Below are 206,956 nucleotides of genomic sequence, written 5' to 3'. Positions count from 1 at the left end.
TGTAATACCGAAAAGCAATGCAACCTGTAAATTTGAAAGATTATGCTCTTGTTGATAGTTTAGCACTTTTAGCTTAAATTCTCCGCTAAAATGTCGGGTTGGTTTTGTAAATTTTCCATTTAATTTGTACTGGGCAATCCACTGTCTAATTTGACTTGAACTTACTCCATATGCTTTTTCTTGTTGTTCTGGACTTATATGTTCTTCAATATAGTCTAAGACAATCTTTAGTTTGAACTCTTCTGAGTATTTGGACATAAAAAAAGCACCTCCTAAAGTGAACTTTATTTGTCCAACTTTAGGGGTGCACTTCAAACAGGGCCGGTATTTTTTTATAAAAAAAATAATAAAACCTATTGACGTAGTAGGTAATGCATGATATATTTTAGTTACTACATAAACCTACAAGGTTAGTAGGAATTAAATAAAAGGAGGCGCAGAAATGGAAATCTACTTTGAAAAACTTGTTCGCGAAAATTTCAGAAACGGAGTCATGCGCGCCTGTTGTCGTTTCTAAAACTGAATGTCATTCAGCATTTAAATCTTAACAATCAATAAGGATAAGCTAAAAATTGCTTTCGCAATTTTTTTAACGCTTTTCCATTTATCACCGGCCCAGGAGGGCCTTACTCATATGTCAAAATATAAATTCGAAACATTACAGTTACACGTTGGACAGGAAAGTGCAGATCCTGCAACAGATGCACGCGCAGTACCAATTTATCAGACAACATCTTACGTATTCCATAATTCAAAGCACGCTGCAGACCGATTTGGTCTTGCTGATGCAGGAAATATTTACGGACGTCTTACAAACTCAACACAGGACGTTCTTGAAAAACGTATCGCAGCTCTTGAGGGCGGTTCTGCTGCTCTTGCACTTGCTTCTGGTGCCGCAGCAATCAGCTATACAATCGAAGCACTTGCCGCTAACGGCGGACACATTGTTGCTCAGAAAACAATTTACGGTGGAAGCTATAACCTTCTGGCACACACACTTCCACAGTACGGAATTAATACAACATTTGTAAATGCTCATGATCTTAAGGAAGTTGAAGGTGCAATCAAAGAGAACACACGTGCAATTTATCTTGAAACTCTTGGAAATCCAAACTCAGATATTCCTGATCTTGATGCAATTGCAGAAATTGCTCACAAACACGGACTTCCTGTTGTAGTTGATAACACATTCGGAACTCCATATCTTATCCGTCCGTTTGAGCACGGTGCAGATATCGTAGTTCACTCTGCTACAAAGTTTATCGGTGGTCACGGAACAACACTTGGTGGTATTATCGTTGAAAGCGGAAAGTTCAACTGGAAGGCTAGCGGAAACTATCCACAGATTGCAGCTCCTAATCCAAGCTACCATGGAGTTTCTTTCTACGACGCTGTTGGACCTGCTGCCTTTGTTACTTATATCCGAGCAATTCTTCTTCGCGACACTGGTGCTACAATCAGCCCATTCAACGCATTTCTTCTTCTTCAGGGAGTTGAGACATTAAGCCTCCGTCTTGACCGCCATGCAGAAAATACAAAGAAAGTTGTTGAGTTCTTGAGCAAGCATCCAAAGGTAGCAAAGGTAAATCATCCTTCACTTCCAGACCATCCAGACCATGCACTTTATACAAAGTATTTCCCTAATGGTGGTGGATCAATCTTTACTTTTGAGATTAAGGGTGGACGTGAAGAAGCCTGGGCTTTCATTGATAATCTTCAGATTTTCAGTCTGCTTGCAAACGTTGCAGATGTTAAGTCATTGGTTATTCATCCTGCTTCTACAACTCACTCACAGCTCAACGATGCAGAGCTTGCAGACCAGGGAATCAGCCAGAGCACAATCCGCCTTTCAATTGGTACTGAACATATCGATGATATTATCGCAGACCTTGAAAGAGGATTTGCAGCTGTAAAATAATTAAACAACTAGTCGTACTTGATTAAGGAATAACCTTAAAGCTCTCATTGACGGCGGCATTCTTTTCTCTGATTTCGAGAAATTCTTTCACGACAATCGGATCGAAATGAGTGCCGCTTCCGCTTTCTATAATCTGAAAGGCTTCGTCATAACTCATAGGTGACTTATAAATTCGTGGAGAAACCAGCGCATCAAAAACATCTGCAATTGCCATGATGCGGGCGCACAGAGGAATCTCTTCTCCCTTCAGTTCTTCAGGGTAACCGGTGCCATCCCATTTTTCATGATGATGAGTTGCAATGTCTGCGGTAATCTGAATGTACTCAGGGTCTTCATATCCATCCAGAATCTCATGAACAATTCTTCCGCCTTCAGCTGCATGGCGCTTAATCTGTTCAAACTCCGGCTTTGTAAGTCGGCCAGGCTTCTTTAGGATTTCATCAGGAACAACAATTTTTCCAATATCATGCATAGGTGCCGCACGCTTCAAAAATCTGATAAAACGGGGAGTGAGTACATCGGGGTAGTGGCCGTTCTTCATCATCTGAACTGCGAGCAACTCAACATAGGCTCTGGTACGGCGTACGTGTTCACCCGTATCTTCGTCGCGGTTTTCAACAAGGTTGGAAAGGCTTTCAATTGTGTGATTCTGCATCTTAATAAACTGCAGCTTTGAACTTTCAATTTCAGAAACCTTTTCGTTGAGTTCGCTTTCTTTAATGTCCAGTTCGTCTTCAATATAGTTAAGGCTCTTTTCAAGGTCTCGGTTCGACTGAATGAACATTGTAAGGAAGGCAACTGTAAAGCCAGTGTTGATAAGAGAGATGCCGTAAAACAGGAGCTGAATAACCTGCATTATCTGAGGGAACAGCACGAACATCAGAATAACTCCAACCTTAGCTCGTGAAATAGATTTTCTGTTTGCAAGAATATAGATAATAAGATTCAGATAGAGAATTACCTGAATAACCAACGCAATGAAAAAATACTTTCCGCGGGAATAAACATTGTTCTCATCAATCTCATATAAAAAATTTGTAAACGGTGTGAGCAGTAAAAGAATAAAGTAAATTACCGTTGCAACTTTTATTACGTTCAGAAAGCCTTTTTTGAATTTCTCCTGTTTAATAAAAAACATGATTTCAATGCCAGCGGCTATCAGAACAAAATATGAAAAAATATAGAACAGGAACATTGAAGCTGGCAGGAGAATTGAGTAAATAGGGTGGGCTGTTCCTTCGAATACCATGGTACAAATATCCATTGCGGCCATCAGGATATTGATCATTACCATGACTTTAAACCATCTTTTTACGTTGTCATTTACAATGTGCCGGGTATAGATGGATACAAATAGAATAAGTCCTATAAGTATGTTATAGGCGTCTAACGTAACGTTTGTGATAGTCATCATTTGTCTTCTCTCCGTAAACTTTTTGTATACTAATATACTAATTATAACATGAGACTACGGAATAGAAAAATTTATTTTTTGCTGAAGTTTTGATCGTTCAAGTATTCGAATGTTTTTTTAGTGCTTCAATGTAAGCCGTTGCATAACGCGAAAGATTCATTGCTTTTCTGGTGATATAGCCTACAGTCATGTGTTCCTTACAGTCTAGCGGGCGGGAGATAATTTCTGGGCCGTTCAGTTCATGGCTTATTATTCCTGAGCAGATTGTAAATCCGTCCAGCCCAATTAACAGATTGAACAAAGTTGCGCGGTCACGAACCTGAATGCTTTTAGAACATTCAAAATCAATTTCAGTGAGAGGCTCTTCGGCATAATAAAAGGAATTAAAGTCTCCCTGCTCATAAGTAAGGTATGGAAAAGTTGCTAGATCTGAAAGTTTTATTTTTTTCTTTTTTGCAAGCAAATTTTTTTTTGAAATGAAAATATGAAGCGGTGCAGTAAACAAGGGTTCAAATGTAAGATTGTTTTTCTTAATCAATTTTGTGATTACATTTTCATTCCGGTTCGAAAGATATAGAACTCCGATTTCACTTTTAAGATGCGCTACATCTTCAATAATTTCATGGGTCTGTGTTTCTCGAAGAGTAAAATTATATTCGTTTCCACCGAACATCCTGATTACATCTACAAAGGCATTTACGGCAAAAGAATAATGCTGACAGCTTACAGAAAAAATTGTATTTCCCGAAGCGGCCCCATCAGACTTAAAACGGTCTTCCAGCAGCGTTGCCTGTTCAAGAACCTGACGTGCGTAAGACAAAAACTCGTCGCCTTCATTAGTTACGGAAACGCCTTTATTTGAGCGGGAGAAAATTGTGATTCCCATTTCGGCTTCGAGCTCGCGGATTGCGGCGGTGAGACTTGGCTGAGAAACAAAAACGCGGCGAGAGGCTTCTGTTATGTTGTGAGTGTCTGCAACTGCAACGGCATATTTTAATTGCTGTAAGGTCATGCTTTTATGATAACAAAAATGAAAAAAAATAGCCATAGATAAAAACTATTGCAAACTGTTTGAAAATAGTATTTTTCTAGGGTAATAAAAATCTATATACTTGCCTTAATCAATATACTAAAAAGGTAGGTAAATAGTATGGCAACAAGAACTTCTGTAATCGGATTCCCAAGAATCGGAAAAAATCGTGAATTAAAATTTGCTAGTGAAAAATATTTTAAGGCAGAAATCTCTGCAGCTGAGCTTGAAAAAACTGCAGCAGAGCTTCGTGCTTACGGCTGGAAAAAGCAGTCGGATGCCGGAATCACTTTTATTCCTTCAAATGATTTTTCTTTTTATGATAATGTTCTCGATACAGCTTTTCTTCTTGGTGCTGTTCCTGCTCGTTATAAGGCACTTGGTCTTAGTCCTCTTGAAACTTATTTTGCCGCTGCTCACGGATATCAGGGTAGTGCAGGTGACGTAAAAGCGCTCCCAATGAAAAAGTGGTTTAATACAAATTATCATTATATTGTTCCAGAACTCTCTGATAACATTAAGCTTTCCGTTGCAGATCAGAATAAAGCCGTTACAGAATTCAATGAAGCAAAAACTCTTGGAATTAAAACAGTTCCAACAGTAATTGGTGCTTATACTTTCCTTCATCTTGCAACTTATACAGGTCAGAAGAAGGCTGGTGATTTTGCGACAGAGCTTGTGAATGCTTATGTTCAGCTTGCAATGTCTCTTAGTACCGCTGGTGCCGAATGGATTTCTATTGCAGAACCTGCTCTTGTTTTTGATGTAAGTGCAGAAGAAAAAGCTTTGTTTGCTTCAATTTATAAAGACCTGATTTCAAAGCTTCACAAAGAAGCAAATATAAAAATCATTTTGCAGACTTACTTTGGTGATATTCGCGATGTGTACAACGAGGTTTGTGAGCTTGGCTTTGATGCAATTGGACTGGACTTTGTAGAAGGCAAGAAGACACTTGAGCTTGTTGAATCAGGATTCCCAAAAGACACTTTTTTAATTGCAGGTATCGTAAACGGAAAAAATATCTGGCGTGCTGATTATCAGAAAAAGAACGAACTGCTTGTAAAGCTTGCAGTCAAGGTAGAGGAACAGAATATTGTTATCGGAACTTCCTGCTCACTTCTGCACGTACCTTACACAACTACTTCTGAAGAAAAGCTTTCTTCTGATATTCTTGCACACTTTGCTTATGCCGAAGAAAAAATTGTTGAACTTAAAGAAATTGCATCTGGAGACGAAAAAGCCCTCGAAGCAAACAAAAAACTTTTCGCATCTGAACGTGTTGCAAAAGATGCAGCTGTACAGAAAGCACTCGCAGAAATCAGTGAATCAGATTTTGTACGTAAGCCTGATTTTGCAGAACGCGAAAAAATTCAGCATAAAACTTTCAAGCTTCCTCTCTTCCCGACAACAACAATCGGAAGCTTCCCTCAGACAAGTGAGGTTCGTGCAAATCGTGCTGCTTACAAAAAAGGAACAATCAGCCGCGAGCAGTATGTAGAGTTTAATCAGAAAAAAATCGCTGAGTGTATAAAGCTTCAGGAAGAACTTGGCCTTGATGTTCTGGTTCACGGAGAGTTTGAGCGAAACGACATGGTTGAATATTTTGGAAGTCAGCTCAACGGCTATCTGTTTACTCAGAACGCATGGGTACAGAGCTACGGAACCCGCTGTGTAAAACCACCTGTAGTTTGGGGAGATGTCAGCCGCAATAACCCGATGACAGTTGAGTGGTCTGTATTTGCTCAGAGTCAGACAAAGAAAATCATGAAGGGAATGCTTACCGGCCCTGTAACAATTTTGAACTGGTCTTTCCCTCGCGAAGATATCAGCCTTAAAGAACAGACACAGCAGATTGCCCTTGCTATCCGCGAGGAAGTATTAGACCTCGAAAAGAACGGAATTAAAATCATCCAGATTGATGAAGCCGCTCTCCGTGAAAAACTTCCTCTTCGACGCAGCGACTGGCACACAGAATATCTGGACTGGGCAATTCCTGCATTCCGTCTTGTACACTCAAAGGTTCTGCCACAGACACAGATTCACACTCACATGTGTTACAGCGAGTTCAACGACATCATCCGCGATATAGACGCAATGGATGCAGATGTAATTACCTTTGAAGCAAGCCGCGCAGACCTCAAGATTCTCGATGCTCTTAAGGAAGCAAACTTCAGAACAGAGGTAGGTCCAGGTGTTTACGATATTCACTCGGCACGTGTGCCTTCAGTTGAAGAAATAACTGATGCACTCAAGAAAATGCTCGACAAAGTTCAGAAGGAAAAGCTCTGGGTAAATCCTGACTGTGGTCTTAAAACCCGTGGCAATGAAGAGACCATTGCGAGCCTCAAAAATCTTGTTGCTGCTGCAAAGGAGCTTAGGGCTAACGTATGAGAATAGCTGATATTCTGAACAGCAAAAAGGTAACTCTTTCTTTTGAAGTATTCCCGCCTAAAAAGAAAGAGGCGCTTGAATCAATCAAAAAAACTGCAGTATCTCTTACCGAGCTTAAGCCGGATTTTATCAGTGTGACCTTTGGAGCGGGCGGAACCACCAAAGGCTACACTGCCGAAATTGCAGAAGCAATTGAAGAGAATGGAACAGCAGCACTGGCGCATCTTACCTGTGTGCGTTCTACGACCGATGCCTTAAAAAATACCATTGATGATCTCAAGACCAGAAATATCAAAAATGTTCTGGCTCTTCGAGGAGACTTTCCTAAGGATGCGGTAACTGGAGAAAACATTTTTCCTTCAGGTTACACACATGCTTCGGACCTGGTAAAGCTTCTTAAGCAGGAAGGAATGTGTGTGGGGGGCGCCTGTTATCCCGAGGGACATCCGGAAAGCCGCAGTCACGAGGCAGATATTGAACAGCTTAAGTACAAGGTAGAGGCCGGTGTTGATTTTCTGACAACTCAGATGTTCTTTGATAACGACATGCTTTATTCATTTTTGTACCGTCTTCAGTCTGCTGGAATCCACGTTCCGGTTTTAGCGGGAATCATGCCGATTACAAATGCGAATCAGGTAAGCCGCATGATTGATTTGTCTAACGCTTATATTCCACGAAAGCTGCTTGCCATCTGTGACCGTTTCCGGGACTCTCCGGAAGCAATGATGCAGGCGGGAATTGCCTATGCAACTGATCAGATAATAGATTTGATTTCGAATGGAGTTCGTGGAATTCACATTTATACAATGAATAAACCGGAAATTGCCCGGGCAATAATTCACAATGTGGATGATATTATCAAAGCGATAAATAATTAGGGGCATTTTTTCAATTTACAAATCAGATTTTGTGGTTTATCATTATAGACACTATGGGAATGGACGCAAAAATCATTAATGCTTTTCTCACAGAGGGAATCAACACTTTTCAGGACATGTTCAATATTGGTCCTGTAAATAAAGAACCTCATCTGCTTGACATTCATGCAGGACATCCGTGGGAAGTTTCGGGTTTATTGGGAGTTACCGGACAAATAAAAGGTATAGTAGCCTTCCGTCTTCATAAAATTCTTGCACATAAAATGCTGGAGCTTTCTGGCCTTGAATGTAAACCAGAAGATTTTGAAGATATGGCAATTGGACTGGTAAGCGAATTTACAAATATCATTTCTGGACACGCAGTTACAACGCTTAGTGACTATCATCTTGATATTTCGCCACCTTTCTGTGTCATGGGACACAATCATATGATTGCATGGCCAAAGAATTATCCTGTAATTGCAATTCCGTTTGTTACACCATACGGACCATTTGAAGTAGATGTTTGCTTCAAATAATAACCGGCGGGTGTTACTGATACTGACTTCCCCTGTTTTTTCTGCTATAATAGAAGAATGAGTAAAAAAAAGCAGGGGAGTTTTAAGCGTTTTAAGCGAGCGCTCAAATATACACTCAAAAATCCTCTAACATATATCTGGTTTCTCATCTTTATAATCCTTGCAGTGGCAACCGTTATTGTTTTCTTTTCTGAAACTAAAACAGAAAGCGGAATCCAGACAATGTTTGACTCTGTTTGGTTTACTCTGGTTGCTGTTTTTGCAGCCTATTTTGATTATTGTGTAAAATCTGTTCCGGGCCGTATGTCAGCTCTTGTGCTGCTTGTGCTTGGTATGTTGTTGTTCAGTGCCGTTACCGGTAAGCTTGCGTCCTATTTCATGGATCTGCAGATGAAGAAAAATAAGGGGCTTAAGAAATTGAAGAATCTGAAAGGACATTTTTTACTTTGCGGATGGAGACCTGGATTCGAAAAGATTCTGGATACCGTTCTTACTACTAACCCGGATATCACACCAGATATGGTTGTTTTGATAAATGATGCTGCAGAGCAGATTGAACAGATTCGTTCACAGCCACGCTTTAAGGAACTCAATTATGTTTCAGGCGATTTTGCAGATGAAGCCGTGCTTAAAAGAGCTTTGATTGATACAGCCGAACGTGCCCTTGTAATCTGCGACCGTTCAAAAAAATATTCGGACCTTGAAATAGACAGCCGTACAGTACTCGCTGTTCTTACAATGGAAAATCTGAATCCTGGAATCTATGTTGCAGCCGAGCTGATTGATGCAAAGTTTCAGAAGCATCTTGAGATGGCGCATTGTGATGAAATCATCCTTACTCAGGATTATGAGCACAGCCTTCTTGCAACTGCTTCAAGCGGTATGGGTTACAGCAATGTTATTCGTGCCCTTATAAGTGATGATGCAGATACAGGAATTATCATTGAAGATATTCCTTCATCATTTATTGGAAAAACTTACGGCGAGTATGAAACTCATCTTGAGCAGAACGGTAATAAGGGTGGAGTGCTTGTAGGGCTTCTTTTGAATACGGGTAATTTCCATCAGAGAAGAAAAGACGCCCTTCGTGAAGCACAGAAAAATCCTGATATTAAGAGCATTGTAGATAATCTGAAAAAAGTTAAGACTCTTAAGAGTAACGAGCCGGTTCTTACCCCAGAGCCTGGTTTTGTGATTCAGAAAAATACAAAAGCAATTCTGGTACGAGGTTAGGAGGAGAGTATGGATAAGTTTGAAGAAGTTCTGCCTAAGCTTTTACAGATTCAGTTGTTTTCTGATTTTTGTATTGATGATGAAAATGACTGCAGAATTTTGCGTGCCGTTTATGATAATATGGTAGTTGAAAACTATCTTAAGGGTGATGTAATTATTGAAGAAGGTAAATTCGGAGATATGTTCTACATCCTCTATAAAGGAAAAGTTCAGGTTTATAGAAAAACACCTGCCGGAGATAAAATTGCACTTGCAGATCTTTCAAGTGAAGATAATATCTTCTTTGGTGAAACAGCCCTCATTAGTGATGATCCTAGAACTGCAACAGTAAAAGCTTTGACCGATTGCCGCTGTATTGCGCTTTCAAGTACTAAGTTTCTTGATGTTTGTGATAAGGAACCACTTTTGGGCTACCGTGTGCTTTTAAAACTTGCACAGAGAATGGCAGAAACTATCCGTGATACGAACAGTGATAAAGCCACTTTGTACGAGGCATTGTTCAACGAGATTGAATCAGGAGTGTAATTTGAAGGGAACTGTTATTGCCGGAACAAATAATCTTTTTACAGTTGAATGTGAAGATGAAGTTACCCGCAGCTGTACAATTAAAGGCAAGGTTATCAAGACAGAAAAGGAATACTACAATCCGATTGCACCGGGCGATGTAGTTGGCCTTGAACCAGATCCATTAAACGATGTAAAAGGTCAAATTACCTCTCTTGAACAGAGAAAAAATACTTTTCTTCGCTGGAACGTTAAGGGCCGTTGTCCTCAGCTTCTTGCCAGTAATCTTGATTATCTGATTTTAGTTTGTACTCCGGATGAGCCGCCGTTCCGTCCTCGCTTTATGGACCGTGCGCTTGCTCAGGCAGAACATCAGGGAATTACACCGGTAATCGTCTGCAATAAATGGGACCTCGCTCTGGAAATGCAGACAGACGGCCGTGAAGAAGAGTTTGATGAAATTGATAAAAGACTTACAATCTGGGAAGATTTAGGCTACAAGGTACTGCGTATTTCTGCAAAAACTGGAGAGGGTATGCAGGAGTTTGCAGAGCTGCTGGAAGATAAACTTTCGGCTTTTGTTGGCCAGTCTGGTGTAGGTAAGTCCAGTCTTATTAATGTTATGGACAATACCTGCGTTCTCAGAACAGGAAGCCTTTCTAAAAAATATGGTCGGGGAAGCCATACCACAACAAAGGGTACGCTGATTCACCTGACTTTGAATGAGACATTGACTGAAGGAATACAGGGCCGTAAGGCAAATATCATAGATACACCGGGTATCCGTCGTTTTGTTCTTGATGATATTGAAGCCGATGACCTTGCGATGTACTTCAGAGAATTTGAACCATTTGTCGGTAAGTGTAAATTTGGAATGAACTGCCGGCACATAACCGAACCAGAATGCGCAGTGCGTAAAGCTGTTGAAGACGGAGCTATAAGCCCGGAACGCTACGACAGCTGGCAGAGAATCAGCGAAGAAATCCGCACCGGCTCCTGGTTAGATTAAAAGTGGTTTCGATACACCGCTTCGCGGCACTCAACCACCGGTGGTTGAGTAGGGCGAAGCCCGTATCGGAACCATAATAATAAAAGAACTATGAATACTAAAACTCTAAACGAAATTGATTATTATCGTCTCCGCGACGAAATAGCGGGATATTGTGTTTCGACAGAAGGCCGTGAAAAACTCTTGCAGCGTGAGCCTCTTCGAAAATCAGAAGAAATTGAAAACCTAAAAAATCTGAGCCGCGAGTGGAGTGTATACTTTTCTGCGGGCAGGGCAAATCCTATAAGCGGCTGGGAACCGGTACATCCTCTTCTTAGTGTAATTAAAGCTCGTGGTGCTTCTCTTACACTTGAACAGGTGCATTACCTTGGCCAGTTTGTAACAAGTGTAAACAGCATTCGTAAGGCAATCGGGCTGCATGCTCAGGAATTGTCTTTGAAGCTTCTTGAAGAACAGGTTGCCAAGCTCCCGGATATTACAGATATGGAAAAAAAGATTTTCCGTATTATTACACCGGATGGAGAGCTCAGAGAACTTCCGGAAATCATAGCAATCAGAAAACAGATTGCAAGCCTCAATGCAAAAATCAGAACCGTTATGCAAGGCTTTACTTCTGACCAGAAGCTTAGTGATGTGCTTCAGAGTAACGTTCCGGTTTTACGAAATGGCCGCCAGGTACTGGCCGTAAAAGCAAGCCTTCAGAACAGAATCCCTGGTATTGTACACGAGGTAAGCCAGACAGCTCAGACCGTTTATGTTGAACCGGAAGAAGCCGTACTTTGCAGTAACGAACTGATTCAAAAGGAGTTCGAACTTCAGGCAGTTATCAAAAAGATTTTGCTTGAGCTTACCGAAAGCCTTCAGCCTTCAATTCCAGCTATTAAACAGGCTCTTCCTGTTATGACTTTGTTTGATGATACACAGGCAGCTGCCCGCTGGGGACAGTCCCGCGAATGTACTTATGCACTGCCGGCTGGAAACGAACCTCCTCTCTTACTTAAGGCACGTCATCCGCTGCTTGGAGAAAAGGCCGTTCCTATCGACATCCGCTTTATGGAAGGCAAGCGCGTGCTCATCATCACCGGTCCGAACACCGGAGGAAAAACCGTCTCTCTCAAAACTTTCGCGCTCCTTTCTATGTTGAATCAGTCCGGCTTCCCGATCCCCGCGGCGGAGGGGACCCGCCTGCCCGTGTTCTCAAACGTCTTTGCCGACATCGGAGACGACCAGTCCCTCGATCAGAGCCTTTCTACATTCAGCAGTCATATGAAAAACATCGCTCAGGCTGTAAACTCGGCAAAGAGCGACACCCTCATCCTTCTGGATGAACTTGGCAGTGGAACCGATCCTCAGGAAGGAACCGCCATCTCAATGGCTGTTCTCGATGAGCTTATTAAACGCAAATCTTTTGTGCTCGTAACAACCCATCAGGGCATTTTGAAAAATTACGGCTACACAAATCCGTGTTGTATTAATGCGTCTGTAGAGTTTAATCAGGACACCTTGTCGCCGTCTTATCATCTGCTCATGGGAGTTCCTGGCGAAAGCCACGCGCTCGATATTGCGCAGAAGAGCGGCCTTCCAACAGAAATCTGCAAGGCAGCCAGAACCTACATTGCAACCGAACAGGCCGATGTTTCTGCTCTTATCCGCGGACTTAACCGCAAGCACGTAGAACTCAACAAAGTTCAGAAAGAAGCAGAACGCCTTGCTGCCGAAGCGCAGGATAAAACTGATCGCCTTAAGGCCCGCGAGCTGGAACTCCGCCGCCTTGAATCAAATCTCAAAAAGGGTAAGCAGCAGGAACTCAACGACTTCCTTATTCACAGCCGCTGCCAGCTTGAAAATCTGGTACGCACGCTCAAGGAAGGCGAAATTACCCGCGAGAAAACTCTGAGCGTTAAGCAGTACATTGCTGAGCTCACAGAAGATACAATGCGCCTCGACCGTAAGATTGAAGCCGAGGAAGAAAAACTCGCCCGCGACGAAAAGAAGTTTGAAGCAGAGCAAGCTGCCGCTAAAAAGCACGCAACTGCAAGCAATAAAAAAACAAAGAAAAAGATGAGTAACGCAGAAGCCCTCAAATATGCAACTTCAAATGTAGTTGAGACTTCTGATAATAGCAAGGCTGCTGGCGTAAAAAAAGCTGCCGCTCAGCTTGTACCTTTGTCTTTCGCTCCTGGTGCAACAGTACGTACAAGTTCTGGAACTCAAGGAGTTCTTGTTGAACAGACTAAAAAAGGTGTATGGCAGGTGCAGTTTGGAAGCATCAAGATGGCATTAAAAGAAAAGGACTTAAAGCTTGTTCAGAGCGAGGGTAGTGCAGATTCTTCTGCTAATGCCTATAAGCCGGATATTTCAATTGAGCTTGCAGATGACGCTTCAAACGGAATCTACGAGCGCCCGGTATTTGAGCTTCGCCTTCTTGGTATGCGTGCCGACGATGCAGTTCGCGCTCTGGAACGTCAGGTTGATCTTTGTGTACTTCATAACTTCCCGCACTTTAGTGTAATTCACGGAAAGGGCGATGGAGTTTTGATGCAGGCAGTTTCAGATTATCTTTCTCACTGCCCGGTAGTTGCAGAGTTCTCAAAGGCCCCAGCCGAAGACGGCGGCGCCGGCAAGACCTATGTAACGCTTAAATAATACGGTGAATACGGTGGTTGAGCTTGTCGAAACTACCGCAGAACACGGAGGATTTATGGACTGGTTTGAATCAGAAAATTTCTGGACGCAATTTGCACCTATTATGTTCGACGACGCGCGCTGGGCTGAAGCCCCAACCGTTGCTGAATATGTAAAAGACCTTGCTTCACTTGGACATGGTTCAAAAGTCCTCGACGCAGGCTGCGGGCTCGGCCGTATTTCCGTTGAGCTTGCCGCCCTCGACCTCGACGTAACCGGCGTAGACATAATTAAGAGCGAACTCGACGCAGCCCGCGAATCAGCAGAGGCAGAAGGAGTTCCGCTCACTCTTATAAATCACGACCTTCGTACCTTCCACGCTCCAAATCAGTTTGACTGTGCAGTAAATCTGTACACTTCGTTTGGCTACTGTGCCACAATCGAAGAAGATATGCAGATTCTAAAGAACATCGCAGAATCAGTAAAGCCCGGTGGAACTTTCATTATGGAATGCATCAGCCGCGAGACTGCCGTTATGTACTGGACTCCGGGCGAAGACTTTGAGCGGGCAGGGTATAAGGTTGTAACTCATTTTGAAGTTGTTGGCGCGTGGGAAGGCCTTCGTTCACAGTGGACTTTGTATCCTTTAGGTGACTCGTCATTGCGAGGAGCGAATGCGACGAAGCAATCCATAGTTGATCACACTTTTGTCCAGCGTTTATATCCGGCCACCTTCCTTCGAGATAAATTATTAGATTTTGGATTTGCAAAAGCAGAAGTTTTCGGCGATTACGATAAGTCTCCATACGACGAACACGCGAGAACAATGGTAATTATTGCGAAAAAATAAATTAAGAAATAACGCAGTTCTTTCCAGAACTCTTTGCGATGTAAAGCTTTTTATCAACTTCCTGCAAAAGAACATCGTAAGTCATGTCTTCTGAACAGGTCATAAAGCCGGCACTGACAGTAACAAATTTTGTATCATCCAGCTTAATCTTTTCACGGGTTCTTACAAGAACTTCTTTTACAAGTTCAAGCGCATCTTCCTGATTTGTCTTTGGAATAAGAAGAAGGAATTCCTCACCACCGTAACGGCAGGCTGTAATTCCGGCAGTTTTTGTTTCTTCAAGGATTTCTGCAAACTGCTTAAGAACTGTATCTCCAAAAGGGTGGCCGTACTTATCATTTACATATTTGAAATCATCAATATCAAACATTGCAATATGGAGCTTTCCGGTATCACCAAGAGTAAGAATTGCAAGCTTGAGGAAGTTATTAAAATAGCGGCGGTTGTAAAGGCCGGTTAGTTCATCTGTATTTGCCTGGCGTTCGTAGAGCAGAGAAAGCTGTTCTATCTTATGTCTGTCATGATAGTTCTGCTTTGAAACAATAAATGAAAACCCAAATAGTACAATGCTTGCAATAAGCATACTGCAAAGCTGGTCAACAAAGGCATCTTCATGAGACATTCCAATAAAGCCCTGAGGGTAAAAATGATATAATGCAAAAAGTGCTGAATATTCAATAAGAATCAGAATAAAAATGATTATGCGGGTTCTTCCTCTAAGTGCGAGCGCTGTACAAACTACTGCCACAAGGAAATAGTAAGGCATACCGCCGTGCAGACCTGAGTTTGCAAAGAACATTAAAGGGAAAAAGATTAATGCAGAAGTAGAAATTGAAATTGTTGCAAATAATCTTGATTTTTTAGTTTTTAATCCCCAAAGAGAGAGGAAGAATAAGAAAATGGCTGAAAATAATGGAAGTAATACAGCAATTAATGGCAAGCCAAGCAGATAAGATTCAATAAAGCCAATAATTTCTCCAACCATTGAACAGAATACCATTGCATAGGTAATTCTTTTTTCAAGAGATACTTTTGGAGAAAATATATTTAGCCTGATATTTTGTAATGCTGATATTATTCTTCCCATTTCTACTATTATATACTCTCGGATTATAGATTACAAGTATAAAAAAACTGGTGGATTTTTCGAACCCACCAGTTTGTAAATCAGTTGTAGAAACTAATTAAAGAAACCTTTTGCTTTAAGCAGCTCGGCATTCAAGATACCACCAAGAGCAGCACCGCGCTTTGTGTTGTGGCTCAATGCTACAAACTTGATGTCGAATACGTTACATGGGCGAAGACGTCCGATAACGCAAGCCATTCCCTTTTCAGTCTCGCGGTCGCGGCGTGGCTGTGGGCGGTTTTCTTCGTGGCGAACAACGATTGGATGCTCTGGAGCGCTAGGAAGCTTGAGTTCCTGTGGAACTGATGTATATGAAGTCCAGATCTTTTCGATTTCTTCGAGGCTAGGCTTTTTGTCTTCTGGAAGATCAAACTCAAGAGAAACACAAGCTGTGTGTCCGTCTACAACAGGTACACGTGTACAAGTAGAAGAAACAAGAGGACCTGCAGCGTTTTCAATCTTTCCGTCCTTTACAGTTCCGAGAATCTTAAGACATTCTTTTTCTGTCTTTTCTTCCTCGCCACCGATAAATGGAACGATGTTATCAATCATATCGAATGAAGATACACCAGGGTATCCTGCACCAGAAGTAGCCTGAAGAGTTGTTACGATCATTCTCTTGATTGGGTATCCAGCCTGAATAAGAGCGTGGATTGGCATCATGTATGTCTGAAGAGAACAGTTAGGCTTTACAGCGATAAAGCCCTTGTCCCAGCCGTGATGCTTTTTCTGTTCAGCAATTACGTCGAGGTGAGAGTAGTTGATTTCTGGAACGAGCATTGGAACATCTTCTGTCCAGCGGTTAGCAGATGCGTTAGAAACTACCGGGATTCCTTCAGCAGCATAAGCAGCTTCAAGAGCCTTAATTTCATCTTTTCCCATTTCGAGGGCAGAGAATACAAACTGACATTTTCCAACAGCCTTCTTTTCGTCGTTAGCATCTTCTACGATGAGAGGTGCAACGTTAGCCGGAATATCTGCACCAATGAGCCAGCGGTTTTTTACAGCTTCTGAATATGGTTTACCAGCAGAACGTGGAGAAGCAGCAACGTAAGTAACTTCAAACCATGGATGATTTTCCAACAACTTTATATATCTCTGGCCTACCATACCTGTAGCACCAAGTACACCAACCTTTATCTTTTCACTCATAATATTACTCCTTAGTTTAATCCTGATACGTCATTGCAACTTAAACTTCCGTCATTGCGAGCGAAGCGAAGCAATCTATTGTAATGGATTGCTTCGGCTTTCAGCCTCGCAATGACGTTCTTATTATACCAATGACGGTGTTTATTACAAATTGCACTCTTTAATAGCAGCTTCAATCTGCTTCTTAGCAGCATCAGTAACTTCTACAAGTGGAAGTCTCAATGCGCCGGCTGGCATGCCCTTGTAGTTCATTGCATACTTGATTGAACTTGGGTTACCATCACAGAACTCAGCCTTGAAGAATGGAGCGAGTCTGTAGTTGATCTCGCGTGCCTTCTTAAAGTCTCCGTCCAAAGCTGCAGCAGTAAGTTCGTGCATCAAAGCTGGAATCATGTTTGAAGCAACAGAAATAATTCCGTCTCCACCACATGCAACTAAAGGAAGTGTCAAACCATCGTCTCCGCTGAATACAGCAAACTCTGGTTTCTTGTTCTTAATCTGTCCAATAACTTCCATCATCTGAGCTACAGATCCGCTTGCTTCCTTTACACCAGCGATGTTAGGGAGCTCTGCAATGCGTGCGAGCAAATCAGTTGGAATGTTCAATCCGGTGCGTCCTGCAATGTTGTAAACGATGATTGGGATTCCAACCTTTGAAACTGCAGCAAAGTGCTGATAGATTCCTTCCTTTGATGGCTTGTTGTAATATGGAGTTACAACAAGTGCAGCATCTGCTCCGGCTTTCTTAGCGCGTTCGCAGTAAGCAACTGCATCCTTTGTATTGTTAGATCCGGCACCAAGAATAACCGGAATCTTCTTTCCTGTTTCTTTTTCAAAAGCACGAACTTCTTCAAAAACAATCTGAATAATCTGATCTTCTTCGCTGCCCGGCTTTTCGTCGAGGGTAGGGGTCTCTGCGGTGGTTCCAAGTGGAACAAGACCATCAATACCTTCCTGGAGCTGATGTTTGACATTTTTTCTGAAGCCCTCAAAATCAACTGAACCATCAGCCTTCATTGGTGTAATCAAAGCTGTAAAAGCGCCACGAAAAATACTCATACATAACCTCCTGAGTTTTGTAAGCCCACACGACAGCGGACTTTAAAATTTATATTTGGAGTATATTATAATTTTTTGGTGAAATATTCAATATAATTGAAGAAATGAAGTTGAATTAAATATTTTTATTCTGCTTTAAGTTTACTTTATTTTCATACATTCTCTCATCACTGAGGGAAATGATCTTGTCGATATCATCACCAGGAGTGTAGCTGGCATAACCACACGCAACCTGATACTCAGTCTTTTCAAGATTCTTCTGGAAAACCGAAACCAGATTTACAACCTCGGAAATACTGCTCTTTTTGAAGATGGCCATAAACTCATCACCACCGGTACGGTAAAGAGTTGCGTACTTAGAAAAGGTTCTGGTCATTTCTGTAGTAACAGTAATAATTGCCTTGTCTCCGGCAGCGTGGCCCTGAGTATCATTAAAGACCTTAAGATTGTTCAAATCCATCGAAAGAATAATAAACGGATCTTTGAGAAGGTGCTTGAGTTCCAGATAAAAAATACGTCTGTTCAAAAAGTGTGTAAGAGTGTCGCGCTTAAAAGTCTGAGTAAGGAGGAAGAAGTAGTAGAAGATGATTGAAGAAATCATAACCTGAGAAAGCACGAAATCATACTTGTAACGGTTTTCCATAAAGGTGGCCGTGAACGCCGCAATCTCCATGATAATTACGATAACCGGCTCGAACTTGTTGTACATGAAATTTTTGAGCGAATAGTAAACTACCTGGAAGGCGTAAAAAAGACTGACGATATGAGACAGGTAACCGAACGGCCCACGCACAAATTTGTTATCATCAGAAAAAGAAAACATCAGCCCGTGAGCAAATGGGAAAATACTTAAGATGGAGATGAAGGTACAGAAAACAATCGGAATGGCCATCAGGAATTTGTTTCGGATTTTGTAGCGTGAAGAAATTATAGTTAATCTGAAAAGAATGAGAGGTCTCAGCGCGTAACCGGCGCCCGCAGAAATATAACGGTAAATTGTAGGATGGTCCATATGCGCAGTAATAAAACGCATACTGTCTGAGCAGGTTAAGAGAATTGCCGCACCACAGGCAAGAAGAAAACTCCTGTTAGTTGAATCAGAAAAACTTACATTCGTTTTGATAAATGCCATGAGGACAAAGATTGAAACCAGCGGCGCAAATTCTGTCTGAATCAGCAGTCTGGCTGTTGTAAAAGTAAACTCCATACCTTCTATCTATTATACACTATCTTCATTTTAACTACAAATTTTATTATAATTGATGATATGAAAAATAATGGTAATACTTTTGGAACAAACTTTTCTGTGACAACCTTTGGCGAAAGCCACGGTGTTGCTCTTGGCTGTATTATTGACGGGTGTCCTGCCGGAATTGAACTTTCTGAAGAGATAATTCAGAAGGCTTTGAACCGCCGCCGCCCTGGCCTTTCTCCGGATGGAAAGCTTAATGCAGCGGTAACTGCTCGTACTGAGGCTGATGCAGTAGAGATTCTTTCGGGGGTTTTTGAAGGCCGTACAACCGGTACCCCGATTGCGCTGGAAGTTCGTAATACTTCGCAGCATTCAAAAGATTACGGAAATTTGGATCTGACGTTCCGCCCCGGCCATGCTGACTATACTTATGACGTAAAGTATGGCGGATGTCGGGATTATCGCGGCGGTGGACGCTCGAGTGGGCGGGAAACTCTTGCGCGTGTTGCCGGTGGGGCTGTAGCGGCTCAGCTGCTGGCACAGCGTGGTATTAAGATTACTGCATATACAATCCGCGCAGCTGGTATTTCAGCAGAAAAGCGCGACCTTTCACAGATTGAACAGAATGCGTTGCGTGCTCCGGACAATGAAGCAGCTGCACGTATGAACGCTAAAATTGAAGAGCTCCGTGCGGCTGGAGACAGTGCCGGTGGTATAATCGAATGTATCGTTCAGGGCTGCCCTGTTGGTCTTGGGGAGCCTGCTTTCGATAAGCTCGACGCAAATCTCGCAAAGGCTATGCTGAGCATAGGCGCCGTAAAAGGTTTTGAGATTGGAGATGGTTTTGCAGCGGCAGATTCTTTCGGCAGCACAAACAATGACTGTATGCATGCCGAGAATGGTCAGCCGGTTTTTGACTCGAACCACGCCGGCGGTGTTCTTGGCGGATTGAGCAGCGGCGCAGATATTATTTTCCGCGTTGCAGTTAAGCCTGTCCCGAGCATTTTTAAGCCGCAACAGACGGTTCGCCGCACCGGGGAGTTTGGCGAGGACGGTAAGGCTCAGTACGAAACAACAGAGCTCCAGATCAAAGGCCGCCACGACATCTGTCTGTGTCCACGCATTGTTCCTGTTGTAGAAGCTATGACAGCGCTTGTACTTGCAGACTTCCTTTTAAGAAATACACATTAGAGAGAGCAAAATGTCAGAAAATAACGATTCAAAACGCATCCGTCTGTGGCACGCTCTTGTTGCCGCAGCGGCTTTACTTATCATCAGCTTTTTTACCTTTACCGCCGTTCGTGCTGTAAACTTTAAGAAAACAACAAATGCCAGAAAGCTTTCTGCACAGGAAATGTCTTCTCTGGGAAATCTTTTAATAAATCAGTATCCGCAAAAATATCAGTATCTTAAATCACTTCCATATAATATTGCAAAACCTCAGTTAGATGTTTGGGCTAAATCTGCAATTCTTATTGATGTTTCAAACGGAAATGTACTTTATGAAAAAAATGCAGATACAATAATTCCTCCGGCTTCTATGACAAAACTTTTTGCAATGTATGTTGTAGAAGAAGAAGTTGAAGCCGGCCGTCTTTCCTATGATCAGGTAATCCCGCTTCCTCCAGAAAGCTGGGCCTGCAATATGCCTCCTCACAGTTCGCTGATGTTCCTTGGAAAAGGGCAGAGAGTTACTCTTGAAGAACTTCTGCTAGGCCTTTCAATCTGTTCTGGAAATGATGCGGCTTATGCACTTGCTTATACAGTCTGTGGTTCAATGGATGAGTTTGTAGAGAGAATGAATCGTGCAGCAAGTGAACTTGGTCTTGAAAATACTCACTTTGTAGAAAGCTCAGGCTACAGTGAACTCAATCAGACAACTGCCCGCGAAATGGCAGAGTTTGCCGCTTCTTATCTTTTGAGATTTCCTTCTTCGCTGCATCGTTTTCACAGTGTTTTGAGTTTTACTTATCCTAAAGCAAAAAATCTTGCTCCCGGAGATAAGCTTGCCGCTCAGGATTTTTCACAGGGCCTTCCACAAAAAATCACAATGTCTATTACTCAGGAAAATACAAATCCTCTGCTTGGAAAACTTGAAGGTTGTGATGGACTTAAGACAGGTTATATTGATGAAAGCGGATATAATCTTGCCCTTACAGCAGTTCGTGGAGAAACCCGTTTTCTTTCTGTAACAATGGGCGGTCCTGGAAACAACTCTCGCGAAGGTCAGGCTGGCCGTGTTCATGATGGTACAGAGCTCATGGAATGGGCTTTCAGAAACTTTGCAGATTACTCTCTTGAATTGAAAGTTCATTCATATTATGTGCGCAGTTTTAATTCATCAGAAAAGATGATTTGTCTGGTTCCTGCCTGGACAGATGGCACCTTTACAGTTCCTTATGTAACAGGTGCTTCAATGGCAGAAAATATGGATTCAGTTAGAGTTCAGGTAAAACTTCCTGATTACTGCTGGGGCAAAGTAGAGCAGGGCGCTCAGTACGGATCAATTGTAATTTCTGCTGGAGATTATGTTCTTGAAGAAATTCCACTCGTTGCAGACAGAAGTTTGAAAAAAGGAAACGTTTTACTAGCAGCCTCAGACTTGATTTTAAAAACAGTAATGATTAAAATTAAATCATAATAAAAAGCTACATTCTGAATTAAGTTCAGCATGACATTGCTTTTAATTATATGCAGGAGATAATTATGTCATTGAAGAAAACATTTTCTAGTGATGGAAAAAAGTGTACAGTTGTATTTACAGTAAACCCAGAAGCTGCTGCAGGTGCAACAAAGATTTACCTTGCAGGTGATTTTAACAGCTGGGACCCAACTTCAATTCCTATGAAAAAGGATCCAAATGGTTCGTTCTCTGTAAAGAAACAGCTTGAAACAAATAAAGAATACCAGTTCCGTTATTGCATTGATGGCAATATGTGGATTAATGACTGGAAAGCAGATAAGTACGTTCGCTCAGAGTTCGCTAGTGATGATAACTCTGTAGTTGATACAACAGTACCAAAGGCTCCAAAGGTTTCTAAAAAGCCTACATCAAAAGCTGTAACAAAGTCTGCTGACAAGAAACCAGCTGCAAAAAAGACTGCAGCTAAAAAAACAACAAAATAAATAAATTTGTTAAAAATTGCTCAATGAGCTATTGACAAAGTGAGTATTAATCATTATATTAATACTCACTTATTCCCCGATTGTGTAATGGTAGCACTTCAGATTCTGGTTCTGACTGTGGGGGTTCGAATCCTCCTTGGGGAACTCAAGCTGAATCAGAAATGGTTCAGCTTTTTTTTGGTTCCTTCGAATATCGGTTTAGTTCGCGGCCCTCTCAAGGCTGAAAGGCGGGTTCGATTCCCGCAGGAACCGCGACATTGTAAAAGCTAACTCACTATGTGAGTTAGTTTTTTTTATATAGAAATACTGAAGCTTCGCTTCAGTATTTTTTTTTTTTTTTTGAAATCTACAAATAGAATGGCTCGCATAGTCTCGCCATTTGAGCCGTTCTTTCGATAATCCTAAAACGGCCCGCTGTCGCAGCCCGTTTTTTAACGGATTTTCGATTGTAGGCAGGTTCGATTCCCGCAGGAACCGTCGGTTAAATAATTAAGACTCGCAAACGCGAGTCTTTTTTTTATGTCCTGATTTTTTTTATTAGAACTGCCAGCCCACGCAGGCTACTGGCTTTACGTAGGCCATCATGAGGCTGCCCATGAACGGCATAACGAAATCTGCGCCTAATTCTGCGTACAGGCGGTTTGTAAAGTAAACCTGGGCGCTTAGGCCTGCTGTAGCGCTGAAATCGAGGCTGTTGAGAGGTTCTGAGTTAATATCGTGAGGGAAGTGGAATACCAGGTTGTTGAACATAGCGACACCACCGCCACCATGCAGTTCCAAAGTTGCAATGTGGCGGAGCTTATCAGTATTCTTTTTATCCTTTATACGAATTGGGAACTGATAAATGAAAAGTGCGTTTCCGCAGATATAGTTACCATCAAGATCATAGCCTTCAGTAGTAGTAATGATTCTTGAGTAAGCAGCATCAACACCAATACCAAGATAGCCAAAGCGGCGCTTAAACGGCATTAAAGAAAGCTTAGCAGTTGCAGAAACAGGGAGAACAGAAGTATTAAGATACTCCTTCATTTTATCTCCAATAACGATTACAGGGCAGGTATAGCCTGCTGCAACATCAAAGTCCACTGCCTTACGGAACTTTACAGTGAACATATTATCCTTGCTGTTTTCTGCAGTAAGACCACTGGCGTCAGTAGCTGCAAAATAATAAGTACCAGTATCAAGTTCATCCATATCAAACTGAACTTTAAGGCGGCGGTTATTATCGCTGAATTCAGTGATTACAGGGGTTATAGGAGCTTCAGTGTTTCTTCGTGCATTAATAATGCTGTACGATGTAAATGAAGTGTCTGTAAGGCTTTCCTGAAGCTCAAACAGGTTTCGTCCGGTAACAGTAAAAATACCGTCATTTACTTCATCAAGATAGATTGTAGAAGAACGGGTTACTGCAGCTTCTACACTTCGTACCTGAGGTACATAAGCGCGGTAAATATTAAATTCAAACCAGTCAGATTCAATTTCTGGAATACCGATAAGGTCATAAGTAATAACCTTGTAGCGGTAAAGACCAGGTCCAAGAAGAGGATTAATCTGAACACGGGTTGTATTGTCTTCTGTAAAAAGATGATTTATTTCTTTCCAGTCAGTTTTTTCATCTTTCTTTTCTTCAATTACAATTTCGTATTTCTGAACATATTCAGGATAATCTTCTTCCCATTCAAGGTACTGCCATGCATCTTCAACGTTGCCTGTTTCTTCAGTTTCATCGCCGGTTTTCTCTTTGTCGGCATTTACTTCTGATTTAGAGGTCTGTAATCCGTTTTTAGATTTCTTTTTTGATTTAGCTGAAACAGTGCTGCAGGCAACAGCCAGAACTAACAAAGCACAAAGGAGTTTTTTACTAATTACCATAAGGGTTCTTTGCTCCTTTTGCCTTAGTTTTCTTTGGTGTTGGAATATCGGTAGAGAAGGTTGATTCTGATGCAGGTCCTTCCTGAAGAATCTTATCTGCCTTTCCATCTTTATCTGTGTCCATACGGCGAATAGCGTGTACAGTCCACTTAAAGGTTCCTTTTCCAAAAGTTGATTTATTCTGCTCGTAGAGTTTCAAGAAATCAATTTCATAGCTTGTTTTCTTTTCAACAATCTGAGAAAGAACAGTCTTATTTTTCTTATCTTTGATTTCTACAATATAATCAGTTGCATCCGGTACCTTACTCCAGCTGAGGGTAATTGTACGAGGATTATCCGGATTGCGCAGATATTCAGCTCCGAGTAGAGGAGGATTAGCCGCAAGGTTTGTTGTAGAAGGAAGTGGCTCTACAGGAAGAATTGTAAATCTTCCGCGGTATTTTGCATCTGTGTTCGAAATATCAACACCATCAAGAGTTTCTGCGTAGACAATAATTTCATAGCGGCCAGGTCTAAGACCTTCTGCTGTATCAAGGCGAACTGAGTTAGGAGCAACCATAATTCCCTTTGCCATCTGTTCGTCTGTTGGTACCTTTAATACTTCTGCATTGTGGTCATCTGTTTTAATGAGAACCAGCTGTGCCTTTGCTACAGTGTCCAGAGAACTCCATTTTGCATAAGAAGGATTAAGGATTGCTTCAATACCGTTGATCTTTGCATCTTTAGAAGGAGCTGTAATTTCTACCGGCTTGAGTTTTATAAGATAGAAGCTTCCTTCAGAAAGACGTCCTGTACGTCTTGAAGAAACTCCTGGAATCTCGTTTGCAAATGCCTGAACGCGCCAGTTGTAATTAGACTTATCAACAAAGTCTTTTGGATTATACATGTCGATATTGTCTTCCGGCTCATAAACCACATTCTCATAAATCAGTTTATTGTCCGACTGGCGATAAATTGATACCTTATAATAATCAGCGCCACTAACATCTTTCCATTCAAAGTGGAATGGAATAGTTTCGCGGGCAATAGCGCGAGGGCCTGGTGCTGCAAGTGTTGCTTCGTCAAGGTTTCCGATAACGTTGAAAGTCTTTGAAGGTGTAATCAGCTGAGTTTCATCAGTTGTACTTGAAGACTTAAGACGCCAGTAATAAGTTCCAAGAGGAAGGTTTACACCGCGCAAACTTGTTGAATTAACCGGAGCCTTATAAACAATATTTCTAAAGCCCTGGTCTTCCGAAATCTCAAACTCACTTGTAAAGTTTTCTGGAATATTACGCTTCCATGTAAACTTAGTATCTGGAAGAAGGTTCAGTGCACAGTTGTAGCCGTCTGCCGGTTCAACAGTGTGCTGCTCTGGAACACCCTTCATTGTATAGAAAGTTCTGATTTCAGAAACAGGGGAGATGTTGCCTTCAACATCACGCATTGTAATTCCCCAGTACCACTTTCCATCCTTAAGTTTTATGATGTTAGAGTTCAGTGAATAGAAGTTATCTGCAGTTTCAAATGTAACTGCAGGATTTCTCAAATTAGGATTATCTGCAATGCGGACAGTGTAGCTCTGTGCTTCGTTTTCAATTTTCCAAGAGAAGCTTGTTGGCTTTGCAGAAGTTTCTGTATTTACAATTCCGTTTTCAGAAGGAACCAGAAGTTCTGGGGCTGTAAGTTCACCCTTGCGTTCAATCCTGAAGCTTCTGATTTCAGATGGTTCGGCAAATCCTTTTTTGTTCATTGTGTAATAAGGAGTTACGCGCCAGTAATAAGTGCCTTCTTTAAGAGTTGATATAATAGAAGAAGTTGTAGAAGTTCTCTGTTCAATAACCGGATTTGTCATTGAAGGGCTCTTAGAAACTTCGAGTTTGTATGTAGAGGCGTATGGACTTTCTGTCCAGATAATACGAACGGCCGGAGTACGAGTTCTGTAGCCGTAAGTGTAGTTTTCTGCAGGAGCAACCTGTGTAGGTGGAAGCGACTGAATTACCTGAATCTTTCCGTTTTTAATCTGTCCGGCGTTAATTGCTTCCTGTTCGCTAAGTCCGTCTTCCGAACTGTCGAGCTTCCAGAAATAAGTTCCGGCTTCAAGCTTGATATCTGTTTCGTTCAGGCCGTCTGAGCTTAAGCGGTAAAGAACATCATTAAAATCTTTGTCCTGAGAAATCTGAAGAATTGTACTCTCTGCCGCATTATTCCAGCTGAAGTGTACGTTTGTTGCACCCTGAGTATGATAAAGAATCTTTTCGTTGCGGGCTGGAGAAAGCACTGTAAGAGTAGGGCGTGAAGCAATTACATTTGCACTGCCGTCTGCACTACTCATGTTCAGTTCCTGTCCCTGTGCAATTGCAGTAGATGTACCGTCTGCATTCTGTACCGAAGCAGAACCTTTCAATACCTGAACCGAAAGGCCTTTTGCTGCTTTCTTGCCGTCTGCGGCAGCGGCACCAGCACCAGTTCCGCCGGCACCAGTAGTATCTGCCTGAGAAACTGAACCTGCACTAAGGCTTGTTCCAGATTTTACTGCAACCTGAACACCATTTGAAGAAAGGGTGAGTCCGTTTTCAGAATCAGAAGAGTCTACAGTCGCGTAACCGTCTTCAAGTTCAACGGCAGCACTCATGTCTTCTGTAAGGAATACCTGGGCCATTGTGTTTTCCATAAGGTCCATAACGTTTCCGTCATTAAACCAGATGGTAGCTTCTGAAAGCGCTGCTGTATGAATGGTGTCTCCGTTATAAACCGGAGAATTCTGACGCAGACGATCCCATACAACACGGTCAAGGAATTTACGCTGAGCAGTTTTATATTTAAAGGTTATAGTTGCAATCGGCTGTTCATTCTGCTTTGTAAGAGCTCTGAAAAAGCTTGTGTAGAATAACCAGGAGTTTGTTGTCGCTCCTATAAGACACACGAAAATGGTAATGCAGAACGGAAGAAGCAGACTATTGCTTAACCTGGATCTTGTTTTCTTCTTCATTCAAGTTTACCTTTTCAAATTCAGGGATTGGGATTCCAAGCAGATTACGAACTTCATTGAGTGTTTTTGGTCCGTTAGGTCCAAGGGCTCTTGCACAATCCGGGTCTGCCTTAAAATCTGGTTCATTTGGCTTAAAGAACTCTTCAATATCAAATTGTGGCATATTTACAACACCATAGAAGTGCTGTGTGCCTTTACCTTTTACTTCAAATTCTACTGGAATCTGCTCAACAATAAGCTCGTTTGCTTTGTCAGCATCTGCAATTGTAAAATTGTTTTCCTGACATTTAATAAAGCGCTTTTTGAGCAGGCTGTAAGTATCTTCAGTAATAAGAATATCTGTTCCACAAGGCTTGTTAGAGCTTTCTGTACGAGATGCAAAGTTTACTGCGTCTCCAATGGCCGTATATTCCATCTTACCGTCTTTACCCATGTCGGCACCCATCAAACCACAGGTTGCACGACCGGTATTCAAACCACTTCCAATGCGGATGTGTGGTTTATATTTTGCTTTTGGTTCATTTTCGTGGGCTTTTGTAAAGGCTTCTGCTTCCTTATTGTATTTCATAAGGGCATAACGCATGGCGATTGTACCGCGAATGGCATTTGTAGCGTCTTCCATAACATGGTCATCATGGATTTTCTGCAATTCCTTCTTGCGTGGATCTGAATCAGCCATATCTTCGAACTCAAGGCTGTCGTTTCTCATGATTCCCCATACGGCCATGATAGCGTCACCTTCAAACTTATCGATGTTTCCGTGGCTGAGCACAATACAGTTTACCATGCGGCTCATGTAGTCGTTCAAGAAGCCGATGATTTCGCTAGGAGAGTCATTTCCAAAACGGTTTTTAAAGCCATCTGAAATAGCTGTAAAGCCTCGAATATCACTAAAGAAGATTGTTACGTCTTTCAGATGAGGATTAAAGTCAATTTCCTGCCTTGCAATAGCCTTTGCAACGTTTCTGTTTGTAAATTTTGCGAAGGTATTCAGAGAGTAAAGTTCGTCTTTTGTACTCTGGTTCAAAACACCAATTTCGTCTTTACGTTTTGTATGCAGGTGTTCAAAAATATCAGATTCAAAGTTACCAAGTTTAATTTCTTCAGCAGCCGCAGTAAGCTTTCTAAGGTGTCGGGAAATTGCAAAGCGAGAGAAGGTAAGAATAAAAATAATAGAAAGGAAGAATACAACGCCCATCAGATAAATATTGTTACGGCGGGTTGTAAGAACTCCTTCAAGTACCGAACTGATTGGAACAGTTGTAAGAACTACAATATCACCAAATGAAAGCTTTTCATAAGCTCCGTAATATTCAACTTTCTTTTCTTTACCGTCAATTGTTTCAACATTAATGAATGGAATCTGGCGGCTGTCATCGTTATTCTGATTGTTCTGACGCATTGCAGTTACGAGAGGGTAGTTTTTAAGGCTCTCTCCACGAAGAATGCGGTCTGTTTCCGGATGAGAAAGCAGCTCATCAGAATCGTTTATGATAAAGGTTGTATTGATAGAATCTGTACCAAGAATGTCAGAAATACTTTCAATTGAGAAGGTAATGATACAGGTCTGATCAAGTCCGTTTTCTTTGTAAGAGAACAGAATTGACATAACTGGAATGCCAAAGAATGGAGAGGCGTTTAATGCAATTGTTTCTCCGCTGCAGGAACGTTTGATTTCTGAGGTTGAAGCCTGAATAAAGGTTTCCATTACAGATGTATCAAGCTCGTTCGAAAGGAAAAATCTTGAATTAAGGATTTTTGAGTCAGTGCTTTCAGGTTTTGAAACACTGTTTTCTGAGAGAATATAAATAGAAGCAATATCCTGATTTCGTTCAAAGAAGAAAGCCTCTGCCTGGCGCGCAAGAGCAGCCTGACGTCCACCGCTTACAACATTCAGAAGGTCCAGAAGCTGGAAAACGTTTGAACGGATAGTACTGATTTTGTCTTCCATGGTGGAAGCAGCGCGGGTGTTTGTTGAAAGGTTATTGTTTTCGGCAGTAATTTTTACGTCTTCACCAACGAAATGGCTGTTAAGATAGGTTACTGTACCAAGTGAAACCAGTACAATAAAGCCGATAATTACAGCAAGTTTTACTCCGATAGGAAATTTTACATCATATCTATTGACGTTTTTGGTAGAATCTTTTTTTTTACTCACGATATTGTTCTCTCTCTAATATCATTTTTTTAATATCAGTTCTTAGAAAATTATACCATATAAGGGCATAAAAAAACAATAACTGTGCTGTTATAATTAACTTGAAGAATACGTCATTTCCGTTCATAATTAAAGTATGACGGATGAAATGAATAGAAGTGCGTTCGATAAACTTGTTGCCGGAATGGACGCTTCAGAACGCAGTGACATGCTTGAAAAAATCAATCAGTCATCAGTTTCTGTTATTCAATTAGTTGAAACTGAAAATCAGTATCCTGAAAAAAATATATCTCTCCATCTTCGTTTTAAGGAAGAATCAGCTTTTTATAAATTTCTTTTGTGGGTTAGAAGCCTTATTGAAAAAAAAGATTCAGAGAAAATTTATAATGAAGATGTATTGGCCTCAATGGCCCGCAGAATAAACCGTGATCATCCTGGAATCTTAAATCATAGAAATGGTCTTGTAGATTCAGTTTTTTATGAACATCTGCGATCTCTTAAGACCGCCGCAGACTTTTTTAAGCCATATTTCAACATAATTGATGATAATCCTGGTGATTTTTATGTCTTTTTAAGTTCTTTTGTTACTCCTGAACTTGCAGATATGATTACTCAGGAAGCGGATCCCTTTTCTCTTTCTTTTGATACAGAGCCTTCAGTGGATGTAAAAAACGGACTTCTGAAAAATCTTGATAATATCCTCAAAAATATTGATGGCGCGGCAAAAAGTAACCTTTACGGAGCAGTAAGCTCTCTCAACTGGCTGCGTCAGTTTACAAGACTGCCTTATATTCATTTTACTTCTCAGTTTACAAATCTTACGGGAAATAATTTTACCTGCCCGTATCGTAATGCGGTAAATGATTATGCAAGCTTTGCGGCTGTTTTTTCTAACGTAATGCCTGTTCAGAATGAGGTTCTGGAAGCAATGCTGATGTTTACTCAGCGTAAAGACGTTACGAAAAATGCTCAGGATAAAGACATTGAACGCACAATCAAGGAATTTATTGCAAAAGCAAATCAGTGCCTTGGTTCACTTCAGATGTTTATTTCCAATGTTCCAATTATCAAAGTTGGAAAAATCATTAATGCAGATTATGACTGGCTGCCTGGAAATATTGAGGGCGTAGAAGGCTGGTTCCCTAATTTCCGTACTCACTGGCGAAAGATTATTGATGTTCGCTGGGCCGACTGGCTTCGTGAGCGTAAAAAGAAAAATCTGGAAACTTATCTTGGTAATGACTTTGGCCTTTTTGAGTTCCCTGTTCTTAAATACCGCCCATGGCAGGCACTCTGGCTTAGAGTTCCGTTCTCGTGTGAGCTTACAGGCGGCTTTTTGTCGTGGTTCTGTGAAAACTGTTATGATGAGATGATGCCTTGCCTGAATGATGTAATGATGGAAGGTGTATTTATACGTAACGAGAACAGAGTAGAGTATTCAGAAGGCTTAAACCTGTTTTCTCAGTCAATGACTCAGATGCAGGAGCTGTTAGACAGACTTGCTCCGGAAGGTGAGTATGGAGCTCAGTTCGAAGAGTTTGCAACAAGCAGAATCCGTTCTTTCCAGGTTCAGAATCAGATTGATTCAATGATGACAACAACTGAGTCTGAAATCCGTGAATGTGTAAAGAAGTTTGAAAAAGGTGCTGGAATGATGGATAAGTGTCTCAAGGGAATTCTTTCTGAAGAGCGCGATAAGGTTCACGAAGGTCTTCAGAACTTTGCTTCAATTAAAGGACACCGCAACCGCATGTGGCGTGACAGTTTACGCAGCAGCTGGGAAAACCTGAAAAAAGCCAATTTCTATCTTTCAGAACTGGAGCCAATTGATGCCGCAACAGAACAGTAATCTTTTTGAGTTCTTTGAATTTCGCCGTGGAGGTCAGGTAGTGGAGGGCGCCCCTGTCTGCGGCCTAACACTGAAAGCTGCCGGCAGTATGCGTTTTCGCTGGAATGAAAATAACCCGAATCGAAATACGGTTTTTGAAAAAATGCGGTGGTTGAGCTTGCGGTCCCTGAGCCTAGTCGAAGGGTCGAAACTACCGCAGGAAAAACGAAAACTTGTCCCTGTCCAGCTAGATCACACCCACATAGTTTATGATGTTCATAATGCCAGTGATACCAAAGATAAAATTGGTGATGGAATCATTACCACAAACCGCGACCTGGTTCCAACCGTTACTGTAGCAGACTGTATGCCGCTTTATTTGTATGATCCTGTAACAGGAGTGTTTGGTATAGTTCATTCGGGCTGGAAAGGAACTGGAATTGTTGTCGATGCAATAAAGCTCGCAGAAAAAGAATACGGCGCCCGCGCCCAAAACTTCTGCATAGTAATAGGCCCCCACATCCGCGCCTGCTGCTACATCGTAAACGAAGAGCGCGCCAAGTGGTTTTCCGAGAACTTTACACCAGATTGCGTAACCCCGCTTGAACCCGGTGTCGAAGTCACCTGGAACACCGGCGGCGGCCCCCTCTACAGACTCTCCCTGGAAAAAGCCAACCTGGCCGCCTTACAGAAAGCCGGCGTTCCTGGCGAAAACATCTGGGTACATCCTGCCTGTACCTGTTGTACTAGAATTGACGGGGAATTTATATACGGATCAAATAGAAGGGAAACAAAATTGAATGGAGCACCGGAAAAATTCACGGTGCAGGCGGCGTTTATAGGGAATGGATTGCCGCGTCGCTAGCGCTCCTCGCAATGACGATGCTTTTTACGAATCACGAATAAGTACGTCATTGCGAGCCCGAAGGGCGTGGCAATCTATTACAACGGAATATTACCGTGTTTTTTCAATGGTTTGTTTGTGAAAATCTTTGTTTCAAGGAAGTCAAAACTAGCCACAATTCTCTTACGAGTTTCTTCCGGCTGAATGATTTCTGTAATATAACCACGCTCAGCAGCAATATAAGGAGTCATAATCTCATTCTTATATTTCTCTGACGCAGCCTGAACTTCAGCAGCCTTGTTAGGATCTTTCAATTCCTTAGCATACAGAATCTCAATGGCACCTTCAGCACCCATTACAGCAATTTCTGCCTTTGGCCATGCGTAAACAAAGTCTGCACCAAGATGCTTAGAACACATAGCAATGTAAGCTCCACCGTAAGCCTTGCGGAGAATAACAGTAAGCTTTGGTACTGTAGCCTCGCTGTAAGCGTAGATTACCTTTGCACCGTGGCGGATAATACCTTTCTGCTCTTCCTGAGGTCCTGGGATAAAGCCTGGAACATCAACAAAAGTAAGAAGTGGAATATCAAAGCTGTCGCAGTAGCGGATAAATCGTGCAATCTTATCAGAAGCATCGCAATCCAATACACCACCAAGTCCTTTAGGGTTATTAGCAACAATACCAACTGTACGGCCTTCAATTTTACCAAAGCCAACTACACAGTTAATTGCAAATTCCTTCATGATTTCAAGGAATGAATCTTCATCAATTACGCAGTTGATTACTTCGCGAACGTCGTAACCCTGACGTGGATTTTCCGGCATGATTTCCTTAATCTTCTTTGCAGCTTTCTTTTCATCAAACTTGAACTTTTCGTTAGGTTCAATCTTGTCCCCGAAGTAGTGTGGAATGTAGTCCAGAAGACGGCGAACCTGCTCGTAGCAGTCTTTTTCATTGTCGCAGCGGAAGTGAGATACACCAGACTTTGTTGCGTGAATAGAAGCTCCACCGAGGTCTTCTGCAGAAATGTCCATAAACATTACAGACTTAACAACCTTAGGACCTGTAATGAACATCTGAGTTACCTTATCTACAGTAAAGATAAAGTCTGTGATTCCAGGTGAATATACGGCACCACCGGCACAAGGACCTGCGATGATAGAAATCTGTGGGATAGCACCAGAAGCGCGAACGTTCTGATTGAATACGTTACCGTATCCGCCAAGAGCCTCAACACCTTCCTGAATACGAGCTCCACCTGAATCGTTAATGCCGATTACAGGACAGCGTGCATCAATAGCCATTTTTGTAAGGTCAGCGATTTTGCGTCCGTGCATATGACCAAGAGAACCACCCTGAATAGTGAAGTCCTGTGCATAAACTGCAACCTTACGTCCATTTATTTTTCCAAAACCTGTGATTACACCATCATAAGGAATGTCTTTTTTGTCCATTCCAAAGCTGGTACAGTTGTGTTTTACACCCTGATATGTTTCAACAAAAGAATCTTTGTCGCAAAGTGCATTGATACGCTCAATAGCGTGAAGCTTTCCCTTTGCGTGCTGTTTTTCAACATTGTATTCCATGATTAACCTCGTAGTCTATTATGACAAATATAGTGAAAATGTCAATATGACTAACATCCTACAGCCTCCAGCGGATGCAGAATCTGATATTCAATTCTTTCTTTTTCTCTCTGCATTGCGTCTTTTTCTGGAAGCCATTCATATTTTGGACGCAGAGAATCAACAGCTTTAATTACATCATTTTCAGATTCCTTAAGTGCGGCAAGATAATCCTGGAAAAATTGCTTACAGTCAACATTCAAATCTGTTCCTTCTGTATCAATTTCTGTAATAACCCAGCGGTTTTTCTTAAAGGTGAGGGTAAAGGTTCCTGTAACTTTTTCTATTATGTAATCAACATCTTCTCCCTGTGTATAGAACATGTAATATTCAACCTTGTGAACAGAAGTCATGCCATCTGCAAGAGTTACATTGCCTTCTTTTTCAAGAGGAGCTGGTTTTTCGTTTTTCTTTTTAAGTTCAACTTCAAGCGATTCTGCTTTTCCGTCTACCTTAAGATTTGAGATTCCATAGATTCCAGAACCCGCATATTTTTTTTCATCTGTAATATAGAAAAGCCAGTTTGCAGGATCTCCAAATCCGTTGTCTCCACCGTAAGCAAGTCTCTGCTTGTGCATTACATAAATACGGCTTACCATGTCGCCAAAGTCATTCGGAGTTTTTCCTTCACCAAAGTCCGAAAGTAAAAGTGTATCTTTTTCATTTACACCGTTCATATAGGCGCGGATTGTTTCTGTAGAAGTAAGACCTACAGAAGTATAATCTTCATTTCGTGTTTTTATAGTGTTGATTGTTACGATAACTACTACAAGCACAATGCCAGCAATTACCCCAATTGTTGTTGTATTGCGTTTTATATGGCGCTTTGTATTGATTTTCGAATTCTGATTTTTTATAAAAGCGGCAACCTTTTCTTCAAAATCCTTATCTTCTGTTGTATTAAGGCTGAGTTTGAAGGCTTCGTCGAGTTTTTCAATCGGGAACTCTGCAGAAGGTTTTAAATCTTCACTTGCTTTTCCCTTCTTTCTTTTTCCAGGAACGTTTACCGCAGTTGAATTGAGTTTAAGGGCATTGTTGATTGCAAGGGCAAGTCCTGAGTCAATTCCGTTTACGCAATATTCAATTGGAAGGAACTTGCGGTCAAAAATGTCTGCGTTACGTGCAATGCTGTCTGTTGCAGGGAAAGGCAGACGTTTTGCAAGAAGGCGGTAAATAATTGCCGCTCTTTCAAAACAAAGTGATGGAAGCCCTCTGATTGTTTCGTTTATAAAGCCTGTATGCTGATTTAGAGTATCCTCAGCTGGAAGAGAGTTTGCTGCATAATTGAAAAGAGATTCCGGTGCAAAAAGAACCTTGTCTCCATCAACCATAATGCCGCCGGCTCCAACTGCTGGAATAGCATTTTCATTTATGGCTGCAGAGGTGAGGGCTGTACAAACTGCTTTTACTGCAGCAAGACAAGCCTCTCCACCTTCATCAAAATACTGAGCGAGAGTTTTAGCCCCGTCGCTCAGAGGATTTTTTGCACAATAGAAAACGAGCCGCTGTGGACTTCCGTTTTTCTGGGCATCATAAGATTTTACCTCTTCAAAAGTCCACTGACGGAAATTCTTTCCATCAAAAATCACACCTTCCTGATTCAAAATAGAATCATGTCCGGTTTTTCCAAAAGTGTACTCATCAAGGTTTGAATTAAGTCTAAGCTCTCCGTTTTCTATTGTTATTAAATTCATGTGTGTTCCTGATCTCTTTCGTCATTGCGAGCGCAGCGAAGCAATCTATTTGTATGGATTGCCACGTCGCTGCGCTCCTCGCAATGACGGTAATGTTATATCTATCTCTTACCATCTGCTCCATACAGATAGTTGAAATAATCCATCTTAGTACTGTAAGTAGCAGGGTAGTCTTTAAGATTCTGCTTGTAAGACTCCATACTCTTCCAGAAGGTATAGAACTCAAGGTCTTTGTTGTATGCCGCAGCATAAATAGCCGCAGCTTCAGCATCGGCCGCACCCTTAATTTCCTCAGACTTGCGGTATGCTTCAGAAGCAATTGTACGCTTGTCGTTTTCAAGGCGACCAAGCCATTCAGCTTTTTTACCTTCACCAAGTGAGCGGTAAGCCTGTGCAACCTGGTTTCTATCCTTAATCATAGAGTTGTAAACTGATTCATTAAGTTCATCAGAATACTTAACCTGGCGGGGAACAATGTCCAGAAGTTCAATACCCCAGTCTTTAGCTTCTTTCTGGGCAATACTTGTCATCTGGCGGCAAAGTTCGCTGCGGCCCTTTGTTACAACCTCGTTTACTGTATCAGCATTTACAAGCTTGTCGATTTCTTTTGTCTCTTCATCTTTATCAGATTCAGTATTTTTTCTTTCATTGATGATGTTAGATGAGCGTACAATTTCACTCATACGGTTCTGAGTAATAACAGTACGGCATGAAGAATCAACAATATCAGAAAGCTTATTGTAAGCATTGTTCAAGGTCTGGAAGTTCTGATAGAAGGCAACCGGGTCTGTAATGCGCCATCTTGATGTAGTATCTACTATTATATACTGATTTTCTTTGGTAGTGATGCTCTGTGGGTCACCGTCAAGAGAAAGAATCAGTTTTGGATATTCAGTTACCTGATCAAGGAATGGCACTTTAATGTAAAGACCAGCCTCTGTGTGAGAATTAACAATTTTACTGAAACGGGTAACAACTACCTGTTTTCCTTCATTTACGATATAGAATGGTCCTGTGATTATAAAAAGAAGAATCAGTACTAAAATAGCTGTAAGCCAGCCGATAAATCTTTTCATTGCTCTAGTCATAGTCGTGATTTCCCCCTTTCCTTAGTTTTTAAGATTTTTTACAGGAACAAGATTTTCAAGCTCGCTGTCGATAAGTTCCGGCTTTGTCTCGCTGCCAAAAATCTCTGCCATAGTTTCAAGATAGATACGTTCTTTTGTTGCTTTAGGAGCACGCTTGTATTCTTCGTAAACGGCGTTGAAGCGGGCAACATCACCCTTTGCCATGTTTACACGTTCTGCGGCATAACCTTCTGCAACCTGAATCTGACGGTCTGCTTCACCCTGAGCCTTAGGGATTTCTTTGTTATACTCTTCCTTACCTTCGTTGATAAGGCGCTTCATATCCTGGCTTGCCTTGTTTACGTCTTCAAATGCGGCCTGAACTTCTACAGGTGGAACTACGTTCTGGAACTGAACTGTTGTTACATTGATTCCAAGTCCGAGTGTCTTAAAGTTTTCGTTCATCTGCTCCTGGGCAAGATTCTGAATTGTAGAACGGTCGGCGCTGATTACGTCGAAAATTGCACGGTCACCAACCAGAGTGTTGATTACCGAACGGGAAATATCGCGGATTGTTTGCTCACGTTCGTAAACGTTGAAAAGCCACTGTTTTGGATCTACAACCTTATACTGAATAACCCATTCAACATCTACAATGTTGAGGTCGCCGGTGAGCATTTCAGATTCTTCGGAAATATTGTTTTTGTACTCGTTGTTTCGGCCGGCTTTAACTGTCTTAAAACCAAACTGCTCGGCGCGGAGAGTCTTAATGTCGACATTGTAGTTTTTGTCGATGCCGAACGGAAGCTTAAAGTGAAGTCCGGAACCTACGGTCTGCTGGTATTTTCCAAACCTGGTGATTACCGCATTTTCAGTTTCATCAACCACATAAACACTTGAAAATCCTGCAACTACTGCAAGTGCAAGGACAATCAGCCAGAAAAGCAGGGCAGGACCTACGCTGCGGCGCACGCGCTTTGCTTTTTTTACTTCTTCGTCAGCCATCTCTCTCGACGCCTCCTTTTTTTCATGTCATCCTGAACTTGTTTCAGGATTTATTTTAAAGATATAAATTAATTGAAAAAAAAACAACAAAAAAACTTTAAGATGGGGTATAATATTTCTCATGGAAAAAACTGAGAATACCGAAAAGACCGTAAAAACTCCCAAAAATCCAAAACCTGCAAAAATGCATAGGGCAGGGCTTGGAACCAGAATCCTTCTTCGTATTGTTACAATTCTTTTGATTGCGCTGCTTGTGCTTGGCGGCGGATATTTTGCCTTCAAGCGTTTTACAGTGGTAAAAAAACAGAGCAACATCGCACTCGTGGAGCGTCAGCTTTCATATTGTCAGGAACTGGTTACCGCAAAGTACCGTTACAGCGACATCATTACCCTTAAAAAGACTTCGGGCTTTGCAAAAAGCTATACAATCATAAAATATTCAGGCCTCATTAGAGCTGGTGTTGCAGATATTACTGATATTTCCTACAGCGTTTCTCTGGACGGAAAAACTATAACGCTTAGCATTCCGCAGGCAGAGGTGCTCGGAAATGAGATTGTGAGCCAGAGCGTATTTGATGAAAAACAGAGTATCTTCGTTCCAATTTCTACCCAGGAAATTTTTGACGAAATTGAAGGCGCAAAAGTCTCCGCTGCAGAAGATATGGTTGCAGAGGGTATTTTAGATGATGCCAGAGATTATGCAATCCGTATTGTAACTCAGTTTATGCTGGCCCTTGGCTTTGAAGAGGTCAAAATCCGATAATAAACAATTAGCCGGTCCTCGGTGGTTGAGTAGGGCGCGAAGCGCCCGTATCGAAACCATAGTTGTACAAAACAAGAAAATTCTAAGAGAATTCTCTTTATTTCTCATAAACGCTTGAAATCATAAATCGTTTTTGTTAACTTTAAATACATGTCTACAGTTAGTAAGCTTACCCGAGGCCTGAGTAAGCGGTATATAGTAAATACAATTCTTTCGCCGGTTGTAATGGTTGGCGAAGTTTTGATGGAAGTAGTAATTCCTTTTATAATGGCCAAAATCATTGATGTTGGAATTGCGGGAAAAGACCTGCCGTTCGTAGTAAAATACGGCGCACTCATGGTTGGACTCGCTATTATATCCCTTATCTGCGGTATGCTTGGAACCCGTTTTTCTACAGTTGCTGCACAGGGCTTTGCCTGTACACTGCGCCAGAGACTTTACCGTAAGATTCAGAGTTTTTCATTTGCGAATATTGACCGCTTCAGTACAGCCTCTTTAGTAACCCGTCTTACAACAGACGTAAATATGGCTCAGAATGTTTACCGTATGCTTATCCATATGTGTATTCGAACCCCATTTATGCTGATTGCCGGTACAATTATGGCTTTCAGAATGAACGCTCAGCTTGCAATTCTCTTTTTGATTGCAGTACCAATCATCGTAATCTCAATTCTTACAATCTCAAATATTGCGCATCCTCGTTTTAAGAAGATGATGGCAAAGTTTGATGCCCTCAACGGCGCTATTCAGGAAAACCTCATTGGTATTCGAATTGTAAAGGCTTATGTCCGCGGCGACTTTGAAGAGAAGAAGTTCCGTAAGGCAGCTGATGATGTTCGCACTGCTCAGGTTCATGCAGAAAAGACTATTATCTTTATGATGCCTATCATGCAGCTTGTAATGTATGTTTCTATGATTGCTGTTATGTGGTTTGGCGGAAGACTTGTAGTAGGCGGCTTTATGCTCAGCGGTGAACTGATCAGCTTCTTCACTTATGTAACTCAGGTTCTTTCTTCTGTAATGTTCCTGGGAATGGTTTTTGTTTCCCTCGTAATGGTTCAGGCTTCTAATCAGCGTATCGTTGAAGTTCTCGACGAAGTTCCGGATATCAAAAATCCTGAAAATCCTGTTATGGAAGTAAAGAACGGTGCAATCAGCTTTGAAAAGGTTGATTTCAGCTACGGTAAGCGCGAAGACAATCTGATTCTTAAAGATATCAATCTTGAAATTAAGAGCGGTGAAGTTGTTGGAATTATCGGAAGTACCGGTTCTTCTAAAACTTCCCTCGTTTCTCTTTTGCCACGTCTTTATGATGTTTTTAAGGGCTCTGTGAAAATCGGCGGTGTTGATGTACGCGACTATGATATTACAGTGCTCCGCGACAGTGTTGCCATGGTTCTTCAGAAGAACGTTCTGTTCAGTGGTTCTATCCGCGATAACCTTCGCTGGGGTAACGAAAACGCAACAGACGAACAGATTCTTGCCGCTTGTAAGGCAGCCGATGCAGACAGCTTTATTTCTTCTTTCCCTGAAGGCTATAACACAATGCTTGGTCAGGGTGGTGTAAACGTTTCTGGTGGTCAGAAGCAGCGCCTCTGTATTGCACGTGCTCTTCTCAAAAATCCAAAAATCCTTATTTTGGATGATTCAACTTCTGCCGTTGATACTGCAACAGAAGGCCGCATCCGCAATGCCCTTAAAGAGCTTGCTCCGGAAACTACAAAAATCATCATTGCTCAGCGTATTTCTTCTGTAAAAGAAGCAGATAAGATTATAGTTCTTGATGAGGGAACAATAAGTGGTGTTGGAACTCATGATGAGCTTCTGAAATCAAACAAGATTTACCGCGAAGTATTTGAATCGCAGCAGCAGGGTAGCGGCGATGCAGACCTTGCAGGAGGTGAAGACTAATGCCACCAGTAAGAAATAAAGGTTTTGGAAAACCAAAGGATGCAAAAAAGACAATCGGACGCATTCTTCAATATATGGGAAAATTCAAGGCATTGTGGCTGGTAGTTTTCCTTTGTGTAATTGTAAGCTCTGGTGCTTCAGTAATCGGAACTTACCTTATTAAACCTGCTTTGAATAATTACATCATTCCATTGATTGGAAAGCAGAATCCAGACTTTACAGGTTTTGCTAAGCTTCTCATTGGAGTTCTTGCATTGTTCTGTGTTGGAGTTCTTGCTTCATGGTGTAACTCACGACTCATGTTGTACATCTCTACAAACCTTTTGTACAACGTGCGCTGTGATTTGTTCAGCCGCCTCGAAAAGCTTCCTATCAAATATTATGATGCACACACTCACGGTGAACTCATGTCTCGCTTTACAAACGATACAGATGCTCTTCGCGAAATGATGAGCCAGACAATTCCTCAGCTCTTTTCTTCTATAATTACAGTCACATCTGTATTTGTAATGATGATTTCTTTGAGCCCGATGCTTACAATCATCATGCTCGTGACTATGTTCCTTATCACCTTGAGTATGGCTGCCGTTGGAAAACGCTCTGCTAAAGCCTTCCGCGAAAATCAGAAATGTGTTGGTGAGCTCAACGGCTTTATTGAAGAAATGGTTGAAGGCCAGAAGGTTATTAAGGTATTTAATCACGAGCCTAAGGCAATCGAGCAGTTTGAAACTTTGAGCGACAATCTTCGTAAGGCCGGAACTGATGCTATGACTTATGGTGGTCTTATGGGCCCTATGATGAATAACTTCAGCCACATGCAGTACGCCGTTGTTGCAATTACAGCCGCTGCCTTTATGATTCTTGGCGAGGGTGGAGTGATGAGCTTTAACTGGTTTACAGGAATTATGAACCTTGGAACTATTGCGGCTTTCCTTCAGTATACACGTTCGTTCAGCCAGCCAATCTCTATGATGAGTATGCAGGCTAACTCAGTTCTTAATGCTCTTGCCGGCGCGGAACGTATTTTTGCCGTTATCGATGAAGAAGAAGAAATCGATGAAGGTGAATACACTCTGGTAAATGCTTATGAAGCAAAAGAATCTGATGGTGAAGAAAAGCTTGTTCAGTCTTATGCAACTACCGGCGAATGGGCTTGGAAAAATCCTGCAGATAATTCTCTTCGTAAGCTTGAAGGTGAGGTTGTGTTTGATCACGTTACCTTCGGTTACAAGCCTGAGAAAACTGTACTTCATGATATCTGTATTCACGCAAAGCCTGGTCAGAAGATTGCGCTTGTTGGTTCTACCGGTTCTGGTAAAACAACTACAATCAACCTTTTGTCTCGCTTTTATGATGTTCCAGAGGGTAGTGGTAAAATTACTTACGACGGCATTCCTTTGAATGAGATTTCTAAGGCTTCTCTTCGTAAGTCGCTCGGTATGGTTCAGCAGACAACTCATCTGTTCACAGGAACTATTAAAGATAATATCCGCTACGGAAACCTTGAAGCTTCTGATGCTCAGATTTACGAGGCTGCAAAACTTGCAAATGCCGACCACTTTATCCGCCATCTGGAAAATGGTTACGACACAGTTATTACAGGGGACGGTGCAAGCCTGAGTCAGGGACAGAGACAGTTGCTGGCGATTGCCCGCGCTGCGGTTGCTGATCCTCCGGTTCTCGTATTGGACGAAGCTACCTCTTCTATCGATACTCGTACAGAAAAACTGATAGAAGAGGGTATGGATTCCCTGATGAGCGGCCGCACAACTTTCGTAATTGCACACCGCCTTTCAACAGTCCGCAATGCCGACGAAATTATTGTTCTGGAACACGGAAATATTATTGAACGCGGAACCCACGACGAACTAATCGCCGCAAAAGGCCGCTACTACTTCCTGTACACCGGAAACAAAATTACCCTTGACGAATAGGGGAACAGTGCTAAAATTATCCTTATCTATTTTATAGATAAGGAGTTGTTTATATGAAAAAACTAATAGCATTGGCTGTAGCCGCAGTTATGGCAACAGGTCTTTTTGCCCTCGACCTTGGCGGAATCAAAGGAACCTGGCAGGACAAAAAATGGGATGCAGACTGGACTTTCTCTGCAGATGGAAAAATTGTTCTTTCCCTTACTAGCACTGGTGAAGAAATCTACACCTTTAAAGATGGAACAGTTCAGAATTTCAAGGTAAATGTTGATACCACCGGTGTTTCAATCTCATTTGACTGCAAAGATACTAACCGTTCATACACTTTCAAAAAAGGTGTAGCCCTCAACGCAGACCTCGACATGGTAGTAAATCCAGACTGGACTGCTTCAGACTACGAAACCGTAATCAAACTTAAGAAATAAAGGCTAACTCAAAAAAAACTAGCCCTTTAAGACGATAATTTGCTTGCAAAAAACAAATAATCGTCATATCATAAATTTCATACGATTAAAACCTTCGTTTTTTTCGTACAAAAAACTACCCCGCCTCAAAACACTCGACGGGACAAACAATAGGAGAAGATTACTATGAAAATGGTAAAGAAAATTTTGTTGGGAATGGTTGCAACTGCAGCTATCATCGGCTTTGTAGGATGTAAAGCAAACGTAGAAGACGAGAATAATATGCTTAACGTTAGCGGTGATGAATGTTCTATTGATTATGAAAACACAACTGATGGTTATAGCAGAGGCTTTGAAACATTAAAGACGGACCATGTTGATGGCATCTGTAAAATTACTGCAAAAGTAAATAACAATGTTGGAAGTGGAGATGGTATTTTAGGATATATTTTTAATCAGACAGTAAATGATGATGGTACATACAATTTCACAATTGCTGGTCTTCGTTTTGCAGCTACTAAAATTGAATGCTATGTTTCTGACTATAAAAAAGTTTCTTCTGAATATCTTAGCAAAGGAAATGATTTCTGTGATGTTAATGGTGTACAGGTAGGAAAGGCAGGTTGTTTGGCATCTTGTACTGAAAGCTTAAGCCCTGCAATTTCTACATTAAAAAATATGACCATTAATAATGGTGATGAAGTTAGTATCTGGATTGATGTTGTTGCTAACGATGGAACTTCTAAAGGAAGAAAAGATGCAAAGAATACATATACAGTAAAATTCTATGACAAAGATCCTGGCAGAACAAAAGACGGAGATGAATTAACTTATGATAGTACTGTTACTGCAATCTCTGCTGCTACAGCTACAGGTATCGCATTAAATAATCCTCTTCCTGAAGGAACAGCTCATTTCTCTTCAACAAAGGGACAGAGTAAACTTGGATTCTATGCTAACGTTTATGCAAATAGAAAGCTCACTGGTAATTGGAAAATAGACAGTACTTCTTTGTATCACGAAGCTGAAGAAATCGCTGAATAATAAATTGTAAGATTCAGATTTATAATCTAATAAAAAGCTCGTTGCCTAGTGCAACGGGCTTTTTCTTTTAAATAATTATTTTTTTCAAAAAACTTCCGTTTTTCGCATATCGTTTCCTATATTACATAGGAAGCTTTTTTTGTTTCCAGATATTTCAATTTGGAGGTATCGAAAAAATGGGTAAAACAGTTTTCGATAATATCGACCCTGTGATTCTGGCAAGGGTAAGAGCTATGAGGCTCTTTGATGATGAGTTCATGTCCGCTGCGTTCAGCGACGATATTGAAACAACACAATTTCTTATAAGAATTCTGCTTAACAGAAATGATTTAACTGTAACAAAATCAATGTCTCAGGTACAGAAATCAAATCTCTTTGGAAAATCTGTAAAGCTTGATATTGTAGCAGAAGATATTTTTAAGACAGAATACAATATCGAGATTCAGCGTGCTGATTCTGGTGCCGGGGCGAGACGTATTAGATATCATCAGGCTTTACTTGATAGTCATACCGTGCAAAAAGGCGGAACTTTTAAGGATTTACCGAATCTTTATATCATTTTCATTCTAGAACATGATATTTTCGAAAAAGGGCTTCCCATTTACCGGGTTAGTAAGACTCTTAATATTCAAGATAAAAACGGAAACAATTTGCCCTTCGATGATGATTGTAATATAATGTACGTCAATGGCGAATACAAGGGCGATGATCCTCTTGGGCGTCTCATGCACGATTTTTCAACATCTAACGCCGATGAAATGTATTATGAAGAATTAGCTGAAAGAATGAGATTCTTAAAACAAGATGAAGAAGGTGTAGTAATGGCTAGTAAAATTGTAGAAGAATACGGTGATATACGTGCTGCCGAAGCATTAAAGCAGGGAATACAGCAAGGGGCAGAACAAAACGCTATTGAAAATGCTAAAACTTTACTTAAAGACGGAAAATATACTGCTGAAGAAATATCAAAACTTCTGAAACTTCCTGTAGAATCATTTGTTGAATAGACAAAAAAGGTCCGGCTGAAAACAACCGGACCTTTTTAAATTCTTTACACTTATGTAAAAGAGAAGAAATTATTCTTCGATTTCTTCTGCTTCGAGTTTACCTGTTACAGAATCCTCTTCTGTAAGATAATTAACTACAAGTTTATTACCCTTTACTACACTTCCATAACATGCAATACCACCAACAGCATATTCTGCTTCAACACCGTCTTTCTTAATTTTTTCGGTTTTAGCTGGAGTAAGTTTTGCCATTTCAGAATCAACTGAAACTTTTACGTCATCAATATAAACAGTGTATACCTTAGGAGTTTCCTGTGCAATTTTTACTGTAAACACATAATTTCCATTTTCATCTGTTTTTGGAGCCTTAGCCCAAACGTGGTAATTTGCATCTCCTTTTCCATCAAGTGGTGTATAAGTTCCTAATGCGCTATCCGATGTGTCACCAGAAACTGTTTTTCCTTTTTCAATATTATAATATCTTTCAACGTAATATCCACCTGTTGAAAGACCAACTAATATGAAATCAACTGTTTTTCCGTCTTCTGATTTATTTAAATCGAAAGCAAGACCTGCAGTAGCGACACCATTTTCCGTAATGCTATTAGCAACATCAACAGTTATTTTTGTTGTAATTTCTGCACATTTCTCGTTGGTAGAAAATTCTTCCCAGAAACGTCTATAAGGTCCTTTTCCCTGGGCATTTGGCTGTACATCATCTGGAATTTTTGTTCCATCAACAGTCATTGTTTTATCCCACTTATTTCCTTCTGTTTCGCCTTCGCCAGCTCCCATTTTACAGCTTGCAAATGCCAACACAGCTGCAGTTGCAACCATTCCCAACAAAATTTTCTTTACCATTTTCATAGTAATCTTCTCCTATTGTTTACCCTTTTCTTTAAGGGTTAGTTTTTTGTGCGAAAAAAACGGAGGTTTAAATCGAATGATTTTGAGGGGAAAGTGTTTTATAGCGAGAAGGTAAAATGTGAACCTGCTTTTAGGAGATGGTATGCAGAACCGCATTTTTGGGTTTTGATTAATTCCATGTTTGTGGTGTAATAATCAGAATAAAAATATCCTTTATCTGTAGTACCAAAAAGAATGCTGGTGAAAAGACCTAATGAAAAGAATTGATTTATCTGGAAGTTTGATCCAATCTCAATTTTATGTTTAGAGAAAGAGCCTTGCTGAAAATCTTGTGTTGAGAAGGGGTGCTTTACTCCGTGATGATGGTCGTAACTTTCCTGATAATTCCAAGGTGCTGTGTAAAAAGCTGCTTCCAAGAGTACTTTTGGAGAAACTTCAGCTTTTACATTAAGGCCTGTAAAAAGCAGGAATGCATGCTGCCTGTAATCTATACCATATACTCTGATATTTCTTTCATGTCTTATACCACTTCCAATTCCTGCTTCGAAATCAGAAAAAATATAGTTAAACTGAATCTCTGGAATAACTTCTATTTTCATTGGAGTTTCAATTTTATAACCTAGTGTAAGTTCTGTGTTTATTCGTTTTGCAGTTTCTAATGGATGCGTTGTAAAACTGTATTTCTTTCCATCATCCCAGTCTGAATCGTACATATAAGAAGTGCCGGCCGGAAATGAATAATCAAAAGAGGCAGAAACTAAAAAGTTCTTAAAAGTAATTTCTGATTTTATGCCGATGTCCAAAAAAGGTTTTTGTTCCCAATCCAACTGACTAATTATTGTATCATCATAGCCGTAAAGTATTTCATTCAGTTCTCCAAAACTAAGAGATACTCTCGGCGCAACAGAAAACTGGAAATCGCTCAGGCAAAAGCAGAATGGGGAAGTGAGAAGCAAAAACAGAATTGTGGAAATCAACCTTTTCATTTTATAAATCATAATACATCGCATCGGTGTTTTTTGAAAGTGATTTCGGCTAATGACAAATAACAATGAATTCATTATAATTTTGAGCAATATTTTTATAACAAAAATGCTTTTATGGAGGATGACAGAATGAAAGCAATTGAACTTGAAAAGGCTTATGAGCCTAAATCCTTTGAGGACAGAATTTATAATGAATGGGAAAGCAAGGGCTATTTTAAGCCTGCGTCTGATGAAAAGTCGCCAGTACATGAACAGTACAAGTGCCAGTGTGCAGACTGCAATAAGAAAACCAATACATATTCTGTCGTCATTCCTCCTCCTAATGTAACCGGCGTTCTTCACATGGGACATGGTCTCAACAATACTCTTCAGGATATTGTTGTTCGCTATCACCGTATGAAAGGTGACAATACTCTCTGGCTCACTGGTACAGACCATGCTGGAATCGCTACTCAGAATGTTGTTGAACGTCAGCTCAAAAAAGAAGGTCTTACACGTAATGACCTTGGACGCGAAAAGTTCCTCGAGCGCACATGGAAGGTTAAGGAAGATCATCATGCAACTATCGTAAAGCAGCAGAGAAAGCTCGGTAACTCTACAGACTGGGACCGCGAGCGCTTTACTTATGACGAAGGCCTCTCTGCCGCAGTTCGCGACGTTTTCGTAACTCTGTATGAGCGCGGACTTATGTACCGTGGTAAGCGCCTTGTAAACTGGTGTCCTCGTTGTGGTACTGCTCTTGCTGATGATGAAGTAGACCACGAAGATACACAGGGTGCAATGTATCACCTTTATTATGAATATGCTGATGGAAGCGGAAAGATTGAAGTTGCAACAACTCGTCCGGAAACATTCTTTGGTGATACAGCTGTTGCCGTAAATCCAAAAGATGAACGCTATAAGTCTATCGTTGGAAAAATGCTCAAGCTTCCTCTCACCGGAAAAGAAATTCCAATCATTGCAGATGAATATGTTGATATGGAATTTGGAACTGGTATGGTAAAGATTACTCCGGCCCACGACCCTAACGACTGGGAAGTAGGTAAGAGACACAATCTTGAAGTAATCAATCTTCTTACTCCAGATGGACGTATGAATGAAAACGTTCCTGAAAAATACCGCGGACTCAAGCCAGAGCAGGCTCGTGCCCTTGTAATAGAAGATTTGACAGCCGCAGGCCTCTTTAAGGGTGAAGAAAAAATGGTTCACTCTGTAGGTCACTGTTACCGCTGTAAGACTGTAGTTGAGCCATATTTGAGTGACCAGTGGTTCGTAAAAATGAAGCCAATGGCAGACAAGGCTCTTGCTGCATGGAAAGCAGGTGAGATTCAGTTCTTCCCACAGAAATGGGAAAATACTTATGAGCAGTGGCTCGTTAATATCCGCGACTGGTGTGTAAGCCGCCAGATCTGGTGGGGACACAGAATTCCTGTATGGTACTGTCAGAAGTGTGGTGAAGTTATCGTAAGCCGCACAGACCCAACCAAGTGTCCAAAATGTGGGTGTGGAGCAAGTGACCTTAAGCAGGACGAAGACGTTCTTGATACCTGGTTCTCTTCATGGCTCTGGCCTTTCTCAACACTCGGCTGGCCTGAGAAAACTAAGGACCTCGAAACCTTCTATCCTACAACAGCCCTTGTAACTGCATACGATATCATCTTCTTCTGGGTTGCTCGTATGATTATGGCCGGTCTTGAGTTTACAGGTAAGGCTCCTTTCCACGATATTTACATGCACGGACTTGTTCGCGATAAGCAGGGCCGCAAGATGTCTAAGTCTCTTGGTAATGGAATGGATCCTCTTGAGCTTATTGACATTTACGGTGCCGATGCCCTTAAGTTCACACTCGGATTTATGTGTGCTCAGGGACAGGATGTTTTGATTGATAAGGATTCATTTAAGCTTGGCTCTCGCTTCTGTAACAAAGTTTGGAACGCTTCTCGCTACCTCTTGGGTAACCTCGAAGGCCGTAATCTTGTTCCAGTAACAGATGGGGACCTTACAGAACTGGACAAGTGGATTTATGGCCGCCTGAACAATGCTGTTAAGACTGCCCGTGAAGCTCTTGATACCTACCGCTACAACGATGCAGCCGCTGCACTTATGGAATTCTTCTGGAATGAATTCTGCGACTGGTATGTTGAAGCTACAAAGATCAACTTCAAGAATGGTGATGATAAGGAAAAGGATCGCCAGGCTTCAGTATTGATGAACATTCTCGAAGAAAGCCTTCGTCTTCTTCATCCATATATTCCATTTGTTACAGAAGAGATTTATGGAAAGCTTCCTCTTTCTGAAATTGCTGCTAACCGCAAGGCAGCCGGCGCTCAGAAGATTGCAAGCAACAGCGACTACGTTGGAATGCTTATCAACGCTCCATATCCAGAGCCTGCTGATGCACGCGACAACGCAGAAATTAATGCTCGCTTTGATACACTCAAAGAGCTTATCGGTCAGGTTCGCGCACTCCGCGTAGAGTGTGGAATTGACCCTGCAGAAAAAATCAACATTGCTATTCTTATTGAAAAGGGTAGCGCTGCCGAAGTTGCCCGCGAAAAGGTTGAAATGATTCAACTGCTCGCCGGTGTTGCTAAGGTAGAGTTTGTTGATGCAAAACCTGCAAGCTCAATTGGTACTGTAGGTAAGGGCTTTGAAGCATTCATCCTCGTTGATGAAAGCATCAATAAGGAACAGCTGATTGCCCGCTTCCAGAAGACAATTGAAAAAGAGCAGGGCTATGCAAGAATGAGCGAAAACAAGCTCAACGGAAACTTTGCAAAGCACGCTCCGGCAAATCTTGTTGAGGAAGAAAAAGAACGCCTCGCAGAAAGCCAGCGCAAAATAAAAACACTTGAAAGTTATCTTAAGGAACTTCAGTAGTTTATATGGATGGTGGTTTCGATGGTTCCGGTGGTTGAGCCTGTCGAAACCACCTTTTTATGTATAAGGTGCTTATGAAAAAGAACTGTTTATTTATATTAATAATTCTGATTTCTCTTTCCGTAACCGGCTGTTTTAATTATAAAAACAGTCCCTTCTATGATAGTGAATGGGTGATGCAGAATTATGATAATACCATGCAGCTTTACTATCATCACCTTATTCTTAAGCCGGATCACACAGCAATGCTCCGTGTTTCTTATGCAGATTCTACAAACATTATTGTGTGGAACGGTACTTACAAAATCGATTCAAAGAAAATCAAATTTAATTTTACTGAATGTGTGCGTTATGAGGACGGAAAGCCTGTTGGCACTTATGATGCACAAAAACTGATCAAATATTATACCGGCGAGTTTTATTATTCTGTTGCAGAACTTGGCGAAACGGAAGATTCAAAAACTTATCATCTGGAGCTTATCCGTCCAAGAAATTATTTCTACGGCGAAGCAAAAGATATTTTTGGAAACCGTTTTGAAGAATTTGTGAAGTTTAATTAAACTTCATGCCGATAATAGCGGAAGGTAACTTAAGAAGGAGTTAAAGGAGGCCCATATGTCAAAACCACATTACGAAATGAAAACAGATAAGCCTCAGAATATGAATGAGCAGCAGATGCATCAGCTCAGCAGTATTCACTTTGCTCCATATATTCAGCTTGCCACAGCCCTTATTGGTAAAGCTCGCCACGCCGGTGGAAATATGTTCCGCCATCAGATGGACACCTTCACAATTCTTCTGGACTATGGCTACATTGATCCTGTGCTTCTTAAAGCTTCGATTATTCATGATACAATAGAAGATATTCCGGGCTTTATCCCAAAACTCATTGAAAATGCCGATGAAGATGGCCCTGAAGTTCTTAAGCTTGTCCGCGAAGTTACCCGCAAAGAAGATGAAAATAAAAAGCAGTTTTTATGCCGCATTCTTGATGAGGGAAGTCAGCAGGCAAAAATCTTAAAGTGTGCAGACCGCATTTCCAATATGATTTCCCTGGGCTTTGTTACAGATCCTGCCTTCATTGAACGTTACTGCGACGAAACTGAATACTTTATTCTTCCAATGGCAATTCAGGTAGACTTCCCGATGTACCAGGAACTTATCAATCTGATTATTACCCGCCGACGTTACCTTGAAGACGGCGGATATTTTGATAATCGCCACAAGCCAACTACCAGCGCCGACAGCACAAAATAAGTTTTTAGAAAAGCATAATTATGTGATATAATATTTTTTATATCATGAACAGCTTAAAAAGACTTTATCAAAAATTCGTTTTTATTCCATCAGATTTTAATGATGATTTGTCTGCAAAGAATAAACGTGCTCTGAAAATCCTTTCTTTATTTTCGCTTTATTTCGGAATAATCGTTTATGCCATTGTTTCCATTTCCTTTATTGCAACTCAGGAGCAGATTCCATTTGTTATTTCTCTTTATTATCTGAACTTTATGGTAATAGGAGGAATTAATGTTGCTCTGCTGCACACAAAACTTCCTGCCCATTATCTTGTTTTTCTGACACTTCTTCAGGCTGAATCAATCATTGTTTTTAATTTGCTGAGTACCAATGCCTCGAATATCATCATTGTTTTTATTGGTCTCATGTTTGCACTTTTAATCTTCCTCGAAATTAATCCTGTTGTGTTCACCGTGGAATTGCTTTGCTTTTTTGAGCTTTTACATTTGACCATTAGAAACAGAGTTCAAAATGTTCCGGTTGATAATCTTACTCTGTGTTTCTTTGTTATGGTGCTGCTTGCTTTCTGGAAGCGCAGTCATTTAATAAATGAATTTAAGCGTAATGCCCAGCTTAAGGAACTTACAGAAAAAACAGAAAATCTGCTTCATAACCTTTTACCGGATTCTGTAATTGAGCAGTTAAAGAGTGATGGAAAGTCGCCGCCGAAAAAGTATGAAAACATGACAGTGCTTCTTTCTGATATTGTTAATTTTACAAAAATCTCTACAACAGTTTCTCCGTATTTTCTCATCAGCGAGCTCAACGAGATTTTTACTCAGTTTGATAAAATTACAGAAAGTCACAATTGTATCCGAATCAAAACTATTGGTGATGCTTATATGGCTGTCTGCGGTCTTCCAGAAAAAAATGCCAGCCATGCCGAAAACCTTATTCTTTGTGCAAAAGATTTTATTGAGTGGCTCACCGAACGTAATAAAACTTCGCAGATTCAGTGGAACATCAGAGTGGGGCTTGCCTCGGGAAGTTCCATTGCAGGAATCATAGGAAAGAAAAAGTATCTGTATGATATTTTGGGCGATACAGTTGAATATGCCGTAAAACTTCAGAACAGCTGTATGCCAATGCACATCAGACTTTCACCTCAAACCTATAAACTCATTGAAGGCAAAATTGAGATTCCAGAAATTGTTGAAGTAGACACTCAGACTCCTGTTACTGAAAAGGGGGATGTAAAAAATGTTTAAGAAGATTTTTGAAAAATTAAAAAGATATTTTCCCTCGAAAGAGGTTTCGGATGATATTCATCGCAAAAACAGAGAATCAGTTATAAGGATTTTTATTTTTTCTTTTGTGTTCGGCTGTATATGTTTGTTGATTAAATTTATTAATGCATCGTTACTCAAACAGCATTATTTCTATTATGGCTCTTATGCAGTCTTTGGAATAACCGGTATTATTCTGTGTAAAACCAAGAGTGGAAAATACACTCCTACAGTTTATTGTCTTCTGTGTTTCTTTTTTATCTCTTTATATTACATAACGCTTGTGCCGTTTACAAAGGCCCTGGTGTACTTTATTGGCTTTGTTGTTGCTATTGAAATTCTTACAAATCTGAATCCTGTAGTCTTTTCAATTTCGATAATTGTTTATGAAACTCTGGTTCTTCTTGCTATACTGAATGGTAAGATACCCGGCAAAGAGGAGTTTGAAATTAATTCTATTTCAAACATGATTTTGCTGAGTGTAATTGTAATTTATATTTCCTTCTGGAAGCGCCGCATTGTCATCAATAAATATGAAACAGAAAAGAAGATTGCCGAAGAAAAGCAGAAGTCTGAAGAGCTTTTGTTGAATGTTCTTCCGCGCAATATTATGGAACAACTGCGTTCAAAAGGAAGTGTTGAGCCGGAAGCTTATGAAAATACTTCGGTGCTGTTTTGTCAGGTAGTGAATTATTCTGAACTATCTGCAAAACTTGGACCGGAACGTCTTGTAAATGAACTCAATGAAGTTTTTGGTGTTTTTGATGATATTGTAGAAAAGAATTCCTGCATGCGAATTAAAACTATGGGTGAGATTTATATGGCAGTTTGCGGACTTCCAGAACCAAATCCTCACCATGCAGAACATAGCGTAGCCTGCGCAAAAGAGTTTGTTGAGTATATTCAGAAACATAACGAAAACTCTACGGTTCAGCTGAAAGTTAGGGCAGGGGTAAGTTCAGGCAGCGTAATTGCCGGTATTGTTGGAATCAGAAAATATATTTACGATATTTTTGGTGATACAGTAAATACTGCCTACCGTATGAAGGGCTTGAGCAGTCCTATGCAGATAAAAGTGTCTCCAGTTACTTATGACCTTGTTAAAGAGAAGTTTGATTTTGAAAAACAGACTCCAGTAGACGTAAAAGGTAAGGGTATGATGGATACTTACAACCTTTCGTACTGATTTTTGAACTAACTCATTGATATAGACTATTTCTTACAAATTCATTATTTTATATGATATAAAATCTTAATCTAATTTTTAGGAGATATAAAATGGCAGTAAAAGTTGCTATTAATGGTTTCGGCCGTATTGGTCGTTTGGCTTTCCGCCAGATGTTTGGTGCAGAAGGATACGAAGTAGTTGCTATCAACGATTTGACAAGCCCAAAAATGCTCGCTCACCTTTTGAAGTATGATACAGCACAGGGTGGTTATGCTGGACGCATTGGTGAAGGAAAACACACTGTAGAAGCTCACGATGGTGAAGGCGAAGATAACTACATCGTAGTAGATGGAAAGAAAATCGTTATCTACAAGATGCCTAACGCTGCTGATCTTCCATGGGGAAAAATCGGCGTAGACGTTGTTCTTGAATGTACAGGTTTCTACACATCTAAAGACAAGGCTCAGGCTCATATCACTGCTGGTGCTAAGAAAGTTGTTATTTCTGCTCCTGCTGGAAATGACCTTCCTACAATCGTTTACAATGTAAACCACAAATCTCTCAAGAAGGGCGACAATATCATCTCTGCAGCTTCTTGTACAACTAACTGTCTTGCTCCAATGGCTAAGGCTCTTAATGATGCATTCCCAATCCAGTCTGGTATTATGGCTACAATCCATGCTTACACTGGTGACCAGATGATTCTTGACGGTCCACAGCGCAAGGGTGACCTCCGCCGTTCACGTGCTGGTGCTCAGAACATCGTTCCAAACTCAACAGGTGCTGCAAAGGCTATCGGTCTTGTAATTCCTGAATTGAACGGAAAATTGATTGGTTCTGCTCAGCGTGTTCCAGTTCCAACAGGATCTACAACTATCCTTACTGCTGTAGTAAAGGGTAACGACGTAACTAAGGAAGCTATCAATGCTGCTATGAAGAAGGCTTCTGATCCAGAAACATTCGGATACAACGAAGACGAAATCGTTTCTTCTGACGTAATCGGAATGAGATTCGGTTCTCTCTTTGATGCTACTCAGACTATGGTTAACAAGATTGCTGATGGTCTCTTCGAAGTACAGGTTGTTTCTTGGTACGATAACGAGAACTCTTATACTTCACAGATGGTTAGAACTATCAAATATTTCTCAGAGAACTGCTAAGTTTTCGCTCAGGTAAACTGAGATAAAAAAAACGCTCGGCTTTTACAGTCGAGCGTTTTCTATTTAACATGGATTGCTTCACCTTCGGCTCGCAATGACGGTGGGGTGTCATTGCGAGGAGCGAAGCGACGTGGCAATCTAGTCGAGGAGGGCGAGAAGTGACTCCTTTGGCTGAACTCCTACGCTTGATTTGTGGAGCTGGCCGTTTTTGAAAGTGGCGATGAAAGGAATGCTCATAACACCGTACTTCTGAGCGAGATCTGGCTCGTCGTCTACGTTTACTTTGCATACCTTAATTTCTGGATGCTCTTCTGCGAGTTCTGTAACTACAGGGCCGAGCATGCGGCATGGGCCACACCAGGTTGCCCAGAAATCTACGATAACCGGTTTGTCCGATTCCAATACTTCCTTCTGAAAAGTGTCTTTTGTAATATTCAATTCTGCCATAATGTTTGGTCCTCCAAGTATTGTTACACAAGCAAATTATGTTGTGTACAATTAAAATATACTCAATTAAGCATGAATTGTCAAGTAAATTGTATACAATTTAATTATAAAACTATTGTTATTATTTTTTACTTTTTTTTAAAAAGCTATTGACTATTTTTTTATTACCTAGTAAACCTATGGGTAATAGAACTACAAGAGACCCGCGCTCAACATCGCGGAGTACAAAAGGAGACTTAATATGAAAAAAATTATCGCTTTTACAGCCGCAGTTCTTGCTGCAGCAAGTTTATTTGCCGCTTCAATCAAAGTTGGAGCTACTCCAGAGCCTCATGCAGATCTTCTTAATTTGATTAAAGATGATCTTAAAGCAGAAGGTGTAGACCTCAAGATTATTGAGTTCACAGACTATGTTACACCAAACGAAGCTGTTGAATCTGGTGAAATTGATGCTAACTATTTCCAGCACATTCCATATCTTGAATCATTCAATTCTGAACGTGGATATCACCTTGTAAATGCTGGTGGAATCCATGTTGAACCAATCGCTCTTTATTCAAAGAAAGTAAAGAGCCTCTCAGCTCTTAAGAACAAGGCAAAGATTGCTATTCCTAATGACCCAACAAATGAAGGTCGTGCTCTTCTTCTTCTTGCTGATGCTGGTCTTATTACTCTTGATCCAAAAGCTGGAATCGAAGCTACAGTACAGGATATCACATCAAACCCTAAAAAGCTTAAGTTCGTAGAAGTTGAAGCTGCTTCTCTTCCACGTGTTCTTGCAGATGTTGATGCTGCTGTAATCAACGGAAACTATGCTATTCCTGCTGGTCTTTCAGCAAGAAAAGATGGTCTTTATGTAGAAGGTTCTTCTTCTCCATATGTAAACGTTATTGCAGTAAAAGCTGGTAACGAAAACAAGGCAGAAATCAAAGCTTTGGTAAAAGCTCTTCAGAGCGAAAAAGTTCGCAAGTACATTGAAGAAAAATACCCTAACGGCGAAGTTGTTGTAGTATTCTAATTTCCCGGTGGTTGAGCTTGTCGAAACCACATCAACTCCCTGTCCTTACCGGCAGGGAGTTTTTTTTGCTTGTAAAACAAAGTCTGATTTCATATCATAGGATTATGTCTTTACTTAGTGATGTTAAAAAATACTGGTCACTGCTTATGGCAGATGGAGTTTACTATCTTTTTACAGGCCTTTCTGCAGCCGTAATTAATAAAGAAATATATTCTGTTCTTTCTCCGCGACTCATTTCACTTCAAAATATTATTGGATGGGGTGGTGGAATGCTCCTTGGTTTTATGTGGTCTAAATGGAATAAAAGACTGCTTCCTCTCATGTTGCCTTTCTTTTTGATGCAGGCGGCTGCAAGTGTTCTTTATTTTGTATATTCAGAAGCCACGCTCAATATGTTTATATACTGGGTATTGAGCATGGGAATGTATATCTTCTTTGGTGGAATCAGCGATAAAATTTTTGAAGGCGCCAAAGCCTGGTTCTTTAAGAAAAGTGAAGACCGTGCTTCTTATGATAACCTTATAGATATGACAGGAAGTATTTCCGGTTTTGCCGGATACTTTCTTGCAATGATTTACGTGCCATCGCTTAGAATGGCAATTTTCTTCAGTTTTATAGCAACCTTTACGTGGTGCCTTGGAATTATCTGGTATACGCTCCAGCATAAGAACGAGCTGAAGGATGAAGAAAAAGCATAAAAATGTTTTACTTAGTCATTAAATGACTGGATAACCCCGTTATAGTATAGATATCTGCTTTGCAGAATTAATCTAAAAATCATGGGGGAAATCATGAAAAAAATTACTAAAATTACAGGCTTATTAGCAGCACTTCTTATTTTGTTGTGTTTTGTTTCTTGTAAACAGAATGCAGCTTCAACACCAGAACCAAATTTGGTGGCTAGTTTTAAGGGAACTATGACATCATCAGGTACGGAGACAATTGTGTCGACACTGTCTTTCTATGATGATTCATCATTTAAAAATACTATGGATAATGGTGGCTTTAATGGTGGTACATATACTGGTGATGTTTCAAAAGATGGTACAGGAAAGCTATTATTTACAGATGCTAATACAGATGTGGATTGGACTCGTAATGGAGATACTCTTGAATTGTCTGTAATGGGCTTCTCTATGGGAACTTACCAGAAACAATAATTAATTCTTAAAATGTCTAATAAGTCTATGCTTATTAGACATCTTATTGGGTGAAAAATGAAAATTAAAATAGTTTTTATTGCTCTTATTACTGCCGTAATGACATTGTGTCTTACAAGTTGTTCAAATCCTGCTGCTTCTAATTCAAACCCGGAAAATCAGGGCAATGGTGGTGGCGGAAATTCAGAAAATCCTTTATACCCATTTGAAGGAAGCAGCTGGTATGGTGATACTTATACAGATTTTGCTGACTCTGATGGAAATCTTGTAAAATCAGGTTATGAGAAGATTCTGGAGTTCGAAGGTATAGCGTATTCAATGAATGGTAAGACTTATGGAATGGTAAAAATAATTAATGAATTATATTTTTTCTGGCCAGAAGGTTATAATAACCAGTCAAACACAAAATACGAAGTTTTACTGAAAAATCAGAAATTGAATTATAGTGTTACTAAGACAGATAGTGGATATACAGTAACTATGGGACCCTTTGGTTCAGATTGGTTGACTATGACTATATCTAATGCTTCTGCGACTTCTGCTATAATTCGAAATACAACCCATGGCTATATGAGTTATGGTGCTGAACCTAATAAACTTACCTGGTATAGCGATGACCTTCTTCCACGAACTCTTACAAAACAATAAAATATAAGTATGGCCGGTCATAAAACAACGCATACTCAAATGGAACGATATAAATTGATCGATTCAATTCTTTCTAATGGAGAGAGTGTTTCGTTTGAGGTGATTCTGGAAGCGCTGCGGGCAGAAGTTAGGGATGACTTACTTTCTGATAGTTCTGTGCGCCGCGATTTTCGTTATATGCGAGATGAACTTGGGGCACCTCTTGAGTATGATAAAAAATCTAATGGCTGGCATTATACAAAACCTTATAAACTTCCTTCTGAATGTTTTTCTGATGAAGAGATACTGTATCTTCAAATCATCAAAAAACTTATAGAACAGCATTCATCAAAAGATTATATCTACAAAGCTTTTTCAAAACTCCTGCAGAAGCTTTTACCAAAGTCTTCTTATAGCGAAGAAAGAGTTTTCGTACCTAATAGACCAACTCCCGTAATTGATGAAGGGGTTTCAGAAAAGGTAATTCTGGCACTAAGAAATAATTATATGCTGGATTTTAATTATTTCAGCAAATGGGAGCCCGAAGAACGGCATAGAAAAATTTTGCCGTATCAGATAATTGTTGATGACGGAAATCTTTTTCTTTATGGTGCAAGTAGAAAACAGAAGGATAATCCTCGTCTTTTTAATCTTTCAAAAATGCATCATGTTGAAGTAATAGAATCTCAGACTTTTGACATGCCAAAAAACTTCAGATTTCATGAAAAAGCAGAGCAGGGACGTTTCGGGGCTTTTCAATATGATGATTATTTTGATTTTAAGATTGAGTTTTATGGCGATGCCCGCAGTAATGTGAGGGAGTTTGTCTGGTCTGATAATCAGAAAATTGAAGAAAACCAGGAAGAGAATAAAACAATTCTTTCCTTTACAAGTTCACAGTGGCTTCCAATTCAAAAGTGGGTGCTTTCTTTTGGAGCAGACGCAAAGCCTCTTGAACCCGACTGGTTTGTTGAAGAATGGAAAGAAACTGTCAGAAAAATGGCAGAGAAAATTTAATCTGATTTATATTTGTCTGCAGACAAAATCGCAGAATGAACATATATCGCTGCACTTGCCGGGAAGTTTTACTCCATGCGAGTGCAGCGATTTTTTTAGACCGTGACGGCGGTAGTGGGAGAGTCCTTCTTCGTAGCAGATTTTTACCATTTTATTATTTTCGGCATTCTGCATAATTGTTTCGTAACTGTCTGTTATACGGCCAATAAAGAGGGCCTCATTTTCATTTGCAAAACCGCAGCAGGGTGCAATGTTTCCGTCTGCGTGAACATAGAGGATGTGGCCAGGGCCTTCGCAGTAGTCTTCGCGGAACCAGCGGCGGGATTGCCAGGCACGCGGGTCGTCTGAAGTGTAGGTGCGGGGCAGGTGATAGACGGGAATGTCGACAGGGGGCGTTGTACGCTCGCATTCGCTCGCTATCGAGTTTTCGCAAGCGAAAACTCGCGGGGAATTTTCAGGGGTCTTAGGGGCAGCGCCCCTAGGAGAAGGGGTAGCGAGCAACGAAGTGCGAGCGAGGGGAAGGCTTTCCCCTTCTGATGAATCTACTGTCTGGATATTTATCGATTCTTCACCAAAAATCTTCTGAACTGTGCGGATAAAAGTTTCCATTCGCTCTTTACTCTGGCCGTGGTATGAGTCCCAGCTGAGACCGATTTTGCCATCGTAACTGGCATCGTATAATTTTTGAAGAGTGGCGGTCAGGTCTGCCTCGTCACGCCACCAGTCGCCGTTGGTCATAATCTGGTCAAACATGAGGTCGTGAGAAATTGCGGCTTTTGTAACTTCCACAAGAAAATCCATATACAAAAAAGGCTCACCACCGGAAAAACCGATGCGGTCAATGTCACTGCCGCTTTCCACGCAGCTTTCAATCAATTTTACTGCCTCTGCAATTTCCAGTTTACGGGGCGTGCGGTTAATAAAACAATGCTCGCAGTGGAGGTTGCAGGCGGTTGTGGAAGAGAAAATAATTTCGGTGGGGTGGAAGCCTTTTGATTTCATATTTACGATTATATAGTTTTTTTAATTATTATACAGAGCTATTTTTGTTATAAGAGATATAAATAATGAAAAATCTGTAAAAATATGCTATATTATTCTTGGAGGTAAAGAGAAATGCCTAGTATTAGTCGATTCTTCGGAATTGTTATTTATATGTATCCAGATGATCATAATCCTCCTCATTTTCATGCTCTTTGTGATGATAGATCTTGTATTGTAGATATAAATAAGGCAAAAGCAAAAGGTGATTTAACAAAAAGAGAAAAGAAACTTGTAGAAGCCTGGGCTGAAATTCATAGAAATGAACTTTTGAATAATTGGGATTTAATGATGAGAGAAAATCGGGTCAATGATATTGAACCTTTGAAATAGGAGATATGAATTATGTTTAAATGGGCAGTTACAGCAGTTCAACCTAATCCAGATTTTACTCTTCTTATAACTTTTGCAAAAGGCAAGAAACGTTTATTTGATTGTAAAACAATTTTTAATCGTAAATATGCAGAAAGATTAAAAGACATAGATTTTTTCATGAAGGCAAAGGCTGATCATCAAACAGTTATGTGGACTGAAGATTTAGATATAAGTCCAGAGTTTTTGTATGAAAATAGTGTTAAAGTAAAATAATTAGAGGTGAGTCAATGAAACAAATGAGTATAACTGAAGTGAAAGATAACTTTGATGATGTTATTACGTGGATTGAAAGTGGAAAGGAAAAGCAAATTATTGTAACAAAATATGAGAAACCGATTGTTAGAATTGTACCATATACTTGTAATGATAATTCAGAAAAGAAGTAAAAAATGATTAACGCCTCCCTTGCTATGTTGAAGTTTAAGTCAGCGGAATTTTTACATTGAATTTGTCTATAAAACTCATTATATTTTATTGTATATCGTAAATTTCCCTGCATTGTTTGTGGGGTAAATATAAGGAGTAACAGATGATCAAAACTGTAAAAGACGTAGACTTGAAAGGCAAGCGCATTATCATGCGTGTTGATTTTAACGTACCAATGAAGGACGGAGTTGTTCAGGACGACACACGTATTATGGCAGCTCTTCCTACTATTAAATACATTCTCGAGCAGAACCCACGTTCTCTCGTTCTTATGAGCCACCTTGGCGATCCAAAAAAGGACGTAAAAAAGGCTCAGGAAAAAGCTGAAAAGGCTGGAAAGACCTGGACAGACGCTGATGCAGAAAAGTTCATCAACGGAAAGAACCGCATGAAGCCGGTTGTAGAATATTTCGCTTCAAAACTTGGAAAGCCAGTTACTTTCCTCCCAGATGCACTCGGACAGAAGGCTGCTATTGATGCTCTTCCAGAAGGAGCTGTTGCAATGCTCGAGAACGTTCGCTTCCACAAGGAAGAGACTTCTAAAGATGCTGCAGAGCGCGATGTAATGGCTAAAGAGCTTGCTACATACGGAGATATCTTCGTAAACGATGCTTTCGGAACTGCTCACCGCGATCAGGCTTCTACAGCTTCTATCGCTAAGTTCATGCCAGTTGAATCTGTTGGCGGCTTCCTCATGGAAAAAGAAGTTAAATACATTCAGCCAATGGTAACAAACCCAGAAAAACCAATGACTGCAATCATCGGTGGTGCTAAGGTTTCTTCTAAGATCGCTGTTCTTGAAAGCCTTATGAAGAACGCTTCTACACTCATCGTTGGTGGTGGTATGGCTTATACATTCCTCAAGGCTCAGGGCCACTCAATCGGTAAGTCACTTGTTGAAGATGACTTCCTCGATACAGCAAAAGATCTTCTTGCAAAGGCTGAAAAAGCTGGCGTAAAGATTCTTCTTCCTGTTGACCATGTTGGTGGTGCAGAATTTGCTGATAAGGATCCAGTTGCAGTTGATGCAGTAGATCTTCCAGATAACCTTATGGGTATGGACGTTGGTCCTAAGACTGTTGCTCTTTACAAAGATGCTATTCTTGCTTCAAAGTCTATCGTATGGAACGGACCAGTTGGAGTATTCGAGTTCGAAAACTTTGCAAAGGGAACTGAAGCTGTAGCTCGTCTCGTTGCTGAAGCAACATCTAAGGGTGCTATGACTGTAGTTGGTGGTGGTGACTCTGTTGCTGCTGTAAACAAGTTCAACCTTGCAGACAAGATGAGCCACGTATCTACTGGTGGTGGTGCTTCTCTCGAATTCCTTGAAGGAAAGACATTGCCAGGTATCGCTATTCTTGCTCAGAAATAAATAGATTGCTTCGTCGCTGCGCTCCTCGCAATGACAGTAAAAGTGAGTCGTCATTGCGAGCGTAGCGAAGCAATCCATATATACGGTGGTTCGATAAATTCGGCCGCCGTATTTTTTTTTACATTTATGTTTCTCTGTATAGTATTTCTTTATAAATAAATAGTATTTTCTTTGCCTTAGTTGAATTTCTGTGATATAATCATCATTTGATAGTATAACTATCACAGGAGATTTTTGTATGAACGATGTACGAGTTATCGAGGTAAAGGAAAATATCCTTGCCGATAACGACAAAGAGGCTCAGATTCTTCGCGATAAACTCAAATCTAGAAAGACCTTTCTTATGAATCTGATGTCGTCTCCGGGGAGTGGAAAAACAACTACGCTGGTACGTACTGTTGAACAGCTTAAAGACAAAATCAATATAGGAATAATGGAAGCAGATGTTGATTCTGATGTAGATGCAAAGACAATGGCTAATGCCGGCGTAAAATCTATTCAGCTTCATACAGGCGGAATGTGCCATCTGGATGCCGCAATGACAGAGCAGGGGCTTAATGAATTGAATTACGACGGCCTTGATCTTGTTGTGCTTGAAAATGTCGGCAACCTGATTTGTCCTGCAGAGTTTGATACTGGTGCTGCTAAAAATGTGATGATTCTTTCTGTTCCGGAAGGACACGATAAACCCCTTAAATATCCGCTTATGTTCAGCAAGGTAGATGCTCTTCTTATCAACAAAATTGATGTAGCACCATACTTTGATTTTGATATGGACAAATTGCGTGAATACGTTGGTAAGCTCAATAAAAATGTAAAAATCTTCCCGATTTCTGCAAAGACCGGGGAAGGGGTGAAAGAGTGGACTTCATGGCTTTTGAGTGAAGTTCAGGAACATAATAAGTAAGAAGTGTCAGAATCGGGCGGGGGTCCGATGTTTTATAATTTTATAGGAGCAAACATGGCAGAAGTAAGACCTTTAATTTTGGAGCTTGGTCAGAAAATTACAGACCGTCTCGGCAGAAAAATCAACGAAAACGACCCTGAGTATTGGGGATTAAATGAAATTGTAACAGATGAGATGGCAGAAGTTGCCCTCAAGATGGATGTTCGAAAACCTGTTACTCTTCCTCAGCTTGTAAAACTTACAGGTAAGTCAGAAGAATATCTTGAAAAAATCATGATGGATATGGCAATTGCCGGTCTTATTGAATACAACTGGGAAAATCCAAAACACGAAAAGCAGTATATCCTGCCAATGTTTGTACCTGGAAGTGCTGAGTTTACAAACATGAATCAGAAGCAGCTCGAAGAGCATCCAAAGCTCGGCCGCTTCTTTGACCGCATGACCTTTGAACCTCTTACTAAGGTTACCCCAATGGTACCGGAGGGAGGTGCAGGTATTGGTATGCACGTAATCCCTGTTGAAAAGGCAATCGAAGCAGAAAATGCAAGCGTAAGTGTAGAACACATTTCTCACTGGCTTGATAAATATGACGGAAAATATGCGGCATCTCCTTGTTCATGCCGTCTTAGCCGCCGTACTTACGAAGAAGGCTGTGCCGATGATCCAGAAGACTGGTGTATCGGTGTAGGCGATATGGCTGATTACCTTGTAGAAACAAAACGCGGTCACTATATTACCCGCGAACAGGTTTATGAGATTTTGCAGCGTGCAGAGGACAACGGTTTTGTTCATCAGATTACAAATATCGACGGCGAGAATAAGATTTTTGCTATCTGTAACTGTAACATAAATGTCTGCTATGCTCTCCGTACATCTCAGCTTTTTAATACTCCAAATATGTCCCGCTCGGCTTATGTTGCCAGAACCGAAAGTGACAAGTGTGTTGCCTGCGGACGTTGTGTTGAATACTGTCCGGCCGGAGCTGTTAAGCTTGGTCAGAAGCTCTGTAAAAAAGATGGAAGCAAGGTTCAGTATCCAAAGCATATTTTGCCAGATAATCATAAATGGTCTGAAGCAAACTGGGATCCGAATTACCGTGAAACAGCCCGCATAAACTGTTATTCAACCGGTACAGCTCCTTGTAAAACTGCCTGTCCTGCCCACATCGGTATTCAGGGCTATCTTAAGATGGCAAGTGAGGGCCGCTACACAGAAGCCCTCGAGCTTATCAAAAAGGAAAATCCTTTCCCTGCAGTTTGCGGACGCATCTGTAACAAGCGCTGTGAAGCTGCATGTACACGCGGTACAATTGACGAAGCAATCGCTATTGATGAAGTAAAGAAATTTATTGCTCAGAAAGATCTCGATGCTAAGGTTCGCTTTATTCCTAAGAAGGTTATTCCTTCGAACCGCGGTGAGTTCAGCCAGAAGATTGCAATTATCGGTGGTGGTCCAGCTGGTCTTTCATGTGCTTTCTATCTCGCAGAAAAAGGTTACCGCCCTACAGTATTCGAAAAGAATAAGGTTGCAGGTGGTATGCTTGTTTACGGTATCCCGGCATTCAAACTTGAAAAAGATGTAGTTGCTGCTGAAATCGACGTAATGAAAGAAATGGGCGTTGAAATCAAAACTGGCGTTGAAGTTGGAAAAGATGTAACAATTGCACAGCTTCGCGAGCAGGGCTACAAAGCCTTCTATATTGCAATCGGATGTCAGGGTGGCCGCAAGGCTGGCGTTCCTGGCGAGGATGCAGCTGGTGTTATGACTGCCGTAGATTTCCTTCGTACTGTAGCTGATGACAAGAACTTTAAGGTAAGTGGCAAGACGGTAGTTGTTGGTGGCGGTAACGTTGCTATTGATGTGAGCCGTACTGCCTGGCGCTGCGGTGGAACTGATGTTCAGCAGTTCTGTCTTGAACAGAGAGCTGAAATGCCTGCAACAGTAGAAGAGATTGAAGAAGCCGAAGAAGAAGGAATTAAGATTAATAACGGCTGGGGGCCAAAGGAGATTTTGACCGAAAATGGAAAGGTAAAAGGAATTGTATTTAAGAAGTGCCTTTCTGTATTTGATGAAAATCACAAATTTGCGCCAAAATATGATGAAGCAGAGACAATCACAGTTGAATGCGAAAATGTCTTCCTTTCTATTGGTCAGGCAATTGTCTGGGGCGACATGCTTGCAGGTTCAAAAGTAGAACTTGGCCGTGGAAACGGTGTAGTTGCTGATTCTGTAACTTACCAGACAGCAGAGCCTGATATTTTTGCAGGTGGTGACGTTTATACAGGTCCGAAGTTTGCAATTGATGCAATTGCTGCCGGTAAGAAGGCTGCAGTTTCAATTCACCGCTTTGTACAGCCACATTCAACAATGACAATCGGCCGCGACAAGCGTGAATTCATCGAGCTTAATAAAGAAGATATTCTTGTTGAAGGATACGACAATACACCACGTCAGGTTCCTGGAAAGAGAACTACAGACAGTAAGTTTGAAGAAACAAAGCTCTGCTTTACAGAAGAGCAGATTAAGAAGGAAACTGCACGCTGTCTGAGCTGTGGTCAGAGTGTTGTAGATGAGAACAAGTGTATTGGTTGTGGTGTTTGTACAACTAAGTGTGCCTTCGATGCAATTAAACTTCACCGAGAGCATCCAAAGGCAAGCCGCATGACTAAGAGTGAAGATAAGCTCAAAGCCATCCTTCCAAACATCCTCAAGCGTGAAGTAAAGATTCTCTTGAATCCAAACCGCTCATCAATGGAGAAATAATCGGGCTAAAACATGCACGAATTAGGAATCGTCTTTCATGTAATCAAGCGTCTCGAAAATCTGGCTGAAGAACAGAAACTCAGTCAGATTCAAAGCGTTACGCTTGAACTCGGAGAGGTAAGTGGAGTAGTGCCGGAGTTTCTTGAAGACGGCTGGAAGTGGGCAGTGAAAAAATCACCCGTCATGGAAAATGCCGCTCTAAAAATAGAAACTCTCCCGGCCGTAAGCATCTGCAATGCCTGCGGCAAAACATACGGCACTGTTGAAAATGGGAAAACTTGTCCGCACTGTAAAAGCGAAGATACGGTTTTGCAGACGGGCAATGAAATGAGTATAAAGGAAATTGAAGCGTGTTAGGAGGTATATGACATGTTATTTCAACTTTATGGATCAACAGTAGCAACTCAGTTGCTCGGTTGGTGTTTAGTTTTTCTTGGTCTCATTCTTTTGAATGAACTTGGAAGAACAAAATTTGGTGGAGTTCTTGTATTTTTCGTAGTTCCTGCTGCTTTGACAGTTTACTTCATTGTAGCTGCTATCGGTAAGAACTCGTTCGCTTCAGAATGGTATGTAATTAAGTATATGGGCGGATGGTTCCATTATGCTAAGTTGTATGCCGCCACAATTGGATGTATTGGTTTTATTTTCCTCGCTCGAAAATGGACTGCACTTGGAAAAGCTGAATGGTTCAAATGCTGGCCATTCATTATCGTAGGTATCAACATTCTTATCGCTGTTGCATCAGATTTCGAATCTGCTATCAAAGGTGGAATCTCTGGTGGCTGGTGGGTATCTAACGAAGGTGTATTCCTTTACGGTGGATGGTGGAACCTTCTTAACGGTCTCGCAGGTATCATCAACATTGCTTGTATGACTGGCTGGTGGGGAATCTACTCATCAAAGAAAGGAAAGCTCGAAAAGCAGGATATGCTCTGGCCTGATATGACATGGATGTTCATCATTGCTTATGATGTATGGAACTTCGAATATACATATCTGAACCTTCCAACACACTCATGGTACTGTGGTCTCGCACTTCTTCTCGCACCTACATTCGCAGCTACATTCTGGAACAAGGGTGGCTGGATTCAGAACCGCGCATTCACACTTTCAATCTGGTGTATGTTCGCTCAGGTTGTACCATTCCAGTTGACAAAGCCATTCTCTGTACTTCCTTCATTGTACGCTGGCGCTCCTCAGGACGGAACTGGTGCTCAGGCTTTGTATGATGCTTCTATGGCTATCTACAATAACCCTGCAATTGCAAACAATGGTCCAGAAGTTCAGCAGGCAATCGCTAAGATGGGAATTACAGCTGATCCAAAAGCTCAGGGTGTAATCGCTGTTCTTGCTCTTGTAATCAACGTTCTTGTTCTTGCTGCTATCTGTAAGAAGGCATTTGCTACAAAGACAAATCCTTATACAAAAGAAATTTGGAAAGGAACAAAAGATTTCGACGAAGCTATGGCTCGCGCTGAATAAATAAACAACGACCAAACAAAAAAGCCTATGCGGCCCACCGATATGTGTTCCGCATAGGCTTTTTTGTTTGGTCTTGCGTTCTTTATCGCTTAAAGAGTGCTGTCTTCACAACTCCCTTAGGATCTTTTATAAGTAAGATTACCAGCCAGATAATCAATCCCAGTGCTACAACTGAAAGTCCAAGATAGAAATCGTTGAGCATGTCGAGTGGTTCTGGTGTAAAGAACTCGGCGCCCATTTCGTTGTATTCGAAAATTGCGTCAATCAGCCACATCAAAGAAGCTCCCCAGTACATAAGACTGAGAGTTCCAAGTTTCATTTCTTTATTTGGTAATTTTTTATACCAGAGAATTGTGCAGATTATTGCTGCAAAAGTTGAAGTCAAAAGTGTCATGCTAAAGCCGCTCCTGTATTAATAGAGTTGTTCTGTCGTTTTTCAAAGATTGAAGAGATTCCAACCATAACGCCCCATACTGCAGTTACGAGAAGTGCCATTGAAACTCCGGCGGTTGCCATTTCGTGAAGCATTTCAGCTGCGTTTCCGTCAGATACGGCTGTAAGGAATGGGAAAAATGGAACTACTTCTCCGTGCCATACATGTTCAAAAGCGAGGAGTGCAGAACCACCCCAAAGCATATTGTTCAACCAGCCAAGCTTTGTTGAAAACTTAATCTTCTGAATCTCATCTCCGGCTTCAGGCTTTTTAGTCAAACCTTTTGCTTCTCTAGATTTGATTATTTTTGCTGCAATAGTAGTAATGATTGCTTCTGTTGCAGGAACTGTAAAACATGCCATTTTAATAGCCTCCACATAATATTTTATTAAATTATATCACGTTTTTGATAGTAACGCTATCACTTTTTTTTACGGTTTCTGAGCGGAGTCTTTTTTACGGTCCCTGAGCGGAGTCGAAGGGTTGTTGAAACTCCCTATCAAATTTACTAAAATAACTTTTACATAGAAGTCTATAAGGAGTTTTTTTATGGCACGTACACATTATATCGCTGGAAACTGGAAGATGAACACAACAAAGGCAGAGGCTGTTGCTCTCGCAAAAGACCTTGTTGAACAGTTGAAGGGTAAAACTAACAAATATATGATTGGTGTTCCTTTTGTATACCTCGATGCAGTTGCTCAGGTTGTAAAAGGTTCAAACATCATTCTCGCAGCTCAGGACTGTGCTGCTACAGATAACGGAGCTCACACAGGTGAAGTTTCTTGCGCAATGCTCAAGGACATCGGTTGCCAGTGTGTAATTCTTGGACACTCAGAACGCCGCCACGAAATTGGTGAATCTGATGAACTTATCAACAAGAAGGTTCGCAAAGCTCTCGCAAGTGGTCTCGAAGTTGACCTTTGTATCGGTGAACTTTTGAGCGAACGTGAAGCTGGTGAAGCAGAGCAGGTTTGTGCATTCCAGCTTTCTGCTGGTCTCGCTGGTGTAACAGAAGAGCAGATGAAGAACGTAACAATCGCTTACGAACCAGTTTGGGCTATCGGTACTGGTAAAACAGCTACTCCAGATGACGCTCAGGCTATCCACAAGTTCATCCGTGGTTACATTGCAAAACTCTACAACCAGAAGGTTGCTGATGAAGTAATCATCCAGTACGGTGGATCTATGAAAGCTTCTAACGCTCCAGAGCTTCTCGCTCAGCCAGATATCGACGGTGGTCTTATCGGTGGTGCTTCATTAAAGGCAGAAACTTTCGTTCCTATCTGCGTACTCTAATTAATACCGGTGGTTGAGCTTGTCGAAACCACATGCTACCCCGAACTTGGTTCGGGGTCTTTTTTTTTATGACGCACTGACGGTGAATTGTGAAAAATTCACCGTTTTTTATGCGTTGTTACTCACTACAAGGTTTTAGTTAATCGTTACAATCACTCATTGGAAAATCGTTTTTTTTCGGATGAGTTTATGAGAAAAAAGTCTTCTCTTTTTATTTCTGTTTTTTTCTTATATTTTTCTGTCTTCTACGCAACAGAATTTACTGCCTGTGAAGGTCGAATTCAGCAAATCTGTGAAAACACATCCGGAACTTTAATCGCAGCCTCAGATTCCAGCAGTATTACAATCTACGATACAAAAGATTTCTCAATAGTCTGTAAATTTTATGACGAACAGGTTTCTAAGATCTCTTTTTATTCAGAAGGGGATAATGAGTTTTTTGCAGTAATCACAAAAGATGGACAATTTATTGTACGTAAGCTTTTATATTCCGATGAACACTGGCAGTGTGAAGATGGGGAGCCTTATTATTCTGCAGACTGTGCAGATGTAACCGGCCGTAAAGCTCTTACAGCAATTTCGTTCAGCAATAATTCAGATTATATTGCAGCTGCTTTTAATGATAATTCTGTTCAGGTTCATTTCCGTCTTCGTGTTACTGCCGGTTCAATCTCCCATACAATCACAACTCACAAAACGCAGGTTTATGGTCTTGAGTTCAGTAAAAATGGTGAGTATCTTGCTACTGTTTCTACAGATGGAGAAGCGTATATATGGAACAGTTATACAAGTTCAAAAATTACGCATCTGAAAGGTATTTATTCCAGGGCCCGCGTTCCGGTGTATTTTACGGAAGACTCTGTATATGTAGTAAGTCTTGATAGCAGAAACTCTTTCCGCATTTCAGATTTTTCCGGCAACACGCTTTATTCAATTCTTACCGGCCGTCCTATAACAGCGCTCAAGCCATTAAAAGATCCAGACCTTATTGCAGTAAGAAATGATAAAGATGAAGTTATGATTTACAGCATATCTTCTCGCCGCCCGCTTTCTGTAGTTACTGTTCCTTCAAGTACAGATTTTACAACTTTTGATTTCAATTTTACCGCAGATATAATGTACGCCGCTTATTCAGATGGCGTTGTTACTCTTCTTGAACCTCAACCATATTTAGATGATTCTTCAATGCTTGTTACAGATTCAAGTCTTCTTGGAAAAGGGGTAGGCGGAGCCGGAGGAAGCGGTTTTGCTGCCAGCAGATTCCAGGGCATTTCCGTTTGCGCCGGAGCAAATTATCTGAATAAGCCTTATCTGATAGGTGCAGATTTGCGCGGCGAATATTTATACTCAGACAAAATTTCACCTTTCTTTGTTGGCGGCGGCCTTAATTTGAGTATGGGTTTTCCGAGAAAAGAATTTCCTAAAACGTACAAAATTAATGGAAATGATGTGTCTGCTCCAAACTTAATGGCTGCAACAGTATATGTTCCTGCCGGCTATGTAGTAACTCCATGGAAAAAAGATATTCGGATTATTACAGATGTAAAAATTGGCGCAAAGATGACAAGCATTGCTCTGATTACAAATGAAGGTTCTGCAGTTGGAAAACCTGTCTTTTCATTATTTATGAGTGTAGGCGTAGGAATGCAGATCAAGGCATTTACTTTTGATATTAATTGTGAATACGACACAGTAGGAAAAGTGAGTCCGGCGGTTTATGCAGGTTATGTGTTTTATCTTGGAGGAAAGAAATGAAAAAGATTATGCATGTTTTAATGATGATTTTGATGATTCTTTCTGTGCTTATGTTTACAGCCTGTGATTCTTCTTATGACAAAATGCTTCAGGATTTTAATACAGAATATTTTACACTTGAACCAACTCCTCCATTAGAAAAATCAATTACAGATGCATCTTTTTCTGCAGATCAGATGCTGGAAAAAAGATATACGTTCATAAAAGATTATGCTTCAAGTCTTACAGCTCCAAAGGGTGGGGAAAAATATGACTGGACCTTGCAGACAGAAGATGAAAATGGTTCAAAAACAGAATCTGTATGCTCAGAGCGTATTTATGATTTTATGCCTGGCGAAGATATCAAAATGGATACAGAAACAACTCTGGTATTAACCGTTACCGATTCATCGGGAATGGAATATATAGACACTGCTTTAATTATAGTAATTAACCGGAATTAATCCGGTCGGAGGTAGAAAAATGAAGAAATTTGTTAAAAGTTTCTTGATGGCTGCAGCAGCATTAATGCTGTTTGCTGGATGTTCAAACCTTGGCAATGATGCTACGGTTTCTGGTGATGATGGTAAGGTTGTTCTTACAATCGGTATTGATGGTTATAATGGTCCTTCTGGAAATGTATCTCGTACAGTAAATCCAGGAACAATTACATCAGCTGATTTTTCTAAAATTACCATCAAAGGTGAGTCAGAATCATATGATTCTTTTACTGAAAAAACACTTGAGTTTAAGAGTGATGGTACTGCAACAATTGAACTTACTTATGATGTATGGTATTTGACACTTACAGCTTATACTTCAGATACAACTCCTGTTTTACAGGGCCGTCGCCGTGTTGATTTTAGAAACGGTGCTCCTGCAAGTAATGCTCCAATCACTTTTAAGCTTTCTGCTGAAGGTTTAGAAACTGCCGGTGGAGTATCATTGAGCGGAACCTTTACAGATGAAGATGGACTTGCTGAAAGTTATGCAGCTGCTCTTTATGACCTTTACACTAATGAAATAATTATTGGTACAACTGGTACTTCAACATTAAAGACAGGTACTTGTACTGGAGATGATAAAGGAAAGTTCTCTTATACAGTTTCTAATGTTAAGCCTGGTCGCTATAACTTCCGTATTTACTTCAAAAATCATGATGGTGCAAACATTGGTACATGGGGAGATATCGTAGTAATTGCTCCTGGCCGTACAACAACAAATGAGGATACAATTGCACTTGGTGATATCTTAATGAAGAAACCTTCTGCTCCAACTGCTCTTTCTGCTTACTATATGAACAAGTCTGTAACAGGAAATTATTATAATGCTCTTATTACATGGACACGTGCTGAACTTCATAATGAAGAGTACTTTGAGCTTACTATTAATGATGTTACAGCAACAACTCCTGTTACATATAAGATTTTCACAAATACAACAGATGCTGAGACAAAAAAAGAAATATTCTTTGAAAGTGCTAGCCGGGTAGACGGTACTCTTGCTGCTGGTTCAGAATATTGTATTGTAAAACTTCCTGTTGGAAAGAAGTTTGAGATTTCTATTAAGGCTGCAAACTTCCTTGGTGCTTCTGATTCTAAGAGTCGTGATTCAGCATCAGTTGCATCTACAATTGAATTGGCAAATGGAAATGCTGTTGGAGCAAATACTGCTTATGGCACTGAAGCTATCAACCTTATGAAGATTGCTTATGATCTTAATGGTGGTTCTCTTAAGCTTTCTGCATCTTCTGGAGCAATTACAGGAACTTATAATGACTTTGTAATCTTTAAGAACGCTGATATTACTCTTCTTACACCTGCTGCAACAGGTTACCCAGAGCTTACTAATGGTCATCACCCATGGCAGAGCTGGAAAAATGCTGCAGGTACAGCAGTTACAAAAGTTTCTGAATTTGGAAATGTTGCTGTAACAGCTAATTATAATGAAAGTTCAATTATTAATTATGAAATTAATGATACTTATGGCGAACTTGAAGATGTTACAATTACAACTGCATCTGGTGATGATGTTGTTAATAGCGCCAATACTATTACAAGTAATGGAAATCTTATAATTACAGTTAATGATGAAGGTGTAACACATGTAAAAGTAACAATTCTTTATCCAAGGGGAGAGGTGTCAGAGGAAGATGATGGAAATACTGTCACATTCAAAAAATTAAATGCAATCGCTAATGGTGTATATGAAGTTCAGGTAATTGCAACAATTCCTGATGCTAACGGGGTTGATAAACTTTACTCATTTGTTTGTGCGATTACAAAAAATAAATAAGCTTGATAATTGCTTATAAAAAGCAGTAAAAAAAACTATACAGGCCGGGGCGGTGCTGCCGTTCCGGCCTTTTTATTGCAGGTAAAGTGTGCGTCTAAAACAATTGACGAGAACGGCCTTTTTCACTAAAATAATAACACTTTATTTGATTAAAAATTTTTGGAGAAATAAATTATGGGTACAATTGGTGTTGTTCTTCTGGTATTTTTTGTAATCGTTTGTCTTTTGCTGGTATTGCTCGTTTCAATTCAGGACGACGGTGAAAACGGAATGGGACTTCTCGGTGGTCGTGGAACTGCTGCTTTCGGTTCACATTCTGCTAGTGTTCTTACCAAAACAACTTTCGTATTGGTTTTCTTGTTCTTCGCTCTTTCTTTGGGCCTTGCTCTTGCAAACAAAAAGCCAAAGCTTGATAAAGACCTCATTCCTACAACAGTAGAAACTACAGATGCTGCATCTGAGTCTGCTGCAGGTGAATGGTGGACTGAATCAGAATCTGCTGAATAAGAGGCGTTGAATGCTCAGCAGTTTCATTTCTCCTGCTTCTATTAAAGTTGCTCTGGAAAGCACAGAAAAAGAAGAATGCTTTGCAGAGCTCCTGGAAGTTCTGGTTGCTAAACATCCTGAATTGAATCGAAAAGAAGCAATGGATGCCCTTATTGCAAGGGAAGAGAAAATGAGTACTGCTGTACTACCTTTTGTTGCAGTTCCCCATGCTTTGTGTAATTCTGCGGGGGACACTCTGGTTGCTGTTGGAATCAGCCGTTCAGGAATTGAGTTTGACTCACCTGAACCAGAGACTAATCCTGACCATCCTGTAGTTAATGTAATTTTTGAAATCCTGTTTGAAGAAAAAGATACAGAAACCCACTTACATGTGCTTAGAGATATTCTTCAACTGGTTAGTAATAAAGATTTTGTTAATAATGTTTTACAGGCCAAGACTTCACAGGAAGTTTACGACCTTATAGAGTCAATGGAAATGTAAAGTTACAGGAGGCGTAAAATATGGCTGAAAACAATTCAGAAATCGATGCCATCAATCATCTGCTTGAAGTAGAAAAAAATGCGTCAACACTTATAAATGACGCTGCAATGGAAGCAGAGAGACGCCTTTCACAAGCCCGCGCAAAATATAATTCCGATTATAAAACCCGCTACGATGAAATAGCGGCAAAACTCGAAGTTGAATATCAGAATAATCATCAGCAAATTGCAGATAAATATCAAAAAGACATAGATTCGTATAAAGAATCACTTGCTGCAAAACCTCAGAATTCCGAGGCTTTTTCGTCACTGTTAGACAAGCTTATATTTTCATAAGCCAGTTTGATTGGGGAGTGCCGTTATGGATAAGTCTGGTGCAGATGCCTTTGTTTTTGCTAAAGCCAACGGAATCTTAGGAAAATCTTTCACAAACAAAAAAGCCCGCCTTCTTTTTGAAGCAAAGAGTCTTGGAGAGTTATGGACTCTTCTTTTTAAGACTCAGCCGCCTCTTGTTCCAGAGGTATTGCTTTCTCAGGAAATTGAAGAAAAAGCCTTTTCTGATTTTATTAATAATTACGTAAAATTTATTGATGCTTACGATACTCCAGAGCCTGTTCTTATAGATCAGCTTCTTCTTTTTGAAGGAGAAAATCTTAAGGAAATTGGAGCTTCTTTGTGCAAGGAAGAACAGAATCTTCCAAAAATGATAGACCTTGGAAAATATTCTTCTCTTAATTATAAAGCCTGGCCGGATATCAAAAAACTTACCAAAGGAACAGCTTTTTCATGGTATAATAAAGTTCCAGGAATTCATGAACAGCAGAAGCTTGAGTTCAAAATTGATATTCAGGTTTGCCGCCATCTGTGGGATTCTGCTCAGAAAGAGAAGGGTGAAGCAAGCGAGGCCTTGCTGGATATTTATCGTCAGGAATTCATCATTAAAAATATTGTCTGGGTTTTACGCCTTAGACTTTTCTATAATATGAAGGAAGAGGATATTATCCGCAATCTGATTTATGTAACAGATAAGCCTGGTCACTCAGATCCTGTTGCCGCTCCAGCTATTAAGATTTTGGACTGGCCTCTTGATGAATATGAACCATGGAGTAACTGGAGATATTCGTCTCTGGTGAACCCGCATGTTGATGGACAGGTATGGCAGATTGATCCTATCTGGATTGAGCGCCGTAATCGTGTGGAAATTAACAGAAAAGCAAGTAAACTTTTCCATCAGTTCCCTAATGATCCTTGTTCCATTATCGGCTGGTACAAAATGAAGAATTTTGAATTAAGCTGTATACGTACAGCTGTTGAAAGTATAAGATTAAATGTGAATTCCGAAGAGGCTATGGATGCAGTCGGACTCTACGATGCAGAACAGCCGCAAGGAGGAGTGAATGGCTAGAACAGCAGAGATGAAACTTCTTGAGCTTATGGTGCTTAAGAATGATATTTCATCTGTAATCGAATATATAGGTAAAAAAGAAAATTTCCAGTTTCAGACAAAGCTTAAGGATTCTGCTTCCGGAGATGCTGCAAACGAAGAATCACTGAATATTGATTCTCAGTTTTATGAGAGTCTTTCAAAGGCATATACAGAACTTGGTTACGAAGGTGGCCTGCAGGGAATAAAAGATTGCAGTGCTCCTAAAGATGAAGATCGCAAAAAAGCCGCAGATCTTATTGCTGCTTTTTCAGACCTTAAGACAAAGATTTCAGAAGCAACAGATGAAGCCCATAAGGTAAATGATGCCTATAAAGAAGCAATGGCTTTTTCTAATCTTAAGGTTTCTTATTCAGAACTCGAACATCTTTCATTCCTTTCATTGAGAATTGGACGTATTCCGGAAAATCAGTATGAAGATTTGAAGGACCGTCTTGAAGGTTCTGCCGTTGTAATCAAACTTGGAAATGATTCTTCTCATGTGCTTGTTGCATCTTCTAAGAAGGGCCGCTTTGCACTTGATGCAGAACTTAAAAATCATAACTTTGTAGAACTTGAAGTTCCTTCTGATTTTAAGGGAGTTCCAGAGTCTGCTCTTAAAGGTCTTGAAGAAAAGAAAGCCGAAGCAGATAAGGTGCTCGAAGAACTTATTACAGAAAAAAATAATTTTGCGGAAACACACCGTGCTCAGTTAGAACATCTTCTTGGCTGTTTTACAATTGCAGTTCAGATTGAAGCAATTACTGCACGCCTTGAATCTACCGAGCTCGTATACCGCATTACCGGCTGGATTCCAGCTGCCGAGACTGAAAATTACATGAAGGGCCTCGACGAGCTCACCGAGGGCCGCATTGCAATCCGTGCCTATGAACCTTTTGAAGTACCTAGCGTAATGTCGGGTAAGGAACAGGTTCCTGTAAAGCTCCAGCACGGAAAGTTTGTAAAGAGCTTTGAGAGAATGATTTTCTCTTACGGTTCACCGATTTACGGTGCAATTGATCCGACACCATTCGTTGCCGTATTCTTTACAATCCTGTTTGGAATTATGTTCGGTGACTGCGGACAGGGCCTTGTATTCCTTATCGCCGGAATCCTTATGGCACTCAACGTAATTAAGGTTGGCGGCTGGAATAAGTTTGCTCCGATTTTCATGGCAATTGGTATTTCAAGTTCAATCATGGGCTTGCTCACCGGCGAGTTCTTTGGAACAGAAAACGTTCTTGAACCGTTTGCAGAGTGGGTAACAGGTTTGTTTGGAACTCCACATGCTCCAATCTTAAAGCTTATGCCTTCTGCTGACCCTAAATCAATTTATGTGATGTTTGGTGTATTTGGAGTTGCCGTAGCAATTGGTTTTGTAATCAATACCTGCGGACTTCTTTTGAACATCATCAACAATATTTCACGCAAGCGTTTTGCAGAGGCCTTCCTTGGTAAAAACGGACTTGCTGGTGCTGTGTTCTTCTGGTATGTAATTGCACTTGTTCTTCGCATTGTTCTTGCAAAGCATGCAATTGCAGCCTACGACATCATCATCATTATTGTTTCACTTTTCTTTGCTGCCTTTGCCGAACCTTTTGAGCGTGCAGCAAATCATGAAAAGCCACTGTTTGAAAACGGCTTTGGAACTTACATTATTTCAGGAGCTGTTGAACTGATTGAAGTAGTTTCAGGTTATCTTTCAAACACAGTAAGCTTTGTGCGTGTCGGCGCCTTTGCTCTTTCTCACGCGGTTCTGAACTTTACAATTCTGACTCTTACCGAAATGGTTGGTGGTCAGGGAACTATTGGCGGAATCATCGTTCTGATTGCAGGTAATGCGCTGATTATTGTTCTGGAAGGAATGATCGTTGCAATTCAGGTAATACGTCTTCAGTATTACGAATTCTTCAGCAAGTTCTTCCACGAAACTGGTAGAGAATTTAAGCCATTTAAATTTGAAATATAATATCACGGTGGTTGAGTAGCCCGAAAGGCGTATCGAAACCGTCATAAAATATAGGAGTATAAATTATGAAGAAGAAGTTCGTTTCTTTCCTTACAATTCTTGGAATGGGAGCTGCAATGTTCGCTGAGGACGCTAATGCCGCAGCTGCTGCTGCTTCTGCTGGTGCAATTAAATACCTCGCAGCTGCAATTGCTGTTGGTCTTGCATGTATCGCTGGTGGTATGGCCGTAGGTAAAATCGGTGCTGCTGCTATGGGCGCAATGAGCGAGAATCCTGAACTTTCAGGAAAGGCTCTTCCTTTCGTAGGTCTTGCTGAAGGTATTTGTCTTTGGGGAATGCTCGTAGGTGTTCTTATTCTTTTCAAATAACCCAGATATCCGCAAGTGAAATTTTATATTATTGGCGAGCGAGAAATTGTCCTTGCCTTTAAGCTGACTGGAATTGATGGAACAGCAGCCGAAACCCGTGCCGAAGTTTTAGATGCGTTTAACCGCGTTACTGGCAAAGGTGGTATTGTAAACGTTCCGTCTGGGGAGATTCCCCGCGTACTCATTTTAACAGAGCAGGCTGCCAGTCAGATTGAGGACGAAGAAATCGCATGGCAGAAAACAGGAAAATTTCCTCTGATAGTTGAAGTGCCCGGCTTGAACGGACATCTCAAGGGCAAAAAGACCCTTTCAGATGCAATCAAAGAAGCCGTTGGCGTTGAGGTTTGAGGTTTAGAATGCAGGAATTACGATCTACAGATATTTTGGATAAAGAGATTCAGGCGGACGCACGTAAGAAAGCAGAACGTATGCTTCAGAAGGCCGACCGCGATTGTGAACAGCTGATCTCTTCAGTTGAAGCAGATATTGAAAAGGCTGCTGCAGAAAAGAAAGATTTTTTTGCACGTAAGCTGGATGCTTTTGAAACAGACAGAAAAGCTGTTGTTCCTTTGGAAAAGGAGCGTTTTAAGGTTTCTTTTATTCAGAATGCAGTTATACAGAATATAAATAAATATCTTGAAGGACTCTCAGAAGAAAAGCGTCTTGAGCTTGTTGCCCGTGGCTTTGACTTTAATACAGAGCAGAAACTCAATGCTTACGTTTACGGTTTTTCACTGGATGCTGCAAAGAAGTTCCTTTCTAAAAAACTCAGTTCTCACCTTGCTTCCTGCACCCAGACAAAATTCGGTGCTGCTGTTTTAGAGGAAGATTTAGGTCTTGCTAAACCGGAAGGAATTATTCTTGAATCTGAAGATAAAAATTTCCGTTGGCGCCTTACTATAAACGAAGTAATTGAAAAGCTTCTTGATAAAAACAGAGCAGAACTTTCTGCCACCTTGTTTGGAGGTGACTTATGATAGAAGGTAAGATTACCCGCATTTCTGGTCCTATTGTTTATGCAGAAGGACTCGACGGCTGTGGTCTTTATGATGTAGTTGATGTAGGCGAGAAAAAGCTGATTGGTGAAATCATCCGTCAGAATAAAGGCAATGCTACAATTCAGGTTTACGAGGAAGATACAGGTATGCACATCGGTGAGAAGGTTGTGTGTACACAGCGTCCTCTTTCATTACGTCTTGGACCTGGCCTTGTAGGAAATATTTATGATGGTATTCAGCGTCCTCTTCAGGCAATGTATGAACACTCTGGCGGCTTCCTTCTGCCGGGTGAAAGGACTCAGCCTCTGGACGAAAGTAAAGTATGGCATTTTGATGCTGCGGAAGGTGTAGGAGAGGGAACTCCTATTAAACCTGGTATGGTACTGGGAACTGTAAAAGAAACTCAGTCCATCACAGAAAAAATCATGGTCCCTCCAACAATCCGTGGCCGCTCAATTAAAACCTTTAAGGGAACTGGTGACTACACTGTAAACGATGTAATTGCCACTACTGAACTTGATGAAGAGATTCAACTTGCTCAGTACTGGCCTGTTCGTAAGCCTCGTCCTTACAGCCAGAAGCTTGGTGTTACAGAACCACTTATTACAGGTCAGCGTGTAATCGATGTTTTCTTCCCACTTTCGAAGGGTGGTACAGCTGCTATTCCTGGCGGCTTTGGAACTGGAAAAACAATGACTCAACATGCCGTTGCAAAATGGTGTGATGCAGACTTAATCGTATATATCGGATGTGGTGAACGCGGTAACGAAATGACAGAGGTACTCACAGAGTTCCCTGAACTTATTGACCCACGCACTGGTCGTTCTATCATGGAACGAACAATCCTCATCGCAAATACTTCTAATATGCCGGTAGCTGCCCGTGAAGTTTCCCTTTATTCGGGAATCACACTTGCAGAATACTTCCGTGATATGGGTATGCATGTTGCAATCATGGCAGACTCAACTTCCCGCTGGGCCGAAGCTCTCCGTGAACTTTCTGGCCGTATGGAAGAGATGCCTGCCGAAGAAGGATTCCCTGCATACCTTCCAACCCGTCTTGCTTCGTTCTATGAACGTGCTGGCCGTGTAATCAGCCTTGAAGGACAGGAAGGTTCAGTATCTGTTATCGGTGCGGTTTCGCCTCCGGGTGGTGACTTCTCTGAGCCTGTTACTCAGCATACAAAGCGCTTTATCCGCTGTTTCTGGGCTCTGGACCGCGAGCTTGCAAACTCACGTCACTATCCTGCTATCGGCTGGATTGATTCATACTCAGAATATGCTTCAGAAGTTCAGGACTGGTGGGAAGTTCATAATCCTCTTTGGGGAACTTTGCGTCAGGAAGCACTTGAGCTTTTGAAAAATGAAAACCGTCTTCAGCAGATTGTCCGCCTTATTGGACCAGATGCATTGCCTGATGCAGAACGTCTTGTTTTGCGCACAGCAGAAATGATTAAGAACGGCTTCCTTCAGCAGAATGCTTTTGATGATATTGATAAGTACTGTTCAACAGATAAGCAGATTGCAATCCTTGAACTGATGATGACTTATTACAAGCGTGCTCTTGCCTGCATTAAGGCGGGTGCACCTTTGACACAGGTTGCAGCTCTCCCTGTTTGTGATGAAATTGTCCGAATCAAAATGGTTTACAAAAATGAAGAGATTGACAAAATCAACGAAATCAAAACTCGTCTTGATAATCAGATGAGTGAAATTGAGCGAATGTATAAATAGGGAGGTGCGGAATGAAAGGTATTGAATATCGTGGTGTTACTTCTGTAGACGGACCAATCGTTGTCCTCAAACGCACCGAAAATGTTTTTTATAATGAGACCGTTTGTGTACGCGACCGCCTTGGCGAAAAGCGTACAGGAAAGGTTGTTGATATTTCTGAAGAAGCAGTTGTAGTTCAGATTTTCGGTTCTACAACCGGAATCGACCTTGATGAAGCAACATTTGAATTCCTCGAAGAACCTCTTGAACTTCGTGTAGGCGAGGGACTTCTTGGTCGTGTTTTCAACGGACTTGGAAAACCAATCGATGGCTTCCCTGAAATTGTCAGCAGTGAAAAGCGCAATGTAAACGGAAACCCAATGAATCCGTATGCGCGTATTTATCCAAGAGACTTTATTCAGACAGGTATTTCTTCAATTGATGGAATGAACTCTCTGGTACGCGGACAGAAGCTTCCTATTTTCTCTGGAAACGGTCTGCCACATAACAAGCTTGCTGCTCAGATTATTCGCCAGGCAAAGCTTCGTAACTCAGACGAAAAGTTCGTAATGGTTTTTGCCGGCATGGGTATTAAATACGACGTTGCAAAATTCTTCGTAGACACCTTTGAAGAGTCCGGAGTTCTTGCAAACGTAGTTATGTTCCAGAGCCTTGCCGACGCTCCTTCTATTGAACGTATTATTACTCCACGCTGTGCACTTACAGCCGCAGAATATCTTGCCTTTGAAAAGGGAATGCACGTACTTGTAGTTCTTACAGATATGACAAACTACTGTGAAGCCCTCCGCGAAATCTCTACAACCCGTGGAGAAGTTCCTGGACGAAAGGGCTACCCTGGATACCTTTATTCAGACCTTGCAGAACTCTACGAGCGTGCCGGCCGTGTAAAAGGCAGCGAAGGTTCAATTACTCAGATTCCAATCCTCACAATGCCTAACGATGATATTTCTCATCCTATTCCAGACCTTACCGGATATATTACCGAAGGTCAGATTGTACTTGGCCGTGAACTTTTCCAGGAAGGAATCTATCCTCCAGTTGCTGGTCTTCCAAGCCTCAGCCGTTTGATGAAAGACGGTATCGGTCCGGACATGACCCGCGAAGATCACGCTAACGTTTCAAGCCAGCTCTTTGCTTCGTACTCAAAGGTAAAGTCTATCCGTAACCTTGCAGCGATTATTGGTGAAGAGGAATTGAGCGAACTCGACCGTGCATACCTTCACTTTGGTAAGCGCCTTGAAGAAGAGTTCTTTGCTCAGGGCGAATACGAAGACCGCACAATCGAGCAGACTCTCGACATCGGCTGGAAAATCCTTGCCGAACTTCCAAAAGAAGAGCTCACCCGTATCAAGCCTGAGTTTATTGAGAAGTATCTGCCGCCGGTGGTTGAGTAGGCGAAGCCGTATCGAAAACACAAGTTACAGGATCTAAGCTATGGCAAGACTAAACATCGCCCCAACAAAATCAAACCTTCTCATGATGAAAGAGCAGCTCGCGGTCTCTACCAACGGCTACGAGCTTCTTGAAGAAAAACGCGAAATCCTTGTGCGTGAACTTATGCACCTTGTTGAACGCGTAAAACTTCTGGAAAAGGATATTGATGAGGCGGTTGAAAAAGCATACCCGGCATTTAAGCGCATGCTCATGATTGACGGTGCCGACCAGATTGAACGCATTTCTCATGCCGTTCATTATGATTTTGATTTTACAGAAAAGCGTGTAAATATTGGCGGTATGTCGTTCCCAACTATCGACGTTATCATGCCGGAAAAAGAACTGTTCTATTCTTTTGTCGGTACAGATGCAAATATGGATGCTACCATCAACAGTTTCTTTGAACTGCTGCTTTTGCTTACACAGATGGCGTCGATAAGAACAATTGTATGGCGACTTGCAGAAGAGGTTCGCAAAACTCAGCGCCGTGTAAATGCTCTTGATAAGATGATTATTCCGCAGGCGCGGGAGACCAAGGCTTATATTGAAAGTGTCCTTGAAGAGCGCGACCGCGAGAATGTATTTGTACTTAAAGCACTGAAGAAAAAAAATGGCGCGAAATAAAAAGACGTGTTACAATTGTAAAAGACAAAGACGTCGGAGATATTATGGCGAAAAGTTTTTTTAAGAAAATGATTGTCGCAGTAAACGGTCACCGTTCATCGGTTCACTCATCGATGTACGCTATTATGATGGCCAGAACTTACAATATTTCCATTAAGTTCGTTTACGTTGTAGATACCGCTACTGTAAAATACCTTTCTATGAATAAGTTCCTCGTTTCTGATGAACGTTATGATTACGAAGAGCGTCTTAAAGAAGATGGCGAGCGTTACCTTGCTTATGCGCAGATGCTTGCGGGATCTAAGGGAATAAAGTGTGAGACGGAGCTTCGCAACGGTGGTGTTTTTACGGAGATTTTGCGCGCGGCAGATGAATATGAAGCAGACCTCATAATTCTTGGCGGAAACGAAAAAGACGAAAATCACCATAACCTTAAACGTAATGTCCTTTCTATAGATCAGAGTGAAGTGCTTGCTCATTCAAAAGTTCCTGTAATGATTATTCAAAAGCCTGATATTGAAAAAATCTTCAAAATATTCTAAAAAATTGTAATGAAAGATTTTTACAAGATTCTGGGTGTTCGACATAATGCAACTCTTGCCGAAATTAAACGTGCCTATCGTGAAAAAGTAAAACTTCTCCATCCAGATCTTTCGGGAGATCCAACTCATCGTGATGAATTCAACGAAGTAGTGCAGGCGTACCGAGTACTTTCAGATATCCGCCAGCGTTCAATTTTCGATGAATCTTTCTTTATCCGCGTAAAACGATCCTACAAAAATGCAGACACCTTCAATTATTATGACTGGCTTTCTGCCCGCACAGATGAAGAAAGTCGTGCCAAGCTGATTTTCTATACTCTCATGCATCAGAAGGAAGATGAAGCAGTTGCTGAGTTCAAACGCATGCAGATGAATCATGCAGATTTTTCCCTCAAGAAATGGTTTACCCGCGAAGACTTTATGGACTATGGTTACATTCTTGCAGAAGAGCTTGTAATCCGCGGTGAATATTATGATGCAATCATTCTTCTGGAACAGATTATCCAGATGGAATACTCATATCATTACTTTTATATTTTCTTCCCTGAAGTAATGGATTTTACTCTGAACATCCTCAAAAAAAATATAGACTGCGTAATTTCCGATGAACTTGCTTTGGACGTTTTTGAACGTGCTCTTGATCTCAACTTTGGTTCTAAAAACGACGCTTTCTTCCTCCGTAAAATGAGTGAAGAATACCGCCGCCTCGGAGATCTCTCTACTGCTGAAATCTGTTTACGGGAATCAGAGAAACTCGGTGGATAAAAGCTTGTTAGATAATTCTAACAAAAACTCTTCCCCAAAAATCACAAAAGTGTTAAAATCTTTCATAAAGAAGGAATCAAATATGATACAATTGAAAACACCAGAACAAATCGCAGGCATTCGTAAGGTATGTCACATTACCGCAGATATGTTTAACGAACTCATTCCAAAGATAAAAGCCGGTATGTCTACAAAACAGGTAGACGATATGTTTAAAGACTATATGCTTGCACACGGTGGTAAGCCAGCATGGTGGCGTGAAGACTTCCCTGGAGCTACCTGTATCAGTATTAACGACGAAGTTATCCACGGAATCCCTTCTAAAAAACGCATTATCAAAGATGGTGACCTTGTAAGTATTGATGTTGGAATCGATATGGACGGTTACATCAGCGATACAACTCATTCTCTTTTAATTGGAAATGTAAATCCTAAAGTTCGTAAACTTCAGGAAGTAACTGCAGAATGTCTTAAAGCCGGAATTGCTGCCTGTGTAGTTGGCAACCGCATCAGCGACATAGCAAATGCAGTTTATGATATTGCAACCCGCCACGGCTATGGTGTTGTTTATGATTTCTGCGGACACGGAGTTGGTCTTGATGTTCATGAAGATCCAAGTGTTCCAAACTGTCCGTTCCGCGGTCAGAACCCAAGAATCAAACCTGGTATGGTACTTGCAATTGAACCAATGATTAACCTTGGTGTTCCAGAAGTAGAGCAGGCTGATGACGGCTGGACAATTCTTACTGCAGATGGCAAGGTAAGCTGTCACGAAGAGCATACAGTTGCCGTCTTCGAAGACCACAACGAAGTCCTCACCGCGCTGGATTACAAAAAATAAGAAAACATTTATGTTACCTTTTCTCAAAATTTTAGTTATATTTAAAGTAAGCGCTTTAATAAAATATCTAAAATTTTGAGGAGATAAAATAAATGAAAAAACTGACTAAGGTACTGGCAGCAGCCTCAATGTTGCTTTTATTATCTGCATCACTTTTTGCAGATCCTCCTAAAAAGACATCTGATGCTTCTTTAAGCGTAGTAGAGGCACTCCAGAATTCCTTCCGCTCAATCTCTAATACAATGCTTCCAGCAGTTGTAGAAGTTGATGTTACAGAGACAAAAACTTATACAGATCCATTCGGTGGCATGTCAAATCCATTTGAATTTTTCTTTGGTCAGAGAGGAAATGGAGATGATAATGATAGTAATAAAAATCAGCGCGAATATGAATCAAAAGGTCTTGGTTCGGGTGTAATCGTAAGAAAAACAGGAAACACTTTCTATGTTCTTACAAATAACCACGTTGCCGGTTCTGCAACAAAAATCAGCATCAAACTTAATGATGGCCGTGAGTTCGAAGGAAAACTCGTTGGTGCAGACAGCCGTATCGACGTTGCACTTGTTTCATTCGAATCAAAAGACAGTTCTATTCCTGTAGCAAAACTTGGAGATTCAGATAAGGTTCAGCCTGGTGATATCTGTATGGCCTTTGGTGCACCTCTTGGATACAGCCAGTCTGTAACTCAGGGTATTGTAAGTGCCGTTGGTCGTTCTGAAAGTCACATGTCTGCAATCAGCGACTATATTCAGACAGATGCTGCAATCAACCAGGGTAACTCTGGTGGACCGCTTGTAAATATTTACGGTGAAGTAATTGGTATCAACACATGGATTGCTTCTTCTTCTGGTGGATCAGTTGGTCTTGGTTTTGCAATCCCTATCAATAACCTTAAGTCTGCAATCGATTCCTTTATCAAGAAGGGTAAGGTTGTTTATGGTTGGGTAGGTGTTTCACTTCTCGACATTCCTGTTGAATATAAAGATGATCTTGGTGTAAATGGAATTGAAGGTGCTTTTGCTGCCGAAGTATTCTCTAACTCACCAGCTTTCAAGGGTGGAATCAAACCTGGTGATTATATTATTGAAGTAAACGGCAAGAAGGTAAAATCTACAAATCAGCTTGTTCGTGATATTGGTAATCTTGAAGCAGGAGTTACTGCAAACTTTACAGTAATCCGTGGCGGTAAAAAGATTTCAGATATTATCGTAAAGATTGAAGAGCGTGCAAACGAAAGCGATATCAACAACAGTAAGATGTGGCCTGGTTTTATTGCAAGCCCTCTTACAGATAAGGCTCGTGAGCAGCTTAAAATTGATGATAAGAAGGTTAAGGGTGTAATTGCAACTAATGTAGAAGAAAAATCACCTGCAGCAAGCCTTCGTATCCAGAACGGCGACGTTATTACTGCAGTAAACGGCAAGAAGGTAACAACCCTCGCCGAGTTCTACGAAGAACTGGCCGCTGCTCAGAAGTCCGTAAACTTCGACATCTATTCAAACGGCGGCACAATAACAACCGGTACCTACCGCTTCTAAAAACTTCTGTCACCCCGAACTTGTTTCGGGGTCTCTTTTTTGATATAATCGCTCTATGTATCGTTTATATGTAGAGCGCCGCCCAGGCTTTGAAAACGAGGCGCGCCGTTATCTTTCAGAAATCAACAGTTTTTTGGGAATTGCAGGTGTAAAAGCAGTTCGTTATTTCAATCGTTATGACATTGAAAATGTAAGCGAAGAAGTTGCAAAAATTGCAGCAACACGCATTTTCTCTGAGCCACAGAGTGACTTTGTTTTTACAGAAAAGTTACCTGAACACGGTGGCCGTGAGATTATCTGGGAATTCCTTCCTGGACAGTACGATCAGCGTGCAGACTCTGCTGAGCAGTGTCTTTCTTTGCTCCGTGCAGGTCTTAAGGGAGTAAAAACTCTTACAGAACCTCCTGCAGTTCGCTGTGCAAAAATCGTTCTTCTTGAGGGTGATGTTTCAGATGAAGAAATCAAAAAGATTCAGAACTACCTTATAAACCCTGTAGATTCTCGTCTTACAGATGATACAAAACCAGAAACTTTGAAGATGCATTCAGAAGAGCCTGCAGACATTCCTGTTGTTGAAGGCTTTATCAAAATGAATGATTCAGAGCTTGATGAATACCGTAACAAGATGGGCCTTGCAATGGACCTCGCAGACATCAAGTTCCTTCAGGACTATTTCAAGGGCGAAGGACGCGACCCTGTAGAAACAGAAATCCGCGTACTCGATACTTACTGGTCTGACCACTGCCGTCACACAACCTTCCTTACAGAACTTAAAGATATCAAAATTGAAGATGGTCTTTATGCACCGCTCTTCAAAAAATCACTTGAAAACTATAACAACATGCGTACTGACCTTTATGCAGGCCGTACAGACAAGCCAGTCTGCTTAATGGATATGGCTGTAATCGGAATGAAGTATCTCAAGAAGCACGGAAAACTTGAAGATATGGAAGTTTCTGAAGAAAACAATGCATGTTCGGTTTATATAGACGTACATTACACAGCTGATGAAAATGGAAAGCCATTGGCAGCTGACGACCCACGCGCTACAGAGCGCTGGCTTATGATGTTCAAGAACGAAACTCATAACCATCCAACAGAAATCGAACCATTCGGAGGTGCTGCAACTTGTCTTGGTGGTGCTATCCGTGACCCTCTTTCTGGACGCAGCTGGGTTTACCAGTCAATGCGTATTACCGGTGCCGCAGACCCAACTGTACCACTCAGCGCTACAATGAAGGGAAAGCTCCCTCAGATTAAGCTCTGCCGCGAAGCAGCCCAGGGCTTCTCAAGTTACGGTAACCAGATTGGTCTTACAACTGGTCAGGTAGAAGAAATCTATCACCCGGGTTATGCCGCAAAACGTATGGAGCTTGGTGCTGTAATTGCTGCCGCTCCTGTAGATACAGTTATCCGCGAACGTCCTGAGCCGGGCGACATCATCATTCTTCTTGGTGGTGGTACTGGCCGCGACGGTATTGGTGGTGCAACAGGTTCTTCAAAAGTTCACACTGTAAAATCTGTTACAACTGCTGCTGCCGAAGTTCAGAAGGGTAACGCTGTTGAAGAGCGTAAGATTCAGCGCCTCTTCCGCAATAAAGAAGTAAGCCTTATGATTCGCCGCTGTAACGACTTTGGTGCCGGTGGTGTTTCTGTTGCTGTTGGTGAACTTGCTCCTGGTCTTGATATCAACCTTGATGCAGTACCAAAGAAGTACGAAGGTTTGAACGGCACAGAACTTGCAATTTCAGAAAGCCAGGAACGTATGGCTGTAGTTGTTCGCAAGGCTGATGTAGAACGCTTTATTGAAGAAGCAAAGAAAGAAAACTTAAACGCTGTTGTTGTTGCAACAGTTACAGATACAAACCGCCTCGTTATGAAGTGGCGCGGAAAGACTATCGTAGACCTCGGTCGCGAGTTCCTCGACGCTGCTGGTGCTCATCATGAAGCAACTGCTCTTATCGAGCAGCCTGCTGAGCCTGCTAAGTCTCCATTGCTGAACCCTCTCGAGGCAGTTGCCGCAGAACTCGACAAGCCTGTTAAGTGCGAAGGCTGTGTAAAGAATCATCTTACAGACGCATGGCTTGCAAACATCAATGACCTTGCATGTTGTTCACAGCGCGGTCTTGGCGAACGCTTCGACGGCTCAATCGGTTCAAGCACAGTTCTTTTCCCATATGGAGGAAAATATCAGAATACACCGGAAGCAGGTATGTCTGCTAAGATTCCTGTAATGACACCGCGTGAAACTTCAACTGCCAGTCTCATGACATACGGCTTTGACCCACGTGTTGGTCAGTGGTCTCCATGGCACGGAGCAAAAACTGCAGTTCTCAGCTCACTTGCAAAAATCACTTGTATTGGTGGTAAGGCTCGCACAAGCCGCCTGAGCTTCCAGGAATTCTTTGGTCGTGCAGTAAACGAAAAGCGCTGGGGTTATCCTGCAGCAGCACTTCTCGGTTCTGTAGATGCACAGGTTGAATCTGGTTGTGCTTCTATCGGTGGTAAGGACTCAATGTCTGGTACTTTTGAAGATATCAACGTTCCACATACACTTGTAAGTTTTGCCGTAACACACGACGAAGCTCCAAACGTACTTTCAGGTTCTTTCAAGGTAAGCGGAAACAATATCTATATGGTAAAGGTTCCTTATTCAGACCTTCTCGAACCAGATTACGAAACCTTCCTTAAAAACTCAGATATACTTTACGAGCTCAATAAGGCCCGCCGCATTGCCGCTATGTATCCTGTAGGACCTGGTGGAATTGCAGAAGCTGTTACAAAGATGGCAATGGGTAACATGGTTGGTGCCAAGATTGACGCATCGGTGGTTGAGCCTGTCGAAACCACCTTGAGAAATCTCTTCGTTCCAACTTACGGAAACATCATCGTAGAAGTTCCATCAGCTCATGTACCAGAGTTTGAAAAGGCAGCCTTTGTGCCAGGTACCCTCGTTCAGCTTGGTATGACAACTGATAAGCCTGCAATCGTAATCAAGAATGCAAAGCTTGGCGGCGTTACAAATCCAGAAGTTGAAATCAGCCTTTATGACTGTGTAAATAAATGGGAAGATAAGCTCAAGGAAGTATTCCCACGTGTTAGTGGTGTTCCAGAGCAGCCAAAACTCCCAGAATGGGCAACAGATGTTCACAAATCACTTTCAGACATCCGTAAGGCTCCAGCCTTTGTTCAGCCAACAAGCCGTCCAAAGGTATTGCTCCCTGTATTCCCGGGAACAAACTGCGAAATCGATATGGCCCGTGCCTTCAACCTTGCAGGTGCAGAAACAAAGATTCTCGTACTCCAGAACCGCACACAGGCTCAGCTTACAGAATCTCTTGATAACCTCGCACGCGAACTTCGCGACGCACAGATTCTTGCCCTCAGTGGTGGATTCTCATCAGGCGATGAACCAGATGGTTCTGCAAAGTTTATTGCAAACGTACTCAAGGCAGGAAACATCAGCGAAGAAGTTATGAATCTTCTTAAAAAGCGCGACGGTCTTGTACTTGGAATCTGTAACGGTTTCCAGGCTCTTGTTAAGACAGGTCTTGCTGTATACGGTGAAATCTGCGATATGACTCCTGATATGCCAACTTTGACATACAATAGAATCAACCGTCATATTTCACGCATTGTACGTACACGTATCGTATCTGCAACTTCACCATGGGCAATGCACCCAAGCGTAATCGACCAGAGAAATCACCTCATCGCAATTTCTCACGGAGAAGGACGCTTTGTTTGTGATGAAGCAACAGCTAAGAGACTGTTCGAAAATGGACAAGTATTCACACAGTACGTTGACGAGTTCGGACGTCCTGCAATTTCTGAGCCGGATAACCCTAACGGATCTGCATTCGCAATCGAAGGTATCACATCTCCAGACGGACACGTTCTTGGAAAGATGGGACATTCAGAGCGTGGCGTAGGCATGGAAGTAAACGGCGCATCTCTTGACCTGTTCAAGAACGTAGGTGGAAGCCCACTTACAAACGAAAGTGAAACAACCTGTGAAAACCTCTTTGCAGCCGGCGTTTCATACTTCAAATAAAAACTAAGGAAAAACAAAATGAAAAACTTTAAAAAACTTCTTACAATTTTTGCTACAGCTGCAATCCTCTTTGTCAGCTGTGGAAATGCCAGTGTTGATGCAAACGGCTGCTATTATGATATTGATGATGCAGTAAAAGCTGCTGAAAAAAATAATCAGGATATCATGATCATCGTTACAATCGAAGGTGATGATTTACAGAGCGAAGACTTCCTTAATAAGGTTGTTCGCACTCCAGCTTTCAAAACTGATATTGCATCAAAGTTTGCAGTAGTTTGCATGGACTTTTCTCAGTCAACATATGAATCATCAGTTGTAAAAGATGATGCTAAGGCTACAGAAAAGAAAGCTGCAGAAAGACAGGCTGATTTAATTCAGAAGAATACAAAGTATGCTGCAAAACTCAACGTTCAGCAGACTCCAGTAGTTTATATTCTTTCAAAGGAACAATACCTCATCAACGGACTTTTCTATGATGATGAGAACCGCACAGTAGAAGGCTTTAAGGCTATTCTTGATGAAAAGGCTTCTTCAATTGAAGATATTCACAAGATGATTTATCAGACAAAAATTGGAAATGCCGAAGAAAAGGTAACTGCAATTGATGAGCTTTATGAAGCAACTGCACCTGACTACAGACTCTTCCTTATCGATTTGATTGAATCAGTAAAGAAGATTGATCCTTCAAATACAACAGGTCTTGTTGGTAAATATGTTTACGCTTCTGCAGATATCAGATCAAATCTTGCTGCAATCAATGGTGATGCAAAGGCTGCAATTCAGGCATATCTTGATCTTGAAAATGAAGAAACAGTTCCAGCTGAAGTAAGACAGGAAGCTATTTATACAGCTGCATATCTTGCTGCATCTGCTGGTATTGCAGACAATGCTGTAGTAATCAGTTACCTTGAAAAATCAATTCAGGTTGCTCCAGACAGCGAAAAAGTTCCTGCAATCCGCCGCGTAATTGAGGCCCTTTCTGCACAGGAATAGTACTGAATGGACGATAGCCCCAATTATCTGATTTACATAATTCTCGCAGTTTTAATAGTTCTTTCCATGCTGTTTTCTATTTCAGAAAGTTCTTTCCTTGGAATGAACAAACTGCGGTTAAGAATCCTCAGGAAAAATAAAGATAAGCGTGCTCTTATAGCCGGTAAACTCTTAGACCGCAGAGAGCGCCTTATCAATACTCTTTTAGTTTCAAACGACATAGTAAATATTTTTGTTTCTTCTATTATAACTTCAATTGCACTGGATGTTTTCGGTCAGAAAGGTGTTGGAATTGCAACTCTTATTGCAACTCTTCTTCTTTTAATTTTTGGTGAAATTACTCCAAAAACAATTTCTACCCGCTGTCCCGACAGAATAGCCTACGCCCTTGCTCCGTTTGTACGGGTTGTAGTTGCAATCATGCATCCTATTGTAATTGTTGTTTCTTTTATTGCCCGCTGTGTACTGCGTATTTTTGGAATTAAAACCAACGCAAAAAAGCAGTCTTATACAGAAGAAGAAATTAAAACCTTTTTTGACATGAGTTCAGAAAGTGGAATTATCGAGGAAAATGAAAACCGAATGATGACTCAGGTCTTTAAGTTTTCAGATCTCGAGGCACAGGATATCATGGTTCCAAGAACAAAGATTCGTGCAGTTCCACATGATGCAACTTACAGAGATATTATTGAACTTTCACAGCGCCTGGGCTTTACACGATTCCCGGTTTATCGAAAATCAATAGATGATATCATTGGTATTATTTATCTTAAAGACATGATGGCTTATAAGGAAAGTCAGAGTGCTTTTAATCTGCTTCATGTAATGAGGCCACCTCTTTTTATTCTTGGTACAAAAAAAATTACATCTGTTCAGGAACTGCTTTTTGAAAATCATGATTCAATGGCAGTTATTGTTGATGAATATTCTGGTACAGATGGTGTAATTACAGAAAAAGATATTTCCCGCGAAATCTTTGCACTCCCTGGAGAAGATTCTCTCCGTGGCAAAGTTTTTGATTTTGATAATGTAGAAGATAAAAACGACTTTGAAATTAACGGTTCAGTGCTTTTGCGAGACCTTAAAGAAGATCTTCATATTGCGCTTGAATCAAATATAAATGAAACGATAGGCGGCTGGTTTTCAGAGCAGATAGACCGCATGCCTTCTGCAGGAGATACAGTTGAATTTGAAGGCTGGCTTTTCACAATCAAAAAAATCCAGTCGCACCGTGTAGAACGCATTCAGATTTCAAAGCTTCCTCAAGAGGAGGGCGAAGAATGACACATTATATAATTACCGGTGTAGAACTCTTAATCCTCATTTTGTGTGTCGGATTTTTCACTTCCTCAGAAACTGCATATCTTTCTCTGCCAAGACTTAAGCTTCGCAGCATGGTAGAGCAGGGACGAAGAAATGCTAAAAAGGTTGCAGCCCTTAAAGCAAATATGGATCGCCTTCTCACAACAGTTCTTATCGGAACAAACTTCCTGAACTCTCTTGCTTCTGCCATTGCCACCGCTCTTGCAATTGAGATTCTTGGAAGCAAGGGAACTGCAATTGCACCTTTTATAACAGCCTTCTTTATTACAACCTTTGCTCAGATTGTTCCAAAGACAGCTGCAGGTTTACATCCAGATGCATTTACATGTTTTTCGTCTATACCTTTGATGGTTCTTGAAAGACTGTTTTTTCCAATTGTCTGGATTTTTGAAAAGCTTTCTCATGGAGCCGTTGTTCTTGCAGAAAAAATCATGAAGCCGGACGGAGTTATTGTTACAGAAGAAGAACTTAAAACTCTTATTGATGTTGGTTCTCATGAAGGAACAATTGAAAAAGATGAAAGCCGCCTCTTAAATAAAATCATTAAGTTTAATGATCTTCTTGTTCACGATGTTATGAAGCACCGTTCACAGGTAAGCATGATTAAAAAAGAAGCCGCTTATGAGGAAGTAATAAATCAATTCCTTACTTCCGGCTTTTCAACACTTACTGTTTACAGTGGAAATCGTGAAAATGTTGTTGGTGTTCTCAATTATAAGAAGGTTCTTTTCTGTTCAGAAGATATAGACCGTGGCGAAGGCTTTGCCGGCCGTCAGATGACCGATGTTCTTTTTATTCCAGGTACAATGAGCGTTCTTGATATCTTGCAGCTCTTCCGTACCAGCGAACACAAGTTTGCTGTAGTCCTCGATGAGCAGGGACAGACAGATGGTATCATCACAATGGAAGATATCTTAAAGGTTGTCTTTGGTCATATGTCCGATGAAAACGCTTATGATAATACCGCTCCGGAAGATAAGGTTGAACTTGTTTCTCTTAATACCTTTATTGTTCCTGGTGATATGAAGATAGATGATGCCAATGAAATTCTCGGCCTCGCCCTGGAATCAGATGAAATGAATACTGTGGGCGGCTGGCTCCTCGAACAGTTCGGCTATCTTCCTGCCTCTGGTACAGTTCTCATTAAGGATAAGAATCTTTATACAGCCGAAGATGTAAGCGGCCGCAGAATTGTAAGTGTTAGAGTGAAAAAGAGTAATTAAGCCCGAGCGCCCATATAAAACGCTGGGTGCCGCCGTTACAACTGTCTTTAGCCCAGTTATCATCCTGGAAATTACCTTTACGGTCAATTTTTCTAGCATATGTAGTTCCCTTTGAGATGGGAATAGATTGAATGCTTCCATAGATTCCGGCGCTATGATTTTTTGAAAACATATACTGGGCAGTTGCTTCGCTTTCAATCAAAACAACACCTGTGATAACATCCATAAATGCATCTCCTCTAGGATAGTAATGGTAATCAATTGCATTTATAGTTGTAAGTTTAGGACTTATATCGAAACGTAATTTAATTTTTGTTTTAGGAATGGTTTCAGAATTAAGTGTTAAGCCAAGCAGAAATGAATTGATTGTCTGCTCATAACCAATGATATTTCCAGAGTATTCTGAAGCCCAGTCATAAGTAACAAATTCTTTGTTTTCTGATTTATAAAGACCATATCCTTTGCTTGAAGCAAACTTTATAAAATCATATTTATATGCAATATGTGGAGTGAGCTTAATTTCAAAAGGTAAATAAATATTACCACCTAAAGATATTTTAAGATTTACCAGTTTTTCCAAACGATTTATATGCTCAGAAAAATCAGTTCTTTCTGTCGGATCATCTTCTAACCAGCTTATATAATCATAACTGAATGAATTTCGCCAATCAGAATCCTGCATAAAATCACTTCGTTGTGGCACACCAAATGTACTTGAAAGATTCAATGCAAAATATTTTAAGATGTTAAGATCTGCATTTATATTAAATAAGGCGAGTGTTTTAAGATGCCAATCCAGTTCACTTAATTTATTATCTGTATTCTTACATTCATCATGAAACACATACTCATTAATAACCCCATTTGCAATTTCAAACTGTGGGGTAATCTGGAAGGAAAAATAATTTTCATATTTATTATCCAATGCATACAGATTGAAACTTGTAAAGAAAAGAATTATGAATAGCGGAAATAAAGTTTTCTTACCAGTCATTTTTTATACCAGCGGATCGACTCCAAAAAGTTTTGCCAGCTGTTTTCTGGTTGCGTCCATGTCTTTTGGATATGGTGCTGTAAAGCTTACCGGCTCCCCGGTTCTTGGATGTTTAATTTCAATCTTATAAGCGTGAAGGGCAAGTCTGCTTAAAAGTGGGCGCTCTTCGTATTCGTCGCCATTCCACTTTTTTTTGATTTCGCTGAGTTTTACCGGCTTCTGGTTTCCACTGTAAAGAGGGTCGCAGACAATTGAAAGTCCGTTTTCTGCAAGGTGTACACGAATCTGATGTGTACGACCGGTTTTTGGCTTTGCTTCAATCCATGAATAAGGACCACATGTTCCTATAAGGCGGAAGCTTGTAAAAGAAGGTTTTCCGTAACGCTTGCTTGCAACGGTTCTGTGTCGTGAATCTCCATCTGGCTGAAGAGGTAAATCTACATCAAGGGTTTCCCAGAGAGGGTGACCATATACCAGAGCATGATAAGTCTTCTGAACTTCCCGTGATTCAAACTGCATGGAAAGATTTCTCTGAGCTTCAGCTGTGCGTGCATAAATAATAAGTCCTGAGGTGTCTTTATCAATTCTGTGAACGGCATAAAGCTTTCCGAATTCTTCCTGCGCAAGCAGATCCAGACGTGGTGCGTCTTCGTTGTAACGGTCTGCCGCAATAAGAATGCCGCTTCTTTTATTGAGTACTACAAAATCATCATCCGAATAAATAACGCTATAATTTGTGTTCTTAACAAGCATATCATAAAGTATACCATTTTTAACAATCCCTTGACGAGTATTTCTTGAGTTTTTTATTTGTTTTATAAGGAAATACGTTTTATAATTTAACTGTGAAGTGAAATACCGTAGGCGAAATCCATACAAAAAAAATTCTGCACAAGCGAGCAAAGCGAGCGCGGAAGCCTTTTTTTGTATGGAGTTTCGCCGAGAGGTATTTCAATTTGGAGGTTGAATATGTCTATAAAATGCATTTCACTTGGCGCTGCTGAGGAAGTTACCGGCTCAAAGCATATTTTTAGAATTGATGACAGAATGTTTATGATAGATTGCGGTTCGTTCCAGGGAAAACGAAAGGAATCAGATGAGAAAAACCGTAATTTTGATATAGATCACGACCACCTTGAAGGCGTTATTCTTACTCATGGCCACCTTGACCACTGTGGACTTCTTCCTGTTCTTACAAGAAAGGGCTGGCGTGGAAATATCTATGCAACTCCTGCAACCCGCGACATTGCAAATCTTGTAATGATGGATAGTGCCCGCATTCAGGCACACGATGCAGAATTCCTTGCAAAACAGGCAAGCAAAAAAGGTGAAAAGTTTTACTGGAAGCCTTTGTATGATGAAATTGACTGTGTAAATGCCGCAAATCAGATTGTATCATTGTCATATAATAGAAAGATGTTTATTGCACCAGATGTTCAGCTTGAATTTTTTGATGCAGGACACATTTTAGGTTCAGCCTTTGCAAATGTCACAATCAATCCAAATCCTAAAGAACCGGAAAAAGAAACTCGTATTCTGTTTACAGGAGATATTGGCCGCAAGTGTAAGCCAATCATCCGTAATCCTGCAACAGATATGCCTGCTCCAGACTACATCTATCTTGAATCTACATATGGAAATAAGCTTCACGATAATCATGACCTTGCAATGAAGGAACTGATTCGTATTGTACGTGATGCCTGCGCAAAGAAGGGTAAAATCATAATTCCATCTTTTGCAATTGAACGTGCCCAGGAACTTGTATTCTATTTACATCTTCTTACAGATCAGAAAAAGATTCCTGTTGTACCAATTTATGTTGATTCACCTATGGCAAGTAACGCAACTTCAGTATTCCGTGTACATCCGGAATGTTATGATGAAAGTGTAAACGAAGCCTTCCTTAAACATCATAAAAATCCATTCGGTTTCAATTCTCTCATTTATACAACCAGCGTAGAAGATTCAAAGGCCCTCAATAAGAAAGAAGGTCCAATGATTATCATTTCTGCAGATGGTATGTGTGAAGCCGGCCGTGTTCTTTATCATCTTGCTAATGAAATTTCAGATCCTAAGAATACAATTATGATTGTAGGCTATATGGCTGAAAATACTCTTGGCCGCCGTATCTTTGAAGGTCAGAAAGAAGTTACCATTCTTGGCGATAAGTATGAGGTAAAAGCAAAAGTAGAGAAGTGTAACGGATTCTCAGCTCATGCCGACTACAGCGAAATGATTGAATGGCTTAAGGAAATTGACACAAGCCGTCTCAAGAAAATCTTCCTTATCCATGGTGAAGTTGACCAGCAGGAAGGCTTTAAAGAGCACCTTGTAGAAGCCGGCTTCCCGAATGTAGAAATCGTTCCGCCAGACACCGAGTACGAATTAGACTAGGTATAGTCGTCATCCCAAAACAAGTTCGGGATGACGATTTTTTTCTATTTACACACTCCCCATGAATTCGGTATTCTATATAATACATTAATTCAGAGGAGTTTTTTTTCTATGAAAAAAAGATCATTGATTGCAGCTCTTATTGTTCTGCTCTGTGGAACATCTTTGTCTGCAAAGAGTTTTGACTGGTCTCAGTGCTGGTGCAACTATGGTGGTGGAATTGAAAAGGGCGACTTCATTGTAAATGTAGATGCAGGTTTGCTTTATTCTGATTTTGTTTATAACGTTTATGATGGCTACTGGTGCCTTCCACCTATCATGGTAGAAGTTCAGTATGCACAGCCAATCTGGAAGCTTCCATTTACATTCGGTGGATATGCCGGTATTCATGCATATGGTTATAAATATCTTGATCATTATGATATTGTAAATCGTCATTATGTTTATGAAACAGATACATACTGGGGACTCTTCTTCGGTGGAGAAGCTGCTTATCACGTACAGCTTCCACCTGAATCACTCGACGTTTATGCTGTAACAAGAATTGGTGCTAATATTCCTGTTGTAAAACCAAAATCAAGTGTCTGGGTTCCAGATTACTTCCAGTTTGGTGAAGCAATTGGTGCTAACTGGTTCTTCAGTAAATCATTTGGATTGAACCTCGAAGTAGGTTATCCATTTACTAAATTTGGTGTAACTTTGAAGTTTTAATGTATAAAAAACACTAGATATAGCGGTTTTTGACTGAAATTCTAGTGTTTTTTGCATTATTTTACTTGATAAATTGTACACAATGTATTAATATGTAATCAGACCGATACGGAAAGTTTTTCCATTCCGCGCAAGAATCATAAAGGAGTCCTGTTCGGAAATCGGTAAATAATATCGCTGAGGGAATCATAAAGGAGTCCCAAGGCAAAAGAGGTTTTATATGACTTTAAGACCAGAATGGGAAGGATTTAATCCTGACGGTTTATGGACAAGCGAAATCAACGTTCGCGACTTCATCCAGGCAAACTACACACAGTATGATGGTGACTCATCATTCCTGGCAGGCCCTACAAAGGCTACAGAAAAGCTTTTTGCTGAGCTTCAGAGACTTCAGAAGGAAGAACACAATAAGAAGTCAGTTGGTCTTGATGGAAAGGAGAGATCAGGGGTTCTTGACCTTGATACAGATGTTGTAACAGGCCTTACTTCTCATCCGGCTGGATATATTTGTCCGGAAGGAAAGGAGCTTGAGCAGGTTGTAGGTCTTCAGACTGACAAGCCTTTGAAGAGAGCTTTCATGCCTTTCGGTGGAATCAAAATGGCAGAGCAGTCTTGCGAAATGTATGGCTACAAGCCAAATGCAGAACTTCACAAGATTTTCACAGAGTACCACAAAACTCACTCTGACGCTGTATTTGATGTATATACTCCAGAGATCCGCAAGGCCCGCAAGGCACACATCCTTACTGGTTTGCCAGATACTTATGGACGCGGACGTATCGTAGGTGACTACCGCCGTGTTGCTCTTTATGGTATCGACTACCTCATCGAGCAGAAGGAAGCTGATAAGGCTAACTGCGGTAACGGAACAATGACAGAAGAAGTAATCCGCCAGCGCGAAGAGCTTGCTGAGCAGATTAAGGCTTTGAAGGGTATGAAGGCTATGGCTGCCCTTTACGGTTATGATATTTCTAAGCCAGCTACAACAGCAAAAGAAGCATTCCAGTGGCTTTACTTCGGATACCTTGCTGCTATCAAGACACAGAACGGTGCTGCAATGTCTGTAGGACGTATTTCTACATTCCTGGACTGCTACATCGAGCGCGATATTAAGAAGGGAATCCTTAATGAGGAAAAGGCACAGGAACTCGTAGACCATATGGTTATGAAGTTCCGCATGGTACGCTTCGCTCGTATCGAATCTTACAACCAGCTCTTCTCTGGTGACCCAATCTGGGCTACTCTTGAAGTTGCAGGTCTTGGACAGGACGGACGTTCACAGGTAACAAAGAACGACTTCCGCTTCCTTCACACACTCGAAAACATGGGACCTTCTCCAGAACCAAACATCACAGTTCTGTACTCAAAGAGACTCCCAGAAAACTTCCGCAAGTACGCTGCAAAGATTTCTATTGATACATCTTCTATCCAGTATGAAAACGACGACATCATGCGTCCAATCTGGGGTGATGATTACTCAATCTGCTGCTGTGTATCTGCTACACAGACTGGTAAGGAAATGCAGTTCTTCGGTGCCCGCGCTAACCTTGCTAAGGCTCTTCTTTACGCTATCAACGGCGGTAAGGACGAAGGTGCAGGTCTTACACCTTATGCTCAGGTTGGTCCTGAATTGCAGCCAATCACTTCTGAGTACCTCGACTACGACGAAGTTATGCGCAAGTACGATGTAATGCTTGAATGGCTCTGCGACCTCTATGTAAACACATTGAACGCTATCCATTACATGCACGATAAATACTACTACGAAGCTGCTGAGATGGCCCTCATCGACACAGATGTTCGCCGTACATTCGCAACTGGTATTGCAGGTTTCTCTCACGTAGTAGATTCTCTCTCTGCTATCAAGTATGCAAAGGTTAAGGTTATCCGCGATGACCACGGTCTTGCATGTGACTTCAAGCCAGAAGGAGACTTCCCACGCTACGGTCAGGATGATGACAGAGCAGACGAAATCGCAGTATGGCTCCTTAAGACATTCATTGGAAAGATTAAGAAGCACCCAACATACCGCAATGCTGAGCCTACAACATCTATCCTTACTATTACTTCTAACGTTGTATACGGTAAGGCTACAGGTGCTCTTCCTAACGGACGCCCAGCTCACGCTCCATTCTCACCAGGAGCTTCTCCATCTTACGGTGCAGAAACAAAGGGACTTATCAAGTCTTTGAACTCTGTTGCTAAGGTTCCATACAAGTACTCTCTTGATGGTATCTCTAACACACAGACAATCAACCCATCTGCTCTTGGTCACGATGAAAATGAACGAGTTTCTAACCTTGTAAACGTTCTTGACGGATACTTCGCTAAGGGTGCTCACCACCTGAATGTAAACGTATTCGGCGTTGAAAAACTTAAGGATTGCCAGGCTCACCCTGAAAAGCCAGAGTATGCTAACTTCACAGTTCGCGTATCTGGATACGCAGTACGCTTCATCAACCTTACAAAGGAACAGCAGGACGACGTTATCGCTCGTACTTGCCACGCTTCATTGTAAGATGATACAAACGGTGGTTGAGCTTGTCGAAACCACCTGAAGTAAAACGCCTCCAGCAGGAGGCGTTTTTTTTTATATCCTGTCATTCCCCGGCTTGACCTGCGACGTTTGCGAAGCAAACTCGGTCAGGGAACCTGTTATAACAACAATTTATTACCGTTATCGAATAATTATATATAAAACCTATTGACTTACTAGGTAATTAGATGTACTCTAAGTCAACTTTTATTTCTTGATATTTCAGGAGGCATTTATGAAAAGAGAATTAAAAATTACACTGGCAGCAGCATTTATGATGCTTGCTGTATCCCCATGTTTTGCTGCGTCAAAATCTAAAAAAGCAAAAACAAAAGTACGTACAATTAATGTTGCACATACAATCACAAATGTACCTTACGACTTCCTTGATGAAAAAGGGCAGCCTGATGGTTTTGAGCTCGCAGTTCTTAAAGCTGTAGATGAGCTTCTCCCGGAATATGAGTTTAAGTTCCATGGTGTAAGCGATGAAGAGCTTTTGATTGGTACAGAATCTGGAAAATATCAAGTTGGTACAAAGGGTGCATGGATTACAGAAGAACGTAAAAAGAAGTTCCTCATTCCAAACAATCCTCTTGCAGCAAGTGTAATTGGTATAGCCTTCCGTAAAGAAAATGCTGACCAGATTAAAGATCTCGAAAGTTTTGCCCGCTATTCTGGAAAACTCATTCCAATTTCTCCACAGAGTGCACAATTCTCTGTAATTCAGGAGTTCAATGAAAAACATCCTTCAAATCAGATTAAGCTTGTTCCATCTGATGTTTTTGATATTGCAGATTCATACCTCTGGGTACTTGAAGGCCGCTATGATGCTTACTTTGTACTCAAGCTTTCATATGAAAAGAATGTTTTGAAAGAAACTGGTCCATACCATCAGTTTGCAGATAAGCTTGCTTACGTTCCATATAAGGGAATTCCAACCTGGCCTCTGTTCAACAAAAAAGAAGTTGAGCTTGCCGCTGCCTACGACAAGGCCGTGCAAACATTGAAAGAAAATGGTACAATATCAGCACTGTCACTCAAATACTTCGGAGAGGATGTATTTAATTTTGTGAGTGACTAAGATTTCACGGTGGTTGAGCTTGTCGAAACCACCTTTTACAGGAGTACGGATTGTCCAGACCTTTTTCGCCAGTTCAAATCTACAAAAGTCTAGTCACAATCCTTCCGTACTTCGGTGTAACTTTCGGTGTCGTGCTTGGAACCATCGTTCTGGGCATGGCACTTGCAATCCTTCTTTTTGCCCAGAAGCAGAGTAAAAAACGCTGGGTGCGCGCTATTGCAGATGGCTACATAAATATCATCCGTTGTACACCAAGTATCGTTCTTCTTTTTATCGTTTATTACGGAATTCCAAAAATCGCACTTGCTGCTTTTGACGTAAACTTAAATTTTTCTTCTAAAATCATATATGTAATAATTTCGCTCTCATTGATTTACGGAGCATCTCTTGCAGAAGTTATTCGTTCTGCTTATCTTGCGCTCGGCCGCTCTCAATATGAAGCAGCTCTTTCTATAGGACTTACCCCGGCACAGGCAATCCGCCGTGTTATGCTTCCGCAGGGAATTGTTGTAGCTCTTCCAAATCTTGGAAACTCTCTTATCTCTCTCTTTAAAGAAGGAAGTCTTGCTTTTACAATCGGACTCATTGATATGATGGGGGCGGGTAATCTTATAATCTCACGAAACTATGGCGCTTATTCTCTGGAAACTTATCTGGCTCTGGCAATCATTTACTGGTGCCTTACACTTATCATAGAACAGATTTTCTTAAAACTGGAAAAGCATTATTCAAAGGGAAGGAGGAGTCTTGATGCAGCTTGATTTTTCCTACCTCATCAAAACCTTCTGGCTTTGCGTAAAAGCAATTCCGGTGACTTTAGAAATCACAATTGTGTCCCTGCTGCTTGCCGTAATCCCGGCTCTTTTAATTGCGCTTGCCCGCATTCACAAAGTCCGCGTACTTGATGTTATTTGCCGCATCTTTGTTTCTTTTATCCGCGGCACTCCAATCGTACTTCAGATTCTGATTGTCTACAGCATAATGCCAAGTCTTTTGAACTCGCTAGTAAAATCTGCCGGCTGGGCAATCAACGTTTTTGAAATGAATCCTGTGATTTATGCCTTTGTAGTTTTTGGAATTAATTCTTCTGCAACACTGAGTGAAGTTTTCCGTTCTGCAATTTCTTCTGTAGACCGCGGTCAGTTAGAAGCCGCACTCAGCATCGGTGAAACCCGCTTTCAGGCTTTCCACCGCGTAGTATTCCCTCAGGCTGTTGTTTCTGCTCTTCCTAATCTCTGCAGTACCACAGTCATCCTCATCAAAAATACTTCACTTGCCTTTATGATGACTGTTCGCGAAATTACAGCAGTAGCCAAAATTGAAGCAGCCTACGGATATAACTACGTTGAATCTTATATTGATATTTTTGTAATTTATATTGTGGTATGCCTTGCAGTAGAATTCATTTTCCGTAAAATAGAAAAGAGAGTTGTGTATAAAGGTATAAAGAATTATAGAAACTTTGGAAGGGTAAGAGGATGCTGAAACTTACAGATGTACATAAATCTTTTGACAAAACAGAAGTTCTCAAAGGCATTTCGCTGAACGTAGAAAAGGGAAGTGTTACAACAATTATCGGGCCTTCCGGTGCCGGTAAAACCACTTTACTCCGCTGTATCAACTTTTTTGAAAAAGCAGATTCCGGTACCCTTGATTTTGATGATATTCATGTTGATTTAGAAAAAGTTTCTAAAAAAACAATGCTTGAAATCCGAAGAAAAACTGCCTTTGTTTTTCAGAACTATAATCTTTTTGAAAATATGACTGCCCTGGAAAATGTTATGGAAGGTCTTGTAACCGCCAGAAAAGTTCCAAAGCCAGAAGCTAAAGACCGTGCCTTTAAAGCTCTGGAAAAAGTTGGTCTCAAAGATAAGGCAGATTTTTATCCTTCAAGTCTTTCTGGCGGTCAGCAGCAGCGCGTTGGTATTGCCCGTGCAATTGCAGTAAATCCAGACGTAATTCTTTTTGATGAACCAACCTCAGCGCTTGACCCTGAACTCACCGGCGAGGTTCTCAACGTAATCAAACAGCTTGCAGCCGAAGGCACCACAATGGTAATCGTAACTCATGAAATGTCTTTCGCCCGCGACACAGCCAATCACATAATCTTTATGGACAAAGGTCTTATTGTCGAAGAAGGTTCTCCATCAGATATTTTTACATCGCCAAAAGAACCTCGTACCAAGCAGTTCCTGCAGCGTCTTGAAAACATATAATCTTCCATATATTACTATAAAGTGCTACAATGACGCCCACTATGGTAAAGGCATCAACACAATATAAGAGAGAGCACAAGGCAGATTATGGTCGTGAGAAAATTGAACTTTTGTATCACGATCAGTGGATTGCAGTAATAAATAAACCAACAGGTCTTCTTTCTGTTCCGTATCCTGGAAGTAAGGTTCGAACTGCGCAATCTGTTCTTGAAGAACTTCTCCGTAAACAGGGAATTGCAAATGCAAAACACAAGCCGTATGTAGTTCACCGCCTGGACCGCGATACCAGCGGCGTTATGATGTTTGCCCTCACTGAACAGGCTCAGGAAAAAATCATGAATACCTGGCATCAGATGGTAACTGAGCGCCTCTATCATGCTGTTGCAGAAATCAACCGCAATGCAGAGCCTCTTCCAGAGACTGGTCTTATTGATGATCCGCTTGCACAGAATGCCCACAATGTTGGCTTTGTTCCTAAGAAAGGTGATAAGGATCACAAAGGTCATGACTTCAAAACAGTTGCCGCTCGTACTCATTACAAAATGATTTTACAGGGATCAACTCATATTCTTTTTGAACTGTCCCTTGATACAGGAAAGAAAAATCAGATTCGTGCACACCTGGCTTCTCATGGATATCCTCTTGCAGGTGATGAAGAACACCGTGCACACACAGATCCTTTTAATCGTCTTTGCCTTCATGCCCGAACCCTTGAGTTTGATCATCCTTTTACAGGCGAACACATGAAGTTTGAAGTTCCGGAGCCTGAAGAGTGGAGTACTTATGTTCAGAAAGGAGACCAGCATCCAAAAAAGCCGGTATGGGATTTACCACAGAATCATGGCCGCCCTCATCACGAAGAATTAAAACTCGGACAGCGCCGCCTTTCTGCCAAAGATAAAGCCCACATGGACTTCATAAAAAGTGGAAAATCTTTTCGAAAATAGTTATATTATAAATATGGTGGTTGAGCCTGTCGAAACCACCTTTAACAGGAGTACATATGGAAGGCTACATTCACCAGCTTGAAAGTTTCGGCTGTGCAGACGGACCAGGAAGCCGTTTTATTATTTTCTTTTCAGGCTGTCCTCTGCGCTGTCTTTACTGTCATAATCCGGATACATGGAAAATGACAGATGGTAAGCTCTACACAGTAGAAGAGCTTGTAAATGAAGCAATGTCCTGCAAGGAATACTGGGGCAAAAAGGGTGGTGTAACCGTTAGCGGTGGAGAACCTCTATTTCAGATTGATTTTCTGATTGAACTTTTTACTGCCTTCAAAAAACTTGGAGTTAATACTTGTATCGATACTTCTGGTGCTCCTTTCCGTAACGGCGAGGCCGCTGATGCATCAGAAGAAGACAAGGCCTGGTTTGCAAAGTTCCAGAAGCTTATGCAAGTAACTGATATTCTCTTGATGGATATCAAGCATATAAACGAAGAAGAACATATTAAACTTACAGGCAAGAGCGGAAAAAATATTCGCGAGATGTTTGCCTACCTCGATAAAATCAATAAGCCAATCTGGATCCGCCACGTACTCGTTCCTGGCATTACAGATAACGACGAGTTCCTTACACAGACCCGTGACTTTATCCGCACCCTTCACAATGTAGAGCGTGTAGAGATTCTTCCATATCACGGACTTGGTGCAATGAAGTACAAGGATCTTGGAATTGATTACGTTCTTAAAGACCTCGAAAGCCCAACTTTAGAGAGAGTAGCTAACGCAAGAAAGATTCTTGAGTGTGATAAATATACTAAATGGCAAGATTAACAGAAAATACGGTGGTTGAGCCTGTCGAAACTACCGCAGAATACAAAGGAGCCAAATATGTCTAAATATCTTGAAAGAGCACACGAAATCCGCGCAATTGAAACACCACATCACAACTGTGCTCAGTCAGTTCTTATGTCTTTTACACAGAGCCTTAATCTGGATGATGAAACAGCCTATAAAATTGCAACTGCCTTTGGTGGCGGTATGAAAAGCGGCATTACCTGCGGAGTAATTACTGGAGGGCTCATGGTTTTAGGTCTTTTTGATATAGATGCACCTGCAGATACTCAGGCTCTTGTTAAATATTTCCAGAGCCGCCACAGCGACATGCTGAATTGTGCTGACCTCCTCAAAGCCAACGCAGTAGCCGGTGGTACCCGTAAGCCACACTGCGACGCCCTCGTTTATGAGATGGTAGAATACGTAGAGAATATCCTTAAAGAAAGAGGAAAAATCTAATATAGATCCCGACCTTCGTCGGGATGACGGTATATTGTTCTAACTCGTTTTTTTCTATATAATATTTAAATTAATTTAAGCTATTTCTTTGAGGATAATATGATAGATAAGTGGGAAATTGTAATTGGTTGTGAAATCCATACTCAGCTTTTAACTAAAACAAAGGCCTTCTGTGCCTGCGAAAACCGCTACGGCGGAATGCCAGACACCCGCGTGTGCCCTGTATGTCTCGGACTCCCGGGAGCTATGCCACGTATTTCAAAAGGTTATGTTGAGCTTGGAGCAGTTGCCGGACAGGCTTTAAACTGCAATATCGCACGCTTTACAAAATTTGACCGCAAGCATTATTTCTATCCTGACTTGGCAAAGGGCTATCAGATTACACAGTATGATATTCCGCTTTGTACAGACGGTTATGTAGACCTTCCGTTCAGAAGCTATCCAAAAGATGAACAGCCTGGTGGAGCAAAGTGCCGTCCACAGAACTTCAAAGGTGAGGACTGTATCGTAGGAGACGGAAAATACCGCCGCGTACGTGTAGAGCGTATTCACCTTGAGGAAGACGTAGGTAAGTCTCTCCACCTTCAGGGTGCTCACTCATATATTGACTACAACCGTTGTGGAACCCCACTTATCGAAATTGTAACAAAACCTGATATGACTTCTCCAGAAGAAGCCGCTCTCTTTATGCAGACTGTTCAGGAAATCCTCCGCTACGTAAAGGTAACAAACGGTAACCTTGAAGAAGGTAATATGCGTTGCGATGCCAACATCAACCTGAACGTTTGGGAAGACGGAAAACTCTGGCACACACCAATTTCCGAAATCAAGAACCTGAACTCTTTCAAGGCAATCCGCGACGCATGTACTTACGAAGCACAGCGCCAGCTCAAAGAGTTCCAGGAAGATCGTCAGGAATTTAACCCTGGTTTCAAAGTAACAATGGGCTGGGACGAAGAAAAGGGACAGACTGTTGTTCAGCGTACAAAGAACTCTTTCGTAGACTACCGCTTTACAACAGAGCCAGATATCAAACCATTTACTGTAAGCGAAGAACTTATTGCAACTGCTAAAGAAAAGGTTGGTGAGCTTCCAGAAGCTAAACGCCAGCGCTATAAGGCTCAGTATGGTATGACTGATTTCGATGTAGAAACAATTACTTCTACACGCGACCTCGCTCTCTTCTTCGAAGACGCTGCTACAAAATCAAAGAATCCAAAACGTGCAGTAAACCTTATTCTTGCAGAACTCCTTGCAGTTCTCAATGAAAAGAAAATTGCCATTACAGATATTAGCCTGACTCCTGCTCACATTGCAGAACTTGCCGATGCTCTTGAAGATGGAAAGATTACATCAAAGCAGGGTAAGGAAGTATTTGCCGAAATGCTTTCAACAAACAAAATGCCTTCAGCTATCATCAAAGAGAAGGGTATGGAAGTTGTAAGCGATGCCGGCGAAATAGATAAGATTGTTCAGGATGTAATTGCCGCTAACCCTAAGGCTATTGAAGACTGGAAGGGCGGAAAGACCAACGTAGTAGGCTGGCTGATGGGGCAGGTTATGAAGCAGAGCCACGGAAAAGCTAACCCTAAACAGGCAACAGAGTTATTAAATAAACATCTTGCAGCATTGTAAGTTGGTTTCGATACACCGCTAACGCGGCACTCAACCAACGGTGGTTGAGTAGGCCGAAGGCCATATCGAAACCACCATTACGAATGTAATTTTATAAACTGCACGAAGTCCTGCTCGGCTAATGGCTTAGAGTAGAAGTAGCCTTGTGCCTGATCACAATTGATTGAGCGCAGGAAGTCTCTCTGAGCCTGAGTTTCAACTCCCTCAAATACAGTCTGCTTTTCAAGATTCTTACTCAAATCAATCAATATATGAATAAACTTTTCAGACTTCTTATCAATGCGACCTTCTTTATCTGTAGAAGCATTTAAGAACTCACGGTCAAATTTCAAAACATCTACCGGAATCTTAGTAAGCATGTTCAAAGAAGATTCACCGCTTCCAAAATCATCCATGGCAACAGTAAAGCCTTCCTTGTGGAGTTTTTCTGTGATGTCCTGAAGGGTAGTGTTATCCATTACTGAACGTTCAAGAATCTCAATCTGAATAAGACTTGGTGGAATTGAATACTTTGTAAAGATTTCCATAAAATCATGCATAAACTTTTCTGGCTTATTATGATTGCGGGACATGTTTACAGAAATAGGAACAATAGGAAGATTCTTAGCAAGTCTGTTTTGTATGAATTTGAAAACTTCTTCATATACATAATAGTCCAGCTTTGTAATAAATCCGTTCTTTTCAAAAAGCGGAATAAATTTATCTGGAGTCATGAGACCAAGCTTTGGATTGTTCCATCTTACAAGAGCTTCTGCACCAACAATCCTGTCATCAGTTAAAGAGATTTTTGGCTGGTACATTACAAAGAACTCTTTCTGATCAAGAGCCTGCTGCATGTGGCTTTCTATAAATTGTTCTTCGTTTATCTTTTCCAAAAGCTTTGAATTATAAACAGAGAATTGAGTCAAAAGATTATCTTTAATTGTACTCTTTGCAAAAGAAGCCTGACCAATCAGATTCTGAATCTTATTTCCTGTCGGATTATCTCCCGGCATAAGGAATGAAATTCCGAATTTTGGGAAGAATGGAATTTCATAAGATTTTACATCATCTGTAATTTTAGTCAATGAATCTCTGAATACATTCATTGCCTTATGTACAGAAGTAATTTTTAAGAGAATGTAAAAGTGGTCTGCAAAGCCGCGTCCAATAATTCCGTGATAATCTCCAATACATATATTCAAAATCTTAGAGTAGTAAACAATCAGTTTATCAGCTGCCTCTTCTCCATAATTCTGATTAATAAATTTAAAGCCACGGATATCAGCTTCAATAAGCATAAACTTAGCACGCGGATTTCTTACCATCTTATTGGCTTCAACTTCAAAGCGTTGTCGTGTCCAGAGATTTGTAAGAGGATCGTATACAGTAGCAATAAGCTGTTTTTTCTGGAAGAAATCAAGAATCTTAGTTTCTACAATTACAAGTCCAAGAATTGTAAGGAAGGCGAAGATGAAAATCATGATTTCAGATTTTCTTTGAATCTCATAAATCTCATCTATTTCTTCCATCGAAACTTTAAGGGAAATTGTCCAGCCTGATTCTGGAATCTTCGATGTAATAAGATAAATTACGCTGTTATCATCTGCTTTTGATTTATAAGTTCCTGGCGGATTTTTTGCCAGATATATGGTTCCGGTTTCTGTATAACGTGGATCTTCCGGAATATATTGTTTTCCAATAACGTCTGCACGCGGATGAACAAGAAAATATCCTTCTGTGTCTAAGAGCATAAATGATTCACGGTTTCCTACAAGTCCTGTTGTGCGTTTCTGGAAACTGTCCAGAATAACAGCTGCTCCAAGTACACCAGCAATTTTTCCGTCTTTATAACAGGTCTTTTCGATGCAGAATACATATGCATGACGGTTAGGAGGGTAGCATATACCGCTTATGTAATAATTCAAAACTCCATCAAGCCCTTTATGCTTTGCCGGATCCATATGTATATTTGTACCGTCAGAAAGATAAGCTGTTCCATCGGGGGTTAGAAAATAAAAGTCAAGGAAGTCTGGATGTTTTGTTTCGCTGTATTCAACAAGCGTTTTAGAAATAGAATTTATATCATAATCAGGAATAGTCAGAAGGATATCTTTGTAATAAGAATCAAGAAAGTTTCTGTAGGAATTTAACTGGAGGCTTACAACTTTTTCGAAACCATCCATAGTTGTTTTAATAGAATTGAAATAGTCTGACTGAGCTTTTTCAATCATGCTGTTTGTATATAGTCTTGTCATAGAAAGAACTATAAACAGGAAGATCATTGAAACGAGTAGAGAAGATATAATTTTAGCTTTCTCTGGCGAAAGTACCTTTTTTTTCATTAAACATCAATCCGAATTATATTTATTTCTTCCACCCTAATATGATGATAACATATATTTACAGATTGTCAAAAAAATCTCTCATAATTTGTTATTTATATAGAAAAAAGATTAAAGATATAGTTACTTTTCAGGTGAAATTTGGTCATTTTTAACTTTAAGAAAACGTTGTAGTCCAAAAAGAAAACGTTGTCGAAGCAAAAAATTTCATAGTTAAACGTTTAATGTAAATGAAAATATCAGAAAAAAACAAAATTTTTTTTGCAAAAAAAATGGATATGAGTTACAATTAAACAAGTTAGGGGTAATTCCCTAATATAAAAAAAACTTTTTACAAGAGGAAAGGAAAATGAAAAAAATCCTATCAGTATTGTGTGTTCTCACAGTTGCTGCCGCTTTGTTCACAGGATGTTCAAAGAAAGGTTCAGCAAAAGGTCCTGTAACGATCAATCTTTGGTCATTTACTGACGAAATTCCAGGAATGGTTGACAAGTATATCGCTTCTCACCCAGACTGTGGCTTTACAGTAAATACAACAATTATCGCTACAACAGAAGGTGCTTATCAGCCAGCTCTTGACCAGGCTCTTATGAGTGGTGGTGCAGATGCTCCTGATATCTATGCAGCAGAAGCAGCTTTCATCCTTAAGTATTCTCAGGGTGACATGCAGCAGTATGCAATGCCTTATAAAGATCTCGGAATCGATATCGATGCTAAGATCAAGGCTGCAGAAATTGCTCCTTATACTGTAGATATCGGATCTAACACAAGTGGTCAGGTTGACGCTCTTGGTTATCAGACAACTGGTGGATGTTTTATCTATCGTCGTTCTATCGCTAAGAAAGTTTTCGGAACAGATGATCCAAAAACTATCAATGATATCATTGGCGGTGGTTCAGGAAACTGGACAGCATTCAATGCTGCTGCTGCTAAACTCGGAGCTGCTGGTGTAGCTATCGTATCTGGTGATGGTGATATCTGGCATGCTTATGAAAACTCTTCAGACAAGGGTTGGATCGTAGACGGAAAACTCTACATCGATCCAAAACGTGAAGCTTTCATCGATGCTTCTAAAGCTCTTACAGACAATGGCTGGTCTAACCAGACACAGGACTGGACAGACGCTTGGTTCGCTGATATGAAAGACACAGGTGCTAAACCATGTTTCGGATTCTTCGGACCAGCTTGGCTCATCAACTACACACTCGCTCCAAACTGCGGTGGTGAAAAAGTTGGTGAAGGTACATATGGTGACTGGGCAGTTTGTAACTCACCTATCGGATTCTTCTGGGGTGGTACATGGATCCTCGCTAACAAGAGCGTTCCAGCTGCTAAGAAAGACGCTGTAAGAACAATCATCGAATGGATCACACTTGATTCTACAAACGATGGTCTTCTCTACAAGTGGGCTAACGGTACACTCAATGGCGAAGGCGGAACAAAAGATACAGTATCTTCAGGTGTTGTAATGGCTAAGTCTAACGGTGAACTCGCATTCCTCGGTGGACAGAACATGTTCGACTACTTCGTACCAGCTAACAAGTACGCTAACGGTAAGAACCTTACACAGTACGATGAGACAATCAACTCTCTCTGGCGTGAACAGGTTCGTGCATACGCTAACGGACAGAAGAGCCGCGACGCTGCTATCAAAGATTTCAAGCAGAACGTAGCTGATAAGCTTGGTGTTGAGTAATAGACTAACATTCGCTTAATAAATCAGGGCTGTCGAAAGGCAGCCCTGATTTATGCTTTTTTTTTATAGTTTGTAGTTTATCAGTAAAAAAAGTATTTGAATTTCTTAAAAAAAGATTAAATCATTTTGAGGTGTCCGACAATGAAAAAAAAAGGAAAAATTAGTTATGCTAAATATGGCTACATATTTAGTATTCCTTTTGTACTTGCGTACTTAATTTTCAGTTTATATCCAACATTATATACTGCAGTTATCGGTTTTACAGATTTAAGAGGTGTAGGTAAGACTTCATGGAATTTCTTAAAAGGTTCTCACTTCTTTGACAATTATAAAACAATTTTATCATTGCCTACTTTCCATACAGCATTGAAAAATACTGTTAAATTATGGGTATGCAACTTTATCCCACAGATGATTCTGGCACTTTTGCTTTCTGCATGGTTTACTAACCGTCGTGTTAAGGTACCTGGAGAGGGAGCATTTAAAGTACTTTTCTATATGCCAAATATTATTACAGCTGCAACAGTAGCTATTTTGTTTGGTGCTCTTTTTGGTTATCCAATGGGTCCAGTAAACGATCTTCTTACTCGTTTCCATATTATCGAGAAACCTTACTTCTTCCTTCAGAATAAGGCAGTTGCACAGGGTATCGTAATGTTCATTCAGACATGGATGTGGTATGGATACACTATGATCATCATTATTTCTGGTGTTCTTGGTATTAACCCTGAAATTTTTGAGGCTGCTGATATCGATGGTGCAAACGGATGGCAGGTATTCTGGAAGATTACTATTCCAAGTATCCAGACAATCCTTTTGTTCACACTCGTAACAAGCCTTATTGGTGGTTTGAATATGTTCGATATTCCAAACCTCTTCGTTCGTGACAGTGGTCCAGATAACGCTACATTAACAACAAGCGTTCTTATTTATACTATGGCCTTCAAGGGAGGTTATATGTATAACAGAGCTTCTGCACTTTCTATGATCATGTTCCTTATCATTGTTGCTTGTTCTGGTGCTCTCTTCTTTGCTATGAGAGATAAAGAAGAAGTTAGACTTAAGAAGCTTAAGAAGCAGGCAATTAAAGAGCATAAGCAGGCTATGAAGCTTGCTGCTGCACAAGGAGTTAAAAATGAATAACAAGTCAAACGTAGCTATCTATAAAGTACTTATTATGATTGTTTGTATTATACTTTCTATCTTGAGTATAATGCCTTTCATAATCATGTTTGTAAACTCAACACGTTCTACATACGAAATCCAGCAGCATGCGGTTTCATTCATTCCATCTAAGTATCTTTTCAATAACTGGAAGGTTCTTACATCTAAGAGTTTTAATCCTGCAAAAGGTTTCTTGAACTCTCTGCTTGTTTCTTGTGGTATTACAGGTATTACATTGTACTTCTCAACTCTTACAGCTTATGCACTTGTAATGTATGACTGGAAACTTAAGAATGCATTCTTCAGCTTCATCATGGCTATCATGATGATTCCTGCAACAATCACTATCATTGGTTTCTATCAGATGGTATATAAGATTCACATGACTAACAGATTCCTTATGTTGATTCTGCCAGCTATTGCAGCTCCTAGCCTTGTATTCTTTATGCGTCAGTATATGAAGCCTTCTGTTTCTCCATCACTGGTTGAATCAGCTCGTATTGATGGTGCAAAAGAGTTCTTTACATTCAATGTAATCGTTCTTCCAATTATGAAACCAGCTATTGCTACACAGGCAATCTTCAGTTTCGTAACAAGCTGGAACGACTTGTTCAAGCCACTTATTCTTCTTACAAAGCAGGATAAATATACACTTCCAATCATGGTATCTCTCCTTCGTGGTGATATTTACCGTACTGAATATGGTAGCGTATATCTTGGACTTACACTTACAGCACTTCCACTTATCGTTGTGTACTTGTTCCTTTCTAAGTACATCGTAGCTGGTGTTGCTATGGGTTCTGTAAAAGGTTAATTTTTTAATAGAAATTCAACTTAAAAAGCATCTGGCGGAATACAAACCAGATGCTTTTTTTTTAAGTATAGAGAAAATCCTTTATGGACTTGTTTTAAAAGTTGTTATAAAGTTATGAAGAGAGAGAAAACGTTTTCGTAAAATTGCGGAAATGTTTGTGCCTCATAAAAGGAAGGTAAAAATGAAATACGGTTATTTTGATGATGATAACGCAGAATATGTTATCACACGTCCGGACACTCCTACCAGCTGGAGCAATTATCTTGGTTCTACAGTATATGGTGCTGTAATTACAAACAATGCCGGTGGTTATGGTTTTTATAAGTCTGGTGCTCAGGGACGATTTATGCGTCTTCGTTTTAATGCGGTTCCAATGGATCAGCCGGGCCGTTATTTCTATCTTCGTGATCAGGAAGATGGAGACTTCTGGTCTGCTTCATGGCAGCCTGTAGGTAAGCCTCTTGATCAGTATAAGAGTGAGTGCCGCCATGGTACAGCTTATACTACAATTACTTCTGAATATAAGGGAATTAAGAGCGAGACAAAGTATTATGTTCCACTCGGACAGAACTTTGAATACTGGCGTCTTAAGGTTACAAATACATCTGATAAAACCCGTAAAATCCGTGTATTCTCATACTGTGAATTTGCAAACCAGTGGAATACAACTCAGGATCAGGTAAATCTTCAGTACTCTCTGTTCATTGTAAAGGGGGAGAAAGTAGGGGATAATCTTCTCCGTTATTCTATTCAAGATAACCTTTACATCCAGCACCCTGAATATGAAGTAGGTGGAGCTTATATGAGTCAGTGGGTTGCCCTTGTAGGTACTCCAATGACTGGTTTTGATACAAGCCGTGAAGCATTTATTGGTACATACGGTTCTTACGAGCATCCAAAGGCTGTTGTTGATGGTGCTTGTACAAACTCTGAAGCATTTGGTGATAACTCTTGTGGTACTGTTCAGGGGGATCTTGAACTTAAGCCTGGTGAGACTAAAGAAATCATGCTGATGCTTGGTATTGACGATGCTCTTGCAGTTGGACAGAAAATTGTAAATGAATTCGGTACATTCAAACGTGCTGATGAAGAGTTTGAAAAGCTTGTTGCTAACTGGCATGCAAAGCTTGGTTCATACAAGGCTATTACTCCAGATGAAGATATTAACCATACAGTAAATGTTTGGGGACTTTATAACTGTCTTATCACTTTTGCGTGGTCTCGTGCAGCTTCACTCGTATACAACGGAGAACGCGATGGTCTTGGATACCGCGACTCTGTACAGGATATTCTTGGTGTTTCTGCTGCAATCCCTCAGGAAGCAGAAGAACGCTTGGTTCGCATGATTTCCGGCCAGTGCCAGAATGGTGGTGCTGTTCCTGTAATTTCTAAGGACTTCAACGCTGGTCATGAAAAGGCTCCAAAGCCAGAAGAGTTCCGTTCAGATGACTGTGAATGGTTCTTCAATGCAGTTCCTTGCTATGTAGCAGAATCTGGAAACTTTGATTTCTATAACAAGGTAGTTCCTTACGCTGATGGCGGAGAAGCTACTGTATACGGACACCTTAAGCGTGCCCTCGAATTCAATCTTGAGAGAATGGGTGCTGATGGTCTTCCTTGCGGACTTCTTGCAGACTGGAATGACTGTCTTAAGCTCGGCTATCATGGTGAATCTTTGTTCGTAGCATTCCAGTTGCGCCTTGGGCTTACAACTTATGCTGATATTTCTGAGCGCCTCGGAAAGAAGGACGAAGCAGCCTGGGCTTTGAAAGAGCGCGATACTCTTGATGCTAACATTCAGAAGAAGTGCTGGGACGGTAAGTGGTTTATCTGGGCTGTAGGCGAGGATGGAACTGTTTACGGAACTCATACAATCGAAGAAGGACAGATTTATTTTAATACTCAGGTTTGGGCTGTTATGTCTTCTGCTGCAACTGCAGAACAGGCTCGCATCTGTATGGAATCTGTAAAAGAAAAACTTGCTACACCTTATGGTCTTATGCTCTGTGCGCCTCCATTTGTAAAGACAAGAAGCGACATCATGTCTTCTGTAGTATTCCTTCCTGGTATTAAGGAAAATGCTGGTATCTTCAACCATACTCAGGGGTGGGGTGTAATTGCAGAAACTATGCTTGGAAACGGTGACCGTGCTTACGAGTACTGTAAAGCATCTATCCCGGCTGCATATAACGACAAGGCAGAAATCCGCCAGAGTGAACCATATGTAGTAGGACAGACAACTTACTCTACATTCTCTAAGAGACCTGGTAATACACGTACATCATGGCTTTCTGGAGCCGGTACATGGTCTTACTATGCAATTACTCAGTACATGCTTGGTATTAAGCCACAGTATGATGGTCTTTTGATTGATCCGTGTATCAAGCACGACTGGGATGGCTACACAGTAGAACGCCGCTGGCGTGGTATGAATCTTCATATTGAAGTAAAGAACCCACAGCACGTTTGCAAAGGTATTGAGTACCTTGAAGTAGACGGAAAACGCCTTGATGCTGCAGTAATCCCAGTTGGAGCCCTGAAAGACGGTTCTAAGATTGTAGCTTACATGGGTAAGGATGCTAAATCATTCCCAATTGAGCGTGTATAAGTCTAATCGATAAACGCGGCGGCAAAGCTTCCTTTTGTGATGTCGTCGTCTATCTGAATAATTTCGAAAGGCTGCTGGAGCAGGGCTTTTAGTTCGGCTTCGGTGGTCTCTTTTAGAAGGGGAGTTTTCCAGAATGTGCTGCCGTTACAGGTAATACAAATAGGAAGCTCTCCTTTTTCTTTGTCTGAACAGAGGGCTGCGGCGTAAATTGTGGCAGCAGAAAGTTTTGCCGAACGGGTAATAATTGCATAAAAGAGCTCTTTTAATTTCAATTCGTCCGGTGAAAGTTCTTCCTCTTCTTTTGCGAAATATTTATCAAAATCTTTTGTTTCAAAATGCTCAGGGGCGGTAAACTCAGAAGAGAAAAATCCTTCTTTTGCTGCGGCTTTTACCATCTCTGTGGCAATGTCTCCAAGATAGGCTCCTGAACACATTTTTTCCAGAAGAGACTGATTCGGCTGTGCAGTGTTGGCGCAGACAATCTTATCAAAATCACTTTGTGGAAGATGTGTGAACATTCCGCATTCTGTTACGATAATGCGTTTGTCTGCGATGTAGGCACTGTTCATTCCTGTTCCAAGAATGAACGCAATATGAGCACCCCATTTTTTGTCTGCAGGACCAACAAAGCTTGAAAGCAGAAGGGCAGTAGTATCATTGAGAACGTTTATTCTCTTGATTTTAGTCCAGCCCTGCATTTTGAGTTCTGCCATCAGTTCTTTTCCAAGATAAGTTCCTACGGCCTCTGCGGCTTTTACTTCTTTTGAGAAGCGGATAATTTTTCCGTCTCCGTCTTCTGTAATGGCCATTGCATAGCTGAAGCAGAAACTGATTTTATCTGAGCGGTCTTTTAGACGGGAAATGTTCTGTGCAATAGCGCAGTAGAATTCATTTTTAGATAATTCTCTGTCTATTGCAGGCATTGAAGTTTTCTGGAAATCAGATATTTCAATGCCGTCTTTAGTTTTTGTGACGAGGCTTGAGCGGAAGTTTGTTCCTCCGGCATCAATTACAATTACAGCTTCTCCTTCATTAATTGAACGAACTGCTGCACTTCCAGCCTTAATCATAGCCTGATCTGCGCCGCCGCTGGTAAGACCTTTATTCATATCATCAATGATTTTCTGATGAAGATTGTCTGCAATTTCTACAGAAAAATTATGATTTTTGAGAAAGTTCTGAGCCTCGTCTTTGATATTCATATATAACTCCGCTAATTATTTGTCAGAAAAAAGTGCTTCGTATGAATCTGTGATCTTTGCTTCAATACCGCTGAAGTATTTAACAGTTCCTACGCGAAGCTTGTCTGTACATGCATCATCTGCAATTAAGATTGCGCTTCTGTGCATCTGAAGAATTGTAACAGGCCACATCTGAGAAACAGATTCTTCTACGGCATGCTGAAGTGCGTCTGCCTTTGAAAGTCCTGTCATCATAATCAAAACTTCTTTTGCATCTGTAATTGTTCCAATTCCTACAGTGAGTGCAGTCTTTGGAACTTTATTGCAGTCGCCGTCAAAGAAGCGTGCATTAGCTACAATTGTATCTTCTGTGAGAGTTTTAATTCTTGTTCTTGAAGTGAGGGATGAGCCCGGTTCATTAAAGGCAATGTGACCGTCGTTTCCACAGCCTCCAAGGAAGAGGTCGATTCCGCCTGCGGCCTTAATCATATCTTCATAATGCTGGCATTCTTTCTGTGGATCTGGAGCTGTTCCATCAAGAATATGAACATTCTCTTTCTTGATGTCGATTTTGCTGAAGAAATTATGCCACATAAAGTAATGATAGCTCTGTGGATTTGTTTCATCGAGACCTGAATACTCGTCCATGTTGAAGGTGATTACATTCTCGAAAGAAATCAGCTTTTTCTGGTAGAGCTCAATTAAACGTGCATAAACACCAAGAGGAGTACTTCCAGTTGGCAGACCGAGAACAAAAGGTTTTTCTTTTGTTGGTGCGGCAGCTTTAATTTTTCCTGCAATATAATCTGCAGTCCACTTAGCGCATTCGTTGTAATTATTTTTTATTATCAGTCTCATTGTTGTCCTCCAGTTTATTTTTGACAATTTTGCCTTCAATCATAACCAGCTTAATGCTGAACAGTTTATCCATTACCAGAATATCGCTGTCGTAGGTTGGAGAAAGAATTCCCTTGTGTGTGTATTTCATTATGCGGGCAGGGTTTACACATGCAAACTTTATTGCATCTGTAAGAGGGTATCCGAACTGTACGATATTCTTAATGGCCTTTTTCATTGTAAGAGATGAACCTGCAATTACGTCATCTGCCTTACGGTGGAAACAGCCGTCTTTGAAAACTACTTCTTCGCCATTTGCAAAAAGATGTTCACCTTTCTGTTCTGTTGGCGTAAGAGCATCAGTAACAAGAACAATCTGTGCGCGGTTTTTATCGCGGCCAAGCAGTTTGAAAAGATCTGGGTGTACATGAACACCGTCTGCAATGATCTCACATGACATTTCCGGATGAATAAGAATTGCGCCTACAGCTCCAGGGTTTCTGTGATGAAGCTGGCTCATGGCATTAAAGAAATGTGTAGAGTGAAGAATACCAACCTGAATGCCTTCAACTATGTTTTCGTATTCAGCATTAGTATGTCCTGCCTGCAGAATAATTCCTTTTTCGATACAGTGAAGGGCAAGCTCGCGCATTCCTTTTAACTCAGGCGCTACTGTCATGTTTACAATATGGCCTTCTGCTGCTTCCCAAAGCTCATCCATAAGAGCGCAGTCTGGAAGTTTTACAGTTTCTGGTCTTTGTACTCCAAGTTTATGTGGGGAAATAAAAGGTCCTTCCAGATGAACTCCCATGATTTTTGCACCTTCTTCGTGACCCATGGCAGCTACAATTGCTCTTAGTTTTGCCTTCATGTCTTCTGTATCAGAAGGGTACATTGTAGGATTAAAAGCTGTAACACCATACTGGGCAAGGTCTTTAGACATCTGAAGTATGCCTTCGGTAGTACAGGTATCTGTACCGTGTCCCTTGAAACCATGGATATGAGTATCAATTAAGCCTGGAATTATGTAGTTTCCTTTTGCATCAATTAAACGAACTTCTGGTCCAAAGTTCATTTTTAAGAAACGTTCTTCGCTGAAAGTGTCCTTAATCTTAGAATCTTCTACCAGAACTGCTGAGCGCTGTTGGTTGCTTGTGAGTCCTGAAAGAACGATTCCGTTATGAATACAGATAGTCATAATTTCATTACACCTCCTATTCTAGTTCTCCTTCATAAAAGCGGTAATCCAGCTGATGCAATAATTTTTTATGATATTCTATTCTTACTTTGAAATCTTCAAAATCTTTTTCTTCTTCCGGAAGCCAGAGTGTTTCTGAGGCAGCACAGAATCTTGGGAAAAGAAGATATTCTGCATTGCGTGAGTGTGGAAGCTTTTCTGTCCACAGGGCACATTCACCACCAAGAATCAGATTTTTCTGATCCGGATTCTCGAGCTTGAGTTCTTTTCCTGCAGGAGAGAAGGTGTAAAGCTTTTTAGTTGTTGTTACGCCAAGTCTTCCTGGTTCTTCAAAAGAATCTTTATTCTTGAAATTGAGATAGAAGCGTTCACATGGCGACATAATAACTTTGTGATTCATAGAAGCAGCTTTGATTCCGCCTTCTATACCACGCCAGCTCTGCACAATTACATTTGCCGGAAGAGCATTGTGTTTGTTGTTTTCAAGAACTTCATCCCAGCCGATTGGAGTTTTTCCGAGAGCTGCTACCATAGAAGCTATTTTTGTTGTTCCCCATGCCTGAAGTTCTGCTGTTGAATCCAGACCTTCTTTTTTCATACGCTCAAGACACTTTGGGCATACATCCCATCTTTCGTGAGGACATTCGTCTCCACCAATATGGATATAATCAGAAGGGAAGAGCTTTGTAATCTTTTCAAGCGCTGCCTGGTAAATATCAAAAATCTTATCGTTTCCAAGACAAAGTACATCCGGGAAGATACCCCAGCGGTTTTCTACGTGGTATGGACCGCCTGTACAACCAAACTCAGGATATGCTGCAAGAAGGGCAGAGGAGTGGCCAGGGAATTCTACTTCAGGAATAATGTTGATGCAGCGTTCTTTTGCATAACGTACAATATCTTTGATTTCTTCATCTGTATACCAGCGGCGGCTTTCTTTTCCTTCATCATAAAAACCGTCGATAGCTTCTGGCAAAGTGTTGTCCTGCCTCTTAGAACCAACTTCTGTAAGGAGCGGATATTCTGGTACTTCAAATCTCCAGCCCTGATCATCTGTAAGGTGCCAGTGAAGAATGTTGAGCTTGTGAAGTGCACAGGCATCAAGCATTTTCTTTATAAAGGTTGTGCTATAGAAAGAACGGCATGTATCAAGAAGGAAGCCTCTCCAGCTGTGAACAGGTTTATCAGAAATTGATACCTGAGGAAGTTCTCCGTCCGCGCCACTAATAATCTGACCAGCGCTAATACATCCGTAGAACGCGCCGTTTATTCCCTCTGCCTTAATACGAATTCCTTCTTCAGTTATATTGAGAGAATAAGCTTCGTTATTTTCGTCGTTATCTTTTATACGGATATCAACAAAAACTGGAAGACCTTTTTCTGAAGTATCAATTCCAGTAATTTTGAAAGCGGTCTTTAATGTATTGTGAATGTCGTTTCTGGTTTCTCCGTTGATGCAGATAGAAACAGACTTCTTTGAGATGCCTATTGTTTTATCACCGTACTCAATTGAAAGCGGTCTTGGTATAATAGTAATTGTTCTGTTCATGGTTCTAATTATAAATCAACTTTTTCAGTAAGTACAGAGAAAAAACAAACTAAGTGCAAAATTTTCGGCAAATTCGGCAAAATTCCCTAAAATTTATGCAAAATTTTGAAAAATTTATTTGCTAATTTTTATAATATGGGTTTATACTCTGAGTAAGTACAAAGAGTGTGCATACAAACAGATGTTTGATGTGTAAAAAGTACTTGATAAAAGTTTTCGGCGGATGCTGTATTGGGGGTTAAAAAGTAAACCATGCACGTTAATAATACCTTTCAGCGTAATTCTAATCTTTCCCGAGTGTTTGAAACGGTTTGGAAAAATCCGAATTTCAGCAGAATTGATATTGCCCGAAAGCTTGAACTGTACCGTTCAACAGTTTCAAACATTATCGGTACACTGGTTGAGTCTGGTCTTATAACAGAAGGTGATCGTGGAGTTCCAACAGAGAAGGGCGGACGCAAACCTGTTTTCCTTTCAATCAATCCGGATTTTGGCTGTGTAATTGGAATTGAGATTCAGCTTGATTTTTATCATGTTGCAGTTGTGGCTTTTGATGGTAAAACTGTATATGAAAATTTTGGAAGAACACCTGTAAATCCTGTTTTGATTGATAAACCTGAAGAACTTTTTGTTTACATGGTAGATTCAATCATCCAAAGTATTATTCAGGATGTAAATATTAATCCTTTGCGCCCTCTTGCAATCAGCATTGGAATTCCAGGCATTATCGATATTGATAGTGGTGTTATTAAACATTCGGCCCCTTTCAGACTTAATGATTTTGCTTATGCTTCTGTACTTGGAAACCGTTACGGAATCCCGCTTTTCATGGAAAATGATGCTCGCTGCTGTTCATGGCTTCAGCTTGCATTAAATAAATATACAGATAAAAGAGATTTCCTTTGTGTGCTTGCAAGAAATTATGCGGGAAATCCTGTTTTGACTTATCCTGAAAGCACAGGAAAAGGTATTGGTGTTGGTCTTTCTATTACGATGAATGGCCGCATTGTGAACGGAAGAAATTATGCCGTAGGTGAATATATTTCGCGTTCCTGGAAATCATACCAGAAGGGACAGACAGGCCTTCCTGAAGCAGTTCTTAAAACAATTGATACTGTTGATGATTCTTACGCAGAGTGGGTTAAGGATCTTTTTGGAACTCTTACAATGATGGTTCCGCTTCTTGAACCAGAAACCATTTATATTCACGGCCAGCCAAGATACCGACGTGACCTGATGGTTGAAATTATTGAAGACCGTGTACCGCAGTTCAATGCTGTTTTGAAGAACTGCGGAGCTGAGCTTTGCGTTATGGAAGATGATGCTTTTGGCATTTCCAAGGGCGCAGCGCTCATGTGCATTCAGAAATTATGCGAAGTTCAGATGCTGGAAAATAAGGCTTCATATTCAGTATTAAAGTGGGATGAGCTTTTTGATTTACATAAACGAAGTATTGAAAAGAGTCTGTTAGCTGTTAAAAATGGAGAAAATATAGAAATTTGTGAAAAAAAATGAAGAGGAAAACGATTTACGAAAAGGTTTTCGTTGACAAATTAAAATTTTGTTTTATTATTGTTAATAGACAGAGGGAAGTTTGTCCTTTTGGGGTACTAACCTTTGTTTAATATAACTTTCATTACAAAAAAAATAGGAGGCTTTTGTATGAAAAAATTGTTGGCAGTAGCGAGCATTCTCGTAATCGCTACTTCATTGTTTGCTGCACCAAAGGCAAAGAAAGTAAAGCAGGTTACCTTGAATATCATGGGTTATGGTGACAACTCTAACGCAGAAGGACAGACATTCAAGAGAATCTGTGAAGAATTCATGGATGCAAATCCTGATGTAAAGGTTAACTATGAATTGCTTTATGATGAAGCATATCATCAGAAGGCTGTTTCTCGTCTTGCTGCTGGCGATGTTCCTGATATCGCTTACATGGGTGCTGATGCTCGTTGGGGTGCTGAATGGCAGGAAGCTGGACAGCAGATTAACAACGTTCCTTACTATCCAGAAAACATTGATGCTTCTTTGGTGCCAGACTTCTTCGGAACAGGTGTAAAACCATATCTTCCACTTGGTGGATCTAACTACTGTACTGTAGTTGCTGTCAACATGGATCTTCTTAACAAGATCGGTGGAAAAATCCCAGAAACATACGAAGACATGAAAGCTCTTGCTAAGACATGTAAGGCTAACGGAATCCAGCTTATGTCAACACACGGTGCTGATGGTTGGGTATGGGGTTCTTGTGTAATGTCTGGTATTATCCCAAGAACAACTGGCGATCTTAAGTGGATCGAAAAAGCTGTAAACAAGCAGGTTAAATTCACAGATCAGGGATTCGTAGATGCACTTTCAGTTCTTTCTACATGGGTAAAGGACGGTGTTCTTGATCCTAACTCTGTTCTTACAGATAACGGAACTGGTATGTCTAACTTCGTAAACGGCAAGTATCTTATGTACATTGACGGACAGTGGGCATTCGGTGAACAGAATCTCGGAAAACTTTCTAAGTCTGTAAAACTCATTTCTATCCCACAGGTTCCAGGTGAAAAAGCTTGTGCTGGTTCATTGGCTGGTGCTTGGCAGGTTGGATATGGTATCACAAAGAAGGGTACAAAGGACAAGAAGGTTCTTGACGCTGCTAAGAGATGGATGGCTTACTTCTACAGCTATGAAGAAACTGTACAGAGACTCCAGGACGGTGGTATTTCTGCTCCAATCATTAAGAACTTCAAGCTCCCAGCTGGAATGGATCCATGTATCGCTGAAAAAGCAACACTCGGTGCATATCCTTCATGCTATGTAATCGACTCTTATCTTACTGGTGTAGCTAATGATACTTTGAACGCTGGTATGCAGGATATCGTATCTGGAAAGATCACTCCAGCTGCTCTTGCTGCTAATGTTCAGAAAGCATTTGATGCACAGTAATGATTAAACCGCATAATTAGAAATAATTATTGCCGGTTCTTTGTAAAGGGGTATTTTTATGATGATTTATAGAAATACCCCTTTTATTTTATCAATTAGTAAGGAAAAAATCGTGAGAAAGACAGATAAAAGAGATTTAGCCACTTATATAAGCTTTATTGCTCCCGGTTTAATAATATATCTTCTTATTATTGCTTATCCAATTTGTTATTCTTTATTTTTAAGTTTTACAAATTACAATCCAAACTCAGATGAACCTGCAAAATTTGTAGGTTTAGCAAACTACATAAAAGTAATGACTATGAACAGAGGACTTGTAGATGCTTCTAACAATGTTCCTGAATTCTGGCATGCTTTTAAAAACAACATGATTGTTGTTGTTGTTTCGGTTTTTGGTCAGATTCCTATTGGATTTATTCTTGCCTTCATTCTGTACAGAAAACAGGTTAAAGGTGCAACCTTCTTCCAGTCAATGGTATTCCTTCCACAGTTCCTCTCTACAATCGTAATTGGTATCATGTGGCGAATGTTGTTTATGGTTGATGGTCCGGTTTCAAGAATCATTCAGTCTGTTACTAAAGATCCTAACGCACAATTTAGTATGATGATGGATCCTAATAAATGTATGATTCCGATTGCCATAGCGCTTATCTGGATGTATACAGGTTTCTATATGATTATCTTCCTGGCAAACCTTCAGAAAATTAATGACAGTATGTTTGAGGCTGCAAAAATAGACGGTGCTTCAGAGGTTCAGATCTTCTTTAAGATTACAATTCCTCTTCTTGCTTCTTCTATTCTTACATCTTGTATTCTTGCAATTGCTGGTTCGTTAAAAGGCTTCGGATTAATCTTTGCCCTGGCTTCAGAAGGTAAACAGAGAATTAACGCAGAAGTACTGCCTATTTACATGTACCGAATTGCGTTTAATAATGCAAAAGATCCTCTGAGATTTGCATATGGTGCTGCTATTGCGAACATGATTGTATTAATCAGTATTATTATAATTTTGTTCAGCAAGTGGGTTGGTAAAAAACTTGGTACTGATGAGGATTATTAATTATGGCAAAAACAGAAAAAGGCGAAGTTCCTAAAACATCATTTTTTTCCAGATACGGGGCAAAACCTCTATCGTATTTCATATTTATTCTCTGGACAATAATTACTGTAGCTCCACTGTTTTGGATGGCATATTCTTCATTCAAGACAAACGAAGAGCTTACTAAAGATATTTATTCCATGCCTTATGAGCTTTTCCACGTAAGAGACGGATATCTGGATGTAGTAGAACCACAGACAAATATTGTTTATCCAAAGGGAATGCTTGAAAAGCTTGGTATTGTTAGTAAATCAGGTAGAGGAGATACTAAAAACTATACTGAAATCAACAAGAAGATTATGATCCTTGAGTCTCCAAATATTGGTGCTCATAAAAGAATTAAGGTTCATTTTATTCTTCGTGATTCTCTTCCAGCAGACTTGAAGACTTCTGATGGTCGTGTCATTCGTGATATTCAGCCGGGAGAAGGTGTTCAGGTAAAGGTTTCTGATTTCCCTGCACTGATTCAGGCTAAAATCAACTGGCAGACTATCTGGTGGAACTATACTTCTGCATGGAGCCGCGGTGAACTTGGAATGAAGTTTGTAAACAGTATTATTTATACTCTTATCTCAACCTTCCTTGTTGTACTGCTTGGTCTTATGCTTGGATACGGAACTACAAAGTTTAAGTATAAGAAAGTATCAGCTATTATTGCTGCTGCAATTGGACTTGGATATCTTCTTGACGTAAACCAGCTTTTGGTTCCATTGTTCCTTATGCTTACAAAAATGCACCTTACTAATACTCATGTTGGTATTATTCTGGTTTATGTAGCATTCGGTCTTCCAATGTCAGTAATGCTTTCTTCTACATACATTCGTGGCTTGCCATATTCACTTGTAGAATCTGCATATATTGATGGTGCAACTCCATTCAAGACATTCATTGCAATCATTGTTCCTATGACAGTTCCTGTTATTGTAACAATCAGTATCATGACTGCACTTGGTATCTGGAATGAGTTCCTTCTTGTACTGGTAATGGCTTCTGCTGAAGCAACTAAATCATTGCCTGTTGGAATCTTCTCATTCTCTAGCCGTACTGGTATTCAGCTTGGCTGGCAGATTGCAGCTCTTATTATTGCAACTGTTCCGGTTCTTATCGTTTACTTCTCTTCACAGAAGAAACTCGCTGAAGGTGTTGCCGGCGGCGCTATTAAGGAATAGGCTACAATCGAAAATCCGTTAAAAACTGGGCTGCGACAGCGGGCCAGTTTAGGATTATCGAAAAAATGCCTCAGAGGCAGGCTATGCCTGCCGACTTTTACAAAAAAAAAAACTGCTCTAATTGAGCAGTTTTTTTTGTCTGTACGACGAAAGCTTTTAATCAGCCAATGCCTTATATTCATCAAACTTAGCAGCAACTTCTGCATCTGGCTTTGTGCATAGAGAAACAACAATTGTTACTACAAGACAGATTACAAATGCTGGAACAATTTCGTAAAGATCGAAAATGCCGCCGTGAAGATAGTGCCATGCTACATCTGTAACACCACCACAGATAAGACCTGCAATTGCACCCTGAGCAGTTGTGCGCTTCCAGTAGAGAGCGAGAATTACGAGAGGTCCAAAGGTTCCACCAAAGCCTGACCATGCAAATGATACAAGTCCAAAAATTGAAGAGTTAGGATTCAATGAAAGGAAGAGGGCAATCAAAGCGATTACAAATACAACGAAACGGCTGATGTTCAAAACTTCTTTTTCACCAGCATCTTTTTTGATAAGTCCCTTGTAAATATCCTGGCTAACAGCAGAAGAAGCAGCAAGAAGCTGTGAGTCTGCAGTAGACATTGAAGCCGCAAGAATTGCACAAAGGAAGATACCTGCGATGAAAGCAGGGTACATATTCTGCATTGTAGCAGAGAATACTGTTTCTGCATCTCCGTAGTGTGTGATTCCTTCGATTACAGTATCAGCACCTGTTCCAAGAATTGTTCCGTGCTTGAAAAGATATACAGTACCAAGAGTACCGATGATGAAGGTTCCTACGTAAGAAATAATCATCCATGAAATACCGATGCGGCGTGCCTTTTTAATTTCTGTATTAGAGCGGATTCCCATAAAGCGAACGATGATATGAGGCATACCAAAGTATCCGAGCCCCCATGCAAGAGCAGATACAATGCTCATTCCTTTGTAGCTCTGGTTTGCTGTGAAAGCGTTTTTCATTGCATCACCAAACTTACCAACAATAGCGTCTGCCTGGAAAGTCTGAACACTTGAAATTGCGCTTGAAACACCACCAAGAGAGAATACAGCAACAATTGCAGAAATGATGAAGGCAATTACAATCAGCATACCCTGTACAAAGTCTGTAGAACAAACAGCAGTATAACCACCAGTGATTGTATAACAGAGGATTACTAAAAGTCCGATTGCAAGACCTGCATGATAAGGAAGTCCGAATACAGAATTAAAGAGCTTAGCACAAGCTACAAATCCAGAAGCTGTATAAATTGTGAAGAATAAAACAATGAATACAACAGATACAATAGAAAGAACATGTGATTTGTCTTTAAAACGGTTAGAAAGGAACTCTGGAATTGTGATTGAGTCACCGAAAGTGATTGAACACTTGCGTAATGGCTTTGCGATAAACAGCCAGCTGAGATAAGTTCCGGCAATAAGACCAAGGGCTGTCCAGAAGGTTTCTTTTACACCACCAAGATAGCAGAGTCCTGGAAGTCCCATCAAAAGCCATGCAGATGAGTCTGAAGCTTCAGCAGAAAGGGCAGTTACCCATGGGCCGGCTTTGCGTCCACCCAGGAAGAAATCGGCAGAAGTAGAGTTCTTGTTAGCATTTCTAAGACCGATGTAAATCATAAAACCAAGATAAATGACAAAAGCAAGAATCTTGGCAATCATTTGTGGAGTCATTTAGTTATACCTCACTTTAGTTTTAATGTATTTCTTAAATTATACTTATTTATATTGTTCTTGTTAATAGTAACTGAACTTCTCAAATCTTTTTTTTGTTGTATTTCTACAATAATATTATTATATTTTAATTGAGGTAAATTATGGCAGAATGTACACACGACTGTGGTTCATGCAGTCAGGATTGTTCAAAAAGAGATTTGCAGGTTAACCTGCGTGCTGGTAGCAGCGTAAAGAAAGTTATTGGTATTGTTAGTGGTAAGGGAGGAGTTGGTAAGTCTCTTGTAACCAGCCTTCTTGCTGCCCGTGTTAATAAAGACGGATTCCGTTCTGCTATTCTTGATGCAGATATTACAGGTCCTTCTATTCCAGAAAGCTTTGGAGTAGGCGACGAACGTGCTACTGCTCTTGATAACGAAGATGCATTGAATCCTGTTGTAACCGATTCTGGCATTCAGCTTATGTCAATGAACTTCCTTCTTCAGAATGAAACAGACCCTGTTATCTGGCGTGGTCCGGTAATTGCAGGTGCTGTAAAACAGTTCTGGACAGATGTAGTATGGAAGGATGTTGATTTTATGTTCGTGGATATGCCACCGGGAACTGGTGATGTACCGCTTACTGTATTCCAGTCACTTCCAATCGATGGAATTATCGTAGTTTCTTCTCCACAGCAGCTGGTTCGTGTAATCGTAGAAAAGGCTGTAAACATGGCTAATATGATGAACATTCCTATTCTTGGAATTGTTGAAAACATGAGCTATGTAAAGTGTCCTGACTGCGGTAAGGAAATTACAGTTTTCGGTAAGAGCAATATTGATCAGATTGCAAAGAGCTTTAATATTCCGGTTCTTGCACGCATTCCAATGCAGGAAGAAACAAGCCGTGCAGTAGACGCCGGAGACATCGAAAGCCTGGATATCCCAGAACTCAAGGATGCAGCCGAAAAGATTGAATCCCTCTTAAAGTAAGATTTTTTTTTGCATTTGCAATTTCTATATTTTCTGATATACTGTTTCTATGAACGATAACAAAGAAACAAAGGGTATTTCAGAAGAAGAAATTTCCGCTACAATAAAAGAGCTTTGTCATTTGATTTTAAAGTCAGGTGATGAAGCTTTTATATATGAGTTTTTCAACTGTCTCTTTACAAAGCCTGAACTTAAGGATATTGCAAACCGCTGGCTTTTGGTAAAAGAAATTGATAAAGGAACAACACAGCGCGAGATTGCAAATAAGTTTGCTATGTCGCTTTGTAAAATTACACGTGGTTCACGAGAACTTAATAAAGAAGACAGCGCTTTTAGAAAAATGCTGGAATTATTAAAAAATCAGTAAATTGAAACCCATATTTCCCCGATAAAGACAATAGATATGTATATTCAGAGGGGAAATATGGATAGAAAAAAATCACTCTTCGAGAATCTTGCTTTTGCCGGACTGACCGGACTCCTTTTATTTTCCGGTTGTGCTTCTAAGCCGGTAGCTTCAAAACAGACACCTCAACAGCTCATCATGCAGAATAAAAAAGCAGAGGCAATGCAGGAATTTGTAATGCCTACAGATATCAATGCAGTTGATGAGGATGGAAATACAGTACTTCACATCGCTGCCAAAGTAGATGATGCAGAGCTTGTAACATATTTTATTTTTAAGGGCGCAGATCCTGAATTAAAGAATTATGAAGGTGATACACCTCTCCACGTTGCCATCAAAAATAATTCCTTCAGCGCTGCAAAAGCTCTTTCTGCAGTAAGCACAACACTTTTCTCACGCGACAGTTCAGGGCTCACAGCTCTTGATTGCGGACTTGCTGCAAATGATCAGTATTACGATATCTTTATTACAACAAAGGCTGGAGAACTTCGTGATATTGAAGGTCAGACTATTGTTCATTATTTTGTAAAAACAAAGAATCTTAAGGGAATCAGAAAATGTATTACACAGGGGATTCCAATTTCTGTTGTAGATGATAATGGAAAAACTCCTCTTGATGTTGCATTTGAAAATCTTGATGATGAAGATTCTGTAGAAATTGCAGCTGAACTTATAATGGGCGGTGCAGATGAAGTAGAGACAGAGTTTGCTTATTTCCAGGAAGCAATGCTTGCACGTAATGTAAACTCTCGCTTTGATGATGGTCAGACACCTCTTCATCTTGCTGCAATTTACGGACATAACGCAATTGCAAAATATCTTCTTGAAAACAATGCAGATACAACCGTTCAGGACAGTTCAGGAGCAACTCCTCTGCACGAAGCTGTTCGCTATGGTAATGTAGAAATTGCAAAAGCTCTTTTGAACTCTGGTGCTAATGTAAATGCCCGCGACAATCTTGGAAAAACTCCGGTAATGCTGATTCTTCCAAAGGAAAAGACAGCAGAGATTTATAAACTTCTTATTACTTACCGTGCAGACTTGAGCCAGAAAGATATGTTTGGTGATACAGTACTTCATACTGCATCAATGCTCAATGTTGGACCTTCTACTTTTGCGGTGCTTATTAATGGCGGTGCAGATGTAAACGCACGCAACAAGGAAGGTGTAACACCACTTTCAATTGCAGTTCAGAAAAATGACCTTGAGACAGTAAAACTTCTTACTGGTGCAGGGGCAGACATTCATACTCAGGATACAAATGGTGAGTCTCCACTTTCTATTGCACTTGCTGGAACCTCAGAAATGCTTGAAGCAGTTGTAAATGAATCAAATGCCGGACTTACAGATTCAAATGGTAATACACCTCTTCATCTCGCACTTTTGTGTGACGCTCCTCTGGCAAAGATTCAGTATCTTATCAGCCTTATGAAGGATGTAAATACAAGAAACAAGGACGGAAACTCAGCACTCTTCCTTGCAATCCTCAAAAACAGACAGAAGGTAGGGGAGCTTCTTCTTGCTAAGAATGCAGATATCTTCTCTACAAATACAAACAATAATTCTCCATTGAGACTTGCACTTAAGTATGGCGGAACAGTTCAGGACTGGCTTATTACTTCAAGAACAATCAAGTCTAAAGATGGAACAGGAAATACAGTTCTTCATTATGCAGCAGAATGGCAGTATAAGGATGCAATTGCAAATCTTGTTATGAAGGGTGCAGATATTGGTGCTAAAAATGCAAACGGTGAAACACCTTTGTTCAATGCTGTAAAGACAAATAATCCTGATATTATTCAGACAGTAGTTGATTCTGGAGCAGATATTCAGGTTCGTGATAATCTTGGAAGTACAGCAATGCATACCGCTGTTCGCTGGGATGCACCTGCTTCTATCAGTAAACTTCTTTCTCTTGGAATTAATGTAAACGCTCAGAATACCTCTGGAAAGTCTCCACTGGCCGAGGCTGTTGTAGCTGGAAAGTTTGAAATTGCAAAACAGCTTCTTGCTGCTGGTGCTGATCCAAATACCTGCGATTCAAACGGCGTAACAGTTCTTATGGATGCTATCCGTGGCTGCAGTAAAGACAGTGTACAGCTTCTTTTGAAGTATGGTGCTAATCCAAATGTTCAGGAAGTAAACGGCCGCAATGCTTATCATGAGGCTGCTTACATGGCTGATGTAGATATTATCAGATTAATCAGAAATGCCGGTGGAAATCCTTTGTCTCGCGACAAGCAGGGCAACACACCATTCTCAATTGTTGTAAAGAAAGACATTAATGTAATCCGTGAAGTTCTTGGAAATAACTACACAATTACAGACAGTGATGGTAATACTCCTGTTCACATTGTTGTAAAAGCCAAGGCTTCTGATGAACTTCTTCAGGTTTTGATTGATGAAGGCTACCCTGTAGATACAAGAAATGCAGATGGTTATACAGCACTCAACTATGCTATTGAAGCTGATGATGTAAAGACAGCCCTTGTTCTTCTTGAAAACGGTGCTAATCCATTTCAGCAGATTGATAAGAAGGGCAAAAACGGAATCTCAATTGCTCTTGATAAGGGAAACAAAAAGATGATTTCGAATATCGTAAAATATGCCGGAAAAATGACAGATGTTCAGGGCAATACAATTCTTCACTATGCAGCAAAGACAAGTTCTGTAGAAATGGTAAAGACATTGATTTCTTATGGAATTGATAAGAGCGTAAAGAATGTTAGTGGCGATACAGCGTATACTATTGCTGTGCGCTGGAGAAGACCAGAAATAGCTGCATTGTTGAAATAACGAAGAATACTAAAATAATGTATGCATAAGTATTGCGCAGAAAAGAAAAAAGGGTGCAGATACACTCTGAGTTATACTGCAAGCGGCTTGACCGCTTGTCAGTCATAAGCTCATCGTGTATCTGTACCCTTTTTGCTTTTTGGAGCAATAGTGATTAAAGTTAATTAAGCATCTTCGCGAGAAAGCATCACGTTAGTAAGAATACCAAGAATAAGCGCACAAGCTACAGTTCTGATTTCAACAGCGCCGAAGCTTACTACCATTCCGCCTACACCAGTAATGAAGATTACAGATGCAACAAAAAGGTTTCTGTTCTTGTTGAGATCAACAGTCTGGAAAATCTTAAATCCTGATACAGCAATAAAGCCGTAAAGTGCTACACAAACACCACCCATTACACAAGAAGGAATTGTTTCAAGGAAGGCTACGAGTGGAGAAATCATAGAGAAGATGATACATACAAATGCACATCCCCAGATAGAGATTGTTGAAGCATTGCGTGTAATAGCAACACAGGCAATAGATTCACCGTAAGTTGTATTTGGACATCCGCCAAAGAAAGCACCTGCAATAGAACCTACACCGTCTCCAAGAAGAGTGCGTGTAAGACCAGGCTCTTTCAGAAGATCCTGTCCAATGATAGATGAAAGATTTTTGTGGTCTGCAAGGTGCTCAGCAAATACTACAAATGCTACTGGAACATAAGCAGTAAAAAGAGTAATAAGATATTTTCCAGAAACAGCTTTAAGTCCTTCTGAACCACCTTTAAGGAAGGTAAATCCAGGAAGAGAAAGGTAGCCAGAGAAAGATTTAAAATCAAGAGCCTTGAATGCTCCGTAATTAATTACAACAAGACTTTCATTTCCGCTGATATTTCCGATGATTGCAAACAAAGTTGCGAGAAGGTATCCGCCAAGAATACCAAGAATAAAAGGAATCAGTCTTCCAACTTTTTTACCGTATGTTGAATAAAGCATTGTAACAGCAAGTGTGAAAAGACCACAGATAAGTGCTACATAAGTGCTTCCGTTTGCAGTACTTGATTTTACAAGATCACCAACAGCGTTACCAGACAAGCTTAATCCGATAATTGCAACTGTAGGTCCTATGATTACAGGAGGCATAAGCTTGTTAATCCATTCTACACCGCAGAACTTAACTACGATAGCTAAGATTACATAAACAAGACCTGCCATGAGGGCACCAATGATGAGACCCCAGTAACCAGCCTGTTCTGTTAATCCGAGAGTTGCAGCACCTGCAAAAGCACTGAACATAGATGGAAGAAAAGCAAATGAACTTCCTAAGAATACAGGGCTTGAGCTTTTTGTAAAAAGCAGATAAACGATAGTTCCAATTCCGGCACCGAACAAAGCGGCAGATGCAGAAAGATTATGACCAACAACTGCAGGAACTGCGATTGTAGCCGCCATAATAGCAAGAAGCTGCTGTAAGGCGAACAGTACAATTTTACCAAATCTTGGTTTGTCTTTGATTCCGTAAATCAAATCCATTTTTGATTGACTCCTTTTTATTTATATTTTTTTCATTATAATCTTATAAATTATGGAATTCAATTATAAAAATCCATTATAATTGAAAAAGAGGTGCATATGGCAGATTTTTTTGATTATTTAAATTGGCGCGGTGATATATCTTTTGATAAGGTTGCTTTCAATAAGATAGATGCTTTGCTCCTTGCACATCTTAGTTATTCAATCTTTGATGGGGTAGTTCCTTCTACTTTTACAGAAAGAAAAACCTTTGCTCAGGTTGCCAAAGATTTTGCAGCTACAACAGATTATGAGGAAAGAATCAATATAGGCTTTCTTATCAATAAAAGAACTGCAGAACTCATGTTTAAGACAGCAGAATCTGAAAGATACCGTAATGTTGAATTATGCGGCTTTAGAAGCATTTATAATGAAGAAAATGTAGAACAGTTTGCTGCAGTTACCTTTATTATAGATGGAAAGAACGTAATTGCATTGCGCGGTACAGATGATACTATAGTTGGCTGGAAGGAAGATTTTAATATTGCCTGGATTCCTCAGATTCCGGCGCAGAAAGATGCCCTTGAGTATTTTTCAGAAGCAGAAAAGGCGCTTTCGGGTAATTTTATTCTTACAGGACATTCTAAAGGCGGAAACCTTGTTATAAATACAGCTGTAAACTGTGGTGAAAAAGCTCAGAAACGTATAGACAATGTTTATAACTTTGATGGACCAGGTTTTGCTGCAGATTTCTTTGATACAGAGGAATACAAGGCAGTGGAAGAGAGAATCTATTCTTTCTATCCGGGATTTTCGGTTGTTGGTATGATTTTCCATCATCCAAAGAATTTTGAAATTGTAAAGAGTGAAGGTTTTGCTTTCTGGCAGCACGATGCAATGAGCTGGCAGATAATGGGCTCAAACTTCGTTAATGAAGCAGAGTTTACAGATGAAAGCCGCTTATTCTACAGTGCTTTTAATGAATGGATTGATAAGCTCAAGGTTTCTCAGAAAAAAGAATTTGTACAGACAATGTTTGGAATTCTGGAAGCTTCGGGCTGTAAAACAAATAACGAAATAGAAAAGGAAGCGCTTAAGGCAACCGCTAAAATGCTTGCTTATTATGCAGAACTGGACAGAACCAAAAGAAATGATATGAAGAAAATCTTAAGTATGTTCAAGGACGTAATTGCAGATGATATTCCAATCTTTAAACCTCTTGTTCTGCTTAAAAATAATTTGCGAATAACGGGCGGTGGCTCTATAATTTAACTATGAGTGATACAACAATTGTAACTAACAGTCCGGTAGGACGCCATCTTGATTCTCTTGGTGAAGGAAAACCAGCTTCATATCTTATGTTTAATCATAAGAAGGTTGAGCTTGTAGCCAAAATTACAATCGGCCGCGACACAGATAATGATGTTGTGGTAGACAATAAACTTGCAAGCCGTCATCATGCAATGATTCAGAAAATCAAAGATGCATATTTTATTAAGGATGTTGGAAGTACCAACGGCACATTTATTAATGGAGTGCGAATCCCAAATGAAAAATATGTTAAACTGAATCCGGGTGATAAAATCTCAATTGGAAATATGAATCTTGTAATTTCATAAATCCATAAAGATGCAGGATTAATTTTGGACTCAGAGTTTCAGACAATTAAAGATATACTTACCTCAAATACTCTGCCGTTTTATGATAATTTTTTTCAATTATTGAACAGCGCCTCAGAATGCCTTGATTCAGAAAAAACGGATTACAGACCAGCAGCATCAGATGGAAGCCTTGGAAGTCTTATAGATTTTCACAAGGATGAACTTCCTCTTATTGTAATTCCAGATTTACATGCGCGCCCATATTTTCTGATGAATATTCTTGAATATCAGATTTTTGATGATATGACAGTTTATGAAGCGCTTGGCGCGGGAAAGGTTCGGCTTTTGAGCGTGGGAGATATTCTTCACACCGAGCGTAATACCAGAGAGCGTTGGGCAGCGGCGGCAGCTGAGTTTAATGCGGGCATTTATACAGGACCTGCACTTTCTGCAGAAATGCAGGAAGGTTTGTGTCTTCTAGCCGGGCTCTTAAAACTCAAAACAACTTTTCCGTCTTACGTGCATATTCTTAAGGGAAATCATGAAAATATTCTGAACGCAACAGGTAATGGAGATTATGCCTTCCGTAAGTTTGCCGATGAAGGTGAAATGGGAATGGTATTTGTTCAGGATTATTATGGCGATGATATTCTTTATCTTATAAATTGTGTGGAGAAGAGTCTTCCGCTTGTTTACTTTGGAAAAAAATGTGTAGTTTCACATGCAGAACCTTTTACAGATTGGACAATGGAAGAAATAAAAGATGCCCGAATCAAAGAGGGTATTGTAGAAGGTTTGACCTGGACAGATAATGGTGTTGCGAATCCCGGAAGTGCTGCAAAGATTGTAAAGAATCTTTGTGATGCGGCAGGAGAGAAAGAGTCTGCAATGGATGATTACGTTTATCTTGGCGGACACAGACCTGTTACAGGAAACTATAAGCTTTTGCAGAACGGAAGATATATTCAGATTCATAATCCTGGAAAACAGAATATTGCATTTGTTCAGCCAGATAGAAAATTTAATCCGGATACGGATATCAAAGAGGTAGTTAAAAATGAGTAACGAATTCCCACCGATGATTGGAAAATACAAGGTTCTCGGAATAATAGCGAAGGGGGGAATGGGCCTTGTTTATAAGGCAATTCATCCGTCTTTGAAGCGCTATGTCGTAATCAAAAAAATGACTGCACGTGGACATGCCGGGGATGCCGGCCGTTTTAAAAAAGAAGCCCAGTTGCTGCTTGATTTACAGAGTCCTTACATCGTACATCTCTTTGATTATTTTACTGAAGGCGGCTTCCGCTATATGGTGGAAGAACTGGTTGATGGAACTGCCCTCGATGCTCTTATCAAAAAACAGACTTCACTTCCGTGCCCGATTGCAATGCTTGTTATGCAGGATGCCTGTTATGCCTTAAAGTATGCGCATTCAAAAGGAATTGTTCACCGCGATATTAAGCCGGGAAACATTTTGCTTTCGAAGCGGGGCGAAATAAAGCTAGCAGATTTTGGAATCGCAAGTGACCATGCGACAAATGGAGCCGGAGCCGCAGCGGGCTCGGGCGGCACGGGGGACGGCACGTTTGATGGAAGCAGTGAACATACACAGACCGGCGTTGCGCTTGGAACTCCGGCTTATATGCCGCCCGAGCAGTTTGAAGACAGCGCGCGCGTTGATCACCGTGCCGACATCTATGCGCTTGGCATTATGCTTTACGAAATGGTAACCGGAACAAAACCATACCCGGGAACTCTTTCAATTGAAACTCTGAATACAATAAAGAAGGGCCGTTATATAAGTCCTCGCAAAATCGATAAGAATGTACCGAAAGACGTTTGCCGGCTGATTCATAAGATGATTCGGCCAAAGGCTAAGTCTCGATATCAGTCGATTGATGCCGTGCTCCGTCAGGTGAAAAAATATCTGCGCCACTATGATACTCATGAGCTTCGAGTGCAGTTGGCGAAGTCGGTAATTACCACAAAGCAGCATACATTCGCGCCAGACAGCCTTGCGCAGAAGGACCGCGGTCGACGTATTGTGAGACGGGTAATCTTAAGTGTTACCGCAGCCGCCGTTGTTTTTGCAGGCCTGTGGTACAGCGGACTCATTCATAAAACTGTGCTCTCAAAATGGTATACAGAAGTTTCTCTTGAGATTGAAATGCCTCGCGCGCTCTCTGGAAACCTAGACCTTCCGGCCCGTGCCTTTTTCTTTATAAATGATGGAGATAAGATTCCGGAAGTAAGCGGAACAGACCGCACTTTCAGTGAGCAGGGAAAAGCTTTCTGGGAAAAAATCAATTTCTGGAATTCACGGCTCATAAGCTCACGCCCCGTAAGTCATAACAAGATTTACTCTATGCGTCCTGTTTTTTTGAAGAAGGGCAGTTACCGCGTAAAGGTTGTTGTTGGACCTTATGTCTGGTGGAAGAGTTTTTCTGCCGGCGATGAAGAGGTTCTTATTACCTGTGACTTTTTGAAAAACACAAAGAGAAATCTGAAAATCAAAACCTTTGCCACAGACAGCGTAACAGGCGCGGACATTACAGATATAACTCAGTTCAAAATTCTCTATAAGAATAAGTGGCTCCCGCTTTCTGAGTTAGAAGACGAGAACTTTGAATCAGGTACTGTCTGGAAAATCCGTACCGAAGCCGAAAACTACACCGGCGAAGAATTCTCCCTCCTGATAGACTGGTACCAGGACGAGTTAATTATCTCCTCAGAGTTGAGTCCCAACGAAAATGATTAAGATACAGATTGTTTGTGGTTCATAAGAACTCAGTTAATTGAAAAATAATACAGCGGGAGCCCTATTATTTTTCACATTATCCGTATTTATTTGACGATTCACTAAAAAAATCAGTATATTAAAAGTATGGCAAATAAAGATGACAACTCAATCGAGAATTCAATTATCTCAACAGATCAGCTGCTTCCAAATAAACTGACTTTAATTCCTCTTGCGGGCCGTCCGATTTTCCCGGGCATTTTCACTCCGCTTATGATAACCTCAAATGATGACGTAAAGGTTGTTGAAGAGGCTTATGAAAATGAAGGCTTTATCGGAATCGTTATGCTCAAAAATGATGCAGAAAGTCCGACAATCAATGACCTTCATAAAGTTGGAACCGCTGCCAGAATCATCAAGAAAGTAAATCTTCCTGACGGTGGAATCAATATTTTTATTTCTACTGTAAAGCGTTTTAAAATCCGTAAGCCGCTTCACAATTCAGCGCCAATGGCTGCCGCAGTAGAATATCTTGAAGATGAAGAATCTAATACTTTTGAAGTAAAGGCTCTTACCCGTGCACTCATCAGCGAAATGAAAGAGGTTAGTGAAAACAATCCTCTGTTCTCTGAAGAAATGCGCCTTAATATGGTAAATATCGACAATCCTGGAAAAATTGCAGACTTTATTGCCTCAATTCTTAATGTTGATAAAAATGAGCAGCAGAAGATTCTTGAGACTGTGAATGTTCGCCAGCGTATGGAACAGGTTCTTGTGTTTATCAAAAAGGAACAGGAACTGCTTCGTGTGCAGAAAAAAATCCAGAGCGAACTTAATGACCGCATTGAAAAAAATCAGCGTGAATATTTCCTTCGCGAAGAGATGCGTTCAATTCAGGAAGAGCTTGGAGAAACTGCAGACGGTAACGAAACCGACTATCAGAAATTCAAAAAGAAGATTGAAGAACTGGCCTTTGAAGGCGAAATCAAAGAGACTGTAGAGAGCGAGCTTTCAAAACTTTCTATGATGGATCCAAACTCTTCTGAATGGCTTGTTACCCGTAATTACCTTGAACTTATTACTCAGCTGCCATGGAAGGTTCCTGCGGTTGATGATTATGATTTGAACCGCGCTAAAAAGATTCTTGAGGAAGATCACTTTGGCCTTGAGGATGTAAAAAAGCGCATCGTAGAATATCTTGCAGTACGCAAAATGAAGAAGGATGCAAAAGGTTCTATTCTTCTTCTTGTTGGACCTCCGGGAGTTGGTAAGACTTCGATTGGACGTTCAATTGCAAATGCAATGAATAAACCTTTCTATCGTTTCTCTGTTGGTGGTATGCGCGATGAAGCAGAAATTAAAGGTCACCGCCGTACTTACATTGGAGCTATGCCTGGAAAAATTATACAGGGCCTCAAAATCACTAAGAGCAGTACACCTGTTTTTATGATTGATGAAATTGATAAGATGGGCTCAAGTCATAACGGAGATCCTGCCAGTGCTTTGCTTGAGGTACTGGATCCTGAGCAGAATGTTTCATTCCGCGATACTTACCTTGATTTGCCTTATGACATTTCGAATGTATTCTTTATCCTCACTGCGAATACTCTGGATACTGTTCCTGAACCCTTGCTCGACCGTGCAGAAATTATTCAATTGAGCGGCTACATTGATCAGGAAAAGATTGAGATTGCAAAGAAGTATCTGATTCCAAAGAATCTTGTGAAAAACGGACTTGCAAAAAATCAGGTAAAATATACAAAGGCTGCTTTGCTCGAAATTGCAGAAGAGTATGCCCGCGAAGCCGGTGTACGAAACTACGAAAAGTGTCTTGATAAGATCCATCGTAAGATTGTTACTGAGATGGTTTTTGAGCAGGAGAATAAAGATGTTAATGGGGCGAAGTCTGCGGTAGTTTCGACAGGCTCAACCACCGTAAATACTGTAACTCTCGATGCTCCAGACCTCTTCAAGTACCTTGGTAAACCGGTCTTTGACGAAAGTCAGATTAAAACAGCAAGTGTGCCGGGAACTGCAATTGGTCTTGCCTGGACAAGCATGGGCGGTGACACACTTTTAATTGAAGCAACTTCTTTTGCTGGAAAGAGCGGTCTTGTGCTCACTGGTCAGATGGGTGATGTAATGAAGGAGTCGAGCCAGATTGCATTTGACTGGGCACGCAAGTTTGTACTAGATCGTGGTGTAAAGGATGCAAAGTGGTTCGAAGAAAATATCGTACATCTTCATATTCCGGAAGGAGCAACTCCAAAGGATGGCCCGAGTGCGGGAATCACAATGGCTACAACCTTTGTTTCTCTTTTAATGGATAAGAAGATTAAGCCGAACCTCGCAATGACAGGTGAGCTTTCACTTACAGGACAGGTTCTGCCAATCGGTGGTCTTCGCGAAAAGACTGTTGCTGCAAAACGAAATAAGATTAAGACAATTATTATTCCGAAGGCAAACGAGCGCGACCTCGAAGAAATTCCTTCTCATGTAAAACAGGGCATTAAGTTTATGCCGGTTAGCGATGTAAGGGAAGTTCTAGAGATTGCGCTGGGAGTGAAATAGAGATGTCTGCGGTAGTTTCGACAAGCTCAACCACCGTATGAGCCGTGAAACCGGTGGTTGAGCCTGTCGAAACCACCATAAGGCTTACTCCATAAATCCCAATTCCACTAACCATTCCTTAAGTGACTGGTTCCAGTGGAACTCTTTCATAAAATCGTTGTCTTTCATTCCAAAGCCGTGTCCGCCCCAGTCATAAACTGCGAGGCGGCTCGGTATTTTTTTTGCCTGAAGGGCATCGTAAAGGCGGAAGGAGTTTTCATAAATTACAACCGGGTCGTCCTTGCAGACAACTACATAAGTTGGCGGCATGTTGTCCGGTACATTCATTTCCATTGAGAACTCATCTTTTCGAGCCTGAGTCTGATTTTTCTTGCCGTGTCCCAAAAGACTGTTGCGGCTCCAGCGGTGTGCAATATCATCCTGCATTGTAACAACTGGATAAACCGGAACTGTAAAATCCGGGCGGAGAGAAACTTTGCATTCAAGTCCGAGTTTTTCAATCTCGTTGTGAGTTTCAAAGAATTCTCCGGCCATTGTAACTAAGTGTCCGCCGGCAGAAAATCCGATTACGCCAACTTTATTTGGATCAATGTCGTATTCCTCTGCATTTTCACGAATAATCTGAATTGCACGCTGAATATCCTGAAGCATAGCAGGGTGATGATAAAGACTTTCTGCAGTACGATATTTTAAAACAAATGCAGTAACTCCGTTTTCTGCAAACCAGGTGGCGGTTGTATTTCCTTCACCCTTAAGACCAAGATGATGGTAGCTTCCACCAGGGCAGACAATTACTGCTGTATTAGTTTTTGGGGCATTTTCTTTTGCTTTGTGCATGAACATAACAGAAGGCTGTCTTTCCATTCCTTTAACATTTCGCCAAAGGTAAATAGTTGCATCCTGTGAAAAAGCGGCAATAGTGAAAATAAAAGAAACCGCGAGAATAGTAATAATCTTTTTCATAATTTAATTATATCAACTAATTCTGCTTTTTTCTATTAAGATAATGTGCTAAACTTCCTTCATTATGAAAGGCATTATTTTTGATATGGATGGAGTTATTCTTGACTCCGAAACAATTTCAGACAGAACCTGGTTTGCAGCTGCTAAAGAACGTAATCTTGAAATCAATATAGATCTTATAAACAAATGTCGCGGTACAAATAAAAACGACACAATTGCAATTTTCAAAAAACATTTTGGGGAAGATTTTGACGGGGAGGGCTTTCTTACCCGCACTTCAGAACTTTTCCATGAGATAGAAGAAGCAGAAGGAATTCCTCTTATGCATTATGCTAAAGAGATTCTTGAATACTTAAAGCCTCGCTATACATTGGCTCTTGCATCATCTACAAGAGGTCCTACGGTAGAGCATCAGCTTCGTACTGCCGGTGTAATTGATTTTTTTGAAACCCGTACAACAGGTGATATGGTTGTTCACAGTAAGCCTGATCCGGAAATCTATCTGATGGCTTGTAAATCTGTAGGACTTGAACCGGCAGAATGTTATGCAATTGAAGATAGTCTTAACGGAATAAAAAGTGCTTATGCTGCCGGCCTTAAGCCAATCATGGTAGTAGATAAAATTCAGCCTTCAGAAGAAATCAGAAAAATGTGTGTAGCAGTTTTTGATTCCCTTGAAGGCTTGAAAGAAATGTTTTAAGTATGTTGAAGATTTTCTATTGCATTGCTTTAATAATTCTATAGAACTCAGCTTTCTTTTTCAGATTATAGTTGTAGATACCACAGTACGGTCCGTTCATCTTGTAACTGTAATCTGATCTTGGAAGAGTCGGATTATCTGTGAGACCCCAGATAGAAACGCTTGTAAGATAATTATTTGTTGCGTTTGAATCAGCAAGCATTCTGAAAAAATCTTCATAGAAGTCTTCATGCTTTTTTGCCTGTGATTGATCATAATTGCGAAGGGCGAGTTCTGTTACATGAACTTCAAGTCCTTTCTCTCCGTAGAATCTGATTGCATCTGCAAAGAGTTTTATGTCATTTGGATTCATACATCCGTCCTGCTGGCCATAACCTCCAACATAGCCTTGCATTCCAACTCCATCGCAGAGCTTTTCTTCTTTATTAATACTTTCGATAAGCTTGCCGATTGCTTCTCGTTTTGGAGAATAGAAGGTGTTGTAATCGTTGTAGAAAAGCTTGATATTTGGATTAACCCTGGCAGTTGCTTCTCGGGCATATTTAAAGCTCAGTTCTACATAATCCGGGCCAATTACTTCATAGAAATAATTGGGAGTTCCGCTGCGCAAGGTGCGGATACGGCGTTCATCATATTCATTACATTCGTTAATTCCATCTGCTACGGCTTCATTTACAACATCCCAGCAGTATACCACGCCAGGGAATTCTGTTTCAAAGTGAGAGACAACTTCATTAATGTAATATTCAAGGCGTTTTTTCATTGTAGCAGAATCTACAAAAGCACTATCATTTCTGTAGCCTTCTTTAAAGAACCAGACTGGCATATATGCATCCCAGACAAGTACGTGACCACGAATTCCAATTCCGTTTTGCTGTGCAAACTTTGCAATTGTGTCTGCCTGGCTGTAATTCATTACAGGCATTCCGTTTTCAGCTCTCATGCTTTCATTCTGATTAAGAAGAGAATAAGCTTTGAACTCGTTGGAAGCGGTGATGCTGTTGAAGTCTGACTTAATCATATTTGTATAGTCTGCTTTGAGTGCTGACTGATAAGAAATTACAGCACCCATTTTAAAGCCACGGCGTTCTGTAGTTTTGAAAAGAGGTTCTGCCTGTTCTGGAACATCAGCAAGTGCGGCCTCTTCTTCTGCACGTGTTTTTTCAGCAGATTTTAATAAGGTTGCTGTCATACCAGTTACCTCCGGTTGTGAAGGCTGAGAAGATTGTGCTTCTGCTTTTTCTGATTTTCCCTTACAGGATGTGAGTGATAGTGCGACTAATAATGTCGCAGTTAATAAAGTTTTTCTTTTCATGTAGACTATTTTACAATAATCTTGCCGTTGGAAATATCAAGGAGTTTACTGATGAATGGCTGATGCTCGTCTTCGCGGATTTCACCTGTGAGGGTAATTTCTGTTCCGAAATCTTCGTTCAGGTTGTAGATGTGAAACTGTTCGAGAGTGAGTTTTATGAGTTTGTAGAGGGCGTAGTCGGTAGAGAAGGTGAAGGACTTCTTTGAAACTAGTTCTTCGAAAAGGCCTGCGGCATCTGCGGCAGCTAAGACTCCTTTTGCGCCGTTGCCGTAGGCTTTTACGAGGCCGCCTGTTCCAAGCAGAGTGCCTCCGAACCAGCGGGTGATAGTGAGAACTGTATTTGTACAACCACGGCCACGGAGAACGTCCAGGGCTGGGCGGCCTGCAGTGCCGCTTGGTTCTCCGTCATCGCTCATGCCCATAACTTCGGCACCAGGACCGATTACAAAGGCGTGAACTACATGAGTTGCATCAGCATATTTTGCTTTTTGAGATTTTACGAGTTCACGAGCTTCGGCCTGTGTAGTGCAGGGGAAGAGCTCAGAGAGAAAGCGTGAGCCTTTGATGGTTTCTTCGTAGTTTATGTATGAACTTAATACTTCCATTACTCGATGGTAATATCCTGAACTTCTTTGTTAGCTACGCGGATACCCTTTGCTTTAAGACTCTTTTCCTCAAACTTATCGGCCTTGAACTTTTCGGTGAGGACCTTGAGGCGAGGCTTCTTTACATAGTTGAGCTGGAAAGTAAAGGTCTTACGGGTATCAACATGGAGTACTTCGCAGCCCTCTGGAGCAAAGAAGTAGTCGCGGTTCATGATATACCCCTGAATCTTACAACGCTTGATGTGAACAAACTGAGTTGCAGGATCGCGGTATAAAACTGTAAAGAGAACCTTTGAAAGGCTTTCCTTGTCTGCAAGACCACAGTAACGCATTTCCGGTCCAACAAAAAGTTTTTTCGGACTTTCTGAAACAGAGTAGATTCCGCTCTTTCGAACGTAAAGCACTTTGTCGTATGGAGTAACTTTGAAGAGTTCCACACCGCCAGAAACTTCTGTTCCGAGGTTTCCGTTTTTCTCATCATACTTGAGAGCGAGGTCGCGTTTAGTTACTGCCTTTACGTCTACAGCGTTGATGTTTGTAATCTGGGTGTGACGCTTAAGAGCCTCTTCGCCAAGACCTGCAAGTTTCTTTTCAATTCCGTCAAGCCAGCTGATTGCGTAATCTACCAGATGCTTGAGAAGGCGGTTGATTTCCTTGATGCGTGCATTGATTGCTTCAACCTCGGCATTGTTCTTGCTCATATCATAAAGCGAGATGCGGCGGATTGGGATTTTCAAAAGGTGATCAACATCTTCATCTGTAATCGGGCGAATCAGTTCTTTTGCGAATGGCTTAAAACCGTCCTTTACAGCCTTGATTACGCCTTCTTCAGTTTTTTGCTGCTCGATCTTTTTATAGATGCGCTCTTCAACAAAGATTCGCTCCAGGGTACGCAGGTGCAGCTTTTCCATGAGGTCTTCTTTTTCGAGCTGAAGCTCTGCTTTGAGAATTCCAACGAGCTGCTTTGAGTGATGCTCGATTACCTGAGTACAGGTCATCTGCACCGGCATGTTGTCTTTAATAACCAGGAGGTTACAGTAGATTGTCTGTTCGCAGTCTGTGAAAGCGTAGAGAGAATCTACAACGTCTTTTGTGTAAACACCGCGCTGAAGACGGATTTCGATATTTACTTTATCTGATGTATAGTCCTGAATTGAAGTTGCCTTAATCTTTCCGTTTTTTACGGCCTTTTCAATTGAGTCACACAAACGTTCGGTAGTTGAGCCGTAAGGCAGTTCTGTAATTACAATTTTCTTTTCATCACTTGTGTCCATTTTTGCACGTGTGATGATTTTTCCAAGACCGTCCTGATATTCACTTACGTCGATAAGACCACCGGTAGGGAAGTCAGGGAAGAGCTGGAACTTTTCGCCGCGAAGGCATTTGCGTTCAGCTTCGATTACTTCGTGAATATTGTGGCTGAGAATATTTGTGCTCATACCAACGGCAATACCTTCGGCACCCATAATCAGAACGAGCGGAAGCTTTGCCTGGAAAGCAGTCGGTTCAACGTCGCGGCTATCATAAGTATCAACATACTGAGTAATGCGCGGATTTGTATTTAAGATTTCTTTTGTGATAGGGCGGAGGCGGCACTCAATGTATCGGGGAGCAGAAGCTCCGTCGCCCGTAAACATGTTACCAAAGTTTCCCTGCTTGTCTATAAAAAGATCCTTGTTGGCAAGGTTTACAAGAGCAGTATAAATAGAAGCATCACCGTGCGGGTGATAAGCCATAACTTTACCGCACACGTTTGCAACCTTAGTAAAACGTCCGTCGTCTGTCTTGATTAAAGTGTGAATGATTCGTCTTTGAACAGGTTTAAGTCCGTCAGTGATTTCTGGAATAGCGCGGTCGCGGATAACGTAACTCGCATACTGAATGAAGTTCTGATCGAACAGATTTTTTACATAAGCCATTAGTTTTCCCCTAAGATACTGCCGAACTGTGTCATCCTCGGGCTTGACCCGGGGATCCCAAATGACAATTTATGTGCAATATCCACCCATATAAATTATAAATCATAAATTCGGGATTTTCAATAGTTGAGGAGGGGAAGGCCTTCCCCTCGCTCCCAAGCAAGTCGCTCCACGAAGCATCACTGCAAGCAGTGCTGCTTCTCTCCGCTTTGTTGCTTGTCCGCTACCCCTTCTCCTAGGGGGCCAGCCCCCTAAGACCCCCGGTTTAATTATTGTTTTGAGGAGTATATCCTTTTGGGATTACTTTTTTAGGAGCTGGTTCAAGTGTTAAATTGTTCATTTTATAATAATCAATCTTACTAATGGTATTATTACAGCCTGTCTTATTTGTTTTGAAATTTGTACATCCAAGAAAGTAATCTGTTCTATCTCCATTTGGTTTTGCGATTAAATATCCATCACATTTATCGCATTTCTGAATGGAAAGTTTACCAGCAGCAATTTCATTTGTCATAAAATCACAAACTTCCGGGTCATTCATACAAATCCATAAACGAAGACCAAAGGCGTTTTTTACCTTCTTTTGTAATGGATAGCCACACATAGGGCAGATTTTTTTATAGTTTAAGGCTTCTGAAGTTTCTTCGTTCCATTTTCCTTTTAAGATTACATTTTTATAATCATTCTTAATCTCAAGTAAAAATTCTGACGGGTTTGACTCAGGAGCAATAAAATAAACTCTATTTTTTGTACGAGTCATTGCCACATAGAAAAGCCGTCTTTCTTCTGCAGCTTCTATAAAATCGTCTCGTTTTACAACAAAATTTAAGACTGGATCATTTTCAATTTTTGAAGGAAAACCATAGGTTTCGTTTTTGCCATTGATAACTATTACATTATCATAGCCCAATCCTTTTGATGCATGAGCGGTCATGAATGTAATTTTTAATGAAGGATATTTTAAGCTTTTTACTTTACTTCCAAATTCTTTGAATTCAAACAATCCGGATCGTTCTAAGTTCTTACCATCAAAACCAAATCGTCCTAATAATAAAATCTCCTGTTTTTTTGGATCTTTTTCTTCTTTATTGGTGAACTCAATAATCTGGCCTATAGCAGTCTCAACAGCCTTAGCAAGATTATAATTTGCATTACCACCAAATTTCTTGGTTTTGGAATCATATGTATAAATAATTACTGGATCTTTTATTGTTTTTGGAGATTTTAATTCTTTTCTGATTTGAGCTGTATTTTTCTGAATGAAGTTACCAGCAATATCTATAACTTCCTGTGAATTTCTGTAAGTGTTTGTAATTTTGAGTTGTTCCGCATATCCCATAATCTTTTCAAATTGAGTAAATAAGGTAATATCCGAACCACTGAATGCATAAATAGATTGCCAGTCATCTCCAACTGCAATTATTTTGGCTGATGTTACATCATGTAAAGCTCCAACTAAATCAAAACGCTGCCGGGAAATATCCTGGTATTCATCTACAATTATATATTTGAAATCTATTTGATCACTTACAGCCTTTGATTCTTTTAGAAGTTTTGCAGATTTATTAATCATATCAGAAAAATCAATTGCATTATTTTTTTGTAAATAACGTTCATATTCAAGATAACATTCTTTACATATTCCAAGAAATAGTTTTGTTCTTTCATTATTTGATTTTATTTTCCATTCTTCAAACTGCTCGACTGAATATCCATTTGTTTTGAAATTAGAAATAAATCTATCTACAAGATTAATAAGTTTTCGTATATATCTACTTCCATCTTGATTTGTAATTTTTCGCATAACATCTTTATTGTCACGAGGCTGTAGTGTAAAGCCTGCTTTTTCTAACTGGTCTTTCAAATGAGCAAGTAGAGGTCTTCCATCAATAAAGCTTGAAAATGTGTAAAGTAAGGTAGTATCATGCTGTTTATGCAAATCAACTTTGTCATGTACTGCCTTTTTATATTTTTCTAATTCTTCTTTGTTATATCTATTGCTACATCCAGATTGTGTAATACCAAAATGTTCAATATATGCTTCTTTTCCATTTTGATGAATTAGAAAATCAGGAGTATAAGGTTTATTGGAACCTTCGATATTGTATTTGTAACGAGGTTCATATTCATATTCTATATTGTTCAGATATAGGAAGTTTGCAATTTGAACTTCTTCATAAGAACGTAATACTTCATTTTGGATGGTAACATATTCTTTTCTTCGAGAGTTCTTAATTTCAAGATCATAATTTATTTCACCAACTTCACTTTTCATTGTTGAAAAATTTGCTGAAGAAAGTTTATTGAATAATTCGTTTTTATCTTTTGCTGTAATTGGCTCATCAAAATAAGTAGCAAAAAATTGAATTAAATCATCAAGCAACTTTTGATTTTGTAAAACTGTATCTCTAAAATAATCCTCAAGAACAAAATATAATTTTTCGTTTTGTACAATATTCAATTTATCATCATTTTCTTTATGTAAAATAGCATTTCCTGTTGAATGAAATGTTGTTATAGGACAATCGATGCCAAGCTGTTTTTGAATTCTTTCTTTTAACTCTCCAACAGCTTTGTTTGTAAATGAAACAACTAGAATTTCTTCTGGTTTGATATTCTTCTTTTCTACAAGATATTTTACTTTTGCAGCAACCGTAGTTGTTTTTCCAGCTCCTGCACCAGCAATAACAAGGCAATAATCCTCATCTGTCAGGACAACTTTTCGCTGGTCTTCATCAAGCATAATGTTTGGATCAATTTCTTTTAATATATTATCCAAATATGTTTTTTCAGAAATAAGTTTTTCTTTAATGAAGTTTTTATTATGTTCTGAAGTAAGAGTTTTTAAGTTATCAAGTTTATCGATTGTTTCAAGAACTAATTCTGTTGTTATATGATTCTTTGAACAAAAATTCTTTAATATATTATCAATATTTAGTTGTTTAAAATATGAAACAGCATCTTTTCGTGCTTCTATAAACTTAAGATATTCACTTTTTGCAATGTAAGAATCAGAAGAAAGAAGTTTTGATATGTGTTGATTAAGTTCAATTATTGCTTTTACGGATGGGTTATCAGATTGAATAGAGTTATTTATCTGTACAGAAACTGTGCTATCATCTTTTTTCCTAAATAAACGAGTTTTAAGTGACATATCTTTTATATTTTAATATATAAGAATTCAATTCTCAAGATAAATTCATTTGCTAGTATCAGCCGAATCTTTTCGCATATAAACCGCTGGGGCAACGTCTGATTCTGAAATAATATCAGAATTATCATTCATAAATTTATCGCCCATAAGTTTTTTTAGATTATTATAATTAAAATCAATACAAGATACGAAGTCAATTGGATTATTGAAATGTTGTAGTAGACGTTTTAACATTTCTTCAGAATTTGTGATTTTTCCATTTTTATGAGCAGTTTTTACATCGAAAAACTTTTGAGTTGAGGGAAAATCTATAGTAGCTCTAACGGCATATTTTATTACATAGTCAAGATGTGTAACAACTTCATCTCTTTTTCGCATATTCTGTTTTATTTCAAAAAGTTCATTCATTACTTCAGCTACTGCTTCTGCAGTTTGTTGTGTTGGATTTTCCATAAAATCAATAGCTTTTTGTAAAGCTGGCTGATGTGCTTTAGATACCAGTGAAAGAATTTGTTCGTTTTTTTTGTTTTCCATTGTTATTTAATTTATCCGATTTAGGTTAAAAATGATGATCTATACCACTTTGTTTCATTATGGCGTTTGCGGTATGGCGGGATTTAATTTTTGAATCTACTGTGAAGTTTCTGTTTGTAATAGGGCTGTAATAAATATCATGGTCACCTTTACCATGACGGACAAAGCGGCAATTATTTTGCAGTAGGATTTCTCGAACCTTCTTTTCGTATTCTGCCATTATGCAAATACCTTCTCATGACGTTCTACGCTAAAGCATAATGAATTTAAGGTTGGTGTTTTATTCAGTTCAATAAGCTCTGGAGCTGCAAAACGAACTCGTTCAAACAAGGCATCAAGAGACCCCCCTTCTAGCACGAGTCCAGGAATATCGTCACTCTGAGCAATCCAAACGTTAGCTTCATCATCCCATGTAAAATTTACTCTGTATTCCATGTTTTACCTCCAATTGATTTTATTATACCATATAAGTAACTAAAAGTAGAAATTTTTAAATCTTCTTCCCAGCTAAGATTTCTTTATAATCTACAAGATTTTTGCGAAGTAGTGTCGGGATATTCAGCTCGTAAGGACAGCGCTTAAGGCAGGCACCGCAGTCAACGCACTTTTCAACCTTCATCATTTCTTCCTGCCAGTGTGGAGTGAGCCAGGCTTCTGAAGGTGCGCGGCGAATCATCTGGCTCATACGGGCACACTGATTTATTGTGATGCCGACTGTACATGGCGAGCAATAACCACAGCCACGGCAGAATTCTCCGAGCAGTTCATCGCGGTCTTTTTTGATGAGAGCATCGAGTTCCGGAGTAAGTTCCGGCTCTTCGCGGAAAAAGTCCAGCCACTGTTCGAGTTCACTCATTCTCTGGATTCCCCAGATTGGAAGAACATCATACTGCAGCATAAAGGCCATACATGCTTTAGCGTTAGTGAGGAGTCCACCAGAGAGACCTTTCATTGCGATAAAGCCTACATTGTTCTGGCGGCATTTTTCAACAAGTGCGATATCCCGGTCAGTTGCAAGATAAGAGAATGGGAACTGCAGCGTCTCATAAAGTCCGCTCTCCGCGATTTCTTCTGCAATTCCGATTTTGTGAGCAGTTATTCCAATGTGGCGGATTTTCCCCTGAGCCTTTGCTTCCTGAAGAACTTCATAAAGACCAGTTCCGTCGCCAGGCTTATAGCATTGCTTTACGCAGTGCAGCTGGTAAATGTCAATATAATCAGTTTTCAGATTACGGAGCGAAGTCTCTAAATCAGCCTTAAGTTTTTCTGGAGTTTCAGCTGCAGACTTTGTTGCGATAAAAATCTCTTCGCGGTTGTGACTTTCGGCCCACTTAGAGCCTTTGCCGAATGCTTCGCCCATCTTTTCTTCACTATCGGAATAAGCACGTGCTGTATCAAAAAAAGTCATGCCGCCGTCGTAAGCTCTGTGCAAAATCTCAACGGCAGTTTCCATATTAACGCGCTGTACAGGAAGCGCTCCAAATGCATTTTGAGGAGTTGTAATACCTGTGGTTCCAAGAGTGATTGTTTTCATGGATGGTATTATAGCATAGGCGGGGAAAGTTTTATATACTAATTGCAAATGAAACAGCTTTTTACAATGGATTTAAAAAATTATGGTGCAGACTGGAAACGCTCGAGACGCGATTCTGCTCGTGCGATTATTCATGTTGGTGTTGATAAGCTCGCCCTCGTTTATGCAACAAAGCTCGGATACTACAAGTTTCCCGGTGGCGGTATTCATGAAGGGGAAGATAAGATTGCAGCTTTGGCTCGCGAAGTGCAGGAAGAAGTAGGGCTTGTTCTTGTGCCGGAGAGTGTGCGCGAGTATGGAGTCGCATCTCGATATCAGAAATCGGGACTTGCTGAAAACACAATATTTGTTCAGGATAATTTTTATTATGAGTGTGATGTGGAGCGAGACGCAAACGGAAATCTCAAAATCATCAGCCAGAATCTCGATGCCTACGAGGACGAAGCCGGTTTTGAACTTTGCATTGTTTCAATAAAAGACGCTGCTCTTGCAAACCGCCAGTACCACGATACAAACGATTTTAATATTGCAATGATTGCACGTGATGCCCGCGTACTCGAAATGATGGCAGGCATGAAGTCTGAACCATCACGCTGTATGGCAGAACTTTTGCTCGAAGAAGGAGTAAAGAAAAATCCAGGTCCGTGGCGCGAACACAGTTATGCAGTGGCCAGGGCGGCAGAAAAAATGGCACGGGCAGTAAACGAGAATTGTGGTGAAGAAAAAATGAATCCTGATCTGGCATACATTTATGGACTTCTTCATGACATTGGCCGTCAGGAAGGGCACACCTACATAGCACATGTTTACGACGGTTATCATTTTCTGATGTCCTTCGGCTACGAAAAAGCAGCCCTTATCTGCCTGACTCATTCCTTCAACCTGAAGACAACAGAAGACTATATTGGAAAAATCGATATTTCAGATAATCAGATGGAAGAAGTCAAACAGCTTCTAGCCGCCGCCGAATACGACGATTATGACCGCCTCATCCAGCTGCTCGATTCCACCTGCGGTGCCGACGGCACCCTTAATCTTGAACAGCGTATGGGTGATGTGAAAGCGCGGTACGGCTATTATCCACAAGGTAAGTGGAATAAAAACTTTGAACTCAAAGCTTACTTCGAAAAGTTAGCCGGCCGCGACTATTACGAAATCATTTCACCTCAGTAATCCGGATTGCAAAAGTATCATCGGCAATACAGATTTCGCCGGTGGCAATAACTTTGCCGGCTCGGATAATCAGAGAAGGATCACCGGCCCGCTGCTTGAGAGTGATGTAGGAGCCCTGGTGCAGAGCTGCAATTTCTTCTTTTTTCAAGGATGCGCTTCCTAGTTGAATCGAAATGTAATCTTTTTCGGTGTATTCAATTTCTGAAAGTTGGGGTGTCTCTGCAATTTCAATTCCAAAGCTTTCGTCTATACTAACTGTCTTTCCTGTGTGGATTACTCGGTTTTCATACACAACATCAAGACCATCATTTTCTTTTTTATCAAGAATCAGGATTTTACCAGGTTCAAGTTCCACATTTTCCGGACGGAAACGACCAAACTCAATAAAAATGTTGTCGGGCTCTTCCCGGCATTTGATGTTTTTTAGATTCTGGAATTTTATTTTACCCGGCATGTCCTCATTAAACCAGCCACTAAGAAACATATTTTCGATAAGAGTGTCACTGAATTGAATATTTATCCAGCCGGATTTATCGTCGGCCTTTCCTTTAAGGGCAAGTAAGAGCATCATTCTATGCTCCTCCTGCCGAGTCTGGTTAGGATTTGCAGACGCATTTACCTTTGCAAGCGAAAACTTTTCTTCTGGTAACTTTTTATCTGTTCTTAAAGCAATTTTCTGATTCATGACTTTGCATATAATTTTCAGAAAGTGTTCCTTAAAAACTTCAAGATCAAAATCAGTAATTGCCTCATGCTTAGAAAAATCCTGTTTCATCAGGGCTTTTGCGAGTTCAGGGTCAATTTCAATAGTGAAGCCGGCATTTGCAAAATCAAAATCATAGAAAAAGCATTTTTGTGGAATTGAATTAAGAAACTCAATATTTACCATCTGATCAACCATTTCAACGGAAAAATCACAGCGGCCGTTTAGAATGGCGGTAAATTCCTGATTTATAACTTTACAGATATCTTCTCCAAGAATGCCGAGTTCCCTCTGCATATAGCGGGGGTATCTGTCCGGCTGTCGAAAGTTGTAATCCTTAATTGTTTTTCCACTCACATCCTGACTCAAGGGAATCTCACCGTTCATAATATTTTCAACTTCGATCCCAAAGATTTCAGCAAGCTTCGGCAGAACAGTAACATCAGGGCAGCCTTCGCCGCGTTCCCATTTTGAAACTGCTTTATCTGTAACATTGCATTTTTCTGCAAGTTCCTTCTGAGTGAGTCCTTTGCGTGTTCTCATCTCATAAATCAATAATCCAGTTTTCTGTGCGTTCATAATAAATCTCCTGTACCGCGCAAGGCGGTTATTTGTCACTTCTGCCGGCATCTGACATTGTAATATTAGCACAGTATTTTCCCCTTGTAACCCGACGTGTAGTTTATCTGAGTAGAATTTTGAGTAGAGTTTAAAGAAATATTTTAAAATTTTTGGTATTCCGTAGAGTTTTTTTCGTGTTATAATGAACTTATGGAAAAAGTTGATGTCTTAAAATCCATTATAAATACCGATGGAATCATAATTCGTTGGCCCAAAAAGAAAGAAGAAAAACGTGCTGTTCTGGAGTATCTGATTACAAAATTTGAGCCCGGCAAAAAATACTCCGAACTTGAAGTAAATATGATTATCAAAAAGTGGCATTCTTTCTGTGACCATTCTCTTTTGCGTCGTGAGTTATATGATGCATTTCTTTTAGACCGCACTCCAGACTGTCACAAATACTGGGTACACGTAGAGGAAGAAAAATGAGATTAATATTCATCCGCCACGGCGATCCTGATTATGAACATGATGATTTAACTCCTAAAGGAAAACGCGAAGTTGAGCTTCTCACAAAACGTGTCTGCTCATGGAAAAATATTACGGCCTTTTATCAGTCTCCATTGGGTAGGGCAAAGGCTACTGCGGCTCCGACACTCGCAGCTCTTGGTCGTGAAGCAACTACCTGTGAATGGCTTCAGGAATTCAAATACAAAACCCGCATGACAAAAAATTATCCGAACAAAGAGTGGATTGGAAAAGATGTAATGTGCTGGGACCTTCTTCCGGAGTTTTATACCTCAGATAAAGACTTTTTTGATAAAGACCGCTGGGCCGACACAAAATTTATGAAGCCTGGAAAAATCAAAAAGTATTATAAAGAAGTTTGTGATGGCATTGATGGTATTCTTGCTCAGTACGGATATATCCGCAACAAAAAAGATTTTTATGATGTAAGCAATCCTGTCCCTAATCACAACTGGAGCGAACCGATAAACCGCTATCACTTAAAATCTGTAAAGGATGATTATCCTGAAGAAACAACGCTTGTTTTCTTCTGTCATCTCGGAGTTATGTTTACGATTATTGCACACCTTACCGGGCTTTCTCCAATGCAGCTCTGGCAGGGCTTTTATGTTGCTCCAACTTCAATTACAATTTTGAACAGTGAGGAGCGGCTTGCAGGGCAGGCGTGGTTCCGTGTTGAGCGTCTTGGCGATACAAATCATCTTACAAACGGTGGCGAGCCAATCAGTTCAAGCGGATATTTTGCAAACGTTCTGGATGAGACTGATTCGGGACTCTCGAAGTAGTTATTTATTTCCAGGGACGCTTATTGCCGCACCAGCCTTTTTCGTGCCAGTAATCAACATCAGCTTTATTCCAGCCGTTGCGTTCAAGTAAGTGCATCAAAAAGAAAAAGGCTTTTGTCTTAAAGCCCGGCTTTATCTTTCCGTCATTTCTTCTAATTGATTTTGCAACAGCATTTACTTTGCGTTCAATTTTCAGCTTGTTCTTTTCTGTAACACCTGCCCAGTTTACGGCTTTTACTGCAAATCCTATTTTGTAAGTTTTTGCAACTCCCCAGAAGAAGAGACTGTCTTCCATATCTTTTATAGTAGATTTCATGCCAGCCCCTGCCGCAGTTGAAACGCAGACTGCCTGCTTTTTGAACATTACTGCTTCAGGTCTGTGAGCCATCCACATATAACCGTAGTGGTCAAGAAAGGCCTTCATTGCACCGGTGGCATGATAAACATAAACTGGACTTGCAAGAATAATCAGATCTGCGTCTAAAAGCGAATTTGTGATTGGAGTGAGTGCCGCATAATGAGGACACTTTGCTTTATCTACACTGAAACACTGATTACAGCCCAGACAAAATGAGCCGAAATCTCGTGGTAAAAAATATTCTTTAATTTCTGAATTTTCTCCGCCAGCCTTTTCTGCAACTGCGCGGGCAATATGATATGTTGAACCTTTATGATTAACGCCGTTGATTAATACGATTTTCATAACTTCAGTTTAGTGATATACTCAAAAAATGAAAAGTCACATCTACATCACTCGTCACGGCGAATCTCAGTGGAACGTTGAATGCAAGGTTCAGGGAATCACTGATACGCCTCTTACATCAAAAGGAATTGAGCAGGCACACGAGCTTGCAAAGAAAATCAAAGAAAGCGGAATTAAGATTGATGAAATTCTTCATTCTCCATTAAGTCGTGCTGCTGACACTGCAAAAATTATTGCTGAAGAAAACGGGCTGCCACTTACTCTGGAACCACGTCTTGTTGAGCAGAACTTTGGCGAATATGAAGGTCACGAATGGAAAAAATATCCTGGAGTTTTCCACGAAGCTAAAAAACAGTTTGCCTGTGATTATAACGGTGGAGAGTCTATGCTTCGTCTTGGCCAGAGAATCTACAATCTGCTTGATGAACTCAAGGTTCGCAGTGAAAAAGAAAATAAAACTTTTCTTCTTGTTACACACGGTGGAATTGCCAGAATGATTCATTCATACTTCAATTCAGAAACCAATGAAGAGTTTAGTTCCACAAATACCGGGAACTGTGAAATTAAGGAATACGTTTTCTAACCGGTGGTTGAGCCTGCGGTCCCTGAGACTGGTCGAAGGGTCGAAACCACATTTGTGCAGGAGTACGTAGCGGTAGAGGGCTGGCTCAAAGCCTAAGGAGAGAATATGAAAATTGAATACAGACGACTTACAGAAAAGGATCTGGAAACTTTTATCGAAATAAGAATCGGTCAGCTTCGCGAAGAAGGTGCAAAAGAAGATTTTGATTTGCGCCCGAATCTGATGGATTACTATAAGCGTCACATGACTGACGGAACCTTTGTTTCCTGGCTTGCCGTAGATTCAGATGCTGATGGAAAAATCATCGGGACAAGCGGAATGTCCTTTGTTGAAAAGCCACCGTATTTCAGCTGCCCGAGCGGCCGCATCGGACTTCTTTCAAGTATGTTTACCGATCCTAATTACCGTCGCCTCGGAATTGCCCGCGAGCTCCTCGGCCATGTTGTTGCGGACGCAAAAGCTTACGGCTGTGGCTGTGTTCAGATTACTGCTTCCGATATGGGCGTACTTCTTTACACAAACTTTGGCTTTGTAAAAAACGGCAACTTCATGCAGTATACTTTCAGATAGGAGTTAAATTAATTTCTACCGGCCGCTTTTTCCAGGAGCTCAATCAATTCTGCATAATTCTTCCTTACAGCTTTTCTGTGTGCATCCTGAATAAATTCAAGTTCGTTACGGAAAAGTCTGTCCTTTGCAGAAACCGGCATGTACTGAATGCTGGTTCTTGTGTAGTAGTGTTCAATACAGCCCTTTGGAAGAATATAGATTCTCGCCGCTTCAGCCGCAGCAAGAATAAAGGTGGCCAGGTTCTTTATAAGTGGAATTGTTTCTGCAACCTCACGAGGTAAACATTCTGCAATTTCATCACTTACATTATTGATTCCCTGCAAAAGAACAGTTTTATAAGTATCCACGCTTTCTGCGTTTTCATGCTTTTCCCGCAGTACACAAAGTTTTTCCATAAGAGGCTGCAGTTTTGCAGGAATCTTATTGTTCTCGAAATATTTATTAAGCTCCTGCGAAATCTTAATCAGATATCTTTCAAGTCTGAAAATCAGTTTACTTAAGTTGATTTCCTGTTCCAGTTCTTTTTTTGAAAAGATTGAGCTGTAAAAATCAGCCTGCCTTTCCTTCTGTTTTTCAAGCCAGCCGATAACCCGTTCATCTTCATTTGCAACATCACGAAGCTTACCGGAAAAAAGTGAATCTAAGTCTGTAATAATTCGGCCGTTGGTTCCAAGCAGCGAGCACACCTTACAGAAAACTCCAAGCTCGTCCTTACCGCCAACATCAATAATTCCCGTGCCCGCAGCACTGTACTCGTTTTCAATAAAAGTCAGAAGATAAGTGAACATCTGCTGATCGGTATAGCCTTCCACGAAAATCTGGTTATCAGAAAAAAAGAACTGCTTGTGGTAAGTATTAAAGCGTGGGAGGAATCTGCGGAACAGCGCATCATCTTCATCATTTAATTCTTCAATACTCGTTGGCGCCTTATTTACATGGCAAACGATAACTCCAGTTAATTCCTCAGGAGAGCGTAAATCAATATAAAAAGGGGAGTGAGAAATTAAAAAGAACATACGGCGCTGGCTGTGAGAAACTTCCTTTCGAATTTCATTCATAAAGAAAGTCTGAAACTGCGGGTGAAGGTGAAGTTCAGGTTCATCAATAAAAAGACAGTCGTCGCCGGTTGTATCATAAAGATTTACCAGAAGCGAAATGATTTCCCTAAGTCCGTGACACTCCGCGTCTTCAAGCATGTATTCAACATTCCAGGCCTTGTTTTCTACAATCGGAATCAAAGTGCCATCAATATCTTCTATAAATGTGATTGATTTTCCAAACATGCTGGAAAGAACTTTTTCAATTTTCAGCCTGATTTTTTCATTATCTTTTAGAGTCAGAATCTGATCGCTATAATTTCTGTCTGATTTAAGGAATTTAACGGAATATCCGGCTGCTTCAAACTGCTGTGCGATATTCTGTGCAAGAAGTGTTTTTCCGCTTCCGTTAGGGCCTACAATCAGATTAATCTGAGACCAGTTTGTTTTCTTAAAAACGGCCTTACCCCAGAGAAACGGAATTTTTACGCGAACAGTTAATTCCTGCATAAGTTAATTATAACATACCTTTTTATCGATTAAAATTTATTTCTTTACTGTAAAGCGGTTTTACATTAGACTTAGGGGCAGATTATGAATTCAAAATTAGTTTTTAATGTTCCCCCGCAGAAGTGGGAAGAATATCTTCCTCTTGGAAACGGCCGTCTTGGCTGTATGGTAAAGGCTCATCCGTGTAATGAGGTAATTCAGCTAAATGAAGAAGGCATCTGGTCTGGAGGTCCTCAGGACAGAACGAATCCCGATGCTAAAAAAAATCTCGATAAAATCAGAACTCTTGTAAATGAAGGCCGTGTACTCGAAGCTCAGTCGCTTGGTTTTGAAGCCCTTAGCGGAAAAAGTTTTAATCAACGCGCCTATCAGACTGCCGGCGACTTTCATATAGATTTTTTCTCAAATAAAAACAATGGGCTTGCCTGTGGATGGCCGCTTCAGCATAAGGCAGATGAGAATGCAGTAAGCAGTTATAGAAGCGAGCTTTTTCTTGATATGGCATGCACTCTCGTTACTTATACTGATGATGAGGGCACAATTTTTACACGCCGTACCTGGATCAGCGCAGTAGATGATATGATTTTCATGCATGTTACAGCAAGCGCTCCGGGAAAAATCAATTACTGCGGTTACCTTGACCGCGGTATCTGGGTTGATAATGTAATTGCAGAAAATAATTGTACTTATATAGAAGATTCTCATGGAATTCCGTTCTGTGCAGGTGCTGGTGCTGTTGCCGAAGGCGGTGAATATGGTACCCGAGGTGCTTGCCTTTACGGAACAGGCTGTAATGAAGTTCTTTTCTTTATTGATATTCAGAGTCTCCGCTGGAATAAAAAATGGAATGATAAGCCTCTTAGTTCAAAGAAATATAAAAAACTGATTCGCAAAAATCTCTGGACTCCGGAATGCAAAAAAAATCTTGAAGAAATCAAAGAGCGCATTCAGAAGGTTGGCCTTGGTCCTGCCGCAGAAGATTTTTTTGCCTGGCATCTGGTGGAATGGAAAAATTACTGGGACCGCTGTGAAGTAGAAATTGGCACTTCGGCTCAGCTCAAAGATCACGAAGAAGTATCCACCCCAGAACTCTTAAAATCCGCCTCTCCATCAAACACCACTCTCGTAAATCAATATATAAACTTCTCCCGCTATCTTATGATCAGCGGAAGCCGTACTCCTGGCCTTCTGCCGCTTACTCTTCAGGGCCTCTGGAACGGACAGATTGAGCCGCCATGGCAGAGTAAATATACAATCAACATTAATGCACAGATGAATTATTGGCCTGTAAATATGACTGGCCTTAGCGAATGTGAACTTCCTCTGTTTGATTTACTGGAACGTGCCTATCCTAATGGTCGTCTGGTGGCGCAGAAAATGTACGGCTGCCGCGGTTATGTTCTGCATCATAATACTGATTTCTGGGGAGATGCGGCGCCACAGGATGCATGGATTCCCGCTACTTACTGGACTCTCGGTGCGGCCTGGCTTGCTACTCATATAATAGAACATTTTGAATACACTCAGGATAATGCCTTTCTTAAGAGATATTATTACCTTATGCATGAGGCGGCTCTCTTCTTTGTTGATTACCTTGTTGAGGATGGTGACTATCTAATTATCAATCCGAGCCTTTCTCCGGAAAATTCTTATGTTACTAAAACCGGAGAGATTGGTGCCTTTACAGCCGGCTGTGAAATGGACAATATGATTCTGGAGCATCTCTTTAAGGGCTGTAAAAAGGCGAGGGAAGCTCTTGGCGGAAAATGTTATGATAAAAAAGGTAAGGCTTATAGTGATGAAGATTTTGCTTCCTTTGATTATGTTCTGCTACATCTCAAAAAGCCGTCGCTTAATTCCGATGGCTCTCTGATGGAGTGGAACCGCGAAGTAGAAGAGGTTGAGCCTGGCCACCGTCACATCAGCCATCTCTACGGGCTTTATCCGGGCCATACAATTACACTTGAGAAAAATCCTGAACTTGCAGAAGCCTGCAAAAAGACTCTTAAAAAACGTCTTGAAAACGGCGGCGGTCATACCGGCTGGAGTCAGGCCTGGATTATAAACTTTTACGCCCAGCTTGCCATGGGAGACGAAGCACTTTCTTCTATTATAAAGCTCTTTCAGCATTCAACTCTGCCAAACCTGCTTGATAATCATCCGCCTTTCCAGATTGACGGAAACTTTGGTGCTCTTGCGGGAATTATCCGCCTGCTTGTTCAGAGTGAGTTTGATGATGAGGGAAATGTAAGGGTAAAACTTCTGCCTGCTCTTCCGTCTGAAGCAGCCTGGCAGAGCGGCCGGGTTCGCGGACTTGCAATTAAAGGCGGTTATACAATCGACTTTGAATGGAAGGAGGGTAAGCTTGTAAAACATACCCTCCATCCGGAAAATGGAAAAATTCCTTGCTTTATTGAATAAGGGCTTTGATTTCTTCCAGAGAAGGCATTACTTTGAGGGCGCCTTTTCTGGTGGTGATCAGGGCTGCGGCGGCATTTGCAAAATCAAGCATTTCTGTAAGATTTTCTTCTGTCAGATTTTCAAGCCCCTTCTCAAGTATGTAGTTTAGTACACTGCCAAAGAAAGTATCTCCTGCTCCAGTGGTTTCAATTGTCTTTACTTCCATATAGGCAGGGCGTTCTACTTTTATGTCTTTGTAATAAGCAGCACTTCCGCTCTTTCCCTTTGACAAAAGAATAAGAGGAATATTGTATTTTTCTTTTAAGAATTTTACACCTTCATCAAAATCTTCTAGACCGGTAAACCAGATAATTTCATTGTCAGAAATTTTCAGGACATCGCAATGAGTCATTCCGTAGTCAAAACATTCTTTTGCATCCTTAGGATTTTTCCAGAGAGGAGGGCGGAGGTTAGGATCAAAAGAAATAAGACACTTATTTTTTTCTGCAATTTCTACCGCATGCTCAGTTGCCTTTCTGACTTCCGGATCTGTCATTGAAAGAGTTCCGAAATGAAAGATTTTTGAGTCTGCAATAATCGACTCATTTACTTCTGAAGCGGTGAGGTTCATATCTGCGCCGGGATTACGGTAAAAAGAAAAGTCTCTGTCGCCATCTTCAAAGGTATGCACAAAGGCAAGTGTTGTATGCACATCCTTATCAAAAAGAAGATTATCTGTGTTGATGCCAAGTGAGTCTACAACCTGCTGCAAGTGATGACCAAGATAGTCATCTCCAACCTTACCAATGAAAGCAGTTTTCTTTCCAAGTTTTGTAAGAATGGCAAGAACATTGCATGGGGCTCCGCCCGGATTTGCTTCCATCATTATATTTCCCTGTCCGCTTTTTCCATTTTCTGTAAAATCAATAAGAAGCTCTCCCAAAGCGGTAACGTCAAATCTTTTCATTTTGAATCTCCTTGTAAATACCTTTTATATGATTACAGCAATTTTTAGAAATGTAAATCATATTTTGTAATATTTACTACTGCACTTCCGACAGAGTTGAATGAAATCGTTTTTGCAGACGGTTCGATGTAAAAAGTATTTGTCATAACCTGCTGTCCGTCATTTACAAAAACTTCTGCGCTGTAGGTGTCTAAGAGAATGCGGAGTTTTAATTCCTGAGAATCTGAAACCCGGCAAATGCTCTGGCTGCAAAGTGCATTTCTCATTTCTGTTTTGCTTCTGTCAAAAACGAGGGTATGACTATCTGCCTTATATTCAAGGGTGATTTTATATTCTTCTGACTGAGCAAGATTTATTGTAAAGCTGTTCAGGCTCTTGTTTTCTTTAGGACGAATTGTTAACTCCATATCGATAATGCGGCCGGTAAGATTTTCCGGTAAGAAATCCCCGTCTACAGTTACATCATTCAAAGTTGTACTTGCTGTTCTGTAAGACTCAATTTCTTTTACAGGCTTTTGAATAAGTTTTCCGTCTTTAAGTGAAAGTTCTCTTGGTGTACTCATCTGACCAAACCAGTTGCGGTTTCCTCTGTCGGTGAGATTACAGGTATCCCAGTTTTGCATCCAGCCTATAAGTATTGTTCTTCCGTCCGGAGCTTTTACTGTCTGACTTGCATAAAAATCTATACCTGAATCTACAGGTGCATCAAAGTCCGGAATGAATTTCTTCTGTTCTAAATCGAACTTACCGCAAAAATATGCAGTTCTGCTTCCGGCCATATATTTATCTTGCTGAGGCAGCATATTCTGAGGACTGATTAAAATAATGTCTTTGCCGTCAAGTTCAAAATAGTCAGGGCATTCCCACATTTTGCCAATATTGCCTTTGTTTTCAAGAAGTACACCTTCATAGCTCCATGAAAAAGCATCAGGACTGTGGAATAAAAGGATTGCACCATTGCCGTCATTTTTGCAGGATACTGAAATGCAGTAATATGAACCGTCTGCGGCTCTCCAGATTTTCGGATCGCGGAAGTGCTGGGAATTAAAGCCTTCCGGAAAAAGATTTTTTCCTATAACAGGGTTACCGGCGAATTTTTTGTAATTAATGCCGTCGCCTGTCGCAACGCACTGGAGCTGGGTATCTTTATCATTATTTTTTGTTACTCCAGTGTACATAAGCAGCTGCTGGCCGTCTGGAAGTTCAATGGAACTGCCTGAGAAAACACCAAATGAGTCATATTTGTTTTCCGGTGCAAGGGCGGCCGGTAAATATTCCCAGTGGAGTAAATCTTTGCTGACAGCGTGGCCCCAGTGCATGGAGTTCCAGCCTAATCCATAAGGATAATACTGATAAAAAAGATGGAATTGTCCCTTATAAAATGAAAAGCCGTTAGGGTCATTCATCCAGCCTATGTAAGGTGTAAAATGAAATGCAGGTCTATCTTTCAAATAAGAGTTATTATTTTCTGCTTCATATTTTCTAGCTCTTTTTAAGCTTGTTTTCATAAAAATCTGCCTCTTAAAAATCTTCTGTTTGTAATTCTTGAAGTAATTCTGTAAATTATTATTTTTTTATGCGCTGCTCTAAAGAAGTAAAAGCAACTGCATTATTTTCTGCAAATAAACTGATTTTGTTTCCGCTGACTCCATAAAGTCTTACACTAAGAGCCGCTTCTCCCTTTATATAAAAGATTCCCACTGAGCCTTCCTGAATGTAGGTAAAACTGTAATCTTTGCCTTTCTGTAAGTTTACTTCTGATTCTGCAATTAAAGTTGTACCTTCATTAAACAGAAGCTGTATTTTATTTTCAGAAGGCGAAATAGAAATCATCTTATTTTTATTCTGCCTTCCGTTATAATCAAAACTAAGTCCAAATGAGCCGCCTGCAGAAAAATTAAAATTTCCAGTCAGGCAAAAACTCTCATAGCAGTCAAACATCGGCTGATATGAATATAAGGCTCCGGCTCCAACTGTTGTATTTTTTTTGCCCAGAAGCTTTTGTTTATGAGTAAACTGCTGAACAATTGTTTCTACTGGTGCGAGAAGTAATTCTCCATTTTCTTTCTGGAGGATTTTTTGTACGGCAAGATTTCCCGCCCACGCAGAAACTTCCTGTGTAGAAGAAGGAGATTCAGAGCGGCGAAGCCAGCCGACCATGTAATAATTTTCACCGTCATCCACGTGTTTTGCAGCATAAAAGAGTTTTCCTTCCAGACGTTTTGCATTGCTGTAAGGCCCATAAGCTGTGTCAGAAACTGCATACCACAAAGTATCGTCCTGAGCAGAGTAGGTGAGGTAATATTTGTTACCAATCTTAAAAGTGTCGCTGCATTCAAGATTCCAGAATTTGTAAGAAGGATCTGTGAAAATAATTCCTTCGTAATTTATTTCTGTGAGATCTGTGGATAGTGAATATTTCAGGATTCTTGCTGCATTGTTTTTTGATGCAGTAACTGTAAGAATTATTTTATTGTCTTTTTCATCATAATAAGCCTGAGGATCTCTGAAGTCATTTTTCTGATTTAATTCAGAAGGGGGAGTAATGCTCCAGCCAGCCTTTTTTGTAAATGAAAAAGGAGTGTCACCCTCGGCAATCATAATCTTTTCTTTATAACCGGATACAGAAGAATCTGCGTGGCCGGTATAAAAGAAAAGATATTTATTATTTACTTTTACAAGAGAACCTGTTCCAATCCATGAATCCTGGCCGCCATTTCTGGAAGCCTCAAGAACAGGCTCTGGAAATTCTTTGTAGGAAAGGAAATCACTTGTGGTGGCAAGATAAACAGAATGATTGTAAGAATCTCCGCCGTCTTTAAGATAATAGATGTAATAAGTGCCGTCCTCATAGTAAGGCATTGTATCTCCCACATAAGGCTGGACATTTCCATCTTTTTCCGGCAAAAAGAAGCTGTTGTATTGGATGGCATTTTCTTTTGCACCAGGTGTCTTTAGACCTTCGAATTTATTTTCCTTTTTAGTGCAGCCTGAAAAAAGTACCATTGAGATTAAACAGCAGTAAATCATATTTCTGATTTTCATTTTTGCCTCCAAAGTGATTTTAATTTATTCTTTTGAATTACATTGTTTTCATCTGATAGATTTTCATATCAGTGATTTCAACTGTAACTTCGCCAAGATTTGCAGTTTGCTCTGAACCAAACTGGAAAAGCATTTCAAAGTTCATATCAGTTACAAATGTATCTTTTGTAGTGAAAGTGAAAGTCTGCTCTTGTGGAGTAAAGTCGATGCGCTCTGCAATTCGTGGATCCCAGCTGCCAAGAGGATTAAGGAAGAAACCGCAGGATACGTTCTTGTCTGCCTTTGCCTTAATTTCAACTGTGTAATAGCTGTCTGATTCCAGTACAAGAGGACTCTGACCGTAACCGTAAATCAACTTGTTGTGCCAGTCTGTAATTCCTCCCTGGTCAATTCTATAGAAGAGACTGCCGTTTTCATTCCAGATAGTACCGACACCACGGTCATTGTCTTCATCAGTTCCGTTGAAAGTTTCCCAGGCATTGTCCGAATTCTTTTCACCAGCCGCGCTACGCTTATAAGGATTGAATGCGTAAATTGTTTTTGTGATTTCTTTGTCACCTTCCAGAAGACCGAATTCTACATCATCAATTGTGATTGTGTTTGCAGAAACTCCGTCTGATGGATTTCCAATCTGGAAGCGGATTACAGGATCTTCAACATCTTTGTCCGCAGTAAATACGCCGCTTACAATAGTTTCTTCGTTTGCCTTAAGATTGAGTCCTGCAAAATTAACACGGCAGGCGTCATATTTAGAAGCACTTTCTACAAGACATTCTCCGCTTTGAGCCTTTTCTGATTTTGCCTTGAGAGAGTAATAGTATTTCTTGCCGTTTTCAATTTTTGTTTTTGCAAGAATAGTGTCTGCCTTAATGCTCCATACTCCGCCGTCTGCAGGATATTTTGCAATTGCAAAACGACCGGCTTTATTTTCAACAGAAGCTTTTGCGTCAGCTCCGTCTCCTGCGCTTACAGAAATTGAATCTGCTTTAGAAGATGAAAAGTCATTTGTAAAGAGAGGCTTTTTTGTTTCTTCGCCGGAGATTTCGTAGAACTCGATTTTGTCGATTGTTACGGTAAAGTTTTCCGGAGTTGTGTCCTTTGCGTTCTCTGGATTTGGTGTGATTTTTCCAAGATTAAAAAGGAGTTCTGCCTTTCCGTTTTTTACACCGGTAAAGTTCAGTTCAAGAGGAGAAACTTCTTTACCGATTCGAACGTTGAATGCTCCGCCAAAAGTTTCCCAGCCTGCGGCCTTTTCATTTCTTGCAAGGATGTGAGCATAAGTGTCTTTTGTAGATTTAGCCCAGATGCGAACTCTGTAATCTGCAGCCTTAAGTTCAATTCCAGATTTTACTAGCTGAATGTCTCCATCTCCGTTTCCAGGATTATTAATATCGAATACATAAGCACCCTTGGAAAGGCTTGCCTGTGCACCTGCGGCATCAGAGATTTTTGCATTCCAGCCCTGAGAATCAACTTTCAAAGCCTTACCAAAATCAAAAGCCTTGTAAACTACTGCATCACCAGTTTTCTTGCCTACAGTTAGGGTAGAGTAAGCTTCTACTGTGTTTCCATCGCTGTCTGTAACTGAGTAAACAAGTTCATAAGAGCCGGCGTTTTCAGCTGTAGTTTTTCCGTTCTTAAAAGAGAGTTTTGGAGTAGATTCAATCATGATTTTAGAAGTGAGATTTCCGTCTTCCTTATCAGAAGCAGTAATTCCTTCCATGGCATCAAACTCTATTCCAGCCTTTACTACGTTGTCTTTAGCTCCATTAATTACCGGAGCTGTATTTGTTTTTTTGCAGGCAGCGAGACTTAATGCTGCACCTGTAATCATTAATGAGGCACAAAGGCCTTTAATTTCCTTTTTCATTTTTAAAACTCCTTTTTACATTTTTACAAATCTGTCATAGGCAGCCTGATATACCTTTTGAACATCATTCAGATATACCTTGCCGGTTATTTCCTTCTGGAACTTGTTCCATTCATCATCAGAAACTCCACCTTTCATAAGCCATTTGATGAGGTTTGTTCTGATGTAGTCGTTAAGGTTTGTTTCATAAGTTCCCAGAACGTTCAGCTCTTCCATGTTGAACTGAAGGTTGGCGCATGGTTTTACTCCATCCGGAATAAAAGGCTTTGCGTGCTTCTGAAGACGGTCAAGTCTGAGCTTTGCGCGAGGTTCCATATTTACAACATTGTTCCAGGCATAATCAGAAAGATAGATGATTCCAAAAGGTGCATTCTGAAGTCTAAGTTCATCAGATGTCATGCCGGCAGGAATTGGCTTTTGAACAAGCATTCCTTTTTCATCTCTTTCTTCTTCATAAACGATTCCAATAGGGCCGTAGTTTATCTGTGCTGAAATTTCTGGATCGTAATAGCGGTCAAAGTAAGCAAGAAGAACTTCTACATTCGGACAGGTTGAGAAAATGATGACTTCACCAATGCCTGTTTCCGGATTATTAGAAACACAAACTGTCTGTGCTCCGTCAGGTCCTACAAGCGGATTCATTGTGATGTAATTTTCAGGTTTTGAAACAACAGTTTCACTTTCCCACCAGTAGAAGGCACCGTAGGTTTCAAGACCTTTTCCGTTTGCAAGAAAGTTATCCTGAGACTGTTCAAAAGAAACTTTATCAATAAGACCTCTGCTTACCCAGTCTGCAATAAAGTTTGTTGCCTGCTTAAAGCGTTCATCCATTACAGTGTAAGTAACTTTTCCGTCAACAATAATGCGGTGTTCAAGGTTATCATTCAAACCGAACATTCCATAAAGGTCGCACTGATTTCCCTGCCAGTTGTTATAAACAAAATTCAATGGACGTTCATCGTCAGTTTTGCCGTTGCCGTTCATATCATTATTTTTGAAGTAGGTGAGCAGGGCTTCCATCTGAGAGGCATTGAGTGTAAGGCCGTCTTTTACATCAGCTTCTTTTACACCTTTAAGAGCGCCATCTTTTATAGCCTTAACTGTCCATGCTTTATTAAGGAATAAAAGATTTGGATTCTGCAAAAGTCCCATCTCTTCAATTCGTGGAAGGGAATAGATTTTTCCGTCTTCTACATTTATAAGCTGATTTTTAATATCAGGTCTTGAATCAAGAATTGCCTTAAAATTAGGCATGTATTCAAGATAATCACTTATAGGAACAAGAACCTTTCGTTTTGCATATTTAATAATTTCTCCGGCACTCATACCGGCATGGTAGATTGCATCGGGTCTGTTGTTTGCATCGCCAAAAATAAGATTTTTCTGCTGAGTGTAAACAGATTCGGAAACATTTTCCCAGTTTACATTAACACCTGTACTTTCAAATAAATTCTGCATTACAAGCATGTCGTTGTAGTCCAGGGCAGACGCATTTTTTGAAGAATAAATATTAAATGATAATTCTTCAGCGCCTTTTTTATTCAGAATTGGTTTTGAAGTATCTTGCCACTGAAAACCATATTCAGAAACCAGTTTGTCAACACCAGAACTTTTTGCAGCTGATGTTCCCTTACTGCAGCCAACAGTTGTTAATACAGCAGCGGCTACCAGTGAAATAATCATAGATTTTTTAATCATATATATCCTCCTGTAGATATGCAAAATTAATTTCATAAAGTCCTTACCTTTCTATTCTTTTAATGAACCAATCATTACTCCCTGTTCAAAATATTTTTGAACAAACGGGTAGAGCATCAAAACCGGAATGCTGGAAACAATTACCGAAACATATTTAATCTGAGTTGCCAGACGATACTGTTCAAGAATTGTTTCTCCGCTTCCGCCAACTGTACTTTCAGTTGCAATGAGGATTTCCTTAAGAACCAGTTGAAGCGGATAAAGCTTTTCATTCTGAAGGAAAATCATTGCATTAAAGTAGCTGTTCCACTGGCCGATTGCATAATAAAGAGCCATAACAGCAATAATTGGTTTTGCCAGTGGAACGACAACAGTGATAAAGGTTCTGAAGTGTCCGGCACCATCAATTTTTGCAGCTTCAATCAGACTGTTTGGAATACTGGATTCAAAGAAGGTTTTAGTCATAAAGAGATTCCATACAGAAAGAACAGAAGGCAGAATAATTGCCCAGACTGTATTAACAAGATGAAGACCACTCATAACGTTGTAAAACGGAATCAAACCACCACCAAAAAACATCGGGATGATAAAGTAAACCATAAATGCTTTACGGAACATGAGGTTCTTGCGGCTAAGAGCCCAGCCTGCAGGAATTGTTACAAGAAGAGAAAGTACTACTGTAAGAATTGTATAAATAATTGTGTTTAAATATCCCTTCCATACATCTGACTTTTCAAGGATTTTGCTGAAACCAGAAAGTGTTATGTTTACAGGATATAAAAATACTTTTCCTGCAAGGACTGCATCTGGATCTGATATAGAAGCAATAATAATAAAGTAAAGAGGGTAGAGAACGATAAATGCAAGAAGCAGAAGAATAAAGGTGTTTATTGTATAAAAGAAGATATTGCTTCCTTTGTCGAATTTATAAAGATTTGATGTATTGTCTGCCATATTCAGCTCCTACCATAAAGAGTTTTCTGAGAATTTCTTTGAAGTCGTATTAGCGATAATCAAAAGAATAACATTGATTACAGAATTGAATAAACCGATTGCTGTTGCGTAAGCCTGATCTGGAATTCCTGTAAGACCTTTTTTATAAACGTAAGTTGCTATCAATTCACTTACACTTAAGTTTCCGTCTGTCTGCATGAGGAGGGCTTTTTCGTAACCTACCCCCATAAGTCCACCAATTGACATAATCAGCATTACGCTAACGATCGGTAGGATTGCTGGGAAATCAACATGAATGATTCGCTGGAATCGGGAAGCTCCGTCAAGTACGGCTGCTTCATGCTGCTGCGGATCTACATTTGAAAGTGCTGCGAGATAGATAATTGTACTCCAGCCGAAATCCTGCCAGTTACTTGAAAGAATGTATAAAGGACGGAATGCTTTTTCTTCAAGAAAATATGAATAGCGTCCAAAGCCCATGTTTGTTGCAATGTTGTTGATTAAACCGTAGCGGCCAAAAAAGAGGTTGAGCATACCAACAAGAACAACAAGGGAGATGAAGTGTGGCATGGTGAAAATTGTCTGAAGGTATTTTCCAAACTTTTTGTTCTTAAGAGAGTTGAGCATGAGAGCTACTATAATTGGTAAAGGAAATCCAATGACAAAGCCTTCAATACAAAGAAGGAAAGTGTTTTTCATAAGAGGCCAGAATTGAACGTCTTTGAAGAAGCGGGTAAAGTTTTTAAAACCAAGCCAGATTGTAGTATCAGATAATATTTTATCGCCAGGCATAAAATCCTGAAAAGCAATCAGGACGCCGTAAATTGGCAGATAATTCATAAGAAAAACAATTATCAATGCCGGTAGAAGTAAAATGTAAAAAGGAAAACTTTCCCTAAGTTGTTTTTTCTTGTCTTTTTTTACAAGACCCTTCATTTTTTTCCTCCTGTGCAGGTTTGTGATTTACATGTAATTTACAAATTGCACACTTTTATAATCAAAGTATAGGGGTGTATTTACAATATGTCAATAAAAATGTTTAATATGTAAACAAAAAATTATTTTTTTAAGACATTTTACCTATGTTTTTACAATATTAATGCAAAATTGCTGTAAAGTTTTACATAATGTAAAAGTGTTGTAATTTTTGTAAACCTGTGGTAAAGTAAAAGAGAAGTTACAAAATGTAAAAATAAGAGGTCAGGTAAGAATGGCAATAAAACGTATTACAATGCAGGAACTTGCAGATGCCTGCGGACTTTCCCGAAATACAGTTTCCAAGGTTTTTAATGAAAGGGGCACTGTTCCGGAAAATACAAAGCAGCTTGTTCTTCGTAAGGCAGAAGAACTCGGCTATATGCAGTTCAATATAGATAAGAATACAGGTGCGGAAGATAAAGCAACTTCACAGCTACTTCAGAATGCAGGTCCTGCAAATGCATCTATGTCTGCTTATTCCGGAAAAAATGTAGCGCTGCTTACCAAACGAATTCCAAACGATTATCATTTCGGCTCTCTTTTTCTTCCTGCTTTTACGGAACGACTCAGTCGTGCCGGTGTAACTCTTATGATGTATGAGATAAAGGAAAGTGAGTTTGAAGAAGGCCGCCTTCCAAAACATCTTGTACTAGATCAGACTGCAGGAATCATTACTATAGAAATATTTGATAAAAAGTATCTTGAAATGTTGAGCGGTCTTGGATTGCCTCTGCTGGCGGTAGATGCATTTGCAGAAGCAGACATGAGCCTTTTGAATTTTGATTTTATTTCTATGGAAAACATAGCAAGTACAATTAATCTTACATCGCATCTTATTTCTAAGGGAGCAGAAAAACTTGGCTTTGTTGGAGATATAAATCACTGTAACAGTTTCCATGAACGCTATATGGGCTTTACCCGAGCCTTAAATAAGTATGAATTGCCTCTTGAAAAGAAAATCTGTATTTTAGATGATGACTCAGAAGCTTATGGCAGTGTAGAGTGGTTTATGAACCGGATACAGTCAATGCCATACAGACCTGATGCTTTTGTCTGCGCCAATGACTTTATTGCAATAAATCTTCTTAAGGCTGTAAAGAACTTAAAGCTGTCTGTTCCGGCTGATATTAAAATTGCGGGTTTTGACGGAATTCTTCAATCAGAGGTAGTTGAGCCTCCTCTTACAACAATCAAAATTCCCGGTAAGGAAATAGGAAGAATGGCAGCGGATATGCTGATGGAAAGAATGGTAAAACCGGAAAAACCATTTATCAGAGTATATGTGAATACAACTCCGATTTTCAGAAGTTCAACATAAAAGACGCTTTCAAAAGCAGGTTGTGCTATTGCAAAAAATTATTCTTTCTGATATATTCTTTGATACGTATTTAGACTTTAGGTGTGGTGGCGTCTAATCCCCGTTTTACGTTAGCCGACCGGTCTTCTTACCAGTCTTTTGCAGATTGGATTCTGTTTCCTTGTTCCACTGCATCGGGCGTATAAATTGAATTATTTTAATAGAGGTATTATATGTACGCAACTATTGAATTTAAGGGCAAACAGTACAAGGCAGAGAAAGACGTTGTCCTTACAGTAGATAAGCTTGATGCTGAAAAAGGTTCAAAAATTGACATTGATACTGTACTTCTCGTAAGCGACGGAGACAAAATCAGTGTTGGAACTCCTTATGTAAAGGGTGCAAAGGTAACTGTAGTTGTAGAAGATTCTTTCAGAGATAAGAAAGTTCTCGTTCTCAAGTACAAGTCAAAGAAAGACTATCATCGCTTAATCGGTCACAGACAGCAGTACACAAAAGTACGTGTTGAATCGATTACACTTGCATAATTGAATTAAAGGAGATTACTATGGGAAGAACACGTGGTGGATCTGGTGCTAAAAACGGACGCGATCCTAATCCTAAAAGCTTGGGTGTAAAAAGATATGCTGGTGAATCTGTAACTGCAGGTTCAATCATCGTAAAGCAGCGCGGAACAAAATTCTATCCTGGAGCTAATGTAATGAAAGCTGGTGATGACAGCCTTTTCGCTACAGCTGATGGAAAAGTAGTTTTCGGTGAAAGAAATAATCACAAGGTTGTTTCTGTAGAAGCTGCTAACTAAGTTCAGTTTTTACTGAATATGAATGCCCGGTCTTGCTAACTTGCTGCCGGGCTTTTTTTTTGGAGAAATTATGATAGGTTTTGCAGATGAAGCAACTATAGAGGTTCGCTCTGGTAACGGTGGTAACGGCTGTGTAGCTTTCCGTCGTGAAAAATATATTCCTCATGGCGGTCCTAACGGCGGAGACGGCGGTAAGGGCGGTGATATTATTTTTGCAGTAAAACGGAATCTCCGAACTCTTGCAAATATCAGACATAAGCATTGCTTTAAAGCAAAGAACGGCGGAGACGGGCAGGGCTGGAACCGCTACGGTGCAGACGGTGAAGACTGTGTAATTCCAGTTCCACCGGGAACAACAATCCGCGATGCCGAAACTGACGAAATCATCTACGACTTTTCAACTGCAAAAGGAGACGAACAGTTCACTTTTCTCAAAGGCGGAAACGGCGGCTGGGGAAACGTTCATTTTAAGTCTTCTACAAATCAGGCTCCAAAACAGGCAAATCCTGGACAGAAGGGCGAAACCCGTTTCTTAAAACTTGAACTTTCAATCATGGCAGATGCCGGACTTGTAGGTTTCCCTAATGCTGGAAAATCAAGCCTTCTTACATATTTTACAAATGCCCGCCCAAAGATTGCGCCTTATCCTTTTACAACAATCATTCCAAATCTTGGTGTGCTCCGTGTAGACGACGAATCAGATATCATAATTGCAGATATTCCTGGAATCATTGAAGGTGCTTCCGAAGGTCTTGGCCTTGGAGATACCTTCCTTAAACATATTACCCGAACAGCATGCCTTATCTTTATGATTGACTGTTCAGACGATAATTATCTTACCGCTTACGAAACTTTGAGCAACGAGCTTCGCAATTATTCAGACAGTCTGATGGAAAAGCCTCGTATTGTTCTTTGTAATAAGATCGATCAGGATGGTGCTTTTGAGCGTGCTATTGAAGTTCAGGAAAAAATCAAAGCTTCTGAACCTGATACTGTTGTAATTCCAGTTTCTGTTATGATGGGACGCGGAATGAAAGAAGCTCAGAATCAGATTGTTCAGCTTGTAAATAAGCAGGAACGCCGCATTGAAGCAGAAGAAAAGGGCACAGATGTTTTTGGTGCCGGCTTTATGCAGTCTCGTGCTTATATTGATGATGATGACGACGGAGTTCAGTATCCGGGAAGTGAAGGCTAAGGTCACGGGGAGTCAGCATTGAAAGTTGCAGTTTTTGGCGGAACCTTTAATCCTCTTCATGTTGGCCATGCAATGCTTGCCGACACAATAGTAAAAGAACTTGGTTATGATAAGGTGCTTTTTGTTCCTACATACCAGCCGCCTCACAAGGACTTTGCAAAAATTGTAAGTGCTGAACACCGCATGGCAATGATTTCTCATTTTTGCAAAATGGAAGGCAGCGGTCATTTTGAACTTGAAACCTGCGAAATAGACCGTGGCGGCATTTCCTATACCTCAGATACTCTTGAATTCCTTACAAAAAAATATGAAGGAAAGCTCAGTAAAAAACTTGCCTTTGTAATGGGGGATGAGGTTGCGGCAGAGTTTCACAAGTGGCGAAACCCTCAGCGCATTTCTGAACTTGCAGATCTTCTTATAGTTCACCGTTATCCGGATGTAAAGGCGCTTGAAACTTCACTTTATGATAATAAACCAACCGGCGACTACAAAGGCGATTTTTCTGTAAAGTTTGATTTGAAAAACTTTGCGTATCCTTGTATTTATATTGAAAATCCAATGCTGCCGGTTTCTTCAACCGATATCCGCCGTCGTATAAGCGAAGACAAAAGTTTCCGCTATCTTGTTCCACCGGCAGTTTTTGATTATATTATAGAAAACGGACTTTACGTTGGTTGAGCCTGCGGTCCCTGAGCCTGGTCGAAGGGTCGAAACCACTAGAGATATTATGATTGATTATATAGAAAAGACTGATGAAATCAGACAGTTTACTGAGCAACACGTAAAAAAAAGCCGTTACGAGCATTCTGTACGAGTTGCTGAAATGTGCGCCCGAATGTGCCGACAGTACGGTCTGGACTGGCGTAAAGGCTATCTTGCTGGAATTGGCCACGACATGTGCAAGGATTTTTCTGATGAAGAACTTTTTGAACTTGCCGGCCGCGATGGTCGTGAAATTATAGATTATGATAGAAAGAAGCCGGCTTTGTTACATGGCCGTGCCGCAGCTGTTTTATTAAAAGAACAGTTTAAAGTTTATGATCAGGAGATTCTCGAGGCTGTAGCAAATCACACATCCGGAATTATCGGAATGTGCGACCTTACAAAATGTCTCTTTCTTGCAGATAAAATTGAGCCTGGTCGTCCACAGTCAACAGATGAGTACCGTGCAGGCCTTTTAGCAATGTCACTCAATGATATGCTTTATTCTGTGCTTGAAGAGAATTATGAATATTTGACAAAAAAAGGGTACGAGATTTATCCCGGAACCCGTGAAATGATAGAATATTATGCAAAAATACATGCGGAGGGCGGGAGATAAATGGGAAAAATTAAAATCCGAGATGAACAGAAAGGTATTATCTTTATTGCGCTGATTATTGTAACTGCAGTTGCTCTTTCTGTAGTTTTTGCTTTTTCCCTTAAAACAAACACTGTAGAAGATGCGCTCAAAGAACAGGGAATCATGCGTACTCTTTTTGTTGTTGAGGATGATGATTCGGGTATGCTGTTTTCCAGTGTGCTTATTTATAATCCTATATCAAAAAAGGCAGCGCTGGTAAATCTTCCGGGACACACTGGTGCCATTTATCAGTCACTTGGCCGTGTAGATAAGCTTGAAAAGGTATATTCTGAAGCTGGAATTATTTCATACCGTAATGAAGTTGAAAAACTTTTGGGAATGACAATTCCATATTACGCAATTTTGACTTTGGATAATTTTATTAAGTTTTCTGATTACCTTGGAGGTATGAGGGTATTTATTTCTGAACCTGTTGATTGTGTATCTGATGAAGGGGAGCGCTGGCTTTTGCCTTCTGGTGCTATCAACCTTGATGGCGATAAAATCAATACTTACCTTCATTATGTTCTTCCAGATGAAGTGGAAGCTGATGTTCAGGAACGCTATCAGAATGCAATGGCAGCCTTTATTACAGGTATTCATGATAAGAAGTTTGTAATTTTTTCAAAGCAGAACAGAAAGCGTTATCTGAGTTTTATTACAACAAATCTTAAGGAAGAAGAAGAGATAACACTTTTTGAAGCAATTGCAGATGTTGATGCCGAATCAATGATTAAGCAGACAATTACCGGTTCGCTCCGTCGTGTAGACGGTCAGCAGCTTTTAATGCCGGATAATAACGGAGAGTTCATTAAGGAAGCCGTAAAGCAGACAACAAACCTTCTTGCTTCTACAGATGGAACTCTTACAAGCCGTGTTTACGTACTTGAAATTCAAAATGGTACAACAACACAGGGACTTGCGCGTAATACAGCAATTCTTTTCCAGAATGCAAGTTATGATGTATTGAGTCCTGTAAATGCTCCAAGAAATGACTATGAAGAAACCGTAATCATAGATCATATTGGAAATATGGATGTTGCAAAAATTGTCGGTGAGTTTATCCGATGTACAAATATCAGGGAAGCAACCCCGGAAGAGGAAGCAGAAAGTTCCAGTCTTGATGCTGGCGTGGACTTTACAATTATCCTCGGAAAAGATTTTGATGGACGTTATGTTCAGCCATCTAGAAGATAGAGGTGATTTATGAAAACAATGGAAGAAAAGGCAATTGAAATTGCAAAGTTAATGGAAGATGGAAAGGGTAACGATGTTACTCTGCTCGATATCAGCGGACTCAACAGCTGGACAGATTATTTTGTTATTGTAACTGTAACAAGTTCTGCTCACTGGCAGGGGTTGTATAAGCAGATTAAGGAATACATCAAGGACAACGACCTTGAGATTCACCTTACAAACCGCAAGAGCCCGGACGGCGACGACTGGAACCTTATTGATTTAGGTGCAATCGTTGTACATCTGATGTCTGAAAGTGCAAGAAGCTTCTACGATCTCGAGAAGCTCTGGCACGCCGGAAAAACTATTGATTTCCGCGCATAAAAATAAGCCGGCTCATATTAATGAGTCGGCTCGCATAGTCTCGCCTCTGAGGCATTTTGTGGTAGAACCTAAACCGACCCGCTGTCGCAGCTCGGTTTTTAACGGTTCTGCTATCTTCGCCTTTTCATGAATGCCAAGAATCCCAGCAAAGCTGCAATTCCAAATACCCATGAAATAACTGCACTGACTACAATTCCTAATCCTGTTGTCAAACCAGCAACAACATAAGACAGGAATGAAACTACTGCAACAGTAATTGCGTATGGAAGCTGAGTTGAAACGTGTTTTACGTGTTCACACTGAGCACCCGCACTCGCCATAATTGTTGTATCCGAAATTGGAGAACAGTGGTCACCACAAACAGCACCTGCCATACATGCCGAAATTGAAATAATACGCAGTGGATTTCCCGGTGCAAAAATTGCGATACAGATTGGAATAAGAATTCCGAATGTACCCCAAGATGTTCCTGTAGCAAATGCAAGGAAGCAGGCAACTACGAAGATAATTGCAGGAAGCATCATCTTAAGACCTGCTGCAGAACCTTCTACAAGACCAGCAACATATTCTTTAGCACCAAGGCTGTCTGTCATTGCTTTAAGAGTCCATGCCAGAGTAAGAATCAAAATAGCTGGAACCATTGCCTTAAATCCGTCTGGAACACAGAGCATGCTTCCCTTGAAAGAAAGAACCTTGCGGCAAACATAGAAGATGATTGTGATAATCAAAGCTGCAAAAGAACCAAGTACAAGACCAACAGATGCATCTGAATCAGAGAAAGAAGAAATGATGTTCAGGAAGTTTCCGTTTGCTTCAGTTGTACCGTCTTCAAGTACATTGAACTTTGTAAAGAAACCGCCTGTATAAATCATACCAAGAATACACATAACGATGAGTACAACGATAGGACATACCAAATCAATTACTTTTCCATTCTGATTTGCATCATCAATATCATCTGTTGCGTTATTCATTACTTCAAGAGCTTTTTCATACTTAGACATTTCACCATATTCAAACTTCATGAATACCATTGCGAACATCATTAAAATAGTAAAGAATGCGTAGAAGTTGAAAGGAATTGCCTTGCAGAAGAGTGTAAAGCCGTTTTCACCTTCGCTTACAAAACCTGCAACAGCTGCGGCCCATGAAGAAATAGGAGCGATAATACAAACTGGAGCTGCAGTTGAGTCAATCAGATAAGCAAGCTTTTCTTTTGAAATGCCGTACTTAGATGTCATAGGTCTCATAACAGAACCTACAGTAAGACAGTTGAAGTAGTCATCAATAAAGATGAAGATTCCAAGAATGATTGTTGCAACCTGTGCACCAACCTTAGTCTTAATGTGTTTTTTAGCCCAGCGGCCAAAAGCAGCAGAACCGCCGGCCTTGTTCATAAGGGCAACCATAATACCAAGCACAACGAGGAATACAATGATTCCCACGTTCCAGCTGTCAGAAAGCTGTGCAATCATACCATCCTTGAAGATGTGATTAAAAAAGCCTGGAAAACCAGCGGCTGTTTCAATTGCATAGAAAAGACCGCCGATTATAATACCAATAAAGAGGGAAGAGTAAACTTCCTTAGTCCAGAGGGCCAGAGCAATGGCCACAATTGCAGGCACAAGTGCCCAGAATGTTCCAATCATTTTTTATATCCTTTTATTTAGATAAAGATTTAAAGTCTGTAGCAAGCGGTTCCTTAATGCCGTCTTTTTCAAGCTTTTCAAGAACTTCGATTGCATAATCCAGTTCTTCAAGCTGAGTAGCCGCGCAGTAAGTTTTAATCTGCCGCAATGCTTTTAATGCTTTTTCGTTTGTCAATTTTTAATCCTCCTTTCTATATTATATATCGTTTTAATTCTATCTGCATTAGAAAATTTACAAATTTTGGATACCTGCATGCAGATCTTATTTCATCTTGACAAAAAGTGTATAAAATGTCATTTTAGTGATAGTGCCTTTTGGCAGATTATTCTTATAGGGGTTATATATGAAGAAATATGCATTTTTATTTCCTGGACAGGGTGCACAGGTTCCAGGAATGATTAAGGATATCTGTGATGCTTATCCTGAAGCACGCGCTGTAGTTGACCAAGTAACAAAAATCACAGGCGTAGATATGCCAAAACTTCTTTGGGAAAGCGATGCTGCAACTTTGAGCCGCAGCGACAACAGCCAGCTTGCTATTACAACTGCTTCACTCTCAGTTATGGCTGTATTAAAGACAAAAGGTATTGAGCCATCAGCAGCAATGGGCTTCTCTCTTGGAGAGTTCCCGGCTTTGTATGCTGCAGGCGTTTTGAGCTTTGAAGATGTAATCAAAGTTGTTCGTGAACGCGGACTTATCATGCAGGCTACCTGCGAAAACATTGCTAAGGCAAATGAAGGTCACGCACCTGGAATGACTGCTGTTCTCGGACTTCCTCCAGAGAAGGTAGAAGAGCTTGCTAACGGAATTAAAGACGCTTATGCTGCAAACCTGAACAGCCCTGTTCAGACAGTAGTAAGTGGTACAGCAGATGCTCTTGATCAGATTGAAGCAAAGGCAAAAGAAGCTGGTGCTCGCCGTGCTCTCCGCCTTGCTGTAGCTGGACCTTTCCACAGCCCACTTATGCAGGAAGCTGCTGATAATTTTGAAAAGGCAATTGCTGGAGTTACTTTCAACAATCCTAATAAAACTCTTTTCAGTAACGTAACTGGAAAGCAGGCTGATAATGGTGAAGAAATCAAAAAGAATGCTGTTCTCCACCTTACAAACCCGGTTCGCTGGACTTCAGAAGAGGCTGTTTTGAACGACCTCATCAAGGCAAGCGGTGATGAATGGGAATTGATTGAACCTGGTGTTGGTGCTGTTCTTACAGGCCTCTGGGGTAAATCAGGATATGCAGAAACTGCAGAATGTAAAGCTGTAAATAACGTAGAAACATTAAATATATAATAACTCGTCATTGCGAGGAGCGCAGCGACGTGGCAATCTATAAGAATGGATTGCTTCGCTGCGCTCGCAATGACGGTGGAGTAAGGAAAACAAAATGGAAAAAAGACGTGTTGTAATTACTGGAATGGGAGCTGTAACTCCTCTTGGAAATACTGTAGAAGAAACTTGGGCTGGCATTAAGGCTGGAAAAAGCGGAATCGGTCCAATCACACTTTTTGATGCTTCTGTAAACAAGGTTCACTATGCTGCAGAAGTAAAGAACTTTGATCCTTCTCTTTATATGGATTCAAAGGATGCCCGCAAGATGGCTCGCTTTACTCAGCTTGGTGTTGCTGCTGCTAAGATGGCACTTGATGATTCAGGACTTATGGGAAATGCAGAAGTTCTCGACGAAACTGGAATCATCCTTGGTGTAGGAATTGGTGGTCTTGAAGAGACTGAAGCTGATATTCTTGGTATGGCAAAAATGGGTGGTGTAAAAACAAATCCTATGGCTATCCCTAAGCTCATCCCTAATGAAGTTGGTGGAAACATTGCAATTCAGTTTGGAGTTCACGGACCAGTACAGTCTGTTGCTACAGCTTGTTCTTCTGGTACAGATGCTCTTGGTGTTGCTTTTGATATGGTTCGTTCTGGTCGCCTTGACTGCTGTCTCAGTGGTGGTGCAGAATCTACAATCTGTCAGTTCGGTGTCGTAGGCTTTGAAGTTCTCCATGCTCTTTCAACAGGTTTTGATGATGACCCAACAAAGGCAAGCCGTCCATTCGATAAGGACCGTAACGGCTTTATCATGGGTGAAGGCTCTGCTATTCTCGTTCTTGAAGAGTATGAGCACGCAAAAGCACGTGGTGCTAAGATTTATGCAGAAATTGCAGGTTATGGTGCTTCTTGTGATGGTTACCACCTTACAGCTCCAAACCCAGACGGAATCTGCGGCTCAAAGTGTATGACACGCGCCCTTAAAGATGCTGGAATGGATCCAAGCGAGATTCAGTACTACAACGCTCACGGAACTTCTACAATGAAGAATGACTCGAGCGAAACAAATATGATTAAGATTGCCTTTGGTGAAGAAAATGCCCGCAAACTTAAGATTTCTTCAACAAAGTCTATGCACGGTCACTGTCTTGGTGCAACCGGCGCGGTAGAAGCAATGATTTGTGTAAAGGCAATCAACGACAGCTTTGTTCCTTGTACAAAGAACCTTGATAATCCTGATATTGAAGGTGGATGTGATCTTGACTACGTTCCAAACAAGGGAATTGAAATGAACATTGATGCTGCTATGTCAGCTACTTTCGGATTCGGTGGACACAACGGTGCAATCATCATCAAGAAAGTAAAATAGACTTGAACAATTTCACAAAATTCTACTATTATAATTTTGGTTAATCTCTTAATGGGGGTAACCAAAATTTATTTCATAATCAAAAAAGGAGTGATTTTATGAAAAAATTAGTTGCAGTTTTAGCTGCTGCTGTTCTCGCAGGTGGAGCAATCTTCGCAGGAGATTTCTACAATGGTGATATTCAGTTGCAGGCAGGTATTGGTTTTGATACTGTAAAAGCAGATGATCTTGACAGAACAATCAAAGGAACAATTTTTGACTTTGGTGTTGAATCATGGCATCTTTTCAAGCCAATTGATTTAATTGGTGTTGGATTTTCTGTAGGTTTTAATGGTGGTATTGGTGCTACTGAACAATGGCCACTTCCATATTCTGGTTATGGTGTAGAAGTAAAACCTTTGAATGGCTTGTCTGGAAACTTCAACTTTGCTATTGGACCTGCTGTAGGTCTTTATCTTGGCAATGTAGTTCGTTTTGGTGTTAACTTTGGTTTTGATGCTGGTTTCAGTATTGATGAACCTTTAGCTTATGAATATGAAGTTTCTACAGGATATTATGGTAGTTCAAGAGGTACAGCAAGAGCTACTGTATTTGCATCATATTCAGGAATTGACTTTGGAATTCAGGCAAAATTCCTTCCAGAAAGCGTAGTAAATCCTGTAATTGGATGGCGTCTTGTAAAGGGTTCTGCATCTAGCTATGATTATTCTGTATCACAACCAGGTGATACATATGATAGTGGAACTATGTATCGCAAATATGATTTCACACAGAACGTACTCTATGCAGCACTTTCTTTCAGCTGGTAATTTAATATAATTTAAACTTGTAAAGGCCGTACTTCAAATTGAAGTACGGCCTTTTTATTTTCAATATAAAAAAATGTTATATAAACTATTATTCCTTGATAGACGAAAAAAAAATTTTAAGATTAAATTATAAGGAGGGTGTAAAAGCCATGAAAAAAATATTTGTCGTTTTATTTGGAATGTTAGTGGCATTCTCAGTTATCAGTTGTAACAATCCTAATAATACTCAGGATAATAATACTGATCCATTGAATAATTTATTTGGTGTACAGGATGTTACAGGCTGGGATGATTGGGAAGATTTAACAACTGGTCAAATTGGAAGTTGGATTGTTGGAACATGGGATTATTCATATAGAGGTATAACTAATGAAGATGATATGAATTATATCAAAAAAATGGAATTAACTTGTACAGCTAATTTTTCAGGTACTTCATCATCTTCTTCTGTTGTATGGGTTAATTCATCTGATACATCTATTATGGAAAATCATACTGATACTTTAGGTACTGTAAAGTATAGAATGGACACTTACTATGCTGATGATTGGTGGGAAACTGAGGTAATTACTCCATTTTTGCAGAGAGGGGGTACTGTAACTTCAGTAGATAAAAAGGTATGGAAAAAGGTGAATAAAAGTAGAACGCAAATGGAGTTCTATAAATATATTTATTTGACCGGTACACTAAATGGTGAATCTGGTTATTTAATTGCGCAGGCAAATGAAACATTTATAAAGCGCCAGTAAAAGACTGTGTTGTTATAATTTCTATAATAATGTAGAATAAACTTGCTTCTTTTTAGAGAAGCAAGTTTTTTTTATTTTTGGAGACTTTCATGGCATTAACAACAGATATTAAATCATTATTACCACATCGCGAGCCTTTCTTATTTGTAGACTCAATTATCAGCGCTGATGAAAAAGGCTGTGTTTGTGAACATACATTTACAGAAAATGAGTTTTTCTTTAAGGGACACTTTCCTGAGTACCCTGTAGTACCGGGCGTTATTCTTTGCGAAACAATGGCACAGGCAGGCGGCGCGGCTTTGCGTTACCTTAACATTGTTCCTGCAGACGGACTTTTCTTCTTTGCAACATTGGACAAGGTAAAGTTCCGTAATCAGGTTCGCCCTGGCGACAAGGTTCGCATGGAAATCGAATTCCTCCGCAACAGCCCAAAGATGATCAAACAGGCCGGTAAAGCCTACGTAGGCGACACCCTCTGCGCTGAAGCCGAGTGGATGTGCCTCGTCGGCGCAGCGAACTAAGTGAGCGAGCCGACGAAGTACAATAACTTCCTTACACAACGCGGCGCCGCAGGCGACGCATGTGTTTAGTTGGATCTGCGAACTAATAACAATATAATTATAGAAAATATTCAAAAATTATTATAAAATAGAGAGATAATGCGAATTGTAAAAAGTTTATTTCAAATCTTCATAATCTCTCTATTATTATTTAACGGCTTTACTTCCTGTGCACTTTTTGAAAACGATGTTGCAGAGTTCATGGAAAAGTACACCGAAACAGCCGCCATCGAAGAATATAACTTAAATGTAGAAACTTATAATGACGAACTAAGCCAGCTTTGCATTTCTTCTTATGACGATGCCGAAGTAACTTTCTTAATGAGAAATCCAAAACGCTATTCACTTATTCCTTCGGTAATTTTTAATAATCTTAACAATCAGTATAACAGAAGTGCTGTTCAAATAGAGCAGACTGAAATTGCAGTAGTTCATCTTTTATTACCGCAGAAGTTTCTTATTCCGGTAGATGAAGGAAAAGATATTACCGCAGATGTAGACCTCTATGAACCAATGAGTGGCCGTAATTTTGAGCGCTATACCTTAAAGCTCAGTTGTAATACAAAACCGCCGACTATTCTTAATCCTACAATAATCAATAATCATAACAATACCTTCGTAGTTGCTTTTGATATGCCGAACGAAGAAGAAGTGGCAATCCGTCATAAAGATCTTGCATGCATAGAAATCAATGGAAAAAGTTATCCAGTTTCTGTTACAGTAATTACAGACCCGAACGCCGACCCTGAAACTCCTGATGTAAAAATTGCGCAGTATACAATAAATGATTCTCATTTTACCCGCACCTGGAACAATAATTACAGAATACTTAATAGTAAAGACTTTGTTCAAAATCAAAATTCCTTTTATTATGAAACCGATGATCCTTTCTTTGCCGGTGACAAGGAATATAAAATCATTCTTAAAGATAAAGCAGGCCTTAGCAGCGAAGTAAAAGCATCAACAAAAATCTCAAAACTTGAAAAGCCTGTCATTTTAGACCAGAGCGGCAATGAAATTTCCGAAGACGGACTTGTAGGAATTCCTTATGATGAGGAAGCAAAAAAAGGTACTATTACAATCATACCGCCGACAGAGGATCATCTTGGACACAGCGTTAGTGGTACAACTGTTTATTACAAGGTTTACGAAGCAACAGGCAGCGGTCTTATTTATACCAGCGGTACAACTACTACAACAAAGACAATAGAACTTCCTCAGAATACCTATCGTGTAGAAGCCTACGCAGTTCTTACAAACTACGAGAATTCTTCAACAAGAACCGTTAAGTTCAGATTCATGAACAACATACTTTTTGTTCGTGCATGTACAGATCCGGAAGGCTTCCAGGGTGACGGTTCTGAACGTGCTCCGTATTCATCAATACAGGAAGCACTTGATGATATTAACAATCTTGAAGAACGCCCGGACAAAGCAGATAAATTCAAGATTTATGTAGAAGGTGATTTTACAACAGGAACATATTATATTGATAATTCTGATCCTGATAATCCGACTGTAGCATACGGAGTCTGCGGTGAAATAAATCTCAGCGGCACAATGAATACAGATCAGCTTGAAATTGCAAAGAACCCTAGAGCTTCCGCAGCAAACGGAGCAAAACTTAAATCAATTACCGTTGCCAGCGATGTAGATTTGTCAAAGGTTACAATCGGAAATGTTACGGTAACTAACTCTGCTGGCAATGCTGTTACTCAGAATAATTCAAACACCTTGCTGATTATCGATGGAGCGGATATTTCAAATTCTAGCGGATATGCTGGTGTTTATGCAGCTGCAGATACTGTAAGTGATCCAGCTGCAGGTCCAGTAACTGTTACAATAAAGAGCGGAACCATTTCTCACAACAGCAACGGTATTTATGCTGACAATTGTATTTTGAATCTCGAAGGTGGCAGCATCGTCAGTAACAGTTCTACAGGTCTTGTAATTGATGATACTGTAACCTTAAATGTTCAGGGCAAGCCGATTGTAAAAGATAATAACACAGCAACCCCGGATAAACCAAAGAATATAGTTCTGCCAGAAGATTATTTAATTAATATTACCAGCCGCCTTGAGACTGGTGCAAGCATTGGAATAACCACAGCTACTGCAAATGAGCCTGCAACTTTTGAAGCTGATCCATACTCATTTACAACTGATTACGGTACATATAATACTGCAGCTCCTTCAGATTTCTTCACAAGCGACAGAGGCTTTGCAATTGTTCCTACAGGCGGTGAAGCAAGCCTTAAGATGTCTGGAGCTTCTGGTAACGAACATATAGCTTCTGAGTATACTTTTGAGTTTGCTGAGACTAATTATTCTGTAAAACTAGGAAATGCAAAAACCTTGAATCTTACTCCTCTTGTAAAGAGAAGTGGTACTCAATTAGCTTATGCTTCAAAAATAGACGGCAATAACGTGACCTGGGCAGCTGCCTTGTATAGCGGTTCTACATATCTTTGTGATCTTACAGTTTCAAATGTTTCTGGAGGAATAAGCCTTACTATTCCGGCTCAAGATTACATGGGAACTTATAAGGCACAATTACAGGTAACCTTTATGGGAATGCAGCACGATCTGGAATTAACTCTGACTGTTATTAATCCGGTTGGTGAAAAGCTTGCTCCAGATGCGGTGAAAGATATAGTTTTCTCAGATGGAAGTGCGATTGCTTATACAGATTCACTGGAGCTTAGTAATGACCAGAAACAGAAAGCTGTCGCATTTATCTTTAGTGTAAGCGACGGAAAAGTTCTGGGTGTTGGCTTTAAGCAGACTCAAAAGGCCTGGGCAAAGTCTGGAGTTCCAGGAGCTTCAGCTAGAATTCCAGATAACGATGGAAACGGCTTTGATGTAGAAGATGTAAAGACTTATGCCGCTACACAGGGTGGTGAATATAATGAAGAAAATTATCCGGCCTTCTGGTGGGCTGAGCATTATGGAGTTGCTGTAAGGGGTGATTCAAGCGGCTGGTATCTTCCTAATTCTTCTGAATTATCTGCATCGCTTAGCTGGATGTATGCCATAAATGCTGTAATAGATGAGATTGGAGAAAGCAGTGATTTTGTAAAATTCCCGACAGGTGTTTCTGCTTCTTTCTCAAGTGCAACTCAGCATTGGAATTGGGAAGACTACATAGAGACTAAGGGTTACAATGCATCGGGTTCTGCTCAAACAGGAAATAATAATAAAACTTATGAACTATATGTTCGCGCTGTAAGGGAATTTTAGGGGAGGTGAATGATGATGCGAATTAATAAGATTATCAAAACTATTTATCCTCTGCTTTTGTCGCTACTCTTTGCGGCAGGGCTTTTCCTTTCCTGCGAAAATGCAGTTACTTCTTTTGATGATGCACAAGACAGGAAGGAAGTGACAGCTGGCGCGGGACAGACCATAGATATTTCCGGTCGTTATGCGGCAGAGGGAGCCCTGCCAAAAATCCTTACGCAAAAGTCTCGTTCTGCAATCGCGGTTCCAGGTTCAACCTCAAACAGTGATGTAGAGTATTACGCAATTGCAAGAAACGTCGATGACACAACAGATATAATAGAAGGCGAAGTAGATACAACTAATCAGACCTTCCTTATTACAAGAATCAGACTTGGAATTAAATGGGAAGTTGAAGTCGGTGTAAAAGTAAACGGTGTACGTAGCCTTTATCATACTTCTCAGGCAAAAAAGTTTACTGCAAGTGACGCTTGTCTTGAAGAAGACTTTTTCCTTAAGCCGGATTTATCTGGTAACGGTTCTGTAAATCTTGAGATGACTGTCGATGCCTCAATTACAGATATCAGTGTTATTCTAGACAATTCAAATCAGCGAACTAAATGGAATGCGGCTGTGGCTGCCGCTGCCGACGATGCTAAAGAAATCAGTCCAACCCGCATTAAAGTACCAAACCTGCCGGCCGGTCTTTATGAACTTACAATATATTTCTATCAGGGCAGCGGTGATGATACCAGAATTGCCTACACAACAAAACAGTCTGTAAACGTAGTTACCGGTATGACAACCGAAACCTGGCGCAGTAACGGCTCAAGCCTTATTTCTAGCACTGGAGTTTTCACTCTTACATCAAGCATTATCAATTCATATCTTGATTCAGTAATTTACGTAGGCGACGCTCATAGAACAGCCACTAACCATGTTGAAGAGGCTGATAATGCAAACGAGGGAAGAGCCTTTAGTCCTCTGGCTACTCTTGATGAAGCAATAAAAAGAATAGCAAACGCTAATATTCAAAGAGATTATACTATTTTTGTAAGTGGACAAGTTGATGGTGTATCAATCAGTGCTTATGGAAGTAACCCGATTGAATCTACAGATGCAAGTTCAATTACAATTATAGGTTTGCATCAGAATACAGGCGCCGGTACAGATTCTGCTAATTACACAGATGTTATTAAGGGAAGTTCTGCACCTGTTGTTTATGTAAATACAAATATACCAGTAACATTTAAGAATGTAAAAATTACAACGAATGGAGAATTACAAAGAGAAGAAGGTGGGGGGCTGGATGTTTATTTCACTGGTGCTGATGTAACTCTTGAACGGGGAGCCTGGGTTGGTAATTGTAAAATAAAAAGTACGGGCTATACATCTGGAGGAGGGGTAGTCCTTGAAGCTGGTACCCTTACAATGAAAGATGGTTCTGTTATCTCAAATAATACGGTCAGATATTCAGGTAGTACAGGCAGTCAGGATACAAACGGTGGTGGTCTTTATTGTAAAGCCGGTGTATTTAAAATGGAAGGCGGCGAAATTCATCACAATTCTGCTGTTGTTGGCGGTGGAATGTATGTTAAAAATGCTGACGTGTTTATTTATGGAAACTCAAATATATATAATAACGGTGCAAGTAAAGACGGTGGTGCTATTTATCGTAATGGTAACGGAAAAATCTATATTGGCTATAAATCTTCTACAGAAAAAGAGACAATGAAAGGAAAGATTTACAGCAATTCGGCCGCTAAAAATGGTGGAGCAATATGTACTAACGGTGACCTTTATATGGATAGCGGAATTATAGAAGGAAATACACTTAACGGAGATAATCAGTATAAGGGTGGTGCAGCTATTTCAGGTAATTTATATATAAGCGGAAGTGCATATATTCCTTATGGTGGAGAAGAACATAAAAATGATGTAAAGGGAAATATATATCTTGTTGATGCTCTTACACCTCCTGCTGTATGTATAAACAATACAAACAACCCTGGAAAAGTTGCTTATGTAGCTCTTAGTTCTAGTGCATCTAGAGGACTTTCACCTGTATCTGTTATAGCTTCTAACACGGAGCTTTTACTGGAAGATTATAAAAATAACTTTGGTGTAGTAAATACACAATACACAGAATGGACTCTTAATCTAAACTCTAATAAAAAAAGTCTTTATATTAATGCTCCCATATATGTAAATGATTCAACAGGTAGTACATCTCCTTCAGATCCAAAAGGTACAAGTAATCATCCTTTTAAGTCTATCGAGGATGCTTGTTCTGTTATACGAAATTCATACGTAGACTTCACAATTAGTGTCACATCAAACCTGGGAAAAACTGAAATTCCAAATACAATTAATGACAAAGCTGCATCACTTTTGATTAAGGGTGCTCAGATGCAAACAGCTAACCCTGCAGAGCCACAATTTAATATTTCTGGAAATCCGGATGGTACTCTTAATGACAATGGACCGGCTCTTACAATTAATACAAGTGTTCCGGTAACTCTCGAGGCTCTTGCTATTGTAAATGGTTATACCTCTGGTGGTGACGGCGGAGGTATCTGTCTTGCCAGTGGAGCAGATCTTACACTTTCAGATGGAGTCAGAGTTACTGATAATAAAGCCGGCGGCTACGGCGGAGGTATTTATGTGCCTTCAGATGCAACTTTGAATGTTATGGGAAATGTAAAAGTCTGGGGGAATAAAGATAATGATAATGCAGATTCTAACATCTATTTACCGGATGACACAGTTATCAATGTAACTGGAACCCTTGCTTCCGGTTCAGAACTCCATGTAACTACAGAAACACCTCCATCACCAGGCAACCCTGTAACCATTACTCAGAATTACAGTGCGGCAAATACAGTTGCACCTTACACATATTTCTTTGGTGATAACGGCACTGCCTTGTGGAATGCCGACAATACAGAAGCCTGTCTCAAGGTTGGAGGAGGTAGTATTGATGTTAATCCTGTGTATAAGGATATTACAATTTCCATTAATATTACCTCTTTTGAGAAGGCTGTAGAAAATAAGACAATTACAATAAAAGCAGTTGATAACGAAACTGGAGAAGAAATTGAAGAAGGAAGCGATACAGGTAAAATAAACTACAGTTATAAACTCTTCTATCATGGAGAGGAAGTACCTGTTAGTTATTATCAAACAAATTCAAAGAACTTTACATTGGGTAACAATCTTCCTATAGGAAATTATATACTGAACGTAAACGGAATTTACGATGGAAAAAAATACAGTGCAAACTTTGAAGTTAAGATTATAAAAGATGCTACTATTGAAACTGATGTTTCACATGCAGTTGAAATAATTTCACAAGTCGAAAGTACAATAACAGTCATTGTTACAGGCGAAATGAATGAAGAAGTGTTGACAGAAATGTCAACAGCAATTAAGAATCTTATTACGGAAGAGGCAATGGTAAAGCTTGATCTTTCAAATGTTACGGGCCTCACAGTATTACCTAATGACTTGTTTAATGGATGTACTCATCTTGAAGAATGTCATTTACCAGAAGGAATTACAGAAATTCAATATGAGGTATTCTGGTTATGTACAAATCTAAAGAGTGTAACCCTTCCTTCAACACTTACGCAAGTTGCTGGTTCCGCTTTCTACAGAGTGCCTGCTGATATAAATCTTGCTGCTGATGGTCCAGGCCTTAAAACTGTTGGAAATGCTATTTATACTGCTGATGGAAAAGAACTTGTATTCTATTGTAATAAGCAGGAGGAAAACTCAAGCTTTGAAGTACCTGCAACTGTAGAAAAGATTCGTGATTACGCTTTCTGTTCTTCTGGAATTAAGAATCTTACTTTCGAAAGCGGTTCACATCTTACAGAAATCGGTTCTACAGTATTTGATTGTTGTTCTAATCTTGAAGAAATAATCATTCCAGATTCTGTAACAACAATAGGAAGTGATGCTTTCTATGCTTGTAGTTCACTGGCAAATGTACATCTTCCTTCTGAATTGACAGAGGTTAATCGCCTTTTTGGTGGTTGTCCAATGGAAAGTATTGTTATTCCTGATAAAGTAACATCCATAAAATATGCTTCTTTCTGGGGGGATTCTACACTTAGAGAAATAACACTTCCAGCTTCGCTTACTGAAATTGTAAGTGGTGCATTTGGATATTGTAGTGGTATAGAAACAGTAAAATATAAGGGCTCTGCTGAACAAAAAGCCGCCATGACAATAGGTGATGATAACGGAACTCTTACAAGTGCAGAATGGATTTTGAATTATACAGGTGATTAATATGATGGGTAGATTAGTGAAAAGATTTTTGATTTTGACATTATCGGCTGCCTCATTACTCTTTGCGGTTTTAGTTACTGGCTGTAACAATATTGTAGAAAATGAGGTAGAAAGCGAATCGCCTGCATCTGTTACAGAAATAAAAACTAAAACAACTGAACCTGAAACGATAGTAACAGTTTCTGGTTCTCTTAATATCCGCGGTGCCTTCCCGGAAGAGATTGTTAATCAGCTCAATCATGTTGAAGAGAATAGTAGTCATGCTGAACTTGTTTCAGCATCTGACAGGTCTCGTACTGCCTTTCCGTCAATTCCTGAAACAGGTCTTACTGCCGAAATAAAGGCTGTAAAAGTTAGCGATTCTTCCGTAACCTATGATGCTACTTCAATAGACTGGGAACATAGAACCTTTACAATTGGAGTTCCTGTAGGTAGCTCAGAGGTTTCTTACAAAATAACTGCAGATATAAAATATGCTGATAAAATAATCCTTTCCGGAGAAAGTGAAGACTTTTCAATTTCGTCTGAAAACCCTTTAGTGGATGCAAGCCTGACTTTAGGCGCTAAAAAGACAGTAACAGGCTCTACAAATACAAATGGTAAAGGTAATATTTCTCTGGAAATTGAAATCGAGGATAATTCAGAAATAAGTTATTGTAAAATAAAAATTCAGGAGGGTCTTTTTTATAACAAAAATGGTGGGCCATATAATGTTTCCGATGGAAAAATTTTAATAACAGAGACTGATGTTTATTCCTATAATGCAACAGTTGAATTTAAATTCTATAGTACATCAGATGCTCTTTTGTATAGCTTTACTGAATCAGTAGGTATTTTTGATAATCTTACAACCAACACCTGGGTAAAAAATGGCAATGAGCCCTGGCTGGTTACAAGTGGCTCAACAACCACCTGCTACATTACAAATGCTATGGTTGAAGGCAATAAACTTACCGAAATCTGGATAAATCCAGAAGCTGCAAATGATTCAGGCTCTGGTTCTTTCTTACATCCAAAGAAAACTTTTTCCGGCGCTCTTGCTATGCTTAATAATGCAGAAAAGGATTATACGATTTTTATAAAGGGCACTCTCATAGGTAATGCAGAACTCCCAAATACTTTGGAAAATACCGGCAGTGGAGAGGAAGGAGGTACATTATTAGCGCATTCTCTAACTATCTGCGGAGATTCAAGTCTTGTTGCTGGTCAGCCACAGGATGCATTAAATGCGAACGGATCCGGTAAAGCTCTTTCTATAAATACCAGTGTGCCTGTAATTATCAAGAACCTGAAAATAACCGGTGGAAGCACCAATGATACCGGCGGTGGTATTTACATTAATAACGCCAATGCAAAGGTTTATCTGACAGATGGTGTCCTTGTTACTGGAAATCAGGCAAGAAATGGTGGTGGTGTTTATGTTGATCAAGGAAACCTTTTTGTTTATGGAAGCGCTGTTATTGGAAAAAGAGGCGTTCTTTCTCATGCAGAAGATGCTGAAAACTCTTTTGGAAATAAAGCAACTACATCTGGTGGTGGCATTGGAGTCGGAAGCGGAACCTTGTGGTTAGGTTATTCTGCAGAAAATGTGCCTGCCGAAACTTCAGGTGGGGTTATTTATAATCTTGTAAAGGGTGATTCAACAACTCATGGTGGCGGAATAGATAATCAGAATGGAAGTGTAAAAATTGCTGCCGGGAATGTTTCTTATAATTATGCCAGCAGCGCTAGTACTTCAGATAGAGGTATGGGAGGAGGAATTTCAACTGCAAAAAATCTGACTCTTACTGGTACTGCGGTTATAGAGGGAAATAGCTCAGGTTATGGTGGAGGGGTATTGATTACCTATGATGGTTCTAATTCCGGCCAGTTTGAAATGACAGGCGGAACTATAATGTCTAACAGTGCGATAGGACTTAATAGTAATGAAGGTGCAGGTGGTGGAATCGCTGTTGCAGCACAATCAGATGCAACGGGTACTTTTACTATGTCTGGGGGAAAAATAAGCTCAAATACTGCGGACGGGTACGGTGGTGCTGTGGCTTATGAGTCTGGTAAAGATTTTATAATTACAGGCTCTGCTTATATTCCTTATGATTCAGATAACCCTCGTAATGACCTTTATATTGCAGAGGGAAAATGGATTTCTCTTAAAGACCCGATTGAGCCACCTTCTGAATGTTCTGATGGTGTTGTTGCTGTGATTACACCGGAAAATCCATCATCTGCTGAACCTATTCTTAAACTGGATGATTCTGCAACTACCACAATCCTGGCAGAAATGCCCCATTTTGCAATAAAACCTGATACTGAACATAACGTGACTCGTACAATCATGTCAAACGGTAAAATTGCTGTGTCTACGGAATTGACAGCTTCTAATATTGCAAGTTTTAATGCAAGTGATCTCGTTGTAGATCAGGAATATCACTTTGTAATCGGTGCCGATGTAACAGATACACTGTTTACCAATTTCATTAAAAAACTTTGCACTAATACAAGCGGAAATAATTCTGCAGGAATAGTTATAAACGAAGCTTCAACACTAGACTTATCCAGAGCAACAAGGCTTACAAAATTAGCATTAACAAGTTTTAGTGATTTAGGAGTTTCAAGTTCATCTTCTCTGGTTTATCAAAAGTTTGATACTATTATTATTGGGCCAAATTTTGATAGTAACGTTTTTGCTAATCAAGATGTTCATGCAGTGTTTACAAATACAAAGAATATAATTGCACCGTCCAATTCAACTTATTATTCTTCAGATTCAAATGGAGTTTTGTATAACAAGGATGGTGATACTATTGTCTGGTATCCGGGTAATAGTTCTATTTCAACTTTTGTAATTCCTGATAATGTAACAAGTATTGCGAGACAAGCTTTTTCTTATGTTGAGGCTGAAACTTCTGTAACTACAACTCATGGAGTAACAATTGGTGATGCGGCATTCTTTAATGCAAGTGGACTTACAAGTATTTCACTTCCAAATGATAATCCTCAGATAACTTCAGGCTGTGAATTCCAGGGCTGTGGCATTACTAGTTTTACCATTCCATCTTCATGGACTTATTTACCAAGCTATTCTTTCCGTTATAGTAGTTTAACTTCAATACATATTCCTGGCAGTGTAACTACGATTGAGAGTCAGGCTTTCGCTGGTTGTAGTTCTTTAGCTAGCATGTCATTTGATCTCTATGATGGCTGGAAAAAGTATAGCGATTCTACACAGATTAACTTTAAATCAGATGGATCTTATAATGCTTCTTTGTATATGGAATATTATTCTTCAGAAAAAATAGTCCGTCAAAACTGATATTTTTGACAAATGCAAATGGCTGCTTTATAATTAATTAACTTCAATTTTGACAGGAGATTTAATTATGAAGAAATTTTTGAAAATAATGACTGCAGCAGCAGTTTTGCTTTGCGGACTTGCATTTACTGGTTGTGGCGCAGCTGAAACAATCAAAGAGACTGTACTTGAGACAGTAAATGATTCATATAATCAGTGGTATAAATATAAATCAACTAAACCAATTAATATTCCTATTGCGGCTGCAGGTGCAGACGAAGATGAAGATGTAAAAAAATTGGAAAATGCAGATATATATTTATTTTTCAATCCTGATGTTGGATTAACAGTTTCAATACAAACAGAAACTGTACAAACTGTAGAATTATTGAATGGTCTATATTCACAAGATATGACAATAACTGTTGGGGGAAATAAAGAATATCCTTTATCACAATTTGGAAAAAAATCTTGGTATACAGTATGGGGAAGTGGTAAATTGGAGAAGGCTTCTGAGCCAAAAATTCACGCACATCCAGATGAATGTGTAGAAATTGGAAAAGGTAAGGCACAGAATGCACAAATTCAATGGAAAAAATTCCTGGCTAATTATTTGTTAAATTCATTACTAGACGACTAATTCTTCTTTATCAATCCCGCGCTTGTCGCGGGATTTTTTTTCTATATCTAGAAATAAAATCAAAATAGGTTTACAATAGATTCGGGTGGAAATTTATCGTGAATCAGTTTTTCAGACCTAAGCAGACTGTTTTCTTTTTCATTTGCTGTGGAATCTGTCTTCTTATATTACTGTTTACATATGCAAAACTTTCTCTTCAACCGGTAACTCCTGTTGCTCAAAATGTGCCTGCAGTTGAGCGTGGTTCAATTGTTGACCGTTCTGGTTTTCCACTTGCCGTACAGACAAATTTCTATCATGTTGGTGTGTCTGTAAAAAATCTTAAAGACAGCGAAAAGGTTCGTAACCGCTTTGCTCAGGATATAGCTCCGCTTCTTGAAATGCTTCCAGAAGAAATTCTGGAAATCATAGATACAAATAAAAGCTTTGTTTATCTTAAGAAAAAAATCTCTCAGACAATGTATGAGCCTCTTAAGCAGCTCACAGACGAGAAGGGCTACAACTTTGTAAGTTATGAGAAAATCCCTGGAAGAAACTATCCTAATCATGCACTTGCTTCTCAGCTTATTGGTTATATGGGTGATGACGGGCGCGGTCTTGCAGGTATTGAGTTTTCTCAGCAGAGCATTCTTGCTCCTTCTGGAACAGATGAAAACGGAGAGCCGCTACAGGGACGAAATGTCTTTTTAAGTATTGATGCAAATCTTCAATATAAACTTGAACAGATTGCTCATAAAACAATGAACGAAACTCAGGCAGAGAGCATGATGCTTATTGCCGCAGATTGTACAACTGGTGAAGTGCTTTCATATATAAGTCTTCCATCTGCAGATCTGAATGAATATGGTGCTTCAATCATAGAATCAAAAATTGACCGTCCGGCAATGACTGCTTATGAACCGGGTTCTGTATTCAAGATCTTTACAGTTGGTATTGTTTACGATGAACATGGAATCTCTCCAAATGATTCTTTCCTCTGTGACGGAATGTATGAAAAGCGCCTTGCGAGTGGTGAAACAATCAGAATTAAATGTCTTGAGCATCATGGCTGGTGTACACCTAAAGACGGTCTGCGCTATTCGTGCAATGATGTTCTTGGTCAGATTAGTGACAGAATCAACGAAGATGAGTTTATGTCCAGAATCAGAATGCTTGGCTTTGGAAAAAGAACGGGCGTTGAGCTTCCGGGAGAAACTTCAGGTTCTGTAAAAGATACAAGCAGTTCACTGTGGTCTGCCCGTTCAAAGCCGACAATTGCAATTGGACAGGAAATCAGTGTATCTGCTCTTCAGATGGTTCAGGCTGCTACTTCAATTGGAAATGGCGGAGTTCCTGTTCAGCTTACATTTATTCATAAAATCACAAATAAAGACGGTACTACTTATTATGAGCATGAGCCTCAGTATAAGGACCGCGTTTTTTCTAAAAATACTGCAGACTATATTCTCAGCTGTATGGAAACTACAGCCAAGAGTGGTACAGGTTCACGTGCAAACCTTCGCGACGTGGATATTGGTGTAAAGACCGGTACTGCTCAGATGGCAGATAAGGAACACGGCGGCTATAGTGATACAGACTTCCTTTCAAGTTGTATTGCAATTTTCCCTGTTGATGAACCTCAGATTGTTTTGTATATCGTAGTTGAAAAAGCTAAGGGAGAAACTTACGGTGGACGTATTGTTGCTCCTGTAATTGGAGAAGCCGCAGATATTATCATTGACCACCTTGGTATGAGCCGTGGCGGTGCTGCTTCTCTTGAACACAGCGGAGTTATTACAATTTCTTCTTCTCAGGGAATTCAGGTTGGTTCTGTAGTTCCTGATTTTACAGGCAAATCTAAACGAGAACTTCTTTCATTAATGGAACGTTCTGATATTCGTTTGAATATAAATGGAAGCGGCTGGGTAACAAGCCAGAGTCCTGAACCTGGAACCCCTGTTACGGAGAACATGGTAATTGAACTCAATCTGGAATAAAAACTTTGACGCTTTCAAAAAAAGATTCCCGGCCCTTGCACAAATGACAGGAAATATTCCTGTTCCTCCCGAATCTATATGGAAACTTGAACAAGCCAAAAATGGAAATATTACAGCAAGCGAGGGTGGGGTAAGACTTCATTCTGCTTATAATCCCGAACGCGAGGCGAATGGCGCAGTAGGGCGTGACGAAGTTTTCCAGAAATCTTCTATTGTGTTTTATGGTTTTGGTCTGGGCTATCATGTAATTGAATGCGCAAAATTGTTGAAGGCGCGTGGTAGGGAGCAGCCTCGTCTTGTTTTGATTGAACCTGATGTAGCGCATTTTTTTGCAGCAATGTGCGTGCTCGACTGGACACCTGTTTTTGGAATTGAAAAACTGATAATTGCTGTAGGCGCTCCTGCTGAATCTGTGCTTCCTCTTCTGGAAGACGGTTCTCATGTAAACATTGGTGAGACCGGAGTTTCTGATGCTTACTTTTTTGATATTCCGGCCTTTACTGCACATGCCTCTCCTTATTTTGATACAGTTCGTTCTATTATAAAACGCAATCAGAGAAAAAATGAAATTAATGCGGCAACACTCAAAAAGTTTGGAAAACTCTGGTGCAGAAACAGTCTTAAGAATTTTAAACAGTACGGGCAGTGTGGGGAAATAAGCTGCCTTGAAAATAAGGCAAAAGATGATGATGGAAATGCTCTTCCATTTTTGATTATTGGGGCTGGACCTTCGCTTGAAACAATTCTTCCTCATATTAAAGATTTACAGGAGCGCTGCGTTACAGTTTGTGTTGAAACTGCATTACGTGCTCTTTTACGCGCCGGTGTACAGCCTGATTTTGTAATTCTTACAGATCCTCAGTTCTGGGCTTATAGGCATATCGCGGGGTTGAGCGCGCCGCAGAGCGTTTTTATAACAGAAATTAGTGCGTATCCGTCTGTTTTCCGATTTAACTGTCGTAATCTTTTATTGTGCAGTTCACAGTTTCCGGTTGGGCAGTTTGTACAGAAAAAACTTGGAATATCAGCCGGCGACCTTGGAACAGGTGGATCTGTAGCTTCGAGTGCCTGGAACTTTGCACATCTTGCAGGGGCTCGCGAAATATATACTGCAGGCCTGGACTTTGCCTTTCCGAATAAGCAAACTCATATTAAAGGCAGCTCTGCAGAACAGACTTATCATACTCTTGCAAGCCGCCTTTCAACTCCGGATAAATTTACGGCAGGTTCGCTGTACAGCGCGAACGCAACCATGGGCACCGACTACTCAGGCTCGCCAGTACTTACCGACAGCCGCATGAAAATGTTTTCCTGGTGGTTTGAAGCCCGGCTCGCCGCCTGTCCGGAAACAAAAACGTACACACTGGATCCCCGAGGTCTCAATACGCCGGGCATCGTAGCGGCTGACCCCGCAGAGCTCCTCCGACGTCCGCCAATAACATCCCGCAAAGCAAGCTTCCTCGCCGCGGCGGCCACCGCCCGCTCACCTTTAACCGCAGCGCAGCTCGCCAACCTCGACAATCTCATAAACAACTTCCCCCGAGAAGCCTTCCTCTCTGAAAACCCATTTTTACAAGAATATCTCTAAACCGACCCTTATTATTTACCGATACTTGAAGCATGGAAATAATAAGTTACGTTCAAGATAATTCCCGCAGACGAGGCTTCAGCGGATTTGGAACCTTCAGTCTTCCGGAATTGCAGTTCAGGCATAAGGAAAGAAGCCGTTCCGCTTCCATAACAACAGATATTTTTTCTCCAGAGCTCAGAAGCTTTTCTGCACAGAAAGTAAGAGCAGACCTTTCTGTACGTTCGTTCTTTAAGCTGGTAGGCAGTTCGGTAACTGACGCCGGTTCATATGTAAAAGAAAACGTAAAATCAATTCTGATTATCATTGCATCTGCTCTTGCTTTCGGAGCAGCTTTGTTCGGTACAATTAAGCTTGTTAATCATCATGTAAATCATACTGGTCCTCTTGTTCTTCAGGTTGGAGATTCTGCAGATATCGAAAATCTCAATAAGATAATGGCAAACTTTGCGCTTGAAGGAAAACTCGATTACGACGAAACTGGAAATCTTTTGGATGTTGCAGAAAATGCTGTAAGTGCAAGTTTTACACAGCCAGTTAGCTTTCAGACTTATAAGGTTCGTTCGGGCGACACTATCAGTGGTATTGCAAAGAAGTTTGGTCTTACAAATATTTCTACACTGATTTCTGTAAATGATATTGGAAACGTACGCCAGCTTGCCGCAGGACAGAAGCTTAAGATTCCTTCAATTGATGGAATTGTGTATACAGTAAAAAAAGGCGATTCTCTGAACTCTATCACAAGTAAGTACAAAATCAGTCTTGAACAGCTTCTTGATGTAAACGAGCTTACAAGTGAAACTCTTACAGCAGGCCAGCAGTTGTTCCTTCCTGGAGCTGCTATGGATGCCAGCGCACTTCGCAACGCTATGGGCGAGCTTTTCAGAATGCCTCTCTCTGCTCAGTTCCGCTGGTCTTCTCCATATGGCTATAGAATTGATCCTATTGCAAACGTAAAATCTTTCCATACTGGAACTGATATGGCTTGTCCTACAGGAACTCCAATTCTTGCAGCAATGAGTGGAAAGGTAACTACAACGGGTATTAACCGTGTATATGGAAACTATGTAATTATTGATCATGGAAACGGATATCAGACTTTGTATGCGCACATGTCAAAAATAATTGCAAGCAAAGGACAGTGGGTTAGTCAGGGAACAAGAATTGGACTTGTTGGTTCTACAGGTTATTCAACAGGCCCACATCTTCATTTCACAGTTTACAAAAACGGAAAATTGATTGACCCGATGACGGTTTTGAAATAAGGAGTAAAATTATGTGTATCTGCGGTGGTTGTGGTAAACTTATTGATAAGAGATTTTTTTACTGCCCTTGGTGCGGCAAGTCTCGCGTAGCTCAGGAAAAAGATGACAGTGCAGAGTTACGCTATGCGAAATTTAAGGAAAAACAATTCCAAAAGCGTTATAATCAGTTAGAGAAGATGGGAGAACAGCTCGATGATCTTGAGCATGAGCTTTCCATTCTTGTTCTTAGCGCGGAGATGCATAAATGAAAAAAACAGGAATTCTGTGTCTTGTAATCAGTCTTTTTACTTTCTCACTTTCAGCCGGCACTTCCTTCGGGAATCCGGATTTGAATCTTAACGATGAACTTCTTTTTACTGTACGCCATAACATGGTGGGAACAAGCCCATATAAATCACTTTTTTATGCGGCTTTAAAAGACGGAAAGAGCGATAAGGCTTCAGAAGTTATTACCTGCTTCCCGGAACAGATGGAACTTCTTTCTGGGGGAGATGAACTTCAGATCAGAAACAGATACGGAATTGCCCGCTATTCAAAAAAGACCAGCGCAATCACATGGATTGAAAAGAGCAGTGAGATACCGGAAAATATTGTTCCTGTAGTTCCTTATGCTGCAAGCCCGGACGGAAAATACTTCTGCCGTATTGAAAGAACTTCCGTTTATTCAGGAAACCTCATGCTGGTAAGTACACAGACTGGAAAGAGCAGTGTTCTTTGTGAAGGGGTTTTGAACTCTTATGAAGATCTTCCTGTAAAATGGGCTCCAGACAGTACAGTTTTAGTTTATGAAAAAAACAACGGTGTATATTTCTGTAATCCAGATGCAGTTCTGCGTGGTGTTGAAATTGATGAACGTTACAGAAAAATCGGCCGTGGTACAATCAACTCGGTTTACTGGGCATCTTCAAAATTTCTTGCTTATGTAGACGATTATCTTCTTTATAAAATCAATACAAAAGAGCTTTATACACTCGGCCTTTATTCTGGAATAATCGGGCAGGGTAAGCCAATGGGCCGTTTCCCGTTCCAGTTTAATCCGCTTACAGATAAGTTCTCATGCAACAGTGAAGTAACTTCTGCAGTCGTTACTCAGAATGGCAGACTCTTTACTTACCTTACAGTTCGCAGTGCTTCCTGTGATTATATGGATGTTGTTTATTCACGCCCATACACAGAATCAAATGCCTCTCTCGTAGCTTCATACATTTTCTGGGACGCTGCAAACAAGCCTGTTCTCTGGCAGGAAAAGCTTCCTTATGATGGAATCAAAGAACGCGGTTCAGTATATAAATTGGATTCTCAGGCTCAGCATGTTCTTGAGATTGAAGATTCAGGTAAACCATTTGTTTCTCCAAACGGTACAAAAGTGGCATTCTTTGCAGGCTCTACTGTTTATGTTTATGATATCAATACCTGGAAAAGACTTGCCGTGTTGACTGGTGAAAAAGTTGTTTCTGCAATCTGGACTGATGATTCTAACCTCTACGTTGGTGGTGAAAAGAGTGTGCGTAAATGGAACATCTTCTCAAACAAGGCAGATACAATCACTCTTTCTTCTGTTTCTGCAGGCTATTGGGATGTTTCTGATTATTCAATTATTGCAGATACTGGTAACTCAAACTATTACAGATATGACAGCAAAAAGAAAACCTGGTCTAAGACTGAAATTACAGCTCCTGTTGAGCCTGTAAAACAGAACGGCCGCTACAGAGTTTTCATTGGAACAACAACAAATAAGAATTATGATAATGCGCTTTACATCCGCTCTTTGAGCAAACGTGCAGTAACAAATCCTTTGTATAAGGAAAGTACCCGTAAAGCTCCAGAAAAGAAAAAGGTAGCACTCGCTTTTGAACTTTATGATAATGCAGACGGTCTTCCTTTGATTCTTTCCGAACTCAAGAAATTTAATGTAAAGGGAAGTTTCTTTATCAACGGTGAGTTTATCCGCCGTTACCCTGCAGAAACAAAACAGATTGTAAATAATAATCATCTTTGCGCTTCAATGTTCTTTACAACTGCAGACCTTACAGAAAACAGTTTTGTAATTAATGAAGATTTTGTTCGCCGCGGTCTGGCAAGAAATGAAGATGAGTTTTATGCATGTACCGGTACAGAGCTTACTTTGTTCTGGCACGCTCCATATTATTCTGTTTCTCCGGAATTAATTACTTATGGTGGAAATGCGGGTTATACTTATGTAAATGCATGTTGTGATGTTTCTGAGTTTACAAATCCGGATATGGATCCTGAAAAGTTGATTAAGAGATTCTGCCAGAGTCTTGAAAAGTCTGGTGGTGGAGTAGTGTCAGTTGTAGGTGGATTCTCACAGAGTAATCATTCAAGACCACTGTATAAATACCTTGCGCTTTTGATTAGTGCTTTACTTGATAGCGGATATGAATTAGTGGATTTGAATGCTTTGTGATATGTAATGTTTGGTGGGGTATGTCATGTTCGGGCTTGACCCGGACATCTAAAACAGTCGGCTCGCTAGTCTCGCCTCTGAGACGGTTTTGTGGTAGAACCTAAAACGACCCGCTGCCGCAGCTCGTTTTTTAACGGTTCTGCTATATTAGTCTATTCTTCATCCTGGAAGCGGTCACGGTATGAACCATAGCCGTCTTCTTCTTCAACATCATCGTAAGGTTCGTCTACGTCCTCTTCTTCTTTGAAAACGTCATCGTAATATAAGTCTGCATCATCATCGAATTCATCAAGTGCTTCGTCGTCTTCTTCATAGTCGTCGAAGTCGTCATCAAAATCCTCATCATAATCATCGTCGAAATCGTCTCCGTATGAAAATGACATACTTAATTCTTCATAATCTGAATCAGCAAACATAAAAACCCCGCCTAGTTTTTGTACTGCTTATAAACTCACCTCAAATAATATAATTGATACGGTCCAAAAAGTAAATAGAATTTAAAGGTAATATATTGAAAATTTTGCGCTTATCTTGAAATCTTTGCTAGGAATTGCGGGGTGGGGAGAGAATGAGTTTTATCATTAATCGAAAAAGTTTGACTACTCGTCAAAGTAGGGTATAATTATATTAATGGAACGTGAAATTTCTGGCTGGGCGTATGCAAAAGTAAATTTTGGTCTTCGGGTACTTCCCGGACGTGCAGACGGATTCCACGGCATTGAGAGTATTTTCCAGACGGTTGATTTATATGATGAACTGTCTTTGACGACAACGGCTGAAAAAGGCTGTATCGTGCATTGCAGTGACATGGAACTGCCTGAGAATAATACTCTTACAAAAGCCTACAATGCATTTTGTAAAACAGTGGGCTGCGAGGTACCAGGTGTCAGAGTTGAGCTTAAGAAGGGAATTCCTTCCGGAGGCGGACTTGGCGGTGGTTCTTCAGATGCAGCAGCACTAACCCGTATGCTTGAAAGGCTTTGTAACGTAAGGTTATCTGACAGCGAACTGGATAATATCGCGGCCGAGACTGGAAGCGATGTTTTCTTCTTTATGCACTGCGATGATAAAGGCCGGGGCTGTGCTCTGGTTTCTGGTCGCGGAGAAGTCGTAAAGAAAATCCATGGGCGAGATGATCTCTTCCTGGTTTTAATATTTCCTGAGGTAAGCTCTTCCACTAAAGAAGCGTATGCTCTTGTGGATGAGGCTTTAGCCTGTGGAAATGTTTTGATAAGTCCTGAATTTGATGAGCTAGAGCTGGTTTACAGAAGGCCGCCGGAAAACTGGACTTTTATTAATACTTTTACGCCCGTGATTTCTGCAAAGTATAAAGACATAGGGCGAGCAATTGAGGCTTTAAGAGCCCTTGGCTGTGAATACGCCGAAATGTCAGGTTCGGGTTCCACAGTTTTTGGGATATTCTCTTCCAGGCAAGAGGCTGAATCTGCAGTAAAGGAGCTGACAGGTTCTTGGAACTGTAAATTAGCGCGGACTGTATAAGATTATAGTTTTGCGGTGTAATTTTGCGGAGGTAGATGATTTATGCAGATTACCGAATTGAGAATTAGAAAGGTTGAGGACGAAGGTAAGCTTAGAGCTTATGTTACAGTTACTTTTGATAACTGCTTTGTTGTTCACAATGTAAAAATTATCGAAGGCAAAAGCGGCCTGTTCATTGCAATGCCAAGCCGAAAAACTGCCAACGGGGAATACAAGGATGTAGCCCATCCAATCAGCCCAGAGTTCCGTACCGAACTGCAGGACAAGATTCTCGCAGAATACAACGCTGGTCACGTAGAAACAGGTACTTCCCCAGACGACTAAAATATTATATAATAGATGACATCTTTGGGTCGTCGGCAAGCGGTAAGCCAACGGCTTTTGGTGCCGTCATTCCACAGGTTCGAATCCTGTCGACCCAGAAAATTATAGAGTTCTCCTAAAAATTAGGGGAACTCTTATTTTTTTTAACTCCCTGAAATTAAAGAGGGGTCGACAGGATTCGAAACGAAGCGAACGGTTTCAAAAATTGCGAGCAGTGGCGCAGCAATTTTTGAAATCCTGCCACAGGAGGTGGCAGGAAGTGAGCGGAGGCGGCCACGGAAGGAGGAAACAGGAGGTTTCCGACTGAAGCGGCGAATCCTGTCTGCGGTAATTTTCGAGAACTCGATTTAATAGATTTCCGCCCTCCGCCACGGTGATTTGAAATCCACAGAAATTAATGCGGATATCAAAATATGGTTTCGATACGCTTCGCTACTCAACCACCGTGGCTATGAGCCGGGGAGGCTGAGAAATATGAGCCACCCGGGGGCGTTACGGGGGCAGAGCCCCCGTAGAGAGGGTAGCCGAAAACGCAGAAGGCGGTTGAGGCGTAGGGGGAGACTTCCCCCTCCTGCATCTTCTATTGAATAAACTCTCATTTTCTGATAATATATTCAAATATTTTAAAGGATATAAGGAGCTTTAAGAAAATGAGTAAGCAGACACTCGAAGCAAAACTTCGTACAGCTACTGGTAAAACAGCTGCTAAAAATCTTCGCAAAGTAGGTCGTATCCCAGCAGTTGTTTACAACTCAAAGGGTGAAGCTACATCTATCGAAGTTGGCGAAGTAGAATTCAACAAGATTTGGAGAACTATCACTCCAACAACTTCTATCACTCTCAAGGTTGATGGAAAAGAATCTCTCGCTTTGATCAAGGACGTTGAATACAACATCCGTAACGACAAAGTTCTTCACGCAGATTTCTTTGCACCAGATGCAGACGAAAAACTCGTTATGAAGATTAAGATCCACTACACAGGAACTCCAGCTGGTGTTCTTAAGGGTGGTTTCAAGAAAGAACGCAATAACGAAATCAAAATTAAGGCAGCTATCGCTGACCTCCCAGAAACAATCTCTGCTGATATTTCTGGAATCAACGTTAGTGAAGCTCTCCGCGTAAAGGATCTCAAGCTTGACAGCAAGGTTGAAGTTCTTACAAGCGCTGAACTCCCACTCGTTACTGTATCTCCAGCTCGTGGTTAATTCCACGTACCGCTAGGTACTCGCTAATCACCGTTTTTTGGTGTATAATAAAGACTGTTCTGACACTTTTGTGTGCGGGACAGTCTTTTTTTATGTGTGAGTTTGAAGAAAAAGTAAAAAAGAATCTTATTGAATGTGGAATTAAGCCCGACGAAACGCTAAACGGTACTCAGAAAATTGGACTTGCTGTGTCCGGTGGCGCAGATTCTGTTTCTCTTCTTCTTTCATTATCATCTATTTTTTCTTCTCTATATGTAATTACCGTAAATCATAATATCAGGCCTGCAGAAGAATCTGCTGGTGATGCGCAATATGTAAGCGAGCTTTGTAAAAAACTTCAGGAAGAAAAAAAGGTTCAGATTTTCTGCAAAGTAGTGGAATTGAAAAAAGGGCTTGTACAATCAGAAGCACAAAAGCGTGGAGGCGGAACTGAAGATGCAGCGCGGGCTCTTCGTTATAAAGCCTTTGAAGAGTTTATCGCAGACAATTCCCTTGATGCTCTTTGCCTTGCTCATAATAAAAATGACCAGCTTGAAACTGTTCTCATGCGTTTTTTACAGGGTGCTTCTCTGGATTCTGCAGGCGGTATTAAAGAGCGACGCGGTAATTATATTAGACCTCTATTAAATATCACTCGCAGCGAAATTGAAGATTATCTCACCTCGCAGAATATCAGCTGGCGTACAGATAAAACAAATTTTGAAACAGATTATCTTCGCAATAAAATAAGACTTAAACTGGTTCCATTTCTTGATGAAAACTTTGAAGGCTGGCAGAAAGCTGTTCTTAGCGGCGCTCAGAAGGCAAGTGAAGACTCACAGGTTATTCAGTCTCTGCTTTCAACAATTCCTCTTACTGTAAATACCGATGACAGTGTGCAGCTTTCATTAGATGATTTTTTGGCTGCTCCAGATTCAATAAAATACCGCATTCTTTTGGAAGCCTGCAACAAGGCCGGGGAAGATTCCCGTATTCCTCATCAGTTTTTGAAAGATGTGGTATTGGCTTTGGATGATGAAGGTAAAGCTTCATTTACAAAGCATTTTGCATCAATCGATATCATTTGCGAAAAAAAACATCTTTTTATAAAAAAACACACAGAAGACAATACTGATTTAGTTTTTTCTGATATAATAGAAAAAAGTGGAACATTTGAGTTTCCTTTTGGAGTTTTGAATGTTTTTAATAATAGGGAACAGAATGGAAAAAATCTTGTTTCTGTCTGTGCCGGTGAAGGGGCTGTTGTAGACGGAGTTTCTCTTCCGTTCTGTGTCAGAAACATTTCCCCTGGCGATACTGTAATATGTGCCGACGGTTCAGAAAAAAAAGTTTCTGACATTCTTTCTGACTGGCATGTGGCTGCTTCTCAAAAAAGTCTGGTTCCTGTCATTCAGTTATTAGATGAAAAATCTCAGAGAATAAAAGCTGTTCTCGGTGGATTTTTAGGATATAAGGATTGGATTGTAAAGTTATGAAAAAGTTTGCTGTTATTTTTCTTTTGTCATTGGGAATTTCATTTTCGCTTGCTGCACAGAGTTCTGCAGGAGCAGCAAATAAAAATACTGCGCTGCGCTGCTTAAAGCTTGCAGAAAACTGCCTTGTTGCCGATGACTGGCAGAATGCCTTAAATCAGGCAGAGCTTGGTCTTTCTTATGATGATTCAATTTCAGACTTATATTATATCAAGGCCGCTGCTTCCTTAAATCTTGGAGCAACAAAGGCAGATGCGCTTCGACTTTTGTCTTCTGCTTTTGAGCGTTCCAGCTGGGCAGGTTATACAAAAAACAGTGCCCGCATTTTTATTGCAGACCTTCTTTCTGATACAGGACTTTATGAAGAATCTCTTTCTGCCCTTGATTCAGAGCCTTACATTTATTCTGCAGATGCAGAGTTTATCCGTATCAAAAATTATTATCGCATGGGAACTACCGAATCTCTTGCAAATGCACGTCAGCGTCTTAACAGCGACCGCCGTGTTTATCCATCTGATCAGCGCTTCCCTGAAATCTTTTTTATGTTCGAATCTCTCTTTATGAGTGAAGCAGAACGCGATGGAATTGACTATAAGATTCCACAGATTGTTAGTACAATTGCAGATTCATATATCACCAAACTTCCAGACTATTCAGACAGAAATCCTGAGCTTGAACTTATGGCAGTTTCTTTTGCAAGAGGAGAAGATAAACTTCGCCTTATCAAAGCAATTGATGCAAAAAATAAAAAGCTCAGCGAACTGCTTGCAACAGCTGCACTCCGAGCTGGAATCTATACAGATGCAGAAGCCTTTGATATGTACTTTGGTGCTTCTGGAAATGAGTTCTCACTTGATTCTCTGGAAACTTTTATAGCACTGCTTTCTGATCCTGAAGTTGTACAGCGTGCTGCAGAAACTCTCGCAGACTTTACTGGAACTCTTTACATAGATGAGAATATGGATTTGCAGTATGAGTTTGTTGTTCAGTATGAAAACGGACGCCCACAATATATAAAATATGACGCAAACAATGACGGATTAACAGAGCTTTATTCTTCATGTGATTTTGGTGCACCGGTTTTTGTATATTTTAATTCAAGCCGCATTCAATTCTTCTATGATACTTATCCACGCATTTCAAAAGTCTTGTATTCAGATACAAAGCTGAACTTTAATTTCCTTCATGATGATTTTACATTCTCTCCTTTTGATTTCGTAACTGATAATGTTATTGCACGTACGGGAGCAGAATTTTATATTCCATACATTACAGAAACCTACGCAATTCCTCTTCCACAGGATTTAATTGAAAAGGCTTCAAGCTTTGAGCTTCCAATCACAGAACGTGACGATGCAAAAATTGTTTATACACTTTCAGGTGGAAACATAGTCTTTGCAGAATTCTATGAAAACAATGCACGTTATGCTTATTGTGATTTCTCAAAGGAAAGTTCTCTTGTTCGTTTTGTTGATTACGATAATGACGGAAGTTTTGAAACAACAGAACTTTATTCAGAAATTCCATTTGCGCAGGAAGGTTTACGTTCAGAAGAAAATGACCGTATTATTTCCAGTGTATTTAATTTCATAGATGGCCGCTCTGACCTTTATCTCAGAAAGATTCAGATTGACCGCAATGCAAATACCTTCTGTGAATTCAGTGAGCAGTATCTCGAATTCGGTGGAAAGGTTACCATCTGGGATAATGATGACAATGGAA

At 40.4% G+C, this 206,956-nt stretch carries 174 protein-coding genes and 3 tRNA genes (1 of these 177 running past the window's edge); 126 read left to right on the top strand and 51 right to left on the bottom strand.

The genetic code is table 11. The features are described 5' to 3' along the window. On the bottom strand, window positions 1-258 hold a 258-nt coding region (locus tag BM161_RS06060; RefSeq protein ID WP_143090502.1), incomplete at its 3' end, for a transposase. A gap of 376 nt (window positions 259-634) precedes the next feature. On the opposite strand from BM161_RS06060, the gene BM161_RS06055 reads away from it, so the two are divergent. Beyond that, window positions 635-1,918, top strand: a complete 1,284-nt coding sequence (locus BM161_RS06055) for an O-acetylhomoserine aminocarboxypropyltransferase/cysteine synthase family protein (RefSeq protein WP_074931105.1) — start codon at window positions 635-637, stop codon at window positions 1,916-1,918. 22 nt (window positions 1,919-1,940) lie between these two features. Here BM161_RS06055 and BM161_RS06050 read toward each other — a convergent pair whose 3' ends face one another. Both BM161_RS06050 and BM161_RS06045 read right to left on the bottom strand, forming a co-directional pair. Beyond that, window positions 1,941-3,332, bottom strand: a complete 1,392-nt coding sequence (locus tag BM161_RS06050) for an HD-GYP domain-containing protein (RefSeq protein ID WP_083425692.1) — start codon at window positions 3,330-3,332, stop codon at window positions 1,941-1,943. 97 nt (window positions 3,333-3,429) lie between these two features. After that, entirely contained in the window at window positions 3,430-4,344 is a 915-nt protein-coding gene (locus tag BM161_RS06045; protein WP_074931103.1) for a LysR family transcriptional regulator, read from the bottom strand. Between the two features lie 138 nt (window positions 4,345-4,482). On the opposite strand from BM161_RS06045, the gene metE reads away from it, so the two are divergent. The 8 genes from metE to BM161_RS06005 all read left to right on the top strand — a co-directional run bounded on the left by metE (window position 4,483) and on the right by BM161_RS06005 (window position 14,370). Beyond that, entirely contained in the window at window positions 4,483-6,753 is a 2,271-nt protein-coding gene (metE, locus tag BM161_RS06040) for a 5-methyltetrahydropteroyltriglutamate--homocysteine S-methyltransferase (protein WP_074931102.1), read from the top strand. Then, complete coding sequence (gene metF / locus BM161_RS06035; RefSeq protein ID WP_074931101.1) at window positions 6,750-7,631, top strand: methylenetetrahydrofolate reductase [NAD(P)H]; 882 nt, start codon at window positions 6,750-6,752, stop codon at window positions 7,629-7,631. The genes metE and metF overlap by 4 nt, the downstream gene beginning before the upstream one ends. A gap of 53 nt (window positions 7,632-7,684) precedes the next feature. Beyond that, window positions 7,685-8,149 carry a chemotaxis protein CheX gene (locus BM161_RS06030; RefSeq protein ID WP_244882711.1) on the top strand — a complete coding sequence of 155 codons (465 nt, stop codon included), beginning with the start codon at window positions 7,685-7,687 and terminating at the stop codon, window positions 8,147-8,149. A 57-nt stretch (window positions 8,150-8,206) separates the two neighbouring features. After that, window positions 8,207-9,382 (top strand): TrkA-related ion transporter, encoded by a 1,176-nt coding sequence (locus BM161_RS06025; RefSeq protein WP_074931100.1) that lies wholly within the window; start codon window positions 8,207-8,209, stop codon window positions 9,380-9,382. A 9-nt stretch (window positions 9,383-9,391) separates the two neighbouring features. Next, entirely contained in the window at window positions 9,392-9,907 is a 516-nt protein-coding gene (locus tag BM161_RS06020; protein WP_074931099.1) for a cyclic nucleotide-binding domain-containing protein, read from the top strand. Between the two features lies 1 nt (window position 9,908). Then, window positions 9,909-10,895, top strand: a complete 987-nt coding sequence (rsgA, locus tag BM161_RS06015) for a ribosome small subunit-dependent GTPase A (protein WP_074931098.1) — start codon at window positions 9,909-9,911, stop codon at window positions 10,893-10,895. A 90-nt stretch (window positions 10,896-10,985) separates the two neighbouring features. Continuing rightward, window positions 10,986-13,541 (top strand): endonuclease MutS2, encoded by a 2,556-nt coding sequence (locus tag BM161_RS06010; protein ID WP_074931097.1) that lies wholly within the window; start codon window positions 10,986-10,988, stop codon window positions 13,539-13,541. A gap of 55 nt (window positions 13,542-13,596) precedes the next feature. Further along, entirely contained in the window at window positions 13,597-14,370 is a 774-nt protein-coding gene (locus tag BM161_RS06005; protein WP_074931096.1) for a class I SAM-dependent methyltransferase, read from the top strand. Window position 14,371: 1 nt separating this feature from the next. Here BM161_RS06005 and BM161_RS06000 read toward each other — a convergent pair whose 3' ends face one another. The 4 genes from BM161_RS06000 to BM161_RS05985 all read right to left on the bottom strand — a co-directional run bounded on the left by BM161_RS06000 (window position 14,372) and on the right by BM161_RS05985 (window position 18,914). Beyond that, window positions 14,372-15,457 (bottom strand): GGDEF domain-containing protein, encoded by a 1,086-nt coding sequence (locus BM161_RS06000; RefSeq protein WP_074931095.1) that lies wholly within the window; start codon window positions 15,455-15,457, stop codon window positions 14,372-14,374. 93 nt (window positions 15,458-15,550) lie between these two features. After that, on the bottom strand, window positions 15,551-16,648 hold the full coding sequence (asd, locus tag BM161_RS05995) for an aspartate-semialdehyde dehydrogenase (protein WP_074931094.1): 1,098 nt from the start codon (window positions 16,646-16,648) through the stop codon (window positions 15,551-15,553). A 144-nt stretch (window positions 16,649-16,792) separates the two neighbouring features. Further along, window positions 16,793-17,707 (bottom strand): 4-hydroxy-tetrahydrodipicolinate synthase, encoded by a 915-nt coding sequence (gene dapA / locus BM161_RS05990; RefSeq protein WP_074931093.1) that lies wholly within the window; start codon window positions 17,705-17,707, stop codon window positions 16,793-16,795. A 115-nt stretch (window positions 17,708-17,822) separates the two neighbouring features. Continuing rightward, window positions 17,823-18,914: a GGDEF domain-containing protein gene (locus BM161_RS05985; protein WP_074931092.1), complete on the bottom strand. Its 1,092-nt coding sequence runs from the start codon at window positions 18,912-18,914 to the stop codon at window positions 17,823-17,825. 60 nt (window positions 18,915-18,974) lie between these two features. Here BM161_RS05985 and aroC point away from each other — a divergent pair, with 60 nt between their 5' ends. From aroC to BM161_RS05960, 5 genes are all read left to right on the top strand, one after another. Next, the gene (gene aroC, locus BM161_RS05980; protein ID WP_074931091.1) at window positions 18,975-20,090 is read left to right on the top strand and encodes a chorismate synthase; all 1,116 of its coding nucleotides are present in this window, start codon (window positions 18,975-18,977) and stop codon (window positions 20,088-20,090) included. Window positions 20,091-20,100: 10 nt separating this feature from the next. Next, the gene (locus BM161_RS05975; RefSeq protein ID WP_074931090.1) at window positions 20,101-21,540 is read left to right on the top strand and encodes a D-alanyl-D-alanine carboxypeptidase family protein; all 1,440 of its coding nucleotides are present in this window, start codon (window positions 20,101-20,103) and stop codon (window positions 21,538-21,540) included. Between the two features lie 65 nt (window positions 21,541-21,605). Further along, the gene (locus tag BM161_RS05970) at window positions 21,606-22,025 is read left to right on the top strand and encodes an isoamylase early set domain-containing protein (RefSeq protein WP_074931089.1); all 420 of its coding nucleotides are present in this window, start codon (window positions 21,606-21,608) and stop codon (window positions 22,023-22,025) included. A 73-nt stretch (window positions 22,026-22,098) separates the two neighbouring features. Continuing rightward, window positions 22,099-22,169, top strand: a tRNA-Gln gene (locus BM161_RS05965). A 35-nt stretch (window positions 22,170-22,204) separates the two neighbouring features. Continuing rightward, window positions 22,205-22,277, top strand: a tRNA-Glu gene (locus BM161_RS05960). Between the two features lie 285 nt (window positions 22,278-22,562). Here the strand turns inward: BM161_RS05960 and BM161_RS05955 are convergent. Genes BM161_RS05955 through BM161_RS05945 form a run of 3 tightly spaced genes read right to left on the bottom strand, consistent with a single transcriptional unit; the run spans window position 22,563 to window position 29,026 of the window. Beyond that, window positions 22,563-23,897 (bottom strand): hypothetical protein, encoded by a 1,335-nt coding sequence (locus BM161_RS05955; RefSeq protein WP_074931088.1) that lies wholly within the window; start codon window positions 23,895-23,897, stop codon window positions 22,563-22,565. Next, on the bottom strand, window positions 23,887-26,868 hold the full coding sequence (locus BM161_RS05950; RefSeq protein ID WP_074931087.1) for a FecR family protein: 2,982 nt from the start codon (window positions 26,866-26,868) through the stop codon (window positions 23,887-23,889). The genes BM161_RS05955 and BM161_RS05950 overlap by 11 nt, the downstream gene beginning before the upstream one ends. Next, on the bottom strand, window positions 26,834-29,026 hold the full coding sequence (locus BM161_RS05945; protein ID WP_074931086.1) for an adenylate/guanylate cyclase domain-containing protein: 2,193 nt from the start codon (window positions 29,024-29,026) through the stop codon (window positions 26,834-26,836). The genes BM161_RS05950 and BM161_RS05945 overlap by 35 nt, the downstream gene beginning before the upstream one ends. Before the next feature lie 136 nt (window positions 29,027-29,162). Here BM161_RS05945 and BM161_RS05940 point away from each other — a divergent pair, with 136 nt between their 5' ends. Both BM161_RS05940 and BM161_RS05935 read left to right on the top strand, forming a co-directional pair. Beyond that, entirely contained in the window at window positions 29,163-30,875 is a 1,713-nt protein-coding gene (locus BM161_RS05940; RefSeq protein WP_143090501.1) for a DUF5312 family protein, read from the top strand. Then, window positions 30,856-31,719, top strand: coding sequence for a purine nucleoside phosphorylase YfiH/LACC1 family protein (locus BM161_RS05935; protein ID WP_074931084.1), 864 nt, complete (start codon window positions 30,856-30,858; stop codon window positions 31,717-31,719). The genes BM161_RS05940 and BM161_RS05935 overlap by 20 nt, the downstream gene beginning before the upstream one ends. Window positions 31,720-31,796: 77 nt before the next feature. On the opposite strand, the gene BM161_RS05930 is transcribed toward BM161_RS05935, so the two are convergent. The 4 genes from BM161_RS05930 to hflK all read right to left on the bottom strand — a co-directional run bounded on the left by BM161_RS05930 (window position 31,797) and on the right by hflK (window position 37,092). Further along, window positions 31,797-33,287, bottom strand: a complete 1,491-nt coding sequence (locus tag BM161_RS05930) for an acyl-CoA carboxylase subunit beta (protein ID WP_074931083.1) — start codon at window positions 33,285-33,287, stop codon at window positions 31,797-31,799. A 50-nt stretch (window positions 33,288-33,337) separates the two neighbouring features. After that, on the bottom strand, window positions 33,338-35,020 hold the full coding sequence (locus BM161_RS05925; protein ID WP_074931082.1) for a hypothetical protein: 1,683 nt from the start codon (window positions 35,018-35,020) through the stop codon (window positions 33,338-33,340). Between the two features lie 101 nt (window positions 35,021-35,121). Next, window positions 35,122-36,108 carry a protease modulator HflC gene (hflC, locus tag BM161_RS05920; protein ID WP_244882708.1) on the bottom strand — a complete coding sequence of 329 codons (987 nt, stop codon included), beginning with the start codon at window positions 36,106-36,108 and terminating at the stop codon, window positions 35,122-35,124. 21 nt (window positions 36,109-36,129) lie between these two features. Further along, entirely contained in the window at window positions 36,130-37,092 is a 963-nt protein-coding gene (gene hflK, locus BM161_RS05915; protein ID WP_083425691.1) for an FtsH protease activity modulator HflK, read from the bottom strand. Window positions 37,093-37,213: 121 nt separating this feature from the next. Between hflK and BM161_RS05910 the strand changes: the two genes are divergently transcribed. From BM161_RS05910 to BM161_RS05885, 6 genes are all read left to right on the top strand, one after another. After that, entirely contained in the window at window positions 37,214-37,855 is a 642-nt protein-coding gene (locus BM161_RS05910; RefSeq protein WP_074931080.1) for a DUF4230 domain-containing protein, read from the top strand. 150 nt (window positions 37,856-38,005) lie between these two features. Then, complete coding sequence (locus tag BM161_RS05905; protein ID WP_074931079.1) at window positions 38,006-39,766, top strand: ABC transporter ATP-binding protein; 1,761 nt, start codon at window positions 38,006-38,008, stop codon at window positions 39,764-39,766. Continuing rightward, window positions 39,766-41,700: an ABC transporter ATP-binding protein gene (locus tag BM161_RS05900; RefSeq protein WP_074931078.1), complete on the top strand. Its 1,935-nt coding sequence runs from the start codon at window positions 39,766-39,768 to the stop codon at window positions 41,698-41,700. The genes BM161_RS05905 and BM161_RS05900 overlap by 1 nt, the downstream gene beginning before the upstream one ends. Before the next feature lie 53 nt (window positions 41,701-41,753). Further along, complete coding sequence (locus tag BM161_RS05895; protein ID WP_074931077.1) at window positions 41,754-42,125, top strand: hypothetical protein; 372 nt, start codon at window positions 41,754-41,756, stop codon at window positions 42,123-42,125. Between the two features lie 165 nt (window positions 42,126-42,290). Next, complete coding sequence (locus BM161_RS05890; protein WP_074931076.1) at window positions 42,291-43,148, top strand: DUF11 domain-containing protein; 858 nt, start codon at window positions 42,291-42,293, stop codon at window positions 43,146-43,148. Between the two features lie 176 nt (window positions 43,149-43,324). Then, the gene (locus tag BM161_RS05885) at window positions 43,325-44,155 is read left to right on the top strand and encodes a PD-(D/E)XK nuclease family transposase (protein ID WP_074931075.1); all 831 of its coding nucleotides are present in this window, start codon (window positions 43,325-43,327) and stop codon (window positions 44,153-44,155) included. A 69-nt stretch (window positions 44,156-44,224) separates the two neighbouring features. Here the strand turns inward: BM161_RS05885 and BM161_RS05880 are convergent, their stop codons facing one another. Together BM161_RS05880 and BM161_RS05875 are read right to left on the bottom strand one after the other, a co-directional pair. Next, the gene (locus BM161_RS05880; RefSeq protein ID WP_074931074.1) at window positions 44,225-45,022 is read right to left on the bottom strand and encodes a hypothetical protein; all 798 of its coding nucleotides are present in this window, start codon (window positions 45,020-45,022) and stop codon (window positions 44,225-44,227) included. Window positions 45,023-45,120: 98 nt separating this feature from the next. Continuing rightward, entirely contained in the window at window positions 45,121-46,008 is an 888-nt protein-coding gene (locus tag BM161_RS05875; RefSeq protein WP_177206212.1) for an omptin family outer membrane protease, read from the bottom strand. A gap of 129 nt (window positions 46,009-46,137) precedes the next feature. Here BM161_RS05875 and BM161_RS05870 point away from each other — a divergent pair, with 129 nt between their 5' ends. The 6 genes from BM161_RS05870 to gap all read left to right on the top strand — a co-directional run bounded on the left by BM161_RS05870 (window position 46,138) and on the right by gap (window position 53,741). Further along, window positions 46,138-48,888 (top strand): valine--tRNA ligase, encoded by a 2,751-nt coding sequence (locus BM161_RS05870; protein WP_083425689.1) that lies wholly within the window; start codon window positions 46,138-46,140, stop codon window positions 48,886-48,888. A 74-nt stretch (window positions 48,889-48,962) separates the two neighbouring features. Continuing rightward, window positions 48,963-49,448, top strand: coding sequence for a hypothetical protein (locus tag BM161_RS05865; protein WP_143090500.1), 486 nt, complete (start codon window positions 48,963-48,965; stop codon window positions 49,446-49,448). Window positions 49,449-49,524: 76 nt separating this feature from the next. After that, window positions 49,525-50,145, top strand: coding sequence for an HD domain-containing protein (locus tag BM161_RS05860; protein WP_074931121.1), 621 nt, complete (start codon window positions 49,525-49,527; stop codon window positions 50,143-50,145). 44 nt (window positions 50,146-50,189) lie between these two features. Beyond that, entirely contained in the window at window positions 50,190-51,395 is a 1,206-nt protein-coding gene (locus tag BM161_RS05855) for an adenylate/guanylate cyclase domain-containing protein (protein ID WP_074931070.1), read from the top strand. Window positions 51,396-51,522: 127 nt separating this feature from the next. After that, entirely contained in the window at window positions 51,523-52,599 is a 1,077-nt protein-coding gene (locus BM161_RS05850; RefSeq protein ID WP_177206211.1) for an adenylate/guanylate cyclase domain-containing protein, read from the top strand. Between the two features lie 92 nt (window positions 52,600-52,691). Next, window positions 52,692-53,741: a type I glyceraldehyde-3-phosphate dehydrogenase gene (gene gap, locus BM161_RS05845; protein ID WP_074931068.1), complete on the top strand. Its 1,050-nt coding sequence runs from the start codon at window positions 52,692-52,694 to the stop codon at window positions 53,739-53,741. Window positions 53,742-53,879: 138 nt separating this feature from the next. Here gap and trxA read toward each other — a convergent pair whose 3' ends face one another. Next, complete coding sequence (gene trxA, locus BM161_RS05840) at window positions 53,880-54,188, bottom strand: thioredoxin (RefSeq protein WP_074931067.1); 309 nt, start codon at window positions 54,186-54,188, stop codon at window positions 53,880-53,882. Window positions 54,189-54,429: 241 nt separating this feature from the next. On the opposite strand from trxA, the gene BM161_RS05835 reads away from it, so the two are divergent. The 5 genes from BM161_RS05835 (at window position 54,430) to BM161_RS05815 (ending at window position 58,010) form a co-directional block, all read left to right on the top strand. Continuing rightward, on the top strand, window positions 54,430-55,206 hold the full coding sequence (locus BM161_RS05835; RefSeq protein ID WP_074931066.1) for a MetQ/NlpA family ABC transporter substrate-binding protein: 777 nt from the start codon (window positions 54,430-54,432) through the stop codon (window positions 55,204-55,206). A gap of 104 nt (window positions 55,207-55,310) precedes the next feature. Continuing rightward, window positions 55,311-55,904, top strand: a complete 594-nt coding sequence (locus BM161_RS05830; RefSeq protein WP_074931065.1) for a hypothetical protein — start codon at window positions 55,311-55,313, stop codon at window positions 55,902-55,904. Between the two features lie 93 nt (window positions 55,905-55,997). Further along, window positions 55,998-56,366 carry a hypothetical protein gene (locus BM161_RS05825; RefSeq protein WP_074931064.1) on the top strand — a complete coding sequence of 123 codons (369 nt, stop codon included), beginning with the start codon at window positions 55,998-56,000 and terminating at the stop codon, window positions 56,364-56,366. A gap of 57 nt (window positions 56,367-56,423) precedes the next feature. Further along, window positions 56,424-57,014: a hypothetical protein gene (locus BM161_RS05820; RefSeq protein WP_074931063.1), complete on the top strand. Its 591-nt coding sequence runs from the start codon at window positions 56,424-56,426 to the stop codon at window positions 57,012-57,014. A 39-nt stretch (window positions 57,015-57,053) separates the two neighbouring features. Next, window positions 57,054-58,010 carry a helix-turn-helix transcriptional regulator gene (locus tag BM161_RS05815; protein WP_074931062.1) on the top strand — a complete coding sequence of 319 codons (957 nt, stop codon included), beginning with the start codon at window positions 57,054-57,056 and terminating at the stop codon, window positions 58,008-58,010. 6 nt (window positions 58,011-58,016) lie between these two features. On the opposite strand, the gene BM161_RS05810 is transcribed toward BM161_RS05815, so the two are convergent. Then, the gene (locus tag BM161_RS05810; protein ID WP_074931061.1) at window positions 58,017-59,012 is read right to left on the bottom strand and encodes a radical SAM protein; all 996 of its coding nucleotides are present in this window, start codon (window positions 59,010-59,012) and stop codon (window positions 58,017-58,019) included. A 114-nt stretch (window positions 59,013-59,126) separates the two neighbouring features. On the opposite strand from BM161_RS05810, the gene BM161_RS05805 reads away from it, so the two are divergent. The 8 genes from BM161_RS05805 (at window position 59,127) to BM161_RS05775 (ending at window position 66,376) form a co-directional block, all read left to right on the top strand. Then, complete coding sequence (locus BM161_RS05805) at window positions 59,127-59,384, top strand: DUF4160 domain-containing protein (RefSeq protein ID WP_074931060.1); 258 nt, start codon at window positions 59,127-59,129, stop codon at window positions 59,382-59,384. 12 nt (window positions 59,385-59,396) lie between these two features. Continuing rightward, a complete protein-coding gene (locus tag BM161_RS05800) occupies window positions 59,397-59,639 on the top strand; it encodes a DUF2442 domain-containing protein (RefSeq protein WP_074931059.1) in 243 nt (80 codons plus the stop codon). Between the two features lie 14 nt (window positions 59,640-59,653). Continuing rightward, the gene (locus BM161_RS14350) at window positions 59,654-59,812 is read left to right on the top strand and encodes a type II toxin-antitoxin system Phd/YefM family antitoxin (RefSeq protein ID WP_177206210.1); all 159 of its coding nucleotides are present in this window, start codon (window positions 59,654-59,656) and stop codon (window positions 59,810-59,812) included. Between the two features lie 143 nt (window positions 59,813-59,955). Continuing rightward, complete coding sequence (locus BM161_RS05795) at window positions 59,956-61,224, top strand: phosphoglycerate kinase (RefSeq protein ID WP_074931058.1); 1,269 nt, start codon at window positions 59,956-59,958, stop codon at window positions 61,222-61,224. A 238-nt stretch (window positions 61,225-61,462) separates the two neighbouring features. After that, entirely contained in the window at window positions 61,463-62,131 is a 669-nt protein-coding gene (hypB, locus tag BM161_RS05790; protein WP_074931057.1) for a hydrogenase nickel incorporation protein HypB, read from the top strand. 54 nt (window positions 62,132-62,185) lie between these two features. Further along, window positions 62,186-64,894 carry an FAD-dependent oxidoreductase gene (locus BM161_RS05785; protein WP_074931120.1) on the top strand — a complete coding sequence of 903 codons (2,709 nt, stop codon included), beginning with the start codon at window positions 62,186-62,188 and terminating at the stop codon, window positions 64,892-64,894. A gap of 12 nt (window positions 64,895-64,906) precedes the next feature. Continuing rightward, the gene (locus tag BM161_RS05780) at window positions 64,907-65,251 is read left to right on the top strand and encodes a hydrogenase maturation nickel metallochaperone HypA (protein WP_074931056.1); all 345 of its coding nucleotides are present in this window, start codon (window positions 64,907-64,909) and stop codon (window positions 65,249-65,251) included. Window positions 65,252-65,263: 12 nt separating this feature from the next. After that, window positions 65,264-66,376, top strand: coding sequence for a DUF5692 family protein (locus BM161_RS05775; protein WP_074931055.1), 1,113 nt, complete (start codon window positions 65,264-65,266; stop codon window positions 66,374-66,376). Between the two features lie 82 nt (window positions 66,377-66,458). Here BM161_RS05775 and BM161_RS05770 read toward each other — a convergent pair whose 3' ends face one another. Together BM161_RS05770 and BM161_RS05765 are read right to left on the bottom strand one after the other, a co-directional pair. Beyond that, on the bottom strand, window positions 66,459-66,770 hold the full coding sequence (locus BM161_RS05770) for a hypothetical protein (RefSeq protein WP_074931054.1): 312 nt from the start codon (window positions 66,768-66,770) through the stop codon (window positions 66,459-66,461). Further along, window positions 66,767-67,171: a hypothetical protein gene (locus BM161_RS05765; RefSeq protein ID WP_074931053.1), complete on the bottom strand. Its 405-nt coding sequence runs from the start codon at window positions 67,169-67,171 to the stop codon at window positions 66,767-66,769. Before BM161_RS05765 ends, BM161_RS05770 begins: the two co-directional genes overlap by 4 nt. Window positions 67,172-67,358: 187 nt before the next feature. Between BM161_RS05765 and tpiA the strand changes: the two genes are divergently transcribed. The 23 genes from tpiA to BM161_RS05650 all read left to right on the top strand — a co-directional run bounded on the left by tpiA (window position 67,359) and on the right by BM161_RS05650 (window position 92,952). After that, window positions 67,359-68,108 carry a triose-phosphate isomerase gene (gene tpiA, locus BM161_RS05760; RefSeq protein ID WP_022931260.1) on the top strand — a complete coding sequence of 250 codons (750 nt, stop codon included), beginning with the start codon at window positions 67,359-67,361 and terminating at the stop codon, window positions 68,106-68,108. Between the two features lie 189 nt (window positions 68,109-68,297). Next, a complete protein-coding gene (locus BM161_RS05755) occupies window positions 68,298-69,863 on the top strand; it encodes a WD40 repeat domain-containing protein (protein WP_074931052.1) in 1,566 nt (521 codons plus the stop codon). Beyond that, window positions 69,860-70,306, top strand: a complete 447-nt coding sequence (locus tag BM161_RS05750) for a hypothetical protein (protein ID WP_074931051.1) — start codon at window positions 69,860-69,862, stop codon at window positions 70,304-70,306. The genes BM161_RS05755 and BM161_RS05750 overlap by 4 nt, the downstream gene beginning before the upstream one ends. Before the next feature lie 19 nt (window positions 70,307-70,325). Then, window positions 70,326-72,137: a hypothetical protein gene (locus BM161_RS05745; protein ID WP_074931050.1), complete on the top strand. Its 1,812-nt coding sequence runs from the start codon at window positions 70,326-70,328 to the stop codon at window positions 72,135-72,137. Window positions 72,138-72,311: 174 nt separating this feature from the next. Beyond that, complete coding sequence (secG, locus tag BM161_RS05740; protein WP_074931049.1) at window positions 72,312-72,644, top strand: preprotein translocase subunit SecG; 333 nt, start codon at window positions 72,312-72,314, stop codon at window positions 72,642-72,644. Window positions 72,645-72,654: 10 nt separating this feature from the next. Further along, window positions 72,655-73,125 carry a PTS sugar transporter subunit IIA gene (locus tag BM161_RS05735; protein ID WP_074931048.1) on the top strand — a complete coding sequence of 157 codons (471 nt, stop codon included), beginning with the start codon at window positions 72,655-72,657 and terminating at the stop codon, window positions 73,123-73,125. Window positions 73,126-73,145: 20 nt separating this feature from the next. Then, complete coding sequence (locus BM161_RS05730; RefSeq protein WP_074931047.1) at window positions 73,146-73,460, top strand: hypothetical protein; 315 nt, start codon at window positions 73,146-73,148, stop codon at window positions 73,458-73,460. A gap of 25 nt (window positions 73,461-73,485) precedes the next feature. Further along, on the top strand, window positions 73,486-74,529 hold the full coding sequence (locus BM161_RS05725) for a V0D/AC39 family V-type ATPase subunit (RefSeq protein WP_074931046.1): 1,044 nt from the start codon (window positions 73,486-73,488) through the stop codon (window positions 74,527-74,529). After that, on the top strand, window positions 74,522-76,516 hold the full coding sequence (locus tag BM161_RS05720) for a V-type ATP synthase subunit I (RefSeq protein ID WP_074931045.1): 1,995 nt from the start codon (window positions 74,522-74,524) through the stop codon (window positions 76,514-76,516). The genes BM161_RS05725 and BM161_RS05720 overlap by 8 nt, the downstream gene beginning before the upstream one ends. Before the next feature lie 65 nt (window positions 76,517-76,581). After that, the gene (locus BM161_RS05715; RefSeq protein WP_074931044.1) at window positions 76,582-76,884 is read left to right on the top strand and encodes an ATP synthase subunit C; all 303 of its coding nucleotides are present in this window, start codon (window positions 76,582-76,584) and stop codon (window positions 76,882-76,884) included. 15 nt (window positions 76,885-76,899) lie between these two features. After that, window positions 76,900-77,232 (top strand): V-type ATP synthase subunit F, encoded by a 333-nt coding sequence (locus BM161_RS05710; protein ID WP_074931043.1) that lies wholly within the window; start codon window positions 76,900-76,902, stop codon window positions 77,230-77,232. An 8-nt stretch (window positions 77,233-77,240) separates the two neighbouring features. Further along, on the top strand, window positions 77,241-77,861 hold the full coding sequence (locus tag BM161_RS05705) for a V-type ATP synthase subunit E family protein (protein WP_074931042.1): 621 nt from the start codon (window positions 77,241-77,243) through the stop codon (window positions 77,859-77,861). Beyond that, complete coding sequence (locus BM161_RS05700; protein WP_074931041.1) at window positions 77,858-79,615, top strand: V-type ATP synthase subunit A; 1,758 nt, start codon at window positions 77,858-77,860, stop codon at window positions 79,613-79,615. Before BM161_RS05705 ends, BM161_RS05700 begins: the two co-directional genes overlap by 4 nt. An 11-nt stretch (window positions 79,616-79,626) precedes the next feature. Beyond that, window positions 79,627-81,009 (top strand): V-type ATP synthase subunit B, encoded by a 1,383-nt coding sequence (locus tag BM161_RS05695; protein ID WP_074931040.1) that lies wholly within the window; start codon window positions 79,627-79,629, stop codon window positions 81,007-81,009. A gap of 40 nt (window positions 81,010-81,049) precedes the next feature. Continuing rightward, window positions 81,050-81,673 (top strand): V-type ATP synthase subunit D, encoded by a 624-nt coding sequence (locus tag BM161_RS05690; RefSeq protein ID WP_074931039.1) that lies wholly within the window; start codon window positions 81,050-81,052, stop codon window positions 81,671-81,673. A gap of 44 nt (window positions 81,674-81,717) precedes the next feature. Further along, complete coding sequence (locus tag BM161_RS05685) at window positions 81,718-82,215, top strand: universal stress protein (RefSeq protein ID WP_074931038.1); 498 nt, start codon at window positions 81,718-81,720, stop codon at window positions 82,213-82,215. A gap of 9 nt (window positions 82,216-82,224) precedes the next feature. Then, entirely contained in the window at window positions 82,225-82,980 is a 756-nt protein-coding gene (locus tag BM161_RS05680) for a J domain-containing protein (RefSeq protein ID WP_074931037.1), read from the top strand. Window positions 82,981-83,062: 82 nt separating this feature from the next. After that, window positions 83,063-83,821: a type I methionyl aminopeptidase gene (gene map / locus BM161_RS05675; RefSeq protein ID WP_074931119.1), complete on the top strand. Its 759-nt coding sequence runs from the start codon at window positions 83,063-83,065 to the stop codon at window positions 83,819-83,821. Between the two features lie 92 nt (window positions 83,822-83,913). Continuing rightward, window positions 83,914-85,359 carry a Do family serine endopeptidase gene (locus BM161_RS05670; RefSeq protein ID WP_074931036.1) on the top strand — a complete coding sequence of 482 codons (1,446 nt, stop codon included), beginning with the start codon at window positions 83,914-83,916 and terminating at the stop codon, window positions 85,357-85,359. 55 nt (window positions 85,360-85,414) lie between these two features. Then, window positions 85,415-89,413 carry a phosphoribosylformylglycinamidine synthase gene (locus tag BM161_RS05665; protein WP_074931035.1) on the top strand — a complete coding sequence of 1,333 codons (3,999 nt, stop codon included), beginning with the start codon at window positions 85,415-85,417 and terminating at the stop codon, window positions 89,411-89,413. A gap of 18 nt (window positions 89,414-89,431) precedes the next feature. Beyond that, a complete protein-coding gene (locus BM161_RS05660; RefSeq protein ID WP_074931034.1) occupies window positions 89,432-90,406 on the top strand; it encodes a thioredoxin domain-containing protein in 975 nt (324 codons plus the stop codon). A 6-nt stretch (window positions 90,407-90,412) separates the two neighbouring features. Beyond that, on the top strand, window positions 90,413-91,690 hold the full coding sequence (locus BM161_RS05655; protein ID WP_074931033.1) for a hemolysin family protein: 1,278 nt from the start codon (window positions 90,413-90,415) through the stop codon (window positions 91,688-91,690). Continuing rightward, on the top strand, window positions 91,687-92,952 hold the full coding sequence (locus tag BM161_RS05650) for a hemolysin family protein (protein ID WP_074931032.1): 1,266 nt from the start codon (window positions 91,687-91,689) through the stop codon (window positions 92,950-92,952). Before BM161_RS05655 ends, BM161_RS05650 begins: the two co-directional genes overlap by 4 nt. Here the strand turns inward: BM161_RS05650 and BM161_RS05645 are convergent. Beyond that, complete coding sequence (locus BM161_RS05645; protein ID WP_074931031.1) at window positions 92,930-93,946, bottom strand: omptin family outer membrane protease; 1,017 nt, start codon at window positions 93,944-93,946, stop codon at window positions 92,930-92,932. The genes BM161_RS05650 and BM161_RS05645 overlap by 23 nt on opposite strands. A 3-nt stretch (window positions 93,947-93,949) precedes the next feature. Next, window positions 93,950-94,699 (bottom strand): RluA family pseudouridine synthase, encoded by a 750-nt coding sequence (locus BM161_RS05640; RefSeq protein WP_074931030.1) that lies wholly within the window; start codon window positions 94,697-94,699, stop codon window positions 93,950-93,952. Window positions 94,700-94,915: 216 nt separating this feature from the next. Between BM161_RS05640 and BM161_RS05635 the strand changes: the two genes are divergently transcribed. From BM161_RS05635 to gatB, 11 genes are all read left to right on the top strand, one after another. Next, window positions 94,916-96,340 carry an MBL fold metallo-hydrolase RNA specificity domain-containing protein gene (locus tag BM161_RS05635; protein WP_074931029.1) on the top strand — a complete coding sequence of 475 codons (1,425 nt, stop codon included), beginning with the start codon at window positions 94,916-94,918 and terminating at the stop codon, window positions 96,338-96,340. Window positions 96,341-96,451: 111 nt separating this feature from the next. Beyond that, window positions 96,452-97,051, top strand: coding sequence for a hypothetical protein (locus tag BM161_RS05630; RefSeq protein ID WP_074931028.1), 600 nt, complete (start codon window positions 96,452-96,454; stop codon window positions 97,049-97,051). A gap of 220 nt (window positions 97,052-97,271) precedes the next feature. Then, entirely contained in the window at window positions 97,272-99,569 is a 2,298-nt protein-coding gene (gene pflB / locus BM161_RS05625) for a formate C-acetyltransferase (protein WP_074931027.1), read from the top strand. A gap of 253 nt (window positions 99,570-99,822) precedes the next feature. Next, window positions 99,823-100,668, top strand: coding sequence for a transporter substrate-binding domain-containing protein (locus BM161_RS05620; protein ID WP_074931026.1), 846 nt, complete (start codon window positions 99,823-99,825; stop codon window positions 100,666-100,668). A gap of 50 nt (window positions 100,669-100,718) precedes the next feature. Then, window positions 100,719-101,429: an amino acid ABC transporter permease gene (locus BM161_RS05615; protein ID WP_074931025.1), complete on the top strand. Its 711-nt coding sequence runs from the start codon at window positions 100,719-100,721 to the stop codon at window positions 101,427-101,429. Next, window positions 101,419-102,153, top strand: coding sequence for an amino acid ABC transporter permease (locus BM161_RS05610; protein ID WP_074931024.1), 735 nt, complete (start codon window positions 101,419-101,421; stop codon window positions 102,151-102,153). The genes BM161_RS05615 and BM161_RS05610 overlap by 11 nt, the downstream gene beginning before the upstream one ends. Beyond that, window positions 102,147-102,884 carry an amino acid ABC transporter ATP-binding protein gene (locus BM161_RS05605; protein ID WP_074931023.1) on the top strand — a complete coding sequence of 246 codons (738 nt, stop codon included), beginning with the start codon at window positions 102,147-102,149 and terminating at the stop codon, window positions 102,882-102,884. Before BM161_RS05610 ends, BM161_RS05605 begins: the two co-directional genes overlap by 7 nt. Before the next feature lie 41 nt (window positions 102,885-102,925). Then, entirely contained in the window at window positions 102,926-103,831 is a 906-nt protein-coding gene (locus BM161_RS05600) for an RluA family pseudouridine synthase (protein WP_074931022.1), read from the top strand. Window positions 103,832-103,887: 56 nt separating this feature from the next. Beyond that, window positions 103,888-104,661, top strand: a complete 774-nt coding sequence (gene pflA / locus BM161_RS05595) for a pyruvate formate-lyase-activating protein (RefSeq protein ID WP_074931021.1) — start codon at window positions 103,888-103,890, stop codon at window positions 104,659-104,661. Between the two features lie 57 nt (window positions 104,662-104,718). Further along, a complete protein-coding gene (locus BM161_RS05590) occupies window positions 104,719-105,123 on the top strand; it encodes a C-GCAxxG-C-C family protein (RefSeq protein WP_074931020.1) in 405 nt (134 codons plus the stop codon). A gap of 99 nt (window positions 105,124-105,222) precedes the next feature. Continuing rightward, window positions 105,223-106,758, top strand: a complete 1,536-nt coding sequence (gene gatB, locus BM161_RS05585; protein ID WP_074931019.1) for an Asp-tRNA(Asn)/Glu-tRNA(Gln) amidotransferase subunit GatB — start codon at window positions 105,223-105,225, stop codon at window positions 106,756-106,758. Between the two features lie 77 nt (window positions 106,759-106,835). On the opposite strand, the gene BM161_RS05580 is transcribed toward gatB, so the two are convergent. Then, window positions 106,836-108,995: a GGDEF domain-containing protein gene (locus BM161_RS05580; protein WP_177206209.1), complete on the bottom strand. Its 2,160-nt coding sequence runs from the start codon at window positions 108,993-108,995 to the stop codon at window positions 106,836-106,838. 436 nt (window positions 108,996-109,431) lie between these two features. Between BM161_RS05580 and BM161_RS05575 the strand changes: the two genes are divergently transcribed. From BM161_RS05575 to BM161_RS05560, 4 genes are all read left to right on the top strand, one after another. After that, a complete protein-coding gene (locus BM161_RS05575) occupies window positions 109,432-110,778 on the top strand; it encodes an ABC transporter substrate-binding protein (RefSeq protein WP_074931017.1) in 1,347 nt (448 codons plus the stop codon). Window positions 110,779-110,919: 141 nt separating this feature from the next. Beyond that, a complete protein-coding gene (locus BM161_RS05570; protein ID WP_074931016.1) occupies window positions 110,920-111,921 on the top strand; it encodes a carbohydrate ABC transporter permease in 1,002 nt (333 codons plus the stop codon). Continuing rightward, window positions 111,914-112,756, top strand: a complete 843-nt coding sequence (locus BM161_RS05565; RefSeq protein ID WP_074931015.1) for a carbohydrate ABC transporter permease — start codon at window positions 111,914-111,916, stop codon at window positions 112,754-112,756. Before BM161_RS05570 ends, BM161_RS05565 begins: the two co-directional genes overlap by 8 nt. Before the next feature lie 181 nt (window positions 112,757-112,937). Next, window positions 112,938-115,364: a glycoside hydrolase family 94 protein gene (locus BM161_RS05560; protein WP_074931014.1), complete on the top strand. Its 2,427-nt coding sequence runs from the start codon at window positions 112,938-112,940 to the stop codon at window positions 115,362-115,364. A gap of 2 nt (window positions 115,365-115,366) precedes the next feature. On the opposite strand, the gene BM161_RS05555 is transcribed toward BM161_RS05560, so the two are convergent. Genes BM161_RS05555 through BM161_RS05540 form a run of 4 tightly spaced genes read right to left on the bottom strand, consistent with a single transcriptional unit; the run spans window position 115,367 to window position 120,129 of the window. Further along, window positions 115,367-116,566 carry a hexokinase family protein gene (locus BM161_RS05555; RefSeq protein WP_074931013.1) on the bottom strand — a complete coding sequence of 400 codons (1,200 nt, stop codon included), beginning with the start codon at window positions 116,564-116,566 and terminating at the stop codon, window positions 115,367-115,369. 15 nt (window positions 116,567-116,581) lie between these two features. After that, window positions 116,582-117,403 carry a glucosamine-6-phosphate deaminase gene (gene nagB / locus BM161_RS05550; RefSeq protein ID WP_074931012.1) on the bottom strand — a complete coding sequence of 274 codons (822 nt, stop codon included), beginning with the start codon at window positions 117,401-117,403 and terminating at the stop codon, window positions 116,582-116,584. Next, the gene (nagA, locus tag BM161_RS05545) at window positions 117,381-118,580 is read right to left on the bottom strand and encodes an N-acetylglucosamine-6-phosphate deacetylase (RefSeq protein WP_074931011.1); all 1,200 of its coding nucleotides are present in this window, start codon (window positions 118,578-118,580) and stop codon (window positions 117,381-117,383) included. The genes nagB and nagA overlap by 23 nt, the downstream gene beginning before the upstream one ends. Window positions 118,581-118,596: 16 nt before the next feature. Then, window positions 118,597-120,129: a beta-N-acetylhexosaminidase gene (locus BM161_RS05540; RefSeq protein WP_074931010.1), complete on the bottom strand. Its 1,533-nt coding sequence runs from the start codon at window positions 120,127-120,129 to the stop codon at window positions 118,597-118,599. A gap of 297 nt (window positions 120,130-120,426) precedes the next feature. Between BM161_RS05540 and BM161_RS05535 the strand changes: the two genes are divergently transcribed. The 4 genes from BM161_RS05535 to BM161_RS05520 all read left to right on the top strand — a co-directional run bounded on the left by BM161_RS05535 (window position 120,427) and on the right by BM161_RS05520 (window position 125,331). Next, a complete protein-coding gene (locus BM161_RS05535) occupies window positions 120,427-121,644 on the top strand; it encodes an ROK family transcriptional regulator (protein WP_177206208.1) in 1,218 nt (405 codons plus the stop codon). Window positions 121,645-121,791: 147 nt separating this feature from the next. Further along, on the top strand, window positions 121,792-123,063 hold the full coding sequence (locus BM161_RS05530) for an ABC transporter substrate-binding protein (RefSeq protein WP_074931008.1): 1,272 nt from the start codon (window positions 121,792-121,794) through the stop codon (window positions 123,061-123,063). 112 nt (window positions 123,064-123,175) lie between these two features. After that, on the top strand, window positions 123,176-124,123 hold the full coding sequence (locus BM161_RS05525) for a carbohydrate ABC transporter permease (RefSeq protein WP_074931118.1): 948 nt from the start codon (window positions 123,176-123,178) through the stop codon (window positions 124,121-124,123). A 2-nt stretch (window positions 124,124-124,125) separates the two neighbouring features. Next, complete coding sequence (locus BM161_RS05520) at window positions 124,126-125,331, top strand: carbohydrate ABC transporter permease (RefSeq protein WP_074931007.1); 1,206 nt, start codon at window positions 124,126-124,128, stop codon at window positions 125,329-125,331. Between the two features lie 156 nt (window positions 125,332-125,487). Here the strand turns inward: BM161_RS05520 and putP are convergent, their stop codons facing one another. Next, the gene (gene putP / locus BM161_RS05515) at window positions 125,488-127,041 is read right to left on the bottom strand and encodes a sodium/proline symporter PutP (protein ID WP_074931006.1); all 1,554 of its coding nucleotides are present in this window, start codon (window positions 127,039-127,041) and stop codon (window positions 125,488-125,490) included. Between the two features lie 140 nt (window positions 127,042-127,181). On the opposite strand from putP, the gene BM161_RS05510 reads away from it, so the two are divergent. Genes BM161_RS05510 through BM161_RS05500 form a run of 3 tightly spaced genes read left to right on the top strand, consistent with a single transcriptional unit; the run spans window position 127,182 to window position 131,214 of the window. Then, window positions 127,182-128,012, top strand: coding sequence for a P-loop NTPase (locus BM161_RS05510; protein WP_425319045.1), 831 nt, complete (start codon window positions 127,182-127,184; stop codon window positions 128,010-128,012). Window positions 128,013-128,061: 49 nt separating this feature from the next. Then, window positions 128,062-128,379 carry a Trp family transcriptional regulator gene (locus BM161_RS05505; RefSeq protein ID WP_074931004.1) on the top strand — a complete coding sequence of 106 codons (318 nt, stop codon included), beginning with the start codon at window positions 128,062-128,064 and terminating at the stop codon, window positions 128,377-128,379. A gap of 57 nt (window positions 128,380-128,436) precedes the next feature. Beyond that, window positions 128,437-131,214 carry an ankyrin repeat domain-containing protein gene (locus BM161_RS05500; protein ID WP_074931003.1) on the top strand — a complete coding sequence of 926 codons (2,778 nt, stop codon included), beginning with the start codon at window positions 128,437-128,439 and terminating at the stop codon, window positions 131,212-131,214. A gap of 164 nt (window positions 131,215-131,378) precedes the next feature. Here BM161_RS05500 and BM161_RS05495 read toward each other — a convergent pair whose 3' ends face one another. After that, window positions 131,379-132,728 carry a uracil-xanthine permease family protein gene (locus BM161_RS05495; protein WP_074931002.1) on the bottom strand — a complete coding sequence of 450 codons (1,350 nt, stop codon included), beginning with the start codon at window positions 132,726-132,728 and terminating at the stop codon, window positions 131,379-131,381. A gap of 99 nt (window positions 132,729-132,827) precedes the next feature. On the opposite strand from BM161_RS05495, the gene BM161_RS05490 reads away from it, so the two are divergent. From BM161_RS05490 to lon, 5 genes are all read left to right on the top strand, one after another. Beyond that, complete coding sequence (locus tag BM161_RS05490; protein ID WP_074931001.1) at window positions 132,828-133,979, top strand: Mbeg1-like protein; 1,152 nt, start codon at window positions 132,828-132,830, stop codon at window positions 133,977-133,979. Between the two features lie 2 nt (window positions 133,980-133,981). After that, complete coding sequence (locus BM161_RS05485; protein ID WP_074931000.1) at window positions 133,982-134,326, top strand: FHA domain-containing protein; 345 nt, start codon at window positions 133,982-133,984, stop codon at window positions 134,324-134,326. A 24-nt stretch (window positions 134,327-134,350) separates the two neighbouring features. After that, complete coding sequence (locus BM161_RS05480; RefSeq protein ID WP_074930999.1) at window positions 134,351-135,373, top strand: metallophosphoesterase family protein; 1,023 nt, start codon at window positions 134,351-134,353, stop codon at window positions 135,371-135,373. Next, a complete protein-coding gene (locus BM161_RS05475) occupies window positions 135,366-137,066 on the top strand; it encodes a serine/threonine-protein kinase (RefSeq protein ID WP_074930998.1) in 1,701 nt (566 codons plus the stop codon). Before BM161_RS05480 ends, BM161_RS05475 begins: the two co-directional genes overlap by 8 nt. 126 nt (window positions 137,067-137,192) lie before the next feature. Further along, complete coding sequence (gene lon, locus BM161_RS05470) at window positions 137,193-139,616, top strand: endopeptidase La (RefSeq protein ID WP_074930997.1); 2,424 nt, start codon at window positions 137,193-137,195, stop codon at window positions 139,614-139,616. Window positions 139,617-139,700: 84 nt separating this feature from the next. On the opposite strand, the gene BM161_RS05465 is transcribed toward lon, so the two are convergent. Then, on the bottom strand, window positions 139,701-140,579 hold the full coding sequence (locus BM161_RS05465) for an alpha/beta hydrolase (RefSeq protein ID WP_074930996.1): 879 nt from the start codon (window positions 140,577-140,579) through the stop codon (window positions 139,701-139,703). Between the two features lie 64 nt (window positions 140,580-140,643). Here BM161_RS05465 and BM161_RS05460 point away from each other — a divergent pair, with 64 nt between their 5' ends. Beyond that, a complete protein-coding gene (locus BM161_RS05460; protein WP_074930995.1) occupies window positions 140,644-141,279 on the top strand; it encodes an HAD family hydrolase in 636 nt (211 codons plus the stop codon). 16 nt (window positions 141,280-141,295) lie between these two features. Here the strand turns inward: BM161_RS05460 and BM161_RS05455 are convergent, their stop codons facing one another. The 8 genes from BM161_RS05455 to BM161_RS05420 form a co-directional block, all read right to left on the bottom strand. Then, on the bottom strand, window positions 141,296-142,594 hold the full coding sequence (locus BM161_RS05455; protein ID WP_083425686.1) for an endo-1,4-beta-xylanase: 1,299 nt from the start codon (window positions 142,592-142,594) through the stop codon (window positions 141,296-141,298). A 5-nt stretch (window positions 142,595-142,599) separates the two neighbouring features. Beyond that, a complete protein-coding gene (locus BM161_RS05450; RefSeq protein ID WP_074930993.1) occupies window positions 142,600-143,199 on the bottom strand; it encodes an IMPACT family protein in 600 nt (199 codons plus the stop codon). Further along, the gene (locus BM161_RS05445; RefSeq protein WP_074930992.1) at window positions 143,199-145,118 is read right to left on the bottom strand and encodes a DNA topoisomerase IV subunit A; all 1,920 of its coding nucleotides are present in this window, start codon (window positions 145,116-145,118) and stop codon (window positions 143,199-143,201) included. Before BM161_RS05445 ends, BM161_RS05450 begins: the two co-directional genes overlap by 1 nt. Before the next feature lie 265 nt (window positions 145,119-145,383). Then, window positions 145,384-148,272, bottom strand: a complete 2,889-nt coding sequence (locus tag BM161_RS05440) for a UvrD-helicase domain-containing protein (RefSeq protein WP_074930991.1) — start codon at window positions 148,270-148,272, stop codon at window positions 145,384-145,386. A gap of 45 nt (window positions 148,273-148,317) precedes the next feature. After that, window positions 148,318-148,806 carry a hypothetical protein gene (locus tag BM161_RS05435; protein ID WP_074930990.1) on the bottom strand — a complete coding sequence of 163 codons (489 nt, stop codon included), beginning with the start codon at window positions 148,804-148,806 and terminating at the stop codon, window positions 148,318-148,320. 25 nt (window positions 148,807-148,831) lie between these two features. Beyond that, on the bottom strand, window positions 148,832-149,026 hold the full coding sequence (locus tag BM161_RS05430; protein ID WP_074930989.1) for a type II toxin-antitoxin system HicA family toxin: 195 nt from the start codon (window positions 149,024-149,026) through the stop codon (window positions 148,832-148,834). Continuing rightward, window positions 149,026-149,241 (bottom strand): DUF1902 domain-containing protein, encoded by a 216-nt coding sequence (locus BM161_RS05425; protein WP_074930988.1) that lies wholly within the window; start codon window positions 149,239-149,241, stop codon window positions 149,026-149,028. Before BM161_RS05425 ends, BM161_RS05430 begins: the two co-directional genes overlap by 1 nt. A 55-nt stretch (window positions 149,242-149,296) precedes the next feature. Continuing rightward, entirely contained in the window at window positions 149,297-150,340 is a 1,044-nt protein-coding gene (locus BM161_RS05420) for an aldo/keto reductase (protein ID WP_074930987.1), read from the bottom strand. Window positions 150,341-150,388: 48 nt separating this feature from the next. Here BM161_RS05420 and BM161_RS14460 point away from each other — a divergent pair, with 48 nt between their 5' ends. Then, the gene (locus BM161_RS14460) at window positions 150,389-151,513 is read left to right on the top strand and encodes an HD domain-containing protein (protein ID WP_218150241.1); all 1,125 of its coding nucleotides are present in this window, start codon (window positions 150,389-150,391) and stop codon (window positions 151,511-151,513) included. Here BM161_RS14460 and BM161_RS05405 read toward each other — a convergent pair. Beyond that, window positions 151,497-152,795 (bottom strand): FliM/FliN family flagellar motor switch protein, encoded by a 1,299-nt coding sequence (locus tag BM161_RS05405; protein ID WP_074930986.1) that lies wholly within the window; start codon window positions 152,793-152,795, stop codon window positions 151,497-151,499. The genes BM161_RS14460 and BM161_RS05405 overlap by 17 nt on opposite strands. 192 nt (window positions 152,796-152,987) lie before the next feature. Here BM161_RS05405 and BM161_RS05400 point away from each other — a divergent pair, with 192 nt between their 5' ends. Together BM161_RS05400 and BM161_RS05395 are read left to right on the top strand one after the other, a co-directional pair. Then, a complete protein-coding gene (locus BM161_RS05400; RefSeq protein WP_074930985.1) occupies window positions 152,988-153,266 on the top strand; it encodes a DUF2087 domain-containing protein in 279 nt (92 codons plus the stop codon). Beyond that, complete coding sequence (locus tag BM161_RS05395; RefSeq protein ID WP_074930984.1) at window positions 153,263-154,090, top strand: histidine phosphatase family protein; 828 nt, start codon at window positions 153,263-153,265, stop codon at window positions 154,088-154,090. The genes BM161_RS05400 and BM161_RS05395 overlap by 4 nt, the downstream gene beginning before the upstream one ends. Before the next feature lie 4 nt (window positions 154,091-154,094). On the opposite strand, the gene BM161_RS05390 is transcribed toward BM161_RS05395, so the two are convergent. Continuing rightward, window positions 154,095-154,793 carry a flavodoxin family protein gene (locus BM161_RS05390; RefSeq protein ID WP_074930983.1) on the bottom strand — a complete coding sequence of 233 codons (699 nt, stop codon included), beginning with the start codon at window positions 154,791-154,793 and terminating at the stop codon, window positions 154,095-154,097. Window positions 154,794-154,821: 28 nt separating this feature from the next. Here BM161_RS05390 and BM161_RS05385 point away from each other — a divergent pair, with 28 nt between their 5' ends. Together BM161_RS05385 and BM161_RS05380 are read left to right on the top strand one after the other, a co-directional pair. Next, window positions 154,822-155,376 (top strand): histidine phosphatase family protein, encoded by a 555-nt coding sequence (locus tag BM161_RS05385; protein ID WP_074930982.1) that lies wholly within the window; start codon window positions 154,822-154,824, stop codon window positions 155,374-155,376. A gap of 105 nt (window positions 155,377-155,481) precedes the next feature. Then, window positions 155,482-155,946 (top strand): GNAT family N-acetyltransferase, encoded by a 465-nt coding sequence (locus BM161_RS05380; RefSeq protein ID WP_074930981.1) that lies wholly within the window; start codon window positions 155,482-155,484, stop codon window positions 155,944-155,946. Window positions 155,947-155,954: 8 nt separating this feature from the next. On the opposite strand, the gene BM161_RS05375 is transcribed toward BM161_RS05380, so the two are convergent. Beyond that, window positions 155,955-157,493: an ATP-dependent nuclease gene (locus BM161_RS05375; RefSeq protein ID WP_074930980.1), complete on the bottom strand. Its 1,539-nt coding sequence runs from the start codon at window positions 157,491-157,493 to the stop codon at window positions 155,955-155,957. A gap of 84 nt (window positions 157,494-157,577) precedes the next feature. On the opposite strand from BM161_RS05375, the gene BM161_RS05370 reads away from it, so the two are divergent. Next, on the top strand, window positions 157,578-159,914 hold the full coding sequence (locus BM161_RS05370) for a glycoside hydrolase family 95 protein (RefSeq protein WP_074930979.1): 2,337 nt from the start codon (window positions 157,578-157,580) through the stop codon (window positions 159,912-159,914). Here the strand turns inward: BM161_RS05370 and BM161_RS05365 are convergent. From BM161_RS05365 to BM161_RS05335, 7 genes are read right to left on the bottom strand one after another with little or no spacing between them, the layout of a single operon-like run. Beyond that, complete coding sequence (locus BM161_RS05365) at window positions 159,904-160,860, bottom strand: carbohydrate kinase family protein (RefSeq protein ID WP_074930978.1); 957 nt, start codon at window positions 160,858-160,860, stop codon at window positions 159,904-159,906. The genes BM161_RS05370 and BM161_RS05365 overlap by 11 nt on opposite strands. Before the next feature lie 44 nt (window positions 160,861-160,904). After that, on the bottom strand, window positions 160,905-162,368 hold the full coding sequence (locus BM161_RS05360) for a glycoside hydrolase family 32 protein (RefSeq protein WP_074930977.1): 1,464 nt from the start codon (window positions 162,366-162,368) through the stop codon (window positions 160,905-160,907). A 58-nt stretch (window positions 162,369-162,426) separates the two neighbouring features. Next, entirely contained in the window at window positions 162,427-163,905 is a 1,479-nt protein-coding gene (locus BM161_RS05355) for a glycoside hydrolase family protein (protein WP_074930976.1), read from the bottom strand. A gap of 37 nt (window positions 163,906-163,942) precedes the next feature. Continuing rightward, window positions 163,943-165,775 (bottom strand): immunoglobulin-like domain-containing protein, encoded by a 1,833-nt coding sequence (locus tag BM161_RS05350; RefSeq protein ID WP_074930975.1) that lies wholly within the window; start codon window positions 165,773-165,775, stop codon window positions 163,943-163,945. Between the two features lie 15 nt (window positions 165,776-165,790). Next, entirely contained in the window at window positions 165,791-167,473 is a 1,683-nt protein-coding gene (locus tag BM161_RS05345; protein ID WP_074930974.1) for a type 2 periplasmic-binding domain-containing protein, read from the bottom strand. 51 nt (window positions 167,474-167,524) lie between these two features. Beyond that, window positions 167,525-168,427 (bottom strand): carbohydrate ABC transporter permease, encoded by a 903-nt coding sequence (locus tag BM161_RS05340; protein ID WP_074930973.1) that lies wholly within the window; start codon window positions 168,425-168,427, stop codon window positions 167,525-167,527. A 9-nt stretch (window positions 168,428-168,436) separates the two neighbouring features. After that, window positions 168,437-169,363: an ABC transporter permease gene (locus BM161_RS05335; protein ID WP_074930972.1), complete on the bottom strand. Its 927-nt coding sequence runs from the start codon at window positions 169,361-169,363 to the stop codon at window positions 168,437-168,439. 274 nt (window positions 169,364-169,637) lie between these two features. On the opposite strand from BM161_RS05335, the gene BM161_RS05330 reads away from it, so the two are divergent. The 8 genes from BM161_RS05330 to rsfS all read left to right on the top strand — a co-directional run bounded on the left by BM161_RS05330 (window position 169,638) and on the right by rsfS (window position 175,622). After that, on the top strand, window positions 169,638-170,723 hold the full coding sequence (locus BM161_RS05330) for a LacI family DNA-binding transcriptional regulator (protein ID WP_074930971.1): 1,086 nt from the start codon (window positions 169,638-169,640) through the stop codon (window positions 170,721-170,723). Between the two features lie 212 nt (window positions 170,724-170,935). Beyond that, on the top strand, window positions 170,936-171,250 hold the full coding sequence (gene rplU, locus BM161_RS05325) for a 50S ribosomal protein L21 (RefSeq protein ID WP_074930970.1): 315 nt from the start codon (window positions 170,936-170,938) through the stop codon (window positions 171,248-171,250). A gap of 20 nt (window positions 171,251-171,270) precedes the next feature. Continuing rightward, window positions 171,271-171,525: a 50S ribosomal protein L27 gene (locus BM161_RS05320; RefSeq protein ID WP_074645488.1), complete on the top strand. Its 255-nt coding sequence runs from the start codon at window positions 171,271-171,273 to the stop codon at window positions 171,523-171,525. Window positions 171,526-171,595: 70 nt separating this feature from the next. Beyond that, a complete protein-coding gene (gene obgE / locus BM161_RS05315) occupies window positions 171,596-172,720 on the top strand; it encodes a GTPase ObgE (protein WP_074931116.1) in 1,125 nt (374 codons plus the stop codon). 18 nt (window positions 172,721-172,738) lie between these two features. Then, complete coding sequence (gene nadD, locus BM161_RS05310) at window positions 172,739-173,398, top strand: nicotinate (nicotinamide) nucleotide adenylyltransferase (protein WP_074930969.1); 660 nt, start codon at window positions 172,739-172,741, stop codon at window positions 173,396-173,398. 49 nt (window positions 173,399-173,447) lie between these two features. Beyond that, window positions 173,448-174,041, top strand: a complete 594-nt coding sequence (yqeK, locus tag BM161_RS05305) for a bis(5'-nucleosyl)-tetraphosphatase (symmetrical) YqeK (protein WP_074930968.1) — start codon at window positions 173,448-173,450, stop codon at window positions 174,039-174,041. After that, window positions 174,042-175,259: an LCP family protein gene (locus BM161_RS05300; protein WP_074930967.1), complete on the top strand. Its 1,218-nt coding sequence runs from the start codon at window positions 174,042-174,044 to the stop codon at window positions 175,257-175,259. A gap of 9 nt (window positions 175,260-175,268) precedes the next feature. Then, window positions 175,269-175,622: a ribosome silencing factor gene (rsfS, locus tag BM161_RS05295; RefSeq protein WP_074930966.1), complete on the top strand. Its 354-nt coding sequence runs from the start codon at window positions 175,269-175,271 to the stop codon at window positions 175,620-175,622. Window positions 175,623-175,732: 110 nt separating this feature from the next. On the opposite strand, the gene BM161_RS05290 is transcribed toward rsfS, so the two are convergent. Further along, window positions 175,733-177,271: a Na+/H+ antiporter NhaC family protein gene (locus BM161_RS05290; protein WP_074930965.1), complete on the bottom strand. Its 1,539-nt coding sequence runs from the start codon at window positions 177,269-177,271 to the stop codon at window positions 175,733-175,735. 13 nt (window positions 177,272-177,284) lie between these two features. Further along, entirely contained in the window at window positions 177,285-177,446 is a 162-nt protein-coding gene (locus tag BM161_RS14345) for a hypothetical protein (protein WP_177206207.1), read from the bottom strand. A 169-nt stretch (window positions 177,447-177,615) separates the two neighbouring features. Between BM161_RS14345 and BM161_RS05285 the strand changes: the two genes are divergently transcribed. From BM161_RS05285 to BM161_RS05220, 14 genes are all read left to right on the top strand, one after another. Continuing rightward, complete coding sequence (locus tag BM161_RS05285) at window positions 177,616-178,563, top strand: ACP S-malonyltransferase (RefSeq protein ID WP_074930964.1); 948 nt, start codon at window positions 177,616-177,618, stop codon at window positions 178,561-178,563. Window positions 178,564-178,657: 94 nt separating this feature from the next. Continuing rightward, complete coding sequence (fabF, locus tag BM161_RS05280) at window positions 178,658-179,911, top strand: beta-ketoacyl-ACP synthase II (RefSeq protein ID WP_074930963.1); 1,254 nt, start codon at window positions 178,658-178,660, stop codon at window positions 179,909-179,911. Window positions 179,912-180,009: 98 nt separating this feature from the next. After that, window positions 180,010-180,720 carry a hypothetical protein gene (locus BM161_RS05275; RefSeq protein WP_074930962.1) on the top strand — a complete coding sequence of 237 codons (711 nt, stop codon included), beginning with the start codon at window positions 180,010-180,012 and terminating at the stop codon, window positions 180,718-180,720. 149 nt (window positions 180,721-180,869) lie between these two features. Next, window positions 180,870-181,469: a hypothetical protein gene (locus tag BM161_RS05270; protein WP_074930961.1), complete on the top strand. Its 600-nt coding sequence runs from the start codon at window positions 180,870-180,872 to the stop codon at window positions 181,467-181,469. Between the two features lie 89 nt (window positions 181,470-181,558). Next, on the top strand, window positions 181,559-181,990 hold the full coding sequence (fabZ, locus tag BM161_RS05265; protein WP_074930960.1) for a 3-hydroxyacyl-ACP dehydratase FabZ: 432 nt from the start codon (window positions 181,559-181,561) through the stop codon (window positions 181,988-181,990). Between the two features lie 138 nt (window positions 181,991-182,128). After that, the gene (locus tag BM161_RS05260) at window positions 182,129-185,269 is read left to right on the top strand and encodes a hypothetical protein (protein ID WP_074930959.1); all 3,141 of its coding nucleotides are present in this window, start codon (window positions 182,129-182,131) and stop codon (window positions 185,267-185,269) included. A gap of 12 nt (window positions 185,270-185,281) precedes the next feature. Further along, complete coding sequence (locus BM161_RS05255) at window positions 185,282-189,544, top strand: leucine-rich repeat protein (protein WP_074930958.1); 4,263 nt, start codon at window positions 185,282-185,284, stop codon at window positions 189,542-189,544. A 1-nt stretch (window position 189,545) separates the two neighbouring features. Continuing rightward, the gene (locus tag BM161_RS05250; RefSeq protein ID WP_074930957.1) at window positions 189,546-192,857 is read left to right on the top strand and encodes a leucine-rich repeat domain-containing protein; all 3,312 of its coding nucleotides are present in this window, start codon (window positions 189,546-189,548) and stop codon (window positions 192,855-192,857) included. 67 nt (window positions 192,858-192,924) lie between these two features. Beyond that, window positions 192,925-193,476, top strand: a complete 552-nt coding sequence (locus tag BM161_RS05245) for a hypothetical protein (protein WP_074930956.1) — start codon at window positions 192,925-192,927, stop codon at window positions 193,474-193,476. 98 nt (window positions 193,477-193,574) lie between these two features. Then, a complete protein-coding gene (locus tag BM161_RS05240) occupies window positions 193,575-195,452 on the top strand; it encodes a penicillin-binding protein (RefSeq protein WP_074930955.1) in 1,878 nt (625 codons plus the stop codon). Beyond that, complete coding sequence (locus BM161_RS05235; protein WP_074930954.1) at window positions 195,433-197,040, top strand: motility associated factor glycosyltransferase family protein; 1,608 nt, start codon at window positions 195,433-195,435, stop codon at window positions 197,038-197,040. Before BM161_RS05240 ends, BM161_RS05235 begins: the two co-directional genes overlap by 20 nt. 32 nt (window positions 197,041-197,072) lie before the next feature. Next, window positions 197,073-198,305, top strand: coding sequence for a peptidoglycan DD-metalloendopeptidase family protein (locus BM161_RS05230; RefSeq protein WP_074930953.1), 1,233 nt, complete (start codon window positions 197,073-197,075; stop codon window positions 198,303-198,305). 11 nt (window positions 198,306-198,316) lie between these two features. Further along, complete coding sequence (locus BM161_RS05225) at window positions 198,317-198,553, top strand: hypothetical protein (protein ID WP_074930952.1); 237 nt, start codon at window positions 198,317-198,319, stop codon at window positions 198,551-198,553. Then, the gene (locus tag BM161_RS05220) at window positions 198,550-200,733 is read left to right on the top strand and encodes a polysaccharide deacetylase family protein (protein ID WP_074930951.1); all 2,184 of its coding nucleotides are present in this window, start codon (window positions 198,550-198,552) and stop codon (window positions 200,731-200,733) included. The genes BM161_RS05225 and BM161_RS05220 overlap by 4 nt, the downstream gene beginning before the upstream one ends. A 152-nt stretch (window positions 200,734-200,885) precedes the next feature. On the opposite strand, the gene BM161_RS05215 is transcribed toward BM161_RS05220, so the two are convergent. Then, the gene (locus tag BM161_RS05215; RefSeq protein ID WP_074930950.1) at window positions 200,886-201,149 is read right to left on the bottom strand and encodes a hypothetical protein; all 264 of its coding nucleotides are present in this window, start codon (window positions 201,147-201,149) and stop codon (window positions 200,886-200,888) included. Between the two features lie 214 nt (window positions 201,150-201,363). On the opposite strand from BM161_RS05215, the gene ispE reads away from it, so the two are divergent. The 6 genes from ispE to BM161_RS05185 all read left to right on the top strand — a co-directional run. Next, window positions 201,364-202,233, top strand: coding sequence for a 4-(cytidine 5'-diphospho)-2-C-methyl-D-erythritol kinase (ispE, locus tag BM161_RS05210; RefSeq protein ID WP_074930949.1), 870 nt, complete (start codon window positions 201,364-201,366; stop codon window positions 202,231-202,233). Window positions 202,234-202,275: 42 nt separating this feature from the next. After that, on the top strand, window positions 202,276-202,557 hold the full coding sequence (gene spoVG, locus BM161_RS05205; protein ID WP_022933210.1) for a septation regulator SpoVG: 282 nt from the start codon (window positions 202,276-202,278) through the stop codon (window positions 202,555-202,557). Window positions 202,558-202,582: 25 nt separating this feature from the next. After that, window positions 202,583-202,655 (top strand) — tRNA-Gln (locus tag BM161_RS05200). Between the two features lie 552 nt (window positions 202,656-203,207). After that, window positions 203,208-203,762, top strand: coding sequence for a 50S ribosomal protein L25 (locus BM161_RS05195; RefSeq protein ID WP_074930948.1), 555 nt, complete (start codon window positions 203,208-203,210; stop codon window positions 203,760-203,762). A gap of 92 nt (window positions 203,763-203,854) precedes the next feature. Further along, complete coding sequence (tilS, locus tag BM161_RS05190) at window positions 203,855-205,237, top strand: tRNA lysidine(34) synthetase TilS (RefSeq protein WP_074930947.1); 1,383 nt, start codon at window positions 203,855-203,857, stop codon at window positions 205,235-205,237. Continuing rightward, window positions 205,234-206,956, top strand: the 5' portion of a protein-coding gene (locus BM161_RS05185) for a hypothetical protein (protein WP_074930946.1). Its footprint extends 392 nt past the window's final position; only the first 1,723 of its 2,115 coding nucleotides appear in the window; its start codon is at window positions 205,234-205,236; its stop codon lies beyond the right edge, outside the window. The genes tilS and BM161_RS05185 overlap by 4 nt, the downstream gene beginning before the upstream one ends.

This window comes from Treponema bryantii (assembly GCF_900113965.1).
Taxonomy (GTDB): Bacteria; Spirochaetota; Spirochaetia; order Treponematales; family Treponemataceae; genus Treponema_D; species Treponema_D bryantii_A.
Note: the sequence above shows the minus strand (reverse complement) of the source record. Positions and strands in the feature narration are given on the sequence as shown.

What these genes read in the sequence shown, in the direction of transcription:
- pflB (WP_074931027.1), top strand. Translation starts at nt 97,272, where the DNA reads ATGACTTTAAGACCAGAATGGGAAGGATTTAATCCTGACGGTTTATGG.
- secG (WP_074931049.1), top strand. Translation starts at nt 72,312, where the DNA reads ATGGGTACAATTGGTGTTGTTCTTCTGGTATTTTTTGTAATCGTTTGT.
- dapA (WP_074931093.1), bottom strand. Translation starts at nt 17,707, where the DNA reads ATGAGTATTTTTCGTGGCGCTTTTACAGCTTTGATTACACCAATGAAG.
- nagB (WP_074931012.1), bottom strand. Translation starts at nt 117,403, where the DNA reads ATGAGACTGATAATAAAAAATAATTACAACGAATGCGCTAAGTGGACT.
- BM161_RS05475 (WP_074930998.1), top strand. Translation starts at nt 135,366, where the DNA reads ATGAGTAACGAATTCCCACCGATGATTGGAAAATACAAGGTTCTCGGA.
- hflC (WP_244882708.1), bottom strand. Translation starts at nt 36,108, where the DNA reads ATGACTAGAGCAATGAAAAGATTTATCGGCTGGCTTACAGCTATTTTA.
- BM161_RS05540 (WP_074931010.1), bottom strand. Translation starts at nt 120,129, where the DNA reads ATGAACAGAACAATTACTATTATACCAAGACCGCTTTCAATTGAGTAC.
- BM161_RS05465 (WP_074930996.1), bottom strand. Translation starts at nt 140,579, where the DNA reads ATGAAAAAGATTATTACTATTCTCGCGGTTTCTTTTATTTTCACTATT.
- BM161_RS05715 (WP_074931044.1), top strand. Translation starts at nt 76,582, where the DNA reads ATGAAGAAGAAGTTCGTTTCTTTCCTTACAATTCTTGGAATGGGAGCT.
- BM161_RS05600 (WP_074931022.1), top strand. Translation starts at nt 102,926, where the DNA reads ATGGTAAAGGCATCAACACAATATAAGAGAGAGCACAAGGCAGATTAT.
- BM161_RS05810 (WP_074931061.1), bottom strand. Translation starts at nt 59,012, where the DNA reads ATGAAATCAAAAGGCTTCCACCCCACCGAAATTATTTTCTCTTCCACA.
- BM161_RS05950 (WP_074931087.1), bottom strand. Translation starts at nt 26,868, where the DNA reads ATGAAGAAGAAAACAAGATCCAGGTTAAGCAATAGTCTGCTTCTTCCG.
- BM161_RS05660 (WP_074931034.1), top strand. Translation starts at nt 89,432, where the DNA reads ATGAAAAACTTTAAAAAACTTCTTACAATTTTTGCTACAGCTGCAATC.
- nagA (WP_074931011.1), bottom strand. Translation starts at nt 118,580, where the DNA reads ATGACTATCTGTATTCATAACGGAATCGTTCTTTCAGGACTCACAAGC.
- BM161_RS05340 (WP_074930973.1), bottom strand. Translation starts at nt 168,427, where the DNA reads ATGGCAGACAATACATCAAATCTTTATAAATTCGACAAAGGAAGCAAT.
- BM161_RS05905 (WP_074931079.1), top strand. Translation starts at nt 38,006, where the DNA reads ATGTCTACAGTTAGTAAGCTTACCCGAGGCCTGAGTAAGCGGTATATA.
- BM161_RS05565 (WP_074931015.1), top strand. Translation starts at nt 111,914, where the DNA reads ATGAATAACAAGTCAAACGTAGCTATCTATAAAGTACTTATTATGATT.
- BM161_RS05630 (WP_074931028.1), top strand. Translation starts at nt 96,452, where the DNA reads ATGAAAAAAAGATCATTGATTGCAGCTCTTATTGTTCTGCTCTGTGGA.
- BM161_RS05890 (WP_074931076.1), top strand. Translation starts at nt 42,291, where the DNA reads ATGAAAATGGTAAAGAAAATTTTGTTGGGAATGGTTGCAACTGCAGCT.
- BM161_RS05985 (WP_074931092.1), bottom strand. Translation starts at nt 18,914, where the DNA reads ATGGAGTTTACTTTTACAACAGCCAGACTGCTGATTCAGACAGAATTT.
- BM161_RS05650 (WP_074931032.1), top strand. Translation starts at nt 91,687, where the DNA reads ATGACACATTATATAATTACCGGTGTAGAACTCTTAATCCTCATTTTG.
- BM161_RS06010 (WP_074931097.1), top strand. Translation starts at nt 10,986, where the DNA reads ATGAATACTAAAACTCTAAACGAAATTGATTATTATCGTCTCCGCGAC.
- hflK (WP_083425691.1), bottom strand. Translation starts at nt 37,092, where the DNA reads ATGGCTGACGAAGAAGTAAAAAAAGCAAAGCGCGTGCGCCGCAGCGTA.
- BM161_RS05970 (WP_074931089.1), top strand. Translation starts at nt 21,606, where the DNA reads ATGTCATTGAAGAAAACATTTTCTAGTGATGGAAAAAAGTGTACAGTT.
- trxA (WP_074931067.1), bottom strand. Translation starts at nt 54,188, where the DNA reads ATGGCAGAATTGAATATTACAAAAGACACTTTTCAGAAGGAAGTATTG.
- BM161_RS05555 (WP_074931013.1), bottom strand. Translation starts at nt 116,566, where the DNA reads ATGAATATCAAAGACGAGGCTCAGAACTTTCTCAAAAATCATAATTTT.
- BM161_RS05400 (WP_074930985.1), top strand. Translation starts at nt 152,988, where the DNA reads ATGGAAAAAGTTGATGTCTTAAAATCCATTATAAATACCGATGGAATC.
- BM161_RS05885 (WP_074931075.1), top strand. Translation starts at nt 43,325, where the DNA reads ATGGGTAAAACAGTTTTCGATAATATCGACCCTGTGATTCTGGCAAGG.
- BM161_RS05720 (WP_074931045.1), top strand. Translation starts at nt 74,522, where the DNA reads ATGGCTAGAACAGCAGAGATGAAACTTCTTGAGCTTATGGTGCTTAAG.
- BM161_RS05895 (WP_074931077.1), top strand. Translation starts at nt 41,754, where the DNA reads ATGAAAAAACTAATAGCATTGGCTGTAGCCGCAGTTATGGCAACAGGT.
- BM161_RS05215 (WP_074930950.1), bottom strand. Translation starts at nt 201,149, where the DNA reads ATGTTTGCTGATTCAGATTATGAAGAATTAAGTATGTCATTTTCATAC.
- BM161_RS05360 (WP_074930977.1), bottom strand. Translation starts at nt 162,368, where the DNA reads ATGAAAACAAGCTTAAAAAGAGCTAGAAAATATGAAGCAGAAAATAAT.
- BM161_RS05640 (WP_074931030.1), bottom strand. Translation starts at nt 94,699, where the DNA reads ATGCTTGTTAAGAACACAAATTATAGCGTTATTTATTCGGATGATGAT.
- BM161_RS05395 (WP_074930984.1), top strand. Translation starts at nt 153,263, where the DNA reads ATGAGATTAATATTCATCCGCCACGGCGATCCTGATTATGAACATGAT.
- BM161_RS05900 (WP_074931078.1), top strand. Translation starts at nt 39,766, where the DNA reads ATGCCACCAGTAAGAAATAAAGGTTTTGGAAAACCAAAGGATGCAAAA.
- BM161_RS05730 (WP_074931047.1), top strand. Translation starts at nt 73,146, where the DNA reads ATGGCTGAAAACAATTCAGAAATCGATGCCATCAATCATCTGCTTGAA.
- spoVG (WP_022933210.1), top strand. Translation starts at nt 202,276, where the DNA reads ATGCAGATTACCGAATTGAGAATTAGAAAGGTTGAGGACGAAGGTAAG.
- BM161_RS05590 (WP_074931020.1), top strand. Translation starts at nt 104,719, where the DNA reads ATGTCTAAATATCTTGAAAGAGCACACGAAATCCGCGCAATTGAAACA.
- BM161_RS06025 (WP_074931100.1), top strand. Translation starts at nt 8,207, where the DNA reads ATGAGTAAAAAAAAGCAGGGGAGTTTTAAGCGTTTTAAGCGAGCGCTC.
- BM161_RS06020 (WP_074931099.1), top strand. Translation starts at nt 9,392, where the DNA reads ATGGATAAGTTTGAAGAAGTTCTGCCTAAGCTTTTACAGATTCAGTTG.
- BM161_RS05330 (WP_074930971.1), top strand. Translation starts at nt 169,638, where the DNA reads ATGGCAATAAAACGTATTACAATGCAGGAACTTGCAGATGCCTGCGGA.
- BM161_RS05685 (WP_074931038.1), top strand. Translation starts at nt 81,718, where the DNA reads ATGGCGAAAAGTTTTTTTAAGAAAATGATTGTCGCAGTAAACGGTCAC.
- BM161_RS05700 (WP_074931041.1), top strand. Translation starts at nt 77,858, where the DNA reads ATGATAGAAGGTAAGATTACCCGCATTTCTGGTCCTATTGTTTATGCA.
- obgE (WP_074931116.1), top strand. Translation starts at nt 171,596, where the DNA reads ATGATAGGTTTTGCAGATGAAGCAACTATAGAGGTTCGCTCTGGTAAC.
- BM161_RS05690 (WP_074931039.1), top strand. Translation starts at nt 81,050, where the DNA reads ATGGCAAGACTAAACATCGCCCCAACAAAATCAAACCTTCTCATGATG.
- BM161_RS05195 (WP_074930948.1), top strand. Translation starts at nt 203,208, where the DNA reads ATGAGTAAGCAGACACTCGAAGCAAAACTTCGTACAGCTACTGGTAAA.
- BM161_RS05735 (WP_074931048.1), top strand. Translation starts at nt 72,655, where the DNA reads ATGCTCAGCAGTTTCATTTCTCCTGCTTCTATTAAAGTTGCTCTGGAA.
- BM161_RS05910 (WP_074931080.1), top strand. Translation starts at nt 37,214, where the DNA reads ATGGAAAAAACTGAGAATACCGAAAAGACCGTAAAAACTCCCAAAAAT.
- BM161_RS05835 (WP_074931066.1), top strand. Translation starts at nt 54,430, where the DNA reads ATGAAAAAAATTATCGCTTTTACAGCCGCAGTTCTTGCTGCAGCAAGT.
- BM161_RS05860 (WP_074931121.1), top strand. Translation starts at nt 49,525, where the DNA reads ATGAAAACAGATAAGCCTCAGAATATGAATGAGCAGCAGATGCATCAG.
- BM161_RS05670 (WP_074931036.1), top strand. Translation starts at nt 83,914, where the DNA reads ATGAAAAAACTGACTAAGGTACTGGCAGCAGCCTCAATGTTGCTTTTA.
- BM161_RS05780 (WP_074931056.1), top strand. Translation starts at nt 64,907, where the DNA reads ATGCACGAATTAGGAATCGTCTTTCATGTAATCAAGCGTCTCGAAAAT.
- BM161_RS05290 (WP_074930965.1), bottom strand. Translation starts at nt 177,271, where the DNA reads ATGATTGGAACATTCTGGGCACTTGTGCCTGCAATTGTGGCCATTGCT.
- BM161_RS05770 (WP_074931054.1), bottom strand. Translation starts at nt 66,770, where the DNA reads ATGACACTTTTGACTTCAACTTTTGCAGCAATAATCTGCACAATTCTC.
- BM161_RS05955 (WP_074931088.1), bottom strand. Translation starts at nt 23,897, where the DNA reads ATGGTAATTAGTAAAAAACTCCTTTGTGCTTTGTTAGTTCTGGCTGTT.
- tpiA (WP_022931260.1), top strand. Translation starts at nt 67,359, where the DNA reads ATGGCACGTACACATTATATCGCTGGAAACTGGAAGATGAACACAACA.
- BM161_RS05870 (WP_083425689.1), top strand. Translation starts at nt 46,138, where the DNA reads ATGAAAGCAATTGAACTTGAAAAGGCTTATGAGCCTAAATCCTTTGAG.
- gap (WP_074931068.1), top strand. Translation starts at nt 52,692, where the DNA reads ATGGCAGTAAAAGTTGCTATTAATGGTTTCGGCCGTATTGGTCGTTTG.
- putP (WP_074931006.1), bottom strand. Translation starts at nt 127,041, where the DNA reads ATGACTCCACAAATGATTGCCAAGATTCTTGCTTTTGTCATTTATCTT.
- BM161_RS05220 (WP_074930951.1), top strand. Translation starts at nt 198,550, where the DNA reads ATGAAAAAAACAGGAATTCTGTGTCTTGTAATCAGTCTTTTTACTTTC.
- BM161_RS05390 (WP_074930983.1), bottom strand. Translation starts at nt 154,793, where the DNA reads ATGAAAATCGTATTAATCAACGGCGTTAATCATAAAGGTTCAACATAT.
- BM161_RS14460 (WP_218150241.1), top strand. Translation starts at nt 150,389, where the DNA reads ATGAAACAGCTTTTTACAATGGATTTAAAAAATTATGGTGCAGACTGG.
- metE (WP_074931102.1), top strand. Translation starts at nt 4,483, where the DNA reads ATGGCAACAAGAACTTCTGTAATCGGATTCCCAAGAATCGGAAAAAAT.
- BM161_RS05460 (WP_074930995.1), top strand. Translation starts at nt 140,644, where the DNA reads ATGAAAGGCATTATTTTTGATATGGATGGAGTTATTCTTGACTCCGAA.
- BM161_RS05300 (WP_074930967.1), top strand. Translation starts at nt 174,042, where the DNA reads ATGGGAAAAATTAAAATCCGAGATGAACAGAAAGGTATTATCTTTATT.
- BM161_RS05940 (WP_143090501.1), top strand. Translation starts at nt 29,163, where the DNA reads ATGACGGATGAAATGAATAGAAGTGCGTTCGATAAACTTGTTGCCGGA.
- BM161_RS05505 (WP_074931004.1), top strand. Translation starts at nt 128,062, where the DNA reads ATGAACGATAACAAAGAAACAAAGGGTATTTCAGAAGAAGAAATTTCC.
- map (WP_074931119.1), top strand. Translation starts at nt 83,063, where the DNA reads ATGATACAATTGAAAACACCAGAACAAATCGCAGGCATTCGTAAGGTA.
- BM161_RS05750 (WP_074931051.1), top strand. Translation starts at nt 69,860, where the DNA reads ATGAAAAAGATTATGCATGTTTTAATGATGATTTTGATGATTCTTTCT.
- BM161_RS05495 (WP_074931002.1), bottom strand. Translation starts at nt 132,728, where the DNA reads ATGGATTTGATTTACGGAATCAAAGACAAACCAAGATTTGGTAAAATT.
- BM161_RS05380 (WP_074930981.1), top strand. Translation starts at nt 155,482, where the DNA reads ATGAAAATTGAATACAGACGACTTACAGAAAAGGATCTGGAAACTTTT.
- BM161_RS05485 (WP_074931000.1), top strand. Translation starts at nt 133,982, where the DNA reads ATGAGTGATACAACAATTGTAACTAACAGTCCGGTAGGACGCCATCTT.
- BM161_RS05440 (WP_074930991.1), bottom strand. Translation starts at nt 148,272, where the DNA reads ATGTCACTTAAAACTCGTTTATTTAGGAAAAAAGATGATAGCACAGTT.
- aroC (WP_074931091.1), top strand. Translation starts at nt 18,975, where the DNA reads ATGAAAAATAATGGTAATACTTTTGGAACAAACTTTTCTGTGACAACC.
- BM161_RS05320 (WP_074645488.1), top strand. Translation starts at nt 171,271, where the DNA reads ATGGGAAGAACACGTGGTGGATCTGGTGCTAAAAACGGACGCGATCCT.
- pflA (WP_074931021.1), top strand. Translation starts at nt 103,888, where the DNA reads ATGGAAGGCTACATTCACCAGCTTGAAAGTTTCGGCTGTGCAGACGGA.
- BM161_RS05530 (WP_074931008.1), top strand. Translation starts at nt 121,792, where the DNA reads ATGAAAAAATTGTTGGCAGTAGCGAGCATTCTCGTAATCGCTACTTCA.
- tilS (WP_074930947.1), top strand. Translation starts at nt 203,855, where the DNA reads ATGTGTGAGTTTGAAGAAAAAGTAAAAAAGAATCTTATTGAATGTGGA.
- BM161_RS05365 (WP_074930978.1), bottom strand. Translation starts at nt 160,860, where the DNA reads ATGAAAAGATTTGACGTTACCGCTTTGGGAGAGCTTCTTATTGATTTT.
- metF (WP_074931101.1), top strand. Translation starts at nt 6,750, where the DNA reads ATGAGAATAGCTGATATTCTGAACAGCAAAAAGGTAACTCTTTCTTTT.
- yqeK (WP_074930968.1), top strand. Translation starts at nt 173,448, where the DNA reads ATGATTGATTATATAGAAAAGACTGATGAAATCAGACAGTTTACTGAG.
- BM161_RS05230 (WP_074930953.1), top strand. Translation starts at nt 197,073, where the DNA reads ATGGAAATAATAAGTTACGTTCAAGATAATTCCCGCAGACGAGGCTTC.
- BM161_RS05765 (WP_074931053.1), bottom strand. Translation starts at nt 67,171, where the DNA reads ATGGCATGTTTTACAGTTCCTGCAACAGAAGCAATCATTACTACTATT.
- BM161_RS05520 (WP_074931007.1), top strand. Translation starts at nt 124,126, where the DNA reads ATGGCAAAAACAGAAAAAGGCGAAGTTCCTAAAACATCATTTTTTTCC.
- BM161_RS05450 (WP_074930993.1), bottom strand. Translation starts at nt 143,199, where the DNA reads ATGGAAGTATTAAGTTCATACATAAACTACGAAGAAACCATCAAAGGC.
- BM161_RS05830 (WP_074931065.1), top strand. Translation starts at nt 55,311, where the DNA reads ATGTCTTTACTTAGTGATGTTAAAAAATACTGGTCACTGCTTATGGCA.
- BM161_RS05935 (WP_074931084.1), top strand. Translation starts at nt 30,856, where the DNA reads ATGCCGCAACAGAACAGTAATCTTTTTGAGTTCTTTGAATTTCGCCGT.
- BM161_RS05425 (WP_074930988.1), bottom strand. Translation starts at nt 149,241, where the DNA reads ATGGAATACAGAGTAAATTTTACATGGGATGATGAAGCTAACGTTTGG.
- BM161_RS05250 (WP_074930957.1), top strand. Translation starts at nt 189,546, where the DNA reads ATGATGGGTAGATTAGTGAAAAGATTTTTGATTTTGACATTATCGGCT.
- BM161_RS05775 (WP_074931055.1), top strand. Translation starts at nt 65,264, where the DNA reads ATGTTATTTCAACTTTATGGATCAACAGTAGCAACTCAGTTGCTCGGT.
- BM161_RS05560 (WP_074931014.1), top strand. Translation starts at nt 112,938, where the DNA reads ATGAAATACGGTTATTTTGATGATGATAACGCAGAATATGTTATCACA.
- BM161_RS05580 (WP_177206209.1), bottom strand. Translation starts at nt 108,995, where the DNA reads ATGACAAGACTATATACAAACAGCATGATTGAAAAAGCTCAGTCAGAC.
- BM161_RS05825 (WP_074931064.1), top strand. Translation starts at nt 55,998, where the DNA reads ATGAAAAAAATTACTAAAATTACAGGCTTATTAGCAGCACTTCTTATT.
- BM161_RS05875 (WP_177206212.1), bottom strand. Translation starts at nt 46,008, where the DNA reads ATGAAAAGGTTGATTTCCACAATTCTGTTTTTGCTTCTCACTTCCCCA.
- BM161_RS05420 (WP_074930987.1), bottom strand. Translation starts at nt 150,340, where the DNA reads ATGAAAACAATCACTCTTGGAACCACAGGTATTACAACTCCTCAAAAT.
- BM161_RS05725 (WP_074931046.1), top strand. Translation starts at nt 73,486, where the DNA reads ATGGATAAGTCTGGTGCAGATGCCTTTGTTTTTGCTAAAGCCAACGGA.
- rplU (WP_074930970.1), top strand. Translation starts at nt 170,936, where the DNA reads ATGTACGCAACTATTGAATTTAAGGGCAAACAGTACAAGGCAGAGAAA.
- BM161_RS06000 (WP_074931095.1), bottom strand. Translation starts at nt 15,457, where the DNA reads ATGGGAAGAATAATATCAGCATTACAAAATATCAGGCTAAATATATTT.
- BM161_RS05605 (WP_074931023.1), top strand. Translation starts at nt 102,147, where the DNA reads ATGCTGAAACTTACAGATGTACATAAATCTTTTGACAAAACAGAAGTT.
- BM161_RS06055 (WP_074931105.1), top strand. Translation starts at nt 635, where the DNA reads ATGTCAAAATATAAATTCGAAACATTACAGTTACACGTTGGACAGGAA.
- fabF (WP_074930963.1), top strand. Translation starts at nt 178,658, where the DNA reads ATGGAAAAAAGACGTGTTGTAATTACTGGAATGGGAGCTGTAACTCCT.
- BM161_RS05270 (WP_074930961.1), top strand. Translation starts at nt 180,870, where the DNA reads ATGAAAAAAATATTTGTCGTTTTATTTGGAATGTTAGTGGCATTCTCA.
- BM161_RS05445 (WP_074930992.1), bottom strand. Translation starts at nt 145,118, where the DNA reads ATGGCTTATGTAAAAAATCTGTTCGATCAGAACTTCATTCAGTATGCG.
- rsfS (WP_074930966.1), top strand. Translation starts at nt 175,269, where the DNA reads ATGAAAACAATGGAAGAAAAGGCAATTGAAATTGCAAAGTTAATGGAA.
- BM161_RS05800 (WP_074931059.1), top strand. Translation starts at nt 59,397, where the DNA reads ATGTTTAAATGGGCAGTTACAGCAGTTCAACCTAATCCAGATTTTACT.
- fabZ (WP_074930960.1), top strand. Translation starts at nt 181,559, where the DNA reads ATGGCATTAACAACAGATATTAAATCATTATTACCACATCGCGAGCCT.
- BM161_RS05370 (WP_074930979.1), top strand. Translation starts at nt 157,578, where the DNA reads ATGAATTCAAAATTAGTTTTTAATGTTCCCCCGCAGAAGTGGGAAGAA.
- BM161_RS05865 (WP_143090500.1), top strand. Translation starts at nt 48,963, where the DNA reads ATGAAAAAGAACTGTTTATTTATATTAATAATTCTGATTTCTCTTTCC.
- BM161_RS05795 (WP_074931058.1), top strand. Translation starts at nt 59,956, where the DNA reads ATGATCAAAACTGTAAAAGACGTAGACTTGAAAGGCAAGCGCATTATC.
- BM161_RS05975 (WP_074931090.1), top strand. Translation starts at nt 20,101, where the DNA reads ATGTCAGAAAATAACGATTCAAAACGCATCCGTCTGTGGCACGCTCTT.
- BM161_RS05645 (WP_074931031.1), bottom strand. Translation starts at nt 93,946, where the DNA reads ATGACTGGTAAGAAAACTTTATTTCCGCTATTCATAATTCTTTTCTTT.
- BM161_RS05275 (WP_074930962.1), top strand. Translation starts at nt 180,010, where the DNA reads ATGAAAAAATTAGTTGCAGTTTTAGCTGCTGCTGTTCTCGCAGGTGGA.
- BM161_RS05655 (WP_074931033.1), top strand. Translation starts at nt 90,413, where the DNA reads ATGGACGATAGCCCCAATTATCTGATTTACATAATTCTCGCAGTTTTA.
- BM161_RS05260 (WP_074930959.1), top strand. Translation starts at nt 182,129, where the DNA reads ATGCGAATTGTAAAAAGTTTATTTCAAATCTTCATAATCTCTCTATTA.
- BM161_RS05680 (WP_074931037.1), top strand. Translation starts at nt 82,225, where the DNA reads ATGAAAGATTTTTACAAGATTCTGGGTGTTCGACATAATGCAACTCTT.
- BM161_RS05500 (WP_074931003.1), top strand. Translation starts at nt 128,437, where the DNA reads ATGGATAGAAAAAAATCACTCTTCGAGAATCTTGCTTTTGCCGGACTG.
- asd (WP_074931094.1), bottom strand. Translation starts at nt 16,648, where the DNA reads ATGAGTGAAAAGATAAAGGTTGGTGTACTTGGTGCTACAGGTATGGTA.
- BM161_RS05665 (WP_074931035.1), top strand. Translation starts at nt 85,415, where the DNA reads ATGTATCGTTTATATGTAGAGCGCCGCCCAGGCTTTGAAAACGAGGCG.
- BM161_RS06005 (WP_074931096.1), top strand. Translation starts at nt 13,597, where the DNA reads ATGGACTGGTTTGAATCAGAAAATTTCTGGACGCAATTTGCACCTATT.
- BM161_RS05345 (WP_074930974.1), bottom strand. Translation starts at nt 167,473, where the DNA reads ATGATTAAAAAATCTATGATTATTTCACTGGTAGCCGCTGCTGTATTA.
- BM161_RS05610 (WP_074931024.1), top strand. Translation starts at nt 101,419, where the DNA reads ATGCAGCTTGATTTTTCCTACCTCATCAAAACCTTCTGGCTTTGCGTA.
- BM161_RS05385 (WP_074930982.1), top strand. Translation starts at nt 154,822, where the DNA reads ATGAAAAGTCACATCTACATCACTCGTCACGGCGAATCTCAGTGGAAC.
- BM161_RS05355 (WP_074930976.1), bottom strand. Translation starts at nt 163,905, where the DNA reads ATGAAAATCAGAAATATGATTTACTGCTGTTTAATCTCAATGGTACTT.
- BM161_RS05570 (WP_074931016.1), top strand. Translation starts at nt 110,920, where the DNA reads ATGAAAAAAAAAGGAAAAATTAGTTATGCTAAATATGGCTACATATTT.
- BM161_RS05225 (WP_074930952.1), top strand. Translation starts at nt 198,317, where the DNA reads ATGTGTATCTGCGGTGGTTGTGGTAAACTTATTGATAAGAGATTTTTT.
- BM161_RS05785 (WP_074931120.1), top strand. Translation starts at nt 62,186, where the DNA reads ATGGCAGAAGTAAGACCTTTAATTTTGGAGCTTGGTCAGAAAATTACA.
- hypB (WP_074931057.1), top strand. Translation starts at nt 61,463, where the DNA reads ATGAACGATGTACGAGTTATCGAGGTAAAGGAAAATATCCTTGCCGAT.
- ispE (WP_074930949.1), top strand. Translation starts at nt 201,364, where the DNA reads ATGGAACGTGAAATTTCTGGCTGGGCGTATGCAAAAGTAAATTTTGGT.
- BM161_RS05245 (WP_074930956.1), top strand. Translation starts at nt 192,925, where the DNA reads ATGAAGAAATTTTTGAAAATAATGACTGCAGCAGCAGTTTTGCTTTGC.
- BM161_RS05755 (WP_074931052.1), top strand. Translation starts at nt 68,298, where the DNA reads ATGAGAAAAAAGTCTTCTCTTTTTATTTCTGTTTTTTTCTTATATTTT.
- BM161_RS06045 (WP_074931103.1), bottom strand. Translation starts at nt 4,344, where the DNA reads ATGACCTTACAGCAATTAAAATATGCCGTTGCAGTTGCAGACACTCAC.
- BM161_RS05575 (WP_074931017.1), top strand. Translation starts at nt 109,432, where the DNA reads ATGAAAAAAATCCTATCAGTATTGTGTGTTCTCACAGTTGCTGCCGCT.
- BM161_RS14350 (WP_177206210.1), top strand. Translation starts at nt 59,654, where the DNA reads ATGAAACAAATGAGTATAACTGAAGTGAAAGATAACTTTGATGATGTT.
- BM161_RS06050 (WP_083425692.1), bottom strand. Translation starts at nt 3,332, where the DNA reads ATGATGACTATCACAAACGTTACGTTAGACGCCTATAACATACTTATA.
- BM161_RS05620 (WP_074931026.1), top strand. Translation starts at nt 99,823, where the DNA reads ATGAAAAGAGAATTAAAAATTACACTGGCAGCAGCATTTATGATGCTT.
- BM161_RS05375 (WP_074930980.1), bottom strand. Translation starts at nt 157,493, where the DNA reads ATGCAGGAATTAACTGTTCGCGTAAAAATTCCGTTTCTCTGGGGTAAG.
- BM161_RS05695 (WP_074931040.1), top strand. Translation starts at nt 79,627, where the DNA reads ATGAAAGGTATTGAATATCGTGGTGTTACTTCTGTAGACGGACCAATC.
- BM161_RS05815 (WP_074931062.1), top strand. Translation starts at nt 57,054, where the DNA reads ATGGAACGATATAAATTGATCGATTCAATTCTTTCTAATGGAGAGAGT.
- BM161_RS05405 (WP_074930986.1), bottom strand. Translation starts at nt 152,795, where the DNA reads ATGAACGCACAGAAAACTGGATTATTGATTTATGAGATGAGAACACGC.
- BM161_RS05435 (WP_074930990.1), bottom strand. Translation starts at nt 148,806, where the DNA reads ATGGAAAACAAAAAAAACGAACAAATTCTTTCACTGGTATCTAAAGCA.
- BM161_RS05745 (WP_074931050.1), top strand. Translation starts at nt 70,326, where the DNA reads ATGAAGAAATTTGTTAAAAGTTTCTTGATGGCTGCAGCAGCATTAATG.
- BM161_RS05705 (WP_074931042.1), top strand. Translation starts at nt 77,241, where the DNA reads ATGCAGGAATTACGATCTACAGATATTTTGGATAAAGAGATTCAGGCG.
- BM161_RS06030 (WP_244882711.1), top strand. Translation starts at nt 7,685, where the DNA reads ATGGGAATGGACGCAAAAATCATTAATGCTTTTCTCACAGAGGGAATC.
- BM161_RS05490 (WP_074931001.1), top strand. Translation starts at nt 132,828, where the DNA reads ATGGCAGATTTTTTTGATTATTTAAATTGGCGCGGTGATATATCTTTT.
- BM161_RS05350 (WP_074930975.1), bottom strand. Translation starts at nt 165,775, where the DNA reads ATGAAAAAGGAAATTAAAGGCCTTTGTGCCTCATTAATGATTACAGGT.
- BM161_RS05635 (WP_074931029.1), top strand. Translation starts at nt 94,916, where the DNA reads ATGTCTATAAAATGCATTTCACTTGGCGCTGCTGAGGAAGTTACCGGC.
- gatB (WP_074931019.1), top strand. Translation starts at nt 105,223, where the DNA reads ATGATAGATAAGTGGGAAATTGTAATTGGTTGTGAAATCCATACTCAG.
- BM161_RS05430 (WP_074930989.1), bottom strand. Translation starts at nt 149,026, where the DNA reads ATGGCAGAATACGAAAAGAAGGTTCGAGAAATCCTACTGCAAAATAAT.
- BM161_RS05925 (WP_074931082.1), bottom strand. Translation starts at nt 35,020, where the DNA reads ATGAATTTAATAACAATAGAAAACGGAGAGCTTAGACTTAATTCAAAC.
- BM161_RS05335 (WP_074930972.1), bottom strand. Translation starts at nt 169,363, where the DNA reads ATGAAGGGTCTTGTAAAAAAAGACAAGAAAAAACAACTTAGGGAAAGT.
- BM161_RS05880 (WP_074931074.1), bottom strand. Translation starts at nt 45,022, where the DNA reads ATGAAAATGGTAAAGAAAATTTTGTTGGGAATGGTTGCAACTGCAGCT.
- BM161_RS05805 (WP_074931060.1), top strand. Translation starts at nt 59,127, where the DNA reads ATGCCTAGTATTAGTCGATTCTTCGGAATTGTTATTTATATGTATCCA.
- BM161_RS05255 (WP_074930958.1), top strand. Translation starts at nt 185,282, where the DNA reads ATGATGCGAATTAATAAGATTATCAAAACTATTTATCCTCTGCTTTTG.
- BM161_RS05855 (WP_074931070.1), top strand. Translation starts at nt 50,190, where the DNA reads ATGAACAGCTTAAAAAGACTTTATCAAAAATTCGTTTTTATTCCATCA.
- BM161_RS05285 (WP_074930964.1), top strand. Translation starts at nt 177,616, where the DNA reads ATGAAGAAATATGCATTTTTATTTCCTGGACAGGGTGCACAGGTTCCA.
- BM161_RS05930 (WP_074931083.1), bottom strand. Translation starts at nt 33,287, where the DNA reads ATGGAATACAATGTTGAAAAACAGCACGCAAAGGGAAAGCTTCACGCT.
- BM161_RS05820 (WP_074931063.1), top strand. Translation starts at nt 56,424, where the DNA reads ATGAAAATTAAAATAGTTTTTATTGCTCTTATTACTGCCGTAATGACA.
- BM161_RS05455 (WP_083425686.1), bottom strand. Translation starts at nt 142,594, where the DNA reads ATGAAAAGAAAAACTTTATTAACTGCGACATTATTAGTCGCACTATCA.
- lon (WP_074930997.1), top strand. Translation starts at nt 137,193, where the DNA reads ATGGCAAATAAAGATGACAACTCAATCGAGAATTCAATTATCTCAACA.